This is a genomic window from Nocardioides sp. YIM B13467 (assembly GCF_042788075.1).
Classification (GTDB): Bacteria; Actinomycetota; Actinomycetes; order Propionibacteriales; family Nocardioidaceae; genus Nocardioides.
In genome coordinates, this window is sequence record NZ_JBHZPJ010000046.1 from 3,333,473 (window position 1) to 3,559,273 (window position 225,801).

Genomic DNA, 225,801 nt, shown 5'->3' on the forward strand with positions numbered 1-225,801 from the left:
GGACGAGCTCTTCGAGGCGATGACGCTCTCCCAGACCAAGAAGATCACCCAGTTCCCGATCGTGCTGATGGGCGTCGAACACTGGCAGGGGCTGCTCGACTGGATGCGCGAGACGATGCTGGCCGACGGTCGGATCAAGCAGAGCGACCTGGACATGATCACCCTCACCGACGACGTGGACGAGGCGGTCGAGCTGATGCAGAAGGCGCGTGACTGAGGCGATGGGTTGGATCTTCGCGGCACTCATCGTGCTGGCTCTCGGAGGAGTCGCCCTCGTAGCCGCCGGGACAGGCGCGCCGATGGGGGAGGAGTACGGCGACCAGCCCGACGCTCTGGTGCCCCGCGACCGCGTCCTGGAGGCGGCAGACCTGCGTCACGTACGTTTCTCGGTGGCCCTCCGCGGCTACCGGATGGACGAGGTGGACGCTCTGATCGCCCGCCTTGCCGAGGAGGCAGAATGGCGTGAGTCGACCGCGGCCGGGGATGCCGGTGCCGAGGTCGGAGTCGGGGGACTCACATCACATACGCCCGAGCCCGATTCGGGCTCGCCCGACGACTAGGACAGAATCGCTGCCGTGAGCTTCGCTGCCGTACTCGTCTACGCCGTGACCGCCCTGGTCGCGGTGATCGTCGCGCTCACCTATCTGAAGCCACATCTCCTGCAGCCGCAGGAGGCGGGGCTGCCGCCCAAGATCCACCTGTACGCCGGCGCAGCCGGCCTCCTGGTCTGGGCCCTCTTCCTCGCCTCGCCGTCGTCGTTCTTCCTCGGCGGCGACATCCCGGGCGTGATCGGGCTCTTCGGGATCTGGCTCGCCGCGATCGCGGGCCTCTACCTGCTCGCCCGCCGGCTCAAGGAGCAGCGCGCCGCAGCCTCCGGCCACGACGACTACGGCTATGACGACGGCTACGACGACTACGCCGAGGAGTACGCCGAGGACGGCTATGCCTACGACGAGACCGGCTACGCAGACGCCGGTTACGACGACTACGCCGAGCCTGACGGCCGGGCGGGCTTCGCGGACCCGCGCCGNGCTCTTTTGAATGACAGTGAACCGGTGGCTGCTGCTCAAAAGGCATTTGTGCTTAAATTTAAATACGAAATCCATTGTAAAATGGTTGCAGAAGACAATAACGGAGTCCGTACGAATCTTGAACAGATTCTCGAATCAATGCTCGGGAAAAGAATGGATTTGATTGGCGTTCCGGAAGCACAATGGGGTAAAATAAGAGAAGAATTTTTAAATGATCACCAGCAGGAAAGTGAAGGATCAAACGAACCGGCTGAAGAAGATCCGCTGATTGCAGAGGCGAAGAAACTTGTCGGAGCGGATTTAATCGAAATAAAAGACTAATAAGATGAAAGAGAGTGATTGAATATGCGTGGCGGAATGGGAAACATGCAAAAAATGATGAAACAAATGCAAAAAATGCAAAAGGATATGGCGAAGGCTCAGGAGGAGCTTGCTGAAAAAGTGCTTGAAGGCACAGCGGGCGGCGGAATGGTGACTGTAAAAGTCAACGGCCAAAAAGAAGTTGTAGACGTTGCCATTAAAGAAGAAGTCGTTGATCCGGAAGATATCGAAATGCTTCAGGACCTGATTCTTGCCGCAACAAACGACGCCCTCAAAAAAGTGGATGACATGACGAATGAGACAATGGGACAATTTACAAAAGGAATGAACATACCGGGTTTATTCTAGGGGGATAAATAAACATGCAGTATCCTGAACCAATATCAAAGCTGATTGACAGCTTTATGAAATTGCCAGGGATCGGACCGAAAACAGCGGTTCGTCTGGCTTTTTTTGTTCTAGGTATGAAAGAAGACGTGGTATTAGATTTCGCGAAAGCATTAGTAAATGCGAAGCGCAACCTGACATATTGTTCGATTTGCGGACATATTACAGATCAGGACCCTTGTTATATATGTGAGGACACAAGAAGGGATAAGTCTGTTATTTGTGTCGTGCAGGACCCTAAGGATGTTATCGCAATGGAGAAAATGAAGGAATATAACGGCCAGTATCATGTTCTTCACGGCGCGATTTCACCAATGGACGGCATCGGCCCGGAGGATATTAAGATTCCGGAGCTGCTGAAACGTCTTCAGGATGATCAAGTGACAGAAGTCATTCTCGCAACCAACCCTAATATTGAAGGGGAAGCAACAGCGATGTATATATCAAGGCTGTTAAAGCCCTCAGGCATCAAGCTCTCCCGTATTGCCCACGGTCTGCCCGTCGGCGGTGATTTGGAATATGCTGATGAGGTCACTCTTTCAAAAGCTCTTGAAGGAAGACGTGAATTGTAAGGGAGGAAAAGGCAAGGCATGGGTTTTCTTCGCAGAAATACATTAAGAAAAGAGTTTGACGAGAAGCTGATAGAACAGCTCTTTAAACAAAAAGAAGAATGGAACAGGCAGAAGAGTCTGGTCGAGAAAAGTCTCGAGCCCTCCGCTGAGGTGTTGTTTGAGCTGAAAGTCGCTGAATCTAAATACTTTTTCTATTTAAAAGAAGCGAAGCAGCGGAATTTGAAAATGAGCAGATGGAAGTAAAAGGTCTATTCTCCGGGGTCTTCTCATAAGCTTGTACTAAACAAGCGAGGGGGAAGATTCATGGAGCCTTTTTTCATTATCGGTTTGATTGTCGGTCTGGTTGCTTTGCTTTTTTTATGGGGAGTATCTTCAAAACCGCTAAGATGGATTGGTGTGACTGCGATTAAGTTTATTGCCGGCGCGATTTTGCTGGTGGGTGTGAACTTGTTCGGAGGCAGTCTCGGTATTCATATCCCTGTTAACCTGATTACAACGGGCATCAGCGGGATTCTGGGGATTCCCGGCATCGCTGCTTTGATAGTCATTAAACGCTTCATCATTTAATTTGTCGATTATTGTTGACATGTCGGATTAAGGGTGGTATTCTAATATACGTCGCTGATGACGAAACGAATTTTTGAAAAAGAAATTTTAAAAAGTTGTTGACGGCACTAACACTGATGTGTTAAGATAATTAAGTCGCTTCAAGAGCGGTGGACAAAGTTCTTTGAAAACTAAACAAGACAAAACGTACCTGTTAATTCAAAGTTTTAAATAAATCGCACAGCGATGTGCGTAGTCAGTCAAACTACTTTATCGGAGAGTTNTGCACCTGGCCAGATAGCAGGAACCACATGAGCTCACCGATCCTGGAGATGCGCGGCATCACCAAGGAGTTCCCCGGCGTCAAGGCGCTCTCCGACGTCAACCTCGTCGTCAACCGCGGTGACATCCACGCGATCTGCGGTGAGAACGGCGCCGGCAAGAGCACCCTGATGAAGGTGCTCAGCGGGGTCTACCCCCACGGCACCTACAGCGGCGACATCGTCTTCGAGGGCGAGACCGCGAAGTTCGCCAACATCCGGCAGAGCGAAGCCGCCGGCATCGTGATCATCCACCAGGAGCTCGCCCTCATCCCCGAGCTCTCGATCGCGGAGAACATCTTCCTCGGCAACGAGACCGCCAAGCGCGGCATCATCGACTGGGGCCGCGCCAACCGCGAGGCGATCGACCTGCTCGCGCGGGTCGGCCTGCGGGAGAACCCGCTGACGCCGGTGAAGAACCTCGGCATCGGCAAGCAGCAACTGGTCGAGATCGCCAAGGCGCTCTCGAAGGAGGTCAAGCTGCTCATCCTCGACGAGCCGACCGCCGCCCTCAACGACGACGACTCCCAGCACCTCCTCGCGCTCCTGGAGGGGCTGAAGGAGAAGGGGATCACCTCGATCATGATCAGCCACAAGCTGAACGAGATCGAGCAGATCGCCGACGAGATCACGATCATCCGTGACGGCCAGAGCATCGAGACCCTCTCCGTTGCCGGCGGTGGCGTCGACGAGGACCGGATCATCCGCGGGATGGTCGGCCGCGACCTCGAGAACCGCTTCCCCGATCACACCCCCTCCATCGGGGACGTCCTCTTCGAGGTGCGCGACTGGACCGTCATGCACCCTCAGGACAGCCACCGTGAGGTCATCCGCCAGGCCAACCTGTCCGTGCGAGCCGGCGAGATCGTCGGCATCGCGGGGATGATGGGCGCGGGACGTACGGAGCTCGCGCGGTCGATCTTCGGGCGCTCCTACGGCTCCCGGACCTCCGGCTCGCTGGTGCTGGACGGCGAGGAGCTGCAGCTCAACACGGTCACCCAGGCGATCGATGCCGGCATCGCGTACGTCTCGGAGGACCGCAAGGGCCTGGGGCTCAACCTCATCGACGACATCAAGACCTCGATCACCGCGGCGGCGCTGAAGAAGCTGCGCTCCGGGCTCGTCGTCGACGAGCACAAGGAGGTCGTGGTCGCCGAGGGCTACCGCAAGAACCTCAACATCAAGGCGCCCTCGATCACCGCCGGGGTCGGGAAGCTCTCCGGCGGCAACCAGCAGAAGGTGGTGCTGTCCAAGTGGATGTACACCGACCCGAAGCTGCTGATCCTCGACGAGCCGACCCGAGGCATCGACGTCGGCGCCAAGTACGAGATCTACGGGATCATCCAGGAGCTCGCCCGCAGCGGTCGCGGCGTACTGGTGATCTCCTCCGAGCTGCCCGAGCTGCTCGGCCTGTGTGATCGCATCTACACGCTCGCCGAGGGCGTGATCACCCATGAGTTCGACCGCTCAGAGGCCACCCAGGAGTCCCTGATGCGCTACATGACCGCGGACGCGAGGAAGTAACCCCCGATGAATGCCCTGCTCAACACGCTGCGCGGGAACGTCCGCCAGTACGGGATGATCATCGCTCTGGCGGCGATCGTCATCCTCTTCCAGATCTCGACCGAGGGCGTGCTGCTCAAGCCGCTCAACGTCTCCAACCTGGTCGTCCAGAACGCCCAGATCCTGATCCTGGCCATCGGCATGGTGATCGTGATCGTGGCGCGTCACATCGACCTCTCGGTCGGCTCCGTGGCCGCTTTCGTCGGCGCCGCCGCGGCGATCATGATGACCCAGTACGACTTCCCGTGGTGGGTCGCCGTCTTCCTCGGCCTGCTGATCGGCACCGCCATCGGTGCCTGGCACGGTTTCTGGGTGGCGTACGTCGGGATCCCGGCGTTCATCGTCACGCTGGCCTCGATGCTGCTCTTCCGCGGTCTGACCCTGGTCGTGCTCAAGGGCGCGACCGTCGGTGGTCTGCCCGAGCAGTTCAAGGCCATCGGCAACGGCTTCCTGCCCGAGATCGGGCCGGACACCGGGTTCCACAACCTGACGCTCCTCATCGCGGTGGCCGCCGTCGGTGTGCTGATCTTCCTCGAGGTGCGTCGCCGCAACGCCCAGATGGCGTACAACTTCGACGTCCTGCCCTTCCCGCTCTTCGTGGTGAAGCTGGCGCTGCTGACGATCGTGATCATGTACTTCGCCTACCTGCTCGCCGACGCGCGCGGGCTGCCGATCGTCGGGCTGATCCTGGCCGGGCTGATCGTGGTCTACACGTTCATCATGAACAAGACCGTCTTCGGCCGGCACGTCTACGCGATCGGCGGCAACGTCGACGCCGCCACGATGTCCGGCGTCAACACCAAGCGGGTCGACTTCCTGGTCATGATGAACATGGGGCTGCTGTCCGGCCTCGCGGGCCTGGTCACGACCGCCCGCCTGACCGCGGCCAACCCCAAGGCCGGCGTCAACTTCGAGCTCGACGCGATCGCCGCCGCCTTCATCGGTGGCGCGGCCGTCACCGGTGGTGTCGGCACCGTCGTCGGCGCGATCATCGGTGGTCTCGTCATGGGTGTCCTCAACAACGGCATGTCGCTGCTCGGTGTCTCCATCGACTGGCAGCAGGCCATCAAGGGCCTCGTGCTCCTGCTCGCCGTCGCCTTCGACGTGTGGAACAAGCGCCGCACCGCCGGGTCCGGTGGTGCCGGTGCCGAGGCTGCCGAGCCCAGCGCTCCGCCGCCCGACAAGCTGGCCGAGGAGATCGAGGCCATGGAGGCCGAGCTCAGCGTCGACTCCAACGATCCTCCGAAGACCTGATCCATCCCCCACACCCCCACCCCGCGACCCCTGCCTCCCCCCGGGCAGGGGTCGCTGGGTTTTCGGGGTTGGCGTGAGCTCGTGTAACACGCTGTTCGTAGGACTATCCGGTCGCTCAGATAGGGCGAGTAGTCCTACGAACAACGTGTTACATCCCCGCGGCACCTGCAACGAGCCGTCGGTGTTGAATAGCGGGGTGGCAAACTCTGCTCAGTGGCTCCAGGGAGCCCGTCCTCGCACCCTCCCCGCGGCGCTCGCGCCGGTCATCGCCGGCACCGGGGTGGCTGCGTACGCCGGTGGCTTGGTCTGGTGGAAGGCGCTGCTCGCTCTCGTGGTGGCGCTGGCGCTGCAGGTCGCGGTCAACTACGCCAACGACTACTCCGACGGGATCCGGGGGACCGACGACGAGCGCGTGGGCCCGCTGCGGCTGACCGGCTCCGGCCTCGCCACGCCGTCGTCGGTCAAGCGCGCCGCGTTCATCGCCTTCGGGATCGCCGCGGTCGCGGGCCTGGTGCTGGCGCTGACCTCGGCCTGGTGGCTGATCCTCGTGGGCCTGGTCTGCATGATCGCGGCCTGGTACTACACCGGCGGCTCGCGCCCTTACGGCTACGCCGGCCTCGGCGAGGTCATGGTCTTCGTCTTCTTCGGACTCGTCGCGGTCATCGGCACGACCTACGTCCAGACGCAGACCTGGGAGTGGGGCGCGCTGTGGGCCGGTGTCGGGATCGGCGCGATCACCTCCGCGCTCCTCGTCGCCAACAACCTCCGCGACATCCCCGGCGACACCGAGTCGGGGAAGATCACCCTCGCCGTACGCCTCGGCGACGCACGCACCCGCTGGCTCTACGTCGCCCTCGTGGCCGTCGCCGCCATCTCCGTCGTGCTCGTGGCCCTGACGACCTCCTGGTGGGCGCTGCTCGGTCTTGGGTTCATCTCGGTCGCCGCTCAGGGCGTACGCACCATCCTCGACCGCACCAACCTCGGCCCCCGCCTGATCCCCGTCCTCCAGCAGACCGGGCTGGCCACGCTGGTGTGGGGGCTGCTGGTCGGCGTACCTCTGCTGTTCGTCTGAGTTGCGTCGCCCTCGCTGTAACACGCTGTTCGTAGGACTATCCGGTCGTTCTGATAGGGCGAGTAGTCCTACGAACGACGTGTTACATCAGGGGCGTCGCGGAATCAGGCAGCTCTCGAACGACGTACGCGGAACCGCTCCAGGTCTGAGATGTCGGTGCCGAAGGCTCGGCAGGTGGCTAGGTACTCCCGATCCAGGCGGTCCTTGAGGTAGTCGCGCTGCCGGCCGAAGAGATCGGCCCATTCGACCCGTGACATGCCGAGATGAAAGCCGTGGGCCCAGTCTTGTCGGCTTTTCTCCTCGGCGAGGATGTCGTCGACCGACCGGAGCGCCAGGCCTCCATCTGCGGTGGAGACATACTTGCTCCGGCCGTCGAACTCGAAGATGTGACGACCCACCCGGAGATCGAATCGAGCAGTGCGTACGCCGTCCGTGATCTCGAACTGGGTCTCGATGCCTGTCAGCCCGAGCTCTTCGAGTACGTCCCGGGTGAGTGACTCCCCAACCGACTCGGCCCCGGCGTACGAGAGTTCGATGGCCTCCCGGGCCAGGCGGCGGTTGGGCCAATTTCTCATGTGTTCGAGGACTTCCCAGAGCTCGTCGACGGATACGCCCATCCGCCGGGCGGAGTCGACGGCCACGACCCCGTACGGCCGTCCGTGCTCGCGAGCGATGTCGATCGCCGTCCGGGCAAGACCGAGCACGTTGAACCCGTTCGCCTCCACGACCTGATCCTCGGAGTAGGGCGCAAGGTGGTGCTTCACGCCCCACTTGTTGTGGGTGCCGACCACGGGTTGGCGAGTGACATGGGTCTGGGCCTTCACGGGTAGGAGGATGCCCATCTCGAGCTCAAGGGCTGCCGTTTCGTGGCTTCGTACGAACGGAACTGTGATGGCCGCACAGGCTGCCCGATCGAGAAGGCGTCGCCTGTCTGTGGGCAGGGTGATGCTCTCGACGTAGGTGCGTTCGGCGTAGACGCCGCGGCGTACGGCCGTCCACGTGCCGCTCTCGACGAGTCGATAGAGCGTGTCGAGATCGAGACCGGATGAGAGTGCCTGGCTGCGAGTGATGAGGCCATGGTTGGCCGCCATGAGCGCTTGGGTACGTGGGTTCATAGCCACAGCCTGTGGCGCGGATCCGACACTCGCCGGCGCTCAACGGCGCCCTGTGGATAACCCCGATACGAGGCGAGCCTGTGGAGAGCGAGTGGCCCGAGGTGGCGCACGGTCGCGTGTAACACGCTGTTCGTAGGACTATCCGGTCGTTCTATTAGGGCGAGTAGTCCTACGAACGACGTGTTACACCGAAACGGCCCCCGAAACGGCCCCCGGAGCAGCCACCTCCGGAAGCAGCTATGCCGGCTCGGGGACGGGCTGGGTACGCCGGGCGAGGTAGCGCTCGGCGGCGCGGGCGGAGGGGTGGACGCCGACCGCGGCGACGACGATGATCCCCGCGATGATGGCCCAGCCGAGGTGGCCGAGCTCCATCGCCAGGAAGGTGTACGCCGCGGGGGCCCAGACGGTGCCGAGGGTGTAGCCGACCTGGGCGGCGCCCTGGTAGTCGCCACGGTGCTCCGGGTCGGAGAGATCGGCGACCAGGCCCCACTCGCCGGCGGACTGGAAGAGCTCGGCGCCGGTGACGGTCACATGGCCGATCCAGACGAGGGCGATCGTGATCAGGCCGACGGTGTCGTGGGTGACCGCGATGATCGCGCAGGAGGCCAGGAAGCAGAGCGCGCCGCGGCGCTGGGCCTTGAGGGACGTCGTCACGTCGGTGACGCCACGGGCGGCGATGACCTGCAGCCCGACGGCCATGACGGTGTTGGTGCCGAACAGCCACGCCAGCAGCACCCGCGGGGCGTCGGTCTCCTGGACCAGCCACAGCGGGATGACGACGTTGAGCAGGACCTGATGGGTGCCGAGCACGCCGTCGAAGAAGGTCGTCGCGAGGAACGCGCGGTTGCGCAGGGCGCCGAGGCGGTCGCGTACATCGGGCTTCATGTCGCCGGGCGAGGCAGCGGTGGCGAGGCGGGGGAGGCGCGAGATCCAGTAGGCGTTGACCAGCAGCACCACGGCGGTCATCAGCGGGACGGCCTTGATCAGGGTGTTTGAGTCGGCGGCCAGGGCGAGACCGCTGGCCAGGGCGCCGAGCGTGTAGCCGACGTTGCGGGCGGCCCGCATGTAGGCGAACCCGCGCACCCGGGTCGCCGCGGGGAAGACCGAGATCCGGTAGGCGTCGCGGCCCGACTTCTGCCAGGAGGAGGCGAGTGCGAGGAGCACCTCGACGGCGACGTACGCCGCGAAGTTGCCTACCAGCACCCAGGCACCGAACAGCAGCGCCTGGAGGACGGCACCGGCGATCCAGCTGAACCGGGTGCCGAGACGGTCCGCGAGTCGGCCCAGGGGGACGGCGAACAAGAAGGTTGCAGCGCCCGCGATCGTGAGACCGAGGCCGACCTGTGCGGCGGAGAGGCCGACGATCTGAGTGAAGAAGACCGCCGAGCCGGTGAGAAAGGTGCCTTCGGCGAAGGCCGACAACACCGACTGGTACGACATCGCCCGGATGAGCGGGTCGTCTGAGAGGACCTTGTCCCTCAACCGGATGAAGTGAGGGGACAAGGCGACTCCAAACTATCTTGACATCGAGACAAGCGCAGTCTTGTCATCGCGGTGTCCGACGTCAAACAGTTATCTGTGCTGATCGGTCCCCAAACCGGGCAGCGAGAAAAAAGGAGTCCATCGCGTCGACGCCCGTGCGTCGGCGTAGGTTGCGGCCGAGGTCAGCGGGTGGAGCCCTCGATCGTGCCGATCACGCCGCCGAAGACGTCGGTGGTGACGCCCCAGATGCCGCCGGCGATTGCGGAGATCGTGCTGGTCAGCCCTTGCGGATCGGTGAACAGCCAGAACCCGACGAACAGGGCGCCGATGACGATGAAGATCTTCTTCTTGTCCATGTGAGCTCGTCCTCCCGAGAAATCCGATTGAATGTGGAGTGAATTCGCGAATCCGGACGCAAGCGCGCGAAACTCGCGAGGTTGCTCCGGGATATAGATTCCCCGAAGTTAGCCTCCCCTCGCAAGACTACGGCGAAGGAGACCGCTGAGCGGGACAGTGTCGCGCACAGCGGTCCGGTGTGCGGCATGACGTCCGGGGGACGCGGTCCGCCGAGCGCTGGTACGCGCGCGGCGTGCACGTGTCGTCAGGTGGAACGAGGTGCGCTACGGCGGTCTGGCGACTACGCTCGTCTCACATGGCGGTGGCGTTTGTCCAGAATGCCGATGCCCGGGAGTTTGCGTCAGCCCGCGGGAGGGGCAAGGCGCCCCCACCCACCGGTGCCGCATGGGGCTGCGCCGGACGGGACAACCGAATACTTCCGGATGTATCCGGCAACCACACCTCACCTCGGGAAAGGGAGCAGAACAATGGCACCGCACCAGTTGATTCAAAGTACGACGCAAGCCGCCGAGTATGGCACCGGCGGCCTGGCCGAATGGATCACCGACAACATCATCACGCTGGTCGTCCTGATCTTGGGCGTCACGGTCCTGTGGGCTGCCCGCAGCGGCAACATCTCGAAGGCTGTCACGATCGTCGGTGGCCTGATCATCGGTCTCGGCGTCCTCGGCCTGGCCGTGGGCAACAACGCCACGGACCTCGGTCAGTGGATGGCTGGTCTCTTCAAGGGGTGAACCCGGTCCCGTTAGCTAACCCAGGGAGGGATCTCGGGGATGAGGCTGCCTGACGACGACGAGCTGTACGAGGTCGACCAGACCTATCTCGGCCCCCCTCGTCGCTACATCGGGGAGATGCGTTATCGCACCATCTTCCTCTTTCTGGTGATCGCGCCATTGACGCTTGTGCTGCTGCGCAAGCTCGGCATGCCGGTGACGCTGCTCAGCATGGGGCTGTGGCTGATCGGCGCCTCCTACCTCTCGATGAAGGCCTCCGACTACATCAGCTCGGAGAGCTCGGCCGGTGCCTGGCTGATGACCTTCTGGCACGAGCTGACCACGCCACGCGTGGAGACCAGCGCCCAGTACGCAGGTGGCGCGGCGGTTGCCTTCCGGCACGCCACGAGCCCTCGCGGCGGCTGGGCGAAGGCCATGCGACGACCCGGCCGGCGGTTCGCCCAGCAGCCGGGTGCCACCCCCTCGCCGAGGGTGCTGCCGGCGACGGTCGTCACCTCGACGCCGAGCGCCCCGAGCCGGCCGGTGCGAGGCAAGGCCGCCCCCGTGCGGCCCGTGATCGAGGCGAAGGTCGTCGAGGAGCCGCTCCCGGCCCACCTCACGGTCCAGCCCGAGGCCCAGCCTGCGAGGCAGCAGCACACCACCGGCGTACGTCCGGCGAAGGGCGGCTGGTCGAGCCGGCCGTCCTCCTCGCCGCGTGAGCCCCGCGACGTTCCGTGGAAGGGAGGCGCGCCCTGGCAGGCCCGGCAGGAGCCGGAGCAGCCCGTGTCACGCCCGCAGCAGCCGTCCCCCGAGCCGACCGCTCAGGCCGCTCGGGCCGCTCAGGCCGCGCCGGCCGCTCCGCCCGTGCCCCCGGCTCCGGCTGCCGAGACCGCTGCCTCCGCTGCACCGCCGCCTCCGCCCCCAGCCCAGCCGGCACCGCCCACTGCGCCACCCCCACCACCTCCTCCGCCACCGCCTGCGACCGCCCCAGCGGCTCGGCAGCCTGCCCCGAAGACCGAACCGAAGACCGAACCGAAGCCTGTGTCGAAGCCTGCGTCGGAGCCCGCACCCAAGCCCGCCCGGCTGCCGCTCTCGCATGCGGTCAGGCCGGCAGTGGTGATCGCCCCGGAGCCAAGGTTCGACGACGACGTCGACGAATGGGACGACGCCGACCAATGGGACGACTTCGACGATGCGCCCTCGGGACGTACGCGTCCCAGGGACAATCAGGACGAGCGGGCGACGCCTGACGGGCGCCCGCAGAGTGTGGACGACTACCGCAAGCGCCTCGACGGCGACGACGCACCCAACGACGGAGGAACCGCATGAGGCGGCCGCGAACGGAGCGGGCCTACGGGCCTGGCTTCGAGAAGCCCAAGCCGGGACGCAAGAGCGTCTTCGGCCGGGGCGGCGACGACTCGAAGGGCGTCCGTGAGCCCAGAGGCGACAGCTGGGCGCTGGAGGAGGTGCGCGGTCACCTGACCTTCACCAGCGACCGGATCATCGCCTGGTACCTCGCCGAGCCGCAGACCTGGTCGTTCCGCGCCCACTCCGACCTCGAGGCCCTGATCACCGACCAGGCGAGCCAGCTGGCCGACCTGGTCGGCAACACGGTCCACGGCCGGGTCACCACCCGCCCCTATCCCGTACGTCACTGGGCGCACGCCGCGTTCGCCAACGCTCCCGACCCGCAGCCCGGGTTCGAGGAGATGATGGCGCGCAACCAGGCCCACATGGCCGCCCACAGCCAGGCCGACAAGCTCGTCTACTACGGCGTCGACCTCGGCCGCCGCGACGCGACGGTGAGGACGCTGGCGAAGTTCTCGGCCGGCGCCGCCGAGCGTGAGATGGCTGCGATCAGCGAGCGCCTCGACACGGTCAACCGGGTGATGTCGCGCCCGGGCTTCTCCGCGCGGCCGGCGGTCGGTCACGACATGGAGTGGATGATCGCCCGTTCGCTCTCCCTGGGCGCCAAGATCCCGGTGCCCGAGCCGGGCGAGGCCCAGCAGAACTTCCTCGACACCGACGACATGGCCGAGTGGTTCGAGTCGGTCGCATGGTCGGCCGAGCCGCTGGCGCCGACGGTGCAGGTCACCAGCAGCATCGGCGGCCGCCAGGAGACCAGCCACGTGTGCGTGCTGACGGTCTCCCGGATCGGCGACATCGAGGTCCCGGAGACCCACGCGCCGTGGATGGCGAAGACCGATGCGCTCGGCTTCCCGGTGGAGTGGTCGTTCCGGGTCGAGCCCCGCTCGCCGGAGGACGTCTCCCGCGAGATGGCGTCCCTGACCCGCCGCATCGACGGCCAGGTCAGCCACTGGTCCGAGGACCACGGCAAGCGGCCTCCCAAGCAGCTCTCCCGCCAGGCCGGCCGTGCCGCCGACGTCGAGGACGAGATGCGCTCGGAGTTCACCGGCCTGTCCACCCGCACCAGGGGCTGGTACCGGATCGCCGTCACCGGCCGCAGCGAGGCGGAAGCGCTCGACAAGGCGCAGAAGGTCGTCGACCTCTACCGGCCGCAGATCAAGATCACCCGCCAGCTGGGGCAGTATCACCTGGCTCGCGAGTTCGTCCCCGGCGAGCCGTTGGCGAGCACAGCCCACGCCCGGAAGTTCCCGGTGCTCAAGGTCGCCGCCGGGCTGCCGGCGGTCACCGCCGAGGTCGGCGACAAGCGCGGCTTCTACCTCGGCGAGACCTCCGCGATGGCATCCCGGGCCGTGCTGATGGACCCGTGGTACCTCACCGAGGTCATGGAGCAGGCCGGCCTGATCCCGCTCGTGGGCACGCCCGGTTCCGGAAAGTCGACCCTGATGGGCGTCGTCATCTACATGTCGATCCTGTCCGGCATCCACGGCGTCGCCATGGACCCGGCCGGCCGACTGCAGCGGCTGATGACGCTGCCCGAGATCGGCGGCGGCGTCTTCAACGGCCAGCAGGTGCCCGCCCGCGCCCGCAGCGTGGATGTCCTGGGCGGCCGTCCGGGAAGCCTGTCGCCGTACGCAGTCGTCCCCGACCCCAACCCGGAGCTGATCCGGGCCGAGGCGATGTCGGACCACGAGTTCGCCGAGCGGCTCCACCGGGAGCGGTCGGCCGCCGTGCAGCAGCGCCGCGACCTGACCGTCTCGGTGCTCCGCTCCTGCCTCCCGGTCGGACTGGCCAACAACGAAGAGGTGCTCAAGCGCATCCGCGCCCGCGTCATGGAGGCGCAGGCCGACCGCGGCGCCGACACCTCGACGATCGTGAAGATGCTCTTCGAGGGCGACGGCGGTGACCACGAGATCGGCCGCGAGCTCGCCGCCGCCCGTGAGCGCGAGCTCGGCCGCCTCTTCTTCGGCAACGACTTCCTCCAGTCCGACGAGGAGCTGAAGGGCACACCGTTCACCTTCTACAACCTCAAGGGACTCAACACCCCGCCCGAGCACGTACCGCGCGAGGAGTGGAGCGCCGAGGAGCAGATGGCGCGCCCGATCATGACCCTGGCCGCCTGGTCCGCGCTGCACCTGATCTACCGCAGCGACCCCAACGAGCGGAAGCTGTTCGCGCTCGACGAGGCCCACGAGGTCACCCAGGCTTCCGGCGGCACCGGTCGCGCCCTCGTCCACAAGCTCTCCAGCGACTCCCGCAAGAACAACTGTGCTGCGCTGGTCTCGACCCAGAACGCCTCCGCGATCCTGGGCTCCGACATCAACAACTTCGTCGGGGCGGCCTTCGTGGGACGTACGCAGGACGAGAGCGCCCAGCGCGACGCGCTCAAGCTGCTCGGCAAGCCCGAGGGGCTCGGCTACGAGTCGATCCTGGCGCGGCTCTCGCCACGCACCAGGCGCGGCGACGAGCAGCTCGGCTACCGCGAGTTCATCTACCGCGACGGCCTCGGTGGCGACACCGGTCACGGCGGCATGGAGATCATCAAGGTCACCCTCAACCACCACCCGGGTCTGCAGGAGGCGCTCAACACCACCGCCGACCCCACCCGCCGCGTCAGCCGAGCCATCGGCGGCGACCCGACCGACCTTCCCAAGACTGAGCTTTCCGGAGATGGGATCGGCTGATGCAGCCGCGCCCCGCTCACCACAGGACACCCCTGCGCCGCAGGGCGGCCGCTTTCGTCGTACTCGTGGTTGCTCTTCTGTCCGTCGCCGGGCCGGCGGCGGCTGCGGGGCCGAGGGGGATCGACATCCCGATCCCGTTCGATCCGACGGGTGGGCTCTCGGGTGTGAGCGATGCGTGCAACAACCTGGATGCGCCGATGCCGGCTTCTCCGTATGGGGATGGGTCCTTCATCGTGCGGATGACGGCGTTGGGTGCGGCGTCGAAGGCGGGTACGCAGCTGAACGACCCGGAGGAGATCAACGACGAGCTGGATCCGTTCCGCAACAAGGACGAGGTCTCGCTGGAGTCGGCCTACGGGACCACTCCGCAGTGGTGGACCTACGACAACGGGTGCACGGGGCAGTTCGTCGCGGGGGCGGGGACCTCGATCGGCAACATCATGTTGGAGATCTCGGGGATCCTGCCGAACTGGTCGCATGCGTTGTTGAACGCGGTGATCGGGGAGAACTCCTTCCTCAAGGCGTTGGACGACCCGATCGTGGCGGCCTCGGAGGCGGTCACCGATGGGGTGTGGGCGCCGTGGGTGAGCGTGGTGTTGTTGCTGGTGGCGGCGACGGTGATGATCCGGGCGCGTGATGGCCGGTTCGCGCGGGCGGTCACGGCGGCGGGTTGGGCTCTGGGTGTGTTGGTGGTGACCTCGTGGCTGATCCAGTACCCGGTGGAGTCGACCAAGCTGGTCGATGACGGGGTCCGGTCGGCGACCGGGATGATCGCGACCGGGTTCAACGACGGCCGGACGGTGCCGGGGGTCAACGACGACAAGTTCGGTGAGACCGATGCGGTCAAGGCCGTGGATGGCCAGATGGATGAGGTGGTGCGCTCGACGCAGTACCGCACCTGGCTGGCCGGCGCCTTCGGTGACCCGGACTCGGCGACCGCGAAGACGTATGGGCCGCGGGTGTTCCGGTCCACGCACTTCTCCTGGCAGGAGTACGACACCTACCGCAAGGACCCCAACGGCGAGGGCAAGAAGGTCCTGGAGGCCAAGCAGGACGCGTTCAAGGAGCATGCCGAGGCGGTCAAGAAGTCCGATCCGGTGGCGTATGAGTACTTCAAGGGTGAGCACTGGTCCCAGCGGGCGACCACGGCGTTGGTGAACCTGGCCGTGGTCGTGGTGGTGTGTGGGTTCTTGCTGGTGGCCGGGCTGGCGATCTTGTTGTCGTTCGCGTTGATCCGGTTGATCGTGCCGTTCGCGCCGGCGGCGGGGGTGTTGTTCATGCTGGACCACACCCGGGACGCGGCGGTGGCGATGCTGAAGCGGGTGGTGGGGCCGCTGGTGATGGGCCCGATCTACTTCCTGGTCGCGTTGTTGTTGCTGCGGCTCGACTCGGCGATCTTGACCTCGACGATGTGGTTCGTGCTGAAGCTGGGGTTGATCGCGGTGCTGACCGTGCTGGCCTGGCGCTTGACCCGACCCGCCGCGTACGGCATCCCGCTGCCAGGCATGGGCCGGCTCACCTCGATGCTCTCCTCGTACGTCGGCACCCGGACGGGCGCTGAGGCCGGAGTCCGCGACGCGAACGCCGACCGGCCGCCCGTTCCGGGCGCTGGCCCGGCCGGCACCGGATCGGTCTCGAGTCCCGGCGGTGTCTACATGCCCGGCCACGAGCTGACCGGCAGCCGACCGACGATGGTCGCCGAGCAGGTGCCCAACCAGGCTCCGGTGACGGCCGCCGGAGCGCTGGGCGTCGGGGCGAGCGCGAGCAGCACACCGACGTACGCCCTGGGGTCCTCGATGAGCGGCGAGGAGGGTGAGCGGGTGGCCGGCCAGTGGTTCGACTCGCGCTCCGTCGAGCGCGACGAGCCGTCCTTCCGCGACGAGGCCCGCCCAGGGTTCGCCGCCGGGCAGGTCTACAACAACGATCGCCCCGAGGCGCCGAGCCCGGTCGACTACACCGCGGGCGCCTACGCCGACCGTGAGCCGGAGCCGCCGCGACAGTCGCCGGTGGCGGAGGCCAACGTGGACTACGACGCCGACGGCAACGCGGTCTTCGTCATCTACTCACCGAACGGGAACCGCTCGGTGCCCGTCGACAACGGTCCGGGCCGGTCTGAGGGCTGGTCTGAAGGAGGAGCCCGGTAGTGCGGTCGACAACGACGCGTGGTGTGCTGTGGGAGGTCATCGCGCCGGTGCTGAGGTGGCCCATGAGGTCGCCGTTCCGCTTCTTCTCGGTGGTTGTCGGCATCGTCTTCGTCATCTGGCTCATCGCCCAGTGGAGCGACGCTCCCGACGCCGAGCCGGCCGCCCAGCCCGAGCGGGGTTCCGCGTCGGCGCAGCAGAGCGCCTCGGCAACAGGCTCGCCGGCGCCCGTCCCGGACCCGACACCCTTGGCGACCAAGTTCGTCGCCGCCTGGGCACGTCCCGACCTGACCACCGACGAATGGTGGGCCGGGATCAACGCCGCCCGCCCCGACGAGTCGCTGGCCCAGGCACTGGGCACCACCGACCCGGCGACCGTGCCGGCGACCAAGGTGGTCGGCCCCGCGAAGGTGCTCGAGCAGACCGACGGGGAGGCACGAGTCGAGGTCACCACCGACGGTCCCAAGGTCATCGTCTACCTGACGCTGGTCGACAACGTCTGGTACGTCGCGAACATTCTTCCGGGGGGATAGGGCGATGTGGATCTTCAAGGCGCGTCTGATCTGGGGGATCGTGGCCGGGGCGGCCACGCTCGTCCTGGTGGTCACGGGTGCCTTGGTGATCCTCATCGGTGGCCTGGCGAGCACCGAGCAGAGCAACCAGGACCAGGCCGAGTCGGGCTGTGTCGGCGGGACCAACGCGATCCAGGCCGGCAACCTCGGGCCGGACGGTGAGATCCCCGAGGGCAGCATCGCCGGGTTCAACACCGAGCAGATCCAGAACGCCCGGACCATCGTGGCGGTCGGCAAGCAGTCCGGCGTGCCCGCCTACGGGTGGGTGATCGCGCTCGCGACCGCGATGCAGGAGAGCACCCTGCGCAACCTCGACTACGGCGACCGCGACTCGGTGGGCCTCTTCCAGCAGCGCCCGGTCTCCGGGTGGGGTTCGGTCGCCGACATCATGAACCCGGTCAAGTCCGCCCAGGCGTTCTACGGCGTGGCCGCCCACACCGGCAACACCGGCCTCCTGGACATCCCGGGCTGGCGCAAGATGCAGGTCACCGCGGCGGCGCAGGCGGTGCAGCGCTCGGCGTTCCCGCTGGCGTACGCCCAGCACGAGGACGAGGCGCGAGCCCTCGTCGCCGCGCTCGCCGACGGGGTCTCGGCCGCCGACCTGACGGCCACCGCGACCGACGTGGCCTGCACGATCGGCATGGCCGGGATCAGCACCAGCGTCGTACGTCCCATCCAGGCCGGTCTCGCGGTCGACAACGACAACTACGGCAACTCCGGCTCCAACTGGGCCAACATGCACACCGGCAACGACTACTCCTCGCCGTGCGGTACGCCCGTGCAGGCGGCCCACGGCGGCACCATCGTGCTCGAGTCGGGCGGCAGTTGGGGCTGGTCGGGACGCTGGCTGGTGAAGGTGCAGACGGCGCCCGGGAACCTGACCACGTGGTACGGCCACATGCAGTCGCTCTCGGTGGCCGCGGGGCAGAGGGTGAAGGCCGGGCAGGTCATCGGGCAGGTCGGCAGCGAAGGCAACTCGACCGGCTGCCACCTCCACTTCGAGGTGCACCCGCACGGCGGCGGCTACCTGCAGGACCAGGTGGACCCGGCGGCCTGGCTGGACAAGAACATCGGCAAGACCCTCGAGACGACCAAGCAGGTCGGCGGGCTGCCCGGCGCGGGGCAGGTCGGCGCCTCCCCGGCGGCCGTCTCCGGCCCGCAGGTGCGCCTGGCGCAGGCCAACATCAAGGTCTCCATGTCCAGCTCGAGATACCGCTCCGACCTGGCCAAGGTCATGAAGCACGGACCCGACTTCGTCTCCCTGAACGAGGCCCAGTCACGGTCGGTCTCCGACATCTCGGTACGCGGCTACGGCACCTACCGCGCCTCAGCGGACGAGTACGGCACCCGCAGCCAGGCTCTCAGTCCGGTCGTCATGTGGCGTACCGACCGCTGGGTGGCGGTCGACAAGGGCACCGTCCAGCTCACCAAGCCGGTCACCGGCGTCAAGAACGACAACAGGTACGCCACCTGGGTGGTCCTCGCGAGCAGCGACGGCTCCGGGCGCATCTCGGTGATCTCGACCCACACGATGACCTCGCCCGCCAACAGCCCGCAGGCGCGTAAGAACGAGGCCCAGCGCGGCTTCGCGAAGCTCGCCGGGCTGGCCCAAGGGCTGCAGAAGTACGGCCCGGTCCTCGTCGCCGGCGACCTCAACTCGCCCTACCCGCGCAACGGCGGCGACGGGGATCCGTGGGGCCCGAAGCCGTTGATGACCAAGGCCGGGATGACCTCCTCGTTCGAGACCCTCGGCGCGCCCCCGCAGGGCTGGGCCACCCACGACGGCGGCGGCACCATCGACTGGCTCCTCGGCTCGAGCTCCACCGCCACTCCCACCCGACATGCCACGTTCAAGCTGGAGTCCGACCACCACGGCCTGGTGGGTGACTTCAACATCCGCGGCCAGTAGCGCCTGCGTCACGTGTAACACGTCGTTCGTAGGACTACTCGCCCTATTGGAACGACCGGACAGTCCTACGAACAGCGTGTTACAGCCCACGAAGCCCACCAGCCCACCGCGTATCCCCACACCGCGGGCGATAGCGTTGACCTCATGGACGACGCGGTGGAACGGGCTCAGGGCACCGTCGTCGCGATGGCCGAGTGGCTCGCCGGAGGCGGGCCGGAGCACTGGGTCGTGGAGACCTCGGGGTCCACGGGCAAGCCCAAGCGGGTGATGCTCTCGCGGGTGGCCGTGAAGGCGTCGGCAGCGGCGTCGGCGCGACGGGTCGGGGCGAGTGGGCAGTGGCTGCTGACGCTGCCCGAGTCGTACGTCGCCGGGGCCAACGTGATCGCCCGCTCGCTGCTGGCAGGGTACGAGCCGGTGATCGCCGCCGCCCACGAGTCCTTCGCCGAGGCCGCGAGAGCGATGACGGACGGGCCTCGGTTCGTCTCGATGGTGCCGACCCAGCTGCATCGGATCATCGAGTCGGGCGGGGACGACCTCGCCGCGCTGGCCGGCTTCCACACGCTGCTGCTCGGCGGTGGCCCGATCGACCCGCCGCTACGCGCCCGCGCCGAGAACGCCGGGGTCGACGTCGTCGCCACCTATGGCTCTGCCGAGACCTGTGGCGGGTGCGTCTACGACGCGATGCCGCTGGACGGGGTCGGGATCGCGATCGGCACCGACGGCCGGGTCCGGATCAGCGGCCCGACGCTCTTCGAGGGCTATCAGGATGACCCCGAGCAGACCGCGAGCTCTCTGGTGGACGGCTGGTTCCTCACCTCCGACGCCGGCACCCTCGACGAGGACGGCCGGCTCCGGATCCTCGGTCGGGTCGACGACATGGTGATCACCGGCGGCGTGAAGGTGCCGGCGGCGCTCGTCGCCAGAAGGCTCCGCGAGCACCCGGCCGTCGAGGCCGCGGAGGCCCTCGGCACCCCCGACGAGGAGTGGGGCCAGCGGCTGGTCGCCTTCGTCGTCGGCGACATCGACGCCGCCGACGCCCGCGACTGGGTCGCCGCGGAGCACCCACGCTCCTGGGCTCCACGACAGCTCGTCGTGCTCGACGAGATCCCGCTCCTCGGCAACGGAAAGCCCGACCGGCGCGCCCTGCTCGCGCTGGCCGCGACCAACGAGGCGGAGCTCCGATGACCGAGCAGCTGCACGTCTTCGCCCTCCCGATGACCACTCGCTTCCGCGGGATCACCGAGCGCGAGGGCCTCGTCTTCGAGGGCGTAGGCGGGTGGGGCGAGTGGTCGCCCTTCCTCGACTACGACACCCCCGAGATCGAGCCCTGGCTGCGCTGCGCCGAGGAGGCCGCCGCGGGGGACTGGCCGGCGCCCGTCCGCTCGCAGGTGCCGGTGAACGCGACCGTCCCGGCGGTCGGTCCGGAGCGCGCCCACGAGATCGTCGCCCGCTCCGGGTGCACGACCGCCAAGGTCAAGGTCGCCGACCCGGGCCAGAGCCTGGCCGACGACATCGCCCGCGTCGAGGCGGTCCGGGATGCCCTCGGCCCCGCCGGCAAGGTGCGGATCGACGTCAACGGTCTCTGGACCGTCGACGAGGCGCTCGCCGCGATCGGGGTGCTCGACAGGGCCGCGGGTGGGCTCGAGTACGTCGAGCAGCCCTGCCCCACGGTCGAGCAGCTCGCCGACGTACGCCGCAAGGTGGATGTCCCGATCGCCGCGGACGAGTCGATCCGGCGGGCCGCGGACCCCTATCGCGTACGCGAACTCGAGGCTGCCGACGTGGCGGTGCTGAAGGTGCAGCCGCTGGGCGGCGTACGCGCCTGCCTGCGGATCGCCGAGGACATCGGGCTCCCGTGCGTCGTCTCCTCGGCCCTCGAGACCTCGGTCGGGATGGCCGCCGGGATCGCGCTCGCGGCGGCGCTTCCAGAGCTGCCCTACGCCTGTGGGCTCGGCACGGTCTCGATGTTCACCGAGGACATCGCCGCGTCGCCGCTCCTCCCGGACCGCGGCGTCCTCCCGGTGCTCCCGGTCTCGCCCGTCCCCGAGCGCCTGCTCGCCGACCCGGCGCTGCGGGCCGGCGCGGAGCGTACGCAGTTCTGGCAGCGGCGGCTGGCGGATGTCCTCGCCTACCGGGAGACGCTCAGGTGAGGGAACATCACGCAGGGGCCACCCGACGTCGGCCGGCGCCCGCGTGGATGATTGGGTACGTGAGCGGTCATGCGGACGAACGGAGGGTGTGTGGCTACGGCTACTGAGGTTGCCCGGGCGGTCGTCACCGCGCTCCTCGAGGCGCGGGTCACCGACATCGTCATCGCGCCCGGATCGCGCAACGCACCGCTGTCGTTCGCCGTCCTCGACGCGTCGCGAGCGGGTCTGGTACGTCTGCACACCCGGATCGACGAGCGCTCCGCCGGCTTCTTCGCCCTCGGCCTGACCAAGGTCGGCTCGCGCGCGGCGGTGATGTGCACCTCCGGCACCGCGGTCGCCAACCTGCACCCGTCGGTGCTCGAGGCCGCGCACGCCGGAGTGCCCCTGGCCGTCGTCACGGCCGACCGGCCGGCGCGGCTCCGGGAGACCGGCGCCAACCAGGTCACCGACCAGGTCGGCATCTTCGGCCGGCTGGTGGAGACCCTCGACCTGGCCGGGGCGCCCGACGAGAACGACGTCGCGGCGCTCGACTCCGCACGCGGCCCCGTCCACTGGAACCTCCAGCTCGACGACCCGCTGACCCCGCCCGACCGGTGGCAGCCGGGGACCATCGAGGCCCGTCCGGCGCCGGTACGTCCGGAGCTGATGATCCACGAGTCGATCCCGACCGGCCCCAAGACGCCGCGCACGGTCGTCGTCGCCGGCNTCGCTCTTATCGGATAAAGACGATATCCACGCCGACACAGCACAAGACAATCAAACTGCGGTTCGTCACGGTCTTGATGCCTGATCCGAAGACCTGACTGAGACTCTGAACCGAGCTGAAGCTCGAGAATGTTGGCGGCCGACTCAGGGGCCGAAAACCCGCTCGAAGACTCGAACTTGCTTCCCGCCGCACCCCGGCGACCAGATGAACATTACGCCTCAGTGACGCGCTTGCCAAATCGAAGAACGCCCCAGGGAAGGCGGTCACCTTCCCTGGGGCGTTCTCGCAGGTCAGAGGCTACTTGAAGCGCACGCCGGCGAACTTCTTCTTGCCCCTGCGCAGGACGACCCAGCCGTCACCGAGCAACTCTTTTTCGCCGAGCGCACCCTCAGCGTCCTCGACACGGACGTTGTTGACGTACGCCCCGCCCTCCGAGATCGTCCGGCGAGCCTCCCCCTTGGAGGAGACGAGGCCGGCGGCGATGAAGAGGTCGACGTAGGTCGGCAGCTCCTCACCACGCTCCAGCTCGACGGCACCAGCCTCGGTGATCGCGGCGGCCAGCGTCGTACTGCTCAGGGTGGCCAGGTCGCCGCCGCCGAAGAGTGCGGCCGCGGCCTGCTTGGCCTGCTCGGTCTCTCCTGCCCCGTGGACGAGCGTCGTCATGTGATCGGCGAGTGCCTTCTGAGCCACCCGCAGGAACGGCTTCTCCGCGTGCTGCGTCTCCAGGGTCTCGATCTCCTCGTGGGACAGGAAGGTGAAGACACGGAGCATCTCCCCCACCTTGGCGTCCTCGACGTTGAGCCAGAACTGGTGGAAGGCGTAGGGCGACATCATCGTCGGGTCGAGCCAGAGGGCGCCGCCCTCGGTCTTGCCGTACTTGGTGCCGTCGGCCTTGGTGATCAGCGGAGTGGTGAAGGCGTGGACGGTCTCGCCGGTGACGCGGCGGACCAGCTCGACGCCGCCGGTGATGTTCCCCCACTGGTCCGAGCCGCCGAACTGAAGGCTCACCCCGTGCGTACGGAAGAGATTGAGGTAGTCCATGGACTGCAGCAGGATGTAGGAGAACTCGGTGTAGGAGATGCCGTCCTCGAGACGCTTCTTCACCGTGTCGCGGGCGAGCATCCGGTTGACCGGGAAGTGCTTGCCGATGTCACGGAGGAAGTCGATCACGGACAACGACGCCGTCCAGTCGGCGTTGTTGACCATCGTCGCGGCGGTCTCGCCCTCGAAGGAGACGAACCGCTCGATCTGGCTGCGAACCTTCCCGACCCATTCCTTGACGGTCTCGGGCGAGTTGAGGGTGCGCTCGCCCGAGTCGCGCGGGTCACCGATCATGCCGGTGGCGCCGCCGACCAGTACATAGGGCGTGTGGCCTGCCCGCTGCAGGCGCATCGCCATGGTGATCTGGAGAAGGTTGCCCATGTGCAGGCTCGGCGCAGTGGGGTCGAACCCGATATAGAACTTCACACTCCCGCCGGCGAGCGCTTCTCGGAGCGCGTCGCGGTCCGTCGAGTCGGCGATGAGGCCTCGCCACTCGAGGTCGTCGAGGAGTGTGGGATCGATGGACACGTGGTGCCTTTCTCAGGTCGTTCTCAGATGGTGTTTCCGGGGCCCGGAGCGGGCTGTCCCGGAAGCAAGGGTAGTAGGCGATACCCCCTAGAGTTGACCACTGGCGTTCGCGACGAGATTTGAGGGGACCTGGGTGATCGCAGGGAGGTACCGGCTCGAGAGGGAGCTCGGCCGGGGAGCGATGGGAGCCGTCTGGCTCGCCACCGACGAAGTTCTGGGGCGTTCGGTCGCACTCAAACAGCTGATCGCACTCGACGGCGTATCGGATGCCGCCGTCGAACGCGAGGCACAACTCGCCGCACGACTTGTCCACCCGAACGTCGTCGCCGTCTTCGACCTGGTGCGCGACGACGACAAGCCCTGGCTGGTGATGGAGTACGTCGAAGGGAAGACCCTCGCTCACATGGTGCGCGATGACGGCCCGCTGCCCATCGAGGACGCCGCGAGGCTGATCGGTCAGATCGCCTCGGCCCTGCGCTCGGCCCATGCCGCCGGCATCGTCCACCGAGACGTGAAGCCCGCCAACATCGTGGTCGGCCGTGCCGAGCGCGCCAAGCTGACCGACTTCGGGATCGCGCGCGGCGTCGACTCCCAGACCACACAGACCGGGCAGGTCACCGGCTCGCCGGCGTACCTGGCTCCGGAGATCGCCACCGGTGGGCGGGCCACCCCGGCCAGCGACATGTGGTCGCTGGGGGCCACGCTCTTCCAGGCGCTGACGGGCGAGCCTCCCTACGGGATCGGCGACAACGCGCTGGCGACGCTGTATCGCGTCGTGCACGAGGACCCACCGCGTACGCCGCTGGCCGGTCGGCTCGCTCCGCTGCTGGAGCACACGATGGCCTACGACCCCGCCGAGCGGTGGTCGGCCGAGGACGTCGTCGACTTCCTGGCCGGGCGGTTGGCGGCCGAGAAGCTGGAGCCGGTGGCGCTGCGTACGCAGACGCTCGCCGCGGTCGCGGCTCCCGCGCCTGCTCCGGCCGCGCCTTCGGGACTGGCACAGTCGACGAGCACTCCGACCCGGCGGCGCTGGTGGCCGATCGCGCTCGTCGTCGCTGCGGCGTTGGTGCTGGCGGTCGGCGGAGCGCTGTGGGCCAACCGCGGCGAGGAGCCGAGTGCGAAGCCGAAGCCGAAGCCGGTCGCGTCCGGTTCGCCGCTTTCTGAGGCGACCGACAAGGCCACCGAGGACGCAGACGCCGAGGAGTCGGAGGAGGCCTCCGAGGAGACGTCGCCCAGCGAGACCGCCAGCGAGTCTCCGAGCGAGACCCCCTCGGCCAGCGAGACCGCCGGCCCGACCGCCGAGGGGATCGACGCCTTCATCCGCAGCTATCTCGCCACCGCGCCCGCGAACCCCGACAGTGCCTTCAGCTCGATGCTGACCCCGGCGTTCCAGGCCAGCAGCGGCGGGATCGACGGTTACCGCGACTGGTGGAGCTCCGTCGCGAGCACCAGCGTCGTCTCGGTCTCCCCCAGCGTCGACCCGCTCAAGGTGACCTACACCTACAGGTACACGATGAAGGACGGTCGTCAGGACGGCGGCACGGTGACGTTGGGGCTCGTCTACGCCGACGGGAAATACCTCATCAACAGCGAGGGCTGAGCGCCTAGCTCCTCACAGGAGCTTGCCCAATGGACCCAGATCGATGTTGAGATCCTCCGGGGTGAGCCCGAAGTGGTCGCGCAGCTCCGTCATCTTCTCGTCCAGCAGCATCAGGGTCTGACCCAGCCGCTCGATGTCCTCCTCGCTCAGGCCTCCCGCATCCACTCGGCGGATCGCCTGGCGCTCCATCAGCTGCCGGAGCAGCTCGACGAGGGTGAGCACGAGCTGTACGAGCCCCTTCTCGACGGATTCCGGATCCGCATCTATGCGTCTGCTCAAGGCGGAGGGCAGGTCGGTCTCCCCGTCCAGGTCCAGGGGCCATGGATCTGCCTTGTCGGGCCGCGTCACGGGCTCTCCTCCTGACAGAAGCTGAACGGGGGCCACGGGCCGGTGACCGTCACTCCGGGCCGGTTCTCGCCCCAGTCTCGGATGGCTGCCCGGGCAGCCTCCAAGTGCTCGTCTGGAAGCAGGACCGACAGCCGTGCCTCGTGCGGACGGATCGACGTGAGCTTCGTGATCTCGGAGGCGTAGGGAGCGAGCAACGCCCGCAGCTCCGCGGTCTCGGCATCATGCTGCTTCATCTCCTTCGCGCGCCGGCGGAGGTAGTCCGAGCCCGTCTGCTCGTGCTTGACACGTTCGGGGACACGTTCGGGCAGCGGGAGGTGGACAATGCACTCGCTGCATCCGGTGACGGCGGCGATCCGGTCGGTCCACTCGCTCTCGCGCTCCGCGACCAACTGGTCCAGCTCATCGGTGTCGCTCACGACCGTCCCGAAGCGCATCGGCAGCACGGGGACGTACGACCACAGCTGGTGGAGCGCTCGCCCGAACCCGAGCAGCTCGTGCATCGATCGCTCGGGTGGCTGCGTTCTCGGTTCGACGAAGACGGTGAGCCCGCGGGAGCGGTGTGCTTGCAGCGGGGTCTCGACCGTTTCGTCTGCGCTGTCCGTGGCTGCCACGGCGTAGAGGAGCATCATGGCTGCCTCCCGGACCCGGGTAGCGAAACCTTGTGGGCTGGTGCGAGAACCAGGCGCAGGCCGAGGTAGACGAGGTCGACTCCTGCGAGCGAGAGGACGATGTCGCCGCCCACCACGACACCGCCGTCGATCAGGCGATCGACGAGGTCGACGAGCGAGGTCTCGTCGAGTGCGGGCGAACGCTCGAGCGTCACGACACCATCCCGGTCAGGTCGTCGCCGTGCGACTCTTCCGCACCGACGAAGCTGTAGGGCGGCCACGGCCCGGTCACCTCGACACGCATGCCGGCAGTGGCGACCAGATGGTCGTGGAGCTCTTCGGCAAGGCCGAGGAATCGCTGCTCCTCGTCCCGCGCCACGAGGTAGGCGCTGTTGAGCAGCATCGGCTCGTCGCGACCGGTGACGGCAGGGTCGAGCAGGGCGCGCACGACGCTCGCGGCCGCCGCGTGAGCCAGTGCCTCATGGGTCTGCGTCATGGCGGCCTCGCGCCGTCCGCGCTCGGTGTCGCGGGCATCCTGTTGCGACCGGCGCCGTTCGAGGTACTCACGGCCGCTGCGGGGCGCCGGCTTCTCCGGCGCGGCAGGAGCCGAGGTCGGGAAGATCTGGAGCGACCACTCGACGCGACCGGCCAAGAGCTGCCAGGCGTGTTCGAGGCGGGCGCGACTCGACTCCAGCGCAGCGATCAACGCCTCGTCGCTCGGGTAGATCCCCGGGAGCTGCAGGGGCAGTACGTCCCCATGCTCGACCAGGTGCTGGAGCACGGCGTGATGGGCCGAGGCGACGGGAGTGACCCAGCTCGTGTCCTCCCCGTGCTCTGCCCAGGCGGTCTCTCCGAAGGACTCCGCAGGCAGATCGCTGACGACGATTTCGAGGTCGTGGAACGCGATGGTGCGTACCCTCGAATCCGCGATGCCACGGTCGGGCAGGGAAAGCGGCCCATCGCCCGGAACCAGTCCGTACGCGTGGACCACTGTGGTCGGGTCAGCGGCGTTCACGGCTCGTTTCACCTTCGACGATCTCGGTCTGGCTGCCGACGCTGCGCTCGAGCGCCTCGAGCCGGCGGCGGAGGTCGAGCTCCTCGTCCTGCTTCCGCTCGTCCTCGAGGTTGCTGACGAACGGGTCTCCCTCCCACCAGTTGATGCCCATCTCGCGGGCACGCTCGACTGAGGCGACCATGAGCCGCACCTTGATGGTGAGCAGCTCGATGTCGAGCAGCCTGACCTGGATGTCGCCGACGATCACGATGCCCTTGTCGAGGACGCGCTCGAGCACGTCGGCGAGGCTCTGCGAAGACGCCTGGGGGCGGTTGTTCACGAAGACTGGCGTGCGCTGTGTCTCGGTCATCGTTCCTCCACCTGGGCTCGGACGTAGCGGTGGACACGGCGATAGCCCGTGACCCCACCGTCCTCGCCGACAGTGACCTCGTAGGACGCCAGGACATCGGTGGTCTCCGGCACACGCTCGAGCTCGAGTATCTCCGCGGTGACGACCCAACCCTCGTCGTCGCGACGGATTGCCGTCACGCCCTCGGCGGGACATCCCACGAGCGCCTCGAGCTCTTCGAGCACATTCTCGGCGATCGAGGACAGGGTGGGTTTGCTGGGCTCATTCATGCCAGCCTCCGGCCATCAGGCGCTGCACGAGAACCTCCTCGAGAACGGCAGCCTCCTCCTCGGTCAACAGGCCCGCCTCCCGGCGGGCGTCGACATCCTCGAGCGCGGCTTGGATCGTGGCCGGGTCGAAGTACTGGCTCTCGGCCTCGTCGCGGATCTGTTCTGCCACCCAGACCACACCTCGCACGGGCGCGATGGGCAGGGTCAGCAGCTGCGTGATCAGGCCCATGCGAGCGCTCCTGACGAGGCGGCGTCGAGAAATGCGTACGGCGGCTGCGGACCGACGTACCGAAGCGACGCCAGCGGTGCCAGGTCCTCGCGCAGCGTGGTCACCGTCGCGTCGACCTCGCTCTGCCGGTCGCGCTCGACCAGCAGGAAGATCTCGGCCGCCTGCAGCGCACCGCGGACCTCGCCGAGGGAGACCGCACGGGCGGTCGGGGCCAGCTGATCGACGACGCCGTCACCGACCCCGGCCCGTAGGACGTCGAGCGCGGCCGCGATGGCCTCGCCCAGGCGTACCTCCGCCGAGTGCCGCTCCTGCGGGCTCGCTCGCCGGACCTCGTCGCGCAGCGCAACGAGGTCCGGGTCCCGGCGCAGCGCCTCCCTGAGCGCTTCCTGCTCGATCAGGTCGACCGAGACGGTGAGCTGCAGCAGGCCGTCGAACCGTTCCAGGAGCGGGCGGATCTCGTCACCGCGGCTCTCGATCAGCTCGTGGCGCACTGTGTCGTCGTCCGGCATCTCCACGCCGAACTGCATGGGCAGCACCGTCCCGAGGGTGGCCACCGCCTCGAGCGTATGAGCGTGTGCCATCAGGTCCTCGCGCAACACACGCGAGTCGGCATCCACGTCGCTGACGAGCACCCGAAGGCCGTCGCCCTCGATGTGGCGCAGTGGACGTTTCGACCGTCCCGTCCGGTCCGCGGGGATCGTGACCGATGTGTCCGTGACTCCGTAGATGTGGACAGGCACGGTCACTCCTCCTTCTCCTTGGTCTGTCTGGATGTGGTCTTGCGGGTGCGGCGGGCGGGCTGCTTGCGACCCCTGTCCTCTTCGTCGTCGGCGTTCTTGTCGGAGTCCTCGTCGTCGCTGCCGAGAATGCTCCCCAGCTTCTCCTTGGCTCCTTCGATCGCGCCGGAGGTCTTCCCCTTGGCCCCGGACTCGGTCACCCCCTGGACCAGCTCCGGGATGCCGTGCGTCTGGGTTTCGGTGAGGTCCAGCCGATTCACCGCCTCGGCGAAGCGGAGGTACGTGTCCACGCTGGCGATGACGATGCGCGCGTCGATCGTCAGCAGCTCGATGCCGACGAGCGAGACGCGTACATAGATGTCGATCACCAGACCCTTGTCGAGGATCGTGTCGATGACGTCGGCGAGGCTGCTCGGCGCCGGACGGTCGAGGTACCGGTTCTGCTGTGTGATGGTCATGACTCAGTCGCTTTCTGTCGGTGTCCCCGCGGGCACGGGCTGCTCGGCACGCTCGAGGAGATGCCTGCGGATGTAGCTCCGGTTGGCGCCGAGCGACGCCGCCAGGCGTGACTTCCCGGAGCCCACGAAGTAGCCGATGCACCAGTCGAGCTGCTGCAGGGCGTCCTCTGCCGCGGTTCGGTATCGCTCGACTTCTTCCATGAGGTGCTCGACCTCACGCTCGAGCTCGTCGACCTGGCTGTCGTCAGCCGTCATGATCAGGCCCCCTTGGAGGAGGACCGGGAAGACGTACGCTTGCTCGCGCTCTCCTTCCTCGGACTCTGCTTGGTCGCGCTCTGCTTGCTCGTGGTCCTCTTGGCGGGCGCCTTCTTGGCAGCCGTCTTCTTGGCGGGCGTCTTCTTGGCGGGCGTCGTCTTCGCAGCCGTCTTCTTGGCGGGCGCCTTCTTCGCAGCCGTCTTCTTCGCTGCCGTCTTCCTCGCCGGGGCCTCGTTGCTGGACGCCCCGTCCTTGGACGACTCGCTCCCGGACGACTTCTCGGAGCTGCGCGAGCTGTTCGACGTACGGGCCGTCGCCTTCCGGGCCGTCGCCTTCCGGCCCTTCTCCTGGCCCTTCTCCTGGCCCTTCTCCTGGCCCTTCTCCTGGCCGTTCTTCTGGCCGTTCTTCTGCCCGTTCTCCGCGTCCTCGTCGGCGTCGTTCTCGACGACCTGCTTCTCGTGGATCTCGCCCGTCCACCCCTCGATCTCGTCGCGGTGGAGAAGCGTGTGGCTGGCTACATGGCGCCGGAAGTGCTTCATCTCCAGGCGCACTCGGCGCCCCTGGGCCCGCCAGAGGTTTCCGGTGTGCTCGAAGAGGCCCTTCGGGTAGTACTCGAGCGAGACCAGGATCCGGGTCAGGTTCGGCGCGAGCTCGTGGAAGGTGACGGCGCCGTCGACGCGGCCCTTCTCGCTCTCGCTCTTCCACACGATGTGCTCGTTCGGGACCTGGTCGAGGATGGTGGCCTTCCACGTGCGGTGGGACCAGAACACCTGGGCCTGCCAGGTGACGACCTCGTCCTCCTCCTGCGTGACGTTCTCGACCTTCTTCATGAACGACGGGAAGTCCTCGAACTGGGTCCACTGCTCGTAGGCGACGTCCCGACTGACGGGTACGTCGATCGTCTCGACGATGTTGGTCACCTTGAGCTTCTTGCCGGTCGGCTGTTCGCTCTTGCCGAGACCACCGGCGACCTGGCCGACGGTGTCCTTGACCTGCGCAGCCGTGTCCTTGACCTGGGCGGCGGCGGTGTTCGTGACCTTGCCGACGGGAGCCGCGACCTTGTCGACGGCCGCCTTCGCGCCGGCCTTCACAGGCGAGTCACCCTTGGAGTGCTTCGCTCCGTTCGTCAAATGGCTACCATCGACGAAGCCGGTGAGCCGGTCGGTGATCCCTTCGACGCCGCTGCCGAGTCTGTTCAGACTTCGCTTGCCAAAGGCTCGACCGAAGCCCAAGGCCTCGTCTCTCAGCCGGTCGATCGGTAGCTGCGACAGAAGGCCCGAGTCTCCCTTGTCCGTATCTGCGTTGTCCGTATCTGCGTTCTTGCGAGTCTGTTCCGTCATGACTCAGGCACCTCCGCTCGGCGCGGCTGCGCGCCGACGACGAGAGCTCCGCGCACCCCGGCGCGGCTTGTCCTCTTCGTCGTCCTCGTCCTGCTGGTCCGCCTCGTCTTCGTACTCGTCCTCTTCCTCCGCTTCTTCGTCGTCCTCGTCCTCGGGCTCTTCCTCGGCCTCGTCTTCAGGCTCGTCCTCGTACTCGTCCTCAGGCTCCTCACCCTCGGCCTCGTCTTCGGCCTCGACTTCGTACTCGTCCTCGGGCTCCTCGTTCTCCGAAACCTCGTCCTCCGGCACCTCGTCGGTGTCCTCGTCGGTGTCCTCGTCGGTGTCCTCATCGGATGACGACGCGCCCAAGAGCGTGCTCCGTTCGTGCAACCGATCGCTGAGCTTGTCGATCTGGCCCGCGGCCGCGGCGACCGCGGCCGCCTTACCAGCCTGAACGAGCTTTCCGCTGACCTGCTGTCCGAGCTTCTGTACGTCGGACGAGCCGCCAAGGCTCTGAGTACCGATCTTCAGCAGCTCGAGGCTGCGCTCGCGAACAGCGCTGTTGCTGAGCGCCGACGCAACGACCACAGCCAGTCGAAGTTTCTTGAATCGCCCGAGCACATAGCCAGCCGCTACAGCGGCTCCCACGCGCGTGGTGACAGACATGTTCGTGTGCTCCCTTCTCGGGTGGCCCTCCACCACCCATTACCCCGGGCGGTACCCGATGTGACGCGGGTCATACGTTGGTCCTCGAAGAGGGCGCGCGGTGTCCATCAACAGCCGGAGGCTGAGCGCCGGAACGCTCGGTAGTCTCCGGGCATGGGTGTCAGCGCGGGGCAACAGGAAGACCTGCCCGAGTCGGTCGTGGTCGAACTGCGCCGTACCGCTGCCGAACTGTTGGGACACGTGGCGGCGTACGCCGACGACATGCTGACGTACATCCTCGAGCGGATCCCGGAAGCGAGCGCTGATGACGAGCTCCGTGGCCTGACACTGGGGTCGTGCTCCTCGAACCTCGAGGCCGCGCTGTCGATGGTGCGGCACGGTATCGACGTGAGCGCCGCATCGGCGCCGGTCACCGCTCTCGAGCATGCTCGCGCGATGGCCGCCCGCGGCTACAGCGTCGACGTGATGCTGCGCTTCTACCGGATCGGCCACGCCTACTTCAGTGAGCGGATCCTGGCCGGGATCACCGATTTCGTGCAGGCCCCGGCTCTTGCCCTGGCGGTGGTGTCCTACCTGGAGCGCTACGCGTTCGCGTACGTCGACCGCATCTCCAGTGAGGTCGCCGCCGAGTACGTCGCCGAGCTCGACCGGATCCAGACCCAGGCCCGTGCGGCCCTGACGGATGCGGTCCGCACCTTGATCGCCGGCGGGCGGATCGACCTGCGCCGCGCGGAGCGCACCCTGTCTCACCGGCTCACCGGCTGGCAGACGGCCTTCGTCTGCTGGACCGGCAGCGACGACGTCGATCTCGCGCGCGTGGGTGAGGCGGTCGGGGCACACCTCGGTTCCTCTCATCCCCTGCTCGTCCCTGACGGCGCTCGCGCGCTGTGGGGCTGGGTCTCCACGACTGGTGCTCCTGCCATCGCGGCGACGGACCTTCTCCCCCTGGCCGGGAGAGTCCCGGAAACGGTCCGGGTCACGCTCGGCACACCGGCGCAGGGTGCCCCCGGCTTCCGGGACTCCCATGTCCAGGCACTACGCGCCCGTCGGATCATCGAGCTCGCGGGTCGCGGAGCAGCGATTTCGACGTACGCCGAGCTGGCGCTCGTGGACACGATGAGCGGCGACCTCGACCTGACCCGCGCGTTCGTCGCGACCGAGCTCGGTGGGCTGGCTGTCGCCGGACGCCGGGAGGACGAAGAGCGGCGGGCGCTGCTCGCGGTGCTCGATGCACAGGGTGGACTGGCGGCCGCGGCCGACGAGCTCGGCGTACACCGCAACACCGTGCTGCAGCGCGTCCGCCGGGCCGAGGAACGACGCGGGCTTCCGGCGACCGAGCGCATTGCCGAGCTGCATGCCGCGTTGCGTCTGGTCGGCGTGCTGGGTCCGCTCGTGCTCGCGCGGGAGCCCGACCAGGCCTGACCCGGCTATGACCCGGATGTGCTGCGCGCACATCGACATGGGCTCCGCACCTCTCGCGGGGTGCGGCTCGCGGTTCGTACGTTTCGAGCATGTCAACAACGACGGAGCAACCCGCAGCCACCCGCCACGCGCTCCCCGACCCGGGTGAGAAGGTCCCGACGATCTCCTGGCCCATCGTGGGCATCTTCTCCGGCGCGATCGTGGTCTTCGCGGTCTCGACCTGGGCGGCGCTGGCCGAGCGGCTTCCCGTCCCGGTGACGGTCCTGCTCAGTGCGGCGGCGATCTTCGTGCTGTTCACCGTCTTGCACGATGCCGCGCACTACTCGATCAGCACCCATCGCTGGGTCAACGTGGCCTTCGGCCGGGTCGCGATGCTCTTCGTGTCGCCGCTGATCTCGTTCAGGTCGTTCGCGTTCATCCACATCGAGCACCACCGCAACACCAACGACGACGACAACGACCCCGACCACTTCGTCAGTGGCGCTCCGTGGTGGCAGGTCCCGTTCCGGTTCCCGTTGATGGACGTGCCGTACCTGTCCTTCCTGATTCGGAACGTGAAGCGTCGCCCCCGGTCGGAGGTGCTCGAGACGGTCCTCCTGATGGGCACGACGATCGCCGTGATCGTCGCCGCGGGCTTCACCGGACATCTGTGGACGCTGGCGGTCCTGTATCTGATCCCCGAGCGGCTCGCGATGTTCGTGCTGGCCTGGTGGTTCGACTGGCTGCCTCACCACGACCTCGAGGACACCCAGCAGGAGAACCGCTACCGTGCCACCCGCAACCGGGTCGGCTCCGAATGGGTCCTGACTCCCCTGCTCCTCTCGCAGAACTACCACCTCGTCCACCACCTGCATCCCTCGATCCCGTTCTACCGCTACGTCGCGGCCTGGCGCCGCAACGAGGAGGCCTACCTCGAGCGGGATGCCGCGATCGGCACCGTCTTCGGTCATCAGCTCGATGCGGACGAGTACCGCGAGTGGAAGACGCTGAACGGCAAGATGGCCCGGCTCCTGCCGGTGCGGATGCCGAGGCGGTCCTCCGCTCGTGCCGCCGAGTTCCACCCGATTCCGGTCGCCGGCGTGGAGCGGCTGACACACGACAGCGTGCTGATCCGCTTCGACATTCCTGACGAGCTGCGCGAGAAGTTCTCCTTCGAGCCCGGTCAGCACGTCACCGTTCGCACCGACCTCGGCGGCGAGGGCGTACGTCGCAACTACTCCATCTGTTCCTCGGCCACCTCCGACACCCTGGCGATCGCCGTCAAGCACATCCCGGGCGGGGCCTTCTCCACGTTCGCGATGGAGCAGCTCCGAGCCGGCGACACCCTCGAGCTGATGACACCGACCGGGTCGTTCGGGACCGCGGTCGACCCGCTCGCCGCCAAGAGCTACGTGGCGATCGCCGCCGGCAGCGGCATCACCCCGGTTCTCTCGATCCTGCAGACGACGCTCGCCGTCGAGACCGAGAGCCGCTTCACCCTGATCTACGGCAACCAGGACGCGGACAGCACGATGTTCCGCGACGAGCTCGACGACCTCGAGGCGCGCTACGCCGACCGACTCCGGATCATCCACGTACGCTCCCGCGACCCCCGGCACCCGGAACATCTGCGCGGTCGGATCGACCGCGCGAAGCTCGAACAGTGGCTCGGCTCCGAGTTGGCCGCGGCCTCGGTGGACGAGTGGTTCCTGTGTGGACCGGTCGAGATGGTCGCCGACCTACGCGACCTGCTCCTCGAACGCGGTGCCGAGCCGGACCGCGTCCACGTCGAGCTCTTCCACGGCTACCAGAGGCCCCGCATCGCCGACGGCTTCGCTCCCGCCACTGTCACCGTCGGCCTGCGCGGCCGCCAGCACGAGGTCCCCTTGGTTGCCGGCGACACCGTTCTCGAGGCAGCGTTGAAGGCCGGGCTCGAAGCGCCGTACGCCTGCCTCGGCGGGGCTTGCGGCACGTGCACGGCGAAGGTGACGCTGGGGTCGGTCGCGATGGAGCAGAACTTCGCCCTGTCCGCTACCGAGGTCGAGCGCGGACACGTGCTGACCTGCCAGTCTCGCCCGACCACGCCGGCGGTCACCGTCGACTACGACGACTGAGCCGACAGCTGGGCCCGCGGTTAGCTGCCGTTGCGTACCGCGCCGTAGAAGTCACTCAGGCGAGTGATCAGCTCATCGACCGCATCCGGGCTGGGTCCTGCGGCAGGCACGTCAAGGACCCAGTCCGCGATGATGTCGAACAGGCCGCCGATCAGGCCGATCGCGATCCCGTGGTAGCGCTCGGTCAGGACAGTGCCGTACCCGACCCACAGCTCTTCGACGAACGCCGCGGCCGCGCGGCGGTTCTCGCGGCGCTGTCGCTCGGCCACCGGTGTGATGGCGCTGCCCTGGCCGAAGGTGACCTGCGCGACCCGGACGTCGTCGACGAAAGCGTGCGCCAGCTCGGCGAGCATCAAGCGGGTGCCGGTCTCCTCGTCGGGTGCCTCGGCGGCCACGGTTGCGAGCCGCGCGAAGGCCCCGTCGGTGATCTGGCGCAGCAGGGTGGCATAGAGGTCGTCGCGGCTGTCGAAGGACTCGTAGAACGACTTGGTGGCAACGTACGCGTGCTGGCACAGCTGCTCGATCGAGGTGTTGACGAAGCCCTGCGCGGCGAACAGCTCGAGCGCCGCGTCGAGCAGCGCCTGCCGGCGCTGCTCGCGGCGCTGATCGGCGTCCAGGCCGCGGATCACCCGCTGTTGCTTGCCCATGGCCTTGCCGCTCGTGCTGTTGGGTGGTGTCACCTCACCGAGGTTAGAGCACGCTCCTCGGCGTGCTCAGGACAGCCAGGGCACCGGTACGCAGCTCACCGGCTTGGCGTTGGCCGGGTCGAGCGCGTTGGCCACCAGCGCGAACACGTTCGGATCCCAGGCCAGGCCCACATGGCCGCTGAAGTCGAGCGCGCAGACGTCCTGGAGGACGACGTTCTTCACGTTGCTCGCCGGGGCGAGGATGCCGCTGGTGTAGGGCGTGACGACCTCGTCGTACTTGGTGACGATGCTGGTGTAGCTGGGTCCGGGGACGCTCACGCCGCCTTCGTTGAGGTCTTTCATGAACTCCGAGCTCGGCGCGAACTCGTTGCAGGCCGTGCAGCCGCCGGCCTCCAGGATCGGACGGAAGCCGAGCAGATCGGCGAGCTCCTGGAGACCCTGCAGGCTGGTTCCCTTGAAGTTCGAGCCGAAGCCGACGAAGTGCTTGACCACCTGGTCGCCGCCGAGGAACTTCAGGTAATACGCCGGCACGGTCGTTCCCTCCGAGTGCCCGGCGATGCTGACCTTCGCCGCCCCCGTCGAGGCTCGCACCTTCTCCACGAACGCGTCGAGCTCGCCCGCGCTCTCACGCATCGAGGCGAGCCCGCCGGTGAACGGGCCCCAGTGGGTGGTGCCGTAGGTCTTGTAGTAGACGCAGTAGCCCTTGCCCTTGAGGTGCTGAGAGAGCAGCGCCATCCCGACGTCGCCGCTGCTGCCCAGGCCGTGCCACAGCACGACCGGCTCCGGATGTGTGGCGCTGGGCTGGCAGGTCCAGTCGTTGATGCCCGACGTGGGCGCGGCAGTGGCCGGCGCGGCCAACGCCAGACTGGTCAGAACCGTGACGAGCGCAGTTCCTAGACAAGCGACGAGTTTCTTCATGGGGATCCCTCCCGGACGCCGGAATGTGACGGTGGGCACCCGAATTGGAACACGATTGCTGCTTTGAAACAAGAGTCCTTTTCCAAAATGGGTCGCCGCAAGGGATGCCGACTGGCGCCTGCGTGGTATCGACACCGCGCCCGCTAGGATCTGCGCGGGCCGTTAGCTCAGTCGGTTAGAGCAGAGGACTCATAATCCTTGGGTCGCGGGTTCGAGCCCCGCACGGCCTACCAACGATCGGTGCGCTGGACCTCGTGCATGAGCTCGATCTTGCGGAAGCCGAACTGCCTGTTGATGCGCTGCATCACGTCGTTGGACGGGTCGGTCCAGGTGTGGATGCTGGTGCGCTCGGGGTGGTCGCGCTGGACGGCGGCGAGGGTGGCGACCTTGAGGGCGAGGCCCAGCTTGTGGCCGCGGTGGGCGGACTTGACGAAGGTGTCGTCCTGGATGGCCTCGTCGCTGCCGTGGGCGAGGAAGATGACCGAGTAGCCGACGAGCTCGCCGGTGAGGATCTCGCGGGCGGCGGCGGTGATGCGGTCGTAGGAGCGGGCGGTGCTCTTCTCGGCCGAGCGGATGCGGTCGGCGGTGTGGGCGACCAGATCCTGCTCGGTCTTGCCCGGCATCTCCTTGCCCATCTGGTTGCGCAGGCCTACGAACTGGGCGAGCAGGTTCTCCGGCGTCCGGTCCTCCCACATCAGGATCTCGTAGCCGAGCACGTTGAAGGGCTTGTGGGGCAGCGGGAGGTCGGCGGCGAGGTGGTCCTCGCGGCGTACGGACTTGAAGCCGAGGGCTCGCGCGAAGGCAAGGGACGACTTCGGGGGGATGGTCACCTCGGCGGTCGTCAGGGTGCGGCCGCTGGTGCGGCGTACGTCATCGGCGGCTCGCCACAGCTCGGTGCCGACCCCACGCCAGCGGTGCACGGGGAGGACGTGGATGCCGAGCTCGACGACGTGGCTCCGTTCCTCCTCCGGGAGGTCGAGCTCGGCGATGCCGATCGTCTCGCCCTGCTCCTTCGCGGCGAGGAGTACCCGGCGGCCATGGTCGTGCGGCATGCGCACAGAGTTGGCGAGCGCCTCGAACGTGCGATGCGACGCGTAGGGTCGATCGAAGGCCATCGATGCCGCCTCCACGGCGTACCAAGCCTTCAGAGCGGTGTCATCGTGGACGTCGACGGGGGCGATCACAGACACGGGCTCTATCTAACCGTGTCGGGCAAGGTCGTGGGAACTGAGGCCCCCCGCCAAGCGTTGACACGTCATCTGTTCGGACCGGATCCGCCTCAGATGGGCCCGGGCTCGGTCGAGGGGTCGTCCGGGTCGGGGTCCGGAGGACCGGGGGTCTTGGTCGGCGTCGGGGTCGGCGTCGGAGTCGGGGTGGGTGTCGGCGTGGGCGTCGGCGTGGGCGTCTGGGACGGCGACGGGGTGTTCGACGGCTCCGGCTCCTTGGTCGGCTCGGGGTCGGGGCTCGGCGGGACGTACGGCGCGTGGCCGGACTCCGGGGCTTCCCCGTCGAGCCAGGCCGGCGGCGGGAACTCCTCGTAGTCGAGCTCGTCGGTCAGCTCACCCATGATCTCGACCCAGGTGTCGGCCGGGTAGTCGGCGCCGAAGAAGGTGTCGAGCCAGCCGTCGAGGGCGCCGCTGCCCTGCCCCCGGCTGTAGGCGACGGCGGTGGAGAGCTGCGGGGTGTAGCCGACGAACCAGGCCGAGGAGACCTCGTCCTTGTCGTTGGTCGCGGTGCCGGTCTTGCCCGCGGCCGGCTGGACCACCGCGCTGGCGGCCTGGCCGGTGCCGCTGGAGACGACCTGCTGGAGTGAGTAGGAGGTGTCGGCGGCGACGTCCTCGTCCATCGCCCGCTTGCTGCCCTCGGTGTCGTCGTGCTCGTAGAGGACGGTGCCGTCGGCGTCGACCACCTTGGAGACGACGTAGACGTCGTTGTGCACTCCCCCGTTGGCGATCGTGGCGTAGGAGTTGGCCATGTTGATCGGGCTGACCGTCGAGTTGCCCAGCGTGAGCAGGAAGTTGTCGGGCTGCATGTCGCCACCCGACTTCATCGGGATGCCCGGGTAGGCGGGGTCGCTGCGATCGCCGCGCGGGATGCCGGAGCGTACGGCCATGTCGTAGACGTCTTTGCTTCCGTTGGGCAGCGAGTCGGACATCTCGACGAAGGCGGTGTTGATCGACTTCTCCATCGCGGTGAGGCTGCTGACGGAGCCGTAGCTGTGGCCGCTCGGATCGGCGGCGCTCTGCCCGGAGTTGCGGACAGGCAGGCCGTTGAAGTCCTTGGGAGAGTTGCCGTCCCAGCTGTCCTTGAGCGAGTAGCCGGCCTTCAGGGCCGCAGCCATCGTGAACGCCTTCATCGTCGACCCGGCCATGGTGGAGCTGCTCGAGGCCCAGTTGATCTGGGAGTCCAGATAGTCCTGGCCACCGTAGAAGCCGCGCAGGGCACCGGTCTTGACGTCGACCGTCGCCGCGCCGACGTGGAGCTCGTCGGCGACGTCGCCCTCGATATAGGCCTTCTTGTCGTCCGGACGTACGTCGTTGACCGCCTGCTCCGCGGTCCGCATCGTCTTCTTGGTCAGCGTGGTGGTGATGCGGAGCCCGCCGCCGTTGATCTCGTCCTCGGTGACCAGCGGGTTGCCCTGCTCGTCCTTGAGCTTGAGGAGCTCGTCGCGGACCAGCTTGAGCGCGTGACCCTTCTGGCCGCCGTAGCGGCTGTCGGAGCGCGGCTTCTTGAACTTCGGCAGCGATGCCTTGGCCTTCTCGCCCTCGGCGGCGTCGACCATGTCCAGCTTGACCATCGAGTTGATGACGTAGCGGTAGCGGCCGTCGAGCTCGGCGACCGCCTCCTCACCGTTGCTCGGGTCGAGGTCGTTGGGGTCGTTGAGGATCGCGGCGAGTGCGGCGGCCTCCTGGAGGGTGAGCTTCGCGGCCGGCTTGTCGAAGTAGGCGTTCGACGCGGCCTCGACGCCGTAGGCGCCGCGGCCGAAGTAGATGGTGTTGAGGTAGCCGGCGAGGATGTCCTCCTTGGACTTCTGCCGGCTGATCTTCAGCGAGATGACCGCTTCCTTGACCTTGCGGGAGTAGGTGCGCTCCTGGGTGAGGTAGAGGTTCTTGACGTACTGCTGGGTGATCGTCGAGGCGCCGGACTGGGTGCCGCCGGTGTTGTTGTTGACCACCGCGCGCAGGATGCCCTTGATGTCGATGCCGCTGTTGGTCCAGAAGGTGCGGTCCTCCGCGGCGACCGCGGCGTCCTTCATCAGCTGCGGGATCTCGTCATAGGGCAGCGAGTCGCGGTCCTGGGAGTCGGCGATGTAACGCCCGAGCTCGTCCTTGCCGCCGCGGTAGTAGACGAAGGAGGTCTCCTTCTCGTAGGCGGCGTTGGCGCTGGGGATCGGGATGGCGTTGTAGGCCACGATCACACCCATGGTGCCGATCAGCGCGCCCACCAGAATCACGATGAAGAAGGCCTTCAGGACCTTCCTTCCCCGCTTCTTCTTCGGCTTCGGCGTGGGTGTGTAAGGCGGATTGCCCTGCCAGCTCAAGTTGTCCCCTCCCGCGGTCACAAACGTTCCTAGAGTACGGCGGGCTCCCAGGCCCGACGCGATCGTCGGCTCCGTGTCCAGGACGTTTCAGCGGGGTCTCAGGTTGCTCCTGAGATGGCGACGGGCCTCTGGCCTGGGCCGGCGATGCCCTGTCTGCCCAGGTCAGAGGCCCGTTGCGGGAACACTCAGACCAGGAAGTAGAAGGTGCTGTAGTGGTCGGGTGTGAAGTAGACATCACCCGTTGTGGTGTCGACCACGAGCCGGTAGGACTGGCGCTGCGCACCGCATTCACGCGGGGTCACGTCGAACTCGAGGTAGGAGTGGCCAGAGGGCAGCTCGCCCTCGTAGTTGTTGTAGGTGCCACCGGAGAAGTTGCAGGTGCCGGTCGGCGGCCAGTCGTGCCAGCCACGGTTGGACGGGTAGCCCAGCGAGGCCCAGACCTCGTTGGAGTCGAGGGCCTCGGCACAGCCCTTGTGAGTGCAGCTCTCGATCCAGTCGGCCTGGGCGGCAGGGGCCAGCGCGACGCTCCCACCGAGCAGGCTGGTGGTGGCGACGAGACCTGCGAGGAGCAGCTTGATCATCGTGAGCACGGAGCGGTTCTTCCCGGACATGAATCCTCCAGTGTGTGCGTTACGGACGGTTGGTAATTCTGCTACCTGGCGCGTCCGGATAGGGGCTCCGAAGGTCACGAACCGGTGAACTCTGAGGTGTGAGCGCGTCCTCAGACGATGCCCGCCTCCCGGGCCACGATCGCCGCCTGGACCCGCGAGGCGACCCCGAGCTTGGCTAGGACGCGGGAGACATGGGTCTTCGTGGTCGCCTCGGAGATCACCAGCCGCTGGGCGATCTCGGCGTTGGACAGGCCCTCCCCCAGAGCCGCGAGCACGTCCCTCTCCCGGGGCGTGAGATCTGCGGGAAGCCGCGCGGCGGGCGGTGCCGCCGGGCCGGATCGGTCGGGCGCGCCGGCGAGCTCGGCGAGCACCCGGCGGGTCACCTCCGGGGCGACCACGCCGTCGCCCGCGGCGACGTGCCGGACCGCGTCGACCAGGTCGTTCGCCTCCGCCGACTTGAGCAGGAACCCGGCCGCGCCGGCTCGGAGGGCACCGAAGACGTACTCGTCCAGGTCGAAGGTGGTGAGCACGAGTACATCGGCGAGCCCCTCCTCCACGACCTGGCGGGTCGCGGTCACGCCGTCGGTGCCGGGCATACGTACGTCCATCAGGACGACGTCGGGGCGCAGAGCCCGCGCGTTGGCGACCGCGGTCGCGCCGTCGGCGGCCTCCCCCACCACCTCGATGTCGCCGGCAGTGGCCAGCAGCATCCGCAGGCCGGCGCGGATGGCGGCGTGGTCGTCGGCGAGCAGGACCCGGATCATGCGCTCGCCCCCGGGAGCGGCAGGATCGACCGGACTCGCCAGCCGGTGCCGTCGGGGCCGGCCTCGAACGTGCCGCCGAGGGCTTCGGCGCGTTCGCGCATCGACACCAGCCCGGTGCCGGTGCCGGCCTCGGCCGCGGGCTCCTTCGCGGCGCCGGCATCGGTTACCTCGATCTCGAGGGTGTCGCCGGGGATCAGACGCAGATGAGTGGTGCCGCCGCCGTGCTTGAGCACGTTGGTCAGGGACTCGCGGACGATCCGGTAGACGGCGTGGTCGACCGCGACCGGCAGCGCGAGGTCGGCACCGTCGAGAAGGCGGCCGGGGTCGTCGACCCGCAGCGGCAGGCCAGCCAGTCGCGCCTGCTCCAGGACGGGGCCGAGGTTGGCGGCGCGGGAGGCGGCGGTGAGGTCCTCGGCGTCGCCGGGATCGCCGTCGGAGCGCAGGACTCGGATCATCGCGCGCATGTCATCGAGCGAGGCCAGGCTCTCGGCCCGCACCAACCGCAGCGCTGCCCGGTCGCGTTCCGGGTCGTGCTCACCCGCCAGCGCCGCCCCCGAGGTCAGCGCGATGGCGGACAGGTGGGAGGCGACGACGTCGTGCAGGTCCCGGGCCACCGCGGAGCGCTCGGCCCGGACCGCGTCGTGCCGCTCGGCGTCGGCCAGGCGCAGCAGCGCGGCGCTGCGTTCCCGCTCGAGCCGGGCCCGGTCGTCGGCCGCATCGGCGAGCTCGCTGCCCTGACGTACGTTGCTGCCCCACCACATCGGGGTGACGACGATCGCGAAGAGGGTGAGCGCGAGCACGACGGGGGTGCGTGGGTCGGAGGTGGCCGCGGCGGAGGCGACGACCGCGGCAGCGATGGCCACCGCGACGGCGACGGTGGCGATGCGTCGCGCCAGCGGCGATCCGTGCAGCTGGCCGGCGAAGAGCGCGTCCCAGAGCACCACCACCATCGCGATGCTGCCTCCGATCAGCAGATCTGCCCCGAAGCAGAGGGCGACGACGGTCTGCACCGCGAGCGGCCGGCGCCGTTTGAGCACGAGCGCACCTGCCGCGAGGGTGAGCGGGACGAGATGCCACCAGCTCGGCACATCGTCCAGGTCGATGCCGAACGGGTGCAGGCCGCGCACGCCCCCGACCTGACCGAGTGCGTGCAGCGCGAGGCCGGCGGCGAGGACGACCACGGCGTCGAGCCAGGCCAGCCGGCGGTCCGCGGCGCGCAGGCTCGTGCCACCGCCGAGAAGCGCCGCGGGCAGCTGCTGCAGCAGGGTCGGGCGGTCCACGACACCATCTCAGCACGTACGCCGTCTGCCCGGGTCATCCGAAGGATGTATCCCCGCGCCGAAGGATCACCGTTTCGGCCGACGCGCGCGAGGTCGGCCGCACGCGAGCCTCGGGGCATGGACATCGACCTCGGCCCACTCACCGGCGACCTCGGCGGCACCGCGACCTACGTCGCACTGGCGGTGCTGGCGCTGATCGACTCGACCAGCTTCGGCACCCTGCTGATCCCGGTGTGGCTGCTGATGGCGCCCGGCCGGGTTCGGCCCGGACGGATCCTGGTCTATCTGGGTGCACTCGCAGGCTTCTACGCGCTGCTCGGCATCGGGATCCTGCTGGGTGGCTCCGCGGTCGCAGACACGCTCGCGGGGGTGAGCGACTCGCGCCCCTTCCTATGGGGGCAGCTGTTCGTGGGCGTCGGCCTGTTCGCTCTGAGCTTCAAGCTGGACCCGCCCGGGTCGGGGAAGGAGCGGACCGATGCGTCCGAGCCGTCGGGACGCCTGCTGAGATGGCGTGAGCGGGCGGTCGCCTCGGAGTCCGGGTCGGCCTCGGCGCTCGCCGCGCTGGCGGTGCTCGCCGGGCTGGTCGAGGCTGCCTCGATGCTCCCCTACCTGGCCGCGATCGGGGTGATCGGGACGCAGGGGCCGGACTGGCCGGTGTCGGGGCTGTGGGTGCTCGGCTACTGCATCGTGATGATCGTTCCGGCGCTCCTGCTCACCGCCGCGCGCGTCTTCGCCGCTCCCCTGGTGGCGCGCCCGCTGGCCCTTCTCGACGGTTGGCTGGTCAAGCACGCCGCGAGCGCGACGGCGTGGGCCGTGGGCATCGTCGGGTTCCTGCTCGCCCGGGCCGCGCTCGGGCCGCTCTTCGGCTGAGCCTCACTCCCAGCCGCAGTAGCCGGGCAGGAAGTCGTAGAGGGCGGTCTTCTGCGCCTTGCTGAGCGGGAGGAAGTAGCTGGCGCCGTCGGGGACCTCGGGGCCACCGACGTGGACCCGGAAGAGGCTGCCGACCTTGTCGTCGGCGAGGGCATGCGGGTCGCACCGGGCGGGCAGGACCCGCAGCTCCAGCGTGGTCGGCTCGCCCGTCATCGGAAACGGGGTTGCTCGCGGCCAGGTCGGTGTCTCGGTCGCGAGCTGGAAGAGCACCGTGCCCTCCCAGCCGTCGAAGGTGACGTCCGGGAGGGCCTCGGTCGGGGCGAACGTGACCGGGAGGACGAAGACGCTCTGCTTGCCCTCGCCCTCGACCCGGGGCTCGCCGACGGTGATGTCGGCGGCCTCGGTCAGGGTGCGCTCGGCGCAGTCGCGGTCGAGGAGGCGGTCGACGTTGGCGTACCTGTCCTCGGCCTTGCCGGTGCTGGTGCGCCACTCCCCCGCCTCATCACCGGCCTCACGCCAGGTGAGGGTCAGGTCGGCGTCGCCGCCCTCGCCGCACTTCCCGCGGGGCATGTCGAAGTCGAAGTCCATCTCCGGGTCGACCGGTTCCGAGCCCGTCCATCGGGCCCGGAACCGGTCGCTGCTCACCTCGAGATGCGAGACCTCGATCGAGGAGCCGGTGTCGTTGACGAGGCGTACGAACGCCTCACCGGTGTTGCGCTGGAGCCGGGTCTGGTCGAGGTAGGCCGTCAGCCCGTCGGGCCAGGCCGTCTCGCGCGGCTCGGTCGTGCCGCAGGCGGCCATGGTCGACCCGACCAGGAGACCTGCGGCGAGCACAGCGATTCGGCGCACTGCGGCAGGTTAGCGGAGTCACGGCACCCGGTCATGCCCCTTTCTTGAAGGTCCAGGCACCGGAGCCGATCCGGTAGGAGGTGATGCCGTTCTCGGTCCCGAGGCGCTCCGGGACGGTCCGGCCGGGGCCGGTCGCCAGGTAGGAGCCTTCGGGGAGGCGTACGACCGCGGTGACGTTGACCGGGATCGTGGCGCGGAGGGTGACACCGTCGGCGGTGCGGGTCCAGGCGGAGGAGACGCGGCCGCGCTGGGTGGCCACGGAGCCCTTGGCGTGGGTGAGGCCGGTGGCCGGCACGGTGAGCTCGACCTCTGCGGCGCCCGGGGCGGTGGTGCGGATGCCGAGCACCGACTCGGTGACGTCGACGATGCCGCGCGAGCCCCAGCCGTGGGAGGCGCTGTTGGCCGAGCCGCTCAGCTCCCAGGCCTCGGGGGTGAAGGTGCCGCCGTCGGCGAGCCAGCCGGCCCAGCCGTAGTCGTCCTCGTTGGTCAGCAGGTTCAAGACACTCTCGCCGGCACCCGCGTCGGCGAGGGCCTCGAGCAGCACGTGGGCGGTCATCGGGCCCTGCTTCATCCCCTGGGCGGCGATCTGCTCACCGAGCGCGGGCACGTCTTGCTGCGGTGCGACACCGAAGGCGATGGCGTACGAGGTCGCGTGCTGTCCGGCGTGGGCGGACTGGGTGCCGTCGGCGAGCAGGCCGTCGACGTAGGTCCCGTCGGCCTTGCGCAGCATCTGGTTCATCCGCGTCGCGAGAGCGTCGGCGTCCGAGCGGAGCGCGGCGACCTCGGCGTCGGGGCGGTCCAGCTCCTCACCGATCAGCGCGACCTTGCGGAGCACGTCGACGCCGAGCGCGTTGACCGTGGTCCTGGCGGCGGTGGTCATGTCGTAGCCGAAGCGGCCGTGGGCGGGCCAGTCGACGATGCCGTACAGGTACTGGCCGGAGCCGCCGGACAGGTTGGTGACCAGACCCTGGGTCGGGCCGCTGGTGGCGATGTGGCGGCGGATGTAGCCGGCGGTGGCGGTGAGGTTGTCGTAGGCGTCCTCGAGGACGGCCTTGTCGCCGGTCTCGAGGTAGTAGCGCCAGATCCAGTCGGGGACGACCTCGGTGAAGTCGGGGATGTCGCGCTTGCCGTCGCCGTTGGGGTAGACCGCGTTGTAGCGGCCGGCGTCGTTGCCGGTGGTCCAGTAGCGCTCCTGGCTGAGCAGGAACTCCCGGATCGCCTGGCGGGAGGCGACCCGCTCGCGCTGGGAGGACATCAGGCCGATCGAGATGTTGGCGGTGTCGTGCAGGAACTGGCCCTGCTCGCGCGTCGGGGTGTCGACGAAGGTCTCCTGGACGGAGTAGCGCAGCGAGCGGTCCATCAGGTCCCACACGTCGTCGAGGGTGGCGTCGGAGCTCTCGAAGGTGGCGGCGCCGTCCTCGTCGTACGCGGTGTGGACGACGGTCGCGGTCACGTCCTCGGCGGTGATCTCCTCCCCCGCGCCCGGGATCTCGAGGTAGCGGAAGCCGAGATGTCCGACCGCCAGGTAGTCCTTCGCGCCGGCGGCCTGGGTGTAGGGGAAGGACATGTTGGTGCTCTGCGTCGAGAGGCCCGTGGTCGAGACCCGGCCGGTGTCGGCGAGCTCGTAGCCGGCCCGGATCGGAACCTGTCGCCCGGCCACTCCGTCGTCGAAGTGCACACCGGGTCGGGCCGGGATGATCCTGCCGAAATCGGCGACCGGAGTGCCGTCGGCGGCCTCGAGGATGCGCTCGGGGTGGACGACGGTCTCCTCGAGCCGGGTCTGCTGGCCCTCCAGGTGGGTGAACGGCGCCACCGGGTGCGCGCCGACGACCACGGCGCCGGACCACTGGGAGTCGTCGTAGCCGGGCGCGGTCCAGTCGCCGATCTGCTGGGCGGCCTGGCCGTCGAGGTGCTCGATCCACAGGCCCTCGCCGTTGCGGGTGCCGACGGTGACGTACGGACCACGGCGGACCTTCCAGGAGCCGTCGGTGACGATCGTGGTCGTCTCACCGTCGGCGTAGGTGAGCTCGAGCTTCAGGAGTACGCCGGGGATTCCCGCAGCACGGCCCTGACCGCCGCTGAACCAGTGCAGCTTGACGCCGAGGGCGAGGGTCTCGCCGGGCGTGACCAGGTCGGTGACGTCCGCGGCCTGGTAGTAGCCCTCGCTCGGGTAGCCGAAGTTGCTCATCCGGTCGGCCTGCTCGCCGCCGAGATAGAGCTCGGCGGTGTGGCTGGCCGCCAGATAGCTGCGGGCGCTGACGATCCTGCCGTCCGGCACCTCGACCTCGGTGCGGGCCAGGGTCCACTCGTCGCGCTCCTGGGCGGGGTTGGTCGCGGTGCCCGGTGGTCGCCTGATCCAGCTCGCGCCGGCCCAGTCGCCGTCGCCGAGCCCGGTCTCGAAGGCAGCCTTCGCCGACCAACGCGAGGGGTGCTTGCGGCGGTCCCAGGTCATGACCCGCCAGGTGTAGCGGCTGCCGGGCTCGAGGGTCTCGCCGGCGTAGTCGACGTAGGACTGCTGCGCGGAGGGGACCTTGCGGGAGTCCCAGACGATCTCACCGGCGGCGTCGCGTACCTCGATCTTGTAGGCGCTCTGCACCTCGTTGGCGTCGCTGTCCTGGGGCAGCCAGCCGAACCGTGGAGTCAGGTCGGTGTTGAGCGGTCGGGCGATGTCGTCGACGGTCAGGCCGGCGGGTGCGGCGGGCGCGGTGTTTGCGGACGCGGCACCGGTCGGTGTCACGGCCGCCGCGAGGCTGGTGACGACCAGGGCGCTGGTGACGATCGCGGCCAGGCGGAGCTTCATGGGTTCCTCCGAGCGAGTTGATACGTTGCTGTGGCCGGATCCGGGCACAGCCTTCAGGTTCAGCAGACGGCGCGAAGCCGCTCGATCTCCGGGCTCTCACCCGAGCTCGTGCTGATGACATGGCAGCCGGCGGGCACGTCCTGGATCACCAGGTAGGAGCCCTCACGCGTCGCGGGCACCGGGCGCCCGTCGAGGAACACCCGCTCCCCGGACGGCGACGGGACGAGAACCTCGGCCCGGGAGTTGCCCGGGACACTCACGCCGACGTCGATGCCGCGGTCGGTCGTGGCGTACGCCGCGCCGATGCGGCCGCGGAGGGTGGGCAGGGTGACGTGTGCCCACGGGACCCCGGCGGGCTGTGGCCGGACGCGGAACTCCTCGTAGCCAGGCATCAGGGGCTCGATGCCGAACATGCCTTGGGGCACGTTGTAGGCCGGTGAGGCCGCCCAGGGGTGCGACCACGTCATGTTGGGCTTCAGGGAGGTGTCCCAGGCCTCGGCGGTGGCACCGGCTCCCTTCGCGATCATGTTGAGCCAGCTGCGGAGCCCGTTGCTCGTCAGGAGCTGGTGCGCGACGTCTCCGCGGTCACCGTCGTAGAGGGCCTCGAGGACGAAGGCGGCGCAGTAGACGCTGCAGGCCATGCCACGGGTTCCGATGTAGTCCGCGGCGCGCTGCGCGACCTCACCTCTTGCGAGTCCGAACGCCGTGGCGAAGACGCTCGCCTGGATCGCCCAGTGCTGGATCGGGGTGCCGTCGGCGTTGAGACCGTCTCGGTAGGCACCCTTGGCCGAGTCCCACAACCTGTCGTTGGCCGCGTCCCGGAGTCGGTCGGCGATCGCGGTGTACGTCGCCGCGTCGTCCTCGTGGCCCAGCGCCGTCGCGATCTCCGCCATGTCGCGGAACGACCGGTGGCCGATCGCGTTGATGACCGTGTTGTAGGGGCGGAAGACGTAGCCGTCGCGCTCCGATGTCGGCCAGTCGACGATGTCGCAGTCGGTGCAGTTGGAGCCGTTGGATCCGGTGTTCTTGCGGATGAGTCCCGTGGACGGCTCGACCCACTTGAGCGGCAGCTTCTGCTGCAAGGCGGTGTAGTTGCGGGCCAGGGCGTCGGTGTCGCCGGTCTGCTGCCAGGAGTCGTGGAAGGCCAGGATCGTGTACATCGGCCACTCGGTCGGCCATGTCCTGCGGGTGAGCAGGTATTCCAGGGAGTAGTTGCCCAGGGTCGGGTCGCTGGAGACGAAGAAGTTGGCCATCATCTGCAGGTAGCTGTCGGCCTCGTAGGCACCGCGCTCGCGGCTCCAGGAGTCGACGTAGAGGTCGTGGTTGGTCGCCTCGATCGTGTTCCGCGACAGCGCCCACACGCGGTCGAGGTCGTCGTCGGCCGAGTCGAAGACCGCCTCGTCGGTGTCGAAGGGATAGATCTGCGCCAGTGCCGGGAAGTCGTCGGCGCCCAGGCCGGTGGGTGCACCGATGACCTCGGCGTAGCGGAAGACGCGCATCCCCCAGGTCTCCAGGTGCTGCTCACCTTCGCGCAGCGTCCACCTGTCCTGGTACGTGTTGCCGGTACGCATGGCGTACCGCACCGTCTGGGGCGCGGACAGCTCCTCGCCGAACCGGAGGTCGAGCACCTGTCCCGCCGTGCCCTCGACGTCCAGAGCGAGACCGCCGATCCACGTCCGGCCGTAGTCGATGAAGTAGTGGCCGGGTGACTTCTCCACCACGCTGACCGGCGCCTTGAGCTGCTGTTCCACCTTGGCCGTGGGGGCGGCGCGGAGGTCACTGAAGGCCGGGCGCACCGCGGCGTCGCTCCAGCCGGAGTCGTCGAAGCCCGGCTCGGCGAAGCCCTCGGGCCACTGGGCCGACTGCAGGTTCTCCTTCGGCGCCGAGAAGAACGACGTTCCGATGCTGCCCGCGGAGGGGAAGACGAGACCACCGGAGCGACTCCGCCACTGGGGGCCGCTCACGATCGCGTCACGGGTGCCGTCGGCGTACTCCACGACGAGCCGCCCGAGGAAGCGCCGGTCGCTGCTCGTCCAGCCGAGCACCCCGATCGCATTGTCGGCTCCCGGTCGCAGTGCGTCGGTCACGTCGAAGCCGTCGTATCGTGCCTCGCCGCGGATCGGCTGCGTCGGTCCGAGGCCGACGAACTTCCCGTTGAGCCACGCCTTGTAGACGTACTGCCGGCCCGGCGCGGTCGAGGATGCGGTCGCATAGAGGGTGGCGGTGGCGATCGGCTTGTCGGGCAGCGTGAACTCGTGCCGGAGGAAGGCCCAGTCCTGCGATTCGACACCGTAGACGCAGTTGGCGTTCGTGCCGACCTCGAGCCAGCCGCCCACCGCGGCGCCGCAGGCGAAGTCACTGCTGGCGGAGAAGTCGTTGGTGTAGAGGACCTCGCCCGAGGCGGAGGTGACGGTCAGGTCGTCCCACGCGTTGCGCTCGGACCCGCCCGTGCGGAAGCCGACCGAGCCGGCGGCGAAGTCGGTGAGGGTGCGGGTGTCGACGAGGGTGTCGTCGAGCCACGTGCGGATGGTGGTTCCCTCTGCCTGGATGCGCAGCCGGTAGGAGGTGTCGCGGACGAGGGGCTCGGCCAGCGGCACCGAGTCGAGCTGGGTGAAGGTCCCGCCCACGCGCTTGTGGGGAGCGAAGGTGTTCACCCCGTCGCCGCGGAACTGCCACATGTAGTAGTTGCTGGCGTCCGCGGCTCGGAAGGCGATGGTGGCATTCTGGGACGTGATCCGGAAGGTGGTGTCGATGGTGACGTCACCCCAGGAGATCGTGCGGGCAGGGGCGAGCCAGATGGGCTGGGCCTGGCCCCACTCCTGACCGGGACCGGTGGTGAAGGTGGAGACGCTCGACCAGTCCGAGCCCTTTCCACGGCCGTCCCAGGTGCGTACTCGCCACTGGTAGGTCTGCTCGGGCTCGAGCGCCGGACCGCCGTAGGGCACGTTGGTGCTCGCCGAGGACCTGACGCGACCGGAGTCCCAGACCCCGGCGGCTCCGATTCCCTCGCTGATCCGGGCGACCTGTACGCGGTAGGCGCTCTGCTCGGCGAAGGGAACGTGCCAGGCGAGCAGCGGCGAGCTGAGGTCCTCCACGTCGCGCGGCGAGGGCAGCTGCGAGACGGTCAGGTGGGTGGCCGCCGCGCCATCGACAGCAACGGCCGGGACGGGGACCGAGACGACGAGGACGCTGATCACGATCGCGGCCAGGCGGAGCTTCATGGGGGTCCTCCGGAGCGGGATTGATACGTTTCAGAGCACTCCGAAGACTATGACCACCGTCACACGATCGGGAAGGGTCATGGCCGGATCCGGTCAATCCGGCGAGACGTCGGTTTCTGACGCCGAAGCGTCAATTATTGAGCGCGAGGGGTCGATTTCTGGTGGCGGTCCTCCTGCGCAGAAATTGACTCCTCGACGTCAGAAACCGACGCGTCGCGGCCAAGAACTGGCTTCTCGGCGTCAGGAAGTGACATCTCGGGGTGCGACGACCAGGACGTGAAGGGTGCGGGGGCCGTGGACGCCTTCGACGCGGTCGAGCTCGATGTCGCTGGTGGCCGACGGGCCGCTGATCCAGGTCTGGGGGCGGGCGGGGTCCAGAACACCGATGGCATCGGGTACGTCGGGGACCACCTGGTCCTCGCGGACGACGCAGATGTGGGTGTCGGGGACCAGCGAGATGGCTCGGCGGCCCTGGTCGGGGGCGTGGTCGAGGACCATCGTGCCGGTCTCGGCGATGCCGACCCGCGCCTCGGTGACGACCGCTGCGATCCGGTCCAGCTCCGCGGCGGTGAGGGTGCCGTCGTCGACGATGGCGCCGGGGACCTGGACCGACAGGCCGGGCGGGACGACCACCCGGCCGGCGGGGAGCGCGGCGGCGATGCGGTCCACGAGCTCCTCGGCTCCGCAGCGCTCGACCACGGCTCGGTAGTCGGCCACGCGCTCGGCGAAGAGGTCGACGACCTCGGGGGTCGCGACGGGCGCGAGGTCCCGCGGAGCGGACGTCTCGGGGAGCTCGACCGCCGAGCCGGCCAGTGCCTCGCGGACTCGGGCGAGGATCTCGGTGCGTGCGTCAGTCATCGATGCCATCTCTCTTTCGGCCGCCGTCGGTGCGGCCGCCGTTCGTGCGCAGCCACCAGGCCCGGAAGCTCTCCGCCGGCGCGTCGGGCAGGTCACGCGCGCCGATCCAGGCGGCGGGTCCGAAACGGCGCGCGAAGCGCATGCCGAGACCGGTGAAGCGTTCGACGGCGGAGAGGCGGCGCGAGCGCCCAAGGACATATGCCGCACCCTTCATCGCCACGGCCTCCGGCTTCGGCACGCCACCTCGGTGGGCATCGACCACCTGGGCGCGCTGGTCGACCAGGACGGAGGGGATGTCGATGCGTACCGGACAGACCTCGAAGCAGGCGCCGCACAGCGAGGAGGCGTAGGGCAGCGAGTCGATCTGGTCGTCGTGCCCGACGCCCTTCAGCAGGGGGTTGAGGATGGCTCCGATCGGACCCGGGTAGACCGAGCCGTACGCATGGCCGCCGGTGCGCTCGTAGACCGGGCAGACGTTGAGACAGGCAGAGCAACGGATGCAACGCAGCGCCTGCCGGCCGACCTCGTCGGCCAAGGCACGGGTGCGGCCGTTGTCGAGGAGCACGACATGCACCTCCTGCGGGCCGTCACCCGGGGTGATCCCGCTCCACGTCGAGGTGTAGGGGTTCATCCGCTCGCCGGTCGAGGACCTCGGCAGGAGCCTGAGCATCGGGTCGAGGTCGTCCCAGCGGGAGACGACCTTCTCGATACCGACGACGGAGACCAGCACGTCGGGCAGGGTCAGGCACATCCGGCCATTGCCCTCCGACTCCACCACGACGAGAGTGCCGGTCTCGGCGACCGCGAAGTTGGCGCCCGAGACACCGACCTTCGCTCGCAGGAACTTCTCGCGCAGGTGCTCCCGCGCGGCAGCGGCGAGAACGGCCGGCTCGTCGGTGAGGTCCGCGGGCGCCGGACGGCCGGCGGCCCCCATCTTCGATCGGAAGATCTCGCGGATCTCGGCCCGGTTGCGGTGGATCGCCGGCACCAGGATGTGGCTCGGCAGGTCGTCGCCGAGCTGCACGATCAGCTCGGCCAGGTCGGTCTCCCAGGCGGCGATGCCCTCCGCGGCGAGCGCCTCGTTGAGCCCGATCTCCTGGGTCACCATCGACTTGACCTTGACGACCTCTTCGGCGTCGTGCGCCTTCGCGATCGCAGCGACGATCGCGTTGGCCTCGTCGCCGTCACGGGCCCAGTGGACGGTCGCGCCGTTGGCGGTGAGGGTCTCCTCGAGGCGTACGAGCTGGGTGTCGAGGTCGAGCAGCGCGCGCTCCTTGACCGCGGCGCCGGCCAGGCGCAGCTCCTCCCAGTCCTCCACCTCGGCGACGACCTTGGCCCGCTTGGCCCGGATGGTGCCGGTCGCGTGGGCGAGGTTGTGGCGCAGCTGGGAGTCGGCGAGAGCCTCGCGCGCGGCCTCCGGGAAGGCCGGCATGCCGACGAACGTGCCGGTCATCGGGCCACCCCCTCGGTCGAGGCGAGGATCTCGGCGAGATGGACGGTGCGTACGCCCGAGCGCTGCCGGGAGAGCACGCCGCCGATGTGGGTCAGGCAGGAGTTGTCACCGGCGACCACGATCTCGGCGCCGGTCTCGCGGATGTGGCGGGCCTTGTCGGCGCCCATCGCGATCGAGGTGTCGGCGTTCTTGACCGCGAAGGTGCCGCCGAACCCGCAGCACTGGTCGGCGCCGGGCAGGTCGACCAGCCTGATCCCCCGCACCGACTCCAGCAGCCGTCGCGGCCGGTCGCCCACGCCCAGCATCCGCAGCGAGTGACAGGTCGGGTGGTAGGTCACCCGGTGCGGGTAGTAGGCGCCCACGTCCGTCACCCCGAGGACGTCGACGAGGAACTCGGAGAGCTCGTAGACCTTCGGGGCGATCTCCGCGACGGCCCGCTCCAGGGCCTCGTCGCCGGAGCGGCGGGCCACGATCGAGTGCTGGTGCCGGGCCGAGCCCGCGCACGACCCGGACGGCGTCACGACCGCGTCGTAGCCGGCGAAGGCGTCCACGAACGTACGCACCACCGGGACCGCCTCGTCCAGGTAGCCGGTGTTGACCATCGGCTGCCCGCAGCACGTCTGCGCCTGCGGGAAGTCGACCTCGACCCCGAGCCGGCGCAGGAGGCGTACGACGGCCTGACCTGTGCTCGGGTAGAGCGCGTCGTTGATGCACGTGACCATCAGCGCGACTCGCATCCGGCGGCCTCCTTCGTCTCTCTCATGTCCATCACATCAGTTCAGATGAGGCCGGTGCGTACGGCTCGCACGACCGCCTCCACACTCGTCCCCGCTCCCAGCGCATCCGCGGCCGCCCGGAGACGGCGCCGCACGGTGCGCTCGGAGATGCCCAGCGCCCGCGCGATCCGCTCGATCGTGTAGCCCCGGGCGAACAGCGCCAGGACCTCCACCTCGTCCGCTGGAAGGTCGGCGGAAAGGGAAGGATGGATGTCGCCCGAGGCTCGCATGTTCACTCCTGTCTCAGTGTGATTCCGGCCGGTGGGTGGGTTCGCGACCGAGACACGGTGCTCATACGGCCACCACCTTCTCGACGTAGGGCACCAGACGCACCGGCCCGGCGAGCCCGTAGCTCTGCCTGGTCGCCACGCCGTAGACCGACGGGGTGACGGTGCGCAGCCGGTTGAGCAGCGTCGAGGCCACCTCGATCTCGATCGTGTTGGAGCCGGGGACCAGGGCGTGGCCCAGGTCGACCACCGGATCCATCGGGTCGCACGGCGCCAGCAGCTCACCGTTGACGCGCACCCGGAAGGTGTCGTTGACCTCGCCGAGCTCGAGGTAGGCGCCGTCCTCCGCGGTCCAGTCGGTGCCGAGGTCGACGCTCGTGCGGTAGCGGCCGATGCCGGAGGCGTCCTCGAGGCCGGCGACCTTCGACCAGGACTGCAGCGACGCGAGGTCGCTGGTCACGACCTCCTTCGTCGTGGCGAGGTCCTTGGGGTCGACCGGGTTCGCCGGCTTCCAGTCCTCGAGCGCGAGGGCCCAGGACTGCGGCGTCACCGGCTCACGGACCCGGTCGACAGCCACCTTCACCGTTCGGCCGTCGGCCTTGGTGAGCTGGAAGGTGCCGGCGGTCGTCGTACGCAACGCGACGTTGGCGCCCCGCGCCACCACGGCCTGACCAGCGGTGGCGACGGGGAGAACAGAGCGGGCGACGCCCGCACCCGGGGCCGCTAGAGCGACGACGGTGGACTGCCCGGGAACGAGGTCGACCCGCACCCGGACCCGGTCGCCGGCACGCTCGTAGGCGGCGATCCGGGTGACCTCACCGGTCCACGCGTCCAGCAGCCACGGCACGGCGGCGCGGTCGGTGGCGGTCAGCCAGACGTCCTGCTGCACCGGGTTGAGCCGCCGGTTCTCGGCGTGCCGGGCGTTGGCGAGGTAGTAGAGGTCGACCTTCCCGGTGACGCGCCGGACGTGCATCACCGTGGAGTCGGCGTGCTCGACGTCGCGTACGACACCGAGCGCGGCCAGCGCGTTGCCGACCTCGGCATCGGGGACGGTGCGGGTGGTCGGCAGGGCGCCGATCTGGGCCATCAGCGAGCGCACCTCGGCGGTGGCCGCCTCGCTGTCGCGCCCGGCGACGGTGACCTGCGACCAGTCGCCGATGAGCACGATCGGCAGGCCCTTGCGGCCGAGCGCGAGCAGCCGCTTCGCACCGTCGATCTCCATCGTGAACGCGTTGCTGCGCAGGTTGTCGGGGCCGACGACGACGGCCTTGTAGGCCGGACCGTCCGGCGCCAGGCGGCCGTTGGCGACGTCGACGCCGTCGAGCGCGAGCAGGGAGGCGCTGACGAAGGAGTGCGACCAACCGAGCTTGGTGCCGTTGTTGGTGATCCACTGCGGGCCGATGCCGGTCGAGGCCCAGCCCTTGTGGCGCCAGAACGCGACGTCGTACTTCGGGGCGCCGGTCTGCAGCACCAGCTGGGTCCGGGCGAGGTAGGCGGCGATGCCGGGGATGTGCTGCCACTGCGGAGTGCGCGGCCCCCAGGCCTCCCCGAAGCCGATCGCGCCGTTGTAGTAGGGCGAGAAGGCTGCGAAGCCCGGCCAGGTGACGTCGGGCGCCTTCGCGTAGGGGAAGCCGTGGATCATCAGCTGGTTCACGCCGGCGACGAAGATGCTGTTGATCGTGAACAGGGCCTGGTTCTGGGCGGTCGGGCTGGTGCTGTTGGCGCCCCAGGTCGTGTTGTAGGCCGCGCCGTTGTAGCAGATCGCCTCGCAGGAGAGGACCTTGTGGCCGGCGAGGTCGCGGCCGGCGGCCATGACCCGGTAGTCGTCCAGGTTCTTGAATCCCAGGGACTCGGTCTCCGGTACGTCGACCACGGCCGAGTGCTGCATGGTGTCGGTCTCCAGGCCGTAGGGCTGGATCCGGATGCCCATGCCGAGCGTCTTCGCGAACTCCTGCATCGGGCGCAGGTGGTGGTCGCGGTAGAGGTCGGAGAGCACGATGTTGTAGTCGTCGCGGATCTCGTTGGTGCGCAGGTTGTCGGCGGTGGCGGGGTCGGCGGCCGCGATCGAGAACTGGTACTTCTCGTCCTTCTCCAGCACGAACGGCAGCCACGGCCGCAGGTCGTAGCCGTGCTTCGCCTCGAACTCGTCGAGAAGGTCGCGGGTCCAGATCGTCGCCTCGGTCTCGATCTCGAGGGAGTCCTCGAAGAGGTAGCCGCCCGCAGCCCGCAGCAGCGTACGCAGCTCGCCGTCGAGCACCCGGTCCTGCCACAGGTCGATGACCTTCTGGGCGCCGCGGCGGTTGAAGTGGTCGACCACGTAGGCACGCGGCGAGGTGTGCGGGCCGGCCTCGGGCTCCTGGCCCGAGCCCCGCTGCCAGGTCGCGAGCACGACCCAGGTGGCGCCGGCCGGCTCGGCCGGCGCGGTCCAGGTGAGGTGCTCGCCCTCGACGCTATCGCTGAGGTCGAGGTAGGAGGCCGGGTCGAGGATCGTGCTGGTGATGTTGTTGTTGCGGTCGCGTACGTAGCCGGTGACGCGGTGCGCCTGCACGGTCACCAGCTCCGCACGGGTCACCGACGACGCCGGCTCCACGACGGGCTCAGGAAGCGCTGCGTCGTAGGACGAACCGGCACTGACGACCGCCTGTCCGTGCACGAGCTCGGTGCAGGCCGCGTCGTCGTCGGGCGTGATCGTCGAGACGGCCGCAGGCCACGAGGGGCCGACCGTCAGGTCCACCCGTACGTCCCGCTTCGCCGCCCGCGCGAGCGCGGCCTTGACGCCGGCCACCCACGGCGCCGTCCCCCACCCGTGGGTCGCGACGTCGATGTCGATGTTGCGGGCACGCAGGCTGTGGGTGACGTCGGCGACCTCGAGCACACCGAAGCCGGCGTCGGCGACCTGGTCGACCTCCCGCGCGACCTCGACCGGGTCGACGAGGCCGTGCGGCCACCACCAGCGGAAGCCCGCGGNCTACCCGCCGGCGGCCGGCGCCGTGAGCCTCACCGGCCACGGGGTGGACGGCCACGAGATCGTCCTCTCCCACCCCGAGGACTGATCCGCGATGGCACTGACCGCACAGATCCGCACCCGCGACGGCTGGGCCGTGGCACACGCGGTCGTCACCCTCACCGACACGGCCGGCGGTCAGGTGCTGCGCGCCGAGGCCGACGAGGACGGTGTCGTCACCGACGACACCGTCCTCGCCCCCGGGCCGTACGTCGCGATCGTCACCGCGATCGGCTGGTCCCCCACCGCGGCGACCGCGATCGTGACGGCCTCGGGGACGGCTGCGCTCGGCACCGTCACCCTCACCCGTCAGGGAGACACCTCGCTCCCGGCCCCTGGGCCGTGGACGATCGACCCCGCCCACTCCACCGTCGGCGCGGTCGCGCAGCACCTGGGCATCTCCAGCGTGCGCGGCCGGTTCACCGACTTCGCCGGGGTCGTCGAGATCGCGCCGGACCATCTGGAGAAGTCACGCGTCGAGGCGGTCATCCGTGCCGCCTCGATCGACACCGGCAACCGGATGCGCGACGACCACCTTCGCAGCGGGGACTTCCTCGATGTCGAGGCGTTTCCCCAGATCGTCTACCGCTCCACCGGCCTCACCCCGGCCGGTTCGGACCGCTGGACCGTCCACGGGGAGCTCTCGATGCACGGCCAGACCCGCTCCGTCGACCTCGACGTCGCCTACCTCGGCACCGGCCCCGACGCCTGGGGCGGCACCCGCGCCGCCTTCCGCGCCACCGCTCAGCTGCGCCGCGAGGACTTCGCGATGAACTACAACCAGGCCGTCGCCGTCGGCATCGCCGCCATCGGCACGACCCTCAAGGTGGAGCTGGACATCCAGGCCGTCCAGGGCGACTCCCTGCCAACCTGAGCCGAGACGTCAGTTGCGTCGGCCGAGCTGGCAACGCGGTGCCAACTCGGCCGACGTACGTGACGCCTCGGCCGACGTACGCGACGCCTCGGCAGGCTGATCAGTGCCGACTGACTGAGACTCTGCGAATATGAGTGCATGGAGCTACGCCATCTTCGCTACTTCGTCGCGGTCGCCGAGGAGCGCCACTTCGGCCGGGCGGCCGAGCGGCTCCACATGGCACAGCCGCCGCTGTCGCAGCAGATCCGCCAGCTCGAGGCCGAGCTCGGACTGACCCTGCTCACCAGGACGACGCGGCGGGTCGACCTGACCCCGGCCGGTGCTGCGTACCTGGAACGGGCGCGGGAGATCCTCGGTGCCGTGGACGCCGCCGCCCACGAGGCCGCCAGCATCGCCTCCGGGCGGCGCGGGCGCCTGCTGATCGGGTGCGTCGGGTCGGCGACCTACTCGCTGCTCCCGGCCCTGGCGCGCACGCTGCGCGCCGAGCTGCCCGAGGTCGAGTTCGGGTTCCGGGGCGAGATGCTCTCGCCGGACCAGGCCGAGGCGCTCGCCGACGGCACCCTCGACCTCGGCCTGCTCCGCCCCCTGCCCACGGGCAACTCCGGGGGCCCCGGCCTCTCGATCACCCACCTGCGCCAGGAGGATCTGCTGGTGGCGATGCCGAAGGACCACCGGTTCGCCGGTCGCCGTCGCGTACGTGTCGCCGACCTCGACGGGGAGGGCCTCGTCATCCACGCCGGCGGCGGCCGCTCGGCGATGAACGCGATGATCCAGGAGCTCTTCGACTCCGCCGGGATCCGCAGCCACATCGCCCACGAGGTCGCCGAGACCTCGACCCTGGTCACCTTCGTGGCCGCCGGTCTCGGTGTCGCCATCGTCCCCGAGCCCACTGCGGCCCTCGCTGTCCCGGGCGTCGTGTACGTCCCCCTCACCGGCACCCCCGGCGTCGAGCTCGTCGCCGCCACCCGCGCCGGCGACGAGAGCCCGCTGCTCGCCCGGGCGCTCGCCATCCTGGCCGGCCTCAGCAACAGCTAGCCGACTCGGCGCCGGTTTCGGTCAGGACGAGCCGACTCGGCGAGGGGGTCAGCGGCAGCGCAGGGTCTGGGACGGGGTGACGCCGTAGGCCTGGCGGTAGGCGGCGGCGAAGCGACCGAGGTGGGTGAAGCCCCAGCGGTAGGCGACCTCGGCGACCGTGTCGCCGCGGCTGGCGAGGAGGTCGGCGTGGACGCGTTCGAGGCGGATCTCCTGCAGCTTCTGGGTCGGGGTGCGGCCGAGGTAGCGCTGGAAGCCCTGCTGGAGGCGGCGGATGCCGACGTCGGCCTCGCGGGCGAGGTCGGAGACGGCCCATTCGCGCGCGGGGTCGGCCTCCATGGCCTCGACGACGCGGGAGACGATGCGGGGCCGGACGGAGCCGACGGCGGGCTCCTCGGGGAAGCAGGCGGCGACGAAGGCCGCGGTCAGCGTCCCTGCCAGCCGGTGACGTACCCGCTCGTCGCCCACCAGCGCCGGGTTGCGCATCGCCTCGGTGCCGAGCGAGCCGAGCAGGCCGATCCAGGCGCGGGCGCCGTGGGCACGCAGGTCGAGCTGGGCGGGCAGCCGGTCGGTGTGCAGGCCGACCAGGGCCGCGACCTCCTCGACCAGGTAGTCACGGTCGACCCGCATCCCGACGATGGAGCAGTCTGCCGACCAGCGCGTCATCTTGGTCTGCCGGTCGGGAGGGCACACGGTCGCCTGGCCGTCGAGCGAGAGCACGTGGGCGCCACCGACGTTGGCCTCGAGCACCCCGCTGCGCGGGACGTTGACCGCCCAGGCACCCGGATGGTCCGACTCCACCGACACCTCGGCGCCCCAGCCGATCCGGGTCAGCCGGACCGGGCCGAGGTCGACCGCACGCAGCTCCGCCGGGCGCGCGGGCCGGCCGCGCATGGTCAGGGCATGCGGGAAGTACGCCTGGGCGACCTCGTCGGAGAAGCTCTCCAGGTCGCCGGACGATGCGGCGAGAGTGCCGGTGGTCATCTGCCACCCCCTAGTGACGCCCTTCACATTAACAGCGCATCCGGCCATGGCCGAGAGCGTCCGGAAACCCGGTGCGCAATCCGGACAGCCCGTTCGCCCAGCGGATCGCCGCCCTCGTGATCCGGATCTAGCGTCGTCCTCCGACGTGACCGCCGCCACACACCTTGCGGCCCCGACGAAGGAGGAGCTCCATGGACCCACGCACCCTGCGGTCGACCTTCGGCCGCTTCGCGACCGGCGTCACCGTGATCACCTGCCGCACCCCGGACGGCGCCCACCACGGCGCCACGGTCACGGCCTTCACCCCGATCTCGCTGGACCCGCCGCTCGTGCAGGTCGCCCTGACGCGTACGTCCAATGCGGCCGCCTATCTCGAGGGCGCGGCCTTCGCGGTCAACGTCCTCGCCGACGACCAGAGCGACGTCGCCATGCATTTCGCCGGCCGCCCCGGCAGCGACCCGCTCCCTTGGCGCGAGGGCGCAACCGCGCCGCGGCTGGGCGGGACGGCCGCGACGCTGGTGTGCCGCCCGTGGCGTACCGACGACGGCGGGGACCACCTGCTGTTCCTCGGGGAGGTCGTCGAGGTGATCACCACCGACCGCAAGCCGCTGCTCTTCCACGACAGCGCCTTCCACCACATCGGCAACCCGTCCTCCGAGGTCGTCTGGCTCGGCTGCCAGGACGACCCGAGCACCGGCTGGTTCGACGCGACCACGTCGTTCACCGCCCTCGATGTCCCCGCGATCCCGCGATCCACCCACTACTGATGCCAACCCCGACAGCCAGACCAAGGAGAGACACCATGACCGACACCCTCGCCCCCGAGTCCCAGAGCGACGGCCCGCCGACCGTCAACCCGGCCGCCGGCTCGCCCGCCAACCAGCAGACCAACTTCGCCTCCCGGCCGATGACCGGCGACGAGTACATCGAGAGCCTGCGCGACGGCCGTGAGATCTACCTGCACGGCGAGCGGATCGAGGACGTCACCACCCACCCGGCCTTCCGCAACCCGGTGCGGATGACCGCGCGCCTCTACGACGCGCTCCACACCGGCCCGCACGTCGACGAGCTCACCGTGCCGACCGACACCGGCAACGGCGGCATCACGATGCCGTTCTTCAAGACCCCGACGTCCTCGGCCGACCTGCTCAAGGAACGCGACGCGATCGCACGCTGGGCCCGGATGACGTACGGCTGGATGGGCCGCTCCCCCGACTACAAGGCCAGCTTCCTCGGCACCCTGCACGCCAACAAGGAGCTGTACGCCCCGTTCCAGGACAACGCCGAGCGCTGGTACCGCGAGTCCCAGGAGAAGGTCCTCTACTGGAACCACGCGATCATCAACCCGCCGGTCGACCGCCAGCTGCCGCCGGACGAGGTCGGCGACGTCTACATGAAGGTCGAGAAGGAGACCGACGCCGGCCTGATCGTCTCCGGCGCCAAGGTCGTGGCGACGGGTAGCGCGATCACCAACTACAACTTCATCGCCCACTACGGCCTGCCGATCCGCAAGAAGCAGTTCGCGCTGATCTGCACCGTCCCGATGGACGCCCCCGGGATCAAGCTGATCTGCCGCTCCTCCTACACCGAGCAGGCTGCGCAGAACGGCGAGCCGTTCGACTACCCGCTGTCGAGCCGGATGGACGAGAACGACACCATCTTCATCTTCGACAAGGTGCTCGTGCCCTGGGAGAACGTCTTCATGTACGGCGACGTCGACCGGATCAACTCGTTCTTCCCGCAGTCGGGGTTCCTGCCGCGGTTCACCTTCCAGGGCTGCACCCGCCTGGCCGTCAAGCTCGACTTCATCGCGGGCCTGCTGATGAAGGCGCTCGAGGCCACCGGCTCGGGCGGCTTCCGTGGCGTACAGACACGGGTGGGCGAGGTGATCGGCTGGCGCAACCTGTTCTGGTCGCTGACCGAGTCGATGGCCCGTGACCCCGAGCCGTGGGTCGGCGACGCGGTCATCCCGAAGCTGGAGTACGGCCTGACGTACCGGATGTTCATGATCCACGGCTATCCGCGGGTCAAGGAGATCATCGAGCAGGACGTCGCCTCAGGGCTGATCTACCTGCCCTCCGGCGCCGCCGACTTCAAGAGCCCCGAGGTGAGGCCGTACCTGGACAAGTACGTCCGCGGCTCCAACGGCATCACCGCCGTCGACCGGGTCAAGGTCATGAAGGCCCTGTGGGACTCGATCGGCTCCGAGTTCGGCGGCCGTCACGAGCTCTACGAGCGCAACTACTCCGGCAACCACGAGAACGTGAAGGCCGAGCTCCTCTTCGCCGCCCAGAACCGTGGCGGGGCGGACGCGATGAAGGGGCTCGCCGACGAGTTCCTGGCCGAGTACGACCTGGACGGCTGGACCGTGCCGGACCTGTTCTGACCTGCTCCCGCTGAGGGCGGCGCCTCGTTCGGACGCCCTAGATCAGGCGTTGCCCTCAGCGCAGCACGAACCAGAGGCCCACGGCGGCGGGCAGGACCCCGAGGATCAGCCAGGGCGTGAACGGGCTGCGCCGGTGGATGAGGAACCCGCCGGCCAGGCCCAGCACCCCGAAGGCCGCCGCGATGACGCACAGCCCGATCCGCGAGCTCTGGTAGACCGGGTCGATCGCCACCGCCCCGATGGCCATCCCGACCGCCAGGTGGGCAACGGTGAACACGACGAGCACGGACGCGACCCACTGCTTCACGTGAGTCAGCGACTTGTCGTTGACGGGCCGGATCGGGTTGTCCGGGTCCATCAGGTGGCGTGGTCGTCGCGGTTGGTCGTTCACGGTCCAATTCTTACCAGGCAAACTGTTTGCGCACCAACTATTGGTACGCTAACTCACATGCCGACGAAGAAGGATCCCCTCTCGGAGATCGAGAACCCGCTCGCACTCGATCAACAGGTCTGCTTCGGCCTGGCCGTCGCCGCCCGCAGCGTCATCGGCCTCTACCGGCCCCTGCTCGAACCCATGGGACTGACCCACCCGCAGTATCTGGTCATGCTGGCCCTCTGGGAGGAGGAGCCCCTCCGCGTCTCCGAGCTGAGCCGCAAGGTGCAGCTCGACCCCGGCACCCTCTCGCCGCTGCTGAAGCGCCTCGAGGCCCAGGACTACATCCGGCGCGAGCGCAACAAGCTCGATGAGCGCTCGCTAGCGGTCGTCCTGACCGATCGCGGGCGTGCGCTGCGCGACGACGCCGAGAAGATCCCGCCCGCGATCGTCGAGCGTCTCGACATGAGCGTCGACGAGCTCATGGAGCTCCACCGCCGGCTGCTGGACGTCATCGCCGCGGCGACCCGGTGACCCGGGGGCCCACCAGGCGCGGAGCCTAGGAACGGGACGCCAGCGCGCCCGCGAGCGAGTCGAGGACGCCGGGGACGATGGAGAAGTAGGCCCACCTGCCGCGCTGCTCGCGGGTGACGAGCCCGGCCTCGACCAGCAGCTTCATGTGATGGGAGACCGTCGGCTGGGACAGCCCGACCGGCTCGGTGAGGTCGCAGACGCAGGCCTCGTTGTCCTCGGCGGCCGCGATGATCGAGAGCAGCTTGACCCGGTTGGGGTCACCGAGCGCCTTGAACATCCGCGCCAGCGCCTCGGCCTGGTCGTCGTCGAGGACGCCTGCGGTCACCGGCGAGCAGCACGCGACGGCGGCGGACGGAAGCACGGGAAGAACGGTCATGAGGACGAGTCTAGCGAATGATATTGACGGGCGTCGATACGTCGCCTAGGGTCGCCGTCATATCGACGTTCTTGAATCTGAGGAGCATCATGACCGAACTTCCCGTTGCCGTCATCGGCGCCGGCCCCCAGGGCCTCGCGGCCGCCGCCCATCTCCTCGAGCGCGGCCTCACCCCGCTCGTGCTCGAGCAAGGGAGCGAGCCTGCGGCAGCCGTCGCCGAGTGGGGCCACGTACGACTCTTCTCGGCCTGGCCCGAGCTGGTCGACAAGGCCGCCGCCCGGCTCCTGGAGCCGACCGGCTGGGAGGCACCGGAGAAGGGGTATCCCACCGGCGCCCAGTGGCGCGAGCACTACCTCGTCCCGCTCGCCGACGCTCTCGGGGCCCATGTCCGCTACGGCGCCACGGTCACCGGCGTCTCCCGCAAGGGCCGTGACCGCCTGGTCGACGCCGACCGCGCCGAGCAGCCGTTCGTCCTGCACATGACCGGTGCGGACGGCACCGAGGAACGCATCGAGGCACGGGCCGTGATCGACGCCTCCGGCACCTGGCGCCGGCCCAACCCGGCCGGCGCCGATGGCCTCCCGGCACTCGGGGAGCGTGCCGCACACGCCGCGGGCGCGCTCGGCTACGCCGTTCCGGACCGCGCCCACCCCGAGGCGTACGCAGGACGGCACACGGTCGTGATCGGCGCGGGTGACTCCGCGTTCAACGCCGTCAACGAGCTCACCGCCATCGCCAAGGACAACCCGGAAACCAAGATCACCTGGGCGATCCGCCGCGCGGTCTCGACGAACACCTTCGGCGGCGGCGAGGCCGACGAGCTCCCGGAGCGGGGCGCCCTCGGCGTACGCGCGAGGAAGGCGGTCCAGGACGGCTCGGTCGAGCTGGTGACCGGGTTCCGCACGGAGCGGATGGACGGCGCCACCGTCATCGCCGAGGACGGTCGCGCCATCGAGGCCGACCAGATCGTCGTGCTCACCGGCTACCGTCCCGACCTGGGCTTCCTGAGTGAGATGCGGCTCGACCTCGACCCGACGCTGGAGGCGCCGCGCAACATCGCGGTCCAGATCGACCCCAACCTGCACTCCTGCGGCTCGGTCAGCGCGACCGGCGCCAAGGACCTCGCCCAGCCCGAGCCCGACCTCTACCTCGTCGGGATGAAGTCCTACGGCCGCGCGCCGACCTTCCTGGCGATGACCGGCTACGAGCAGGTACGCAGCGTGGTGGCCGAGCTCGCCGGGGACCACGACGCAGCCGCCCGGGTGGAGCTCGAACTGCCCGACACCGGGGTCTGTGGTGGCGCCGGAGCCTTCGACGACCCGGAGAGCGCCAACGGCGGCGGCTGCTGCGGGACCCCCGCGCCGAGCGAGGAGATCTTCACGATCAGCCGGGCGCCGATCACGCTCTCGTGATCGAGTGCTCCGGGGTCACGCCGAGCTCGCCGAGCAGGGTGAGCACCCGCTGCTCGATCTCGTCGCGGATGCCGCGCACGTGCTCGATTCCGCCGCCCTTCGGGTCGGTGACCTTCCAGTCGTCGTAGCGCTTGCCGGGGTAGAACGGGCAGGAGTCGCCGCACCCCATGGTGATGACCACGTCCGCGCTCCGGACGACCTCGTCGGTCCAGGGCTTCGGGAACTCCCCGGAGATGTCGATCCCGAGCTCGGCCATGACCTCGACGGCGAGCGGGTTGATGGCCGCGGCCGGAGCCGAGCCCCCGGACCAGCCGATCGCCTGGTCACCGGCGTAGTGGGCGAAGAAGCCGAGCGCCATCTGGGAGCGGCCGGCGTTCTCGACGCAGAGGAAGAGGACGCCCGGCTTGTTGTCGGTCGCTGATCCGTCGGTGTTCATCGAGGCTCTCCTGGGGTGAGGGGATGTGGGGTCAGGAATCGAAACGGGAGGCGAGCACCCTGATTCGGTGCTGGAGCTCGAGGTACGCGGCGTCGAAGGCCTCGGGACCCTTGCCCACCGGGTCGGGGATCGACCAGTGCAGCTCGCCGCGGACCTTCGGCGTCTCGTGGGCGCGGTCGCAGACGGTGACCACGAGATCGTCCGGGTCGAGCACGTCATCGAGATGGCGGGGATCGACGACGGGGAGCTCCAGGTCGTGGCGGGAGGCGACCTCGACCGCCCCTGGATTGATGTGCTCCGCAGGGTGGGTGCCGGCAGAGGCAGCCGGGATCGTGCTGACCTGGCGCCACAGCGCCGCGGCGAGGTGGGATCTGGCCGAGTTGCCGGTGCACACGAACAGGACACGCCTGGGCACCGCCACGGGGGACGCGGTGCCCAGGCTCTCGAGCGCATCCTGCTCGAGGTGCAGGTACGTGCGTCTCCCGTCGCCCTCGGAATGATGACGGGACACGACGCCTGCGCTCACCAGGGTCTGCACGTGGTGAGCAAACAAGTTCGACGGGACGTTCAGCATCCCGGCGAGCTCCGTGGGGGAGGCATCACTCATCTGAAGGCTGTCGACGATCCGAAGTCGCACCGGATCACCGAGCGCTGCATGCATCTTCGCCCGGCGTTCCAGCTCCGGCTGTCTCTCAACCTCCATTGACTCAATATTGACTGAGCAATCGTCGAACGTCAAGAATGCGAGCGTGATCTCTTCCCTCCCGCGCCGACTGCTGGCCGAATTCCTGGGCACTGCCCTGCTCGTCGCCGTGGTCGTCGGCTCGGGCATCGCCGCCGAGCAGCTCTCCCCCGACGACGTCGGCCTGCAGCTTCTGGAGAACTCGATGGCGACCGTCTTCGGACTGGCCGCGCTGATCCTGATGTTCGGCCCCGTCTCGGGGGCGCACTTCAACCCGGTGGTCTCGCTGGCCGACTGGTTCCTGGGCCGAAGCGAAGCCCGAGGCAATTCGCTGGGCCGCCGCGCCGGGAAGGGGCTCTCGCTCGCCGAGGTCGGCGCCTACGCCGTGGCCCAGATCGCGGGAGGGATCTGTGGCGCACTGCTTGCCAACGTGATGTTCGACGTCGACCAGGCGATCTCGACCAAGGACCGCGCCACCAGCGGCCACTTCGTGGCCGAGATCGTCGCCACCGCCGGTCTCGTGGCCCTGATCTTCGCCCTCGTACGCAGCGACCGCGGCGCCCTCGCCGCGCCCGCGGTCGGTGGCTACATCGGCGCCGCCTACTGGTTCACCAGCTCCACCTCGTTCGCCAACCCGGCGGTCACCATTGGCCGGATCTTCTCCGACACCTTCGCCGGAATCGCGCCGGGCTCGGTGGCCCCGTTCATCCTCGCGCAGCTCGTGGGCCTGGTGGTCGGCGTACTCCTGATCCTGGTTCTCTACCCCGGCGTCGGCGACAAGGCCGACGACGTCGTCGTCAGACCTCTCTGACCGCGGTGAGCAGGTGCGGCCAGGCCGTCGACGTCGGGTCGCCCCAGGCGGCATGGTCGGCATCGTCGACCACCTCCAGACGTACGCCGGGGTGTGCTGTCGCGTAGCGCTCGGAGATCTCGAGCGGGATCACGATGTCGGCGGCGCCGTGCAGGATCCGCACGGGGACCTGAGGCGCGAGACCGAGCGGGTCGGCGGCGGCGTATGCATCGGGCGTCTCGGACGGGGTGCCGCCGAGGAACTCCTCGACCGCGCCGTCGCCGAGGCCCTCCTGGCTCATCGCGGCCAGCGCGGCGGCTGGGGCCACGGCCACGACGCCGGTGACGAGGGTGCCTGCCCGGGAGGCCGCCCACAGGGCGAGCTGGCCGCCGGAGGAGTGTCCGACCAGGGTGATCCGGCGGGGTGCGTCGTTGTGGATGGTCCACTCCCGGCCGCTGAGCTGGATCGACTCGATCGCGGTCTCGACGTCCTCGAAGGCCTGCCGCCACTGACCGGGTCCGTGCCGGTACTCCACCGTCGCGGTCAGATGACCGGCCTCCGCCAGCGCCCGGCCGGCGGACCAGGTGCGCATCCGGTCGGAGTCGCGCCACATCCCGCCGTGGAGCAGAAGGACGAGCGAGTCGGTCGCCTGCGCAGGCTCGAAGACGTCGGCGACCTGCCGTGCGGTGGCGCCGTAGCGCATCGTCGCATCGGGGTAGGTGGTGTCGGTGGTGGTCATGACTTCTCCCTGCTGTTGTTTCGGCTGTCGTGGTCGAGCAGCACGCTGACCGCGACACCGACCACCAGCCCCCAGAACGCGGAGCCGATGTTGAAGACGGTGATGTCGGCGACGGTCACCAGGAAGGTGACCAGCGCGCCGGTGACGTACGGCCCGCTGAAGGCGGTCTGGAAGGCGCCCTGGAGCGGCTTGAGCATGGCCAGGCCGCCCAGCACGGCGACGTACGCCTCCGGCATGGTGGTGATGACCCGCACCATGCCGGGGGCGAGCAGGCCGAACCCGATCGCGAGTACGCCGCACCAGATCGCTGCGGCATAGTGCCGTCGGCGCTCGCCCGAGGCGGTGACCAGCGCGTTGGTCGGCCCGGCCAGACACGTGGACACACCGCCGAACGGGGCTGCGACCAGCGAGGTCACCCCGCACCAGCCGGTCACCTGGTTCATCCGCGGGTCGTGACCGGCGGCCCGCAGGACCGCCATGCCCTGGCCGTTCTGGACGACGAGAACGGTGATCAGCAGAGGGATGGTGAGCTCGATGAAGGCGGACCCGGTGAAGGCCGGCGTGGTCCAGACCGGTTCGATCACCCAGCGGCCGGAGACCTCGACGGCCGGTCGGTCGGCGAGGCTCACCGCGACCGCTCCGACGGCGAGCGCGACCAGCACCGCCGGGAGCCAACGGGCGAGCCGTGGGACCGCGCTGACGGCGACGAAGGCGATGACCATCGGTCCGGCGACCGCCAGGTCGCGGTCGACGGCGAGGACCAGGTCGGTGCCGAAGCGGAGGAAGACACCGGCCACCATCGCCATCACGATCGGCATCGGCAGCAGGTGCATGACCCGGTCGACCTGCCGGGTCAGACCCAGCGCGACCAGGAGCAGCGCCGCCATGACGAAGCCGCCGACCGCCTCCGGCCAGGTGGTGCCGGCGGCCATCGCCTGGCCGAGGACCACGGTGCCGGGGATCGTCCAGAAGTAGACCAGCGGCTGCCGGCTCCAGCGCGAGGCGATGATCGTCAGCACCCCGTTGAGGCAGAAGACCGCGCTCACCCAGGAGGCGACGACACCGGCGGAGAGCCCGGCACCCTGGCCGACGGCGAGGATTACCGCGACCGGGCCGGTGCAGGAGAACAGGAAGCCGATGAAGCCGTTGACCAGCTCGTGACGGCCCAGGTCGCGCCGCAGACCGGCCCGGGGCTCGCGGACGTCGAGATCGGTGCTCATGGCTCCTCCGTCGGCTCGGCCGCCATCGCAGCGAGCTCGGTCCGGCTGCGGACGCCGAGCTTCGCGTAGATGCGGGTCAGGTGGTACTGGACGGTCTTGGGCGAGACGAAGAGCTGCGCGGCCACCTCGCGGTTGGAGAGCCCCGAGGCGACCATCTGGGCGACGGTCTCCTCCTGCGGGGTCAGGTCCACCGGGCCACGCTGGCCGCGCGGCGCCCGCACTCCCCCGGCGCGGAGCTCGCGCTGGGCGGCGTCGACGTAGGTCAGCGCCCCGATCCCGTCCCACAGGTCGCGCGCGGAGGAGAGCAGCGCCTCGGCGTCGCGGCGGCGGCCGGCGCGACGCAGTGCCTGGCCGTAGGCGAAGGTGACCCGAGCGCGCTCGTAACGCAGCGGCAGCCCGTCGAGCAGGCCGAGCGCGCGGTCGAACGTGTCCCGGACCTCGGTGAGGTCGCCACGGGCGCCGTGCCAGCGGCCCCTGGCGGTGGCCAGCCTGGCCTGGGCGGAGCGGTGCTGCTCCTCACGGGCGCGGGTCTCATGGGGGCGGAGGAAGTCGTCGGCCTCCTCCAGCCTGCCCTCCGCGATCAGCGCGGCGGCGTACGTCTCGGCCCAGGGCCAGATGGCCGGCTCGGTCAGCGCGCTGCCGGCCGGGGCCTGGGTGAGCGGCTCGAGGATGCGGAGGACGGCACGGAAGTCGCTGCGGGCCTCGGCGATGTGGGCACGGGCCAACAACGCGGGCACGCGCATGATCTCGTAGCCCTGCGCCCCGATCTCCGCGGCGCGGGCGGTGCGGGCGGCCTCCTCCCAGCTGCCGCGCAGCAGGTGGGTCTCGGTGGCCGTCCACTCCAGCAGCGGAGTGACCAGGGCGATGCCCGACTCGGCGGCCAGCGCCCGCCCGGCCGCGACCGTCTGCAGGGCGGCGTCGCCCTCGCCGGTCAGGAACTGCACCCGTGCCAGCCAGGCCAGGGCCCACATCGAGATCCGGGTCGAGCCGCCGAGGACCCGTGGGTCGGTGACCCCCTCCAGGCGGCTGCGGGCCTCGTCGGGCTCGTCGGAGAGTACGTCGAGCCAGCCGCGGCCCATGGTGACCCGCTGGGTCTGGGCGCTGTGCCCGACGCGGCGGGCGGCCAGGGCGTACGCCTCGTGGGCGTCCTCGAACCGGCCTGCCATCGCCAGCCCGAGCCCGCGGATCGCTGCCGCCTCGACGCCCGCCGCCGAGTCCCGGCCGGCCAGCGAGATCGCCCGGTCGGCCCAGGTGACCAGCTCGTCGCCCCGGCACAGCGCCAGCGAGTGCAGCACGTGCCGGGTGGCGATCAGCGCGGCGGTCTCCGGCTCCCGGTCGGCGTTGACGATGTCCCAGGCGCGCTTGAGCCGCACCTCGGCCTCGGAGGCGCGGCCGCGCAGGATCGCCAGGTAGGCGAGCACCGCGTCGCGCAGCGGCGTCTCGCGCAGGCTCTCGACGATGGGGACCAGCGCCGCGGCGCCCATGCCGTCGCCCGCCGCGACCAGCGCGTCGACGGAGCGGATCAGCCGGTCGTCTCGCCGCACCGGGTCCTCGGTGAGCCGGCTGGAGTCGCGGTAGAGGGCCGCGGCCTCCGCCCAGGCGCCCTCGTCACCGCGCCGTTGGGCCAGCCGGGCGACCTCGTCGGCGAGCTCGGCGTCGGGCAGCGGGGTGGCGGCGACGAGGTGCCGGGCCCGGCGGACCTCGTCGTCGACGATCGCGGCGGCGCGCTGGTGCGCGTCGGCGGCCCGGCGAGCGCCCATCGTGGCCAGCACGGCGACGCCGACCAGTGGCGTACGCCATCGGGGGCGGTGGTCGCGGGTCGTCTCCACGAGCCCGGCCGAGGCCAGCGCGTCGACCGCGGAGAGCGGGTCCTCGAGCCCGGCGAGGGCCGCGGCCTGGCCCAGCGACGCGTCCTCTCCCAGGATCGCGAAGGCCTCGGCGAGCCCACGTCCGGCGGCTCCGCAGCCAGCGAGGGCGAGCTGGACCTCGTCGCGTACGTGGACCGGGGCGGGCAGCTGGGTGTCGGGCCGTGCCCAGCGGGTCGGCGGCAGCTCGTCGAGCAGCGCGACCGCGTCGCGCGGGCTGCCCGCCGTGTGGCGGGTGAGGACCTCGGCCATCGACGGGTGCAGGACCCGCCCGCGCAGCGACGCGAGCTCACCGATCGCGGCCGCGTCCAGCCCCTCGATGCGTACGGTCTCGGCGGCGATCTCGCCGAGGAACGCGGTGCTGCGGGTCGCCGCCAGCACCACGAGCACCGGTGCGTCGCGGTGCCGGCGCAGCGCGGAGGCGATCGCCTGCAGCGAGAACGTGTCGGCGAGGTCGGCGTCGTCGACCAGAATCAGTCCGGGCTCGTCGGCACACCCGGCAAGGGCTCGCGCGACCAGGGCATCGGCCGCGGCGACCGGGGCGACTGGCGGCTCCGTACCGAGCAGCTGGCGTAGCACCGCGCCGGGCGAGTCCTGCTCCCACGCACCGGCGCGGGCGGTCAGCGCCGGCGTCGCGACCCGGTCGGCCAGGCCCCGCAGCAGCGCGGTCTTCCCCAGCCCCGGGTCGCCGAGGACGAGTACGGCGGCGGAGCCGGAGGTGCGGGTGAGAGCCAGCCGCGAGGTGAGCTCGACGAGCTCCTCCTCGCGACCGACACACCCAGCTCGTTCTATGAGCACGGTCACACCCTAGGCCCCCTTCAGGCCGGTACGCCGTCGTCGAGCGTGACGCTCACGACGGTCTCCTCGGGGGATCGCGGCACCGCCACGGCCACGACGGCACCGAGCAGCGCGACGCCCGCGAAGATCTGGAAGGCCGTGGTGCCGCCCACCCCGGCGGCGACCAGTGCGCCGCCGATGATGGGTCCGACGATCCCGCCCAGCCGGCCGAACCCGGCACACCACGCGACGCCCGCGCCACGGGCCCGGGTCGGGTAGTAGTTGGCGACGAGCCCGTAGATGAGCACCTGCGTACCGATCGTGCCGACGCCCGCGATCGCGACGGCCGGGAACAGGACGGCGAGCGGCAGCCCGAGGGGCAGCAGCAACAGCATCAGGCCGGCGAGCACGAATGTCGTCGAGACCACCTTCTTGGCCCCGGTGCGGTCGGCGACGTACGAGGCGAGGAGACCGCCGAAGATGGCGCCACCGTTGAGCACCAGCAGGAAGGTGAGGGCGTACCCCTTGCCGTAGCCGTTGTCCTCCATGATCTTCGGCAGCCAGGTGTTCAGGCCGTAGGTGAGCAGCAGACCGGAGAAGCTCATCAGCCCGAGCACCAGGGTCGGGAACGCGAGCGGGCGGCGGGCCAAGGCGCTGAAGCCGACCGCCTCCTGGGCGGTGGTCGACGCGACCCGGCCACGGGAGTCGAGCCACAGCTGCGACTCGGGCAGCTTGGCGATCGCGAAGGGCAGCAGGAGCACCAGCGGGGCGGCGCCGATCGCCATCAGGATCCTCCAGTTGGAGCCGCTCGGATCGATGATGAGCGCCATCACGGAGGCGGCCACGCCACCGGCGGGGATGCCGCTGTAGACGATCGCGTTGAGCCGGTTCTTCCGCTCCGGCGGCGCGAACTCCGCGACCAGGGCGCCGACGGTCGCCAGGATCGCACCCAGCCCGATGCCGGTGAGGAAGCGGAGCATGCCGAAGACGGCGATCGACTGGGCGAACGCGGTCGCGGCCATCCCGAGCGAGAACCAGGTGATGCTGGCGAGCACGACCTTCCGGCGGCCGATCCGGTCGCTGACCGCACCGGCGCTCAGCGCGCCGACGAGCACCCCGACCAGCGCATAGCTGCCCAGCGTGCCCGCCTGGCCCGCGGAGAGCTGCCCGATCTGGGATGGATCGGCCATCAGGGTCGGCAGCACCGTGCCGTAGACCACGAGGTCGTAGCCGTCGAACATCAGGGCCAGCGCGGAGAGCGCGACGACCCAGGCGAGCTGGCGCCCGGTCTTGGCCCGAGTGATTTCATCGGTGTTTTCGGTGTTGTCGGGCATGGGTGATCTCCATGGGTGACGCGAGCGTGCTCGCGAAGGGAGGGACGGCCCCGAGAGAGGACCTGGTGGCTCAGCCGAGGTCACCGCCGGCGACGGGAAGGACCGTGCCGGTGATGTAGGAGGCTTCCTCGGAGGCGAGGAAGCAGATCGCGGCGGCCTGCTCGTCGAGCGTGCCGTAGCGGTGCATCAGTGAGGTCTCGAGGGTCTGGTCGATGTGGGCCTGGAACCACGCCTTCTCGGTCTCGGTACGCGGCTGTGGTGTGCCCCGGGAGATCCGGCGCGGCGGAGCCTCCGTACCTCCCGGGGCCGTCGCGGTGACCCGGACACCCGAGCCGGCGTACTCCAGCGCGAGCGAGGCGGTGATCGCGTTGATCCCGCCCTTCGCCGCGGAGTACGGGATCCGGTGGATGCCGCGGGTCGCGGCCGAGGAGACGTTGACGATGACGCCGTGCCCGCGCTCGACCATGCCCGGCAGGGCGGCCCGGCAGGCGTACAGCGTGGTCATCAGCGACCGGGTGATCTCGGCGTCGATCTGCTCGGGTGTGAACTCGGTGAACGGCTTGAAGTTGATCGCGCCGCCGACGTTGTTGATCAGCACGTCGATCCGGCCGTACGTCTCCAGGGCCCGCGCCACCAGCGCGGCCGCGCCCTCGTAGTGCTCGAGGTCGCACTCGACCGCGCTGACGCTCGCGCCCTGGCCGGTGAGCTCGTGGGTGACCTCGGCGACCAGCGGGGAGCGGTCGGCGAGGACGACCATTCCGCCCTCCGCGGCCACCCGGCGGGCCACCTGGGCGCCGATGCCCTGGGCGGCCCCGGTGACGACCACGACCTGACCGGCGAACCGGCCCGGGGTGATGAACCGCGGCCTGCTCGCGGCGGCCGACTCGGCCATCGCGCGCCGCATCGTCTCCTGCGACCGCTCGCTGTGGGTCTTGATCAGCTCGCGGGCGGCCGCCCGGTCACCGCGCTCGAAGGCCTCGACGATGTCGAGGTGGTCCTGGGTGCACCGCGGGTGGCACCAGGTGGCGTTGCGCAGCACGTCCTCCATCCGGCCCTTGACCCCCAGCGCCTGGTAGGCGGCCAGCAGGTGGCTGTTGCCGGTGAGGGTGAACAGGTAGTCGTGGAAGGCCGCGTTCGACTCGGTGTAGCCGTGGGCGTCGAGGAACCGGTCGCCCTCGACGTACGGGAGGGTGGACTCGGCGAGCAGTCGGTAACCGGCCAGCTGCTGGGAGTCGAGCCGTCCGATCGTCAGATCGAGTGCTCCCACCTCCAGCGCCGCCCGGGCCTCGAAGATCGCATCGGACGCGGAGATGTCCGGGTGCTCCTCACCTATCGTGTAGCCGTCCGCCGTCGTCGAGACGACCGGAGCGAGGTCGAGCGGCGAGCTTGCTCGTCCGCTCGCGCCGAGCGAGGGAGTAACCGCGCGCAGCGCGGAGGCGTCTCCCCCATCGACCGAGGCGTCAGTCGCGTCGGCCGAGAGGTCATCACCGGCCGGGAAAACCTCCTGGCCACCGATCCGCCGGGCGCTGTTGGTCACGGTCAGACCGTCGTCCTCGAGCACGACACCGCCGGTTCCCTCGAGCGCGTCCGGCGCGACCAGCTGACCGGCGATCCGGCGTACGACATCGCCGTCGTCGCGAGCCACGGCAGCCGATCCGCTCGGCCCGAGGTCGAGCGCCGGGAGCATCTCCTGCCCCGCGATGGCCCGCGCGTCCGGGTGGGTCTCCAGCTCGACGGGCGCAGGTGACGCTTCGGCCGACGCGGGCGACGTCTCGGCCGACGCCGCTGACGCCTCGGCGGGGACTGCTAGGGCGAACTTCTCGTAGTAGAACCCGGTGGGCTCGATGCCGGTGTCGGCGAGGTGGGTGCGCACCGCCTCGACCATCGGCGGTGGGCCGCACAGGTAGATCGCGACGTCGCCGTCGTGCAGGTCGTCGCCGCCGATCAGGCTCATCACGTAGCCCTTGTTGGCCGCGGTCGAGGCGGGGTCGGAGACGCAGTGGTCCCAGCTGAACCCGGGCAGCCGCGAGACCAGCTCACCGACCTCGTCGAGCTTGACCAGGTCGTCGTCGGTGCTGACGCCGTAGACCAGCCGGCCGCCGCGGTCGCAGCCGTCGACCTCGAGCTGGCGCAGCATCGAGAGCACGGGCGCCAGCCCGGTGCCACCGGCAAGCATCAGCACCGGCCGGCGTGCCTCGCGCAGGAAGAAGGAGCCGTTCGGCCCGGTGAAGGTGACCTCGTCACCGACGGCCGCGCGCTCGGTCAGCCAGGTCGACATCGCGCCGCCCGGGGTGAGCTTGACCAGGAAGACGAGCCGCTCCTCGTGCGGGGCGTTCGCGAACGAGTACGAGCGGGTCACCTCGGTGCCAGGCACGGCGATGTTGACGTACTGACCCGGCAGGAAGGCCAGCTCGCCGCGGTTGGGGATGTCGATGGAGAGCTCGACCGTGGTCGGGCTCAGCCGGTCCAGGCCGACGACGGTGCCGGTGTAGCTCGCGGCACCGGTCTTGGCGACCTCCGAGGTGGTGGCGATCTGCAGCGCGAGGTCCGAGCGCGGCTTCATCGAGCACGGCAGGGCGTACCCCTCGGCGGCCTCCGCCTCGGAGAGCGCGTCCTCGATGTAGGTGCCGCCGTCGTACTCCCCCGACTCGCACAGCGCCTTGCAGGTCCCGCACGCGCCGTCGCGGCAGTCCAGCGGGATGTTGATCCGCTGCCGGTAGGACGCGTCGGCGACGGTCTGGTCCTCACGCACGGTGATGAACCGGGTCACCCCGTCCTCGAAGGAGAGGGCCACCTGATGGGTCGCGACCCCGGTCGCAGGCTCGGTCTCTGTTGCAGTCATCGCGGCGCCTCAGACGTGGTAGATGTCGACGACGTGGTGGATGTAGTCGTTCTTCAGCACCACGGTCTTGCGGCGGATCAGCGGCTGCTCGCCGGAGAAGTCGATGGTGTAGAAGGACGTGCCGTAGTAGGGGTCGACGGTCTTGTAGCGGAAGTACATGGTGTGCCAGTTGAAGCGCACGTCGACCAGGTCGCCGCGGCGCTCGATCACCTCGACGTTGCTGATGTTGTGCGACGTACGCGGCTCGGGCAGCGAGGTGGCCGAGGACCGCTCCGTACGGATCCGGAAGACCCGGTCCTCCAGGCCACCCTTGTTGGGGTAGTAGATGAGCGACATCTCGGTCTGCGGGTCCTCGGTCAGGAGGTCGGCGTCGTCCCAGCAGGGCATCCAGTAGACGACGTCGTCGGCGTAGCACTCGAGCCACAACTCGTACTCGCGGTCGTCGAGGAAGCGCGCCTCGCGGTAGAGGAACTGCTCGATCGAGTTCTGCGTGATGAGCTTCGCGCCGGCGGCGTTCTGGGTGATCGTCATGATCACTTCCCCTTCTCGTTCGCGATGGCCGCACGGATCTGCTCGGCCCACTGCGCGTGCATGACCGGGTAGAGACCCTCGTCCTCGTTCTTGGCGCCGGCCGAGATGACGCCGGGCATCTCCAGCGCCTCGGCGACCTCGTCGGGTCCGGTGTGCCAGTGCTCGGCACCGCGGCTCATGTCGTTCCACGGCGCGGCGGAGGCCTGGTAGGTCAGGAAGCAGGAGCGGAACTCCTCCAGGTCGTCGGGCGTGGCCATGCCGGAGGCGTTGAAGAAGTCCTCGTACTGCCGGATCCGCCAGGCCCTCGACGCAGGTGCCTCGCCCTTCGGGGCGATGCAGTAGATGGTGACCTCGGTCTTGTCGACCGAGATCGGGCGGAAGTGCCGGATCTGGGTCGAGAACTGGTCCATCAGATACACGTTCGGGTAGAGCAGCAGGTTGCGAGAGCCCTTGACCATGAACTCGCCCTTGGCCTCGCCGAACTTCTCCTTGAGCACGTCCATCTGGTCCCACAGCGGCCGGTCGGCGGGGTTGGCCGCCCAGGTCCACAGGCACAGGTGGCCGTTCGGGTAGGACCAGTAGCCGCCACCCGCCTTGCCCCAGCTGCCCGCGTCGACGGTCTTGGTGGTGTTCTTCGACTCGCCGGTGTTGCGACGCGAGGTGGTCGCCGCGTAGTTCCAGTGGGTGGCGGTGACGTGGTAGCCGTCGGCGCCGTTCTCCGCCTGGACCTTCCAGTTGCCGTCGTAGGTGTAGGTGGAAGAACCGCGCAGCACCTCGAGCCCGTCGGGCGACTGGTCGACGAGCATGTCGATCACCTTGACGGTGTCGCCGAGGTGCTCCTCCAGCGGCAGTACGTCCTGGTTGAGCGAGCCGAACAGGAAGCCGCGGTAGCTGTCGAAGCGGGCCACGTGGGTGAGGTTGTGGGAGCCCTCGGTGTTGAAGCTCTCCGGGTAGCCCGCGTCGTCGGGGTCCTTGACCTTGAGCAGGGTGCCGTCGTTGCGGAACGTCCAGCCGTGGAACGGACACGTCAGGGTCATCCGGTTGTCGGTCTTGCGCCGGCACAGCATCGCGCCACGGTGGGCGCAGGCGTTGATCATGCAGTGCAGCTCGCCGTCCTTGCCGCGAGTGATCATCACCGGCTGTCGCCCGATGTAGGTGGTGAAGTAGTCGCCGGGGTTGGGCACCTGGCTCTCGTGGGCGAGGTAGATCCAGTTGCCCTCGAAGATGTGCTTCATCTCCAGCTCGAAGACCTCCTCGTCGGTGAAGATCCGGCGGTTGGCGCGGTAGATCCCGGCCTCGCGGTCCTCGACCACGGCGTCCGACAGGACGTCCTCGATGTGGCCCAGGCTCTCGGTGAGTGGTGCGGTCATGTGATGCCTCCAACGGGTGACGGTCACCACACCTTCGCAAGAGGTGGCGACCGTCACACCAGGCGAATGCCCAGTTCCGACCTAGGCACCCATTGATCATCCGAATCAATCAATAGGCGGCAGTTTCGTCCTTGTTGTTTATCTATCGCAGACCTAGTGTGGCGGTCATCACCACCTCGTGAGGAGCGCTTCATGGAGCTACGCCACCTGCGGTACTTCGCCGCGGTCGCCGAGACCTGCCACTTCGGGCAGGCCGCGGCGCAGCTGCACATCGCCCAGCCGGCGCTCTCCCAGGCGATCCGCCAGCTCGAGTCCGAGCTCGACGTCACCCTGTTCACCCGGACGACCCGGCAGGTCGCCCTCACCCCGGCCGGCGAGTTCCTCCGCACCGAGGCCGCCCGGGTCCTGGCCGCCGTCGACGACAGCGTCCGAGGCGTACGCCGCATCGGGGCCGGCCGCCACGGCCTGGTCCGCCTGGGACTGACCGGCACCGCCTCGTTCTCGCACCTGCCGGGCATCGCCCGGGTGGTCAAGCGCGAGCTGCCCGAGGTGGCGCTCGAGATCCACGCCGACCTGCTCACCCCGGCCCAGTGCGAGCGTCTGCAGAGCGGGGCGCTCGACCTCGGCGTACTGCGCCCGCCCGCCACCGGCGAGGGGCTGACCCTGCGCACCCTCGAGGTCGAGCCCCTAGCGCTCGCCATCCCCGTCGACCACCGGCTCGCCGTCGAGCCCGTCGTGGCCCTGGCCGACCTGCGCACCGAGCCGTTCGTGGCCTACAGCGCCCGCGACTCGGCGGTCAACGAGGCGGTCCTGCGCAGCTGTCGCGAGGCCGGGTTCGTGCCGCGCCGCGAGCACGAGGCGCCGAGCACCGCGGTCCTGCTGGCGCTGGTCGCCGCGGGCCTCGGCGTCGCGGTCGTCCCGGCCTCGGTCCGGGCCCTTCCGCTGGAGGGGGTGATCTTCCGCGACCTGCTCGACGCGGGCAGCGTCGAGCTCTCCCTCGCCTACCGCACCGACGACGACAACCCCGTCGTCGACGCCGTCATCGAGGTCCTCGAGGCCGCCGACCTGTTCACCGCACCCCGTCTGGAAGCTCCCCGATTCGGAGTCCAATCTTGAAGATCACCAAGGTCGAGGCGATCCCGTTCGCCATTCCCTACCGCAAGCCGCTGCGCTTCGCCTCCGGCGAGGTCCACACCGCCCAGCACGTGCTCGTCCGGGTGCACACCGACGACGGTGTCGTGGGTGTCGCCGAGGCGCCGCCGCGGCCGTTCACCTACGGCGAGACGCAGGACGGGATCATCGCCGTCATCGACCAGCTCTTCGCCCCGCAGCTCGCCGGGCTCACCCTGCTCGAGCGCGAGACCGCCCGCATTCTGATGGAGCGCACCGTCGGCAACCCGACCGCGAAGGCCGCCGTCGACATGGCCATGTGGGACGCCCTCGGCAAGACCCTGGACCTGCGGGTCGTCGACCTGCTCGGTGCCTTCACCGACCGGATGCGGGTCTCCCACATGCTCGGCTTCGACTCCCCCGAGGCGATGGTCGCCGAGGCGGAGCGGATGCGGGAGACGTACGGGATTTCGACGTTCAAGGTGAAGGTCGGCCGCTCCCCCATCGAGCTCGACACTGCCGTCGTCCGTGCGCTGCGCGAGCGGTTCGGCGCCGAGATCGAGCTGTACGTCGACGGCAACCGCGGCTGGACCGCGGCCGAGTCCGCCCGTGCGATGAAGCAGATGGCCGACCTGGACCTGCTCTTCGCCGAGGAGCTCAACCCCGCCGACGACGTGCTCGGGCGGCGCTGGCTGGTCAGCCAGGTCGACGTGCCGTTCATCGCCGACGAGTCGGTCCCGACGGCGGCCGACGTGACCCGCGAGGTGCTCGGCGGCTCCGCCACCGCGATCAGCATCAAGACCGCGCGCACCGGCTTCACCGGGTCGCAGCAGGTGCTGCATCTGGCCGAAGGCCTCGGGGTGGAGGTCGTGATGGGCAACCAGATCGACGGCCAGCTCGGCAGCGCCTGCTCGATCGCCTTCGGTGCGGCCCACCGGCTCACCTCCCGCCGGGCCGGTGAGCTCTCCAACTTCCTCGACATGGCCGATGACCTGCTCACCGAGCCGCTCGAGATCCGCGACGGCGAGCTCGCCGTACGTCCTGGTGCCGGCCTCGGGGTCGAGATCGATCCGGAGAAGCTCGATCGCTACCGCACCGACAACTGAACACCTGACCCCACCGCAACACGAGAGGACACACCCATGACCACCGACCAGACCCTCGAGTCCACCGAGGCAGCCTCCGCGGCCGCTTCGGGCGCCTCCGCCACCGAGCGCTTCGCCGCCGACAAGTCGCCCTTCGACGCCGTCAAGGACACCCCGCCGGAGCGCGTCGACAGGCTCGCCAAGCGCGTGCTCAACGCCGTCTACGACACGATCCGCGAGGAGAAGGTCAGCTACGACGAGTACAACGCGCTCAAGGCGTGGCTGATCCAGGTCGGCAAGGACGGCGAGTGGCCGCTCTTCCTCGACGTCTGGGTCGAGCACGAGATCGAGAAGGTCGCCACCGAGCACCGCGAGGGCAACAAGGGCACCATCGAGGGCCCCTACTACGTCCCCGCGGCCCCGGAGCAGGGCGCGAACGGCACCATCCCGATGCGCGACGGCGAGGCCGGCACCCCGCTGACCTGGACCGGCACGATCACCTCCACCGACGGCACCCCGCTCGACGGCGCCAAGGTCGAGCTGTGGCACGCCGACGCCGACGGCTTCTACTCGCAGTTCGCCCCCGGCATCCCGGAGTGGAACCTGCGTGGCAGCTTCACCGTCGGGGCTGACGGTGCCTTCGAGATTCACACGATCCAGCCGGCGCCCTACCAGATCCCGACCGACGGCTCCTGCGGCAAGCTCATCGCCGCCGCCGGCTGGCACGCCTGGCGTCCGGCACACCTGCACGTCAAGGTGTCGGCCCCGGGTCACGAGCTGCTCACCGCCCAGCTCTACTTCCCCGGTGACGAGCACAACGACGACGACATCGCCTCGGCGGTCAAGCCCGAGCTGGTGCTCGCGCCCGTCGCCAACGGGGACGGCTCGGTGAGCGTCGACTACGGCTTCGTGCTCGACCCGGTTCGCGGCTGATGCTCTACCACGTACGCATGGACGTCCGGATCCCGCACGATCTGGATCCGGACGTCCGCGACGACACGATCGCCCGCGAGAAGGCCTACGCCCAGGAGCTCCAGCGCGCCGGCAAGTGGCCGCACCTGTGGCGGATCGCCGGGGAGTACGCCAACTTCTCGGTCTTCGACGTCGAGTCCCACGACGAGCTCCACCAGATCCTCTCCGGCCTGCCGCTGTTCCCCTACATGGACGTCCAGGTCACCCCGCTGGCCAAGCACCCGTCCAAGGTCGACTAGAGCTGTCCGAGCACCCGGTCGGCTTCGCGCCGCAACGGCGCGAAGCCGTGCTCGGCGGCCAGCTGCCTGCCGCGGCGGGCGTGGACCCGGGCGGCCGTGGTGTCGCCCTCCGCGTGCAGCGCCTGGGCCAGCCCGATCCGGGCACGGGTCTCGGTGAACGAGGCGACGTGCGTGTGGCTGAGCCGGACCGCGTACTCATACGTCTCGGCGGCATCGCGGTGGTTCCCGGTCGCATCGAGGGCGGCGGCATAGCTGCAGGCTGTCGACGCGACGAAACGTACGTCCCCGTGGGCCCGCGCGGTCAGGTGGGCCCGCTCGGCGAGCTCGAGCGCCGAGGCGTGGTCGCCACGGACCAGGGCGAGCAGGCTGAGCTCCTCGAGCGCGTTGGCCTCGGCGAACGGGCTCCGGTTGCGGGTGGCCTGCGCCAGCGCCGACTCCAGCCGGGCGCCGGCTGAGTCGAGCAGGCCGAGGGCGCGCTCGGCCGCGGCCAGCGTGGCGAGCTCGAGCGGGGTCGCGCTGCCCTGCACCTCGCTCAGCTCGACCGCCTGGAGATGGTGGACGCGTCCCTCCTCGAAGCGGCCCTGCTCGGTGCAGGCGATACCGAGGGCCTGATGCGCCCACGCCCGCAGTCCTTCGGTGCCCTCGATGTCGCCGAGGATCTTCAGCGCGTGCGTGTAGGCGACCTCGGCCTCGCGTCCGGAGTCCGCGACCCGGTGGCGGTGGCCGTCGACGATCGACGCGAACGCCAGCCCCTGCGGCCACCCGCTCGCATCGAGGAGACTCCAGGCGCGGTCCGACTCCACCCAGGCCTCCTCCATCCGCCCCAGGACCCCGAGCACATCGGCTCGCAGGGTGCGCAGGAAGGCCTCGGCCCGCGCCTCGTCCTCCAGCATGGCGGCCTCGGCCCCGACCGTCACGAGCTCGAGGTAGGTGGTCACGTCGAGGCGGGTGCGGTAGTGGATCCGGGCCTGGTCGACGAGCTTCCAGGCGTAGTGACGCCGGTGCGGGTCGGTCGCCGTCTGCTTCGAGAACGCGATCAGCAGCTGGGCCTCGCGGTCGAGCCAGGTGCGGGCGTCATCGGCCGAAGCGAAGCCCGAGGCAATACGCCCGGCCGAAGCGAAGCCGCTGTCAGGCGAAGGCTCGATCTCCAGCGCGCGCAGGCGGCCCGGATAGGCCGTGTCGGCGGCGCTGACCGTGGTGTCCAGCAGCCAGTCGGCGAGCCGGCCCTGCGCCAGCGGCTGCTCGGGGTCGGCGGCGGCCAGATCGCCGGCGTGGAGCCGGAGCAGATCGTGGTAGTGGTAGCGCCCGACGCCGTCGTCGGCTCTGTCGTCGGGGCTGGCCGTCTGCAGCATGTTGGCGTCGACCAGGTCCTCGAGCAGCCGCTGCGTGGTGGCCGGGTCACGGTCGAGGAGTGCACACGCCGGAGCAGGGTCGAAGTCGTAGGCCGAGATCAGCGAGCACAGCCGGAACGCGCGCTGCGCCTCGGCGGGCATCGCGGCGTAGGAGATCTCGAGGCTGGCCGCGACGCTCACCTCGCCGACGGCCAGCTCGGCGAGCCGGTGGGAGCTCTCGCTCAGCCGGTCGGCGTACGTCTCGATCGACCATTCCGGGCGGCTCAGCAGTCTGGCCGCGGCGATCCTGAGCGCCAGCGGGAGCCGACCGCACGCCAGCGCCAGCGACTCGCTCGCGCGCGGCGCTGCGGCGACGCGCTCATGGCCGACGATCACGCCGATGAGGTGGACGGAGGCGTCGGTGCTGAGCTCGCCGAGGTGGATCTGGCGGCCCAGGTCGATCGTGCCCGCGAGGGCCGGCAGCCGGTGGCGGCTGGTGAGGATCGTCCGCGTGGCGCCGAGTCCGGGCAGCAGCGGGATGACCTGGCCAGGGCTGTCGACGCTGTCCAGCACGATCAGCATCCGGCGGTCGGAGAGCTCGCTGCGGAGCAGGGCCGCGGCGTCGGCGGCGTCGGTCGGGATCTGCTGGCCGGAGAGGCCGAGTGAGCGCAGGAAGCGCCGCAGCACGGTGCCGGGGTCGACCGCCTCGCCCGAGACGCCGTGGAGGTCGGCGTAGAGCTGGCCGTCGGGGAAGTCGTCGGCCAGCCTGGCCGCAGCGGTCAGCGCCAGCGCGCTCTTCCCGGAGCCGGCCGGCCCGGTGACCAGCACCGCGGCACCGCCGCTCTCGCCGAGCCCGGCCGTCAGCATCGCGAGCTCCGCGTCACGCCCGATCAGCGCCGGCGCCGCCGGCACCTCCCGAGGTACGTCCCGCCGGCGCGCACCCTCGACCAGTGTCGGTCGCCGGGTGTGCCAGCGTCCTTCCAGCGTCCCTTGGCGGACATCCTCGAGGACCGGGCTCGGGTCCAGCCCGAGCTCCTCGGCCAGGACGGACCGGACCGTTTCGTAGGCGGCGAGCGCCTCGGCCTGCCGCCCGGCCGCCGCCAGCACCTTCACGTACGCCGCCCACAACGGCTCGTCCAGCGGCCGCAACCGGGCGAGGTCGCCGACGACCGGGAGCGCCTCGATGGCCAGGCCCTCGGCAACGCCGAGGGTCGCCCATCTGAGCACGACCGCGACGTACTCGTCCTCGATGGTGCTCGACAGCCACGGCGCCTGGTCGAACCCGTCGGGACGCCCACGCCACAGGCCGACGGCCTCGGTCAGCGAGGGCATCTCGTCGGTCGTGGTCAGCTCCCGGAAGCGGACCAGGTCGAGCTCGTCGGCCGATGCGTCGAGGCGGAGGGCGCTGCCGTCCTGGGTGACCGCGATCGGCGCGACGAGGGCGCGCAGGCGCCGGAGCAGCTGGACCAGCCGCCTGCCCGACTCGGCGGAGGTGAGCTCGGGCCACAGCAGGTCGAGCAGCTCGTCGCGCCCGACCTTCTCCCCCGGCTCCAGGGCCAGTCGCCGCAGCAGCAGGCCGACCTGATCGGCCATCTCGACCGGCGCACCGTCGCGGACCACGACGGTCGGGCCGAGTACGGCGATGCTCACCACCGCGCCGTCGACCTCGCGGGTGGGTGTGAAAGCCTCGGCGAACTGGGCCGTCTCCTCCGCGCTCAGGTCCAGCGCCTCGGCGAGCGCACGCAGCGAGGCCGCCCTCGGCCGCCTCGTCCTGCCCTGCTCGAGGTCGCGGATCGAGGCGACGCTGAGCCCCGCGGCCCGCGCCAGCGCGCCCTGTGTCAGCGAACGCGACTCACGCAGCCGGCGGAGCCTGGGACCGAACATGCCCTCATGGCGCACCGCGGCCTCCGTCAAGACCCCGAGCCTGGCGAATCACCACGAAATCCTATCGGGTCGCGCGGCATCCGCCCTGCAGGATCGTCGGACCTGCGAGGATCGCACCGAGGTGATGAGAGATGTCGATGATCGACTATGCCGCTCCCGCGGGTCCGACGCGTGGCTACCTTTCGGTGCCCGAGGGTGCCGGGCCATGGCCGGGCGTGGTCGTCGTGCAGGATATCCTCGGCATGACCTCGGACATCAAGCGGATCAGCGACCGGTTCGCGGCCAACGGCTATCTGACGCTGACTCCGGCGCTCTACGAGCGCGGCCCGAAGGTCGGGTGTGTCGTCAGCACGATGAAGTCGCTGGTGACCGGCAAGGGCACCGCGGTCGACGATCTGATCGCCGCTCGCGACCACCTCGCCGACGACCCACGCTGCACGGGCAAGGTCGGCGTCGTCGGCTTCTGCATGGGCGGCGGCTTCACCCTTCTGCTGGCCCCGCGCGGCATCTTCGACGCGGCCGCACCCAACTACGGAGTGGCGCCCGGGAGCCTGTCCGCGCTGACCACCTCGTGCCCGATGGTGGCGAGCTACGGCGCCAAGGACCACCTCCTGCGCGGCGCCGCGACCAAGGTCGAGGCGGCGCTCGCCGCGGGCGACGTACCCCGCGACGTCAAGGAGTATCCGGACGCCGGGCACAGCTTCATGAACGACTGGGGCTTCCCCACCCCGGCCCCGGTCCTGGAACGCGTGGTCGGCTTCAACTACTCCGAGCCCGAGGCGGAGGACGCCTGGCGGCGTATCCTCGCCTTCTTCGGGGAGCACCTCGGCGACGAAGGCGTCAGGAAGGCATGACGATCTCCACCCGCCAGGGCGCGGTCGACGTCGTCGTCACCCGCGGCTGCCCATCGACACCCATCACCACGGCGTACGTCGCCGAGACCCCGTCCGGGGTGACCACCTCGACCACACGCTCCTGGCCGGCCTCCAGACCTGGGAAGACGCGCAGCTCGAGGCCGTCCAGGTAGTCGTAGTCGGGCCGGTCCGTGCGAGCTCCGATCGGCACGACCGCCCCGGAGCGTACGTAGAGCGGGAGGGTGTCGAAGCCGTGCTGCTCGCGGCGCCAGCCGCCGCCCTCCACGACCCGGCCGGTCCACCAGTCGGTCCAGCGGCCCGGCGGCAGGTAGACGTCGACGGAGCCGTCGGGCGCGAACACCGGCGCGACGAGGAGGTCCGGACCGAGCAGATACTGCCGGTCGACGTACGCGCTCCCGAGGTCATCGGGGAAGGCCATCGCCAGCGGCCGCATCATCGGGACCCCGCGGGAGCTGGCGGCCAGACCGGCGGCGTACAGATAGGGCATCAGGGAGAGCTTGAGCTCGGTGAACCGTCTGGTCACCGCGACCGCGCTCTGCGGCCCCGCGTCGACGGCACCGGTCACTGGGTCCTCGTCGAAGGTCCACGGCACCCGGTAGGAGCCGCTGCCGTGCAGCCGGGAGTGGCTGGAGAGCATCCCGAACGCGGTCCAGCGCTTGAACAACCCGGCATCCGGCGTGCCCTCGAACCCACCGATGTCATGGCTCCAGAACCCGAACCCGCTCATCGCCAGCGACAGCCCGCCGCGCAGCGTCTCGGCCATCGACTCATAGGTCGGCGTACAGTCGCCACCCCAGTGCACCGGCAGCCGCTGGCCGCCGACGGTGGCCGAGCGGGCGAAGAGGACCGCCTCGCCCTCGCCGCGCTGCTCGACCAGGACGTCGTACACGGCCTGGTTGTAGAGCTGGGTGTACCAGTTGTGCATCTGCACGGGGTCGGATCCGTCGTGATAGACGACGTCGGTCGGGATCCGCTCGCCGAAGTCGGTCTTGAAGCAGTCGACACCCTGCTCGACCAGCCGGCGCAGCTTCGACTTGAACCACTCGGTGGCATCCGGGTTGGTAAAGTCGACCAGCGCCATCCCGGCCTGCCACATGTCCCACTGCCAGACCTCGCCGTTCGCCCGCTGCACCAGAAATCCCAGGTCAGCGGCCTCGTCGAAGAGCGGAGAGCGCTGCGCGATGTAAGGGTTGATCCAGACGCAGACCCGCAGGTCACGCTCGGCGTGCAGCCGCTCGAGCATCCCGTCGGGATCGGGGAACGTCCGCGGATCCCACTCGAAGTCACACCAGTTGAACTCGCGCATCCAGAAGCAGTCGAAGTGGAACACCGACAGCGGCAGGCGACGCTCGGCCATCGCGTCCAGGAACCCGGCGACGGTCTCCTCGTCGTAGTCGGTGGTGAAGCTGGTCGAGAGCCACAGGCCATAGCTCCACGCCGGCACCCGCGCCGGCCGCCCGACGAGCGCGGTGTAGCGCTCCAGGATCTCCTCCGGCGTCGGGCCGTAGACGATGAAGTAGTCCAGGCTCTCCCCCGGCACCGAGAACTGCACCCGCTCGACCGACTCGCTGCCGACCTCGAAGGAGACTTTCCCGGAGTGGTTGACCAGCACCCCGTAGCCGCGGTTGGTGAGGTAGAAGGGGACATTCTTGTACGCCTGGTCGCTGGACGTGCCGCCATCGGCGTTCCACACATCCACGGTCTGCCCGTTCTTCACCAACGGCCCGAACCGCTCACCGAGGCCGTAGACGAGCTCGCCGACATCGAGCGCGAGCTGCTCGTGGACGTACGTCTCACCGGCCGTGACGGCGTAGCCGACCGACCGCTCGCCGCTACGGGTCAGCACCTTGCCGTCGGCCTCGAACCGCAGCTCCCACGGTGCCCCGGCCGCGACGGTGGCCCGCAGCGGACCGCTGCGCAGCACACCGCCCGCCTCGCTGGTGGCGGCCTTCGCCACTCCCTCCTCCGCGCCGACCAGCTCGAACCCGCGGGGCTTGCGGGCCCCGCGCAGATGCTCGATGCGTACGCCGATGACGCCTTCCAACGGTGAGCTGAGGGTGACCGTCAGCGTCGGCCGGTTGAGGGTGTCGCCACGGGACTCGATGACCTTGGTCGGCGCGGTGACCACCAGGGTGTCCTCGGTCGCCTCCAGGTCGTAGGCCTCCTTGGCGTAGAGCATCTCCACGCCACGCAGGGTGCGCCAGAAACCGTCGGTGAACTTCACGGGTGAGCCTTTCTCACTTGATCGCCCCGGCGGTGACCCCGCGGGTGAGCGTGCGCTGGAAGATGAGGAAGAAGACGAGGGTGGGGATCAGGCCGAGCAGGGCCGAGGCGCTCGTGGTGGTGACGTCCATCAGTTTCTCGCCCTGGAGTGCGGCCACCGCGAGCGGCACGGTCTGCTTGTCGTTGCTGACCAGGAAGGTCGTCGGGATCAGGAACTCGTTCCAGGTCCAGATGAAGAAGAAGATCAGCAGCACCGACAGCGTCTGCCACGAGACCGGCACGACCACCTGCCACAGGGTGCGCCATCGGCCGGCGCCGTCGATCGAGGCCGCCTCGAGCAGCTCGCGTGGGAACCCGCTGTAGACGCTGGTGAGCAGGTAGGTGCCGAACGCACTCTGGATGACGGTGAAGATGATGATCACCGACCACTGGCTGTCGTAGAGCCCGACCGCCTTCGACATGTTGTAGAGCGGGTAGAGGAGCGCCTCTTGCGGCAGCATGTTGGCCAGCAGGAACACGACCAGCAGCGGTAACCTGCCCCGGGCGCGGCCGATTCCGAGGGCGTAGGCATTGAACAGCGAGACCAGCACACCCAGCACCGCCACCATCGCGGAGATGAAGATGCTGTTCCACACCTTCGTGGGGAAGTCCGAGGCCTCCCAGAACCGCGCCAGGCCGTCGAAGTAGAGGTGTGAGGGCAGCTGCAGCGGGCCGCCCTGGTTGTAGTCGTCGGGCGACTTGAACGAGTTGAGCACGATCAGCAGCAGCGGGGCGACCACGACCAGTGCCCCGAGCACGGCGAGGCTCAGCAGCACCCAATCCAGCGGCTTCCGGTTCCTCGAGCTTCTCATCGCTGCTCCTCGGCCTGCTCAACGCGCCGCTGCGCGATCAGGAAGACCAGTGAGACGGCGATGATCACCACGGTCAGCGCGGTCGAGATCGTGGCGCCGTAGCCAACCTGCGTACGTTGGAAGAACTCGCTGTAGGAGTAGTAGCTGGGCACGATCGTCGATGTGCCCGGACCGCCGCGGGTCAGCGCGTAGACCGGCGCGAAGACCTTCAGCGCCGCGATCGTGCAGGTCAGGGCAACCACGAAGATCTCCGGGCGGATCACCGCGACCGTGATCGCCCGGAAGCGGTGCCACCAGTTGGCCCCGTCGAGCTCGGCGGCCTCGTAGAGCTCGGGGTCGACCCGCGCGAGCGCCGCCATGAAGACGACCACCGGATAGCCGATCTGCACCCAGATCAGCACCACCATGATCGTCGGCAACGCCCAGGTCGGGTCGCCGAGCCAGTTCTGCTGGGCGCCGTCGAGGCCGATCGTGTCGAGGATCGAGTTGAGGGCGCCGTCGTCGGGACGCGCGATCCAGCCGATCACGATGGCCGCCACGACGATCGGGATGATCTGCGGGATGTAGTAGGTGGCCCGGAGGAAGCTGGCCATCTTCCCGCCGAACCGCTTCCCGACCAGGTCGAACAGCACCGAGGCGATGAGCAGGCCCAGGAGCGTCGGTACGACCACCATCGCCACGATCATGGCGATGCTGTTGCGGAACGACGTCCAGAACTTGGCGTCGGCGAAGAGCCGCTGCCAGTTCTCCAGCCCGATCCACTGCGGCGGCAGGATGCCGCGGTAGGAGGTGAAGCTGTAGTAGATGTTCATCCCCAGCGGGACGATCACGATCGCCGACACCAACAGCAGCCCGGGCAGGAGGTACCACCAGTAGCCCCTAGGCCGCTGGGTCTTCGTGGGCGTCATCAGGTCAGGAGCCGCCGGTGATGCTGTCAACGCCGTCCTGGTAGAGGCCGCCGAGCTCCTCGTTGACCTCGTCGGGCGTCTTGGTGCCGTTGACCACCTCCTGCAAACCGGCATTGAGCTCGTCGTAGAACGTCGGGGTCGGCCAGTCCGGGTAGAACCCCAGCCCGTCCTGCTCCGTCAGGGTGTTGAAGTTGGCGATGAGCTCCTTGCTTTTCTCGTCCGTGATCGCCTCGGGGTCGGCGGCCACCGGCACCCCGCCGTTGTTTCCCATCAGGTTCTGGATCTCCGGGCTCATCGTTATGTCGATGAACTTGTAGGCCAGGTCCTTCTCCTTCGCCTGGGTCGGTACGACCCACACGTTGCCGGAGGAGCCGGGCGAGATCTCGGCGCCGGGGAACAGCCCGGTGCTCCAGTTGAACTTCGCCCCCTCGACGAACCGGCCGTACCACCAGCTGCCGGAGAAGAACATCGGCGCTGCGCCGTTGATGAAGCTGACTCCTGCGTCCTCGGCCTTGAGCCCGGTGGCGTTCTGGGAGATGTAGCCCTTCTCGGTCCAGTCCTTGATGGTCTCGGTGGCGTAGCTGATCTCAGGACCGGAGAAGTCGACCTTGTCGGTGTAGGTCTGGTAGCTGTTGACCCAGTCACGGTCGGCCTTCGTCAGGGCCAGCTGATACCAGAGCTGACCGAGCGGGTATTCCGCGGCCGACTCGGCCAGCGGAGTGACCCCCTTGGCCTTGAACGCAGCCATCGCCTGCTCGAGCTCCTCGAAGGTGGTGGGCACCTTCACGCCATGCTCCTTGAACAGGTCCTCGTTGTAGTAGAACTCGACGTACTCGCCGTAGTTCGGGATGCCGAAGTAGCTGCCCGACCCCATGACGCCCGTGCTGTCGTACGTCGCGGTGGTCTGCAGGCTCGGGGCGAGCTTGTCCTCCCACTTGTAGGCCTTGACGGCACCGTCGAGGTTTGTCAGCAGGCCCTGGCTGGCGAGCAGGCCCGCCGTCGCGTTGCCCTTGTTGTACTCCATGACGTCGGGCGCCTTGTCGGAGTTGAGCACCTGGCTGGCGGTGGTGCGGATCTGCTCAAATGCCTTGTTCTCGAACTCGACCTTCGCGCCGGTCTCCTTCTCGAACTGCTCGATCGCGGCCTTCCAGGCCACGCCCATGGCGCTGGTCTCGTTCTCGTAGTGCCACAACGTGAGCGTGCGGCCCTCCCCGTCCACTGTGGTGTCGACGTCATCGCTGTCGGTGCTCGTGCCCGAACCACCGCAAGCGCTCACCACCAGCGCTCCGGCCAGCATGACCGCACCGAGCGCAAGTCTCGTGCTGCGCATGGCGTACCTCCCTCGTTTGGCGGGCCTGGGGGCGCCGCTACCTTTTGTTCTAGTCACGAACATAACGAGGGTTCCACTGTGACGCAAGACACAAAGGGATCGAATCGGCGCGAACTTCGGAGGTTTGTACTCCGCAGGCTCGGGCGTCGCGTCAGGCGCCGGCGAGGAAACCGGCGGGATCGGCGAGCAGCTCTGCCCAGACCAGCTCGGCGGCCCCGATCATCAGCTGCTCCTCGCCCAGCGCCGCATCACGCACCGCGACGCCCTCACGGATGGAGGCGACGGCGTCGCCGACCAGGTCGACGCGCGCCGCATCATGCAACGCGGCAAGGAAACCGGAGAGCACGATCGCCTGCGGATTGAACACGTTGACGGCATTGCGCACCGCGATCGCGAGCAGGCCGGCCAACTCCGCGACCAGAGCAGCGAGCGCAAGGTCGGGGTCGCCGCCCAGGCGCTGGGTGAGCCGCTCGCCGAGACGCGCGGCGTCGGCGGCGTCCAGGCCGGCCGCGGCCAGCAGGGTCGCCTGGTCGACCTCGGCCTCCAGGCAGCCGGCCGCGCCGCAGTGGCATCGCGCCCCGCCGGGCCGCACGACGGTGTGGCCGAACTCGCCCGCGTAGCCGGCGGCACCGGTGAGCAGCCGCCCACCCATCACCGCGCCGCCGCCGACACCGCTTGCTCCGCCGATGAGATAGACCAGGTCAGCGACGCCTTTCCCGGCGCCGAAGCGGCTCTCGGCGCGCATCGCGAGCGTCGCCGCGTTGGCCGCCCAGGACCGCAGTCCGGTGGCCTTGGCGACCTCGGCGACGATCGGCACCTCGCTCCAGCCGAGATGGGTGGCCTGGCGTACGACGCCATCACGCGTTCGCACCTGGCCGGGGATCGCGAGGCCGAGACCGAGCACCCGCATCGGGTCGCCGGCAAGCATGCCCCTGACCGTCGCCGCAGCCAGCCCCACGATGGTGGCCACCTCGGTGTCGGGGATCTCGATGCGTACGTGCTTGATGACCCGCCCACCCAGGCCCACGAGGCCGACATGCACCGCGTCGACCTCCGGGTTCACCGCGACTGCGACAACGTCCCCGGCCAGCCGGACGACGCCACTGGGCCGGCCCGCTCCCCCGGTGTGCGTCGGCGTCGACTCGGTGACCAGACCCAGCTTGACCAGGTCGGCGACGACCCCAGCCATCGTCGACCGACTGAGCCCGACCTCCCGGGTCAGCTCCGCCCGCGACCGCGCCCCCTCCTCGTGGAGCACGGTCAGCACCCGGGAGAGGTTTCGCCGACGCAGGTGGTCCGTCGTCTGGCTCGTCATGGACGGACACTAACATCAGCGACCTTTTGTCAGACTTACGAACAAAGTAATGAGCGAGCACCTCATCCCGAAATGGCGCGGAAACGTCGGCGTTCTACTGTGGTGGAGCCCGAGTTCAACGGAAAGCAAGGCCTCCTGGCCGGGAAAGCGGACACCTCCGGGCAAGAACATCCGCCTGCTCCGAGCAAGGAGAACACCGTGAGCACCTTCCACGTCCCCGCCGTCGACATCGCTGCGTACGTCCAGGGCGGAACGCCCCAGGAGAAGGCGGCCGTCGCGGCCGCCATCGACACCGCCTGCCGTGAGGTCGGCTTCATCCAGATCCTCGGCCACGGCGTCGCTCCGTCCGCAGCCGTCGGTCTGGCCACGGCCATGGACGACTTCTTCGCCCTGCCGCCGGTGGAGAAGACCCGGTGGCGCCGACCGGCCGCCGAGAACCGTGGCTACACCCCGCCCAAGTCGGAGACGCTCGCGCTGAGCGCCGGCGTCCAGTCCGAGACGCGGATGAAGGACTTCTTCGAGGCCTTCAACGTCGGCTCGTCGGTCTCCGACCACCCCGACGCCGATCTCGTCGCGGCGCACTACGCGGAGAACACCTGGCCGTCGGTGTCGGACTTCCGGGCGCGCATCGAAGCCTGGCGCGCCGAGGCCGCCCGGGTCGCGCGCACCATGGTCACCATCTTCGAGGACGCGCTCGACCTGGAGCGCGGCGCGATCGCGAGCCTCGCGGCCCACCCGATCGAGGTCCTGCGGATGAACAACTACGCCCTCCCCGAAGGCACCCGGGTCGAGGTCGACGAGGACATGATCGGGATGGGCGAGCACACCGACTACGGCATCGTCACGATCTTGTGGGCCGACCGGGTCAAGGGCCTCCAGGTCCTGCACGGCGGCGAGTGGCACGACGTCAGCCCGGCCGAGGGGGCGCTGCTGATCAACCTCGGCGACCTCACGACCCGGCTGACCAACGAGCAGTGGCTCTCGACCCTGCACCGGGTCAAGCCGCCGATCGTCGATGGCACCATCCAGCGACGCCGGTCGGCTGCGTACTTCTTCGACGGCGACGCCGAGGCGGTCATCGGCCCGCTGCCGGGGTTCGTCGACGACGAGCACCCCCGCCTCTACCGCGACGTCACCGTCGACGAGCACATCGCCGCCAAGCTCGCGGGCTCCCGTGCCGGCGTGCTCAACGCCGCCGCCGGCCGGGAGGCAGCCCGCGTGCTCGCGGGTCGCTGACCAGCGGTTCCTTGGAGTGCCGGCGGGCGATCGGGGCGGGCCACCAGATCTTGTCCCCGACCAGGGCGAAGACCGCCGGCACCACCACGGTGCGGACGAGGAAGGTGTCCAGCAGGATGCCCAGGCCCACGATCAGACCCACCTGGGTCAGCGTGATCAGGGGCAGCACACCCAGCACCGCGAACACCGAGGCCAGCACGATGCCGGCGCTGGTGATGACGCCACCGGTCAGCCCGACCGCCATGACCATCGCATCGACGGTGTCGTGCTCGGCGGTCTCCTCCCTCGCCCGCAGGACGAGGAACACCGTGTAGTCGACGCCGAGCGCCACGAGGAACAGGAAGGCGTAGATCGGTGTGCTGACGTCGAGCGCAGGGAACCCGAAGACGTGCGTGCTCATCCAGGCGCCCAGGCCGAGGGCGGCGAAGGTGGCGATCACGCTGATGGTGACGAGCACAAGCGGCGTCACGATCGACCGCAGCACCGCGAAGAGCACCAGCAGCACCACCAGCAGGATCAGCGGCACGACGACCTTGAGATCACGCTCGGCGCCGTTCCGGCTGTCCAGGTCCTTGGCCACGCTGCCGCCGACCAGAGCGCCGGTGCCGGCCAGCTCGCTGCGCATCGTCTCGATCGTCTCGATGCTCCCCGGGGTCGCTGGTGCGTCCTCCAGCGTCGCGGTGATCTTCACCAGGTCGCCGCTCTCGCCCGACGGGCGCGCGCTGTCGACGCCGTCCATCCGGTTGACCTGCGCTAGAACCGCGTCGGCCTCGTCGGCTCCGACCACGATCGTCACCGGATCGGAGGCCCCGGGCGGGAAGTGCTTCGAGAGGGTGTCCAGACCGTCGACGGACTCGGCGTCGACACGGAACTGGTCGGTCTGCGAGAGCCCGACCTTGACGCCCAGTAGCCCGGAGGCGAGTACGCCGAGGATCACCGCGGCCACGGCCAGCACCGCTGCCGGTCGGCTCACCACGGCGCGGGCGATCCGGAACCAGACACCGTCGCGAGACTTCTCGTCTTCGCCGTTGCGCGGCACGAACGGCCAGAACAGGCCACGACCGAACAACGACAACGCGGCGGGCAGGGCGAAGAGAGCGAAGAGCAGGGCCACCAGCAGGCCGATCGCAGCCGAGACCCCCAGGGACCGGGTGTTGGGAGCGACGCTGAACACCAGGGCCAACAGTGCGAGTACGACGGTGAGGTTGCTGGCCACGATCGCCTCGGCGGAACCGCGCACCGCGGCGGCGAGGGCATCGCGGTGGTGTGCGTGCCGCCGGAGCTCCTCGCGGTAGCGCGAGACCAGCAGGAGCGCGTAGTTCGTGCCTGCACCGAAGACCAGCACGCTGGTGATCCCCGACGTGGAGCCGTCGAGCCCGTTGCCGGTCCAGTCCGCGACGATCTGGGTCACCACCGAGGCGGTGCGATCGGCGACCGCGATCACGATCAGGGGCACGAGCCACAGCACCGGCGAGCGGTAGGTCAGGATCAGCAGGATGGCGACGACCGCGGCGGTGACGAGGAGCAGCCGCACGTCGGCACCTTCGAACGCCGAGGAGATGTCGGCGGCGAAGGCGGCACCTCCGGTGAGCTGGACCGTGAGGCCGTCGGGCCGGTCCTCGTCGACCGTCTCCCGCAGCTCGCCGACGAGCTCGGTGAGATCGAGTCCGGTCACGTCGGCATCGACGTCGATGGCGACGATCAGGGCATCGCCGTCGGTCGCCGGGATCGGCGGCGAGACCTCGTTCCCGGTGACCTCCGCCCAACGCTGCGACACCTCGGCGACCCACGCCCGGTCCTCCGCGGTCAGCCCACCATCACGCTCGACCACCGCGACGGCGGGCAGCACGTCCCCGCCCGGAAAGCTCTGCTGGAGCTCGGCGACCCGGGCCGACTCGGCGTCCGCCGGCAGCGGGTCAGGCGCCGAGCTGGCGGACTCGAGGGAGGATCCGACGACCATGACCGCACCGGCCAGGAGAACCGTGATCACCAGGACGAGCCATGCCGTGGCCTTTCTCGTGGTGACTTGTGCGAGAGCTGCTAGCGCGGAGCGCATGGTCGGGCCTTTCCAGAAGTGGTGAATGCGTCGGGTGACATCGGAGCTAAGGCCTCTCCAGGCCGGCGGCAGCCGCGGCCCATTGCCACAGCGCCTCGGTCTCGCCGCGACCCGGGCGGGTCGCCGACCGATAGCTCGTGGGCCGCTGGCGACGGTCGTGCCAGAAGGTGCCGGACGGCGGCGCGGGCTCGGTGGCCGCGAGCCACACCGCCGTGTCCGCGCCCTCCTCGGCCGGGCGCAGCAGCGGTCGGGTCAACGTACGGAAGGCGGGGAGCGATCTGGCCAGACCTGGTGTGTCCGCCCAGCCGGGGTGCATGACGAAGGTGGAGATCCGGTCCGGTGACCACCGCCGGTCCAGGATCGGTGCCAGCTCCACCTGCATGCGCTTGGACCTCGCGTAGGCCACGGCACCCTGGTAGGTGCCCCGCTCGAACTCCGGGTCGTCGACGGGAAGGGGCTGGGTGTACATCCCGCCCGAGGCGACGAAGACCTGCCTGGCGCCGCGCTCCGAGCGGCGCAGGGCCGGCAGCAGCTGCTCAGTCAGCCGGATCGGCCCGAGCACATGGGTGGCGACGGACAGCTCGTGGCCCTCGACCGACTCGGTCCGCTCGGGCGGCATGACCCCCGCGTTGTGCACGAGTACGTCGAGAGCGGTGCGGCCGCCGTCGCGCGCGCAGAAGTCTTCGGCGAACGCGTCGATCATGGCCGGGTCGGAGACGTCGCAGCGCTCCGTCCGAAGCTCGACGGCCCGCCCCTCGACGCGCAGCAGCCGCTCGATCCTCTCGACTGCGGGTGCGGCGCGTTCGGGCGAGCGTACGAGGAGGTGGACGCGCGCACCGAGGCGGGCCAGGCCCAGCACCGTGGCCTCGCCGAGACCGCTCCCGCCGCCGGTGACCACCGCGGTCCGCCCTGCCAGCGCTTCGGGGCGCGGATCACCCTCGGCCCAGCGACGGCGACGGATCGCGTAGCCGAGCCGGGAGTAGCCCAGCACGACCGTGCGGTCGAGCAGGCGGTCGAGACCCTGGTCAGATGCAGCGGCGTGCTTCATGTGCGTACGCTCCCGAGGACGTGTCGCAGCGCCTGCTCGGCCTCGACGAACCGGAAGCGGTGGTCGAGCCCGAGAAGCCGTTGCGGGACCACCCGCTGGTTGGCGAAGGCCACCTCCTGCGCTCCCTCCCCGCCCAGGAGCAGACGGGGACCGAACGACGGGGTCGGCAGGATCGCCGGGCGGTGCAACGCTCGCCCCAGGGCGGCGGCGTAGGCACGCTGCCGCAGCGGCTCCGGCGCGACGGCGTTCACCGGGCCCGACAGGCCGGGGTCCACCAGAGCCCGGTGGTAGATGTCGACGAGGTCGTCGATCGCGATCCAGGGCTGCCACTGCTCCCCCGACCCCATCGGGCCGCCGAGACCGGTGGCGAACAGGGGCCGCTGCAGGCGCAGGGCTCCGCCACGCGGGCTCTGCACGATCCCGGTGCGCACCAGGACGACCCGCATCTCCGCGTCGACCGAGGCCAGGGCCGCCTCCTCCCAGTCGCGGACGACGTGCGCGAGGAAGTCGTCCCCGGTCGTGGAGTCCTCGGTGAGGACCTCCTGGCCGCGGTCGGCTCCGTAGATCCCGATCGCGGACGCGCAGACGAAGACACCCACTCCTGCCTTCGCGCTGGCCCGGGCGAGCAGGCGGGTGGGCCCGATGCGTGAGTCGCGGATCAGCTCCTTGTGCTTGTCCGTGAAGCGGCCGGCGATGCTGTGCCCGGCCAGGTGGACGACGGCGTCCACTCCCGCCAGCGAGGCCGGGTCGGGATCGTCGGGGTCCCAGGCACGCTCGTCCGGAGCGGCCGGCCGGTGGCGCACCAGGCGGACCACGGTGTGCCCGCCGGTCGTCAGGAATGCCGAGACCGCGCTCCCCACCAGGCCGGATGCGCCGGTTACCGCCACGGTGAGCCGAGGTGTGCCGGCCGCTGAGCGGTGAGCCGCCAGGTCGTCGGCGAGCTGACGCTGCCGGTAGGCGAACATCGGCTCGAGCAGCCGCCGCGGCAGTGTCGTCGTGACCCTGTCGATCACGGTCGTGCCCTCGCCGACGCTCTCGAAGTCGTGGCGATGGTGCCACGACACCGGCACCACGAACGGACGCGAGACCAGGCGGTCGGCGAAGCGGTGGCCGTCGACGTACTCCTCGGGGAGGTGCTGGGCCACCCAACGCCGGCCGGCGGGAAATGCGAGCACCGCCGTGCCGCCGGCGAGGCTCGGGGCCTCCTCGGCGATCCGGACGGGCTGCCACGGCGGCACCAGCCGCTGGAACGCGCCGGGCCGGCCGTGCCAGTCGAAGACGACGTCGGCCGCGTCCGGCACCGTGTGCCGGAACTCGTGGGTCGTCGTACGCAACAAAGTCATCAGGTCGAGTCCTTCAGCTCTGCCAGCCGGGCCAGCGCCTCGCGACGCTCCTCGGCATGGTCGACGACGCGTTCAGGGTAGCCGTTGGTGAAGCCCTCGGGGTGGCGCCACGGCTCGTGGGCGGCTGCCCCCGGAAGGTGGCGAAGCTCCGGTACCCAGCGCCGGACGTAGTCACCCTGCGGATCGAACCGGAGCCCCTGGGTGACCGGGTTGAAGACCCGGAAGTAGGGCGCGGCGTCGGTTCCGGTGCCTGCCACCCACTGCCAGCCGTGACTGTTGGAGGCCAGGTCGCCGTCGAGGAGATGGTCGAGGAAGTGCCGGGCGCCGGCCGGCCACCAGATGTGCAGATCCTTGATCAGGAAGCTCGCGACGACCATCCGCACCCGGTTGTGCATCCAGCCCTCCGCGAGCAGCTGACGCATGCCGGCATCGACGAACGGGAAGCCGGTCCTGCCCGACTTCCAGGCCTCCAGCAGCTCGGGGTCGTCGTCGTACTGCATGCCTCTCAGTCCGTCCCGCAGGTCACGCCAGGCCGACCCGGGGTCGTGCCAGAGCACGTCGGCGTAGAACTCGCGCCAGGCCAGCTCCGCGACGAAGCGCTCGACGTCCTCTCCGGAGGCACCGCTGCCGTGCTGATCCAGATCGGCGAGGAGCGTACGCGGATGGATCTCGCCGAACTTCAAGGCCGTCGAGATGCGGCTGGTCGAGTCGAGGTCGGGCCGGTCCCGGGCCGAGGCGTAGCCGGCCAGGTCCTCGGCGCAGAAGTCCTCCCAGCGGTGGAGCGCCGCACGCTCGCCGGCCTCCTGGTCCAGCTGCTCGGGATGGTCCGGCAGCGGGTCCGACTCGAGCTTCGTCATCCACTCGACCCGAGCGTCACCGGCGGGCGCCCTCCACCCGTGCTCCCGCCAGGCCCGCAGGAAGGGCGTGAAGACGCGGTAGGGCGCCCCGGTCGCGTTCCGGACCCTGCCCGGGGTCACGGCGTAGGGGCTGCCGGTGCCGACCAGGCCGATGCCGGCGCCCGCCAACCGCTGCTCCACTGCCGCGTCGCGTCGTCGGCCGTAGGGGGTCGTCTCGGTCGAGATGTGCACCTGGCTCGCTCCGGCCTCGGCGACGACCTGGGCCACCACCTCGGCCGGGTCGCCCTGACGGATCACCAGTGCCCCGCCCGTCTCCTCGCGCAGCGCGGCGAGCGAGGCCAGCAGCCGCTCCCACCTCCGCCCGGAGCCGGCCAGGCGCGGGTCGAGCACGAACAGCGGCACCACGGGCCCGTCGGCGGTCGCAGCCTGCAGGGCGGGATGGTCTCCCAGCCGCAGGTCCCGTCGGAACCACATCACGGACGTCGTCATGAGTGATCCCGTCCCGCGGCCTCCAGCCGGATCTGGGCGACGTCGATGGCTCCTGCCCGGAAGCCCGCCTCGCAGTAGGCCAGGTAGAACTCCCAAGTGCGACGGAACTCCTCGTCGAACTCCTCGGACCGGATCGCCGGCCACGCGGCCAGGAAGGCGGAGCGCCAGCGGCGGAGCGTCTCGGCGTAGTCGGCGCCGAACCTGTCGGTGCGGGTCACGCTCAGGCCGACCTGGCCGGCCTGCTCCGAGATCGCCGTGGCGGACGGGATCAGGCCGCCCGGGAAGATGTGCTTCTGGATCCACCCGTAGGAGTTCCGGGTCGCCAGATAGCGCTGGTGCGGCATCAGGATCGCCTGCAGGGCGACGGCGCCGCCGGGACGGACCAGACGGGACAGGGCGGCGAAGTAGTCGGGCCAGTAGCGCTCGCCGACCGCCTCGATCATCTCGATGCTGACTACGGCGTCGAAGGTGCCGACGACGTGTCGGTAGTCCTGCACCACCACCTCGACCCGGTCGGTGTACCCCGCGGCCTCGATCCGCTCCCGGGCCAGCGCCGCCTGCTCGACCGACAGCGTGATGGTGGTGACACGGGCGCCGCGACGTGCTGCCTCGATCGCGAGGGTTCCCCACCCCGTACCGATCTCCAGAACGTCGTCACCGGCACCGACGCCCGCCAGGTCGAGGGCCGCGTTGACCTTGCGCAGCTGTGCCTCTTCCAGGTCCTGATCGGCCACCGGACGACTGCGGTCGAACAGCGCCGAGCTGTAGCTGAGGCTGGGGTCGAGGAACGCGGCGAACATGTCGTTGCCCAGGTCGTAATGGGCCGAGACGTTCTCCCGGGTGTGCTCCACGGCGCCGCGCTGGTCGGCGGGGATCGGCAGGTCGACGAGGCGACGCAGCCTCGACATCCAGCCCGGAAGCAGCCCGGAGAGGCGTTCGGCGTACGGCGTCAGCGCGTCCGCGAGGTCGGTGCCCTCGGCCGCGTGCCAGTCTCCTGCCGTGTAGGCCTCACCGAGGCCGATCTTCGGGTTCTCCGCGAGTCGTCGGTAGAGCGATTCCGGGCGCCGCAGGGCGATGCCCGGCCACCCATCCGTACGCGACCCGCCTCGATGGTTGAGCAGGCCACCGTCCGGGAGCACGAGGTCGACCGGGACCTGCCGGGTCACCAGGCGCAGAATCTGCTTGGCGACACCGGCTCGTAAGCCCGCGGTGGCCGCGGGCTCCCTCTGCACCGGCAGCTCGAGCGAGACCGGCTCTGCACTCATGATGTGACCTCCTCAGGTGGGGCAGGACGAGGGATGACGGGCAACCTGCGCAGCCACAGCCGGATCCCGTGGAACCGGATGAGCGCGCTGACCCGGTGGGGCATCAGCAGGTGGGTGAGGCTGACCCGCAGCAGCGCACGACGCGTCGCGGGCTCCGGAGTCCCGCGGGTGGTCGCGGTCAGCACGCGGGCGCCGTCGCGGTCGAGGCCGACGGTCACGGAGACCTGTCCTGGGTCGACCTGTAGCCGGATGTCATAGGTCCCGGCCATGTCGTTGAACGGCGAGACGTAGAAGGCCTTGTCGGTGCGGGCGTGCCCTTCTCGATCGATGTCGAGCAGGTAGGCGTGTCGGCCGCCGTAGGTGTTGTGCACCTCGAAGACGACCGCGCGCAGCACACCGTCGTCCGACTGCACCCAGAAGACGGTGAGGGGGTCGAAGACATGGCCCAGGACACGGGCGTTCGCCAGCATCAGCACCCGGTCGGTCGGCGCGAGGTCGACGCCGCGGCCGGCGAGGAACGCGCCGAGATCGCCACGGACACCACCTCCCGACGAGCCCCCGTCGAGATGGTCCTCGGCCCGGAACCCGGCCAGCGGACGCAGCCAGAACGGCAGCCGAGGCAGATCGTCGACGTCGATGAGCCACTGGTAGCTGCGGTGGCGGAACGCGTGCCGCAACGGCACCTCTCTGGCGTGGCTGACATGACCGACGACCAGCGCGGGCACCTCGGGAAAGACCGGTGACGGGATCACCACGTCACCCCGAACGACTCTGCCGCCTCCACCCCGGATCGACAGCCGTCCTCGTGGAAGCCCCAGCCGAGGTGGGCGCCGGCGAAGGCCAGCCGAGGTCCTCCGGCCGTACGCAGCCGGGCCGCTGCCGCGACCGCCTCGGTGGTGAAGACCGGGTGCTCGTAGTTCATCCGTGCGGTGACCTTGGCCGGGTCGACATGCTCGGTGGCGTTGAGCGTGACCACATGCTCGTCGCGGTCCTCGAGACCCTGGAGCCGGTTCATCCAGTAGCTGACGACGACCTTGTCGGCGCCACCACCGCACGAGGCGAGGCGATAGTTCCAGGACGCCCGGGCACGGGGCGAGGCCGGCAGCAGGGTGGCGTCGCGGTGCAGCCAGGTCTCGTTCCGCGAGTACCCGATCGCGGCCAGGTCCGCCTTCTCCTCCGGGGACGCATCGGCCAGGAGCCTCAGGGCCTGATCGGCGTGGGTCGCGAGCACCACACGGTCGAAGTGCCTGGCCCCGGCCCCGGTGCGCACCTCGACCCCGTCGGCGGACCGCTCCACGGCGGTCACCGATTCACCGGCACGGACCTCGCCCACCCGCTCGGCGATCTTGTCCACATAGGCACGGGACCCGCCCACGACCGTGCGCCACGTGGGCGACCCGGTGACCTGGAGCATCCCGTGGTGGTCGAGGAAGGCGAACAGGTGCCGCGCCGGGTAGGCGGCGGCGTCCTCGTCGCCGCACGACCAGACGCAGGAGACCAGCGGCACGGCGAAGTGCTGGACGAAGTAGTCGCTGAAACCACCCTCGTCGAGGAACTGCCCCCACGTCAGGACGCTGTCGGTCTCGAGGAGACGGCGGGCGCGACGGTGGAACCGCGGCACCTGCGCCAGCATGCGGAGGAAGCGCGGGTCAGCGAGGCGACGCGGGTCGGCCAGGATGCCACCCAGCCCCTTGCCGCCGGCGTACGACAGCCCGCAGTCGTCGCAGTCGATGCTCATGCTCATCTCGGTCGGCCGGGTCTCGACGCCGAGCTCTCCGAAGAGGCGGAGCAGGTTCGGATAGGTGCGCTCGTTCATCACGATGAAGCCGCTGTCGACCCGGAGGACCGCTCCCGACGCGGCCGGGACATCGTGAGTGTGCGCATGGCCACCGAGCCTCCGCTCGGCCTCGAAGAGCGTGACGTCGTGGCTGCGGCCGAGGAGGTACGCCGCGGTCAGCCCGGAGACTCCGCCACCGATCACGGCAACCGTTGGCCGCCGGGTATGGGCCGCTCGGCTCATGGGAACTCCCTCGTCAGGCAACGGCATGGCCGCTGGCTAGTTTCGAAGATCGAACGTACAATGTTTGTACAAGGTATGTCAAAGGTTTGAAAGGGGCACGACATGAGGATCGATCGAACCGTGGAGACCTCCGCACCGACCGCCGAGGTGTTCGACTTCCTGGCCGACTTCACCAACACCGAGGAGTGGGATCCGGGCACCGTGCGCACCGACCGCATCTCCGGCAACGGCGGGGTCGGGACGGCGTACGCGAACACCTCTCGGTTCCTCGGTCGCAACACCGATCTCACCTATGTGGTCGAGGTGTACGAGCCCGGGAGGCGCGTCGCGCTACGAGGCGAGAACAAGACGGTCGTGGCCCATGACACGATGACCTTCGTCCCGACAGCCACGGGCGGCACATCCGTGCGTTACGTGGCCGAGTTCGAGCTGAAAGGCATGGCCAGGATGGTGGCCCCACTGCTGACCCCCGCGTTCACCCGCCTGGGCGACTCCGCCTCCGAGCAGATGCGCGCGACCCTGGACCGACTGGGCCGGTAGCCGAGCAGATGTACACCATCAAGCACGCGGCACAGCGGGTGGGCATCACCACCGCGACGCTTCGTGCCTGGGAGCGCCGATACGGCGTCATCGCTCCCCACCGGTCCGAGAGCGGCTACCGCCTGTACGGCGACCACGACGTCGCCGTGCTGCGCTCGATGAAGCAGCTCGTGGACCAGGGGTGGCCCGCCGGCCAGGCTGCGACCGAGGCGATCCGGCTCGAGCGCGCGCAGCCCGTTCACGAGATCGCCACAGAGGCACGGGACAACGGCGCCAGCCCCTCCCCCGACCTCGCAGAACGACTGACGACCGCCGCGTCGGCGCTCGACACGACCGCCCTGGCTGCAACCCTGGACCAGGTGTTCGCCATGAGCAGCTTCGAGACGGTGATGACCGAGCACGTCTTCCCCGCCCTGGAGGAGCTCGGAGACGCCTGGGCCGACGGCCGGGTCAGCATCGCCGGTGAGCACCTGGCCTCGAACGCGGTGATGCGGCGCCTCGCCCTCGCGTACGAGGCGGCGGCCGCCCACGGCCACGGACCCCGCATCGCCCTCGGGACGGCACCCAACACCCGCCACGAGATCGGCCTCTTCGCCTTCGCCGTCGCCGCCCGACGGCACGGCATGGACACCGACTACCTGGGTGCCGACCTGCCGATCGACGACTGGCTCGGCGTCGTCGACGATCCCGCCCTCGCTGCCGCGGTGCTCGTGATCCCCACCACCGCCGACATCATCGCCACCGCCGCGGTGATCACCGCCCTGCACGACCACCGCCCCGATCTCGTCGTGGCCGTCGGCGGAGCACAGCAGAGCCACGCTCCCGAACCCGCGATCCGCCTGGGCCACGACATCGCTGCCGGGGCGAAGGCCCTGGCGGCCGCCATCTCACAGGAGCAGCGCTGACGGCTCGCGCACACGAACCCGACCGGACTACTCGGGCAAGGTGGCACGGAGCACGCGCAGCGTGTTGCCTCCCATGATCGCGGCGACCTCGGTCTCGTCGTAGCCCCGATCAACGAGCTCTTGCGTGATGGCGGCGAGGTCGCTGGCGTCCCAGCCGACGGTGGTGGAGCCGTCGTAGTCGCTGCCGAGGGCCGCGGTCTCGATGCCACCGATCTCGACGACGTGGTCGATGGCGTCGACGACAGCCTCGACGGTCAGGTCGCACACCGCGGCGTCCCAGTAACCGACGCCGACGACACCCCCGGTCGCGGCGACCCCGCGTACCTCCTCGTCGGTCAGGTTCCGGTTGACGTCGCAGGTCGCCTGTACGCCTCCATGGCTGAGCACCACCGGCTTGGTCGCCATGTCGAGCATCTCGGCGACCGCGGTGTGGCTGGCGTGGGCGACGTCGACGATGATGCCGCGACGCTCCATCTCGGCGAACACGCGGCGCCCCAGGTCGGTGAGACCGCCCTTCTCGACCCCGTGCATGGAACCCGCCACCTCGTTGTCAAAGAAGTGGGTGAACCCGGCCATCCGCATGCCGGCGTCGTAGAGCGTGTCCAGGTTGTCGAAGTCCCCCTCGAGGTTCTGAAGGCCCTCGACCGAGAAGAGTGCACCGGTGACCTGCTTCCCGGCCTCACGGTCGGCGATGAGGGTGTCCAGGTCAGCACGGGTGCGGATCAGCCGCAGCTTGCCCTCGGACTCCGCAGCCGCCTTGTCGAGCTTCTGGGCATGGAAGAGCGAGCGGTCGAGCAGCGACGCCCAGGTGCGGGGAGGCTGGAGCTGGGCGAAGGTCAGCAGGGTGATGTTGTCGCTGTCACCGGTGTTGCTGTCGTAGTTCTGCCCCTTGGGCGACTTCGACACCGACGAGAACACCTGCAGCGCGACGTTGCCGTCCTCCATGCGATGCAGGTCCATGTGACCCCGGTCCGAGTGCTCCAGAACGTCGCGGTCCCACATCAGGGTGTCGCTGTGCATGTCGATGACCTGCAGGGAGTCATGCAGCCGTCGCGTCTCGGGCGTGACCTCCGGCAGGCTGGCCGGACGGATCTTGTTCTGGCCGTTCTCCACGATCCCGGGCGCCAAGACGAAGAAGCCGGCGCCACCGATGACGAGAATGGCGAGTACGGCCAGAAGCAGGGGCTTCATCCAGCGGGTCATGTTTCGAGGTCCTCTCGAGGCAGGCTCGGAACCGGCCGAGCACACGGGCGGGACGAGTATCGCGGCGCGTACCTCGGCGGCCGGCGAATTGGACCGAATCGCTCGCCCGGCGGGGTGATCAGACAGGATGTGACCATGGCGACACTGGATGAGGACGACTTTTCGCTCATCCACGCACTCCAGATCAGGCCGCGCGCATCCTGGACGGACCTCGCCGCCGCGCTCGGCACCTCGCCGACGACCTTGAGCCGCCGCTGGGAGAGACTGCGGGCCGACGGCAGCGCCTGGGTCATAGGCCATCCGCGGGCTCGAGGGCACTACGGGACCAGCCTCGCCATCGCCGAGATCGCCTGCGTCAGCGGGCGTGCGAGCACGCTCGCCCAAGAGCTGGCCGGGTGGCCGATGATCATCACCATCGAGGAGGCCGCCCGTGACTACGGCCTGATCGTGACCGCCGTCGGCCTCGGGCCCGGGGACATGCCCAAGCTGCTTCTCGACGACCTGTCCGCGCTGCCGGGCGTTCTCGGCGTACGCGCCCACCACGTCGCCCGGCTCCACCTCGACGCGAGCAGCTGGCGTGTCGGCGGGCTCGACCACGAGCGCGCCCAGGCCGTCGCTCGCATCCCCGCCCACGGTGGCGCCGGAGGCACCTCTTCCACCCCGGTCAACCCCTGGGCCGAGCCGTACGCCGGCCTCACCCAGGCCCTGATCCGGAACGGCCGCAGCAGCGCGGCCGACATCGCCCGCCAGACCGGCCGACCGTTGTCGACGTCCCGCCGCCAGCTCGGCCAGCTCCTCGCCTCTGACGCTCTCACGTTCCGCTGCGAGGTCGCCCAGGGCCTGACGCCTCTGCCCATCGTCGTGCAGACCTGGTGTCAGGTGCCGGTCGGCGAGGTCGCCGAGTGCGTGAACCGTCTGCGGACCACCCCAGGCGTACGTCAGGTCGTCGGCCTGCCCGGGCCGACGAACCTGCTGATCAGCACCTGGGCGCGTTCGGTCGAGAGCGCGATGCTCCTCCATGAGCACCTCCAGCGCGATCTCGCTCTCAAGGTGGTCGAGTCCGCGATCATCCTGCGCCAGATCAAACGCCTGGGCTGGAAGCTCGACGAGCTCGGCCGCTCCACCGGGCCGCTGGTCCCCTACCCGCCGAGCACCGACCGCACGTCACACGACGGGGAGCCGTCTCGTCTCCAGGGGTGAACCCACACATCAGGAGAGAGACATGCACATCGCCCTTTGGATCGCCGCCGGACTGCTGGCCCTCGTCGCCCTGACGGGCGGCCTCACCAAGGCCTTCGTACCGTTGGACAAGCTGTCCCAGCACGACGCCGCTGCCTGGACCCGCAGCGCCAGCCCGACCTTCGTCCGGACCCTCGGCGTACTCGAGATCCTGGCCGCGATCGGGCTCGTCCTTCCCGCCGTGCTCGACATCGCGCCCGCCATGGTGCCCGTCACCGCTGCCTGCTGGATCGCCCTGATGATCGGCGCGATGATCACCCACGCCCGCCTCGGCCAGGCCAAACTGGCGATGGTCAACGTGGCCTACCTCGCCCTGGCCGTCTTCATCGTCGTCGGCCGCTTCGGCACCACTCCCTTCACGGCCTGACCAGCTCGTCGACTCGGCGCATCTGTCTCGTTGACGAGTGGCGCCCCTCGCTGGTCGGAGCCGCGGGCGGGTCGAGACCTTCTGTTCGTAGACAGTGGTTGGGGGCCAGTGGATGGTCGATCAGCCATCGGTCGACACTCCAGAGGACTGGCCGCGATGGTCCTAGAACGCCTCCAGCATGCGTGTGACCGTCGTCATGTCCGGCTGGCATCACGTCAGTCCAAAACGGGCTTGGACTCGCATTCCACACCCTTCCTAGGCTGCAGATCAAGCGGCCCCCGGCCACGGGAGCCATCGGCGACAGGGGCGGTTCGCATGGGCATGGAGTTCGATCGGCGTTCACTCTTCAAGGTCGGCGCGACCGTGGCCGGCGGCGGGGCGCTGGCAGCGAGCGGAGCGGGGATCCAGCAGGCGGCGCACGCCGCGGTCCCCGAGCGGCGGCTCGAGCGCAACGGGGTGGCGGTCGGATTCGTCATCGGCGAGGCGAAGGTCGTCGACCAGGGCACCCAGGCGGTCGTCGAGGTGCCGGTGCTGGCCGAGGGCGGTCCCCGGATGGCGGTGACCGAGCGCGTACGTCCCAGCGCAGCCGAGCAGATCGCGGCCGGCCTCGCGCCGGGAGCGCTCGTCGACTTCGTGGTCAAGCGGGGCGAGGTCGTGGTCGACGACGACCAGACCCAGCCCTTCCACACCGTGCTGTCCAAGTCGGCGAGGCCGGTCTTCGCGACGCAGAAGTACGGTCCGGAACTGGCTCCTCGCGACGGCAGGCCGGGCGCGATGGTCGCGGCCGGCTGGGTCTACGCCAAGAGCGCCCGGACGATCACGATCGGCGACGGCCGGAAGGTCACCGAGGACATCGGCGGCCGCCCGCTCCCCCGGCCGAGCAAGCGCTACGAGGAGACCTACCGGGTCGCGGCGGATGTCGAGGTCTACCGCGTAGACACGGCCAACTGGGCCGCCTCACGCTCCTCGACGTTCGCCGCGGTGCCGGTGACGAAGGACTACGCCTACAGCACGACCGAGCGCCAGGCCGCTTTCGTCGTCTTCGACCGGGACTTCCGTGACGCCGATGACGCCCGGGTGCGCCAGATCTTCTACTTCACGCCGCAGGACGTCTCCGACGGCAAGCCGGTCTGGGACGTACCCACGCAGAGCGACCTGCTCACGGACAAGGGCGTCGACCCGGTCTCAGGGCAGCGCTACGTCGACATCGTCGCGACCGGCGTCACCGCGGCGCCCTACACCCGCAGCACCGAGCCCTTCGAGATCGTGCCGGACACCTTCTACTTCGTCGGCGACAACGAGGTGTCCTGCTACCTGTTCAACACCGACATGGGCACCCGAAGGGCGCGTGACAACCGGCTCGTCCTGCTCGACACCGGCTGGCCCAACAGCGGCTACCAGTACTGGAAGAACATCGAGGCCATGGGCTTCGACCCGCGCGACATCGACGACATCATCATGGCCCACGGCCACGGCGACCACTACGGATCCACGGTCGAGCTGGTGACGATGATCGAGAACGCCGGTGGCAGGGTCCGACTCCACTCCCCGCGCGAGGACATCGTCGGCCTCGGCCAGGACGCCGTCGGCAACACCTGGAATCTCCCGCCGGCGCTGCCCGCGACCGAGACCCTGATCCGGGAGCGCAGCGACTTCCTCGTCTACGACGAGTGGATGGACTTCGGCAACGTACGCCTCATGCCGCTGTGGTCGCCCGGCCACACTCCCGGGTCGGCCTCGTTCGTGTTCGAGGTCGAGAACCCTCGCGACGGCAAGCGGCTGACGTTCGGCTACATGGGTGGCTACGGCTGGAGCTCCAAGACCGTGACCCCGACGAACGGCTGGCAGCGGCTCGGATTCCCCTACAACCTCGCCTGGCTCCAGCAGCGGGTCGCGCCCGACTACGTGACCGGCCAGCACGCCAACCAGTTCCCGCTCGTCGAGATCTACCAAGCCCTCAAGGCCTACAACAACGACCCGGCCAACAGCGACCGCCAGCTGACGATGCTCGATGCGATGGTCCCCGGCGAGTGGGTGAACTACCTCGAGAAGAGGTACGCCACCGCCACCAACGCCATCGCCGACACCCAGCCCGGCTACCAGAGCATCGAGACCTACGGCCCGTTCAAGCCCGGCCGCGAGAACGGCGCCCAGGACGTACGCGTCCGGCTGGTCGACGGCGGCCAGGTGCAGCACGGCTACGACCGCGCCCTCAACCGCAACCCGCTGATCCCGCTCCTGGCCGACGGCATCAACATCAAGATCGACAGCTTCGTGCACGACCCCGACGGCTGGTACGTCCAGCTCGAGCTCGACGTCCTCGACTCCTACGGCGGCTTCCTCCCCGGCGTCGGCCCCGTCGAGTCCATCCGTCCCGAGGTCACCGAGATCCTGCGTACGCAGCGCCTCGGCAGCCGTGCCGAGGCCGAGGCCGTGCTCGCCACGGTCAGCGCGGGCAAGACCTACCGGGTCGACCTGACCCCCGCCAGTGCCATCGTCGTCCCCACCGACGGCACCCCGGTCTTCGAGGCCGACTGACGCCGCTCGTCAGTCCTCCCCGGACTCCAGGCGCCCGGTCTCGACCTTGAGCGCCTCGATCACACCGGTGATCCAGCGTCCGATGGCGGCCAGCTCCTGCTGGTCGAAGCCCTGGTTCATCTCCTCGATCCTCCGTGCGAGCCCGGCCGCTGTCGGGCGTGAGGTCTGCTGGAAGTGAGGCGTCGTGTGGATCCGGAACGACCGGCGATCCCGCGAGCTGCGCTCGCGGCGTACGTAGTCGGCATCGACCAGCTTGTCGACGATCTTGGTGACGGCCGCGTTGCTCAGGCCGGTGGCGGCGGAGAGCTCGCCGGGGGTGATGCCGTCGGGATGGCGGGCCACGAGATCGAGCATCTTGTGCTCGCTGTTGCTGACACCCAGCCGGCGAGCGATGGCCTCGTGGAACATCACCACGCGAAGGCTCAGCTCGGAGCCGAGCCGGTCGCCGTCCTCGGACATGCGGCCTCCTCCCGTCCTCGCTAATTTGTTTCACCTTAGTGAAATAACAGGCTAGTCTCCGGCCATGAAGATCGAGCTCTCGCCACCCCGGACGACTACTGATTCCCTCACGTTCGCAGGTGCGCTGCTCCGCTGCTACGTCGCGACACTGCTCGTCGGTGCTCCGCTCGCAGCGCTGCTGCTGACCCCTGGGCTCATGCGGAGCCGGGTCGCCCTGGTTCCGGGGATCACCTCGTTCGGCATCACCGCGTTTCTGGTGCTGTCGTTCCTGCTGATCGCGGTAGCGCCGCGAATCTCGGCCCGGGTCGCGCCCGGCGCCGGATGGCGGCCGGCGCTCGTACGCAAGGTCGGGCCCGCGCTCCGTCGCGAGCTGCCTCGCCAGTGGTGGGGTCGCGCCGGCGAGGCTCTGCTGATCTTCGTCGCGTCCCAGCTGACCGGCGGCTTCATCGCCTGGATGATGCCCTACATCTGGGCCGACCCGGCCTCATCCGAGGACCACGTGATCTGGGTGCTCCACTACCCCAACTACGCGACCCAGGCCGTCTCGATGTACCTCGTCATCTGCCTGGCGGCCGCCTGGTTCGGCACCCGGCTGCGCCAGCTGGCCCTCGGTATCGACTTCGTCGACCACGGACAGCCGGTGTCGTAGCGGGATCAGCGCCCGAGCACGGCGCGGAGCCGGCCCACCTGGGCGGTGCGCTCGGCGAGGCGCTGCTCGTCGAGGCTCCGGCTCGACGCAGCCGCCAAGAGCTCATGCGTACGCCGCACCGCGGTCGCATCGTGGGCGACGAGCGACCCGACCAGGTCGGCGAGGGCCGAGTCCAGCTCAGCGGCCGGCAAGACGCTCTGCGCGAGCCCGATCAACTCGGCCTCGGCAGCGCCCACCCTGCGCGCGGTGGCACAGATCTCGAGCGCTCGCGCATAGCCCACGGCCTCGACCAAGGGCTTGGTGCCGGCGAGGTCAGGAACCAGCCCCAGCGCAGGCTCCTTCATACAGACCCAGGCGTCGTCGGTCATGATCCGCAGGTCGCACGCCAGCGCCATCTGGAAACCGGCCCCGATCGCGTACCCCTCGACGACCGCGATCGAGATGAACCTCGGGTCCGCCAGCGCCGCGAACGGCCGCTGATACTCCCCGATCAGGTCGATGACCTCCTCATCGCTCCGTGCCAGCGTCGCGACCAGGCTCCCCGCCACCTCGGTCTGCCCCGGGTCGACCAGCGACAGGTCCAGCCCCGCGGAGAACGTGCCGCCCGACCCGCGCACCACCACGACCCGCACCTCAGCCGGAAGCGACTCGAGGAACTCGGCGATCGCCGCCCACATCGCCGGATGCTGGGCATTGCGTACGTCGGGACGGTCCAGCAGCACGGTCGCCACCACACCGTCGATGCTCAGATCCACACCTGGTTCGTTCACGTTCATGGCATCATCCTGACCCCTGGGGCGGCCGGCCGGTCATCCAGCACGGCCGCAGGCCCGGCGCGATGCGCCGGGCCTGCAGTGGTGGTGCTCCCGGCACGAAGCCGGGTCAGCGAGTCCTAGGAGCGGGCCGCCTCGATCTGGGCGCTCACGTCGTAGGGGAACTCCGAGGTGATGCCGATCTTGTCGTACTCCATCTTCGAGGCGTCGAACCCGTCGTTCCAGTTGCCGTTGGTGACCTCGTTGCACTGGTAGGACTGGTAGGACTGGTCGGTGGTTTCTCCGACCTCGATGTTGGCGAAGGAGAACCCACAGCCGCCGGCGTCCATGTGGATGCCGCGCGTGCCGGAGTCGGGCATCTCCCCGACGGGGTCGGTCAGTACGTCACCGATCACCATCTGCTCCACCTTGTTCTTGATCGGGTGCGGATCCTGGTTGGCCACGCCGTAGGTGTAGAACGCGCCCATGTCACCCGAGTCCAGGCCTGCGTTCTGGATCTCGATGTAGCGGAAGGTGTTGTTGTCGGTGTACTGCTCGCCGTCGATGACCTCCGGACGCGACTCGAGGCTGATGCCGTACCGCGCGGAGTGGTTGACGAAGACGTTCTCGACCAGGTTGTTGCCGGTGTCCATCAGCTCGATCCCGGAAGCGTCGCCGGGCACCAGCTCGCCGATGTGGTCGATGAACACGTTGGAGATCGTGTGTCCGTGGCTCAGGTCGCCCTCGCCAGGCCAGCCACCCTCGATCTTGATCGCGTCCGCGCCGATGTTCTCGAACAAGCTGTTGGTGACCTTCAGCCCCTCGTTGGCGAACAGGGCGTAGACACCCATGAACCCGGTGTCGGAGACATGCAGGTTGGTCAGCGTGATGTCCTTGGTGTTCTCCAGCGTGATCGCACCGAACCGGTTGCGTGGCATCTCGATCTGCCGGTCGTACTCGGGGTACTTGTGGGGCTCGCCCGAGTCGCCCGCCGAGATCCACCCCGCGCGGTACCAGTCGACGAAGTCGCTGTGCTGCAGCCCGATCCCGTCGAAGGTGATGTCGTGTGCGCGCCGCTCCGGCGTCGCACCCTTCACATCGATCAGCTTCTTCACCGTCGGCGCCATGATCCGCACCTTGCTGATGTCGCCCTTCGGCTTGTAGTAGATCTCGTTGTTGGCGTAGTCGAAGTAGTACTCACCCGCCTGGTCGAGGAACGGGAGAGCGTTCTGGATGAAGTAGCGCGAGCCGCCACCGCTGTTGACCAGCGCGTAGCGGGTCCAGTACTTCAGCGTGGTGAAGCCCTTGCGGTAGTCGGCCCCACCGAGCGGCACGGTGTCGGTGAACCAGCTCCACGAGCCACCGGACCACACGGTCACCTGGGCGTTGGCCAAGGGGTTGCTGGTCGGGGTGTCGTCCCACGCCGGGTCCCAGTCACCTTCCTCCCAGTACAGCCACTGTCGCACAGCCTCCTTCTCGGGCTCGCCGAGCTTGGAGAAGAGGTACGGCCCGTGCGAGTCTTCCGACCCACGGTTGGGATAGCGGGCGACCTCGGCTCGCGCACCGTCCTCGAACAGCGTGTAGAACCGCTGCCCCGGCTCGACCTTGGTCTTGTAGATCCCGTCGCGGAACGGCTCCCACCCGGTCAGCTCCTTCGCGCCGGTCAGAACCGCCTTGCCCGGCCCGTCCACCGACCGGTAGACCACGTCGTGGCCGTTGCTGCCGCTGTCGCGGTCGTCGAGCTCGAGCGTGGAGTCCACCTGGTACTCACCGGCCCGGACGTTGACCGTGACGTCGCAACCCATCTGGGCATTGAGCTTCTTGTCGCGGATCTGGTCGCGGGCACGCTCCAGGGTCGCGAACGGCGCACTCTCCGACCCGGCGGCCTTGTCGCTGCCGTCGGGCGAGACCCAGAGGGCCTTGCACTTTCCTCCCGCCGCGTCGGCGGTTTGCGTGGTGACCGCGAAACCGGTGACCGCGACGACCGCCGCCGCGGCCAGCGCGCCCAGGCGGCGCGTCATTGGTTGCTGCATGGTCCGTTCCCTTCTCTATGGGGGGGCGGAGCGCCCGGCGAGAGGCAGAAGAACCACCCGAGGGTGGCCGTGCGGCCTTCGAGACGAGCTCCGTGTGACATACGCCACGCCACTAGCGTGATGTCATACATATGACGTGTCAAGAGCCGCCTGGATGGTGAGATGCCTCGCTGTGTCCACGCCGCACGATCAGATCAGCGTCGCGGCGACGTACGATGTCCTACACTTCCGGTTATGCCGCAACCGCTCTCCCGGACCACCACGGTCCTCTCCCAGCCGCGTGACCGGCAGCCGATGCTCGGCGTGGTCGTCGTCGACGAGCTCGTCNCGCCCAGGCGCACGCGACGCTCATCGGCACCGACCCCGAGGAGGGGGCGGTTCTGGAACAGGCGCCGGAGACGATCACCTTCACCTTCGACGAGGCGGTGACGCTGCCACCGGCGGGCGTGACGGTCTACGACGCGAAGGGCGAGGAGGTCACCTCCGAGGCGACCGCGAGCGGCACCGAGATGCAGGTCGCGCTCGCGGAGGCGAGCAGCCTCGGCGACGGCACCTACGTCGTCGCCTGGCGAGCGGTGTCGGCCGACGGTCACCCGATCTCGGGCTCGCTGACCTTCGCGGTCGGCGCCCCGAGCCTCAGCGTCGCCCCACCTCCGTCCACCGAGCCGTCCAGGGCGACGGCGGTGATCCACGGGGCGCTCCAGTTCTTCCAGTACGCCGCACTGCTGCTGGTCGTGGGCCTGGTCTGGTTCCGCGCGGTGATCGTTGGTGAGCACCGCATCCCGGACCGCGCCACGGCGCGGGTGCAGCGTGTCGAGGTCCTCGCCGGCATGGTCGCCGTGGTCGCACTGGTGCTCCTGGCCCCGGCCAGCGGCGCGCTGCAGAGCGAGAGCGGACCCGGGGCGATCCTCACCTTCGACGCCTGGTCGCCGGCCTCGGTCGGCAAGGAGTGGCTCAGCGCGCTGGTGGGGATCGTGGGCATCGCGGCCGCGCTCGCGCTGCGCGAACGGCCCCGGCTGGCCGCGGCCGCAGCGCTGGTCGCGATCTGCTCGCCGGCGCTGGTCGGCCACTCCCGCGCGGTCGTACCCGCCTGGCTGGTCACCGCCACCGACGTCATCCACCTCGTCGCCGGCGCGCTCTGGCTCGGCGGCCTCGTCGGGCTCGCTCTGACCCTTCCGCTGATCACCCGGCGCGGGACGGTCGCGGCCGAGATCGTCACCCGGTTCTCCACCCTCGCCGCCGCGTCCCTGGCCGCCCTCGCGGTCTCGGGCGTGCTGATGGGCTGGCGGATCCTCGGCTCCTGGGACAACCTGCTCAACAGCACGTACGGCACTCTGCTGATGACCAAGATCGCCCTGGTGGTCGCGGTGGCGGTGATGGCGGCCGGCAACCGGCTGCTGGTCCTCCCCCGCGTCCGTCAGGCGGCCGGCCACGACGACACCGTCGAGGCCGGCTCGATGCTGCGCCGGGCGGTGCTGATGGAGGCGGGCGTGCTCGTCGTCGTCCTCGGCGTCACCGGCTTCCTGGTCGACCAGCCACCGCAGGCCGGGGCCGGCTCGACCGGGACCGGCTCGGCCACGGTCGCACAGACCAACACCCAGGCCGCGGAGCTGGGCGACGACCACCGGGTCTACGCGACGCTGACTCCGGCGGGTCCGGGTCCGAACGTGCTCCGGCTGCAGATCCAGGACGCGGCCGGTGAGCCCGTCGAGGCGGCGGCGGTCCCGACCGCCAAGCTGAGGTCCGGCGATGTCGACCTGGGCAGTCTGGCCCTGAAGACGGTCGCTGCCGGCACCTGGGAGGCGGACGTCGTACTGCCCAAGGGCGGCGTCTGGGAGGCGACCGTCGGACTGCGTCTGGGTGAGTTCGAGAGCCCGCTGGGGCTGGTGAAGTTCACCGTCAGACAGTGACCGGGAGCCGGAGCGTGTGGATCATCCCGTCGACACGCACCTGCACGAAGAAGACGTAGTCACCCGCCTTCGGCGGCTTCACGTGGATGCCGAGGCGGGTGCCGTCCTCGCCGTTCTCGGGGCCGCCGAGCGGGTGCAGGTGGATCACCTCGCCCGTCTCGCGGCTGAACGCGGTCACGTGCGCGTAGACCCCGAGGTAGGTGCCGAGGTTGACCGGCTTGCCGGCCGGGTCGGAGATCAGGACTCCGATCTCCTGGTCGATCCCGGGCTTCGGGGTCTCCTCCAGGGCAGCGATCACGGTGCCGTCGTCGGAGCCGGGTACGTCCACCTCGGATGCCCCCGCGACCTTCGCCGTCGTGCCGAGCATCGCCTGCTCCCCCTTGCCGTCGGGCGTCCGGGCCGCGAACTCGACGACCACCCGGTAGGTGCCGCCCGCGGGCAGCGTCAGGTCGCCGGACCATTCCCCGCCGTCGCCGAGGGTCGGGTGCAGGTGGCGGAAGACCTCCAGGTCGTCGCGTACGACGTAGAGGTGGAGGTCCTTGGTCTGCTCCTCGATGTAGTCGGTGACGGGATCGCCATCCTTGGTGATGGTGAAGCTCACCTTCCCCGGGATGCCGGCCTCGGTGGGCAGGCTGACGTCGCCGAGCGTGTAGCCGCCGGCGGTCGCGGAGGTGCCGTCGGCGCCCTTGATGGCGGTCACCACCGTCGCGACGTTGGTCGATCCGCCGGCGTTCGAGGTGGGGTCGGCCGCCTCCGGTTCACCGCCGCAGGCGATCAGGGTGATCGCGAGGCCGAGGGTCAGGACGACAGCAGCAATTCCGACGCGCACGGACGCAAGGGTGTCATGAGACTGGTCAGAACCCGACACCAGGATTGAGAATCCCCAGCGGGTCCAGAGCCGCCTTGATCCGATGCTGCAGGTCGATGGAGTCGGCGCCGATCTCGGGCTCGAGCCACTTCTGCTTGAGCCGGCCGACACCGTGCTCGCCGGTCGTGGTGCCACCGAGCTCGATGGCGAGGGCGAAGATCTCGTCGCCTGCGGCGGTCTCGGCCGGCGGCATCACCCCCGGGACGTCGTCCGGCGACGGGTCCCAGCCGATGACCGGGTGGAGGTTGCCGTCGCCGGCGTGCGCGAGCGTGTAGGTGCGTACGCCGTGCCGATCGGAGATCTCGGAGATCCGGTCGACCGCCTCGGCGAGCCGGGACCGGGGCACGCAGATGTCCTCGATGAACCAGGAACCCTCCGCCTCGATCGCGGGCAGGACCTGGCGACGGGTCTCGACCAGCCGGTCGGAGGACTCCTCGTCGACGCCCTGCTCGATCCAGGTCGCCTCCTTGCCGAGGATGGCCGCGATGGCCTCGATCTCCGTTGCCGCCGCCGGCCCGTCGGCCTGGGCGATGACCAGCGCGTCGCCCCGTTCGGCATACCGGGTGCCTGCGAACCGGTCGACCGCCTCGAGACAGCGCCGGTCGATGAACTCCAGCATGGAGGGCAGCCGCCGGGCGGCGGCGATCTCGGCGCAGGCGCGAGCGGCGGCGGCCACCGAGGCGTACGCAGCCGATGCCGTCAACGTGGAGACCGGCCGTGGCTTGAGCCGCAGGGTCGCGCCGACGACGATGCCGAGGGTGCCCTCGGAGCCGACGAAGAGCGCGGTGAGGTCGAGGCCGGCGACGCCCTTCATGGTGCGGCGGCCGGTGTGGATCAGGGTGCCGTCGGCGAGGACGACGTCCAGGCCGAGGACCGCCTCCCGGGTGACGCCGTACTTCACGCACCGCAGCCCGCCGGCGTTGGTCGCGACGTTGCCACCGATCGAGCAGATCGCCGCCGAGGCCGGGTCGGGTGCGTACCGCAGCCCCACCTCGGCCGCCGCCGCGTCCAGGCGCGCGTTGAGCACACCGGGCTCGACGACCGCGATCTCGTCGACCGGGTCGAGCTCGAGGATCCGGTCCATCGCGGACAGGTCGACGACGAGGTGGCCGGCGCCCGCACCGCGCGGGACCACCGGCACCCGGTGCGCCGAGGCGACCCGCATCGCCGCCTGGACGTCCGCGATGCTGTGAGCCCTCACCACCGCCAGCGGCAGGCCGGCGGCGACCGATCCGGACCGGTCGGTCGAGGCCGCCAGCAGCGAGAGCTCGTCGGTCACCACCTCGGAGACCTGGGAGGCGAGGTCGTTGACCAGGGAGATCTGTGCCGCCGTCGTCATCCTCCCATTGTGTCTTGAGAAGGTCGATTGCAAACCCCTTCCGTCCAACCGATACGCTTCACCTCGAGGGGAGTACCTCACCAAGCTCATTCCGGTCAGTACGTCGGTGCCGACACCGTCCCGGAATGACACCCCGATCCGGGGTGAGGGAGACCTCAGACGTTCATCGACACGCCTGAGGAACCCGCATGCTCGATACCATCGCCACGCCCACTCTGTGGGCCGTGACCATCGCCGCCGTCGTGGTGCTGATCGCCCTCGACTTCGTCCTGACCCGCAAGCCCCACGAGGTCTCCATGAAGGAGGCCATCGGCTGGTCGGCCTTCTACATCGCGCTTCCGCTCGCCTTCGGCGTCTGGGTCTGGAACGCCCACGGAAGCCAGACCGGCTTCGAGTACTACACCGGCTACATCGTCGAGAAGTCGCTCAGCGTCGACAACCTGTTCGTGTTCATGCTGCTGCTCGCGGCCTTCGCGGTGCCACGGCACCTGCAGCAGAAGGTGCTGCTCTTCGGCATCGTCGGGGCGCTCGTGCTGCGCGGCATCTTCATCGCGCTGGGCGCCGCGGCGCTATCCCAGTGGGACATCGTCTTCCTGATCTTCGGCGCCGTCCTGCTGATCACCGCCGCGAAGATCTTCACCGAAGCGCTCCAGGGCCACGACCAGAAGGTCGACCCCGAGGAGATGCTCGCCGTACGCATCGGCCGCAAGATCGGCCTGAAGCCGATGGCCATCGTGGTGCTCGCCATCTTCGCCACCGACATCGTCTTCGCCGTCGACTCGGTGCCGGCGGTCTACGGCATCACCGGCGACCCCTACCTCGTCTTCGCCACCAACGCGTTCGCCCTGCTCGGCCTGCGGGCCCTCTACTTCGTGCTCGAGGGCGCCCTGTCCAAGCTGGTCCACCTCTCCTACGGCCTGGCCGCGATCCTCGCCTTCATCGGCGTCAAGCTCGGCCTGCACTGGGCCCACGGCCACTGGGACAGCGTCCCCGTCGTCCCGACCTGGCTCTCGCTGGTGATCATCGTCGGCATCCTCGCCGTCACCGTCACCACCAGCCTGATCGCCTCCGCGCGCTCCACCGCTCCGGAGGAGGAGCAGCAGGAGCACGCGGAGGTCTGATCGAGCGTTGCCCCGACGTCGGTACAGCCAGGGTCAGTCCAGCGCGAGTCCCTCCGCCGGGCTGACCTTGGTGGCCCGCTTGGACGGCGCCACGCAGGAGACCAGGCCGGCCAGGCCTGCGGCTACGACGACCGCCACCAGCTGCAGCACCGGCAGCTGGAAGGTGGCGTCGGGCATGATGTCGCCGACCAGGATCTCGCTGCCGCCCCAGGCGAAGAAGACGCCCAGCGCGGTGCCGACGAGGGCCGCCACGGCCGAGAGCAGCACCGCTTCGGCGGCCAGCGTCCGCCGCAGCTGACGCCGGGTCAGGCCCAGCGCCCGCAGCAGCGCGTGCTCACGACCACGCTCGAGCACCGAGAGGCCCAAGGTGTTGGCGATGCCGGCCAGCGCGATCAGCACCGAGATCGCCAGCAGCCCGATCACCGCCCAGGTGAACACGTCCAGCTGCAGCTCGACCCAGGCACGCTGACCCTTGCCGTTGGTGAGCTCGGCGTCGGGAGCGATCACCCCGAGCGCGCTCGCCAGGTCCTCCGGGTCGGCGCCCGCGTCGGCGCGGACCCAGACGGCGTACGTCTGCGGGTCCTCGGTCAGCGTCCGTAGCGTGGCCGCGGAGATCTGCGGGGCGCCGTCGATCTCGCGTACGTCCAGGGTCACCGTCGCGGTCCGGTCGCCGACGACCAGCGTGACCTTCTCGCCCGAAGCCTCGAACTCGTCCTCCACGAAGGCCGAGGCGGCCACCGGGGAGATCACCATCGTGCCGGGCTTCACGGTCATGTCCTGCAGGGCGATGTCTCCGCCCGGCGGTGCGATGACCGGCAGCGGCACGGGCTTGCCATCGGTCTGCACCGATGCCATCGCCCCCGGCACGGCGACCGCGTCCGCGACGCCCGGGACGGCCTTGGCATCCCCGGCCACCGAGTCCTCCAGCGGCTTCGACTCGGCCTGGAGCGCGATGTCGATCGGGTGCTGCTTCGCCATCTCGTCCAGCGTGGCGCCGCGGATGGTCGCCATCCCGGTCAGCACGCCGGTGGTGAGGGTGACGCCGACGAGCAGCGACGCCGCGGTGGCGGCGGTGCGCTTCGGGTTGCGGCCGGCGTTGGCCGCGGCGAGCTTCGCCGGGGAGCCGGCAACCACTGCCAGCGCCGACCCGGCCAGCCGCACCAGGCCCGGCACCAGCGCGGGGCCGAGGAGCATCACGCCGATGAAGGTGACCCCACAGCCGAGCAGCACGATCAGCATCCCGGTCTGCGCGTCATCCCAGCCGACGGCCACGAAGATCGTCGCGATGCCGGCCAGTGCCACGACCAGACCGAGGCCGATCCGGAACATCCCGGCGCCGCGTACGTCGAAGCCCTCCTGCGGCCGAAGCGCGGCCAGCGGGCTCAGCCGCATCAACCGGCGCGTCGGCAGCCACGAGGCGACCAGCGTGGTGAGCACGCCGAGGACGAACGCGCCCACGAGCCACGGCCACTCGAAGGCGACGTCACCCAGCGGCGCGGTCTCGGCGAGCTGCCGCACCAGCGCGACGATCCCCCAGCCGAGCAGGACGCCGACCACCAGGCCGAGCAGCGAGGCGAGGAGCCCGAGGGCGAGCGCTTCGCGGCGTACCGATCGCAGGACCTGACGCTTCGTCGCGCCCATCGCGCGCAGCAGCGCGAAGTCGCGCATCCGCTGGGCGAACAGGATCGAGAAGGTGTTGGTGATGACCAGCACGGAGACGAACAGCGCGATGAAGGCGAAGATCAGGACCATGTACGCGACGATGTTGACCTCCTTGTTGAGCTGGGTCTGCAGCTCGGTGAGGTAGTCGTCGGTGTTCAGCCAGCCGTCGTCCTTGTCGCCGGTCCCGGCGGTCATGACGGCCTGGACGTACTGGTCCTCCCAGCCCTGCAGCTCGGACCCGGTGACGTAGATCGGCGAGGACCACATCGACGGGGCGTCCACCAGGCCGACGACGGTCGTCTCGACCGCGGTCTTGCCGCTGCCGACCTTCAGCGTGTCGCCGATGGCGACCTTGTTGGTCTTGGCGGCGTTGGCGTCGACCACGGCCTCCCCGGCGCGGGTCGGGAACCGGCCCTCCTCGAGGTCCTGCCACTGCCAGCGCTTCTCGGTGGAGACCGCGCCGACCATGATGTCCTGGCCGAGCATGGTCTTGTCGGTGCGGACCGGCTGCATCGAGACGGCCAGCGCCCAGCCACCCTTCTCGACGTACTTGTCGGTGACCTCCTCGGAGGGGAGGTCGACCGCGCCCACCGCGTTGCGGAACGGCGCGTCGATGCCCGCGAACAGGCCCGACTTCGTCGCCGAGGTGAGGGCGTTGGTCACCACGATCAGCGCGACCGCGGCGACGACCGCCACGACTGCCGCGGCGTACCGGCGGGCGTATGTCCGCAGGGATGCGAACAGCACCGTCCGCATCAGCGCGTCACCCCTTCGATGTGTCCGTCCTTGACCGTGACGATCTCGTCGGCGTACGCCGCGGCGGAGGCCTCGTGGGTCACCATGACCACGGTCTGACCGAGCTCGCGGACGCTGCGGCGGAGATGGTCGAGCACCTCGGCGGAGGTCTCGGAGTCGAGGTTTCCGGTGGGCTCGTCGGCGAAGAGGATCGCGGGCTGGGTGACCAGCGCACGGGCGATCGCCACGCGCTGCTGCTGGCCGCCGGAGAGCTCGGAGGGCTTGTGGCCCAGGCGCTGGCCGATGCCGAGGGTGTCGGCGATCATCTGCGCCCGCGCGCGGGTCTCGTCGGTCACCCGCCTGCCGGCCAGCTCCAGCGGCAGCTGGATGTTCTGCCCGGCGGTGAGCATCGGCAGCAGGTTGAACGCCTGGAAGACGAAGCCGATGTTCTCCCGCCGGAAGATGGTCAGCTGGTCGTCGTTGAGGTTCTGCAGGGGCTGGCCCGCGACCGTCACCTCACCGCTGGTCGGACGGTCGAGCCCGGCCAGGCAGTGCATCAGCGTCGACTTGCCCGAGCCGCTCGGGCCCATGATCGCGGTGAACGCGCCGCTGCGGATCTCCAGGTCCACCCCGCGCAGGGCGTGCACCTCGGTCGCACCCTTGCCGTAGGTCTTGGTCAGGCCCACCGCCCGGGCGGCGGCCGTCATCGTGGGAACAGAGGTCTGTGTCATGCCACCGACCCTCTCGTCGCGAGGCGTCAGCCCGCATCGGGCTGGAGGCTGATCCCGGCGTACGACCTGGGGTGGATCGGCAAGGGTCGGCTCAGGGTCATCCCCGGGTGAGGGTCACTCCGTCGGCCAGCCGGTAGGGGTTGGTGGCGACCAGGGCGCCGATCGAGCGGCGCAGCCGGGAGACCTCGGCACGCACGGTGACGATGTGCTCGGCGTCGCCGAAGACGGCCTCGCTGAGCCCGCGGGCGGTGAGTCCGGTTGGGCCGGCTCGGTCGACGAGGGTGAGGATCTCGACGTGGCGCCGAGTCAGGGTGGTGCGCCACCGGCCTGACTCCGAGACGACCTCGAGGGTGCCGTCGGGGTCGAGCCGGGCCGTCAGGGTGCCTGAGGTGCCGGAGGAGGTCGGCCGGACCAGCCAGCCGCGCTCGCCGACCCGCTCGGGCAGGCACAGCCCGAGGCCCGGGACGGTCAGCATCTTGTCCTGCCGGGGCGCAGCGATCCGGTCGCGGGCGGCCATCCCGGCGTGGTGGGCGACCCAGCCGTCGTCGTCGACGACCAGCAGCGGGCCCTCGACGCCGGAGACGACGTGGTCCGTCTCGCGGCGCAGCCGCTCGAGCCACTCCTGGTGACGGCGCCACAGCGACATCTCGGCCAGGCGCACCGCGCTCTCGACCAGGGCGCCGATCGCCGGGTGCAGGGTCAGCGCGGGCCCGCTGACGTCGACGACGCCGAGCAGGGCTCCGGTGCGGGGATCGTGGATCGGGGCCGCCGTGCAGTACCAGGGATGCTGGGCCTGCTCGAAGTGCTCCGCGGAGAAGAGCTCGACCGGTGCCGCCTCGGCCAGCGCGGTGCCGATGGCGTTGGTGCCGACCGCGCGCTCGGTCCACAGCGCGCCCTCGACGAAGCCGAGCTGGTCGGCGATCTTGAGGACCCGCGCCGAGCCCGCCCGCCAGAGCACCACACCCTCGTCGTCGGTGACCACCATCAGGTACGTCGCCGCGTCCGCGGCCGAGGTCAGCACCGCCCGCAGGTCGTCGATCACCATCGCCAGCGGCGATCGCGCTCTCCTGGCCGCACACTCGGCTGCCGACGGCGTACGCCTGCCGTTGCTGCTTCCGGGCTCCAGGCCCATGCTCATCACGCGGCGCCAGGAGCGCTCGACCAGGATCCGGGGTGTGCTCGGTGGGCGGGTGCCGGACAGGACGGCGTCATGGACGCGTACGAGGTCACGGGCGAGGCGCGGCAGGTCTGCTCCCGCCGGGACTGCTCCGGTCACTGTCATCTGGCGTCCACCTCCGACTCCGAGGGTAGGTCCTCGCTGTGACCGGCGCCACATGCAATCGGCTGCAACCCTTTCTCCTACGCCCGCGCGGCGGTGTGCTGGGGGCATGACCCAGACACTCGAACCCACTCCCCCGGCCGTCCAGAGCGGCCCGGCGCAGACCTGGCTCGCCGACTTCGAGGCCGCCCTGAAGGAACGCGACATCCCCCGTGCCGCCGGCCTCTTCGCCACCAAGAGCTTCTGGCGCGACCTGGTCGCCTTCTCCTGGAACATCACCACCGTCGAGGACCCCGCCGGGGTCGCCGACATGCTCGAGAGCACCCTGGACCGCGTCGACCCCTCCGGCTTCGCGCTCGAGGAGCCGGAGGCGACCGCGGACGGGGTGACCACCGCCTGGTTCACCTTCGAGACCGCGATCGGTCGCGGCCGCGGACTGCTGCGCCTCAAGGTCGAGGACGACCGTCCGAAGGCGTGGACGTTCCTGACGACGCTCTACGAGCTCAAGGGACACGAGGAGCCCCGCGGCGTACGTCGCCCGAAGGGTGCCGAGCACGGCGTCAACCGTGACAGGGTTACCTGGGCGGAGAAGCGGCAGGCCGAGGCGGAGACGCTGGGCCTGACCGAGCAGCCGTACGCGGTGGTCATCGGTGGCGGGCAGGGCGGGATCGCGCTCGGCGCGCGCCTGCGCCAGCTCGGGGTGCCGTCTCTCGTCATCGACCGCTACGAGCGGCCCGGGGACCAGTGGCGCGGCCGCTACAAGTCGCTGTGCCTGCACGACCCGGTCTGGTACGACCACCTGCCCTACCTGAAGTTCCCCGACAACTGGCCCGTCTTCGCACCCAAGGACAAGATCGGCGACTGGCTGGAGTCCTACGTCAAGGTGATGGAGGTGCCGTACTGGTCCTCGACCACGGCCACCAGTGCCTCCTACGACGAGGAGGCCGGTGAGTGGACGGTCACCGTCTCGCGCGGCGGGGAGGAGATCACGCTGCACCCGAAGCAGCTCATCCTGGCCACCGGGATGTCCGGTAAGCCGAACATCCCCGACCTGCCGGGCATGGACATCTTCGAGGGCGAGCAGCACCACTCCTCCAAGCACCCGGGGCCGGATGCGTACGAGGGCAAGCGGGTCGTGGTGATCGGGTCCAACAACTCCGCCTTCGACATCTGCGGAGCGCTGTTCGAGCACGGTGCCGACGTGACGATGGTGCAGCGGTCCTCGACCCACATCGTGAAGAGCGACACGCTGATGGACATCGGCCTCGGCGACCTCTACTCCGAGCGCGCGGTCGACTCCGGGATGACCACGGAGAAGGCCGACCTGGTCTTCGCCTCGCTCCCCTACCGGATCATGCACGAGTTCCAGATCCCGCTCTACCAGCAGATGGCCGAGCGCGACGCCGACTTCTATCAGCGTCTGGAGAAGGCCGGGTTCCGGCACGACTGGGGCGACGACGGCTCCGGGCTGTTCATGAAGTACCTCCGACGTGGCTCGGGCTACTACATCGACGTGGGCTCGGCCGAGCTGGTCGCCAACGGCGACGTGAAGCTCGCCCAGGGGCAGGTCTCCCAGCTGACCTCGTCGGCCGTCGTGCTCGAGGACGGCACCGAGCTCCCCGCCGACCTGGTCGTGTACGCCACCGGCTACGGCTCCATGAACGGCTGGGCCGCCGACCTGATCAGCCAGGAGGTCGCCGATCGTGTCGGCAAGTGCTGGGGTCTCGGCTCCGACACCACGAAGGACCCCGGGCCGTGGGAGGGCGAGCAGCGCAACATGTGGAAGCCGACCCAGCAGGAGGCGCTGTGGTTCCACGGCGGCAACCTGCACCAGTCGCGCCACTACTCGCTCTATCTGGCGCTGCAGCTCAAGGCTCGGTTCGAGGGGATCGAGACGCCGGTCTACAACCTGGCGCCGGTGCACCACCTCGCCTAGGACTCTCCGGGGTCAGCGGCCGACCAGGCCGGTCTCGTAGGCCAGCACCACCAGCTGGACGCGGTCACGAGAACCGGTCTTGGCCAGCAGCCGGCCGACGTGGGTCTTCACCGTCGCCTCGGCGACCACGAAGGCCTCGGCGATCTCGGTGTTGGACAGGCCGCGGCCGACCAGCGTGAGCACCTCGCGCTCACGCTCGGTCAGCGCCTCCAGCCGCCCCTCGATCGCCGGCCCGGCGGTCGCGGGCGCGGAGGCGGCGAAGTGCTCCAGAAGGCGCCGGGTGGTGCTCGGCGCGACGACCGAGTCGCCGGCGTGCACGGTGCGGATGGCGGTGAGCAGGTCCTCGGGGCGGGCGTCCTTGAGCAGGAATGCCGCGGCGCCCGCCCGGATCGCGGCGAAGGCGTACTCGTCGAGGTCGAAGGTGGTCAGCACGATCACCCGGGGCGCACCCTGGCGGCCGGCGATCAGACCGGTCGCCTCGACGCCGTCCATACGCGGCATGCGTACGTCCATCAGGACCACGTCGGCCTCGATCCTCCCCAGCGCGGCGACGGCCTCCTGGCCGTCGCCGGCCTCGCCGACGACGCTCAGGTCGGGCTGGGAGTCGATGAGCATCCGGAAGCCGGCACGCACCAGCTCCTGGTCGTCCACGAGAAAGACTCTGATCGTCACAGGGGCATCCTCGCGTAGACACGGAAGCCGCCGCCGGATGCCGGGCCGGTCTCGAGCATTCCGTTGTGGGCGGAGATGCGCTCCCGCATTCCGACCAGCCCGAGCCCGCCGGACTCACCGGGTCCGTCCGCGGCAGCGCCGCGGCCGTCGTCGGTGACCTCGATCGTCAGGCTGCCGCCGTCGGCCGTCACCGTGACCCTGGCCGCGGCGCCCGGACCGGCATGCTTGCGTACGTTGCTGAGCGACTCCTGGACCACGCGGAAGGCAGTCAGCGCGATCCCTTCGGGCACCTGCGCGTCCAGGCCCGGCAGGGTCGCGATCACCGTGGTTCCACCCGCCTGGGTCTCCTCGATGAGCGTCGCGATGTCGCTCAGCCGTGGCTGTGGGCGGGTCAGCGCGTCCCCGTCGCGCAGCAGGCCGAGCAGCTGCCGCATCTCGGCCAGCGCCTCCCGCGCGGTCTGCGCGACGGTCTCCAGCGCCTTCGGGGCGAGGGCCGGGTCCTGCTCGGCCGCATAGCGCGCACCGTCGGCCTGGACCACGATCACGCTCAGCCCGTGGGCCACGACATCGTGCATCTCGCGCGCGATCCGCGCCCGCTCCTGGGTCGCCCCGAGCTCGGCACGCTGCTCCGCCTCGCGGCGCAGCTGCTCGTTGCGCTGGATCAGCGAGTCGACGTACGCCGTCCGGGTGCGCGCCAGCGCGCCGAGCGCCCAGGCGGCCACCGGGAAGGTGGCGAGCGAGAGCACGACCGGGACGTACGTGCTCCAGTTGATCTCGTTCTGGGGATCGTTGTTGGAGGCGGCGTCGACGGCACCCAGCCAGTCGTACGCGCCGAGGACGGAGCCGAACAGACCCACCGCAAGCGCGGCCAGACCCCAACGTGGACGGGCGTAGCGCGCCACCGAGTAGACCGCGATCGGGAAGGAGACCTGGGAGACGAGCGGGTAGTCGAGGAGGAGCACCTGCAGCGCGCACGCGGAGGCCACAACGGCGAAGACGATCACCGGGTGCCGGCGGCGCCACAGCAGCGGTACGAGCTGGATCACCACGAGCACCAGGTCGGCGACATAGCTGGTGCTGGAGACGTCCTGGGCCGCGCCGCCGTTCAGCAGGGCCTGGATCGCGTAGAACGGGATGATCAGGAACAGGGTGCCGGCGAGCAGGACGTCGAACCACCATCGCCCGCGCGGGCCGAGCCGCCAGGGCCGTACCAACTCCTCCACAAGCACACCGTAGAGGAGCCGAGGCGGCCACGACGTCAGCCCGGGGACGGATGTGCTCCTCAGACCCCGGGCGGACTAGAATCCAGAGGCTGGCGATGGACAAGTAAATGGTTGGGTCGCCGCCTGATGGTGCTTGGGAGGGCTCGTGGAGGCAGTGCGCTACGTCGCGATCGGTGACTCGTTCACGGAAGGAGTCGGCGACGAGACCGCTACCGGTCACGTACGCGGCTGGGCCGATCTGGTCGCCCAGGGCTGGGCCGCTTCGGGCGTCCCGGTGGAGTATGCGAACCTCGCCATCCGCGGCCGCCTGATCCGCCCGATCGTCGAGGAGCAGCTCCCCGCCGCGCTGGCGCTCAAGCCGACCCACATCTCCTTCAACGGCGGCGGCAACGACATGCTCCGCCCGAAGGCCGACGCGAACGCGATCGCCGACTTCCTCAATCCCGTGCTCGAGGCCTGCGACTCCAACGGGATCACGCTGATCCTGCTCTCCGGCGCCAACCCCTCGGCCCGGCTCCCGCTCGGCAAGGTCTTCCAGCGGCGCGGCGACGAGCTCGTCGGGCTGGTCGAGCAGCGGGTCGCGCATCGCGACGACGTCGTGCGGGCCTACAACTGGCCGGACACCACCCTCACCGACGGCCGCTTCTGGTCCGAGGACCGCCTCCACATGAACGCCCGCGGCCATCACCGTGTCGCCGCGCGCGTCCTCGACTCGCTCGGCGTCGAAGTCCCCGAGGGCTGGTGGGACTTCGACTTCGAGGCCGCCGCCGGCAAGAAGGGTCTGGCCTATTACCGCGAGTTCGTCGGCCCCTGGATCCACCGCCGCCTCACGGGTCGCTCCTCCGGCGACGGCCGCACCGCCAAGTTCCCGACCTGGACCCCGGCCTCGGAAATGTGAGACCCGGCCGCGGCATCTCGCCGGCGGCCGGGTGTCACGAGGCGTACGGGATCAGCGAGCGAGCCACTTCGCGTACTTCTTGAACGCCGCCTGCGTCTTCGGCCCAGCCTTGCCGTCGACGGTGAGCTTGCTGTGGACGCGCTTGTTCAGCAGTCGCTGCAGCGCCTTGATGGTGTTCTTCCCGGGATCGCCGTCGATCTTGCCGGTGTAGCCGTAGCCCTTCTTCAGGTACTCCTGGAACGCCTTCCAGCTGTTGGGGCCGAGCTTGCCGTCGATCTTGCCCGGGTACTGCTTGCCTGTGTAGCCGAACTTCTTCAGCAGCTTCCCCTGGACGATCTTGGCCTCGGTCGCGGTGAGGCCGAAGTTCTGGGTCGCCTGGGCGGAGACCGAGGAGGAGGCGGCAGCAACGTTGCCCGTGCCGACCTCGGCGTTGGCGATGCCGGCGGTGGCGAACGTGCCGGTGGCGGCGAGGCCGACAGCGACGACGGAGCCGAGCGTCCTTCTGATGATGGTGGAGGTCACGATGGTGTCCCTTCGGTGGTGTGGTGGGTTGTCGTGACAAGCCAACCGATCGGCGCCGTCTGGAATCGGTCCGGAATCTGACACCGGTGTCCACGATCTGCCAGAAACCTGTCGTCTGAGAGCCAGAACGACGGCCGCGTCAGGACCAGTGGCGGCGAATGACGGCGGTGACGTCGAAGGGGTCGGCGCCGCGTTGGGCGGCCAGGACGCCGGCGCCCTCGGGTGAGCCGGTGTAGAGCAGGCCGGAGCCGCCGACCCAGTGCTCCCAGGCGGCGCGGAACTCTTTCGCGTCGGCGGCGCGACGGCCGAGGGCGGTGGGGACCGCGTGCCAGGCCTCGGCGTTCGCGGCGTGCCTGCCCGACACCCCCAGCCGCAGCCTCTCGACCGCGTCCAGGTCACCCACGACCGGACGCGAGACGAGGTAGCGGGGCGCGGCGATGGGCGCCAGCGCCTCCTCGAGCGAGGCGGCGAAGAGCGCCGACTCCTCCTCGGGAACCCCGGCCAGATGGAGGCGGTAGCTGCCGTCGGTGTACACCGCGATCTCGAGCCCGGCGGCGCCGACCGAGGTCTGTCCGGTCGCGTTCAGCGCGTCGGCGACCGCTGCCCCCACCGCTCCGACGCTCGGCCGCCGGCGCAGCTGGGAGGCGATCCGGGTGCCGTCGCGATAGACGTACGCGGCCCACAGCGCCCACAATCCACCGACCGCGCCACCGATTGCCCCCGCGATGCCAGCGGCCGCGCCGAAGGCGAGCGTCAGGAGCAGCCCGATGCTCAGCAGGACCGCGGGCGCGAGGACGGCCTTGGCCGGCAGCCGCCACTCCGGCACCCGGCCCTCCAGCAGCCGGAACCCTGGCGGCCGGGGAGCGAGCACGGCACCCGTCGGCGCGCGCAAGGCACCCGCCCGGCGGAGCCGGATCCTGACGGTGCGGCCGGCGACGTCGGCGTACGGCTCCCCGATCCGCCACCGCTCCCGGATCGCGGTGCGGTCCTCCGAACGCGCGACCATGCGGGCGTTGACCGTGTCGAAGTCGGACTCCGGCGGGGCGGCGTACGGAGAGAAGGACTCGTCGATGTGGCCGACGCCGTCGACGACGGAGCCGTCCTCGTCGGCGCCGAAGAAGCCGGTGTGCTTGCGGACCAGCCGCTTCCAGTCGTTGTCGCCGCGCGGGTGCTCCTCCTCGACGCAGACGACCGTCCAGTTGACTGCGACCTTGTCGGGCCGCCCTGGATCCGTACGCAGCGACCGGCCGCGCAGCTGCACGACCGCCGTCGTGGTCGTAGCCGCGGTGAGGTCGACGATCCCGGTGACCGACCGGGCGTCCCAACCCTCCCCGAGCAGCCCGCGCGTGCCGACCAGGACCCGGCAGCCGCCGGCCTCGAAGAACCGGGTCACGTGCCCGACCCATTGGCGGCTCCCCCACCGCCCCACGAGCGTGGCGTACGCCTCCTCCTTCTCGATCGCCAGACCGCCGGCGAGCTCGGGGTCGGTCTCGGCGATGTGGTCGACCAGCGCCGCGAGGGTCGCTGCGGGTCCGGCGACGGTGGCGCCGGTGACCAGCAGGACATCGTCGTTCGCCGCGCACAGGGTCGCGAGCACCGCCCGCGCGGAGCCGGACTGCTCGGCGATCACCCCACGCAGGTCGACCGGCAGCGTGGCCGAGGCCCGCTCGTGGTCGGTGACGACCAGCAGCCGCAGCGAGTCGCCGTGCGCCAGACGCTCGTGGTCCACGATGGTCGCGGTCGCCGTCGTCTTCGCCTCCGAGCGAGCCAGCACCCGGTCGACGGGCGAGCGCCCGGCCCGGATGCCGCGCCGGGTCAGCGAGTAGCCGACCGCCGGCAGCGCCTGCTTGATCGCGGCCAGCGCCTCCTGGTCGGCCTCCGCCTCGGAGGCGGCCAGGTGTCCGCGTACCCAGTCGCCGATCAGCGCCACCCAGTCCTCGGCGGACGGGTCGCGGCGGTGCGCCTCGGTCAGGGTCGCCCCTTCGGGGAGGGCGAGCAGCCCGCGATGGTGTGCCCGCAATGCCGCCGTGGCCAGGTCGGGCGACGCCTTCGCCAGCTCGGCCCAGGACGGCGACCCGGCCGACCGCGACACGAACCGCCGGTCCAGCCAGGTCAGGAACGGCACACTGCCCAGATCGGCCGAGGTCAGCGCGGTGAGCAGCTCCTCGAACCGCTCCGCGCTCCCCCGCAGCCATTCCCGTTCGGAGGGCGTGGGGGCGGTCAGCCAGACCAGGTCGGCGAACGGCGCCAGGTCGCCCTCGCGCACCACGGCCGGGATCGAGGTCGAGAAGACGATCTCGCCGAACAGCAGCCCGACCAGCGCGGACTCCTCCTTGGTCAGCACCTCGGGAGGAGTCGCGGTCAGCCCCAGCACCCGCGCGTCCGGCAGCAGCAGGAGGATCTCGCCGAGCAGCTCGCCCCAGACCTCGAGCAGATGGTGGCACTCGTCCAGCACGAGCAGCAGCGGCCCGGCGGACCGCAGGGCGGAGACCAGTGCCCGGCCGTTGTCGTGCAGTCTGGCCAGGTGGCTCTCTCCGGTCTCCGCCTCGTCGTCGGGGTCGCCGAAGACCGCGACCGACTGGTAGGTCAGCGAGGTCAGCGGCGCGTCCAGATCCCGCGACGAGGACGCCATGAGACCCAGCGCCGCCGCTTGGCGCAGCCACTGCCCCTGGATGGCCGTGTTGGGGCTGAGTACGACGACCTTCGCCCCGTCCTCGATCGCATCGCGCGCCGTCTCCAGCCCGACGAGCGTCTTCCCCGCCCCCGGCGGCAGCACCACCCACGCCCGCGAACGCCCCGCACCCCAGGCCGCGCCCAGGGCGGAGAGCGCCCGCTGCTGATGGACACGGAGCTTCACTCCGCGAAGCCTAGTCAGCGCCGAGGCGCCGCCCGCGTCGGCCGAGGCGTCAGGTACGTCGGCCGAGTGGGCGCCGTGGTGCCCACTCGGCCGACCTGGGTGACGCCTCGGCAGGCTTGTTAGGCCGCGGTGGCGAAGGCCGCCTCGGACTCCGGGTTGCGGGCGACCGAGCGCCGGGCGAGGGTGAACGCGACGGCGCCGAGGACCGAGGTGACCACCATGGTGATCGCGAGCGGCACCGCGGTGTGCTCACCGGCGACGGCGCCGAGCGGGGAGGCGAGGCCACCGCCGAGGAACATGATCCCGCCCATCAGCGCCGAGCCGGCGCCGACCGAGGGACGGGCCTGCTCGATGGCCAGGGCGCCGGTGTTGCCCATGATCAGGCCGACGCAGGTGGTGACGACCAGGATCGGCAGCAGGATGAGCGCCTTCGGCACCGGCAGCAGCGCGACGACGAGCACGAACAGCGCGGCGATGGCGAGCACCGGCTGCGCCGAGCGGACGATCTGCGCCGGGTGAACCTGCCGCTTGGCCAGCCGCGCCGAGAAGAGCCCGGCGATGGTGAGGAAGGCGGCGTTGACCGCGAACCCGATGCCGTAGACCGCCGCTGACGTGCCGATCACCGACTGGTAGAGGAACGAGGAGGAGGAGACGTACGTCATCAGGGTGGCGAACGTGAGCGACTGCGTCAGCGTGTAGCCGAGGAAGGCGGGCTTGGCGAGGAGGCGGCCCAGGTCGGCGTACTCGACCCGGCTGGTCCGGCGCTCGACCGGCAGGCTCTCCCGGATCACCAGCAGCACGCAGACGACCTGCGCGACCGCGATCGCGGCCACGATGCCGAGCACCCCGCGCCACGGCACGAACCCGGCGATGGCGCCGCCGATCACCGGGGCCAGGATCGGCGCGATCCCGCTGATCGACATCATGATCGACATCGCCCGGGCGGCGGCGAAGCCGTGGAGTACGTCGGCCACGATCGCCCGCGCCATCACGATCCCCGCAGCGGCGGCGAGCGCCTGGATGAAGCGGGCCGTGATCAGCAGCTCGACGGTGGGTGCCAGCGCGGCCAGCACACCGGCCGCCGCGGCCACGACCGAACCGATCAGCAGCGGCTTGAGCCGTCCGAACCGGTCGGAGATCGGCCCCCAGGCGATCTGGCCGAGCGCGAGCCCGATCAGGAAGGCGGTGAGGGTCAGCTGCACGTTGCTCGCCGCGGCGCCGAGGTCGGTGCCGATCTGCGGGAAGGAGGGCAGGTAGAAGTCGATCGCAAGCGGCGCGGATGCCGAGAGCAGGGCGAGCGCGAGCAAGAGCCGCGGCGGGACTGACGTCACCGAGTGAACCTCCGGAGAGTTTGGTTGAAGAAGACAACCAACCGAACGCCGTAGTCCCGCCGGGCATTCCTCACCAGAGCGTGATGGACCTCTCGAAGATCCCGGTCAGGTCCTCCGCCGACGGCTGCTTCGGCGCGGTGGCGAGCAGCCGCTGCTGCTTGAGCGCCCCCTCGACCAGGTCGGGGATGTCGCCCGCGACGTAGCCGACCTCGCCGATCCCGGCCGGGATCCCGATGTCCCGCATCAGGTCGCTCAGCACCCGGGGCAGTACGTCACGGGGCTCCTCCTTCGACTCCTCGAAGCCGGGCGCCAGCAGCCGGGCCGCGCGGAGGTGTCGCTCGGGGGCCGCGTCGAAGGTGTAGCGGAAGGCCTCCGGAGCGGTCAGCGAGACCGCCATCCCGTGCGGCACCAGAGCCTCGTCGCCGGGGTAGTCCTTGGGGTGGAAGTCGCGCACCCGCCCGGCGATCGGGTAGGCGCAGGCGTGCGGGATGTGCACGCCGGCGTTGCCGAAGCCCAGGCCCGCGAAGGTCGCCGCGAACGCCATGTCACCGCGCGCGAGCGTGTCGTCGCCGTGCGCGACCGCCTGCCGGAACGAGCCCGCCAGCAGCGACAGTCCCTTCTCCGACCACATGTCGGAGATCGGGTTGGCGCCGCAGTAGGGCACCCGCTGGGCGGGCTCCTTGCGGTCGTAGGAGGTGTAGGGGCGGGCCGTGTAGCTCTCCAGCGCGTGGCAGAGGATGTCCATCCCGGACGCGGCGGTCACCCCGGCGGGCTGAGTCATCATCAGGTCGGGGTCGACGACGGCCAGCGTCGGGCGCAGGCGCGCGTGCGAGATCCCGGTCTTCACCTTGAGCGACAGCACGTCGAGCACGCACACGGTCGTCGACTCCGCCCCGGTCCCGGTGGTGGTCGGCACCGCGACCAGCGGCAGCAGCGGGTTGGCCGGCGCGAGTCCGCGACCCACCGGCGCGTTGAGGTAGTCCATCAGGTCGCCGTCGTTGGTGGTCAGCAGGTTGACCGCCTTCGCGGTGTCGATGCTCGACCCGCCCCCGACCGCGACGATGGCGTCGAACGGCCCGTTCTCGCGGGCGAACCCGACCGCCTCGCGCATGCTCTCGTCGGTCGGCTCGACATGGACGCCGTCGAAGACGACGGCAGTGACGTCGTACGCCTTCATCTGCTCGGCCACCCGCTGCGGCAGCCCGGTCGCGGAGATGCCGGGATCGGTCACCACGAGGGCGCGGCGGGCGCCCAGCGACGCCAGGTCGTAGCCGATCTCGGCCGATGCGCCGGTGCCGAACTTGAGCTGCGGGGAGCCATAGGTGAACACGGTCTCGGGTGTGGCGTGCGTCATGAGCGCACGATATCGACCGGATCCCACCCGTATCACTGTGCGGAGTGCCCAAACGTCTCGTGAGACACCCGTGATCCTAAGTCATGTATTTCACTAGACTTTATTCAAATCAAGCCGACGCCGTCAGAGGAGACCACGCATGACCATCACCGAAGCATCCCCCGTCAACGAGCTCACCATCCGCAAGGTCGGTGGCCGGATCGGCGCCCGCATCGACGGCGTCGCCCTCTCCGGCGACCTGCCCGCCGAGACGATCGCCGAGATCCGGGCCGCCATCCTGGAGAACAAGGTCGTCTTCTTCCGCGGCCAGGACCATCTCGACGACCGCGCGCAGATCGCGTTCGGCGAGCGCCTGGGTCCGCTGACGACCGCCCACCCGACCGTGAACACCGGCAGCGCCCGCGTCCTGACCCTCAAGGCCAACCGCGGCATGGCCGCCAACTCCTGGCACACCGACGTCACCTTCGTCGACCGGCCGCCCGCGTTCTCGATCCTGCGCGGTGCGGAGATCCCCGAGTACGGCGGCAACACCGTATGGGCCAACACCGTCACCGCCTACGAGAGGCTCCACCCTCAGCTCAAGGCGCTGGTCGACAACCTGTGGGCGGTCCACTCCAACGACTACGACTATGTACGTCCCGACGAGCCTGCGTCCACCGACGACGTCGCCGCCCGCAAGCGGGAGGAGTTCATCTCGACGATCTACCGGACCGAGCACCCGGCGGTACGGATCCACCCCGAGACCGGCGAGCGAGCGCTCGTCCTGGGCCACTTCGTCAAGCACTTCACCGGCCTGAACCAGAAGGAGAGCGCGATCCTCTTCAACCTGCTCCAGGACCGGGTCACCGCCCTGGAGAACACCGTCCGCTGGCACTGGCAGCAGGGCGACGTGGCGATCTGGGACAACCGCGCCACCCAGCACTACGCCGTCGCCGACTTCGACGAGCTGCCGCGCGAGGTGCGCCGCATCACCGTCCAGGGGGACGTACCCGTCTCGATCGAGGGCGAGCACAGCCGGGTGATCGAGGGCTCCGCCGAGGTCTACAACCGCCTCGACGAGCTGATCTCCTGACCGACGTACGTCCGGGAGGTCAGGCGAGGGTGAAGCCGACCTTCCGGGCGACGACGTCGGCCGTCTCGAGGCGTACCTCGACCTCCTCGCCGAGCGGGAGGGCCGTCGCGCCGGTGACCCGGGCCTCGATGGCGGGCTCCTCGACGGTGATCGAGCCCTTCTGCTTGTCCTCGTCATCGATCTCGACGACCACCGCGGCGAAGGTCTCCCCGACCCGATGGGACAGCAGCCCGGCCTCGACGAGGTCGACGACGCCGCGCTCGTAGGCACCGCTGACGCGCGAGGAGGCCCGCATCGTCTCCGGGAGGGTGGTGAACGCAGCGGTCACCCAGTCGGGGACCGGCTGGTCGGCGCAGAGCGCGAGGCAGACCTCGCCGGCGTAGCGGTCGATCAGCCGGCGCAGCGGCGCCGTCACGTGCATGTACTCGTTCGCCAGCGCCGAGTGCTCGGTCAGCTCGGGGAGCTCGCCGTTGAACGAGGCGTACCCGCTCCCGCGCAGCAGCCGGGTGCACGCGATCGCCATCGCGGCGTGCTTGCCGTTCTTGCCGTCGAGCGAGCGGATGAAGTCGGGGTAGAGCATCTCCGCCGGCCACTCCAGCCCGAGCGCGCGAGCGGTGCGGTGCAGCCGCTGGACGTCTCGAGGGTCGGGTTCCGGGAGGGTCCTGAGGAGGCCGACGCGGGCGTAGACCATCAGGTCGGCCGCCCCGAAGCCGGTGAGCAGCGAGATCTGGGCGTTCCAGTCCTCGACGGGCAGCAGGTCGCGGTACTCCAGCGACCACCGATCGCCCTGGACCGAGATCTCCTGGTCGCGCAGCGGCAGGTTCACCCCGCCGCGGGCCGCCTCGAGGGAGATCCGCTTCTCGCCGATCTCCTTCAGCAGCTGGAGGGAGTCGGCGTAGTCGGTCTCACCGAACCCGTCCCCGTCGAACATCTTCTGCACACCGTCGTAGGAGAGCTTGGCCCGCGACCTGACCAGCGCGCGCTCGACGAAGGTGTCGGTGCCCTCGCCGGACGCATCGAGCTTGTGGGTCCACAGCAGTGCGGGACGTACCTGGTCCGGGAGCAGCGAGGCGGCGTCCTCGGAGAGGACCTTGGGGTGGAGCGGGATCTTCGCATCAGCGGCGTAGAGCGTCTCGCCGCGCTTGTTGGCCTCCAGGTCGACCGGGTCGCCGGGCGCCACGAAGGCGGCCACGTCAGCGATCGCGTAGTGCACCACATAGCCGTCGCCGTCGCGCTCCAGGTGGAGCGCCTGATCGAGGTCCATCGACGTCTCGGGGTCGATCGTGACGAACGGCAGGTCGGTGCGGTCCAGCTCCGGGAGTCTCGGGTTGGCCGCGGCGGCGGCAGCCGCCTCCTCGACCTCCGGCGGGAACTCGGCCGTCACCCCCAGCTCGGCCTGAAGCGCGGTGATCCCCTCTCGGAGCGTGGTGGCGGCGACGCCGTCGTCGGCACTGGTCACCCGGATGATGCGTGCGGAGCCCATGGCCAGAACTGTAGTGGCTACTTCTTCTTCGACGCCTTGTACTCCTTGTGCAGCGCGGCGGCTTCCTTCCGGAACGCCTTCGGGTTGCCCTTGAAGGCTCCGAACTGGTCCCACAGGCCCTTCTTGGACCCGTTGTACGCCTTCGCCGACCTCTCGATCCTGGCCAGCGCCCGGCGCTGGGAGGAGGTCAGCGAACGCCTCGCCCGGAGGTGCTCCGATCGCGCCCTGGCCTTCTTCGAGACGTCCTGGATCATCCAGAACACCCCGCCGACGATGATCACGACGAGGAAGCCGGCGAGGTTGGGCCCGGAAGCGGACTCGGCGGCCAGAACGATCATGACTGGACGGTAGGCTCGGGTGTTCTCCCAGGTCACAGGCGCTTTGAAAGATACCCAATCCTCGATTCGGCCATCCTCGCTCCGGGCGGCACGATAGTCCCCGTGCTGATCCTGCTGCCGCCCTCGGAGGGCAAGACCGCGGCCGTACGCGGCAACCCGCTCACGCTCGACGACCTCCGCCTCCCGGTGCTCAACCCGGCCCGCGCCAAGGTCATCGACGCGCTCGTCGAGCTCTGCACCACGCGCCCGGACGAGGCCGTCGACATCCTCGGCATCCCGAAGACCCAGCTCGAGCTGGTGACCTTGAACGCCGGGCTGAGCGATGCTCCCACCGCGCGCGCCGACCGGATCTACACCGGCGTCCTCTACGACGCCCTCTCCCCCGCGACCCTGTCGCCGGCCGCCAAGCGCCGCGCGACCAGCCGGGTCATGGTGACCAGCTCCGTGTTCGGCCTCGTCGGCCTGGCCGACCGCATCCCGGCGTACCGTCTCTCGGGCGACACCACCCTTCCCGGCATCGGCGGTGTCCAGGCCCACTGGCGCGCCCACCTCGGCGCCGGCATCACCGAGGCCCTCGGCGACGGACTGCTCGTGGACCTCCGGTCCGGGACGTACGCCGCCTTCTGGCGCCCTGACGCCGAAGGGTCGAGCACTGTGCCTGCCCGGACTGCCACCGTCCGCGTCCTCCACGAGCACAACGGCCAGCGCAAGGTCGTCAGCCACTTCAACAAGGCCACCAAGGGCCGCCTCGTCCGCGCCCTCCTCGAGTCCGGCGCCAACCCCCGCACCCCCGCCAAGCTCGCCGACGCCTTCCGCGACCTCGGCTGGACCGTCGAGACCGGCCCCGCCACCAAGACCGGCACCCAGCTCGACATCATCGTCGCCGAGATCTGACCCCGCGCCGAGTCGGCTCGTCCTGACCGAAAACAACGCCGAGTCGGCGCGTTATAACGAGCCGACTCGGCAGGAAATCAGGTCAGGATGAGCCGAGTCGGCGTCAGAAGAGTCCGGAGGCGAAGGGGTCGCGGGAGACGGGGAGGCCGTTGAAGAGGCGCATCGAGGCGCGGTCGTCGGCGAAGAAGGAGACGACGGTGACGGAGGCGGGTGAGAGCTCCATGCTGAAGACTCCGCCGATCGGGGCACCCAGGGCGTGGGCGACGATCAGCTTGATCGGCGAGACGTGTGAGGTGACCACGACGGTCTCGCCGGCGTGGGCCTCGAGGACTCGCGAGAGGCCCTCGAGCACGCGGGCCTGAGCGGAGTCGAAGGACTCGCCGCCCGGGGGCGCGACCTCGGTCGCCCCCATCCAGGTCTTCATCTCGTCGGGGAACCGTTGGGCGACCTCACCGAAGGTGAGCCCCTCCCACTCCCCGAACTCGATCTCGGCGAAGGCGGGCTCCTCGACCAGGCGGGCACCGAGCGCATCGGCGACGAGCTCACCGGTCTCGACGGTGCGCAGGACCGGCGAGGTCACGACGGTCGAGACCGAGGACGCGAGCGGCTTGAGCCACTCCGCGGTGAGCATCACCTGCTCGCGGCCCTCCTGGGTCAGCGGCGGGTTGTCGCCGCCGAGGCCCCCGGAGAACGCCTTGGCGGCGGTGTGCTTGGTGACCCCGTGACGTACGAGAACCAGCGTCGTCGCCGCCGCGCCGGCTCCCCAGCCACGCGCGGTCTTCTCGCTCACAGACCCGACTCGGCGGTGCGGACCAGGATGCGGGAGCACTCCTCGCAGCGCACGACCTCGTCGGCGGCGAGACCGCGGATGCGGGAGATCTCGGCGGGGTCGAGCTGGAGGTTGCAGCCGCCGCAGCGTCGGGCGCGCAGCTCGGCGGCACCGACACCCATCTTCTCGCTCAGCCGCGAGTAGAGGGCGAGCAGGTCATCGGGGATGCCCTCGAGCGCGGGCGCCCGCTCCTCGGCGACCGCGGCGAGCTCGCCGTCGATCTTCGAGGTCTCGACGTCGACGGAGTCGACAGCGACCGCGAGCTTCTCGGTGATCTCGGCGAGCTCGGCCTCGAGCCGGGTCACGGCCCCCTGAGCCTCCTCGAGCTGCTCCATGACCTCGAGCTCCTCGTCCTCGAGCACCGAGATCCGGCGGTCGAGGGTGGCCAGCTCGTGCTGCATGCGCTCGAGGTCCTTGGCGCTGCTGATCGCCCCGGAGTCCATCCGCTCCTGGTCGCGCCGGCGGCGGGTCTTGACCGCCTCGACGTCGGCGTCGGCCTTCTTCTGCACCCGCTCGAGGTCGTCGCGCGTGATCCGGGCGTCGCGTACGGCATCGTCGGTGGTCTTCTTCGATGCCTGCAGCTCCGCCACGACGGCGGCCTGCGGCAGATGCGCACGGCGGTGGCGGAGCTGCAGCGCACGCGAGTCCAGCTCACAGACGTCGAGCAGCTTGACCTGGGCGAACGGGTCGGCTTTCAGCGGATTCTCCTCAGCTATTCACACACGATTTTCTTACAGACGCAGCGTCCACGGGTCGGTGACGATCTGGCTGACCCGGGTCTCCACCGTATCTCCCAAAGCCTCGTTCAGTCGCCTCGCCAGGACAGGCAGCCAGGTCCACTCCGCCGCCCAGTGCGGGATGTCGATCAGCGCACCGCCCTTCTCGAGGAACTCCGAGGCCGGATGGTGGCGCAGATCGCTGGTCACATAGACGTCATACGCAGCCACCTGGTCGAGCAGGAAGTCGCCCGCGCCGCCGCACAGTGCCACCGAGGAGACCGGCCGGTCGAGATCGCCGGCGACCCGGATCCCGGCCGCGGTCGCGGGCAGCGCCGCCGCCACGGACTCGGCGAAGGCGCCCAGCGTGGTCGGCTCCACGGTCCCGGCCCGGCCGGTCCCGACATCGTCGGTGAGCCCGGGCACCAGCGGCCGCAGCGAGCTCAGCCCGAGCGCGAGCGCCAGCGACTCCGAGACGCCGCCGAGGGCCTGGTCGGCGTTGGTGTGTGCGGTGAGCAGCGCGCACCGCGCGGAGACCAGCGTCGAGAGCGTACGCCCTTTGGGGGTCGTCGCGGCGAAGCCGTGCACACCCTTCAGGAACAGCGGATGATGGACCACGACCAGGTCCGCACCCCACGCGGCCGCCTCCTCGGCGACCGTCAGGGTCGGGTCGACGGCGAGAAGCACCTTCGAGACGGGCTGCGAGGGCTCGCCCCAGACCAGCCCGACTGCATCCCATTCGTCGGCGGTCGCGGGCGGGTACCAGTCGTCCAGCAACGAGGTGACGGTGGACAGAGTTGGCGGGGTCGGCATGATGCCAACCCTAGATCCCTCGACCGGGACCGCGCCCAGCGGCGGCACCCGGCACGGAATCGAGTTCGTAACCGTTCTTTTACAACCGATTCCGTACTTTTCCCCGGATCTTGTGGTGGAATGCAGCGCTAAGTGAACAATCGACTGGAGCGGCGATGACCACGACAGCTACCCCGGACCAAACCTCCGGCTCGGTAACCATCACCGGCCTGACCAAGACCTATGGCCAGGCCACGGCGGTCGACGGCCTGGACCTGGAGATCCGGGCCGGCGAGTTCATCTCGCTGCTCGGCCCGTCGGGCTGCGGCAAGACCACGACGCTACGCATGATCGCCGGGTTCGAGAAGCCCGACTCGGGCAGCATCGTCATCGGCGGCAAGGACGTGGTCAGGCTCGCGCCCTACCAGCGCGACGTGAACACGGTCTTCCAGGCGTACGCGCTGTTTCCGCACAAGTCCGTCGCGGAGAACGTCGCCTACGGCCTGCAGCAGCGCAAGACCCCCAGGGCCGAGGTCCGCGAACGGGTCGTCGAGGCACTGCGGATGGTGCGGATGCTCGACTTCGCCGACCGCGGCCCCGCCCAGCTCTCCGGCGGCCAGCAGCAGCGGGTGGCGCTCGCCCGGGCGCTGGTCAACCGCCCCGGCGTCCTCCTCCTCGACGAGCCGCTGGGCGCCCTCGACCGCCAGCTGCGCGAGGAGATGCAGCTCGAGCTCAAGCTCCTCCAGTCCCGCCTCGGGATCACCTTCGTCTTCGTCACCCATGACCAGCACGAGGCGCTCGCGATGAGCGACCGGATCGCGATCATGCGAGCCGGGCGGATCGAGCAGCTCGCCGACGCCGAGACCGTCTACAACCAGCCCGCCAGCGCGTACGTCGCCGGCTTCGTCGGCCAGCAGAACTTCCTGCACGGCGAGGTCAGCGCCGACGGCACCACCGTCGAGACCCCCTTCGTGGTGGTCGAGGGTCCCGCGAAGCCCGACGGGAAGCCCGGCGAGGCCCACCAGGCCGCGATCCGCCCCGAGATGATCTCGATCGAGCCCCGGGCCGAGTCCGGGACGGCGACGGAGAGCCTCAACTCCGTCGCCGGCGAGGTCCTCCAGGTCTCCCCGCTCGGCGAGGTGATCCAGTACCTCGTCAAGGTCACCGACGATCTCAGCCTGCTGATCCGCCGTCCCACCCACGGCGCCGCCCGGCTCTCCCCCGGCGACCCGGTCCTGTGCGGCTGGGCCGCCGAGGACGTACGTCTCTTCCCCCTCGATACTCCGCTCGACCCGTCCACCGCTAGGAGCCCACAGTGAACAAGCCTGTAAACAAGAGTGGCAACGTACGCATCCTGGCCAGCCATGCCGGCGCGCGAGCGATCCGTCAGGAGCTCTCGCGGCGCCACTTCCTGAGCCTGGCCGCCCTCGCCGGTGCCGGCGTCGCGCTGAGCGCCTGCGGCTCGGACGGAGGCGGGGCCTCCACCGCGGTCGAGCCGGGCGGCGGCGCGACCGGCGGGCCGGTGGAGAAGTCGCTGTCGATCTACACCTGGGGCGACTACGACTCCCCCGAGGTGATCGACGCCTTCAGCAAGACCGGCCCGAAGGTGACGCTCGACTCCTACGGCTCCAACGAGGAGCTGATCTCGAAGCTCGTCGCAGCGGAGGGCACCAGCGGCTACGACATCGTCGTGCCGACCGGGGTCTACATCCCGCAGCTGATCGAGAACGAGATCATCGTCCCGCTCAACAAGGACCTGATCCCCAACATGGCCAAGGTGGATCCGAAGTTCCTCGGCCAGGACTGGGACCCGGAGAACGAGTACTCGGTGTGCAAGTGCTGGGGCACCACCGGGTTCGTCTACGACACGACCGTGATCAAGCGCGACCTGGCGACGTGGGACGACTTCATCGACGCGATGCAGAACGAGGCCTCGGGCAAGACCTCGCTGCTCGACGACCCGCAGGGTGTCTCCGGCCTCTACTTCTGGGCCAACGACATCGACTGGAACACCGAGGACATGGGCGACTACGACGCCTACGAGGCCGAGGCGGTCGAGAAGTGGGCACCGCACATCGCCGGCTTCGACTCCTACCCGGCCACCGGCGCGATGCAGCAGAACACCTTCGCGCTGATGCAGAACTGGAACGGCGACTCCCGCCTCGGGATCCTCGAGCACAAGCAGCCCGACCGCTGGAAGTGGGTCCTGCCCGGCCCGACGACCGAGCTGTGGATGGACAACTGGTGCATCCCGACCGGCGCGCCCCACCCCGAGGCCGCGCACGCGTTCCTCGACTACGTCCTGGAGCCGGAGAACTCGTTCCTGGAGATGGACTACATCGGCTACAACACCGGCGCGCTGGGCATCGAGGAGATGGCGGCGGAGCGCAAGGTCGAGCTGCCCGAGATGATCTTCTTCACCGACGAGCAGCTCGCCACCATGAAGAACGGCGCCGTCAACGAGGCTCAGGACCGGCGTACGGAGGTCTACGACAAGCTGAAGGCCGCCGCCAGTGCGTGACCGAGCGTCGAAGCGCCTCCCGGGTTTCGTTCTCGCCGTGCCGGCGTGGCTGTGGCTGACGGTCTTCTTCGTGGTGCCGTTCCTGCAGATCGCCTGGTTCAGCTTCGGTGAGAAACCCGGGATGTTCGGCACCCACAGCAACGCGGTGATGTCGCTGGACCGCTACGCCGAGGCGTTCAGCCCGACCTTCTTCACGATCTTCCGGGCGACGCTGTGGATGAGCGTGCTGGGCACCGTCGCCTGCCTGCTGATCGCGCTGCCGGCGGCGTACTTCATGGCTGTGAAGGTCCCCGCGCACCGCCGCGGGCTGCTGGTCGCCCTGGTGATGGTCCCCTACTGGACCTCGTTCCTGATCCGGACGATCGGCTGGAAGGTGATCCTGTCCTCCGAGGGCGCCCTGGCCGGCTTCCTGACCGACGTCGGCCTGGTCGCCGACCCGCACGACCTGCTCAACACCCGCGGTGCGGTGCTGCTGGGCCTGATCTACAACTATCTGCCGCTGATGATCCTGCCGATGTACGTCGCCTTCGACCGCGTCGACAACGCCCTCGGTGAGGCGTCCAAGGATCTCGGCGCCGACCGGGTGCGGACGTTCTTCCAGGTCACCCTGCCGTTGGCGCGGCCCGGGATCATCGCCGGCATCGTCCTGGTCTTCATCCCGATGATGGGCGACTACGTCACCCCGGCGGTCCTCGGCGGCGCGAAGGGCACGATGGTCGGCTCCCTGATCGCCAGCCAGTTCCTGACCGCGCAGAACTGGGCGCTGGGCTCGGCCATGGCGGTCGTCCTCATCCTGCTCACGATGCTCATCGTCGTCCTGGCCATCACGCTGATGTGGGCCGTGGGATGGCTCCTGCACAGGCGCAGCAAGCTGGTCATCGGAACCGTCCCGCCTCCGGACACGAGGCTGCACACCAAGGAGGTGGTGACGGCATGAGCAGACCCTCCGGCACCAATCTCGCGCTCGGCGCGTGGACCACGCTCGTCTTCCTCTTCCTGTTCGCCCCGATCATCGTGATCGGCATCTACTCCTTCAACGGCGGCCGACTGCTCACCGCCTGGGACGGCTTCAGCCTGGAGCCGTTCACAGCGATCATCGAGCGCCCGACCGTACGCCACACCGTCGCCGTCTCCCTGCAGACCGCCGTGGTCGCCGCGTTGCTGGCGAGCGTGCTCGGCACCCTGGCCGGGATGGCGATGGCCCGGTTCCCGGGCCGCTGGGCGGGCCCGTTCACACTGCTGTTGCTGCTGGTCTCGGTGACGCCCGAGATCGTCGACGGCATCGCGCTGCTCCCCTGGTTCGTGACGCTCGGGCAGGACTGGTCGCTGCTGCCGTTCAACAACGGCTACGTACGCCTCGTGGTCGGCCACTCGCTCTTCGCGACCGCGGTCGTCACCTACATCGTCCGGGCCCGCCTGGTCGGTCTGGACGCGTCGCTGGAGGAGGCCTCGGCGGACCTCTATGCGCGGCCGGTGGCGACGTTCTTCAAGGTCACGATCCCGCTCGTCGGGCCGGCGGTGCTCGCCGGTGGGCTGCTGGCCTTCACGCTGAGCCTCGACAACACGGTGATCTCCTCGTTCATCAACGTCTCCGGCACGACCTCGTGGCCGGTCTACGTGCTCTCCTCGGTCCGCTCCGGTCTCAAGCCCGAGATCGCCGCGGTCTCCACGATCCTGCTGGTTTTCACGCTCCTGGTCCTCGGCCTGGTGGCGCTCGTGCTCAAGCGCTCGGGCTCCTCGGTCACCGACACCATGGCCGTCAACTGATGGGCGGTGACGCCCTCCCGGCGGACCTGCTGCTGCGCGGTGGTCGTGTGCTGCGCGAGGGCCGCTGGGCGGACACGGCTCTCGCCGTCCGGGACGGGCAGATCGTGGCCATCGGCGAGAAGCTCGACGCTCTGGCCGGCCCCGAGACGGTGGTCGAGGAGCTCGACGGCCGGTGGGTCCTGCCCGCCTTCCACGACTCCCACGTGCACCCGATCCAGGCCGGGCTGGAGATGAACCAGTGCGACCTGACGGGTCTCTCGACCCTCGAGGGCTACCTGGAGGCCATCGGGTCCTACGCCGCGGCCAACCCGGGACGCGCCTGGGTCAGCGGCGGTGGCTGGTCGATGGACTCCTTCCCGGGCGGGGTGCCGAGTGCCGAGCCCCTCGACCGACTCCTTCCCGACCGGCCGGTCTTCCTGCCCAACCGCGACCACCACTCCGCCTGGGTGAACAGCCGCGCGCTCGAGCTCGCGGGCATCGATGCCAGCACGCCCGATCCAGCCGACGGGCGCATCGAGCGCGACTCCGCCGGCCGGCCCACTGGTGCTCTGCACGAGGGTGCGATGGCGCTGGTCGGCTCGCTGGTCCCCGCCCCGACCACTCGCGACCTGACCGAGGCGCTACTCACCGCACAGCGCCATCTCCACTCCGTCGGCATCGTGGGCTGGCAGGACGCGCTGGTCGGCACCGGCCTCGGCATGCCCGACTCGCTGCCGACCTACGTCGCCGCCAACGACTCCGGCGCGCTCACCGCGAAGGTCGTCCTCGCCCAGTGGTGGGACCGCGACCGCGGCCTGGAGCAGCTGCCCGAGCTGATCTCGCGCCGCGCTCTTGCCGCTCAGGTGGGGCTGGACGCGGGCAGCGTGAAACTGATGCAGGACGGCGTCTGCGAGACGCACACGGCCGCCATGCTCGATCCCTACCTCGACTCCCACGGTCATCTCACCGACAACCGCGGGCTCTCCTTCATCCCGGCCGAAGCTCTGGCGACGTACGTCGCGGCGTTGGACGCCAACGGGTTCCAGGCGCACATCCACGCGCTCGGGGACCGGGCGGTCCGCGACAGCCTGGACGCGATCGAGCACGCGCGGGCACTCAATGGGGCCAGCGGGCTGCGCCACCATCTGGCCCACGTCCAGGTCGTCGACGCGGCCGACGTCCCTCGGTTCGCCGCCCTCGAGGTCACCGCCAACATCCAGCCGCTGTGGGCGTGCCTCGACGACGCGGTGGAGGTGCTGACCCTGCCGTTCCTGGCACCGGCCGCCCGCGACCAGCAGTACGTGTTCGGGTCGCTGCTGCGTACGGGTGCCCGGATCGCGTGCGGCAGCGACTGGCCGGTCTCCGACCCGGCGCCGCTGCTCGGCATGCACGTCGCGGTCAACCGCCGCTCCCCCGACCAGCCCGCCGACGCCACCCCGCTGCTGCCCGAGGAGGCGCTGACGGTCGCCGAGGCCCTCGCCGGCTACACCACCGGCACCGCCTACCTGAACCGTCTCGAAGGGTCCACGGGCCGGATCGAGACCGGGTACGCAGCCGACCTGGTCGTCGTCGACCACGACATCCTCGGCGAGGACACGACCGTCCTCGCCCGGACCCAGGTCACCCACACGTACGTCGACGGTCGCGAGGTCCACCGGCGCTGATCGCGTGCAAGACTCGTCGGCATGATCATCTTCGGGCTCAAGACCTACACGCGACTGCTGGCCACGCTCTCGCTGGTCTGCCCCCACTGCCGCCAGCAGGCAGCCCATCGCCTGTTCGAGGTCGTCAACAAGTTCACCCTCTTCTTCATCCCGCTCTTCCCCGTGAGCAAGTCGCGCCGGATGGACTGCACGTACTGTGGCTACGCCTCGAAGCTGTCCAAGGAGCAGGCGGACCAGCTCCAGTCCGCCCCGCGGCCGAGCCTCGGCTGATCCTCCGCGGCTCTCACAGGAACCCCACAGCCGGGGCAGGAGGTCCTCACGGATCGGGACGTCAGAGTCAGGTCAACGCACCAGACAGACGCCAAGGAGAACCTATGAGCCGCGTACCCGAACCCGAGAACACCCCTGAAGGCCCCGCCTATGAGGGCCGCCTGCTGGCCCGCCCCGAGGAGGAGGTGGTCGACCAGGGTGCCGGCTTCGACATCTCGACGCTGCTGACCCGCCGCCGGGTCCTCGGGCTCGTCGGGGTCGGGGTCGGAGCGGCCGCTCTGGCCGCCTGTGGGGCGAGCTCGTCGGGCTCGAGCTCGTCCGGCTCCTCGAGCACCTCGACGGGCGGCTCCGCCGCCAACACCTCCACGACCGCCGACGGCGAGATCCCGCAGGAGACCAACGGCCCCTACCCGGCCGACGGGACCAACGGCACCAACGTGCTGACCGAGTCCGGGATCGTACGCAGCGACATCACCTCCAGCCTCGACGGCGGCACCACGGTCGACGGCGTGCCGCTCGAGTTCACCTTCACGGTGACCGACATGGCCAACGACGACGTGCCCTTCGAGGGGGTCGCGGTCTATCTGTGGCAGTGCGACGCAGCCGGCCTCTACTCGATGTACTCCGAGGGGGCCGAGGACGAGACCTACCTTCGCGGTGTCCAGGTCGCCGACGCCAACGGGCAGGTGACCTTCAAGACCATCGTCCCGGGCTGCTACGACGGCCGCTGGACGCACATGCACTTCGAGGTCTACCCCGACGCCGACTCGGCCACCACCGGCGAGAACGCGATCGCGACCTCGCAGGTCGCCTTCCCGGAGAAGATGCTGAACAAGGTCTATCAGGACGACGCCTACGACGGCTCGGCCGAGAACCTGACCAAGGTCAGTCTCGACACCGACAACGTCTTCAGCGACGGCTACGACCTCGAGATGGGCACGTTCACCGGCAGCCCGAGCGCCGGCTACAAGGGCTCGCTCGCCGTCGCCGTCGACACCACCACCGAGGCCTCCATGGGCGGCGCGCCGGGTGGCGGCGGCGAGGGCGGCACCCCGCCCGAGCCCCCGACCGAGTGACCCACAGACCACCACGAACACCTACGGAGATCATCATGTTGCAGAACCTCACGGGCTGGCACGCCCTCGTCATCCTCGCCATCATCCTGCTCGTCTTCGGCTCTGCGAAGCTGCCCGCTCTCGCCCGGAGCGTCGGCCAGTCCGTACGCATCCTCAAGGACGAGACCCACGACGGCACGGCCGCCACGACCGCCACCGCGGAGCCACGGCCCGTCACCGTCGAGGCCGTGGCCGACCGCAGCGCGTCATGACCACCGCCACCGCCGCACCGGTCACCGCCAAGGGGACCATGCCCGTCGCCGGCCACCTGCGCGAGGCGAGCAGGCGTGGGATCCGTGCGGCGGTGGCGCTCCTGATCGGAGTGGTCGTCGGCTTCTGGCTCTCCGACCAGATCCTGGAGGTCCTGCGTTCCCCGATCGAGCAGATCGCCCGGTCCCGGGACGCCAGCCTCAACTACGACACCGTCACCGGCGCCTTCGACCTCAAGCTCAAGATCGCGCTCTTCACCGGCGTGATCCTCTCCAGTCCGATCTGGCTCGCCGAGCTGTTCGCGTACGTCACCCCCGGGCTGACCCGCCGCGAGCGGAAGTACACCTTCGGGTTCCTGGCCGCCGCGATCCCGCTCTTCGCCGCGGGCTGCGCGTTCGGCTTCCTCCTCTTCCCGCACATGGTCGCGATGCTCGCCGGCTTCTCCTCGGCCGAGGACAGCACCATCCTCAACGCCGGCTACTACGTCGACTTCGTGATGAAGATGGTCCTCGCGATCGGGGTCGCGTTCGTGCTCCCGGTGTTCGTGGTCGTGCTCAACGCGCTCGGCCTGCTCCCCGCGAGCACGCTGCGGCGCAGCTGGCGCGCCATCGTGGTCGTCATCGTGCTGTTCAGCGCGCTGGTGACACCCGCGGCCGACGTACTCTCGATGTTCCTCGTCGCCGCGCCGATGTCGGCCCTGTTCGCCGCCGCCGTCCTCATCACCCATCTGCACGACCGCCGACTGATCAGGAGCCAGCCATGTTCGGCCTGACCTTCGAGAAGCTCTTCCTGGTCGCGATCGTCGCGGGCCTCGTGATCGGCCCCCAGCGGCTGCCGATCTACACCCGACGGCTCGCCGAGCTGATCCGCTCCTTCCGGAGCCTCATCGATACATCGAAGGCCCGGGCGGAGCTGGAAGCCCTGGACGTACGCCAGTACGACCCGCGCCGGATCGTGCGGGAGGCTCTCACCGAGCCCGCGGCCGCGCTGCCTGCAGACGAGGCGATCGAGGCGGACCTGGAGGAACAAGCAAGCCGCGTACGTCCCGGACAGAAGTATCTGGTCAGCGGCGGGTCCGCCCACCCTCGACGGATCCTGATTGAGTCGCTGCCGGCGGACGACCCCCGCCGCGTCGCGGCGTACGTCCCGTCCCTTGCCGCGGACGACGAGACCGAGCTGCTTCTGGCCGAGGTCAACCGCCTCTTGGAGGAGTCCGCCCTACCCTGATCGGGTGAACGACGTTCAGAAGCCGAAAGATCCGGCCGGCAACGCCGCGGCGCGCGGGACGCGCCGACGGGAGCGAACCCGCGCCCGGGTGCTCGAGGCCGCCGAGCAGTTGATGTCGCGTCATGCCCCTGAGGAGATCCGGATCGAGGACGTCGCCGCCCTGGCGGGGATCTCTCCGGCCTCGGTCTATGTGCACTTCGGCACCAAGGACGGGCTGATGGCAGCCGTCACCGAGCGAGTGCTGACGGTGGCCACCGAGACCCTCCGGTCGGCCTACGCCGCGCAGACGACTCCGCTCGAGCGCTTCGCCGGAGTCGGGTCGGCCTACCTGAAGCTGCTGCTGGAGCACCCGACGGTTGTGAAGTACCTGATGGTGACCGGCGAACGAGGCCCCCGGTCGGCGGTGGAGGATCAGGTCGTCGAGCGGTTCAGCGAGCTGCGGGGCGAGTTCGAGCAGAGCATCCGCGATGCGGTGGACTCCGGCGCGATCCGGAAGGTGGATCCGGAGCTGTTGTCCTACTTCCTCTTCGGATCCTGGAACGGGGTGGCCGCGCTGGCGTTGCGCCGGGACGCATTGGCGGTGGAGCCCGAGCGCGTCGAGCTGGCCGTGATCGAAGCCGGCCTGGTGTTGCTCGAGGGTCTGATCCAGGCTCCGCCTCCCGCCTGACGGACAGCCGGCCTTGGCGGAACGGGTCGATACGAGTTAACTGGAGTCCGACTCCAAATAACTGCTCCGAAAGCGACCGGTGATGACGCAGACTGCGACACCCCCCACTCCGGGCCACGACGCCGACGACGACACCTGGGATGCCGTGGTGGTCGGCGCCGGGCCGGGCGGCCTCACCTGCGGGGCCTACCTCGCAGCCAACGGCAAGCGGGTCCTGGTGCTCGAGGCCAACCAGGTCGTCGGCGGCAGCACCCAGGTCTTCCGACGCGCAGGCAACAAGTTCGAGTTCGACGTCGGCACCCACTACGTCGGCGAGTGCGGCCCCGGCGGTCGGATGCAGACCGCGCTGTCCGGCCTCGCGCTGACCGAGCGGATCAAGTGGCTGCGCCAGCGACCCGAGGGCCACTGCCAGGTGATGATCCCTGGCACCACCTTCCAGACGCCGACCGGCTGGGACACCTACCTCGACCGGCTCATCGCGGCCTTCCCCAGCGAGGAGGCTGGACTGCGCCGCTGCGTACGGATCATGCGGATCATCTCCGCCGGGGAGCAGCCGCGGCGGCGCCCCTACCACCTGCTGCGCTGGGGCATCCGGCCGATCACGAAGCTGATGGACGCCTGCGGGCTGAGCGCCGACGCGCAGGCCGTGATCCTCGCTGAGAACGGCGACTACACCTGGCCGCCCTACCGCACGCCCACCGCGATGCACGCCGGCTTCCTCCACCACTACCTCCAGGCCGGCGCCTACTACCCGCGCGGGGGCGGGCAGGTCATCGGCGCCCACCTCACCGACGTGATCACCACGCACGGTGGCCGGGTGCGCACCAAGGCCCGCGTCGAGAGGATTCTCATCGAGGACGGACGGGCGGTCGGCGTACGTCTGGCCGACGGCGAGGAGATCCGCGCCGAGGTCGTCGTCTCCGCCGCGGACTTCAAGAAGACCTGGGCCGACCTGGTCGGCGACGAGCACCTGACCCGCCGCCTGCGGCGCCGGCTCGAGGATCTCGAGATGACGCTGCCGATGTTCGCGGTCTACGTCGCCCTCGACGTCGACCTGCGCGAACGCGGCACGCCGCCGCTGGCGTGGGTGTGGCCCACCAACGACGTCGACGGCTACTACCGCGAGGTCGAGGCGGGCCGCTGTCCCGACCAGATGCCCGTCGGGATCAGCTGCCCCACCGCCAAGGACCCGGAGGGTACGCACTCGGCGCCGGCCGGGTACTCCACGCTCGAGCTGGTCAGCTGGGCGCCGAAGGACCACGAGTTCTGGAACGTCTCCGATGATCCCTCCGACGGAGCGTCGTACGGCCGTGACGAGCGCTACCTCCAGCTCAAGGAGCAGCTCACCCAGCGGGTTCTCGACACCGCCGAGCTGATGATCCCGGACATCCGCGAGCGGATGGTCTTCTGCGAGGCCTCCACGCCGATCACCCAGGAGCGCTTCACGTTGACCAGCGACGGCTCCTGCTACGGCATCGCGCCGCTGATCAAGAACCTCGGCCCCTTCCGGCCGCGGGTCACCACCCACATCCCCGGGCTGTTCCTCGCCGGCGGCAGCACCGAGCACATGTTCGGCATCAACGCCACCATCTGGGGCGGCATGAGCACCGCAGGTGCCGTGCTCGGTCGCGACCTCGCCGCAGAGGTACGCGACGGCGCGGTCTTCGTGGATGAGGCCGACCTGACCCCGATCACCGACGATTTCGACCCGCTCCTGGCCTCGAAGCCGGGCTCGGTGATCCGTCGGGCCGCCCGACGTCGCCCCAGGGCGACTGCCTGAGCGACCCACGGTCCGGTGCACGGGGTGAGCGCAACGCTCGCCCCGTGCGCCAGATCCTCTAGTTGACCTTGCGCTCGCGGTCGCCCCAGTAGGGCTCGCGGAGCTTGAACTTCTGCAGCTTGCCGGTGGCCGTACGCGCCAGGGAGTCGCGGAACTCGACGACCGTCGGCGCCTTGTAGCCGGCGGCTCGTTCCTTGCACCAGGCGATCAGCTCCTCCTGGGTCGCCTGGGCGCCCTCGGCGAGGACGACGAGGGCCAGGATGGTCTCGCCCCACTTCTCGCTGGGGATGCCGATGACGGCGACCTCGGCGACCGAGGGGTGCAGGAAGAGCACGTCCTCCACCTCGGCGCTCGAGACGTTCTCGCCGCCGGTGATGATGACGTCCTTGATGCGGTCGGAGATGGTGAGGTAGCCGTCGTCACCGAGGCTGCCGCCGTCGCCGGTGTGGAACCAGCCGTCGGCCAGCGCCTTCTCGGTCTCCTCGGGCTTCTCCCAGTAGCCCTCGAGCACCACGTTGGAGCGGGCCAGGACCTCCTTGTCGGGCGAGATGTCGAGGCTCACGCCGATCGCGGGCGCCCCGGCGCGAGTCAGCTTCGCGGCGCGCTCCATCGGGTCGAGGTCGTCCCACTCGGCACGGGTGCGGTTGATGGTCAGCAGCGGCGAGGTCTCGGTGAGGCCGTAGATCTGGATGAACTCCCAGCCGAGCTCCTCCTGGACGCGGACGACCGTCTTCGTCGGCGGCGGCGCACCGGCCATGATGATCCGGACCTTGTCCCGTCCGGGGATCTCGCCCTCGGTGGCCTGCCACTGCGGAAGCGCGTCGAGCACAGCGGCCGCCACCGCGGGCGCGGCACACATGTAGGTGACTCCGTGGTCGCGTACGCGGCGCAGGATCTCCATCCCGTCGACCTTGCGAAGCACGATGTGCTTGATGCCGAGGCCGGTCGCCGCGAACGGCATCCCCCAGCCGTTGGCGTGGAACATCGGCAGCGTGTGCAGGTAGACGTCGCGGTCGTTGCAGCCGGCGTGCAGCGCGAAGGTCAGCGCGTTGGTCCAGATGTTGCGGTGGGTGATCTGCACGCCCTTGGGCCGGGCGGTGGTGCCGGAGGTGTAGTTGATCGCCGCGGTCGCGTTCTCGTCCGGCTCCCAAGGCTTCGGCTCGACACCCTCCTCGGCGTAGAGGTTGGCGTCGTCGCCGAGCACGAACCGGTGCTTCGCGGTCACGTCCTTCAGGGCCTCGTCGACCTCGGGGTCGACCCAGAGCACCGAGGCGCCGGACTGCTCCACGATGTAGGAGACCTCGTCGGGACGGAGCCGGAAGTTGACGGGCACCAAGATGCGGCCGTAGCCGGAGACGCCGTAGAACGCGGTCAGCAGTCGCGCCGAGTTGTGGGAGACGATCGCGACCCGCTCCCCCACCCCGATACCGAGCTCGTCGAGCCTCGCCGCCATCCGCTTCGCGAGCGACTTCATCTCGGCGTACGTCACCTCCTCGAGGGATGCCGCCGGCTGGTCGGGCTCGTCGACGATGCCCACCCGCTCGCCGTAGACGGATGCGGCACGGTCGATGAAGTCGTTGACGCTGAACGGGACGAACACGGGCGTTACCTCCAGGTGCAAGTGGTGACCCGGATCACTGTATCGATGAGAGGTCTCTCATGGACCCCCACATCGGACAGGTGGTCAGGCACTATCGGAGGGTCATGTCCCGCACCCTGAAACTCGTCCTCCCGCTGGTCGTCCTGGTGGCGGTCGGCGTCTACCTGGCCGGCTCCTTCGCCGGAGCCTCCGACAACGACCCGCCGCCGCGCGAGCCCGTCGTGCTGCCCTCGGAGAGCGTCTCGCCCTCCTCGCCCGGATCTCCGGGCTCCTCATCGAGCACAGATCCCTCGGGTGTCCCGGTCGTCACCCCTGGTCCCGTCGACGATGATGATGACGACGACGATGACCGCGACGACCGCCATGACGACGACTGACCCTCAGCCACCCGGGGCCACACCGCCCCCGCCGCGCCGGGGGCTGTCCGTACGCGCCCGGATCACCGCCTCGGTGGCCCTGCTGGTCACCCTCGCCCTGGCCGGCGCCGGGCTCATCGTCTACGCCGTCGAGCTCAGCCGGGTCGACGCCGCGACCACGCGCGAGATGGAGCAGGAGCTCGACGAGTTCTCCAGGCTGCGCACCGAGGGCATCGACCCCGAGACCAGGGCGCCGTACGACGTCGAGGGTCTGCTGCGGACGTTCCTGAGCCGCAACGTGCCCGACGACGACGAGCTCCTCGTCGCCTGGGTCGACGGCCGGCCGCGCGCGCACTTCCCAGAGGACCCGCTGGTCGAATCGCCACGGTTCCGCAGCGCCGTAAGCGACGTGGTCCGCGACGGTGGGACGACCTATCTCGACACCGCGGACGGCGAGGTACGCATCACCAGCCAGCCGGTGCGGCAGGACAACGCCCTGGGCACCACCGAGGGCGCCCTCCTGGTCGTCTCCTACCTCGACGAGGACCGTGCCGAGCTGCGCAGCACCATGCGGACCTACACGATCGTGGCCGCCCTCCTCGCCCTGCTCGTCACCGTGGTCGCGGCCTGGCAGTCCGGGCGGCTGCTGGCTCCGCTGACCAGGCTTCGACAGGCGACCGGAGCGGTCAACGCCAGCGATCTCTCCGCCCGGCTGCCCGAGTCGGGCAACGACGACATCTCGGCCCTGACCAGGAACTTCAACGACATGCTGGCCCGTCTGGAGCAGGCGTTCTCCGACCAGCGCCAGTTCCTCGACGACGCCGGTCACGAGCTTCGTACGCCGCTGACGATCATCGGCGGCCACCTCGAGCTCCTCGACGAGTCCGACCCGGCCGAGGTCGAGCAGACCCGGCGGCTGGCGCTCGACGAGGTCGACCGGATGAGCCGTCTGGTCGGCGACCTGATCCTGCTGGCCAAGCACGACCGGCCCGACTTCCTCACCCTGGAGGAGGTCGACGTCGACACCCTCACCGAGGACATCCTGGCCAAGGCCAGCGCCCTCGCCGACCGCGACTGGCACCTCGACGCGGCGACTCCCGGCACCTGGCGCCTGGACCCGCAGCGGGTCACCCAGGCGATGCTGCAGCTGTGCGACAACGCCGCCGGACACACCGCGCCCGGCGACCGGATCGCGGTCGGCTCGGCGACCGTCGACGGCACCCTGCGGCTGTGGGTGCGCGACACCGGACCAGGAGTGCCCGCCGAGGACCGGGACCGGATCTTCGAGCGGTTCGCGCGCGGCGCCGAGACCGGCTCCGGCGACCGGCCGGGACTCGGGCTCGGCCTCGCCATCGTCTCCGCCATCGCCACCGCCCACGGCGGCACCGTGGGCGTCGAGGACGCGACACCCTCCGGCGCCCGCTTCACGATCACCCTGCCCGCACGCACCGAAGGAGAGGCATGGCCCGCATCCTGATCGTCGAGGACGAGGACCGCATCGCGGCCTTCCTCGCCAAGGGCCTGAGCGCCGACGGCCACCAGGTCAGCACCGTCGCCGACGGTCTCGAAGGGCTCGAGGGGGCGCTCAGCGGCGCCTTCGACCTGATGGTGCTCGACATCGGTCTGCCGACCATCGACGGCTTCGAGGTGCTCGACCAGCTGCGCGCCCAGGGCTCCCGGATGCCGGTGGTGGTGCTGACCGCCCGCGACTCGGTGCACGACACCGTCTCCGCGCTCGAGGGCGGCGCCGACGACTACCTGGCCAAGCCGTTCCGCTTCGCCGAGCTGCGGGCCCGGATCAACGTACGCCTGCGGCAGCAGGACAACACCGACGCCGAGGTGGGCGAGCTCCGCTCCGGTTCGGTGGGTCTGGACCTGCGTACGCGGCGGCTGCGGGTCGACGGGCGCGAGAGCGACCTCTCGGCGCGTGAGTTCGCACTGGCGGAGGTGCTGCTGCGGCATCCGGGGCAGGTCCTCTCCCGCGCGCAGCTGCTCGACCTGGCCTGGGGCATGGACTTCGACCCCGGCTCCAACGTCGTCGACGTCTACGTCGGCTACCTGCGCAAGAAGCTGGGCTCGGCCCGGGTCGAGACCGTCCGTGGCATGGGCTACCGCTTCCAGCCCTGATCTCGGCGCAAGGAACGGCTGAGGGCCCGGCGAGTGCCGGGCCCTCAGCTGCAGGGGATGGGAGAAGGGTCAGTGGATCCGCAGGCCGCCCAGCGAGGCTCGCGGCAGCCGTTCCAGCGCCGGCGAGACGGTCTCGGCGATCTCCGCCGGGGCCGGCCGGTCACCGGCGGCCGGGGAGAGGCACGCCTCGATGACCTTGACGACCTCGGGCGGCGTACGCCTGGGGAGGTCGCCGGGACCGGAGACGAGCTGCGGGTAGCGCTCGGTGCGGTCCGCCGCTGACGGGTCGCCATGGGGGAACGGCCGCTCGCCGGCGACGGCGTGGAAGAGGGTCGCGCCGAGGGCCCAGACGTCGCTGGCGGGGCCGACCTCGCCGCGTTCGCCGGGCAGGCACTGCTCGGGCGCCATGTAGGCGTCGGTGCCGATCTCGTGGCGCAGCGCGGCGGCCGCGGCGACGGGCCGGGCCACGGAGAGGTCGATCAGCCGGGCCGGCGAGCCCATGATCAGGTTGCTCGGCTTGATGTCGAGGTGCACCCAGCCGGAGCGGCGCAGGTAGTGCAGCGCCGAGGCGAGGTCGAGCGCCAGCGGCAGGTACTGCTGCTCCGGGAGGCGCCCATGGCGACGGATCAGCGTCGAGAGCCGGGGGCCCTCGACGTGCTCCATCACGACGTACGGGCGCTCGCCGTCGAGGTCCTCGCGCAGGCCGCGGACGAGGACCGGATGGCGCAGCTGCGTCAGTGCGTCGGTCTCGCGCCGCAGCGCGTTGCGGCTGGTCTCGCTGTCGATCAGGTTCGGTCGCAGGACCTTGGCGACGACCGGGCCGTAGGTGATCTCGTCGAAGGCCAGGAAGGCCTCGTACGACGAGCCGCCCCCGAGCAGCCGCATCGCGGTCAGCTCGGGGGTGATCGCGTCACCCTGGACCAGGCCCCAGGTGTCGGTCATCTTCGACTCAGCCCTGGGTCCGGTCGTTGGTGTTGTCGTCCCGCGTGTTGTCCCGCGTGTTGTCCTTGGTGTTGTCGTCCTTGGTGTTGTCGTCCTTGGTCTGGTCGTCGCGGGTGACCTTGTCGCGGGTGTTGTCCCGGGTGTTGTCTTTGGTCGCCCGGGTCACGCCGGTGCCGTTGGTCGCGGTGTCGTTGCCGGCGGCGTCGCGGGTGACGTCGTCGGCGTCGTTGTCGTCGTCATCGTCGACGGTGGTCACCTGGGTGTTGGACTTCTCCTCACGCTTGGCATAGCCGTCGTCATCGACAGCGGCAGCGCTCTGGTAGCTGAACACGCCCGCCGCGACCACGCCGACCAGGCCGGTCCCCAGGATCATCGGAAGCTTCTTCATCATTCGTCCCTTCAGGTTCTGCCCCGGGTGTTCCCGGCGCCATGCAAGAACCATCTCGGCCCGCGGTGAGGTGATCGTGAGATGACCATGAGAGCTCTCTCATCCGCGAGCCGGTTCGGGCCCTGGGGCCGGTGGTGGTAGGAACGTCCCGTGCAAAGCAGCGAGAGGCGTGAGATCGCGGTCAAGGTCGGAGTGCTGCTGCTGGTCGGAGTGCTGATCTCGGTGGCCGGCTACGGCTACTCGCGCTCCCGCTTCCGCGAGCACGCCACCGAGCAGGCCGAAACCGCCGCCAGCCGGTTCGCGCGGACCACGAGCTGGACCACGGTCGAGGCGAAGCCGGAGCTGGTGGCGCAGTGGGCGCGGGCCTGCCCTTCGGTCCAGACCCCGCCCACCGAGAAGACGGCCGACGCGCGCGGCCACCTGGAGAAGGTACGCATCACCTCCACCGACCTCACCGAGACCGGTGCCACGGTCGAGCTGACCCCTGACGGCGGCCGGTCCGTGTTCACCCTCGTCGTCACCCGCTCCGGCGAGGGCAAGGACGAGGAGTGGCACGTCACCGAGGTCACCTGCGCGGCCGGTTGAGCCGACCCGTGTTACATCCCCTGCCGGCGGGTACCCCACCGATATGGACACCGCTGGATTCACCACGCTGTTGACCCGCCCCGGGCCGTACGCCACCGTGCTGGCCGACGTCAGCCAGGACTCGGAGAACGCGGCCCACGCCAAACAGCTGCGGGTGCGCGCCGCCTGCGAGGAGCTCTCCGCCTAGGGCGCTCCCCCGGGCGTCGTCGCCCAGGTCTCCGACAGGCTGGAGGCGAACGTACGTCAGCCGGCCCCGCTCGCGCGGGTCGTCGTCGCGACGCCCGAGGGGATCGCCTACGACGAGGTCGCCGTTGCCGCGGTCCCCAACCCGGTCGCGACCTGGGACATGCTGCCCGACCTCGGCTCCTGGATCGCCGCGCGCGAGACCTCGATGCCGTTCGTGCTGGTCCTGGCCGACCACACCGGTGGCGAGATCTCGCTGTGGGACTCGGGACTGCCGCAGCCCGCGAGCACGACCACCGTGGAGGGCGACGAGCTCGAGCACGTCCACAAGGTCCACGACAACGTCGGGTGGGCGGCGTTCCGCATGCAGCAGACCACCGACAACGTCTGGCGTCACAACGCCGACAAGGTCGCCGAGGAGGTGACCAGGCTGGTCCGCGACCACGGCCACGAGCTCGTGCTCGTCGGCGGCGACCCGACCACGGTGGGCAGGCTGCGCGAGAAGCTCGCCGGCCAACCCGTCGAGGTGGTCGAGCTGGCGAGCGGACAGCGTGCCACGGACGGCGGCGACCAGGCTCGCGACGACGCGATCCGTAGCGCTCTGATGGACCTTGTCGTACGCCATCGCACGGCACTGGTCCGGCGGCTCGAGGAAGCCTGGGGCAGGGGCGAACGCGCGGCCACCGGTGTACGCGACGTCGCCGACGCCTTCGTCACCGGCCGCGTCGAGACCCTGCTGATCGACCCGGGTGCGCTGGCTGGCCGCATGCTCGACCCGGCGGATCATCCCGGCCTCACCTTCGGGGAGGCCCCGGTCTCCGGTCCGGTCGAGGCCGGCGAGGCGCTCATCGCCGCCGCGGTCCTCACCGACGCGGAGGTGTACGTCCTGCCCGCCAGCCTGCTCGGCGACGCTCCAGTGGCAGCGCTGCTGCGCTGGGCCTGACCCGGCTCAGCAACACATCCTCAGCGGCGCCAGGCCCTGATCCGGTCCGGCTCGGGGTCAGGTGACTCGGTGGCCGCCCAGACCTTGCGCCACTCGGCGATCTCCTCGCCGGCGGGGTCGGGCGTGCGCTCCTCGGCAGCGCGGCGCATCGAGGCGTACCAGTCCGTGGCGTCCTCATCCAGCAGCCTCGCCACCGCCGTCCGGATCCGGGGCGCGAACTCGCGGATCGACTCGCCCTCGGCCGGGCGGAGCGGCTCCCCGAAGCGTACGGTCAGCTGGCGGCGGCCACCGGCCTTGTCCTTGCCGGGCCAGTTCACGCCCCGCGGCATCGCCGCGTAGGTGCCGCGGTGGGCGATCGGGACGACGGGGACGCCGTACTCGATGGCCAGGTAGGCGGCACCGGACCGGAACCGGCCGACGGTGCCGTCCTTGGACCGGGTGCCCTCGGGGAAGACGACCAGCGACCAGCCGTCGGCGAGGACCTCACCGGGCGCGTTCGCGAGCGCGCCCCCGCGACGGTCGATCGGCAGCGTGTTGAAGACCAGCGAGGAGCCCACCGCCCGCCACCAGGTGTCGAAGAAGTAGTCGGCCGCGGCCGCCACCGCCGTACGCCGCCGCCACTGGTCCGGAAGGCTCAGCAGGATCAGCGGAGTATCCAGGTGGGAGGCATGGTTGGCCACGAAGATCACCGGCCCGTCGAGCCTCTCGAGCACGTCCAGCCCCTCGACCTGGGTCTTCACCTGCGACCGGAAGACCGCCTCGAGGCCAGCCTGGGCGACCTCCCTGACCGCTCGCGCGGCCGGCCTGCGCGACCACTCGTTGTCGAAGACCGTCGTCGTCGCCGGCGGCACGAACGGCTCCGCCGACCGCGGCACCTGCGCTCGGTGACCCCACCGCCAGCCCCGCTGGAAGAGCCGTACGTCGCGGGCGGTGTCCTTCCAGAAGCTACTCATCGCGCCGCCTCCTCGCGGTGTAACACGTCGTTCGTAGGACTACTCGCCCTCCTAGAACGACCGGATAGTCCTACGAACAGCGTGTTACAGCTCATCGGACGTCCGCCAAGAGGTGCGGAGGGTTGCGCAGGTAGGTGATCGACGGCGACGGACCGACGGTCGAGCTCGCCATCTCGAGCGCGTCCCGCAGGGTCGATGCCGACCGGAAGCCCATCCGCGCCGCGGCCTTGGGGTTGCCGCCGACCCAGATCACGTCGCCGAGGTGGTCGAGGGCGTGCGCGATCCAGTACCACATGTAGAACGGGTGGACGCCGTGGTAGGCGTTCGAGGTGCGGTAGAGGTGGACGTACCAGGGGTCCGTGGCGAACTGCTCCTCGAACTTCGGCCCGATCAGCGCCGGATCCGTCGTGTCGGCCAGCACCTCCTCGTAGAAGTCGACGTAGGAGGGGTGGGTGAGGGTGTTGAAGCCCTCGTCGAGCGGGTGGTAGAGGATCGCCACACCACCCTCGCGCACGACCGGTTGGCGCAGGTAGGAGTTGAAGTAGTAGCCCAGCCCCATGCAGGCGGCCAGGATCGGGTTCATGGTCGAGTTGACGTTGTAGGGGCCGAGATAGGGCACCCCCATCACCATCACGTCGGACTGCCCCTCGACCTTGACCCGCTGCTGCTGGTGGACGCGCTGCACGGTCAGCTCGTGCACCGGCTCGACGGCGCCGGCGGTGATCCCGGTCAGCCCGTAGTTGGACCGCAGGTCGTGGAACATCTTGTGGCGCATCTTCTGCGGCGCGACCGCCAGCCCGCGGCGCAGGCCGAGCACGGTGGCCTGGTCGCGGAGCGACCATTCCCACTCGCGCTTGAGCAGCGTGTCGTACGGCTTCCCGAAGACCTCGTTGTCGAGCGTCGTCTCGATCTGGAAGACCTTGACGTGCTCGCCGATCAGCCGGCCCATCCGCCAGGCCGAGGAGTGCATCTCGGAGTGCTTGTGGTCCATGAACGAGCGCGAGTGCACCATCGTCTTGGCGTTGTGGTGGTGCTTGATCGACTTGTAGGAGGCCAGCCCGATGCCGACCGACTTGTGGCCGCCGTCCATCGCGACGAGGTTGACGTTGACGTAGATCAGCAGGTCGGAGGTGGCCGCCCGCTTGTTGATCTCGACGTCCTCGCCCTTCTCGGTGACGCCCATGTGCTCGAGGTTGGTGCGGTCCTCGGCGTCGTGGTTGTAGAGCAGCCCCTGCGGCGCGAAGCTGCGGAAGACGCGCTCGCCGACGATGTGCTTCATCTCCGCATCCGTCATCCGGCGGTGCAGGGCCAGCGCGGCGATGATCTCGACGTCGTCGACGCCCTTCTCGGCCGCGATCGTGAGCACCTGCTCGATGATCCGGCCCCGGATGTCGGGCGCCTTCATGGTCGGCAGCGGCAGGGAGAGGTCGTCGAAGGCGATCGTCAGCCGCATCCCCGGGAACATCAGCTCCCGCAGCGGCTCGGAGTCGACCGGGTTCTCCAGCGACTCCCGGATCGCGGCTTCCACGTCCGGCACCGTCGGCAGCGACTCGGGCGGGTAGACCACCCGTGTGCCCTGCGGGAACTCCTCCAGCCGGAACCCGAGCCCCTCGTGGACGAGCAGGGGCGGCGTACGGTCGTCGACCTCCAGCACGAAACCTGGTCGTGTCATCGTGTCTCTCCTTCTTCAGGACGTACGTCTGGGGTCGAACGCCACCTTGACGGTGCCGAGCCGACCGGCTGAGTGGGCATGGTCGAGCGCCTCTCGCCAGCGATGGAGCGGGTAGGGCGCGACGGTCTTGGCCAACCGGCATATGGCGTCGTGGCCGACCAGGTCGAGGGCGGTGGCGAAGTCGCCGGAGCCGCGCGAGGAGGCGTACGTCCCGACCACCTCGAGCTCCCGGAACCAGGCCGCGGAGAGATCGGCGGAGGCGGGCATCCCGGAGAGCACCACCCGCCCACCCGCACGGGTGGCGTGCAGGCAGGTCTGCAGCGACTCCTTCGAGCCGACCGCGTCGACGGTGACGTCCACGCCGCCGAGGAGGTAGGGCGAGGAGAGCATCTCCGGCTCGAGCATGAAGGCGCTGGTCGCGCGCCTGATCCTGCGCAGCGTCTCCGACGGCGCGACGACCTCGGTGGCGCCGAACTCGAGCGCCAGCTCGCGCTGATGAGCGTGCTTGGCGACGACCAGGATCTCGCCGGCGTCGGTGAGCTCGCGCAGGGCCAGCGTGGCCAGCAGCCCGACCGCCCCGGCACCCGAGACGAGCACCCGGTCGCCGGGCTTCACCGCCGCCCGGCGAGCGGTGTGCACGGCACAGGCGACCGGCTCGGCGAGCAGCGCCTGCTCGTCCGAGTAGCCGTCGGGCACCACGTGGAGCTGGGAGCGGTGCACCGAGAGCTGCTGCGACCAGCCGCCGCCGGTGTCGTGGCAGAACCCGGTCTGCAGCCCGGAGGAGATGTCACCGACGGTGATCCGGGAGCAGCGGTTGGTCTCGCCGCGCGCACAAGCCTCGCACGCCTCCAGCCCGCGCGCGGCGCAGGTCAGGACCGGGTCGACGACCACGCGGGTCCCGGCCTCCAGGTCGCCGCAGGGGTCGAGCAGCTCGCCCACGATCTCGTGGCCGGGCACGAACGGCAGGCTCACCAGCGGCTGGAAGTAGAGGCTCGTCTTTCCCGACAGCATCCCCAGGTCGGAGCCGCAGATGCCGGACAGGGAGACCCGCAGCCGAGCCCATCCGTCGTGCTCGACCCTCGGCGGGTCGAGCGTCACCATCCGCAGCGGCGCCGCCGCCCCGGTCAGCAGCAGCGGCAGCCGCCCGCCGGCGACCTTCCCCAGCGCCGTCTTGGCGACGCTGCGGTACATCTCGAGCGCGAGCATTCAGCCCCTCCTCATCGGTGCAGCCCGGCCGGGTCGAGCGTGCGGCTCGCGTGGCCCGGCGACTCCCAGTCGACGATCGTCCAGTGCGCCTTCTTGGCGTGCCGGAACAGAGGTACGTCGGGACGGACGGCGATCGGATGCCCGACCGCCGCGAGCAGCGGGAGGTCGGAGTGGGAGTCGGCGTAGGCGAAGCAGTCGGACGGCGAGATGCCCTCGCGGCGCGACCACTCCCGGACGAACGCCCCGCGCGACTCCCCGACCAGCGGCGACGCGGCCATGTGACCGGTGCAGAACCCCCGGTCGTCGACGGCCAGGTCGGCCGCCTCGATGTGGTCGAACAGCGGCATCAGCGGCCGGGTCAGCGGCCGGATCGCGCCGGTCACCAGCACCGTCACGTGTCCCGCCGCCCGGTGCTCCCGGATCCGCCGGACCGCGTCCGGGGCCAGTCGCCCGAGGATGTGCGTGGTCAGGTGCTCGTCGACGATCTGGTCGAGCTCGGAGAGCCGGGCACCGGCGTACTCCTTGTAGACCGTACGCAGCAGCGTGCCGCGCTCGGTGCGGTCCGCCCACACGTAGCCGGGCACCTTTCCCGCCATCCGGGCGATCTCGGCGGCCTTCTTGGTGCCGGAGAGCTCACCGAGCCGCAGCCACAGGTAGGTCTCGATCACGTTGGAGGACATCAGGGTGCCGTCGAGGTCGAAGAAGGCCGCGACCCGCCCGTCCTTGAGCTGAGGCAGCCGGCCGGAGTCCGGCCTCTTCCGCAGCTTGCGCAGCTCGTCGAGCTCGCGGACCGGCTTGGTCACCGACGGCACGTGGATGTCGTAGAGGTATTCGTGCCAGTCGATCACGCCGGTGTCGAAGGCGAAGGTCTCCTGGTCGGCCGGCGACAGCGACCGGTAGAGCGCGAGCGTGTTGGTGTCGACGAAGCGGAGGTCGGCCTGGGCGTACTCCTGATAGAGGTCCAGGTAGCGCCGCAGGAACTGCAGGCGCCGGCCCTGCCGGTCCAGGTCGCGGGCCCATGCCCGGGTACGGTCGCTGCGCGGAGCCAGTCCGAGCAGCGTGTCGGCGATCTTGTGCACCTTCTCGCCGGTCGACATCATGCGCTCGACCGATGCGCCGCCCTGGAAGGTCCACTCCGGCAGCCTGGCCGCACCCCGGTCTCCGGCCGCGAACGGCTCCTTCGAGAAGTAGGCCCGCACGGTCTCGTAGAGCATCTCGAACGTCAACGGGTTGCGGTCGCCGGAGGCGAGATGGAAGTAGGCCGGCTCGCCGTGCTCGGGCGGGTGCGCCAGGCAGGCCACGATCGAAGAGACCACGTGGTCGACCGGCACGATGTCCGCGGTCGTGTCCGCGGCGGCCGGGAAGAGCGGCAGCTCGCCACGCCCATAGGCGAGGATCAGCGGCTCGGCCATCTTGAAGCCCTCGATCCAGCCCGGATAAGGACGTGAGACGGCCGACTCGATGATCGCCGGGCGGTAGATCGTGGCCCGGTGCCCTGCTGCGGCGTGGGCTTCGACCACCCGCTCGCCCAGCGCCTTGGTGAACGTATAGGCGTCGGTCCAGCCCAGCGACCGCGCCCGCTCGGTGCCGAGGCGCACGAGCTCGTCCTTCACCCACTTCTTGCGCGCCTCCTCGGCGGCAGCGGCGGCGGTCATCAGACCTGCCCGACCGTGCTCGCGCTCGGCCTGCTTGCGAAGCTTGGAGATCACCTCGACACCGCGCGAGCGCTCCTCTACGGCCGTCCGCTGCGCCAGCCCCCAGGCCAGCTCGGCGTCCACGTCGACGGAGTGGTCGACCGGCCCCTCGGGGATGTGTCCACGGCGCCGCCCGGAGACGTACGCGGTCGAGACGTGCAGATAGTGGATGTCCCGGCCGGTCTCCTCCACCCGCTTGAGCAGCTCGCGGACGCCCACGACGTTGGTGACGAACCCTTCGTCGACCGGCGGGTCGAAGGAGACATCCCCCGCGGAATGCACCACGGCGTCGAGATCCGCCGGCAGCGCCGGCGGATCGGAGAGATCGCCCTCGACGACGTTCACCTCGGCGTCCGAGACGGACTCGAAGATCGGCTTGGTCAGCATCTTCGCGATCCGGTCCGCACCCGACGTCGACCCCTTCGGCCGGACCAGGACGCTGAGACGTACGTCCGGCACCTCGGTCAGCATCAGATGCAGCAGCGCCTCGCCGACAAACCCGGTCACTCCCGTGAGCAGCACGTGCTGCCCCGCGAGCCGTTCTCCGATGTCAGAGTTCACGCCGGAGATTCTGCCCAATCCAGCAAATGTCGCACGGGAATTCTGTTCAAATCAGCACACCCAACCTTCGGCGAGGCTCGATACGTGTCAGTCATCGGACAACCGAACTGGAGACCGATGTGCTGACCAACCTACTCGAAGAACTCGCCCGGGAGGCGCCTTCCGGCGGCGATGCCCCCGGACAGCTGTGGTGGCGTGGCCGCCGCGTGGCGCGTACGCAGCGAATCGGCACGATCGCCATCGCTGCCGTCGCCTGCGTGCTGCTGATCGCGCTCGGCACGGCGACCTGGCAGCAACGCACCGGAGTCGAACCGGCGACGGATACCGGGACCGGGAGCTACCTCCCCAGCCGTTTCCACGAGCCCAGTCCACATCTCCCCGGCACGGACTCGGTGGGGCCGCTGGGCCCGCTCATCGCCACGTTCAGCGTTCCCCGCGAGAGTTGGTTCGGGAGCACCGACGGCGTGGTCGGGGTATCTGCCGAGACCGGTGCCTACGCCTTCCTCGACCTGCCGCACGCGGCTACCCCGTATCTCCGCGAGGCCCAGCTCGCCCCGGATGGCCGCCATGTCGCCTACTGGACAACCGGGGAGGTGGACAACCCGATTCCCGCCCTCGAAGGCGGCACGATCAACGGTTATGCGGTCTATGACACCGTGACCGGCGAGGTGGTCACCCAGAGACCCAGCACCGAGCGCGGGATCGGGAGCGGCACCCTGATCTGGTTCGACCCCACCCGTCTCGGCGTCGCTTTCGGGCAGATGCGGGACTGCTGCAGCTCAACGAGTCCCCGGAGCATGATCTTCGACCTGAGCTCTGCCCAGACCTCCGCCATCAGCACCAGCCTCACCGGGCTCGACACAGCGAGTACGACCGGCGTCGGCACAGTGATCGTCCCGGGCGAGGAATCGGTCATCATCGAGGCCGATGGGACAACCGCTCCCGCCGAGATCCCGACAACGGGGCCACGGATCAACGGGTCGCAATCTCTCGCCCTCACGCCCGACTCGAAACGCGTCGCGGCGATCTTCGGCGACTCCACACCAGCCCGGATCAGCGTGAAGAACGTCGACGAGGACGGTGCTGGTGATCCGGTCCCGGGCAACTATCTCGGAGTGGTCTCGTGGCTCGACGAAACCCATGTCGCCGCGCTGAGACGCAACCCTGCCGAATCAGGCGTCGACCTCGTCGCCGTCGACGTCCGGGACGGTTCCGCCGAGGTCCTCAGCGCGTACGTCGACACCGCCCGCCTCGCGATCAACCTGCTCGACTCGCCGGTGAAGAACCAGCCGGTCCCGCCTCGCCCATGGTCCCCATGGGTCCCGACCGTCACCGCCGGCACGACGCTCATAGTCGCCGCCCTCGCGATCTTCGCCTGGAGGCGCCGTGCCAGAGCCTGACGGTCATCTCTTCGACGAGTTCGTCACCACCCGCCGCCCCGCCCTGCTGCGTACGGCGTATCTCCTCACCGGACATGCCGAGGACGCCGAGGACCTCGTCCAGACCACGCTCATCAAGGTGGTGCCGAAGTGGGGGAAGATCCAGGACAACCCCGAGCCGTACGTCCGCAAGGTGCTCGCTCGAGAGGCCACCACCCGCTGGCGAACCCGCCGCTGGAGGGAGACCTCGGTCGAGCATCTGCCGGACCGGGAGGCGGCGGAGCCGAGCCTGACCTGGAGCATCACCGTCCGGGAGGCGCTGCTTCGGCTCCCGCCTCGACAGCGTGCCGTCATCGTCCTGCGGTTCTACGACGACCTCACCGAGCGCGAGACCGCGGCCACGCTCGGCATCGCGATCGGCACCGTCAAGTCGCAGACCAGCGACGCGCTCGCGCGGCTGCGCACCTTGATCCCCGATCTCGCCGCCTCCGATGCCTCGGTTGCGGGCTTGCGAGGGTGACCTGCGAAACTGGCGAGACTTCCGCAACCCCGAGGAGCCGTACGTGTCGAGGAAGCTGCTGAGTGTCGCAGCCGTCCTCTCCGCGACCGCTCTCGCCGGCTGCGGCTCCGGGGAGCCCACCACCAGCAGTCCTGGCCCGAGCCCGTCGACCTCCTCCACCGTCGAAGCCTCCGGACCCTGTCTCTTCGAACCTGGTCAGGTCGCCAGCGCCATCCCCGGCTCCTGGTCGCATACCGCCGACGAGGACGTCTGCACCTACACCAGCGACCGGGGCGCGATCTTCGTGACTACGTTGGTCGACACCTCGGTCTCTGCTGGGCTCTCCGCCAGCAGGGAGGACTGCATCTCCTCTCCTGCGCCCGTTGAGATCGGGGACCGGGCATTCGTGTGTATCGAGTCGCACGATGACGGGGATCTTGTCGTCGGCAATGTTGCTGTCGGGAGTCGGCTGTGGTCGCTTGTCATCGTTCCTGATGAAGGGGTTCACGATGCTGAGCTCGGTGCGATGGGGCGGCTCGTCGAGATGGTTGTCGACTGACCCGCTGGTCGAGACCGTCTGCTTCGTCTACCCAAGTCCACCGAGACGGAGGGCGTCGTCGATCTCGCTGAGCTTCCCAGAGGACAGGGCGCCTGCTCGCTCGATCAGGTCGTCCCGGGACAGGGTGGTCAGCCACGTGCAAGGGGTGAAGCCCGGGCGCGGGATCGCGAACCGAAGCACGCCTTCAAAGGGCAGTCCTTCTGTGGCGCCTACTGTCACTTCGACGCCCAGACCGGACATGTCGACACCCGCCGGGGCGACGACCTGCATCACCTGGATCCCGGACGCGTCGTCTCCCGACAGCAGCACGACCGGCCGCCGCTCGTCGAACTCCACCCACCAGACTTCGCCACGTTGCACTTGTCCTCCTGACATACGGCGGCACGCCGCAGGTATCAGCGTGACCCTACCTGTTGGCCAGGAGGGGTTCGTGGGGCTGATGGGCCGGATAGCGGGACGGTTGACGCTGGTCGAGCCGCCCTCCCGCTGGTCGAGCCGCCGGAGCCGCTATGCGACCGAGTGAGGCCGCCCGGCGAGCTTGCTCGTCCGGGCGTGCCGAGCGAGGGAGCACCCGAGCGAAGCGAGGGCGGCGGAGGCGTGTCGAGACCAACACGGTCCGCTTCTCGGGGAAACCTCGCTTACCCGACCGTGCTTCGTTTCAGGGTTCGCCGCCGACCCGGGCTTTGAGTGTTTCTCGATCGCGCGCCGCGTCAAGGACGCCCTTCGGGCGCCGGCTTCGCCGGCCGCTTCGCGGTCCTTGACCCGGCACCCGATCGAGAAAGATTTCGCCTATAACGGGGCGGCGGCNTCCGAGCGGGAGCTGATCTCGTCCTAGAGGTCCCTCTGAGAGGTCGTTCTCTCAGAGGTCGTTGTCGCGGCGGCGCTGCTTCCAGCGCTCGCTGGCCCGGTCGAAGAACGAGCTTCGGGGCGTGTGGTCCCCGTCGTCCTCTTCTACCGCGGCAGCACCACGAAGAGCGGTGAGCAGCACGGAGGTCGAGGCCAGCATCACCAAGAAGCCGACCACCCCGACGATCCACATCCGTGAGATCACACCGGTCATCAGCAACGCGACTCCACCGGCGAGCACGATGCCCGCGATGACCGCGTGTCGACGTTGGGCACGGCGCAGGGCCGTGCCTCGGAGGGCGGAGGCGAACTTCGGGTCCTCCGCCGAGAGCGCGCGCTCCATCTGCTCGAGCAGGCGAAGCTCCTCTTCCGAGAGTGGCACCGTACCTCCCATGTCCTGTTGGGGTAGCCCCAAGTCTAGGCTGGCCACCCTGAAGGCGGTAGTGAGCCCAGAAAATTCTTGCCCCTTGACGTTCTGCCACATGGCACAACCAGGACCGATTGTGTCAAGCAGAGTGGCGGGTGCGTCAACCCCGGCCCTGATCGAGCAGGCTCGCGCGGCGCACGAGGCTGGATCCGAAGCGCTCGGCGACCTGGTCGATGGCGCGGTCGGCCTCGGACCAGCCCCGCTCCCGCTCGCCGAGCACCAGCTGCCGGTCGGTGCCCTCGCGGGCGACCAGGTGCTCGACCCGGACCCCGACCAGGCGCAGGGCCCGGCCCCGGAGATTCAGCTCGTCGTAGAGGCGGACCGCGGTGGCATGCACCTCCTGGGTGACGTCGGTGGGATCAGGCAGCGTGCGCGAGCGCGAGATGGTCTTGAAGTCGGTGAACCGCACCGTCAGCGCGACCGTGCGACCGACCGTGCCGGCCCGCCGCATCCGCCGGGTGACCCGGGCCGAGAGGCGCAGCAGCTCGCGGACGATGTCCTCGCGGTCACTCAGGTCGTGGCCGAAGGTCTCCTGGGCGCCGGTGGACCGGTCGGGCAGGTCGGGGCCCAGCCGCCCGGTCAGCTCGCGCCGGTCGGTGCCGGTGGCGAGCCGGTGCAGGTGGCCACCGAGACGTGGGCCGAGGATCTGGTGGAGGGTCGGCACCGGGGTGCGGGCGATGTCGCCCACCGTCTCGAAGCCGAGCCGCCGCAGCCGGGTCCGGGTGCTCGGGCCGACCCCATAGAGCTCACCGACGTCGAGCGGGTGGAGGAAGCCGGGGATCTCCTCCGGCCGGACGACCACGACGCCGTCGGGCTTCGCCTTGCGGCTGCCGACCTTGGCCACGCTCGGGGTGGGCGCGACGCCGACCGAGCAGGTGATGCTCAGCTCCTCGGCGATCTGGCGGCGGATCCGCTGGGCGATCTCCTCGGGGCTCCCGAAGAGCCTGGTCGCTCCCCGTACGTCGAGGAACGCCTCGTCCACGCTGACCACCTCAACCAGCGGGGTGGCGCGGCGGAAGATCTCACGGACCTGATGGGAGACCTCGGCGACCTCACCGAAGTCGAGACGGACCGAGACGAGCTGAGGGCACAGCCGTCTCGCCATCGAGCCCGGCATCGCGGCCCGCACGCCGTAGGCCCGCGCCGGATAGTTGGCGCAGGTCACCACGCCCCGGGCATGTCCCCCGACCACCACCGGCTGGTCCCAGAGCTCGGGCTGGTGCCTGATGGCCACCGACACGAAGAAGGCGTCCATGTCGACATGGAGGATCGGGGTGCCTTCCGGAGCGCCAGCGGAGGAGGTCACCCCGATCCTCCATGGACGCGGACAAGCGCCCCGTCAGCGAAGCGAAGCGAGCAGATGCAGCTGAGTCGCGAGCGGGAGGTAGTCAGCCCGCGTAGAAGCCCGCTGCTCGAGATCGACAAGCGCAGCCGACGTGCCAGGATCGACATCGAGCAGCGACCCGGGAACGTGATCCACGAAGACACGTACGCCACGAACATCCGAGACCGCGAACCCGGCGGCCTCGAGCAGCCCGGTGACCTCGTCGAGGGCGAAGCGCCGACCCGAGCGCCCCTGCGAAGTGGTGTCGTCGAGGAGCTCGGCGGCCTGCGCGAAGTGGCCGGCCAGAGCGCGGGAGAGGACGGCGGCGGTGCGCTGGGCGACCAGCAGGCTGAGCGTGCCGCCGGGACGGAGCACCTCGCGGATCCCTGCCAGCGCCTCAGCAGCGTCGGGGACGACCTCGAGGACACCGTGGCAGAGCACCACGTCGGCACCGCTGGGGTCGGCGACGTCGGAGAGTGCGGCCAGGTCGCCCTGGCGCGCATCGACGGAGACGCCGGCCTCGCGCGCCCGGCGGTCGAGTGCGGCCAGCGCATCGGGGCTGGGGTCGACGACGGTGACCCGGTGGCCGAGCCCGGCGATGCGTACGGCTGAGGTGCCGGTGCCGCCGCCGATGTCGAGGACGTCGAGCGGGCCGGAGGCCAGGACCGGGTCGAGCGCGTCCCAGACGGCGACGGTCCGGGCGCCTGCCCGACGACTGGTTGATGCGGAGCCAGCTGACATGGGGCCAAGCGTAGGCCCTGCCTCCCACCCTGCGTACGCCACACCTGGATCAGCCCACGAGGCGGTCGTGCCGGAGCCGGGTGGCCTGCGAGGTGTGGGCCATCAGCCCGAGCGACTCCTCGACGACGGCGAGGAACCGGTCGGCGTCACGCACCTGCTCGTCGGCCTCCTCCGCGGTGACCGCACGGATCGAGCCGGCCTCCGCGGCGGCGCGCTTGGCGGCGCCGGCGGCGAAGTAGTCGGCCCACTCGGAGAGCTCGGGCGCGACCTTCTTGAGGCGGACCCAGGCGTTCCACGGACGACGGCGACCGGCGCGGCTCGCGGCCTCGACGGGATCGGTGCGGGCGGCGATCAGCGCGGCGGCGGCCTGGAGCGCGGCGACGTGAGCGATGGCGTACCTGCTCGGCACGTCGTCGGCCACGATCGCCTCCGCGAGGGTCTCGGTGGCTCGGAAGAGGTAGTTGTGCGTCGTGGCCGGCAGCAGATGCATCGGGTCGTCCTTCTCGCTCACGGTCGACCCCGCAGTGGACGGCTCTGGCGGGCGTCGGGGGTCGAGGACGACGCCCGCCAGAGCCTGGATGTTCGAACATCTGTTCGAACACGTGATCAAACTACACCCCGCCACCGACAGTCACAAGACGTTTCGGTGGCGGGGCGTGTCGAGCGGTGCTGCGGGCCGCTCAGTCTTCGGCGACGGCGCCGCGGATGAGGTGCGGCGGGTGGATGTAGCGAGTGTTGGCCGGCAGCCACATGACCACCAGCAGCCCCGCGGCGATGACGATCGCGATCGCGGTGAGCACGCTGATGATCACCGGCGGGCCGGTCAGGATGCCGCCGACGCTGGCCACCGCGGAGATGAACACCAGGAACGTGATCGTGATGCGGGCCCACTCGAAGCCGTTGCGGAGGAAGACCGCGAGCACACCGAGCATGCCGGCCATCACTCCGAACAGGGTGATCGCGGGGGCGATGAACGCCGGCGCGCTGACCCGGTTGTCGGTGGGCGGGTTGATGAGGGCCTCGAGCCCTTCGGTCTCCAGGATGCGCTTGGCCGAGGCGTTGCCTTCCGCCCACGCGCGCACCAGGTCATCGGAACGCAGCACCATGACCACGACCACGACGGCGCTGAACGCGATCAGACCGACGATCAGCCGGACCGCCCACGTCATCTCCCGCGGCACGGGCTCAGCAGCGAGGGCCGCCACCTCGACGGTGGTCTCCAGGTCCTCGTTCACGACCACACCTTCGTTCTCGTCGGGTGTCGTCATGGTCATCCGGTCTCCTTGCGACGTGGGGGGAAGTCTGCGTTGATCAGCCCATTCTGCCGCACGGGGCACAACGGAGGTAAATACGGGATCGCGTGCGCCTGGTCTCGGCCGACGCGACTCGGTCTCGACCCGCTTCGCGGCTTCGCAAGCTCAGTCGCTGCGCTCGCTCGACCTCCTCCCGTTGCGACAGCGCTCGTTCCTCGCGCGGTCGCAGGCTCGGATGTCGGTGTCGTACGCCAAGATGTCCCCATGGAATCTCTAGCGCTGACCTTCTCCAGCGGGTGGGCCAGTGGCATCAACGCCTATCTGGTCGTGCTGGTGCTCGGCGTCGTGCAGCGTACGACGGGTGCCGAGGAGATCCCTGACGTCCTCGGCACCTGGCCGGTGCTGGCGGCCGCCGGGGCGATGTTCGCGATCGAGTTCGTCGCGGACAAGGTTCCCTACGTCGACTCGACCTGGGACTCGATCTCCACGGTGATCCGGCCCACGATCGGCGCCGTGATCGGCGTCCTGCTCGCCGGTGAGGCCGACTCGCTCAACGCGGCCGTCGGTGGCGTCGTGGGCGGCACCTCGGCGTTCATGTCCCACCTGGTCAAGGCCAGCGAGCGGCTGGCGGTCAACTCCTCCCCCGAGCCGGTCTCCAACTCGGTGGTCAGCCTGGCCGAGGACGGCCTCGTCCTCGGCGTGGTCTGGTTCGCGACCGAGCATCCGCTGGCTGCCGCCGGTATCGCCGCCGTTCTGCTGGCCGCCGGACTGGTGCTGGTGTATTTCATCGTCCGCACCGTTCGCGGGGGCTGGCGCAGGCTGACCCGGCGCGGAAGACGTGGCGCCCCGCCGCCGGAGGGCCCGTCCGACGGCACGACCAAGCCCTACCCCGTCCAGTGACGCGCGTCGTCGTCCTCGGGGGTGGGTACGCCGGGATGGCCAGCGCCGCCAGGCTGGCCAAGCTCGGCCACTCGGTGACCCTTCTCGAGGCCTCCGGACAGCTCGGCGGCGCCCTGGTGCCGGTGCGTGAGGAGGGGTTCACCTGGGACGCCTCGGCGACCTCGACGCTCCTGCCCGCGGTGATGCGCGACCTGTTCCGCAAGTCCGGGCGGCCGGCCGAGCGTGAGCTGGAGCTGGTGCCGATGGACGTCATCCGCGAGCACCGGTTCGCCGACAAGACCTCGGTCTCGGTGCCCGGCGGCACCCGCGGCGCCCAGCTGGCGGCCTTCGACGAGCTGGGCCCGGGCATGGGCCAGCGGTGGACCGACTACGTCGCCAGGTTCAGCGAGGACTGGGAGGTGCTGCGCCAGCACTACTTCGAGGTGCCGTGGGAGCCCTCGGCGCTGCCCTCGGCCGTCGCGGAGCGGTTCCGTTCGCGCGAGACCCTCCACAAGCGGCTGCGCAAGACGTTCAAGGACGAGCGGCTCCGGCTGGTCGCGGCGCACCCGTTCGTCGCGGCGGGGCAGGAGCTGCGTGACGTACCTGCCTGGGCGGGGCTCACCGCCTATCTCGAGCAGCGCTTCGGCGCCTGGCGGGTCGAGGGCGGGATGGGGGTCGTGGCCGAGGTGCTCGCCGCCCGGATGGCCACCCGCCGGGTCTCGGTGCAGACCGCGACCCGCGTGGAGGACATCGTCGTACGTGACGGACGGGCGGTCGCGGTCAGCACCACCGCCGGGGAGATCGATCTCGGCGACGACGGAGCGGTCGTGGTCGCCTTCGACCCGCGCTCGCTGCCGGCCCTGCGGCCGCTGGTGGAACGTACGTTGCCGGCGATCCCGCCGATGACGTTCCACCTCGGACTCTCCTCGCTGCCCGAGCACCTCGTCGATCTTCCCGACGAGCTGGTGCTCCACGGGGACCCGACCCTGGTCGTACGCACCCGCGGGCTCGCCCCCGAGGGGCAGCACGCCTGGACGATCCACTCCCACGGCAAGCTGATGGAGGACGTCCTGCTGGCGCTGGCGCGCCACAAGATCGATCTGCGCGAGCACGTCGTGCACCGTGTCGACCTGGGCGCCGCCGAGCTCGTACGCCGCTGGCGCGGGTCGCCGCTGGGCGTGAAGTGGGCGGGACGCGGCACGGTGTTCCAGCGCCTCGGGCCGCGCACCCCGCTCCCCAACGTCTACGCCGCCGGCGCCCACGCCACCCCCGGCTCCGGGCTGCCGTTCGCCGGGCTCTCGTCCGCGCTGGTCGCGCAGTCGATCGGGCCTGCCGAGAAGTGAGCGCGGTCTAGACCGTCACGTTGAGCTTGGCGAAGATCTCCAGCGTCGCCTTGGAGCGGTTGAGGGTGTAGAAGTGCAGCCCCGGGGCGCCTCCGTCGAGGAGCTCCTGGCAGAGCTCGGCGGCCACGGCGATGCCCTCGGCACGGATGTCGGCGGGCTCGGGACCGGCGGCGCTGAGGCGCTCGACGATCTCCTCGGGGACCTCGGCGCCGATCAGCTCGCTCTGGCGCCGGATGGCGGCGAGGTTCAGGATCGGCATGATCCCGGGCAGGATCGGGATGTCGACGCCGCGGGCACGGACCCGGTCGACGAGGCCGAAGTAGTCGGCCGCACGGAAGAACATCTGGGTGACCGCGAACTCCGCGCCGGCCCTCGCCTTGGCGACCAGCACGTCGGCGTCGGCCTCGAGCGACTCAGCACTCGGGTGGCCCTCCGGGAAGGCGGCGACGCCGATGCGGAAGTCACCACGCTCCCGGGCCAGGTTCACCACGTCGATCGCGTAGTCGAGACCGCCCGGGGTCGGGGTCCACTCGGCGCGCGGCCCTTCGGCGGGGTCGCCGCGCAGCGCCATCACATGGGCGACACCCTGAGCGGCATAGGAGTCCAGGATCCCGACCACCTCGTCGCGGGTGTGGCCGACGCAGGTCAGGTGGGCGACCGGCAGCAGCTCGGTCTCCGCGGCGATCCGGCCGGTGATGGCGACCGTCTTGTCACGGGTGGAGCCTCCGGCGCCGTAGGTGACGCTCACGAAGGTGGGGCGGTAGGGCTCCAGCGCGCGCACGGCGTTCCACAGCTGCTCCTCGCCGGCCTCGTCCTTCGGCGGGAAGAACTCGAAGGAGAACGAGCGCTCGCCCTGGTTGATCAGCTCCGCCAAGGAGCGTCCACGTCCAGTCACCATCGGGCCATCGTAGTGAGTGCCCTAGGCTCGGAGAGTGAATGAAACGTGGGGCGCCGATGAATTCCGCAGTCGCGTCCAGGGGGCACTGGACACCTTCCTCGAGACGCAGTCCCAGCGGCTGGCACCGCTCGGTGACGAGGTCGAACCGCTGCTGCGCCGGGCTCGCGAGTCGATGTCCGGAGGCAAGCGGCTGCGGGCCGCGTTCTGCTACTGGGGCTTCCACGCGGTCCGCCCCTCCCCCTCGCCTGCCGAGGAGGAGTCGCTCGTCCGGGCGGCCGCCGCGCTCGAGCTGCTCCAGGCCTCGGCACTCGTTCACGACGACGTCATCGACGACTCCGACACCCGGCGCGGGGCCCCGGCAGCGCACCGCGCGTTCGAGGCCGACCACTCCGCCGCGGGCTGGCCGGGCCGGTCCCGCGCCTATGGCGACGCCGCGGCCGTGCTCCTCGGAGACCTGCTGCTGACCTGGTCGGACGAGCTGCTGCGTACCTCTGGGTTCGGGGGCTCCGAGACCTCCGTCGCCCTCTCGGTGTTCGACCACACCCGCAGCGAGGTGATCGCCGGGCAGTTCCTCGACATCACCGTCCAGGCGCGCGGCGCGGCGGACGTCGAGGCGGCGATGAAGGTGGTGCGCTACAAGGCGGCCAAGTACTCCGTCGAGCGCCCCCTCCACGTCGGCGCCGCCCTGGCCGGTGCCTCCCAGGAGCAGGTCGAGGCGCTGTCGGCCTACGGCCTTCCCGTCGGCGAGGCGTTCCAGCTCCGCGACGACCTCCTCGGCGTCTTCGGCGACCCCTCGGTCACCGGCAAGCCTGCCGGCGACGACCTGGTCGAGGGCAAGCGCACCGTCCTGGTGGCCCTCGCCCTGAAGGCCTCACCGCCCGCCGACGCCGATCTCCTGGACCGCTCCCTCGGCCAGCCGCTCACCGCGGACCAGGTCGCGGCGCTGCGTACGATCATCGCCTCCTCCGGCGCCGAGCAGCAGGTCGAGAAGACCATCACCGAGCTCGCCGACCAGGGCCTCACCGCCCTCGACGACGCCAAGTCGTCAGGCGTCCTCGACGCCAACGCCGCCGAAGTCCTCCGCGCCCTCGCCACCGCCGCCACCCAGCGCACGGTCTGACCGGCGTCAGAGGCGCTCGGCAGGCATCTGGAAGAGGACCTTCTCGGAGGGCTTGTCGGAGCCGCCCTCGGGTTCCATGGTGACCATCAGGTCGCCGTCCTCGACCGGTACGGCGACGGCCATCTCCTCGTCGAGGACACCGGCGGACTCCATGCCGGCGTCGGTGTGCCACCAGACCTGGTAGGTCATGCCGGCGGGGCGGTCGAGGTGGGCGGTGTCGACGGCGACCATGTGCATCTCGTGGGACATCGCGACCATCAGCTCGCCGTCGGAGGTCTCCTCCTTGTGCATCCGCGCATCGGGGGCCGACATCACCTCGGCGGCGGTCATCGCGGGCGGGTCGTCATCTCGTACGACCACGCCGACCGTCACGCCGACACCGATGACCAGGGCTGCGACCGCGGCGATCGCGCCCGCGAACCAACGACGACGAGCGCGGCCCGCGGCGACCACGGGCGGGAGCTGGGGAGTCTCCGAGGCCGTACGCATCACCCTCGCGCGCAACGATGCCGGAGGTGTCTCGGCGACCTCATCGGCCAGCGAAGCGGTCGCCGACCGCAGCGAGTCGACCTCCTCGCGGCAGTCGGGGCAGGCAGCCAGGTGGGCCTCGACCTCTGCGCGCTCACCGGGCTCCAGCGCGTGGAGAAGATAGGCCCCGACCAGACCGTGTACATCAGGCGCCATCGCGAACCTCCAGGCAATCACGAAGACGGATCAGCCCGTCGCGCATCCGCGACTTCACCGTCGGCAGCGGCCGGCCGAGCAGCTCGGCGACCTCGGGATAGGTGAAGCCCTGGTAATAGGCCAGCCGCACCGCCTGGGACTGCAGCGGCGTGAGGGAGTCCAGGCAACGGCGTACGCCTTCGTGCTCCGACGCCGTGACGACTGCTTCCTCCGGGCCGGCGACGTCGACCGGCTCTCGCCGGCCGACGTGCTCCTCCCGCGCCCGCGAGGCCTGCGAGGAGCGCACGGTGTCGACCGCGCGACGGTGCGCGATCGTCAGCACCCAGGTCCGGACGCTGCCGCGCGACGGGTCGAACCGGGCAGCCTGGCGCCACAGCTCGGTGAACACCTCCTGGGTCACCTCCTCCGCACGCGCGGGGTCGCGCACGACCCGCCGGGCGACGCCGAAGACCGGCGGAGCCAGCTCGTCGTAGAGGCGGCCGAAGGCATCGAGGTCGCCGCCGGCGACCGCGGCGAGCACCGCCGCGGGGTCCAGGTCGTCATCGGGGTCAAGCGACGACTCCTCGCCCACGACCCGCAGCGCTCGCCGCATGCGCACCCCTTCCGACAAATGACAGATCTCATCCCGGGTTCGCAGCCGAAGAGTGGGAGGATTGGTCCCATCCGCCCATCGATCGGCCACGAACCCACAGCATGACATCCGGCAACCTCGCCGAGCAGAAGGCCTCGGGCTCCGCTTCGGCACCACGTCTTCCCTACGGCCCCCTCGCGGGCATCGCCGCCGGCGTGCTCGGCCTCGGCGTCGCCGAGCTCATCGCAGCCCTCGCCGGTGGCGCCTCTCCCCTGCTCGCGCTGGGTGACCGGGTCATCGACCTCACCCCGCGCTGGCTCAAGGAGGCGGCGGTCGCCACCTTCGGCACCGCCGACAAGCCGATCCTGCTCGGCTGCGTCGGGCTGGTCACGCTGGCCCTGCTCGGGGTCGCCGGCGCCCTGGCCGTACGCCGCCCCGCCCTCGGCGCCGGCATGCTGCTGCTCCTCGGGGCCATCGACATCGCCGCCCTCCTGGCCGACCGGGCCGGCAACGGGACGACCGGGATCATTGCGATCGTGATCGGCCTGGTGGTCGGCATCGTGGCGCTGGTCCTCCTGACCCGACCGCTGCGCGAATCCGACGACACCAGCACCGAGGCCGAGGCGCCCGAGGGCTTCGACCGCCGCAGGTTCCTGGTCGCCGCGGCCGCCGTGACCGCGGTCGGCGCGGCCGGCGGTGTCGGCGCGAAGGTGGTCACCGGCCGCCGGCACCCCGCCACGAAGCTGCCCATCCCGGCGGCCGTCTCCCCCGCCGCGCCCCTCCCGGCGGGCGCGGAGCTCCGGATCGACGGGCTGACGCCCCACCTGACCCCAGTCGACGACTTCTACCGCATCGACATCGCCCTGCTCACCCCACGCGTCGACGTCGCCGACTACCGGCTCAAGATCCACGGCCTGGTCGACGACCCGGTCGAGCTGACCTACGAGGACCTGCTCGCGATGCCGCTCTACGAGCGCCGCGTGACGATCTGCTGCGTCTCCAACGAGGTCGGCGGCGACCTGATCGGCAACGCGACCTGGACCGGCGTACGCATCCGCGACGTCCTCAAGCGCGCCGGCGTCTCACCCGATGCCGACGCGGTCAAGTCGACCGGCGCTGACGGCATCACCATCGGTACCCCGCTCGAGGCGCTCACCGACGGCCGAGACTCGCTGCTCGCGATCGCCCAGGACGGCGAACCGCTGACCCGGGACCACGGCTTCCCGGTACGCATGGTCGTCCCCGGTCTCTACGGCTACGTCTCGGCGACCAAGTGGCTCACCGACCTCGAGGTCACCCGCTTCGCCGACTTCCGCGCCTACTGGACCGACCGCGGCTGGTCCGCCGAGGGCCCGATCAAGACCGAGTGCCGCATCGACCTGCCCGGAGACGACGTCATGCCCGGTGAACGCACCGTCGCCGGCGTCGCCTGGGCGCAGCATCGGGGTGTGAGCAAGGTCGAGGTACGCATCGACGACGGCCCCTGGCAGCCCGCCACACTGGCCGCCGAGGACAGCATCGACACCTGGCGCCAGTGGACCTACCGCTGGGACGCGACCGAGGGCGAGCACCGGATCCAGGCGCGGGCGTACGACCGCACCGGCACTCCGCAGACCGCCGACGAGGCGCCGCCCGCTCCCGACGGAGCCACGGGCTACCCCACCCGTACGGTCAACGTCGGGTGATCAGCCGAGGTCGGTCAGGTCCGTCTCCGGACCGTCCCCGCGCAGCAGCACGGTGAACGCCGGCCGGTCCTCGGAGATCTCCGCGGACCGGTCCTTCAGCACCCGCACGATCTTGTCGAAACCGGCACGATCGGCGTACGCGGCGCACCCCCACGTCTCCCACAGCAGAACCGTGGGCGCGGAGAGGTCGCGCAGCGAGTCCCAGAGCGCGTCGAGGTTGCGGCCGAAGTGGGCCGGGAAGCCGAGCGCGGCGCCGATGGCACCGAGCACCTCGTCCTTCGTCTCGGCCACGTCGGCGATCTGCGCCAGCGACCAGCCGGCGCCGGTCACCGACTCGGCGAGGTCGGCCGCGGCCAGCTCGGTGTGCCAGCGGTAGACGCCGGGATCGACCTTTCCCGCTAGAAGCCCTGCCAGTCCACTCATGCCCATCACCCCCGGTCGATCCGTGAGAACGACTCGTAGTGGTCCTCGGTGAAGTAGAACTCCCCACCCTCGCCTGTGACGATACGCCGCGCGCCCCGGTCATTGGAGCCAGGCGTCGGCACGGTGTATTCGGCGTAGTAGCCCGACGCCTCCTCCGGCAGGATCCCCTCGCGGTTGCCGAAGGTGCTGCCGTCCTTGCCCGGGTAGGGGAACGGGCCGCCGGCGTCGATCAGCTCGAGCGTCTCCACGCCCTCGGGCGGCAGGTCGGACTCCGCGATCCAGGCGAGCCCGCTCTCGGGGTCGGTGCCGGTCTTCCCGCCACCGCCCGCGCCGGAGTCACCGCCGCCTCCGCATCCGGCGACCAGCGCCATCAGGACGGCGATCAGCAGCCCAACCAGGGCGTACTTCGACCTCACGAGGTTCCTCCGAGACGTACGGAACGGGCCAGCCTAGAGTGCCATGGCCTGGGCCCGGCGCTTGACCTCCGACCCGCGGTTCTCCCGAAGCGCGTCGATCGGGCGGCCGGGAAGGTCGTCGTCGAGGAAGAGCCAGGCGATGATCTCGCGGTCGTCGTAGCGTCCGTCGTGGAGCACGTGCAACAGCCCGCTCAGACCCTTGACCGGCAGACCGTCCTGGATGAACAGGGCCGGGATGTGCTGGCCCTTCATCCCCGGAGGCACCGCCGCGGCGAGCTCGTGCTCGCGGATCATGGTGCGCACCTTCCCCACGGTCACTCCGAGCAGCGACGCGGCCGTAGCCCAGTCGATCCACTCTTCAACCAGGACACCCAGATCCTGCTCCGCCAACCGCAAGTCGCTCATAACAATCACATTACCGGCCCGGGTAGCCGGTCCGGAAAGTCGTGAGTGGGACCCGCTGGTCCGTACCATTGCCCGGTCCGGAATACTTCTCCAACCGGAGACAGGAGGATCGCGTGGCTAGTGAGGCGGACCCCCGTGACGACGTCATCGGGCGCCACGGCGGAGGCTCGGCTACCGCATCCGAACCCCTTCTGGGCAAGGTCTTGGGGATGCGTTACCGGATCGTCGAGAAGGTCGCGAAGGGTGGCATGGCGACGGTCTACGTGGCCCACGACATGCGGCTGGACCGCATCGTCGCCGTCAAGGTCATGCACCAGGACCTCGACGAGGAGGGCAACTTCGCCGAGCGGTTCGTACGCGAGGGCAGGTCTGCCGCGAAGCTCTCCCACCCCAACGTGGTCGCCGTCTACGACCAGGACGAGGACGACGGCGTCGCCTTCCTCGCGATGGAGTACATCGAGGGACACACCCTGCGCGACACCATCGCCTCACAGGCTCCGCTGGGCGCGGCGAAGGCGCTGGCCTACATCGAGCCGATCCTGAGCGCGATGACCGCGGCGCACGCGATCGGGATCGTGCACCGCGACATCAAGCCCGAGAACGTGCTCATCACCACCGGTGCCGCCTCGATCTCGCAGCGGGTCAAGGTCGCCGACTTCGGTCTGGCCCGGGTGATGAACAACAACTCCAACGACGCCACCACCGGCAACCTGGTCGGCACCGTCTCCTATCTCGCGCCCGAGCTGGTCACAGAGTCCAGGTCCGGGCCGCGGTCCGACGTCTACGCCGCCGGCGTCGTGCTCTACGAGCTGCTCACCGGCCGCAAGCCGCACAGCGGTCCCTCGCCGGTCGAGATCGCCTACAAGCACGTCCACGAGGACATCCCGCCGCCGTCGAAGGCCGCCCCCGGCATCCCCCGCTACGTCGACGCCCTGGTCGCCCGCGCGACCGCCCGTGATCCCGAGCTGCGCCCGGCCGACGCCGGCGTGCTGCTGCGCATGGTCAACCGGGTCATGGCCACCCTGTCCGCGGGCATCTTCGACGACCCCGACCTCACCGCCGACCTGGCGCTCCCCCGGCCCGGCGCACCCGAGCAGGGCGCCCACGGCGCTGGTGGCACCGACTCCCCGGCACGGACTCACGACGAGTCCGGCGCCGAGACGACCGCCGTCCTGCCCGCGCTCGGCCTGGGACCGTCCGGATCGTCAGGGCCGTCCGGTCCGCCGCCGGGTCGTCCCCCGGGTCCGCCGGGACCGCCTCCGGGCGTCGGGCTCCCCGCGGGCGCCCGGCTCTCGCTGAGCGAGCCCGAGGAGAACGTACGCATCGCCCCGACCCCCACGCAGCCGAAGCAGCGTTGGAGCGTGCCGGCGACCTGGAGGGGCCCGATCGCGATCGGCGCCGCCGTGGTGGCCGTCGCGCTGGTGGCGGGCGGCCTGTGGTGGTTCATCGACGGCCGCTACGAGCGGGTGCCCTCGGTGGCCGGCCTGAGCAAGGCCGCGGCGACCACGCAGCTGCAGGACGCCGGCTTCGAGGTCTCGGCCAACACCGAGTTCTCCGACACCGTCGAGGAGGGCGTGGTGATCGACTCCGACCCCGGCCGCGACGACAAGGCGCTGCCCGGATCGACGGTCGAGATCAGCGTGAGCAAGGGCGTCGAGGAATACTCCGTGCCCAAGGTGAAGGGCATGCTCGCCGACGACGCCCAAGACGAGATCCGCGACAAGGGCCTCGGCATCGGCGACCCGATCGAGAAGTTCAACGACAACGTCCCCGAAGGCCACGTCATCAACTCCCAGCCGCGCGCCGGCACCCTGGTGCGGCCCGGCAAGGCGATCGTGCTCGTGATCAGCAAGGGCCCGGCTCCCGTCGACATCGTCGACTGGACCGGCCGTAGCGCCGAGCGCGCCAAGAAGTCGCTGGAGGCCGACGGCCTGAAGGTCGAGATCCAGGAGGAGGAGAACCAGGAGATCCAGCCCGGCACCGTGCTCAGCCAGAGCCCCAACTCCGGCACCCTCCCCAAGGGCGAGACCGTGACCCTCGTGGTCGCCAAGGGCCCCGCCGCTGTTGCGGTTCCCAACGTCGTCGGCGCCGACAAGGCCACAGCCAGGCAGACTCTCGAGGCTGCCGGATTCAAGGTCAAGGAAGAGCCGGAGGCCGGCATCAACCTCGGCCTCGGATACGTGACCCGTCAGGAGCCGGCGAGCGGCGAGGCTCCCTACGGCTCCGAGATCACGATCTGGCTGAACTGACCTTGGCCACTTCTCGGACCTCCCTTCGCAATCCGATCGGCACCCACGTACAGGTCGGCAAGGGTCTCGTCGCCGGTGCCCTCGCCAACACCGACGCGGTCGGCGGCGAGACCATGCAGATCTTCGTCGGCAACCCACGCGGCTGGGCGCTCTCGGCCGGGAAACCCGCCGAGGACAAGGCGTTCCGGGCGGAGATCGAACGGCGCGGCATGCGTGCCTTCGTCCACGCCCCCTACCTGGTCAACCTGGGCTCGCCGACCCCGGCCACCTACGAGAAGTCGGCCGCCCTGGTCGCCCACAACCTCCGCCGCGCCGCCGACATCGGCGCCGAAGGGGTCGTCATCCACACCGGCTCCTTCGTCTCCCCCGACGGGGACTCGACCGAGAAGCACGCCGTCGCGATGAAGCAGGTACGCGAGGCGCTGCTGCCGGTGCTCGACGAGATCTCCGCCGAGGACGCGCCCTGGCTCCTGCTGGAGCCGACCGCCGGCCAGGGACGCTCGCTGTGCGCGGGCGTCGAGGACCTGCCGGCATACCTGGAGGCCATCGACTTCCACCCCAAGGCCGGGATCTGCCTGGACACCTGCCATGTCTTCGCCGCCGGCGCCCCGCTGGACGAGCCCGGTGGAGCGACCGCGTGCGTCGACCGGATCGTCGAGATCGGCGGCCCCGGACGGCTCCGGCTGATCCACGCCAACGACTCCAAGGACGTACGCGGCAAGCACCTCGACCGCCACGAGCAGATCGGCCGCGGCCACATCGGCACGACGGCCTTCGAGGAGCTCTTCGCGCATCCGGCGACCGACGGAGTCCCCTTCATCCTGGAGACTCCCGGCTCTCGCGACGCGGACAACCCCGATATCCCGCTGCTCCGCGATCTGCGGGCATCGGCCCAAGGTTAAGGCGGGTGACCTAGGCTTGGGAACGCACGGGAGTGATCTTCGACGCCATGGGGGTGGCATGACCAGCTGCGCACAGTGTGGACACCGGCTGTCCGATGAGCCGGCGTGCCCGATGTGTGGTCTAGAGGTCGCCACGGAGCCCGACCGAGCAGCCGAGGCTGACTCCATCGATGTAGAGGAAAGGACGCCGCCCGTGTCCGCTGCTGAAGCAAAGCCCGAAGCCATCCAGTCTGCTGCGAACGACGATGTCACGCCCGATGAGCTCGACGAGCCCAACGAGGCGACCGTGATCCGCAAGCCCGTCTCCTCGACCGCCCCGGAGGCCGTCGAGGTCGAGCCCGACGCGGCGCAGACCTCCCTGAGCCTGCCTCGGATCAGCGCCTACGGCGACGACAACGTGCCGGGTCCGGCATCGTCGGCCGCCAACGACGAGCCCACCGAGCGCACCTCGAGGCGCCAGGCGCCGTCCGTCGAGGAGAAGCTCGACACCGACGACGAGCCCGACGGGACCACCGCGGTCCGCCCGGCGTACGCACCGCCGACCGTCCCGCCGCCGACCACTCCCCCGCCGGCCCACGAGCCGGCCGCCGCGGAGCAGGCCGTGATCCCCGAGCCCGAGCCGTCGCCCTTCCCGGAGCCGACGCCGGTCCCGGAGCCCGAGCCCGTCCCCGACCCGGAGCCCGTTCCCGACCCGACCCCGGAGCCTGGTCCCCTTCCCGGGCCCGAGCCCGTCCCCGGGCCCGAGCCGGTCTCCGAGGCCACGGTCGAGGCGGCGTACCAGCCCTTCGTCCAGCCCTCCGGGATGCTCGTCCAGGAGTCGCGCAACGGGCAGGCCCGCCACTGGGCCCCGCCTCAGGAGCAGGAGACTGCGGCCGAGATCTACGAGACCGAGCCCGCCTACGCGACCGGCTACGCGGAGGATGCCTACGCAGGCGAGGAGGCCGGCGACTGGCAGACCGGCTACGGCTACGTCGCCGAGCAGGAGCCGATCGAACAGGACTTCGGCGACTACGGCGCCCAGCAGGAGTACGTCTCCTCGCTGATGGCCACCGAGGCCGAGGACAACCCCTCGACCTGGATCGTGCTGCTGTGGGTGGGCGCGATCTTCATGATCGTGATGCTTGTGCTCGGCATCTGGCTGATGACGCTGTAGCCGCCTAGATGCCGAGAATCATCGTCGCCGAGATCAGCAGCGACGAGCAGCGCGCCCTTGCGCTCGACGTCTGGCGGGCGGCCAACGCCGCCCGCCGCCGCACCGCCACCGAGGCACGCATCCGCCGGGTCCGCGAGAAGCTGGACTCCGCCGAGCTGGCGCTGCTCGCCCACTACGGCACCCGTCCGGCGGGGATGCTGGTGGCCGAGACCTACCTCGTCGACGGCGTACCGCTTCCCGGCTACGGCCACATCTCGATGGTCTTCGTCGACCCCGCCGTCTGGGGCTCCCACGTCGGCACCGAGATGATCCGCGACCTCCAGTCACGCGACTGGGAGGGCCTCAGCGTCTGGACCCGCACCGACAACCGGCGCGCCCAGCGGCTTTACGAGCGCACCGGATTCACCGACACCAGCAACCGCAGCATCCTCCACGACGGCGACGAGATCATGCAGCTCGCCTGGGCGAGGGGCTGAGCGCCGGGCGAGAATTAATTTGTTGAGCGAATTTACGAAAACCCTGTCGGGTGCGCGAGCGCGTCACTACGCTCGCCGGGAGCAGCACAACTTCTTGATACTCGCCGCGTCGCCGCGGCAGAGAGGAATGTTGAATGTCTCGCTCGATACTCGCCGCAGCCGCCGCTCTGACCCTCGCCGGCTGCCTGGTCACCATGGCGGCCCCGTCGGCCACCGCATCCACCGCCACCCCCACCTCCGCTCCCGACACCCCCGTCCCGGGCCTGGTCCCGCTCCCGGTGCAGGTCACCGAGCAGTCCGGCCCCGACTTCGTCCTCACCCCCGGCGCGCGCATCGTCGCCCGCGGTGAAGCCGCGGCGGTCGGGCGCCTGCTCGCCACCACGCTCCGCACGTCGACGGGCTACGCCCTGCCGGTCGTCTCCGCACACCCGAAGCCCACCGATCTGCAGCTGGTCATCGACCCCGGCGCCGACTACGGCCAGGTGGCGGGCAACCCCGAGGCGTACGCCCTCTCCTCCGGCCGCTCGGGTCTGCGGATCAGCGGGGCGACCCGGCACGGGCTCTTCAACGGCACCCAGACGCTGCGCCAGCTGCTCCCGGCCTTCGCCGGTTCGCCAGTACGCGTGCACCAGACGTGGAGCGTACCGGCCGTGAAGGTCCTCGACGCGCCGCGGTTCGGCTACCGCGGGATCATGGTCGACGTCGCCCGGTCGTTCCAGACCGTCGACGAGGTCAAGCAGATCATCGACGCCGCCGCCTCCGCCAAGCTGTCGGTGCTGCACATCCACCTGGCCGATGACCAGGGCTGGCGCATCCAGATCACCAACGACGGGCGCGCGGCCGGCGACGACATCGACTACACGGCGCTGACGCGAGAGTCGGGCGGCACGGCGGTCACCTCCAACGCCTACCAGGCCCTGGACGGCCACACCGGCTACTACACCCAGGCCCAGTACCGCGACCTGGTCGCCTACGCCGCCGAGCGCGAGATCGACATGGTCCCCGAGGTCGACATCCCGGGCCACACGAACGCGGCGCTGCACGCGATCCCGCAGCTCAACACCGCGGGCTCGAGCCACACCGGCACCGCCGCGGAGCCGGCGGCGCCGGTCAACAGCACGATCGACGTCGGCTACTCCTATCTCGACCCGTACGCCGAGGTCAGCTACACCTTCGTCCAGCACGTCTTCGCGCAGCTGGCCGAGATGACCCCCGGCGACTACCTGCACATCGGTGGCGACGAGTCGCACGCCATGACCGCCCGCTACGGGCATCAGGGCTACGTCGACTTCGCGAAGCGGGCCGTGGACATCGTGCACGACCTCGGGAAGAAGACGCTGGGCTGGAACGAGTACTCGGAGACGACCCTCACTCCCGGCGACGGGGTGCAGTACTGGGCCGGCTCGACCGACTTCGCCAAGCGCGCCGTCACCGAGGACGGCGCCAAACTGCTGGTCTCACCGGGCAACAAGTCGTATCTCGACATGAAGTACAACCCCAAGACGCCGATCGGGCTGTCCTGGGCGTGCTCGGGCTCGTGCGACTTCCCGGACTACTACGCCTGGAGCCCCCAGAACGTCATCCCCGGGGTCGGTGACGCCGACATCCTGGGCACCGAGGCGCCGCTGTGGTCGGAGACCGTCCGTGGCGTGAGCAACGCGGAGTTCATGATGTTCCCGCGCGCCCTCGCGCACGGGGAGGTCGGCTGGACCCAGGAGTCGCTGCGCGACGGGGCCGACTTCGCCCGCCGGGTCGCGGACGTCGGCACCCGGCTCAACACCGCCGGCACCAACTTCTACGACGGCCGTCACGCCGCCTGGTCCACCGCCGTGACCGGCACCGATGCGGTCGTACGCCACGGCTCCTCGGCGACCATCGCGGCAGGTCTGCTCGCCGCACCGGGCACGAAGACGGACGGGTCCACGGTCGCCGTCGACGCGGTCGACGACGCCGACGGCCTCGGCGGCACCGCGCTCACGGGCGCGCTCGGTGCGACGGTCCGCTTCGGTGACGGCACCGCCGGCGTGCCCGCGACCTTCACCACGACCACCCCGCGCGACGGGCTCCACGCCGCCGGCGTCTACCGGATCAGCGCGTCGCACCGCTACGCGCGCCCGGGTACCTATCACGGCACGGTGACGACCTCGGACGGTCGCACGGCCACGTTCACGGTCAGGGTCCGCTGATCGATCCCCTCAGTCGGCGCGTCCTTCCCCGCAGGACNCGGAGCAGAAGGGTCTCAACAAGCTCGACCAGAGCCCACAGAGAACGAGATCCACGTATCCACCACCCCACCAGCCCCGACGGTCTCAGACCAAGACCGATCACAACCAGCCGTGACCCGCGACCAGAACCCAGCAGCCGCACGATTCTGCTCCTGATAGGCAACAGCCCACTCCCCCTGCGCGTCAGAGAGAACAGCCCGAGCGAACTGGAGCCCAATCCCACCCCGACGAGCCCCAGCGACGACAAAGAAGCTGTTCAAGACGCGTACAGGCTGGTCGGCATCCCGAACCAGAGCGAACCCGATGGGATGCACATCGGCGGTGAGGATCCAGGCGTACCAACCACGGTCGGAGCGAAGAGCGGCGTCGAGCCACTCGGAGCGAAAGGTGCCGTCGGCGAACGGAAGGGTGGAACTGAAGCCCGACATGTCGTGCCGGAAGAGCAGCCAGAGGTGGCGGAGGGCGAGATGGTCCTCGGCCCGGGCGAGCCGGGCGGTGAGGGGGCGAGGAAGGTCGAGGGCGGTGTGAAAGATCGTCATACACGAAAGCCTCGGAGCGCGGTGCACTCCGAGGCTTTCGGTCATTCTCTCATGCCATCCGGCGAAGATCAGGCGATGTGGAAGTCGCTCACGTTGACGTCGACGGCCTCGACGTCGATGTCGAAGTAGTCCTCGACGGCCTCGATGACCTGGGTGCGGATGGTGACGGCGTTGGCCTTGACCGGGGTGCCGTACTCGATCACGTAGGACACCGTGATGTTGGCGACGTCGTCGGCGATGTCGACCACGGTGCCCTCGTCGTCGATGGCGTGTACGCCCTCGACCTTGGCCACGATGTGGTGGACCAGGCGCTCGACGAGACCCTCGCTCACCGTCGACTTCCCGCGCTCCTCGCGGGCGGCACGGGCGGCGCGGAGCACACCGGTCAGGGTCGAGTCGGGGGTCGGCTCCGGCTCGACGACCGGCTCCGGCGCGAAGCCGGGCGCGGGGGTCTCGGACACGATCTCCTCGACCGCGGCGGGCTCCTCGACCGACTCGGCCTCCTCGGTCACGGTGTCGGTGACCTCATCGGCGGGCGCCTCGGTGGCGTCCTCGGTCAGCGCCTCGTCGACGACCGCCCCAGTGTCCTCGGCCTCGACCTCGGCCTCCTCGGATGCCTCCTCGACGACGTCGGTCGGCTCGACGGCCGCCTCGACCTCCTCGGTCACCTCGGCAGGCTCGTCAACAGCCTCCTCAGCAGCCTCGGCGGTCGCGTCGGTGTCCTCAGCCTCGACCTCGGTCGCCTCGTCGGTCTCGGGAGCCAGGACGACGTCCTCGGTCTCCACCGGCGCCTCCTCGGCAGCGACCTCGTCGACAGCGACCTCCTCGACAGCGATCTCCTCGGCCGGCGCCTCATCCTCGACGACATCGACGATCTCCTCGTCGCCCTCGACCGACTCGGTCACGTCAGCAGCCTCGTCGACAACCTCGTCGGCCGGCTCGGCGGCGACCTCCACCGACTCGGCCAGGTCGGCCGACTCGAACGTCTCCTCTGCCTCGACATCGGTCAGCTCGTCCTCCGCCTCACCGACGGTCTCCTCGGTCGCCTCGGCCTCGGGCTCGACCGATCCGGTCGCGTCGGACGACTCGAAGGACTCGATGACCTCGACCTCGGACGTCTCACCCTCGTCCGCGGTCACCACGACGTCCTCGACCTCGGTCGGCTCCTCGACGGCGACCTCCTCGGCGAGCGCCTCACCCTCCGGCTCGACGACGGTCTCCTCGGCCTCGTCGGGCTCGATCACGTCAGCGGGCACGAAGGTGTCCTCAGTGTCGACCTCGACCTCGGTCGTCTCGACGACGTCCTCGGTCGCATCCTCGACGACAGCGTCCTCGGCGACGCCCTCAGCCGCGGCGTCCGTCACCTCGGCGTCAGCCGCGTCGACAGCGGCCTCGGTCTCGACCGGCGCCTCGGCGACAACGCCCTCCTCGACAACGGCCTCCTCGACCTCCTCGGTGGCCTCGGCGACGGGGGCTTCGGCGTCGACGCCCTCGAGCGGCGCCTCGTACGTGCCCTCGGTCTCGACCGCCTCGGCCGGAACCTCGTCGACAGGAGCCTCGACGGGCTCGGTCTCGGCGACCTCACCCACGATGTCGCTGCCCACCTCGACCTCCTCTACGGCGAGCTCGGCCACCTCGGCGGCCGGAGCCTCCTCGGTGTCGGTGACGACGTGCTCGGGGTCGGAGAGCGGGTCGAGGATGGGGGCCTCGGCGAGGGGCTCGATGACGTTCTCGACGGCGGGCTCGACGGCCGGCTCAGCGACCGGCGGTGCAGGGGGCGCGGTGACGTACGCACTGGCCTCGGGGGCGGCCAGGCTCTCGCCATAGCCGGGGGCGGAGACGTCGATCGACTCCCCCTCCCCGACCTTCGGCTGCTCGTTCTTGTGACGGTTGAAGATGCCGCTGATGAAGTCGGACATGGCTTCGCATTCCTTCGAGTGAGGGGAGGGTTTTGGTCGAGCGCTCACAACTGGGCGTGATGCTAGGGCTGGCACGCAGTGAGTCGGGTCACGTGTCTTTGATTCCCTTGTCTTGTACCCCAACGGTGACCGGGATGAGGAGTGCCTGTGTCAAACCTTCCGGGGACATTCGCCCACCGTTCAGCCAACGTCGGAGACCCACCGGAGCACGCGCTGTAGAACGACGGAAGAGCACGTACGTCACGACAGAACCGCTCGGGGAGGGACGATGAATCCACTGCTGCTCCCACTGGTCGCCGCACAGGCCTTGTACGTCAATCGGACCATCGGAAAGGAGCCTCGTCCGGAGGGCCCGACGAAGGGTTTCGTGACGGCGCCGGAGGCCGCGGACGGATCCATTCCGCTGCGCCTGCTGGTGATCGGCGACTCGTCCGCGTCGGGGCGCGGCGCACCCACCCACGACCTCGCCTTCGCCGGGTCGATGGCGCGCGCGATCGCGAAGCGGACCGAGCGTCCGGTCGAGTGGCGGGCGCTCGGGAAGTACGGCGCGACCAGCGAACGGATCCGGCACGGCATCCTCACCAAGGTCACCGGCGAGTGGGACCTCGCCGTGCTCCTGGTGGGCGTCAACGACATCCTCGCGCGCCGCTCGGTCGAGGCCTGGACACGCGATCTGACCGCGATCGTCGAGACCCTCCAGGAGCACGCCGCACACACCGTCCTCCCCGGGATCCCGGAGTTCGGCGCCTTCCCCTCACTCCCCCGCACGCTGCGGCGCTACCTCGCCGAACGCGGGACGGCGCTCGACGTGGCAGCGCGGCTGGTCTGCGCCGAACGTACCTCGGTGCAGTGGGTCAGCTCCGCCGACCTCGGTCCCGCGGAGCCGTCCTTCTTCGCCGCCGACGGATTCCACGCCTCGCCGGCGGGCTATGAGCGCTGGGCGCAGGCGATCTGCGACCACCTCGATCTCTAGCCGGGCACCACCAGCTGCGCGAGCGGTACATGGTGCTGGCCCGCGTGGGTGTCGCGGTCGCGCAGCGAGCCCTGCGAGACCGGGCGCGGGTAGGAGATCTTGACGACGTTGAGCGACGGGATCCGGAAGATCTGGACCGACCCAGGATCGACCCGGTAGAGACCGGCGACGACGTCCTCGTCGAGGAAGGTCTCGTCGGCCGCGATCCGGTAGCCCTCGGCGTCGCGCATGAACAGCTCCATCGTGATCCAGAACGGTCCGGCGTTCTTGGAGCGGACCTCGGTCGCGAGGTCTCCCAGGGTGGTCTCAGGCATCGTGCTTCTCTCCGATCTCGGTGCTGAACTCGGTGCTGAACTCGGTGCGGAACATCGCGGTCGGGGTGAGGCTGTCGACGGCGTGGTTGAGCACGAACTCGTACGCAGCGCCTCGCTCGACCTCGGCCGGCGACCCAGGGAATGCCAGGCTGGGCAGGTAGTCCATGTCCTGGGCCGGCAGGTGCAGCATCAACGGGTTGGCGACCTTGGCGACCGCAGTGGCCAGGTCCTGGCCGGCAGCCCGGACGAGCAGCATCACCCCGACCTCGCGCGGCGGCTCGATGGACGGGTCGAGATCGCCGAGGACCGCGTTGTAGCCGTAGAGACGCAGGTCGTAGTCGTAGTCCTCCCGGGTCAGGCCGAGGGTCTGCTCGACCCGCTGGGTGAACACGACATGCATCAGCGAGGCCCAGCCCTCGATGTCCTTCAGGATCAGCGGGTCTCGGATCGCGGAGAACGACATCGTCTCGTAGCCGGTGATCCGGGCGCCCTCGAGCTTGATCGTGTGCTGCTCCGCGTGATGGAACCGCGAGCCCTCGACCCGCACCCGCCGCTCGTCGAGCGCGGTGTAGACGGCGTCGCGTACGTCCAGCGTGCCGTCCGGCTCCCGCATCAGATACGGGTTCGCCGTCTCGTACAGCATGTGGGCGGCCACCGAGATCGGCGTGCACGCCGCGCTCTCGTCGAGCGGCTCGATGGTGAACCCGGTCCGGTCGATGGTCGCGAAGACCCCGCCCATCCGCGGGTTGGTCGTGCACTGACCACCGCACTCGACGATCTTGGCCGCGTGCCAGGTCGGCCCGGCGGGCATCCCCTTCAGCAAGGCGTACGCAGCCGCGTTGGCCGTGTCGGTCGCCCGCCCGGCCAGGACCACCTGAGCCCCGGCCGAGAGAGCCTCGGCGATCGGCTCGTGGCCCATCATGGCGACGATGTGGGTGCAGTCCTCGAGGGTCGCGCCGTCGAGGTCGCCCAGCGGCGGAAGCGGATGGATCCGGCCGGCCTCGAGCGGCTCCTTGAGGTCGGCGGCGCGCTGCTCGCTGTAGATCCGGGCGACCTTCATCGACAGGCCCTCCTCGGCGAGCAGGCCGGCGACGATCCCGGCGACCCAGTCGACGCCGTCGTCGGTGCCGCTGGTGCCGCAGGAGCCGACGATGAGCGGGATCCCGGCCCCGGCCGCCGCTCGGAGCAGGAGTCGCAGGTCGCGGGCGACCGCGGCGGCCGTGGTCTTCGGCTTCGAGGCACCCAGGTAGTAGGGACCGGAGTCGGTGGAGCCGCCGTCGACGGCGATCACGTCCGCTCCCAGCGCGATCCCACGGGTGATCGTCTCCTCCGGGAACCCGGCGCCGAGCATTCCGCTGGGCACCAAGATGCTGACGGAGTCAGCGTTGTCGCTGGTCATCTGTTGTCTCTCTCCTCGATCAGGTGGGCATTGACAGCATGTTTCGGGCGGCCGGCGAGCGCGTCGAGGAGCTCGCGGGCTCCCTCGAGGCCGGCGGCCCGGCGGGCCTGGGCGGTCTGCCCGGCCAGGTGGGAGTGGACGACGATGCCTGACACCCCGCGCAGCGGGCTCTCGGCCGGCAGCGGTTCCTCGGCAACCACGTCGAGCGCGGCTCCGGCGATCCGGCCCTCGCGTACGGCGGCAACGAGCGCGTCCTCGTCGACGATCGCGCCACGGGCGGTGTTCACGAGCACCGCACCCGGCTTCATCAGCGCGAGCGCGGCGGCGTCGAGCATCCCCCTCGTCCGCGGGGTGAGCGCGGTGTGGACCGAGACGAAGTCGGCTCCCGCCAGGAGCTCGGGCAGCTCCACGAACCGGACCTCCGGGTCGGTCCGCTCGGCCTCGGCGACACCGGTGGCGCACAGCACGCTCATCCCGAACGCCCGGGCCAGCGGCGCGACCGCACGGGCGGCAGCGCCGTAGCCGATCAGTCCCAGGGTGGAGCCGCGCAGCTCGCGGCCGTCCTCGCGTGGCCAGCCGCCGGCCGCGACACCGGTCGCACTCTCGAGCAGCCGGCGGGAGGAGGTGAGGAGCAGTCCCATGGTGTACTCGGCGACCGCGTTGGCGTTGATCCCGGGCAGGTTGCTGACCGTGATCCCGGCACGCGCGGCCGCTTCGACATCGATCGCGTCGTAGCCGACCCCGGTGCGTACGACGGCCCTCAGACGGTCCGCGGACGCGACCACCTCGGCGGTGAGCGGGTCGTGACCGACCAGGGCGCCCTCCACCCCGGCGAGGTCGGCGATCAGATCTACGGAAGACCGGTAGCGGGTCTCGTGGCCCCGGGAGCGGAGGAGGTCGTCGACCTCGTCGCCGGGCCGCAGGTAGTCGGTGGTGATCAGGATCCGGGCCATCGCACTCACACCGCCCGCTCGACGTCGCCGCGCCGCTGGAGCCGGTCGATCCGCACCACGATCACGACCGCGACCGCCGCGACGACCGCGATGTCGAGCAGCATCGTCTGCCAGCCCAGGATGTCGACGGCCCCGCCGATCAGGGCCGGACCGAGGAAGGCACCGCTCTGCCATCCCACGGCGTAGAGCGCTGCGTACGTCCCGAAGACCCGCGCAGACGGCGCCAGGTTCCACAGCACGACGACGGCGTTGACCAGGAAGGCCGAGGCACCCGCGGCGCCGATGCAGAACGCCACCACGGTGCCGGTCGGGGTCTGCACCAGGGTGCCCAGAAGCATGGCGGCCGCGAAGATCGCCATGCCGGCGATCATCGTGCGCAGCCGGCCGAAGCGCTCGGCGAACAGCGCGGTCGGGTAGGCCGCGAGCAGGAACGCGACGCCGCTCGGCAGCGTGATCCCGCCGGCGTCGCCGCGCGAGAGCCCGAGGGTCTCCATGCCGTAGGGCGTGACCAGCGCGCGCGATCCGGCCCAGGCACTGCCGAAGACGAGGATCGCCACGATCAGCAGCAGCCGGCTGCGGTCGGTGTCGCGCACGATCTCCCAGATGGTGTCGCGGATGCGCGCCTGCCCGACCGCCGTCGACTCCTCGGCGGCGTCCTCGGCCACTGCCGCCTGGTAGCCGGGCGAGGAGCTGTCGCGGATCGAGAGGCACAGCACGGTGACCGAGACGAGGGTGATCAGCGCGATCACCGCGAAGGCGAGGGCCGGGTGTTCGTCGACCAGCAGGATGCTGACCAGCGCCGCGACGATCACGGTGAGGCTGGAGGCGATCTTGACCGCGGCGTTGGCACGGCTGCGGCGCTCGGGGGCGACGAAGTCGGGCACCAGCGCCTCACCGATCGGCTTGAACGAGTTCGAGACCAGCGCGAACGCGACGATGACGACGATCAGCAGCAACAGCGAGTCCGCGGTGTGCGGCAGGGTCACGAACAGCAGCGCCGCGAGCGGCATCCCGACGGCGAGGTAGGGCATCCGCCGGCCCCAGCGGGTGCGGGTCCGGTCGGACCGGTTGGCCATCCACGGCTGGATGAAGATGCCGAGCAGGTTGTCCATGCCCATGATGAAGCCGACAAGGGCGGCGCTGGCGAGGTGGTCGCGCAGCAGCGGCGGCACCTGGCTGTCGTAGAAGTTCCACATCGACTCCTGCGCGAAGACCGCCAGCGCGACGAGGAGGGTGATCCGGCGCGGCCCGAGCTGCCGTGGTGGTGCGGTGGGGATGGTGGTGCTCACGAGACGGACCTCCGTGATCTCTGCATGGTCCCGGCGTGGACCCTGCGGGCTGTGGCGGCGCTCACAGTAGTTTTGCTACAGCAAAACAGTCAAGAGGTGGCACTCCTGGAAAAGTGGCCTAGGATCGGGACCATGTCGATCTCCTCCCCCGAGACCACCCCGGAGACCACGACGGTGGGCGAGCGCGTCTATCAGGCCTTACGCAGCCAGATCGGCTCCGGCGAGCTCGAGCCCGGCGCCAAGGTGACCGAGCGCGGCATGGCCGAGCGCCTCGGCGTCAGCCCGACCCCGGTCCGCGAGGCGATCCGGCGGCTCGAGCTCGACGGCCTCGTGGAGCGGGTGGGCCCGCGTACGACACGGGTGGCCCGGATCGAGGAGGACGCCAGCCACGACCTGGCCGAGGTGGAGGTCGCGCTGCGCGGCCTGGCCGCCCGGTTCGCCGCGCGGCACGCGACCGAGGACGAGCTCGACGAGCTCGACCGGCTGCTCGACGAGGCCGACGACCTGGTGATCCTGATCCGGGCACGACACCGCGACGCCAAGCCGGTCGAGAAGCACGCCGACCGCTTCCTCGACGTCCTCGGCCGCTTCAACGAGCAGGTCAACGCCGCGGCCCACAACCCGGTTCTCGTACGCCTCCTCGAGCAGTCCCGCTCGCTGAGCCGCTCCCGACAGCGGGAGATCTCCCGGGCACACCTCCTCGCCGGCGACGAGTTCGGCGCCGACCGCTACGCCGAGCACCGGGCCCTCGTGATCGCCCTGCGCGCCCGCGACGCCGTCGAGTCCGAACGCATCGTCACCGAGCACGCCGCCCGCGGACTCCTCGACCTGCGGCGCGAGCAGTAGACGTGGCGGGAGTCTTCACCGGCTTCGCCACGATCAGCGTCCTCATCGCCCTCGGCGCCCTGCTCGCCCAGCTCCGGATCCTCGACGAACGCGGCCAGCGGACGCTCTCGACGGTCGCGTTCTACGTCGCCAGCCCGGCGCTGCTGATCACGGTCATGGACGACAGCGACCTCGGCTTCGTGCTCTCCGGCAACCTGGTCGCGGTCGCCGGCGGCGTGCTCGTCGCCGCCACGCTCGTGGCCACGGTCGAGACACTGCGCCGTCGCGGCCTGGGCAACACGGTGGTCGCCGTCCTGTGCGGCTCCTACGCGAACGCCGGCAACCTCGGCCTGCCGATCGCGGCGTACGTCCTGGGCGACCCGGTCCTGGTCGCGCCGACGCTGCTGCTGCAGATGCTGGTCCTCCAGCCGCTGGCGCTGGTCCTGCTCGACGCCGACGCGAGCACGACGAAGCTGTCGTTCTGGGACGTGATCCGCCGCCCGCTGACCAACCCGATCACCGTCGCCTCCTTGATCGGGGTGGCGCTCTCCGTCACCGACCTCGACCTGCCCACCGCGGTCGCGGACCCGCTGGAGCTGGTGGCGGGGATGGCGGTCCCGTCCATGCTGATCGCCTACGGCGTCGCGCTGCGGCTCGGCCCGCTGCCCGGCCGCGGCGTCCCCGCGCTCGACCTGGCGGCCGTGGTCGCGACCAAGCAGATCGTGCAGCCGGTGGCGGCGTACGTCATCGGACGGTTCGTGCTCGGCCTCGACGCCGAGGCGCTGCTGGCCGTGACCGTGCTCTCCGCGCTGCCGACGGCCCAGAACGTGTTCGTCGTCGCGCAGCGCTACAACCGCGCCACCCTGCTGGCCCGCGACGTCATCTTCGTCAGCACGCTGGCCACGGTGCCGGCGATCCTGCTGGTCGTCCTGTTGCTCACCTGAGCCGACCAAAGTCCCTTGCGGCAGCATCTCTTCGGGCGTACCCTCGCGATATATCGGGACACTACGCCGACAGTCGATGCAGCTTTCACAAGGGAGATGACATGAGCGAGCGCAAGCGAGCGACAACAAGCCTCAGGCCGCCGCGTCCTTACGATGGCGCTTGCGCTACGGAGGCGGCGGCATGAGCAACCTCGACAACCTGCGGGTGAGCGAGGCCGATCGGGAGGAGGCGTCGGCGAGGCTCGCCGAGCACTACTCGACAGGCCGGCTCACCGACGACGACTACTACGAGCGCCTGGACGCGGTCTGGTCCGCGAAGGTCCGTGCCGACCTGGAGATGCTCTTCACCGACCTGCCGAAGAGCGCGCCACAGCCGCCGCAGGCGGTCCGCCGTCCGCGCCGCGGCCGCCCGCGGGCCTTCCCGCTGGTCGCCTGCTTCCTGCTCGTCGCGATCGGACTGGTCGTGATGGGCGTGCCGTGGTGGGTCTTCGCCGCGATCGCACTCGGGGCGCTCGTCTTCCGCAAGGGACACCACGGCTCCCGCCGCTGTCACCAGCGCATGCGTCATTCCATGCACTGAAATCCGGATTCGATGGCCTCCACGCGGGCTCACCACTAGGTTGTGCCGCGGCCGCTACCCCCACAGCCCACGAGGAGTCCCCCATGAACCGCTCCCCTGCCCGCACCGCGCGCCGCGGTCTGGCAATCGCACTCGTTCTCGCCCTGCCATTCGCGCTCAGCGCCTGCGGTGGCGAGTCAGCCGATGAGGGTGCCGGCGGCGCCACGGAGATCACCGTCGGCGTGATCCCGATCGTCGATGTCGCTCCCATCTATCTGGGGGTGGAGAAGGGGTTCTTCAAGGAGGAGGGCCTCGACGTCAACCTCGAGCTCGCCCAGGGCGGTGCCGCGATCATCCCCGCCGTGGCCAGCGGTCAGTACCAGTTCGGCTTCTCCAACACGACCTCCCTGCTCCTGGCCCAGACCCAGGACGTCCCGGTCGAGGTCGTCACGGCCGGCGTCAACGCCACCGACGACCCTGCGGCCGACATGGCCGGCATCCTGGTCAAGGCCGGCAGCGACATCACCTCCCCCAAGGACCTGGAGGGCAAGAAGGTCGCGGTCAACACGCTCAAGAACATCAACACGACCACCACCAACGAGCTCGTCCGCCAGGACGGCGGCGACCCGACCAAGATCGAGTACGTCGAGCTGGCCTTCCCCGAGATCGGCCCAGCCATCGAGAAGGGCGACGTCGACGCGGGTCAGGTCGTCGAGCCGTTCCTCACCATCGGCACCCAGGGCGGCATGACCGACCTCGGCTCCAACTTCGTCGCCACCGACCCGGGCCTCGCGGTCGCGGAGTACTTCACCTCGACGAACTATGCCGACTCCGACGCCGACATCGTCGAGGCCTTCACCGCCGCGATGAACGAGTCGCTCGACTACGCCCAGCAGCACCCGGACGAGGTCAAGAAGATCCTCCCGACCTACACCGACATCGACGGATCAGTCCTCGCCGAGCTCAACATGCCGCAGTGGACCTCCGAGATCGACACCGCGTCGATCCAGAAGCTGGCGGACCTCTCGGAGGCGGACGGCCTGTTCGCCAAGGACCCGGACGTGGACGCCCTGCTTCCATGACGGTCGCAGGCCGCGGACGGGACGCCGCCCTGGGCGTCCTCGGTCTGCTCGTCGTCGTCGGGCTGGCCGAGGCGCTGCCGCGTCTCGGCATCGTCAACGACAGCTATCTCCCGCCGGCGAGCGCGATGTTCACCGAGCTGTTCGGCCAGCTCGGCGAGGCCACGTTCTGGACCGACCTCGGCGCCACCCTCCGGGGATGGGCCACCGGCCTGGCCATCGCGATGGCCGCCGGCATCGTGGTCGGCGTGGTCATCGGCTCAGCGGGCTTCTTGCGCGACCTGACCGCCTCCACGATCGAGTTCCTACGCCCGATCCCCTCCGTCGCACTGATCCAGCTCGTCGTGCTCCTCTACGGCAGCCGGCCGACCTCGGCGCTGATCCTGGTCGTGTACGCCTCGTTCTGGCAGATCCTCGTGCAGGTGCTCTACGGGGTCGCCGACGTGGACCCGGTCGTGCGCGACACCGCGCGCTCCTACCGCTTCTCGCGGCTGACCACCGTCCGCACGGTCGTCTGGCCCACCGCGCTCCCCTACGTCATGACCGGCTTCCGGCTGGCCGCCTCGGTGGCGTTGATCCTGGAGATCACCGCCGAGCTGATCATCGGCGTCCCCGGCCTCGGGAAGTCCATCGGCGTCGCCCAGTCCTCCGGCGCGGTCGAGAAGACCTACGCCCTGGTCATCGTGGTCGGGCTCATCGGCGTCGCGGTCAACCTGGTGGCCCGGGCCCTCGAGCGGCGCACGCTCCGCTGGCACGTCTCGATCCGCAAGGAGGCCCGATGAGGATCCTCAGGACCATCGCGTACGCCCTCACCCTCCCGATCGTGCTGGTCGCGGTGTGGTGGCTCGCCTCGGCCGGCTCCACGAGCGTCTTCTGGCCGCCGCTGTCCAGGATCGTCGGCGTCTTCGGGGAGACCTGGACCGCCGACCGCTGGCGCGGCGATGTGCTGCCCAGCCTGGCGCGGCTCACGGCCGGCTATCTGATCGCGCTCGCCGGCGGCGTACTCCTCGGGGTCGTCATCGGCCTCTACCGCCCGGTCCGCGCGTTCTGCGAGCCGACGCTCGAGTTCTTCCGGGCGGTGCCGCCGCCGGTACTGGTGCCGGTGATCGCGCTGTTCCTCGGCTACACCGGCGACGCGTCGAAGATCGTGACGATCGCGCTCGGGTGCCTGTGGCCGATCCTGCTCAACACCGTCGAAGGCGTACGCGGCCTGGACGAGGTCATGCTCGACACCGCCCGCAGCTACCGGTTCAGCGCCTGGACCCGGTTGCGACAGGTGGTGCTGCGCGGCGCCTCGCCGCAGATCGTGGCCGGTGCGCGCCAGGCACTGTCGATCGGCGTCATCCTGATGGTGATCAGTGAGCTCTTCGGCGCCAACCGCGGCCTCGGCGCCTCGATCGTGCAGTTCCAGCGCAGCTTCGCCGTCCCGCAGATGTGGACCGGGATCATCCTCCTCGGGATGCTCGGCTTCCTGCTCTCGGTCCTGTTCCGTCTCGTCGAACACTACTCGCTCGCCTGGTACCGCGGCCTGCGCGAGGCCGACCGCGGCGCCTGACCCCGCACCTGAGGAGAACCCGTGTCAACTGCGCTGGACGTACGTGGCCTGAAGAAGACCTACACCACCGGCGGCACCTCCCTGGAAGCCATCGAGCAGCTCGACTTCTCGATCGGCCAGGGCGAGCTGGTCTGCATCGTCGGCCCCTCCGGCGCCGGCAAGACCACCCTGCTGCGCTGCATCAGCGGTCTCCTCGAGGCCACCGCCGGCGTCGTCGAGCTCGAGGGTGCCCCGGTCACCGAGCCACCCGCCGGGATGGCGGTGGTCTTCCAGGAGTACGGCCGCTCGCTGTTCCCCTGGCTCACCGTCCGGCAGAACGTCGAGCTGCCACTCAAGGAGAAGAAGGTCCCCCGGGCGCACCGGACCGAGCTGGTCGACGAGGCGCTCTCGGCGGTCGGGCTGACCGACTCTGCTTCGTCGCATCCCTGGCAGCTCTCCGGCGGGATGCAGCAGCGGGTCGCGATCGCCCGCGCGATCGCCTACGAGCCCTCGGTCCTGCTGATGGACGAGCCGTTCGCCGCCGTCGACGCCCAGACCCGAGCGGACCTGGAGGATCTCGTCCGCGAGCTCTGGAAGCGGCTCGGCGTGACGGTCCTGTTCGTCACCCACGACATCGACGAGGCCGTCTATCTCGGCCAGCGCGTGCTCGTGCTCTCCAACCGGCCGACGGTGATCCTGGAGGACGTGCCCATCGACCTTCCCGACGAGCGCGACCAGCTGACCACCCGCTCCGCCACTCGCTTCGCGGAGCTGCGCGCACACGTCTACGAGCTGATCCAGAAGGCTAAGAAGGGAGAGCGCCCGGCATCGGATCACTCGCCCGGGATCACTCGACCGCGGGCGCGATGATCCAGACCGCCGCGTCGGTGGGCAGGTCGCCCACGACCGGGTCGCCGCTGTACATCACGATCTCGCCCTCGGGAAGCGGCGTCGGCTCCATACCGCAGTTGAGCACGACGATCAGGTCGGTCCTGGTGTCCGGGGAACCGCCGACCCCGCCGCGCCGGAACGAGACCACGCCCTCGGGTGCGTCCAGGATCTCCACGTCCTCGTCGGCACCGAGCGCGAAGGCCCGTCGCGCGGCCAGCGCCGCCCGGTAGAACTCCAGCGTGGAGTCCCGGACACCGTTCTGGGCAGCCACGGTGAGGTCGACCCACTCGGCCGGCTGCGGCAGCCACGGCTGCGTCGGCAGCTCCTCGTCGGGGACCTGACTGAACCCGAAGGGCGGCTCGAACCCGCTCCACGGCAGCGGCACCCGGCACCCGTCACGACCGCCCTCACCGGTCTCCGACCACGGATCCTCCTGATACTCGGGCGGTAGGTAGACCTGTGGCAGACCCAGCTCCTCCCCCTGGTAGAGGTACGCAGACCCCGGAAGCGCCAGCATCGTCAGTGTCGCCGCGCGCGCCCGGTGGAGCGCCTGCAGTCCGTCGCCATAACGCGAGCGGTGGCGTACGACATCGTGGTTGGACAGAACCCAGGTCGGCGCCGCCCGCGAAGGACCGAGCGCCTTCAGCGTCGACCCGATGACCTCCTTGAACGCCTCGGCCGACCAGGGCGCCTGCAGCCAGGAGAAGTTGAACGCCTGGTTGAACTCGTCGGGGCGTACGTAGCGCCGCAGCTCGGCCGGGCCAGGGGTCCAGGCCTCGGCGACCATCATCCGGTCGCCGTCGAAGGAGTCGATCAGCTTGCGCCAGGCGCGGTAGATCTCGTGGACGCCCGGGTTGTCCCACATCGGCGCGTCGGTGACGCCACGCTCGTACATCACCGCGGCGTCGGAGGTCGGCGTGAGCCCCTCGGGGACGACCTGGTCGCGCAGCTCCTTGAAGAGCCCGTGGGCGATGTCGACCCGGAAGCCGTCCACGCCCCGGTCGAGCCAGAAGGTGAGGATCTTGATGAACTCCTCGACCACCTCGGGGTTGTGCCAGTTGAGGTCGGGCTGGTCGTCGTCGAAGAGGTGGAGGTACCACTGCCCGCCCTCGATCCGCGTCCACGCGGGCCCGCCGAAGACCGAGCGCCAGTTGGTGGGCGGCTCCTCGCCGTTCTCGCCGCGGCCGTCGCGGAAGATGTAGCGCTCCCGCGCCGTGGATCCCGGCACTGATGAGAGCGCCTCCACGAACCACGGGTGCGCCGAGGAGGTGTGGTTGGGGACGAGGTCGACGATGACCTTCAGGGCGAGCTCGTGGGCGCGCGCGATCAGGTGGTCGGCGTCGGCCAGCGTGCCGAAGATCGGGTCGACGTCGCAGTAGTCGGCGACGTCGTAGCCGTGGTCGTTCTGCGGTGAGGTGTAGAACGGGCAGATCCAGATCGCGTCGACGCCCAGCGCGGCGAGGTAGTCCAAGTGGTCGGTGATCCCCTGCAGGTCACCGAGCCCGTCGCCGTTCGAGTCCGCGAACGAACGCGGGTAGATCTGATATGCGACGGCTTCGCGCCACCATGGCTGGTCCACGTGGACCCCTATTCTCGTCGGTTGGCCACCAGTACCCCGATCTTGTCGATGTGATGCTCGGGGTTGTCAAAACCGGACGGCCCGCACCGGGCCGTTTTTCGAACGGATCCGGCGCCTGAAACGCCGAAAAACCGGGGTTGCCCGAAGTCGGCTTGTGGGATGTAGGCTTGTCCGTGTTGAAGGAGGCGTCCCCACGCGCTTCGCGGTTGCTCTCGGTGACCGTTCGTGCAGCACTTGGTCTTCCGCAGAAGCAGAAATCAGGACTCGTGGATTCAACGCCCAAAGGGCGGCACGGAGTCGCCCTGTGTACACAAGGATTAGATTCATGACTCAGGGAACCGTGAAGTGGTTCAACGGCGACAAGGGCTTCGGCTTCATCGCCCAGGACAACGGGGGCGACGACGTCTTCGTGCACTTCTCCGCGATCCAGACCAACGGCTACAAGACGTTGGACGAGAACCAGCGCGTCGAGTTCGACGTCACCCAGGGCCCCAAGGGCCCGCAGGCCGAGAACGTCCGCCCGGTCTGACCAAAGACCTAGCTGACCTTTCAGCAAGGCAGCCCCGCTCCTGCTTCGGCAGGGCGGGGCTGTCCCCCTTTTGGTGTCGGTGCCTACTCGGGAAGCTTGGTGACGTCGACCCAGCCCCGGGCCTCGCTGATCGTCTCCAGGTCACCGAGGGTGAGCGCGATGGTCGTGTTGGCGCTGCCCGCGGCCGGGTAGACCATGTCGAAGCGCTTCAGCGAGGCGTCGAGCCACACCTCGGCCGACGCCGGGTTGCCGAACGGGCAGACGCCACCGATCGCGTGGCCGGTCATCGGCTCGACGTCCTCGGCGGCGAGCATCCGCGCCTTGGTGCCGAAGTGGGCCTTGAACTTCGCATTGGCGATCTTGGCGTCGCCGGCCGCGACGACGAGGATCGCGGCGGCCCGGTCCTCGGTGTAGAGGCTGATGGTCTTGGCGATCTCCGCCGGCGAGACCCCGAGAGCGACCGCGGCGAGCTCGACGGTCGCCTTCGACTCCACCGACTCGATGATGTCTCCACCGCGTCCGAATCGGTCCAGGTGGGTGCGGGCCAGCTCGATCGACATGCCCGCCAGCCTAGAGCGTGTCTCCCAAATCCACGCCCGCTACGCAATGTCTTTGGGAGACACGCTCTAGCGGCGCGTTCCGCCGCCGAAGGAGTCGGCGACGGCGCGGTCGGTGAAGATTCGGTACTCCAACGGAGAGGGCGACCCGAACGGCGAGTCCGGCACCGTGCCACAGAGGATCACCAGATTGCCGGGGCGGCGGCCCTTCATGGTCGCCGGCTCGACTCCGACGACCATGCCGCCGAGGTCGCGGGCCGCCGCGATGAAGTCACGCGCCTGGGCGAACGGCGCCCGGTCGACGAGGTTGGCGACGAAGACCCCGGAGGGGGCGAGCACGCGGCGTACGTCCTCCACGAAGGCGGCTGAGACGAGCTCGTCCGGGGTGCGCCCGCCGTCGAAGGCGTCGAGGATCACCAGGTCGGCGAAGCCGTCGCGTACGCCGCCGATGCCGCTCTTCCCGTCGACGGGGCGCACCTTGATGCCGCTGCGCGGCGGGAGCGGCGCCTCGCTGCGTACGCGCTCGATGACCTCGACCGACGGCTCGAGCACGATCTGGGCGGAGCGCGGCCGGGTCGCGTGGACGTAGCGCGGTAGCGTCATCGCGGCACCGCCAACATGCAGAACTCGCGCTGGCCCTGGAGGCAGTCGGTCGATAACATCGCCGATACGCCTCATGTAGTCGAACACGAGGCGGGTCGGATCCCCCAGATCGACAGCCGACTGCTGCATCGCGTCGAGCTCGAGCACATATACATCGTCGGCCATAGCGGAGATACCCTACCCCCCACGTGGAAATGGGGGACCTGTTCCTCTATTGTGACCTCCGCGACACCGGCACCATTGCCCGCTATGGATGCATCTCGGATACCCCCTGGGGCATCCACGCATGTTTCCAGATCTACTTCGCCGATCCCCCACACCCCGTCCGGCGAGGAACGAGAGGAAGTCAAAGCAGCGTGACAAGCATCGAAGAAGTCACGATCGGGGCGTTCAGCCAACCCCTGGTCGGGATGTCGTTCATCATCTCCGTACTCGGCTCGTGGGTCGGTCTGACCTGTGCGACCCGCGCGCGCCGGCGCGGTGCGGGCGCCGGCGCCTGGCTCTGGCTCTTCGGCGCGGCCGCCTCGATCGGCGGCGGCGCGATCTGGTCGATGCACTTCATCGGCATGCTCGCCTTCGACAGCCACGTGGCGTACGCCCTCGACGTCGGCACCACGCTCATCTCGCTCGCCGTCGCGATCATCGCGGCGATGGTCGGCATGCTCATCGCGACCGCCATGCGGGGCAACGCGGGCTACATCGTCGGCGGCCTGGTCACCGGTGCGGGTGTGTGCGCGATGCACTACACCGGCATGTACGCGATGGACATGAGCGCCCAGATGGTCTGGAAGCCGGCGGTGGTCGTGGCCTCCGTCGTGATCGCGCTGGTCGCCTCGGCGCTCGCGCTCTTCTTCGCCTTCAACGTCACCACGCGGCTGATGCGCGTGGGCGCTGCCGTGATCATGGGCATCGGCGTGTGCGTCATGCACTACACCGGCATGCTCGCCCTCGAGATCCACAGCTCCCCCGACGACAAGCTCGGGCACGTCAGCGGTGCCGACCCGGTCTACCTGGCGATGCCGATCTTCGCGATCTCCGCGGGCATGCTGATCGTGATCGGCTTCGCCACCATGTTCGCGGGCATCAACGACGATCTCGAGGACCCGTGGACCCCGGCCCAGCGGACCCCGGACCAGCGGACGGCGACCTCGGACTCCGGCGCACACGCGATGATGCCGCAGCGGCCGGCCCTGGGGCAGCCGTCCTTCGCCGGTCACGAGCCCGACATGCTCCAGCAGCCGCGGCAGCCGCTGCAGCCTCTCCCGACGCGCCAGCCGGCCGCCTCCGGCAGCCCGCAGGCGAACCAGCCCGCAGGCGAGGGCATCGGCAGCATGTTCTCCCAGCGCCCACAGAACCCGGGCCAGCGTCCGCAGCGTCCGACCCAGCTGCGCCCGCAGAACGGACGTTGGACGCCCCGGCCCTACGCCCAGCAGCCCTCCAACGGCTTCCCGGAGCGGCGGACGGACCTGTTCAACCCGCAGGGTGGGCAGCCCGGCGAGGAGGCGACCAACGAGCCACCGGCTCAGCCGCAGCCTCGGGCGCCGCGCAATCCGGGCTGGCTGCCGCCGCGCAACGACAACAACCTCTAGGCCGAGTGCATCTGGGGCCTACTCCCAGAAGACGCGCTCGACCACACCGTGGGCGAGGCGGGTCATCCGCAGGTAGTCGTTGACCAGCTCGTCGGTCGCGCCCGCCGGATAGCCGAGGATGGCCGCGACGGCGTGCTGCTCGACGGGTCCGGCGGGCAGTGAGTCCGCCGGGCGGCCGCGCGCGAGCGTGACCGCGTTACGGACCCGGCTGACCATCCGCCATGCCTCGATGAGCGTCTCGGCGTCGTCCGCCTCGATCAACGAGGCGTCGCGCGCGGCCTGCAGCGCCTCGACGGTGCGTGGCGTACGCAGCCCCGGGACGGCGTACGCATGCCGCATCTGCAGCAGCTGGGCGGTCCACTCGATGTCGGCGAGGCCGCCGCGGCCGAGCTTGAGATGGGTGTTGGGGTCGGCACCGCGGGGCAGCCGCTCGTGGTCGACACGGCCCTTGATGCGGCGCACCTCGATGATGTCGTCCTCGCTCAGCCCACCCTCGGGGTAGCGCAACGGGTCGATCATCTCGGTGAACGCCTCGCGCACCTGCGGGTCGCCGACGACGGCGTCGGCGCGCAGCAGCGCCTGCGACTCCCAGATGCCCGACCACTTCGCGTAGTAGGAGGCGTATGCAGGCAGTGTCCGCACCAGCGCACCCTGCCGCCCCTCGGGGCGCAGGTCGGCGTCGATCTCCAGTGGCGGGTCGGCACCCGGCAGGGCGAGCAGCCGGCGCAGGTCCGCGATGACCTTGAGCGCGAACTGGGTCGCCTCGCCCGGGTCGGCACCCTCGACGGGCTGGTGGACGAAGAGCACGTCGGCATCGGAGGCGTAGGAGAGCTCGAACCCGCCGTAGCGACCCATCGCGATGATCGCGATCCGCGTCGGAGGCCCGTCGATCCCACGGTGGGCGACCTCCTCGGCCACGACCGTGCGCAGCGAGGCCTCCAAGGTGGCGTCGGTCAGCCGGGACAGAGCGGCACCGATGGTGTCGATCCCGGCCTCGCCGAGGAGCTCGGCCGCAGAGATCCGGAACAGCTCGCGACGGCGGATCGCCCGGATGTGGCGTACGGCCTCCTCGGCGGAGGTGGTGGTGCGGCGGCGGGCGGCGCGGGCGACCATCTCGTCGGTCAGCGCCTCGGCCGAGAGCGGCGCCAGATCGTGGCCCAGCAGGCGCAGCGCCTCGGGCTCCCGCTCGAGCAGCGCCGTGGTGTAGCGCGAGGTGGACAGGATCGTGGCGAAGTGTTGCGCGACGAGGCCCTCGTCGCGCAGGGAGCGCAGATACCAGGGCGTGGCGCCGAGGGCGTCGGAGATCCGGCGGAACCCGAAGAGCCCGGCGTCGGGGTCGGAGCCCTCGGAGAGCCACTGCAGCATCACCGGGAGCAGCGCACGCTGCAGCGCGGCCCGCCTGGAGACGCCCGTGGTGAGCGCCTCCAGGTGGCGCAGCGCAGCCTTGGGGTCGGCGTAGCCCAGCGCGGTCAGCCGCTCCTCGGCCGCCTTCGCGGAGAGGTGGGCCTGGCCGGACGGGATCCGGGCGACCGCGTCGAGGAGCGGTCGGTAGAAGAGCTTCTCGTGGAGACGGCGCACCTCGATCCGCTGGTGACCCCACTCCTTCTCCAGCCGCACGACCGGGTCGCGCAGGTAGCCGAGCGAGCGCGCGAGCCAGCGCAGCGAATCCTCGTCGTCGGGGACGACGTGGGTGCGCCGCAGCCGGTAGAGCTGGAGCCGGTGCTCCATCCGCCGCAGGAACGCGTAGGCCTCGTGCATGGCCTCGCCGTCCTCGCGCCCGACGTAGCCGGATCGGGTCAGCGCCGCCAGCGCGGAGAGCGTGGTGGGCTGGCGGATCCCGGGGTCGGTGCGGCCGTGGACCAGCTGCAGCAGCTGCACGGCGAACTCCACGTCGCGCAGCCCGCCGGCACCGAGCTTGAGCTCGCGGTCGGCCTGCCGCGACGGGATGTGGGCGATGACCCGGCGCCGCATCTTCTGGGTGTCGGAGACGAAGCCGTCGCGATCGGCGGCCTTCCACACGAACGGGTTGACGGCGTCGACGTAGGCCCGGCCCAGATCGAGGTCGCCCGCGGCCGGGCGGGCCTTGAGCAGCGCCTGGAACTCCCAGGTGCTCGCCCAGCGCTCGTAGTAGCCGACATGGCCGGCGATCGTGCGGGAGAGCGCGCCCGCCCTGCCCTCGGGACGCAACGCGGCGTCGACCGGCCAGATGGTGCCTTCGCCGGTGTGGGCCGAGCAGACCTGGATCAGGTTGCTGGCGAGCTGGGTGGCGACCCGCAGCGAGACGTCGTCGCCGACTCCGTCGGCGGCCTCATGGGCGAAGATCACGTCGACGTCGGAGACGTAGTTGAGCTCGTGGCCGCCGCACTTGCCCATCGCGACGACGGCCAGCCGGACCTTGTCGGCGTCTGCGCCCACCCGTGCGCGGGCGACCGCGAGCGCGGCGTCGAGGGTGGCGCAGGCCAGATCGGAGAGCTCGGCCGCGACATCGTCGACCGGGAGCTGGTGGGCCAGGTCGCGGGCAGCGAGCCGGAGCAGCCAGCGACGGTACTCCACCCGCAGGGCGTCGACCGCCTCCACGTCCGGGACCGTGGCCACCGGGTCCTCATCGGCCGGCTTCGCACCGACGGCCTCGAGCAGCGAGGCCCGGAAGACGTACGCAGCGGGCCTGGTCGTGCCGAGGGTCGGGTCGGCCAGCTCGCGCCAGTGATCGGGGTGGCGGGCCAGGTGGTCGGTCAGCGCCGGTGAGGCGCCGAGCACCGAGACCAGCCGCATCGCGGTGCCCTCGTCGCCGGCGAGCTCCTCGACGAAGCCGTCGCCCTGGGACTCGGCGAGCGTGACCAGACCGGTCAGCGCCGCGTCGGGGTCGGCCGCCTGACCCAGGATCGCCAACAGCTCACGGGTGCCGGCGCCGAGACCTGCCAGATCCGCCAGGGCCGTGTCCGGATCGTTGAAGCCGAGCCGGAGCAGCTCGCCCTTGCCTGGCAACGTCATGGCCCCGATTCTGTCACTGGCCGGTTTCAGGCGCTCCAGGGCCTCGGGGTCGTGATGGTCCCCCCGCGGGTGCCGCCGGGGGCGACGGCGGCGCTGCGTTCACGGACCAGGCGGGCGAACCCGAAGGCCAGCGGCTGCCAGGTCTTGATCAGCTCCTTCTCGGCGAAGGTGGCCGTCGCGACCACGTCGTCGACGCTGCGCCCGATCTGCTCCAGCTCCTCGACCGACTCCTCGGCCCAGACAGCGACCGCGGCGGCGTCGACCTCGGGGTGGAACTGCACGCCCCACACGGTCGGCGCGAACCGCGCCGCCTGGACCTGCCCGTCGATCGAGCGGGCCAGCTCGACGGTGCCCTCGGGCAGCCGGCCGACGACGTCGCGGTGCCAGTGCATGGCGCGGTCGTCGCCCGCCAGCAGGCGCATCAGCGGGTCGAAGAGCACCTCGGGCTCCCAGGTCACCTGGCGTACGCCCACGGTCAGCCCGAACGGGCTGCGCTCCACGGTGCCACCAAGGGCCATCGCGGCCAGCTGGTGTCCCAGGCAGATCCCGAGCGTCGGGATGCCGGCCCCGGCGGCCTGCGCGATCCGCTCGCGGGTGACCTGGAGCCAGGGGTGCTCATCGTCGGAGTCGGCGTCCATCGAGCCGCCCATGACGAGCAGCCCCGAGTAGGAGGCGTCCAGCGACGAGAGCGGCGGGACCGGCTCGGCGTACGCCCGACAGACGTCGACGCACATGCCCGCCTCAGCCAGCCAATGACCGAACAACGCCGGCGGCACTGTCTCCTCGTGCTGGATCACAAGCACTCGGGGAAGACTCAACGACATCACTCCCACTCTCCCGTTCGATCCAGTGTGGCAGCACCGGATCGGAAGTGTGGAATCGGGCTTGAGTTTCCTTGACAACCAGTTTGCGGACTCAGATGACCGGCAGCATCCGGGAGCGCTCGTAGGCGGTCACCTGCTCGCGGTAGGCGGCCCACTCGGCCCGCTTGTTGCGCAGGAAGAAGTCGAAGACGTGCTCGCCGAGGGTCTCGGCGAGGAGCTCGGAGTCCTCGGCCATCCCGATCGCCTCGTCGAGGTTCTCCGGCAGCGGGTCGATGCCGAGGCTCTTGCGCTCGCGCTCGGTCAGCGCCCACACGTCGTCCTCGGCCTCACGCGGCAGCTCGTAGCCCTCCTCGATGCCCTTCATGCCCGCCGCCAGGATCACGGCGAAGGCCAGGTAGGGGTTGCAGGCGGCGTCGAGGCTCCGGACCTCGATGCGGGTCGACTGGCCCTTGAGCGGCTTGTACATCGGCACCCGGACCAGCGCCGAACGGTTGTTGTGGCCCCAGGCGACGTGAGCCGGTGCCTCTCCCCCGCCGATCAGGCGCTTGTAGGAGTTGACCCACTGGTTGGTCACCGCGGTGATCTCACCGGCGTGGCGGAGCACGCCGCCGATGAAGCTGCGGCCGGTCTTGGAGAGCTGATATTCGGCGCCCGGCTCGTAGAACGCGTTGGCGTCACCCTCGAACAGGCTCAGGTGGGTGTGCATGCCCGACCCCGGGTGATCGGTGAACGGCTTGGGCATGAAGCTCGCCCAGATGCCCTGGCTCAGCGCCACCTCACGGATGACCGTGCGGAAGGTCATGATGTTGTCGGCCGTGCTCAGCGCGTCGGCGTAGCGCAGGTCGATCTCGTTCTGGCCAGGCCCGCCCTCGTGGTGGCTGTATTCCACCGAGATCCCCATCGCCTCCAGCATCGTGATCGCCTCACGCCGGAAGTCGGCGCCCATCGACTGGGCGGTGTGGTCGAAGTAGCCGCTGGAGTCGACCGGGGTCGGCTCGCTGCCGTCCCGCGGGTTGTCCTTGAAGAGGTAGAACTCGATCTCGGGGTGCGTGTAGAAGGTGAAGCCCTTCTCCGCGGCGTTGGACAGGGTGCGCTTGAGCACGTAGCGAGGGTCGGCGTAGGACGGCGAGCCGTCGGGCATCACGATGTCGCAGAACATCCGGCCCGTGGACGGGCCGTCCGCACGCCACGGCAGGATCTGGAACGTGCTCGGATCCGGCAGGGCCAGCATGTCGGCCTCGGTCACCCGCGCGAACCCCTCGATCGCGCTGCCGTCGAAGCCGATGCCCTCCGCAAAAGCGCTCTCGAGCTCGGCCGGCGCCACCGCGACCGACTTCAGATAGCCGAGCACGTCGGTGAACCACAGCCGCACGAAACGTACGTCCCGCTCTTCGAGTGCCCGGAGCACGAAGTCCTGTTGCTTGCCCATGCGTGAACACTAACGGTCCGACGTTACAGGCGGGATCTCCGCGCCACCGTCAGCGGCCGGGACCCTTGAAGATCGAGATCACCAGCGCCACCCCGAACCCCGCCAGGGCCGCCCCGATAACCGACCAGGCGGTGCTCGTGCCGCCTCCGCCGAGGTAGCCCATGCCGGTCAGCGCCAGCGCTCCCCCGGCTATGAGAAGCACGGCGGCCACCAGGAGCCCAAGAGCCTTACCCACAGTCATGACACCGCAATCTAGGTGATGACCAGAGCGAGGGTCACCAGCGAGGTCATCCAGGAGACGAAGCTGCCGACCAGGAAGTATTCGGTCACGTCGTTGATGCTCGGCCCCTCGTGCTCACCGCGGAACGACTGCAGCTCCGGCCAGCGGATCAGGCCCTTGGCCGCGACCACCAGGCCGGCGGCGGCGAGGTTGCCGGTGAGACCGAGCCCGAAGATCGTCAGCCGCTCGAGCGGACCCAGGAGCCGGCCGCCCTTGAGATTGTTGCCGTCGACCCCGTCGAGCGGGTTGGCCACCTTGGCGACGTCGAGGACGAGCTGCACCACGACGTTGCCGGTCGAGACCTGGACCAGCAGGCCACCGAAGACGAGCAGCACAGCCTCCGGGCGCGCCGCCTCGACCCAGACCCACGGCGCCTGCTCCGCCCACGCGGCGACCGGTCCACCGACCTCGCCGGCCACCGGGGCCAGCAGGATCCCGACGAAAATCGCTCCGCCGAGCAGAGCCAGCGGGATCCCCGGGTGGGGGTTCTTGTCCGCGCCCTGGGGAGGATGGGCCAGGAATCCCCACAGCACGGTGATCCCGGCGATCACGATCACGGCCGCCAGGTCACCTCCGAAGAGGGCCGAGAGCAGGCCGAAAGCGATCACCGCGGCTGCCCCGATCGCCTCGGGGACCCAGCGGATCCGCTTGAACGGATCGATGATCGAGTGGGCGAAGTCGACCGTGCCGACCCCGATCAGCAGCAACGCTATCCAACTCATCTGACCTCCCCCAGAAGCTCGTCGGCGCGGACGATCACGGCGATGCCGTCGCGGCGGACGCGCTGGGAGACCGCGGAGGGGGTGATGTCGAGCTCGGCGGCGATGGCCTTCTGAGGCATGGCGGAGAGCATGCCAGAAAGCACCGACACCGAGGACCGGTCCAGGCGAGAAAAGAGCTCGTCGCGCGAGACCAGAGCAGCGTTGACCGCGGCCGGGTCCGGCCCGCCCGCGTCCTCCGCCGGCTGATACCAGGTCCGTACGCTGCGGGAGGCCGCCTTGTTCTCGGCATTCTCCGCCGCCTCGATCGCCGCCCGCGCCGACCACCACCCCGGCCCGTCTTCGACCCGGGGGTCGTCGCTGAGCACCCGGGTGGCGCCCCAGCTGATGCCGTGACGTACGCCGACCACGGGGTCGAGCGCGATCCGCAGCCGGAACGTGGCCTGGATCGCGGCGCCGACGGTCTCGAAGGCTCCTTGGTACTCGTCGCCGACCGTGATCCGCAGCGGAGTGACAGGCTGCCACGTCTCGTTGATCTCCTCGACGGCCTCGGCGAACGCCGCGTGGACCTTCGCGCGGTCATCCTTGGTGCGCGAGCCCACGAGGTCGCCGATCACGGTCGCCACAGAAGCCATGTGAAGATCATACCTTCATCCTAGCAAGATGAAGGTATTTGCTTCATCTGACTCGTGTGAAGCTATTTCCTTCAGCCTGAGGCTGTGGGCATCACGGCCACCCCCGGTCCGGTGAGCTCGCCGGGTTCCACCGTGCGACCCGTCCATCGCAATCCCTACTCCACGGGAACCCGGGCTTCGATCTCGGCGAGCCACGCCGCCGGCGAGGCGTCCGAGGGCATCCGCCAGTCACCGCGGGGCGACATGGTGCCGCCGTTGGAGACCTTGGGACCGTTGGGCAGCGCCGAGCGCTTGAACTGGTTGGCGAAGAAGCGCTTCACGAAGACCTCGAGCCAGGCGCGGATCTCCTTCATCTCGTACGCCGTCCGCTTCTCCTCCGGGAACCCCGGGGGCCACTCCCCGGCCTCGACGTCGTGCCAGGCGTTCCACGCCAGGAAGGCGATCTTCGAGGGGGTGAAGCCGTTGCGCACGGTGTGGAAGAGGGTGAAGTCCTGCAGGGCGTACGGCCCGATCTTCTGCTCCGTCGACTGCAGCTCCTCCCCCGGCACCAGCTCGGGCGAGATCTCCTGATCGAGGATCTCCTGGAGGACCTCGTCGGCGGTGCCGTCGAACTGCTCGGTGGTGATCACCCAGCGGATCAGGTGCTGGATCAAGGTCTTCGGCACGCCGGCGTTGACGTTGTAGTGCGACATCTGGTCGCCGACGCCGTAGGTCGCCCAGCCGAGCGCGAGCTCGGAGAGGTCGCCGGTGCCTAGGACGATGCCGCCGCGCTGGTTGGCGATGCGGAAGAGGAAGTCCGTACGCAGCCCCGCCTGGACGTTCTCGAAGGTGACGTCGTAGACCGGCTCGCCGTCGCCGGCGGGGTGCCCGATCTCCTTGAGCATCTGGGTGGCGGTGGGGCGGATGTCGAGCGTCTCGTAGGTCGTCCCGAGCGCCTCCATCAGCTTGATCGCGTTGGACTTGGTGTCGTCCGAGGTCGCGAAGCCGGGCATCGTGAAAGCCAGGATGTCGCTCGCCGGGCGGCCGAGCCGCTCCATCGCCTTGGCGGCCACGATCAGCGCGTGCGTGGAGTCGAGCCCGCCGGAGACGCCGATGACGATCTTCGTGTCCGGGCCGATCGACTGGAGCCGCTTCTCGAGCCCGGAGACCTGGATGTTGTAGGCCTCGTAGCACTCCAGCGCGAGCTTCTCCGGGTCGTCGGGGACGAACGGGAACCGGTCGACCTTGCGCCTCAGACCGTCACCGGTCAGCGGCGGCGCGAGCTCGAACTCGATCTCGGAGTGGAAGGCCCCCTCGGCGCGACGGTTGTCGTCGAAGGTGCCCTGCCGGATCCGCTCGGCGCGGATCCGCTCCAGGTCGACGTCGACCACGGTGCGCCGCGGCCCGTCCGGGAACCGCTCGGTCTCCCCGAGCAGCTCGCCGAGCTCGTACGCCATCGTCTGCCCGTCCCAGGACAGGTCGGTCGTCGACTCGCCCTGGCCGGCGGCGGTGTAGACGTACGCCGCCACGCACCGCGCGCTCGCCGACTGCACCAGGAGTCGGCGAGCGTCGGAGCGACCGACCGTGATCGGGCTGGCGGAGAGGTTGAGCAGGACGGTCGCGCCGGCCAGCGCCGCCTTGGCGCTCGGCGGCACCGGGACCCACATGTCCTCGCAGACCTCGACGTGGAAGACGAGATCCTTGACGTCGGTGCAGCGGAAGAGCAGCTCGTTGCTGAGCGGCACCTCCTCGCCGCCGAGCATGATCGTGCCGTCGGCGCCGTCGCCGGTGCCGTACCACCGCTTCTCGTAGAACTCGCGGTAGGTCGGCAGGTAGGTCTTGGGCACCACGCCGAGCACCTCGCCGCCGTGGATCACGACCGCGGTGTTGAGCACCCGGTCGCCGTGGCGCAGCGGGGCGCCCACGACGATCACCGACAGCAGCTCCTCGGAGGCCACCACGATCGCGCTGATCGCGGCGTGCACGGCGTCGAGGAGGGTCCGCTGCAGGACGAGGTCGTCGATCGAGTAGCCCGAGAGACACAGCTCCGGGAAGACCGCCACGGCGACGCCCTCGTCGGAGCACTCGCGGGCCTGCGCGATCACCTCGCGGGCGTTGGCTGCCGGGTCGGCGACGGAGATCGGGATGGTGCACGCCGCGACCCGCGCGAAGCCATGGGAGTAGGCGGAGTAGAAGTCCACACCCCGGAGTCTAGGCGCGACCGGCTACCCGGCCACCCGATGCCCGCCGCCGACCGCGTACGGCCTCAGGACAGGTCGCGGATGCGGATGTTCCGGTAGGAGACCACGTCCGGAGTGCTGCCGTGCGCCTGGACCCCGACGTGACCGGTCAGCCCTCGGCTGCTGGAATCGGGGTCGTTCGGACGACCGGGGAACGGCAGGCCGGGCAGGTTCTCGAACTCGTTGATGACGACGCCGTTGCGGATCACGGTGTAGTGCTGCCCGACGACGCGGATCTCGAGGTCGTTCCAGGTGCCCTTCGGGGTCGGTCGCGCCTGGGCCAGGGTGAGGTCGGCGAAGCCGTAGACCGACCCGGTCTTGCGGGGGTCGTTGCCGCCGCCCTCCGGCGAGTCGTTGACCTGGATCTCGTGGCCACAGTTGACCGCGATCCAGGAGAGGTTGCCGGTCTCGCTGCCGTTGAACGTGGTCGGGCACCCCTCGACAGGGCCCCACAGCTCGGGGAAGCGCACCTGGACGCCGCTGTTTCCACGAGCCGCACCGGGCGCGTCGTCACGGAACTGCAGTCGCAACGAGAAGTCGCCGTACTCCTGCGCCGGGTACCACAGGGTTCCGAACCCACCACCCGCGCCGGCGCGGCTGCGGATGGTGCCGTCCGGCACCAGGTCGAACCCACCGTCGCCGGCGTACGCCCAGTCGTCGAAGGAGTCGGCCGAGCCGTCGAAGAGCCAGTCGTAACCCTCTACCTTCCCCACCTGCGAGCGGGCGGCGGCGGACTGCAGCCGGCCGGCCTCGGCCCGCGTGACCTCACCGGTGGCGACCAGATCGGCGGTGACGCCGCGGACGTGCGTCACGAAGGCGCCGTGGGTCGGCCACGTCCGCTCGTCGTCGATGACGTCGTTGATGGTGCAGCCGGAACGCAGGGTGCTGTTGGCGACGCCGCTGTCGAGATCGAGGAAGACCACGCTCGAGCGGGCATCGGGCGCCGGGCAGGTTGCGGTCGTCGAGGGCGTCTCAGCGGGAGTCGCGGAGGCGGCTCCGGCCGGACCACCCATGCACAGAGCGGTGATCCCGAGGACGGCCGACCCGACGGCGAGCCGGGTCCGAGTGCGGCGTGAGGGGAGGAAGTGGGACATCGAGACTCCGAACGTCAGGACGCCGAATGAGATGTGATGCGCGTCACGCTGGATGCTAGTGTCGGCCGCCGCCGACTTTCAACCACTTCTGAACGACTTTCGCGGATAACCTTCGAAAGTGGGTCAGCCTGCCTGCCGGGCGCTCCATCACGACCTCTTCCGGGCCGTCATCGATGGGGCTGGGAACCGTGTCGGACTCGACGAAACCGAGCCGCTCGTAGACGGCGTGGGCGCGGTCGTTGCCGACGAGGTGGGTGAGGCGTACGGGCAGGTCGCCGGCGCGGGCGATCACCTCGCTCAGCAGCGCGCTGCCGGCGCCGGAGCCCTGGGAGTCGGGCAGGACGTACAGCTTCCAGAGCATCAGGTGATCCTCGAAGACCGAGTAAGAGGCCATCGCGACGACCTGGTCGTCGACCTCGGCGACGAGGACGGTGCCGGCCCTGATCCCGGGGAGTACGACGTCCGGGGCCCACCACTTGGTGATGCCCTCCTCGACGTACGCCTCACCGGTGATCGGCGGGTACGTCGCCCGCCAGGTCGTCACGCCGACATGGATCACCGCGTCGAGGTCCTGCTCCGTCGCCTCTCGCACCCGCATGGACGCGACGATAACCAGGAGCGCCGGGGCTGTCGTTCGGTTTAGCGTCGGACCGTGCTGATCCGACGTGAACGTCCCAAGGACGTGGCCGACATCCGTGCGGTCACCGCCGCTGCCTTCTCAGGTGTGGAGCACTCCGCCCCGCCGATCGAGCCCGACGGAGCGCCCGGCGAGGCGACGCTGGTGGGGTGGCTGCGCGCGGATCCGGGCTGGATCCCGGAGCTCTCGCTGGTCGCCGAGGCCGACGGCGAGATCGTCGGCCACGCCGTGGCCACCCGTGGGACGCTCGCCGGCCGCCCCGCACTCGGCCTCGGTCCGGTCAGCGTCTCCCCCGACCGCCAGCGCGACGGCGTCGGCTCGGCTCTGATGCACGCCATCCTCGGTGCCGCCGACGCGATGGGCGAACCGGTCGTCGTTCTCCTCGGCTCCCCGGCCTACTACGGCCGCTTCGGCTTCGTCCCTGCCTCGACCCTCGGCATCGAAGCACCCGAGCCCGCCTGGGGCGACTACTTCCAGGCACGGCCGTTGGCGGCGTACGACCCCTCCGTCCGCGGGGCGTTCGCCTACGCGGCTCCGTTCGATCGGCTGTGACTACCACCACAGCGCGTACGACATCTTCTCGACATACGCTGGGAACAGTCCGTGGACTCCATCAGGGAGCTGCGAGATGACACCAGAAAGGCTCGATGATGAGCACGAACCCCTCTGCTGAGGAGACCGCCCCTTACGGGACCGGAGCTGCCGGGAACACGCCGGCCAAGCCCGTACGCAAGGTGCGCACGCATCATCTTCGCGAGATGAAGCAGCGTGGCGACAAGATCACGATGCTGACCTCCTACGACATGTACACCGCCCAGATCTTCGACGAGGCCGGGGTCGACCTGCTGCTCGTCGGTGACTCCGCCTCCAACAACGTCCTCGGCAACGAGACCTCGCTTCCGGTGACCGTGGACGAGCTGCTGCCGCTGACTCGCGCGGTCTCGCGCAGCGTGAAGCGGGCGATGGTCGTCGGCGACCTGCCCTTCGGCTCCTACCAGGCCTCGCCCGAGCAGGGCTACCTGACCGCGGTGAGGTTCATGAAGGAGGCGGGCGCCCACTGCGTGAAGCTCGAGGGCGGCGCCGAGATGGCTCCGGTGATCAAGAAGCTGGTCGAGGGCGGCATCCCGGTCATCGCCCACATCGGCTTCACCCCGCAGTCCGAGCACGTGCTCGGCGGCTACCGTGTCCAGGGACGCGGAGACACCTCCGACCGGATCATCGACGACGCCAAGGCCGTCCAGGAGGCCGGAGCGTTCGCCGTCGTCATGGAGATGGTTCCCGGTGAGGTCGCCGCGCAGATCTCCAAGGAGCTCGACATCCCCACGATCGGCATCGGCGCCGGCCCCGACTGCGACGGCCAGGTGCTGGTCTGGCAGGACGCCTTCGGCATGCGCAGCGGCAAGATGGCCCGCTTCGTGAAGCAGTACGCCGATGTGAAGTCGGTCCTGTCCGAGGGCGCCGAGGCCTACATCTCCGACGTCAAGGGCTCGACCTTCCCTGGCCCCGAGCACACCTTCTGACGATCCGCGCTTGAGAAGTGGTCAACTTGGGCCGTCCGNTGGTCGAGCCGGTGAGGAAGGTGTCGACGGCGGCCGCGGCGGCACGGCCCTCGGCGATCGCCCACACGATCAGCGACTGTCCGCGACCCGCGTCGCCGGCGACGTACACGCCGGGGACGGAGGTGGCGAAGGAGTCGTCGCGGGCGACGTTGCCGCGAGCGTCGTACTCCACACCCAGCTGGGTGAGGAGGCCGTCCTTCTCCGGGCCGGTGAAGCCCATGGCCAGCAGCACCAGGTCGGCGGGGATCTCCTTCTCGGTCCCCTCCTTCTCGGTCAGCTTGCCGTCGATGAACTCGACCTCGACGAGCTTCAGAGCGCGTACGCGGCCGTCCTCGGTGCCGAGGAACTCCTTGGTGGACACGGCGTAGACCCGCTCGCCACCCTCCTCGTGCGCGGAGGCGACCCGGTAGGTCATCGGGTAGGTCGGCCACGGCTGGCCCTCGGGGCGCTCCTCCGGCGGACGCGGCATGATCTCCAGCTGGGTGATCGACTCCGCGCCCTGGCGGATCGCGGTGCCGAGGCAGTCGGCGCCGGTGTCACCGCCACCGATGATGACCACGTGCTTGCCCTCGGCCAGGATCTGGTCGGGGACCGCCTCACCGAGCGAGGCCCGGTTGGACTGCGGCAGGTACTCCATCGCCTGGTGGATCCCGTCGAGCTCACGCCCGGGGACCGGCAGGTCGCGACCGACGGTCGAGCCGTTGGCCAGCACGATGGCGTCGTAGCGGTCCCGGAGCTGCGCACCGGTGATGTCGGTGCCGACGTCGACACCCGGACGGAAGACCGTGCCCTCGCGGCGCATCTGCGCCAGGCGCTGGTCGACCTGCGACTTCTCCATCTTGAACTCGGGGATGCCGTAGCGCAGCAGCCCGCCGATCTTGTCGGCCCGCTCGTAGACGGCCACGGTGTGGCCCGAGCGGGTGAGCTGCTGGGCAGCGGCCAGGCCCGCGGGGCCGGAGCCGATGACGGCGACCGCCTTGCCGGAGAGCCACTCGGGCGGCTGCGGCTTGACGTGGCCCGCGTCCCAGGCCTTGTCGATGATCGCGACCTCGATGTTCTTGATGGTCACCGCAGGCTGGTTGATGCCCAGCACGCAGGCGGCCTCGCACGGAGCCGGGCAGAGACGACCGGTGAACTCGGGGAAGTTGTTGGTCGCGTGCAGACGCTCCGAGGCGCCCTCCCAGTCGTTGCGCCAGACCAGGTCGTTCCACTCGGGGATGATGTTGCCGAGCGGGCAGCCCTGGTGGCAGAACGGGATGCCACAGTCCATGCAGCGCGAGGCCTGGGTGTTGATGATCGGCAGCAGAGTCTTGCCGATCTTGCCCGGGTAGACCTCGTGCCAGTCCTTGACCCGCTCCTCGACCGGACGACGGGTCGCGACCTCGCGACCGTTCTTCAGAAAACCCTTCGGGTCAGCCATGGAGGACCTCCATAATCCGCTGCGCTGCCTCGTCCTCGTCGAGACCCTCCTCGAGGGCCTCCTCCTGGGCTTCGAGCACGCGCTTGTAGTCACTGGGCATGACCTGCGTGAAGCGGGTCAGAGAGTTCGGCCAGTCGGCCAGGAGCGCCTCGGCGACGGCCGAGCCGGTCTCCTCGAGGTGGTCGCGGACCAGCTGCTCGAGCTCGGCGGCGTACTTCTCATCCACCGGGGTGGCATCGTCCAGCTCGCTGTTGAGGCGCTGCTCCTCGAAGTCGAGGACCCAGGCGACCCCGCCGGACATGCCGGCTGCGAAGTTGCGCCCGGTCGGGCCGAGCACGACGACACGACCACCGGTCATGTATTCGCAGCCGTGGTCGCCGACGCCCTCGGTGACGATGCTGGCACCCGAGTTGCGGACCGCGGCCCGCTCCCCCACGCCTCCGCGGATGTGGATCCGCCCGCTGGTGGCGCCGTAGGCCAGCGTGTTGCCGGCGATGATGTGCTCCTCGGCGCGGAACCCGGCGGTACGCTCCGGACGGATGACCACCCGGCCGCCGGAGAGGCCCTTGCCGACGTAGTCGTTGGCGTCACCCTCCAGGCGCAGCGTCAGGCCGCTCGGGATGAACGCGCCGAAGGACTGGCCCGCCGACCCGGTGAAGGTGATGTCGATCGTGCCCTCGGGCAGCCCCGCGCCGCGGTAGCGCTTGGTGATCTCGTGACCGAGGATCGTGCCGACGGTGCGGTTGACGTTGCGGATCGGCAGCTGGGCGCGTACGGGCTCGCCGCGCTCGAGCGCCGGGGCCGCGAGCGGCAGCAGCTCGTTGACGTCGAGCGACTTCTCCAGACCGTGGTCCTGGCCCTTGGTGTTGTAGAGGGCTTGGTCGGAGAACTGCTGGGGCGACTCCACGCGGGTGAAGATCGGCGACAGGTCGAGCCCGGAGGCCTTCCAGTGGTCGATCGCGTCGCGGGCGTCGAGCGCCTCGGCGTGGCCGACGGCCTCGTCGATGCTCCGGAAGCCGAGCTCGGCGAGGAGCTCACGGACCTCCTCGGCGATGTAGCGCATGAAGTTGACGACGTACTCCGCCTTGCCGGTGAACCGCTCGCGCAGGACCGGGTTCTGGGTGGCGACGCCGACCGGGCAGGTGTCGAGGTGGCAGACCCGCATCATCACGCAGCCGGAGACGACCAGCGGCGCGGTGGCGAAGCCGAACTCCTCGGCACCGAGCAGCGCGGCGATGACGACGTCGCGGCCGGTCTTGAGCTGACCGTCGGTCTGCACCACGATCCGGTCGCGCAGCCCGTTGAGGAGCAGTGTCTGCTGCGCCTCGGCGAGGCCGAGCTCCCAGGGACCGCCGGCGTGCTTGAGCGAGGTCAGCGGGGAGGCACCGGTGCCGCCGTCGTGACCGGAGATCAGGACCACGTCGGCGTGGGCCTTGGAGACTCCCGCGGCGACGGTGCCGACGCCGACCTCGGCCACGAGCTTCACGTGGACGCGAGCGCTCGGGTTGGCGTTCTTGAGGTCGTGGATCAGCTGAGCCAGGTCCTCGATGGAGTAGATGTCGTGGTGCGGCGGCGGGGAGATGAGGCCCACGCCCGGCGTCGAGTGACGCGTCTTGGCCACCCACGGGTAGACCTTGTGGCCGGGCAGCTGGCCGCCCTCACCGGGCTTGGCACCCTGGGCCATCTTGATCTGGATGTCGTCGGCGTTGGTCAGGTATTCGCTGGTGACGCCGAAGCGTCCCGAGGCGACCTGCTTGATCGACGAGCGGCGCTTGGGGTCGTAGAGACGATCCGGGTCCTCGCCGCCCTCACCGGTGTTGGACTTGCCGCCGAGGATGTTCATCGCGACGGCGAGCGTCTCGTGAGCCTCCTTGGAGATCGAGCCGTACGACATCGCGCCCGTCGAGAAGCGCTTGACGATCGCCTCGACGGACTCGACCTCGTCGATCGAGATCTTCTGGCGACCGAGCTCCTCGGCGCTCTTGAGCTTGAAGAGCCCACGCAGCGTCATCAGTCGCTCGGACTGCTCGTTGACGCGGTCGGTGTACTGCTTGAAGACGTCGTAGCGGCCGCTGCGGGTGGCGTGCTGGAGCCGGAAGACGGTCTCCGGGTCGAACAGGTGCGGCTCGCCCTCGCGGCGCCACTGGTACTCGCCGCCGATGGGCAGCGCGCGGTGGGCGTTGGCGACGCCGTCGCGCGGGTAGGCGGTGGCGTGCCGCTTCGCGACCTCCTCGGCGATCACGTCGAGGCCGATGCCGCCGAGCTTGGAGGTGGTGCCGGTGAAGTAGCGCTCCACGACCTCCTTCGACAGGCCGACGGCCTCGAAGATCTGCGCGCCGGTGTAGGAGGCGACGGTGGAGACGCCGATCTTCGACATCACCTTGAGGACACCCTTGCCGAGCGCCTTGATCGTGTTGGCCATCGCCTTCTCGGCGTCGGCCTTCACGTAGTAGCCCTCGTAGGCGAGGTCCTCGACGGACTCGACCGCGAGGTAGGGGTTGACCGCGGCGGCGCCGTAGCCGATCAGCAGGGCGACGTGGTGGACCTCGCGTACGTCTCCGGCCTCGATCAGCAGGCCGACCTGCGAGCGGGTGCGCTCGCGGACCAGGTGGTGGTGGACCGCGCCGGTCAGGAGCAGCGACGGGATCGGCGCCATCTCCTGGGTGGAGTGGCGGTCGGAGAGGACGATGATGCGAGCGCCGTCCTCGATCGCCTGGGAGACCTCGGCGGAGATCTCGTCCAGGCGCGCCTGCAGGGCCTCGGCCCCGCCGTCGACCTCGTAGAGGCCGCGGACGATGTGGACCTGGAAGCCCGGCATGTCGCCGTCACGGTTGATGTGACGGATCTTGGCCAGGTCGTCGTTGGAGATGACCGGGAACGGCAGCACGATCTGACGACACGAGGCCGGACCCGGGTTGAGCAGGTTGGACTCGGCGCCGATGGTGCCGTTGAGGCTGGTGACGAGCTCCTCGCGGATCGCGTCCAGCGGCGGGTTGGTGACCTGCGCGAAGAGCTGTGCGAAGTAGTCGAACAGCATCCGGGGCTTGTCGCTCAGCGCCGCGATCGGGCTGTCGGTGCCCATCGAGCCGATCGGCTCGGCGCCGGTGTTGGCCATCGGCGCGAGCAGGATCCGGAGCTCCTCCTCGGTGTAGCCGAAGACCTGCTGGCGGCGGGTCACGCTCGCGTGGGTGTGGACGATGTGCTCGCGCTCGGGGATGTCGTCGAGGCGTACGAGACCGGCGTGGAGCCACTCGTCGTAGGGGTGCTCGGCGGCGAGCTCGGACTTGATCTCGTCGTCCTCGATGATGCGGTGCTCCGCGGTGTCGACGAGGAACATCTTGCCCGGCTGGACGCGACCCTTGCGGACCACGGTGGCCGGGTCGATGTCGTCGAGCACACCGGCCTCGGAGCCGAGCACGACCAGGCCGTCCTCGGTGACCCAGTAGCGGGAGGGACGCAGGCCGTTGCGGTCCAGGACCGCACCGATCTGGGTGCCGTCGGTGAAGACCACCGATGCCGGACCGTCCCAGGGCTCCATCAGCGAGGAGTGGAACTCGTAGAACGCCTTGCGGGCGGGGTCCATCTCCTCGTGCTTCTCCCACGCCTCCGGGATCATCATCAGCATGGCGTGCGGCAGGCTGCGGCCGGCCAGGTGGAGCAGCTCGAGGACCTCGTCGAAGGAGGCCGAGTCGGAGGCGCCCTCGGTGCAGATCGGGAAGAGCCGCTCGAGGTCGCCGGGGATCAGCTCGGACTCGAGCAGCGACTCGCGCGCCTTCATCCAGTTGCGGTTGCCCATGACGGTGTTGATCTCGCCGTTGTGGGCGATGAACCGGAACGGGTGGCTCAGCGGCCAGCTCGGGAAGGTGTTGGTCGAGAACCGGCTGTGGACGACGGCGATCGCGGAGGCGACCCGCTCGTCGACCAGGTCGGGGAACACCTCGGCCAGCTGCGGCGTGGTGAGCATGCCCTTGTAGACGATGGTGCGGCTCGACAGCGACGGGAAGTAGACGTCGGTCTCCTTCTCCGCGCGCTTGCGCAGGCAGAAGGAGAGCCGCTCCAGGGCCAGGCCCGTGACGCGCTGCTTGGCGCCGGCCACGAAGAGCTGGCGGAAGGTCGGCATGACCGCCTTGGCGGTGGCACCGAGGGAGTCGGGGTTGACCGGTACGTCACGCCACCCGAGGACCTCGAGGCCCTCCTCGGTCGCGATCTCCTCGACCATCTTCACGGTGCGCTCGACCTGGTCGGCGTCACCGGGGATGAAGGCGGTGCCGACGGCGTAGGCACGCTCGGCCGGGAGGTCGAAGTCGACGACCTCACGAAGGAAGGCGTCGGGGACCTGCAGCAGGATCCCGGCGCCGTCGCCAGAGTTGGTCTCGGCGCCGGCGGCGCCGCGGTGATCGAGATTCACCAGGGCACGGATGCCCTGCTTCACGATGTCGTGGCTGGCCACGCCGGTCAGCGTCGCAACCATGGCGACGCCGCAGGCGTCCTTCTCGAACCGAGGGTCGTAGAGGCCCTGGGGGGATGGATACGAGTGCTCGTACGGCACCGGGATCTCCCGTCTGTCCGGGCTCAGGCACGCACCGACCGACGCAGCCCAATAGCCCCGGTTCTCTGACTCTGCTTCGAGTCGAGTCCGGAGCGGGGGATGTCTGCGACAGGTGCGCGCGCCCTTGCGGGGATGAAACTGGCAATCTGCAGGGGACAGCGTTGGCCCGCGCGAGTGCGGCTAGGTTACCACTGTGTCACGCGTAGGTTGCGAACGAGGGTCCATCGGCGGACACCCTCCCGCGAGGCGCTACGTTGCGCCTAATATCTGCGTCTGATCAGGCCTTTGTCGAGGATTCCTCGTCGTCGGTCCCGTTGTCGGCTGCATTGCCGTCAGTGTCGCTCGCGGGTTCGTTCTCGGCGTCGTCGTCGACGTCGTTCGCCGGGGCCTTGGCAGGATCGCTGTAGACCTCCTCCTCGAGAGTACCCCGGCCGGTGAAGGTGGCGTACGCCCACCACGCTGCCGCGAGCACGAACAGGATGATCGACATCCACTCGCTCCAGCGCAGGCCGAGCACGTTGACCAGCTGCACGTTGTCGATGCGCAGGGTCTCGATCATGCCTCGGCCGAGGCAGTAGGCCATCACGTAGAGGGCGACCACGCGGCCGCCTCCCAGACGCAGCTTCTTCTGCAGGTAGACGATCACGAAGAAGGCGAGGATGTCCCAGCAGAACTCGTAGAGGAACGTCGGGTGGAACGTGGTGCCGACCGGGAACTGGCTGGGTCCGTCGGGGTAGCGCGACGGGTCGATCTCCAGGCCCCAGGGCAGGTCGGTGGGCCTGCCGAAGAGCTCCTGGTTGAACCAGTTGCCCCAGCGGCCGATGCCCATCGCGAGCAGGCAGGTCGGGGCGATCGTGTCCAGCAGCGGGATGATCTTGATGCCCTTCTGCTTCGCGCCGATGATCGCGCCCATGGCGCCGAGCGCGATCGCGCCCCACACACCGAGCCCGCCGCGCCAGATGTAGAGCGCCTCGATCGGGTTGGCCCCGTCGCCGAAGTAGAGCTGCCAGTCGGTCATGACGTGGTAGATCCGGCCGCCGACCAGACCGAACGGAACCGCCCACAGCGCGATGTCCTGGATGTCGCCGGCCCGGCCGCCGCGGGCCTGCCAGCGCCGCTCGGAGACCCAGACGGCGACGATGATGCCGAGGATGATCGCGAAGGCGTAGCCGCGCAACGGGACCGGCCCGAGCCAGAGCACGCCTTCGGCCGGGCTGGGGATGGACATCGGGAGGATCATGCGGGGCCCTTCTTGGCTACTTCTGAGTGAGAAGGCGGTGGATGTCGTCGGCGAACTGCTTGGGAGAGGTGTTCATCGACCACACCACGCTGGCCTGTCCCTGGGAGACGGCCGAGACGTGGGTGTCGTGGACCCCGAGATCGTAGCCCCCACTGGGTAGCCGGTCGGCCTCCCCTATGTAGAGCCGCATCGACTCGGCCAGGGTGACGATGTCCTTCAGGTCACCGGTGAGGCCGATGAAGTCCTCGTCGTAGCGGTCCAGGTACTTGCGCAGGACCTCCTCGGAGTCGCGCGCGGGGTCGGTGGTGACGAACACGACCTCGACCTTGTCCCGGTCCGCGTCGTCGAGGCGAGTCAGTGCCGCGGTCAGGCTCGACATCACCAGCGGGCACTCGTCAGGGCAGCTGGTGTAGCCGTAGAAGACCAGCGTCAGCGGCTTGTCGACATCGGTGGCCAGCGAGAACGGCTCACCCTCGGTGTCGGTCAGCGCGGTGTCGGAGAGCCGGTAGGGCGTGTGCTCCTGCCCGGTCATCGCCGAGGCCGGCGCCTGGCCGGTCCCGGCGGCGCCGCAGCCGCTGAGCACGCCGATGAGGACAAGCAGTACAGGAAGAGCGAGGAACCTCAACGCGCGCGGACTCCCGCAGCCAGGTCCTCGGTCAGGCTCGCCAGCGCCTTGAGCGCCGCCTGCTCGTCGGAGCGGTTGTCCAGCAGCGTACGCACGAAGGCGGAGCCGACGATGACCCCGTCGGCGTACGCAGCCATCTCGGCCGCCTGGGCACCGTTGCTGACCCCGAGACCGACGCCGACGGGCAGGTCGGCCCCGGATCGGTTGAGTTTCTTGGTGCGGGCGACCAGCGGGGCGGCCAGGTCGGAGGTCTTGGCGCGGGCGCCGGTGACGCCCATGACCGCGGTGGCGTAGACGAAGCCTCGGCACTGGGCCGTGGTCATCGCGATCCGCTCGTCGGTGCTGCTCGGCGCGACCAGGAAGACCTTGTCGAGGTCACGGGCGTCGGCGGCCTCGATCCACTCCGGCGCGAAGTCGGGGGTGATGTCGGGCGTGATCAGGCCCGCGCCGCCGGCGTCGTGCAGCTGCTGGGCGAAGCGGTCCACGCCACGGCGCTCGATCGGGTTCCAGCTGGTCATCACCAGGGTCGGCACCCCGGTCGCGGCCACGGCCTCGACGACGCGGAACACGTCGTCGACACGTACGCCGCCGTCGAGCGCCTGCTGCACCGCGTCCTGGATGGTGGGGCCGTCCATGACCGGGTCGGAGTAGGGCAGCCCGATCTCGATGATGTCGCAGCCGGCCTCGACCATCGTCGTCAGCGCCTCGATCGAGCCCTCGACCGTTGGGAAGCCCGCCGGAAGATAGCCGACCAGGGCGGCGCGGTTCTCGGCCTTCGCCTTCGCGAACGCTACCGACGTACTCACTTTGCTTCTCCCAACCCGCTGTGCTTGTCGCTTCGGGCCCCGGCTCCTTCGTCGCCGAGCCCGAAGTATTCGATGGCCGTGCCCATGTCCTTGTCGCCGCGACCGGACAGGTTGATCAGGATCGTGGCGCCCTCGCCGTGACGCTCCTTGATCTGCGGCGCGATCTTGATGGCGCCGGCGATCGCGTGGGCCGACTCGATCGCCGGGATGATGCCCTCCGAGCGCGACAGCAGCGCGAAGGCGTCCATCGCCTCCTTGTCGGTGATGCTCGTGTAGCTCGCCCGTCCGGACTTTGCGAGCCAGGCGTGCTGCGGCCCGACCCCGGGGTAGTCGAGACCGGCGGAGATCGAGTGGGACTCGATGGTCTGGCCGTCCTCGTCCTGGAGCACGTAGGTGCGGGCACCGTGGAGCACGCCCGGGTCGTTGGCCTGGATGGTGGCGGCATGGCGGCCGGTCTCGAACCCGTCTCCCCCGGCCTCGAAGCCGTGGATCTCGACGTCCTCGTCGTCCAGGAAAGCGGTGAAGATGCCGATCGCGTTGGAGCCGCCGCCGACCGCGGCGACGACCGCGTTCGG

Annotated in this window: 210 protein-coding genes, 1 tRNA gene and 1 pseudogene (2 of these 212 only partly in view); 93 read left to right on the plus strand and 119 right to left on the minus strand. The window is 69.8% G+C overall.

Translation table 11 applies throughout. The features are described 5' to 3' along the window. The 10 genes and pseudogenes from ACFX43_RS23170 to ACFX43_RS23215 all read left to right on the plus strand — a co-directional run. Positions 1-217, plus strand: partial view of a TIGR00730 family Rossman fold protein gene (locus ACFX43_RS23170; protein ID WP_378835715.1) — the end only. 503 nt of this gene lie to the left of the window's left edge; 217 of the gene's 720 nt are visible here — the last part of the coding sequence; its start codon lies beyond the left edge, outside the window; the stop codon is at positions 215-217. After that, positions 210-560 carry a DivIVA domain-containing protein gene (locus ACFX43_RS23175; RefSeq protein WP_378835720.1) on the plus strand — a complete coding sequence of 117 codons (351 nt, stop codon included), beginning with the start codon at positions 210-212 and terminating at the stop codon, positions 558-560. Before ACFX43_RS23170 ends, ACFX43_RS23175 begins: the two co-directional genes overlap by 8 nt. A 471-nt stretch (positions 561-1,031) precedes the next feature. Further along, positions 1,032-1,352, plus strand: a pseudogene (locus ACFX43_RS23180) (hypothetical protein); the annotation flags it as partial. A 24-nt stretch (positions 1,353-1,376) separates the two neighbouring features. Then, positions 1,377-1,700 carry a YbaB/EbfC family nucleoid-associated protein gene (locus tag ACFX43_RS23185; protein WP_029326155.1) on the plus strand — a complete coding sequence of 108 codons (324 nt, stop codon included), beginning with the start codon at positions 1,377-1,379 and terminating at the stop codon, positions 1,698-1,700. A 14-nt stretch (positions 1,701-1,714) separates the two neighbouring features. Then, on the plus strand, positions 1,715-2,311 hold the full coding sequence (gene recR, locus ACFX43_RS23190; RefSeq protein ID WP_007615147.1) for a recombination protein RecR: 597 nt from the start codon (positions 1,715-1,717) through the stop codon (positions 2,309-2,311). Positions 2,312-2,329: 18 nt separating this feature from the next. After that, positions 2,330-2,554 carry a YaaL family protein gene (locus ACFX43_RS23195; RefSeq protein WP_007408755.1) on the plus strand — a complete coding sequence of 75 codons (225 nt, stop codon included), beginning with the start codon at positions 2,330-2,332 and terminating at the stop codon, positions 2,552-2,554. Between the two features lie 60 nt (positions 2,555-2,614). After that, positions 2,615-2,878 carry a pro-sigmaK processing inhibitor BofA family protein gene (locus ACFX43_RS23200; protein ID WP_003150686.1) on the plus strand — a complete coding sequence of 88 codons (264 nt, stop codon included), beginning with the start codon at positions 2,615-2,617 and terminating at the stop codon, positions 2,876-2,878. Positions 2,879-3,168: 290 nt separating this feature from the next. Next, a complete protein-coding gene (mmsA, locus tag ACFX43_RS23205) occupies positions 3,169-4,701 on the plus strand; it encodes a multiple monosaccharide ABC transporter ATP-binding protein (RefSeq protein WP_378835744.1) in 1,533 nt (510 codons plus the stop codon). A gap of 6 nt (positions 4,702-4,707) precedes the next feature. Continuing rightward, entirely contained in the window at positions 4,708-5,994 is a 1,287-nt protein-coding gene (gene mmsB / locus ACFX43_RS23210) for a multiple monosaccharide ABC transporter permease (protein ID WP_160025709.1), read from the plus strand. Between the two features lie 196 nt (positions 5,995-6,190). Beyond that, complete coding sequence (locus ACFX43_RS23215) at positions 6,191-7,066, plus strand: 1,4-dihydroxy-2-naphthoate polyprenyltransferase (RefSeq protein WP_378835756.1); 876 nt, start codon at positions 6,191-6,193, stop codon at positions 7,064-7,066. A gap of 104 nt (positions 7,067-7,170) precedes the next feature. Here the strand turns inward: ACFX43_RS23215 and ACFX43_RS23220 are convergent, their stop codons facing one another. From ACFX43_RS23220 to ACFX43_RS23230, 3 genes are all read right to left on the minus strand, one after another. Next, positions 7,171-8,181, minus strand: coding sequence for a type IV toxin-antitoxin system AbiEi family antitoxin domain-containing protein (locus tag ACFX43_RS23220; protein WP_378835761.1), 1,011 nt, complete (start codon positions 8,179-8,181; stop codon positions 7,171-7,173). 237 nt (positions 8,182-8,418) lie between these two features. Then, positions 8,419-9,684: an MFS transporter gene (locus ACFX43_RS23225; RefSeq protein ID WP_378835765.1), complete on the minus strand. Its 1,266-nt coding sequence runs from the start codon at positions 9,682-9,684 to the stop codon at positions 8,419-8,421. Between the two features lie 161 nt (positions 9,685-9,845). After that, complete coding sequence (locus tag ACFX43_RS23230) at positions 9,846-10,019, minus strand: hypothetical protein (RefSeq protein ID WP_160025706.1); 174 nt, start codon at positions 10,017-10,019, stop codon at positions 9,846-9,848. 468 nt (positions 10,020-10,487) lie between these two features. Here ACFX43_RS23230 and ACFX43_RS23235 point away from each other — a divergent pair, with 468 nt between their 5' ends. From ACFX43_RS23235 to ACFX43_RS23275, 9 genes are all read left to right on the plus strand, one after another. Next, positions 10,488-10,754 carry a hypothetical protein gene (locus ACFX43_RS23235; RefSeq protein ID WP_091043078.1) on the plus strand — a complete coding sequence of 89 codons (267 nt, stop codon included), beginning with the start codon at positions 10,488-10,490 and terminating at the stop codon, positions 10,752-10,754. Between the two features lie 39 nt (positions 10,755-10,793). After that, complete coding sequence (locus tag ACFX43_RS23240; protein ID WP_378835770.1) at positions 10,794-12,062, plus strand: hypothetical protein; 1,269 nt, start codon at positions 10,794-10,796, stop codon at positions 12,060-12,062. Beyond that, positions 12,059-14,782 (plus strand): ATP-binding protein, encoded by a 2,724-nt coding sequence (locus ACFX43_RS23245; protein WP_378835776.1) that lies wholly within the window; start codon positions 12,059-12,061, stop codon positions 14,780-14,782. Before ACFX43_RS23240 ends, ACFX43_RS23245 begins: the two co-directional genes overlap by 4 nt. A gap of 65 nt (positions 14,783-14,847) precedes the next feature. Next, positions 14,848-16,926 carry a hypothetical protein gene (locus ACFX43_RS23250; RefSeq protein ID WP_378835780.1) on the plus strand — a complete coding sequence of 693 codons (2,079 nt, stop codon included), beginning with the start codon at positions 14,848-14,850 and terminating at the stop codon, positions 16,924-16,926. After that, positions 16,926-17,456, plus strand: coding sequence for a hypothetical protein (locus tag ACFX43_RS23255; protein WP_350836818.1), 531 nt, complete (start codon positions 16,926-16,928; stop codon positions 17,454-17,456). The genes ACFX43_RS23250 and ACFX43_RS23255 overlap by 1 nt, the downstream gene beginning before the upstream one ends. Positions 17,457-17,460: 4 nt before the next feature. Next, complete coding sequence (locus ACFX43_RS23260) at positions 17,461-19,404, plus strand: peptidoglycan DD-metalloendopeptidase family protein (RefSeq protein ID WP_378835788.1); 1,944 nt, start codon at positions 17,461-17,463, stop codon at positions 19,402-19,404. A gap of 144 nt (positions 19,405-19,548) precedes the next feature. Next, positions 19,549-20,589, plus strand: coding sequence for an AMP-binding protein (locus ACFX43_RS23265; RefSeq protein WP_378835794.1), 1,041 nt, complete (start codon positions 19,549-19,551; stop codon positions 20,587-20,589). Beyond that, a complete protein-coding gene (locus tag ACFX43_RS23270) occupies positions 20,586-21,554 on the plus strand; it encodes an o-succinylbenzoate synthase (protein ID WP_378835803.1) in 969 nt (322 codons plus the stop codon). Before ACFX43_RS23265 ends, ACFX43_RS23270 begins: the two co-directional genes overlap by 4 nt. A 90-nt stretch (positions 21,555-21,644) precedes the next feature. Next, a complete protein-coding gene (locus tag ACFX43_RS23275; RefSeq protein ID WP_378835809.1) occupies positions 21,645-22,277 on the plus strand; it encodes a thiamine pyrophosphate-binding protein in 633 nt (210 codons plus the stop codon). A gap of 280 nt (positions 22,278-22,557) precedes the next feature. Here the strand turns inward: ACFX43_RS23275 and tyrS are convergent, their stop codons facing one another. Continuing rightward, positions 22,558-23,829, minus strand: coding sequence for a tyrosine--tRNA ligase (gene tyrS, locus ACFX43_RS23280; protein WP_378835814.1), 1,272 nt, complete (start codon positions 23,827-23,829; stop codon positions 22,558-22,560). Positions 23,830-23,962: 133 nt separating this feature from the next. Here tyrS and ACFX43_RS23285 point away from each other — a divergent pair, with 133 nt between their 5' ends. Then, positions 23,963-25,429 carry a serine/threonine-protein kinase gene (locus ACFX43_RS23285; RefSeq protein WP_378835818.1) on the plus strand — a complete coding sequence of 489 codons (1,467 nt, stop codon included), beginning with the start codon at positions 23,963-23,965 and terminating at the stop codon, positions 25,427-25,429. Positions 25,430-25,441: 12 nt separating this feature from the next. Here the strand turns inward: ACFX43_RS23285 and ACFX43_RS23290 are convergent, their stop codons facing one another. From ACFX43_RS23290 to ACFX43_RS23340, 11 genes are read right to left on the minus strand one after another with little or no spacing between them, the layout of a single operon-like run. Beyond that, positions 25,442-25,777 (minus strand): gas vesicle protein K, encoded by a 336-nt coding sequence (locus ACFX43_RS23290; protein ID WP_378835821.1) that lies wholly within the window; start codon positions 25,775-25,777, stop codon positions 25,442-25,444. After that, complete coding sequence (locus ACFX43_RS23295) at positions 25,774-26,406, minus strand: GvpL/GvpF family gas vesicle protein (RefSeq protein ID WP_378835825.1); 633 nt, start codon at positions 26,404-26,406, stop codon at positions 25,774-25,776. Before ACFX43_RS23295 ends, ACFX43_RS23290 begins: the two co-directional genes overlap by 4 nt. After that, the gene (gene gvpJ / locus ACFX43_RS23300) at positions 26,403-26,600 is read right to left on the minus strand and encodes a gas vesicle protein GvpJ (RefSeq protein WP_378835827.1); all 198 of its coding nucleotides are present in this window, start codon (positions 26,598-26,600) and stop codon (positions 26,403-26,405) included. The genes ACFX43_RS23295 and gvpJ (ACFX43_RS23300) overlap by 4 nt, the downstream gene beginning before the upstream one ends. Beyond that, positions 26,597-27,400: a GvpL/GvpF family gas vesicle protein gene (locus ACFX43_RS23305; RefSeq protein ID WP_378835831.1), complete on the minus strand. Its 804-nt coding sequence runs from the start codon at positions 27,398-27,400 to the stop codon at positions 26,597-26,599. Before ACFX43_RS23305 ends, gvpJ (ACFX43_RS23300) begins: the two co-directional genes overlap by 4 nt. Next, a complete protein-coding gene (locus tag ACFX43_RS23310) occupies positions 27,387-27,749 on the minus strand; it encodes a gas vesicle protein (protein ID WP_378835836.1) in 363 nt (120 codons plus the stop codon). The genes ACFX43_RS23305 and ACFX43_RS23310 overlap by 14 nt, the downstream gene beginning before the upstream one ends. Then, positions 27,746-28,018: a gas vesicle protein gene (locus tag ACFX43_RS23315; protein ID WP_378835844.1), complete on the minus strand. Its 273-nt coding sequence runs from the start codon at positions 28,016-28,018 to the stop codon at positions 27,746-27,748. The genes ACFX43_RS23310 and ACFX43_RS23315 overlap by 4 nt, the downstream gene beginning before the upstream one ends. Continuing rightward, a complete protein-coding gene (locus tag ACFX43_RS23320; protein ID WP_378835847.1) occupies positions 28,011-28,247 on the minus strand; it encodes a gas vesicle protein GvpG in 237 nt (78 codons plus the stop codon). The genes ACFX43_RS23315 and ACFX43_RS23320 overlap by 8 nt, the downstream gene beginning before the upstream one ends. Next, positions 28,238-28,993, minus strand: coding sequence for a GvpL/GvpF family gas vesicle protein (locus tag ACFX43_RS23325; protein ID WP_378835852.1), 756 nt, complete (start codon positions 28,991-28,993; stop codon positions 28,238-28,240). Before ACFX43_RS23325 ends, ACFX43_RS23320 begins: the two co-directional genes overlap by 10 nt. Next, positions 28,990-29,442 carry a gas vesicle protein GvpJ gene (gene gvpJ / locus ACFX43_RS23330; protein ID WP_378835860.1) on the minus strand — a complete coding sequence of 151 codons (453 nt, stop codon included), beginning with the start codon at positions 29,440-29,442 and terminating at the stop codon, positions 28,990-28,992. The genes ACFX43_RS23325 and gvpJ (ACFX43_RS23330) overlap by 4 nt, the downstream gene beginning before the upstream one ends. A 3-nt stretch (positions 29,443-29,445) precedes the next feature. Beyond that, complete coding sequence (locus ACFX43_RS23335) at positions 29,446-29,697, minus strand: hypothetical protein (protein ID WP_378835863.1); 252 nt, start codon at positions 29,695-29,697, stop codon at positions 29,446-29,448. Between the two features lie 2 nt (positions 29,698-29,699). Further along, the gene (locus ACFX43_RS23340; RefSeq protein ID WP_378835868.1) at positions 29,700-30,827 is read right to left on the minus strand and encodes an SRPBCC family protein; all 1,128 of its coding nucleotides are present in this window, start codon (positions 30,825-30,827) and stop codon (positions 29,700-29,702) included. Between ACFX43_RS23340 and ACFX43_RS23345 the strand changes: the two genes are divergently transcribed. Next, positions 30,828-30,959, plus strand: a complete 132-nt coding sequence (locus tag ACFX43_RS23345; RefSeq protein WP_378835872.1) for a hypothetical protein — start codon at positions 30,828-30,830, stop codon at positions 30,957-30,959. An 81-nt stretch (positions 30,960-31,040) separates the two neighbouring features. Here ACFX43_RS23345 and ACFX43_RS23350 read toward each other — a convergent pair whose 3' ends face one another. Continuing rightward, entirely contained in the window at positions 31,041-31,682 is a 642-nt protein-coding gene (locus ACFX43_RS23350) for a hypothetical protein (RefSeq protein ID WP_378835876.1), read from the minus strand. Between the two features lie 153 nt (positions 31,683-31,835). Here ACFX43_RS23350 and ACFX43_RS23355 point away from each other — a divergent pair, with 153 nt between their 5' ends. Next, positions 31,836-33,104 carry a helix-turn-helix domain-containing protein gene (locus ACFX43_RS23355; protein ID WP_378835881.1) on the plus strand — a complete coding sequence of 423 codons (1,269 nt, stop codon included), beginning with the start codon at positions 31,836-31,838 and terminating at the stop codon, positions 33,102-33,104. An 89-nt stretch (positions 33,105-33,193) separates the two neighbouring features. Next, entirely contained in the window at positions 33,194-35,197 is a 2,004-nt protein-coding gene (locus tag ACFX43_RS23360; RefSeq protein ID WP_378835887.1) for a fatty acid desaturase, read from the plus strand. A 20-nt stretch (positions 35,198-35,217) separates the two neighbouring features. On the opposite strand, the gene ACFX43_RS23365 is transcribed toward ACFX43_RS23360, so the two are convergent. Beyond that, positions 35,218-35,877 (minus strand): TetR/AcrR family transcriptional regulator, encoded by a 660-nt coding sequence (locus ACFX43_RS23365; RefSeq protein WP_378835891.1) that lies wholly within the window; start codon positions 35,875-35,877, stop codon positions 35,218-35,220. 33 nt (positions 35,878-35,910) lie between these two features. Then, positions 35,911-36,762 (minus strand): esterase/lipase family protein, encoded by an 852-nt coding sequence (locus tag ACFX43_RS23370; protein ID WP_378835894.1) that lies wholly within the window; start codon positions 36,760-36,762, stop codon positions 35,911-35,913. Between the two features lie 156 nt (positions 36,763-36,918). Here ACFX43_RS23370 and ACFX43_RS23375 point away from each other — a divergent pair. Then, positions 36,919-36,995, plus strand: a tRNA-Ile gene (locus ACFX43_RS23375). Here the strand turns inward: ACFX43_RS23375 and ACFX43_RS23380 are convergent. From ACFX43_RS23380 to ACFX43_RS23400, 5 genes are all read right to left on the minus strand, one after another. Continuing rightward, positions 36,990-37,952, minus strand: coding sequence for a GNAT family N-acetyltransferase (locus ACFX43_RS23380; protein WP_378835900.1), 963 nt, complete (start codon positions 37,950-37,952; stop codon positions 36,990-36,992). The two genes, ACFX43_RS23375 and ACFX43_RS23380, sit on opposite strands and share 6 nt — an antisense overlap. Before the next feature lie 89 nt (positions 37,953-38,041). Then, on the minus strand, positions 38,042-40,303 hold the full coding sequence (locus ACFX43_RS23385) for a transglycosylase domain-containing protein (protein WP_378835904.1): 2,262 nt from the start codon (positions 40,301-40,303) through the stop codon (positions 38,042-38,044). A gap of 185 nt (positions 40,304-40,488) precedes the next feature. Next, positions 40,489-40,914, minus strand: coding sequence for a ribonuclease domain-containing protein (locus ACFX43_RS23390; RefSeq protein ID WP_160028510.1), 426 nt, complete (start codon positions 40,912-40,914; stop codon positions 40,489-40,491). A gap of 110 nt (positions 40,915-41,024) precedes the next feature. Further along, on the minus strand, positions 41,025-41,678 hold the full coding sequence (locus ACFX43_RS23395) for a response regulator (protein ID WP_378835909.1): 654 nt from the start codon (positions 41,676-41,678) through the stop codon (positions 41,025-41,027). After that, positions 41,675-42,958: a sensor histidine kinase gene (locus ACFX43_RS23400; RefSeq protein WP_378835917.1), complete on the minus strand. Its 1,284-nt coding sequence runs from the start codon at positions 42,956-42,958 to the stop codon at positions 41,675-41,677. Before ACFX43_RS23400 ends, ACFX43_RS23395 begins: the two co-directional genes overlap by 4 nt. Before the next feature lie 117 nt (positions 42,959-43,075). Here ACFX43_RS23400 and ACFX43_RS23405 point away from each other — a divergent pair, with 117 nt between their 5' ends. Beyond that, positions 43,076-43,828: a GAP family protein gene (locus ACFX43_RS23405; protein WP_378835924.1), complete on the plus strand. Its 753-nt coding sequence runs from the start codon at positions 43,076-43,078 to the stop codon at positions 43,826-43,828. A gap of 3 nt (positions 43,829-43,831) precedes the next feature. Here the strand turns inward: ACFX43_RS23405 and ACFX43_RS23410 are convergent, their stop codons facing one another. The 8 genes from ACFX43_RS23410 to ACFX43_RS23445 form a co-directional block, all read right to left on the minus strand. Beyond that, positions 43,832-44,677 carry a hypothetical protein gene (locus ACFX43_RS23410; RefSeq protein ID WP_378835927.1) on the minus strand — a complete coding sequence of 282 codons (846 nt, stop codon included), beginning with the start codon at positions 44,675-44,677 and terminating at the stop codon, positions 43,832-43,834. 31 nt (positions 44,678-44,708) lie between these two features. Then, on the minus strand, positions 44,709-47,477 hold the full coding sequence (locus ACFX43_RS23415; RefSeq protein ID WP_378835933.1) for a family 78 glycoside hydrolase catalytic domain: 2,769 nt from the start codon (positions 47,475-47,477) through the stop codon (positions 44,709-44,711). A gap of 59 nt (positions 47,478-47,536) precedes the next feature. Then, complete coding sequence (locus tag ACFX43_RS23420) at positions 47,537-50,698, minus strand: family 78 glycoside hydrolase catalytic domain (protein WP_378835938.1); 3,162 nt, start codon at positions 50,696-50,698, stop codon at positions 47,537-47,539. Positions 50,699-50,938: 240 nt separating this feature from the next. Next, positions 50,939-51,556 carry a lactate utilization protein C gene (locus ACFX43_RS23425; RefSeq protein ID WP_378835941.1) on the minus strand — a complete coding sequence of 206 codons (618 nt, stop codon included), beginning with the start codon at positions 51,554-51,556 and terminating at the stop codon, positions 50,939-50,941. Beyond that, a complete protein-coding gene (locus ACFX43_RS23430) occupies positions 51,549-53,009 on the minus strand; it encodes a lactate utilization protein B (RefSeq protein ID WP_378835945.1) in 1,461 nt (486 codons plus the stop codon). The genes ACFX43_RS23425 and ACFX43_RS23430 overlap by 8 nt, the downstream gene beginning before the upstream one ends. Continuing rightward, positions 53,006-53,746, minus strand: a complete 741-nt coding sequence (locus tag ACFX43_RS23435; RefSeq protein ID WP_378835948.1) for a (Fe-S)-binding protein — start codon at positions 53,744-53,746, stop codon at positions 53,006-53,008. The genes ACFX43_RS23430 and ACFX43_RS23435 overlap by 4 nt, the downstream gene beginning before the upstream one ends. A 41-nt stretch (positions 53,747-53,787) precedes the next feature. Beyond that, positions 53,788-54,015, minus strand: a complete 228-nt coding sequence (locus tag ACFX43_RS23440; protein WP_378835954.1) for a helix-turn-helix domain-containing protein — start codon at positions 54,013-54,015, stop codon at positions 53,788-53,790. 61 nt (positions 54,016-54,076) lie between these two features. Further along, positions 54,077-56,887: a glycosyl hydrolase gene (locus tag ACFX43_RS23445; RefSeq protein WP_378835959.1), complete on the minus strand. Its 2,811-nt coding sequence runs from the start codon at positions 56,885-56,887 to the stop codon at positions 54,077-54,079. 184 nt (positions 56,888-57,071) lie between these two features. Here ACFX43_RS23445 and ACFX43_RS23450 point away from each other — a divergent pair, with 184 nt between their 5' ends. Together ACFX43_RS23450 and ACFX43_RS23455 are read left to right on the plus strand one after the other, a co-directional pair. Next, positions 57,072-57,890, plus strand: coding sequence for a YceI family protein (locus tag ACFX43_RS23450; RefSeq protein WP_378835962.1), 819 nt, complete (start codon positions 57,072-57,074; stop codon positions 57,888-57,890). Between the two features lie 138 nt (positions 57,891-58,028). Next, entirely contained in the window at positions 58,029-58,925 is an 897-nt protein-coding gene (locus ACFX43_RS23455; RefSeq protein WP_378835967.1) for a LysR family transcriptional regulator, read from the plus strand. A 48-nt stretch (positions 58,926-58,973) separates the two neighbouring features. On the opposite strand, the gene ACFX43_RS23460 is transcribed toward ACFX43_RS23455, so the two are convergent. Then, entirely contained in the window at positions 58,974-59,906 is a 933-nt protein-coding gene (locus ACFX43_RS23460) for an AraC family transcriptional regulator (RefSeq protein ID WP_378835970.1), read from the minus strand. 191 nt (positions 59,907-60,097) lie between these two features. Between ACFX43_RS23460 and ACFX43_RS23465 the strand changes: the two genes are divergently transcribed. Together ACFX43_RS23465 and ACFX43_RS23470 are read left to right on the plus strand one after the other, a co-directional pair. After that, positions 60,098-60,673, plus strand: a complete 576-nt coding sequence (locus ACFX43_RS23465; RefSeq protein WP_378835975.1) for a flavin reductase family protein — start codon at positions 60,098-60,100, stop codon at positions 60,671-60,673. Positions 60,674-60,708: 35 nt separating this feature from the next. Continuing rightward, on the plus strand, positions 60,709-62,292 hold the full coding sequence (locus ACFX43_RS23470) for a 4-hydroxyphenylacetate 3-hydroxylase family protein (RefSeq protein ID WP_378835980.1): 1,584 nt from the start codon (positions 60,709-60,711) through the stop codon (positions 62,290-62,292). Between the two features lie 55 nt (positions 62,293-62,347). On the opposite strand, the gene ACFX43_RS23475 is transcribed toward ACFX43_RS23470, so the two are convergent. Next, entirely contained in the window at positions 62,348-62,683 is a 336-nt protein-coding gene (locus tag ACFX43_RS23475) for a hypothetical protein (RefSeq protein WP_378835987.1), read from the minus strand. Positions 62,684-62,740: 57 nt separating this feature from the next. Between ACFX43_RS23475 and ACFX43_RS23480 the strand changes: the two genes are divergently transcribed. Then, positions 62,741-63,199, plus strand: a complete 459-nt coding sequence (locus ACFX43_RS23480; protein WP_378835990.1) for a MarR family winged helix-turn-helix transcriptional regulator — start codon at positions 62,741-62,743, stop codon at positions 63,197-63,199. A 25-nt stretch (positions 63,200-63,224) separates the two neighbouring features. On the opposite strand, the gene ACFX43_RS23485 is transcribed toward ACFX43_RS23480, so the two are convergent. Beyond that, the gene (locus tag ACFX43_RS23485) at positions 63,225-63,575 is read right to left on the minus strand and encodes an ArsR/SmtB family transcription factor (protein WP_378835994.1); all 351 of its coding nucleotides are present in this window, start codon (positions 63,573-63,575) and stop codon (positions 63,225-63,227) included. Positions 63,576-63,664: 89 nt separating this feature from the next. Here ACFX43_RS23485 and ACFX43_RS23490 point away from each other — a divergent pair, with 89 nt between their 5' ends. After that, positions 63,665-64,987 (plus strand): NAD(P)-binding domain-containing protein, encoded by a 1,323-nt coding sequence (locus ACFX43_RS23490; RefSeq protein ID WP_378835997.1) that lies wholly within the window; start codon positions 63,665-63,667, stop codon positions 64,985-64,987. On the opposite strand, the gene ACFX43_RS23495 is transcribed toward ACFX43_RS23490, so the two are convergent. Both ACFX43_RS23495 and ACFX43_RS23500 read right to left on the minus strand, forming a co-directional pair. Further along, on the minus strand, positions 64,974-65,423 hold the full coding sequence (locus ACFX43_RS23495) for an arsenate reductase ArsC (RefSeq protein ID WP_378836001.1): 450 nt from the start codon (positions 65,421-65,423) through the stop codon (positions 64,974-64,976). The two genes, ACFX43_RS23490 and ACFX43_RS23495, sit on opposite strands and share 14 nt — an antisense overlap. A gap of 31 nt (positions 65,424-65,454) precedes the next feature. After that, positions 65,455-66,126 carry an ArsR family transcriptional regulator gene (locus ACFX43_RS23500; RefSeq protein ID WP_378836006.1) on the minus strand — a complete coding sequence of 224 codons (672 nt, stop codon included), beginning with the start codon at positions 66,124-66,126 and terminating at the stop codon, positions 65,455-65,457. A gap of 46 nt (positions 66,127-66,172) precedes the next feature. On the opposite strand from ACFX43_RS23500, the gene ACFX43_RS23505 reads away from it, so the two are divergent. Beyond that, entirely contained in the window at positions 66,173-66,916 is a 744-nt protein-coding gene (locus ACFX43_RS23505; protein WP_378836010.1) for an aquaporin, read from the plus strand. Here ACFX43_RS23505 and ACFX43_RS23510 read toward each other — a convergent pair. The 7 genes from ACFX43_RS23510 to benA form a co-directional block, all read right to left on the minus strand. Further along, complete coding sequence (locus ACFX43_RS23510; protein WP_378836014.1) at positions 66,903-67,634, minus strand: alpha/beta hydrolase family protein; 732 nt, start codon at positions 67,632-67,634, stop codon at positions 66,903-66,905. The genes ACFX43_RS23505 and ACFX43_RS23510 overlap by 14 nt on opposite strands. Further along, positions 67,631-68,854: a benzoate/H(+) symporter BenE family transporter gene (locus tag ACFX43_RS23515; protein WP_378836018.1), complete on the minus strand. Its 1,224-nt coding sequence runs from the start codon at positions 68,852-68,854 to the stop codon at positions 67,631-67,633. Before ACFX43_RS23515 ends, ACFX43_RS23510 begins: the two co-directional genes overlap by 4 nt. Then, positions 68,851-71,517, minus strand: coding sequence for a LuxR C-terminal-related transcriptional regulator (locus ACFX43_RS23520; protein ID WP_378836023.1), 2,667 nt, complete (start codon positions 71,515-71,517; stop codon positions 68,851-68,853). The genes ACFX43_RS23515 and ACFX43_RS23520 overlap by 4 nt, the downstream gene beginning before the upstream one ends. Positions 71,518-71,537: 20 nt before the next feature. Then, on the minus strand, positions 71,538-72,830 hold the full coding sequence (locus ACFX43_RS23525; RefSeq protein WP_378836026.1) for an MFS transporter: 1,293 nt from the start codon (positions 72,828-72,830) through the stop codon (positions 71,538-71,540). Positions 72,831-72,900: 70 nt separating this feature from the next. Next, positions 72,901-75,672 (minus strand): benzoate 1,2-dioxygenase electron transfer component BenC, encoded by a 2,772-nt coding sequence (benC, locus tag ACFX43_RS23530; RefSeq protein ID WP_378836032.1) that lies wholly within the window; start codon positions 75,670-75,672, stop codon positions 72,901-72,903. 9 nt (positions 75,673-75,681) lie between these two features. Beyond that, on the minus strand, positions 75,682-76,203 hold the full coding sequence (gene benB / locus ACFX43_RS23535; protein ID WP_378836036.1) for a benzoate 1,2-dioxygenase small subunit: 522 nt from the start codon (positions 76,201-76,203) through the stop codon (positions 75,682-75,684). A gap of 2 nt (positions 76,204-76,205) precedes the next feature. Continuing rightward, on the minus strand, positions 76,206-77,573 hold the full coding sequence (gene benA, locus ACFX43_RS23540) for a benzoate 1,2-dioxygenase large subunit (protein ID WP_378836040.1): 1,368 nt from the start codon (positions 77,571-77,573) through the stop codon (positions 76,206-76,208). Between the two features lie 192 nt (positions 77,574-77,765). On the opposite strand from benA, the gene ACFX43_RS23545 reads away from it, so the two are divergent. Genes ACFX43_RS23545 through catC form a run of 4 tightly spaced genes read left to right on the plus strand, consistent with a single transcriptional unit; the run spans position 77,766 to position 80,979 of the window. Next, positions 77,766-78,689, plus strand: coding sequence for a LysR substrate-binding domain-containing protein (locus ACFX43_RS23545; RefSeq protein WP_378836045.1), 924 nt, complete (start codon positions 77,766-77,768; stop codon positions 78,687-78,689). Next, positions 78,686-79,789, plus strand: coding sequence for a mandelate racemase/muconate lactonizing enzyme family protein (locus tag ACFX43_RS23550; protein ID WP_378836049.1), 1,104 nt, complete (start codon positions 78,686-78,688; stop codon positions 79,787-79,789). Before ACFX43_RS23545 ends, ACFX43_RS23550 begins: the two co-directional genes overlap by 4 nt. A 36-nt stretch (positions 79,790-79,825) precedes the next feature. Further along, on the plus strand, positions 79,826-80,701 hold the full coding sequence (gene catA / locus ACFX43_RS23555) for a catechol 1,2-dioxygenase (RefSeq protein ID WP_378836054.1): 876 nt from the start codon (positions 79,826-79,828) through the stop codon (positions 80,699-80,701). Further along, positions 80,701-80,979, plus strand: a complete 279-nt coding sequence (catC, locus tag ACFX43_RS23560) for a muconolactone Delta-isomerase (RefSeq protein ID WP_008361945.1) — start codon at positions 80,701-80,703, stop codon at positions 80,977-80,979. Before catA ends, catC begins: the two co-directional genes overlap by 1 nt. Here the strand turns inward: catC and ACFX43_RS23565 are convergent. Further along, the gene (locus tag ACFX43_RS23565) at positions 80,976-84,224 is read right to left on the minus strand and encodes a BTAD domain-containing putative transcriptional regulator (protein WP_378836059.1); all 3,249 of its coding nucleotides are present in this window, start codon (positions 84,222-84,224) and stop codon (positions 80,976-80,978) included. The genes catC and ACFX43_RS23565 overlap by 4 nt on opposite strands. A gap of 101 nt (positions 84,225-84,325) precedes the next feature. Here ACFX43_RS23565 and ACFX43_RS23570 point away from each other — a divergent pair, with 101 nt between their 5' ends. Continuing rightward, entirely contained in the window at positions 84,326-85,048 is a 723-nt protein-coding gene (locus ACFX43_RS23570) for a dienelactone hydrolase family protein (protein ID WP_378836062.1), read from the plus strand. Here the strand turns inward: ACFX43_RS23570 and yicI are convergent. The 5 genes from yicI to ACFX43_RS23595 form a co-directional block, all read right to left on the minus strand. Beyond that, positions 85,035-87,293, minus strand: coding sequence for an alpha-xylosidase (gene yicI / locus ACFX43_RS23575; protein WP_378836069.1), 2,259 nt, complete (start codon positions 87,291-87,293; stop codon positions 85,035-85,037). The genes ACFX43_RS23570 and yicI overlap by 14 nt on opposite strands. Before the next feature lie 13 nt (positions 87,294-87,306). Beyond that, positions 87,307-88,143: a carbohydrate ABC transporter permease gene (locus ACFX43_RS23580; RefSeq protein WP_378836074.1), complete on the minus strand. Its 837-nt coding sequence runs from the start codon at positions 88,141-88,143 to the stop codon at positions 87,307-87,309. Beyond that, a complete protein-coding gene (locus ACFX43_RS23585) occupies positions 88,140-89,051 on the minus strand; it encodes a carbohydrate ABC transporter permease (RefSeq protein ID WP_378836079.1) in 912 nt (303 codons plus the stop codon). The genes ACFX43_RS23580 and ACFX43_RS23585 overlap by 4 nt, the downstream gene beginning before the upstream one ends. A gap of 4 nt (positions 89,052-89,055) precedes the next feature. Next, complete coding sequence (locus tag ACFX43_RS23590; protein WP_378836088.1) at positions 89,056-90,381, minus strand: ABC transporter substrate-binding protein; 1,326 nt, start codon at positions 90,379-90,381, stop codon at positions 89,056-89,058. Positions 90,382-90,532: 151 nt separating this feature from the next. Continuing rightward, positions 90,533-91,696, minus strand: coding sequence for an ROK family protein (locus ACFX43_RS23595; RefSeq protein WP_378836093.1), 1,164 nt, complete (start codon positions 91,694-91,696; stop codon positions 90,533-90,535). 198 nt (positions 91,697-91,894) lie between these two features. Between ACFX43_RS23595 and ACFX43_RS23600 the strand changes: the two genes are divergently transcribed. After that, a complete protein-coding gene (locus tag ACFX43_RS23600; RefSeq protein ID WP_378836097.1) occupies positions 91,895-92,932 on the plus strand; it encodes an isopenicillin N synthase family dioxygenase in 1,038 nt (345 codons plus the stop codon). On the opposite strand, the gene ACFX43_RS23605 is transcribed toward ACFX43_RS23600, so the two are convergent. The 7 genes from ACFX43_RS23605 to ACFX43_RS23635 all read right to left on the minus strand — a co-directional run bounded on the left by ACFX43_RS23605 (position 92,883) and on the right by ACFX43_RS23635 (position 102,010). Continuing rightward, positions 92,883-94,922: an MMPL family transporter gene (locus tag ACFX43_RS23605; RefSeq protein WP_378836118.1), complete on the minus strand. Its 2,040-nt coding sequence runs from the start codon at positions 94,920-94,922 to the stop codon at positions 92,883-92,885. The two genes, ACFX43_RS23600 and ACFX43_RS23605, sit on opposite strands and share 50 nt — an antisense overlap. Positions 94,923-95,034: 112 nt before the next feature. Next, on the minus strand, positions 95,035-96,036 hold the full coding sequence (locus tag ACFX43_RS23610; RefSeq protein ID WP_378836122.1) for an SDR family NAD(P)-dependent oxidoreductase: 1,002 nt from the start codon (positions 96,034-96,036) through the stop codon (positions 95,035-95,037). Continuing rightward, positions 96,033-97,379, minus strand: a complete 1,347-nt coding sequence (locus tag ACFX43_RS23615; RefSeq protein WP_378836127.1) for a TIGR01777 family oxidoreductase — start codon at positions 97,377-97,379, stop codon at positions 96,033-96,035. The genes ACFX43_RS23610 and ACFX43_RS23615 overlap by 4 nt, the downstream gene beginning before the upstream one ends. Further along, positions 97,379-98,725, minus strand: coding sequence for a cryptochrome/photolyase family protein (locus tag ACFX43_RS23620; protein WP_378836134.1), 1,347 nt, complete (start codon positions 98,723-98,725; stop codon positions 97,379-97,381). Before ACFX43_RS23620 ends, ACFX43_RS23615 begins: the two co-directional genes overlap by 1 nt. After that, positions 98,722-99,990, minus strand: a complete 1,269-nt coding sequence (locus tag ACFX43_RS23625) for a class I SAM-dependent methyltransferase (protein ID WP_378836139.1) — start codon at positions 99,988-99,990, stop codon at positions 98,722-98,724. The genes ACFX43_RS23620 and ACFX43_RS23625 overlap by 4 nt, the downstream gene beginning before the upstream one ends. Then, on the minus strand, positions 99,987-100,742 hold the full coding sequence (locus ACFX43_RS23630; protein WP_378836144.1) for a DUF1365 domain-containing protein: 756 nt from the start codon (positions 100,740-100,742) through the stop codon (positions 99,987-99,989). Before ACFX43_RS23630 ends, ACFX43_RS23625 begins: the two co-directional genes overlap by 4 nt. Beyond that, entirely contained in the window at positions 100,739-102,010 is a 1,272-nt protein-coding gene (locus tag ACFX43_RS23635) for an NAD(P)/FAD-dependent oxidoreductase (protein WP_378836147.1), read from the minus strand. Before ACFX43_RS23635 ends, ACFX43_RS23630 begins: the two co-directional genes overlap by 4 nt. Positions 102,011-102,112: 102 nt before the next feature. Here ACFX43_RS23635 and ACFX43_RS23640 point away from each other — a divergent pair, with 102 nt between their 5' ends. Together ACFX43_RS23640 and ACFX43_RS23645 are read left to right on the plus strand one after the other, a co-directional pair. After that, positions 102,113-102,550 carry an SRPBCC family protein gene (locus ACFX43_RS23640; protein ID WP_378836153.1) on the plus strand — a complete coding sequence of 146 codons (438 nt, stop codon included), beginning with the start codon at positions 102,113-102,115 and terminating at the stop codon, positions 102,548-102,550. An 8-nt stretch (positions 102,551-102,558) separates the two neighbouring features. Beyond that, the gene (locus ACFX43_RS23645; protein ID WP_378836157.1) at positions 102,559-103,455 is read left to right on the plus strand and encodes a MerR family transcriptional regulator; all 897 of its coding nucleotides are present in this window, start codon (positions 102,559-102,561) and stop codon (positions 103,453-103,455) included. A gap of 27 nt (positions 103,456-103,482) precedes the next feature. Here ACFX43_RS23645 and ACFX43_RS23650 read toward each other — a convergent pair whose 3' ends face one another. After that, positions 103,483-104,658, minus strand: a complete 1,176-nt coding sequence (locus tag ACFX43_RS23650) for a dipeptidase (protein WP_378836160.1) — start codon at positions 104,656-104,658, stop codon at positions 103,483-103,485. Between the two features lie 135 nt (positions 104,659-104,793). Between ACFX43_RS23650 and ACFX43_RS23655 the strand changes: the two genes are divergently transcribed. The 3 genes from ACFX43_RS23655 to ACFX43_RS23665 all read left to right on the plus strand — a co-directional run bounded on the left by ACFX43_RS23655 (position 104,794) and on the right by ACFX43_RS23665 (position 108,802). After that, entirely contained in the window at positions 104,794-105,858 is a 1,065-nt protein-coding gene (locus ACFX43_RS23655) for an Lrp/AsnC family transcriptional regulator (protein ID WP_378836165.1), read from the plus strand. 22 nt (positions 105,859-105,880) lie between these two features. Further along, positions 105,881-106,264 (plus strand): DoxX family protein, encoded by a 384-nt coding sequence (locus ACFX43_RS23660; protein ID WP_378836171.1) that lies wholly within the window; start codon positions 105,881-105,883, stop codon positions 106,262-106,264. A gap of 315 nt (positions 106,265-106,579) precedes the next feature. Beyond that, positions 106,580-108,802: an MBL fold metallo-hydrolase gene (locus tag ACFX43_RS23665; protein ID WP_378836178.1), complete on the plus strand. Its 2,223-nt coding sequence runs from the start codon at positions 106,580-106,582 to the stop codon at positions 108,800-108,802. 9 nt (positions 108,803-108,811) lie between these two features. Here the strand turns inward: ACFX43_RS23665 and ACFX43_RS23670 are convergent, their stop codons facing one another. Continuing rightward, a complete protein-coding gene (locus ACFX43_RS23670; RefSeq protein WP_378836183.1) occupies positions 108,812-109,261 on the minus strand; it encodes a MarR family winged helix-turn-helix transcriptional regulator in 450 nt (149 codons plus the stop codon). 64 nt (positions 109,262-109,325) lie between these two features. Between ACFX43_RS23670 and ACFX43_RS23675 the strand changes: the two genes are divergently transcribed. After that, entirely contained in the window at positions 109,326-109,910 is a 585-nt protein-coding gene (locus tag ACFX43_RS23675; protein ID WP_378836186.1) for a hypothetical protein, read from the plus strand. Positions 109,911-109,915: 5 nt separating this feature from the next. Here ACFX43_RS23675 and ACFX43_RS23680 read toward each other — a convergent pair whose 3' ends face one another. Beyond that, the gene (locus ACFX43_RS23680) at positions 109,916-110,686 is read right to left on the minus strand and encodes an enoyl-CoA hydratase/isomerase family protein (protein ID WP_378836189.1); all 771 of its coding nucleotides are present in this window, start codon (positions 110,684-110,686) and stop codon (positions 109,916-109,918) included. 116 nt (positions 110,687-110,802) lie between these two features. Beyond that, positions 110,803-112,695 (minus strand): right-handed parallel beta-helix repeat-containing protein, encoded by a 1,893-nt coding sequence (locus ACFX43_RS23685; RefSeq protein WP_378836193.1) that lies wholly within the window; start codon positions 112,693-112,695, stop codon positions 110,803-110,805. Positions 112,696-113,045: 350 nt separating this feature from the next. Here ACFX43_RS23685 and ACFX43_RS23690 point away from each other — a divergent pair, with 350 nt between their 5' ends. After that, entirely contained in the window at positions 113,046-114,605 is a 1,560-nt protein-coding gene (locus tag ACFX43_RS23690) for a copper resistance protein CopC (RefSeq protein WP_378841101.1), read from the plus strand. Here the strand turns inward: ACFX43_RS23690 and ACFX43_RS23695 are convergent. After that, positions 114,595-115,434, minus strand: a complete 840-nt coding sequence (locus ACFX43_RS23695) for a hypothetical protein (RefSeq protein ID WP_378836198.1) — start codon at positions 115,432-115,434, stop codon at positions 114,595-114,597. The genes ACFX43_RS23690 and ACFX43_RS23695 overlap by 11 nt on opposite strands. Positions 115,435-115,459: 25 nt before the next feature. Beyond that, a complete protein-coding gene (locus ACFX43_RS23700) occupies positions 115,460-116,812 on the minus strand; it encodes an FAD-binding oxidoreductase (RefSeq protein ID WP_378836201.1) in 1,353 nt (450 codons plus the stop codon). Positions 116,813-117,000: 188 nt separating this feature from the next. Between ACFX43_RS23700 and ACFX43_RS23705 the strand changes: the two genes are divergently transcribed. Continuing rightward, positions 117,001-117,933, plus strand: coding sequence for a TerC family protein (locus tag ACFX43_RS23705; RefSeq protein WP_378836206.1), 933 nt, complete (start codon positions 117,001-117,003; stop codon positions 117,931-117,933). 33 nt (positions 117,934-117,966) lie between these two features. On the opposite strand, the gene ACFX43_RS23710 is transcribed toward ACFX43_RS23705, so the two are convergent. From ACFX43_RS23710 to ACFX43_RS23720, 3 genes are all read right to left on the minus strand, one after another. After that, positions 117,967-120,351, minus strand: coding sequence for an ABC transporter permease (locus ACFX43_RS23710; protein ID WP_378836209.1), 2,385 nt, complete (start codon positions 120,349-120,351; stop codon positions 117,967-117,969). Then, positions 120,351-121,061, minus strand: a complete 711-nt coding sequence (locus tag ACFX43_RS23715) for an ABC transporter ATP-binding protein (protein WP_378836216.1) — start codon at positions 121,059-121,061, stop codon at positions 120,351-120,353. Before ACFX43_RS23715 ends, ACFX43_RS23710 begins: the two co-directional genes overlap by 1 nt. A 97-nt stretch (positions 121,062-121,158) precedes the next feature. Then, positions 121,159-122,343 (minus strand): GAF domain-containing protein, encoded by a 1,185-nt coding sequence (locus ACFX43_RS23720; protein ID WP_378836223.1) that lies wholly within the window; start codon positions 122,341-122,343, stop codon positions 121,159-121,161. A 106-nt stretch (positions 122,344-122,449) separates the two neighbouring features. Between ACFX43_RS23720 and ACFX43_RS23725 the strand changes: the two genes are divergently transcribed. Beyond that, positions 122,450-124,276, plus strand: coding sequence for a flavin-containing monooxygenase (locus ACFX43_RS23725; protein WP_378836230.1), 1,827 nt, complete (start codon positions 122,450-122,452; stop codon positions 124,274-124,276). Between the two features lie 12 nt (positions 124,277-124,288). On the opposite strand, the gene ACFX43_RS23730 is transcribed toward ACFX43_RS23725, so the two are convergent. Next, positions 124,289-124,948, minus strand: coding sequence for a response regulator (locus tag ACFX43_RS23730; RefSeq protein ID WP_378836233.1), 660 nt, complete (start codon positions 124,946-124,948; stop codon positions 124,289-124,291). Next, on the minus strand, positions 124,945-126,171 hold the full coding sequence (locus ACFX43_RS23735) for a sensor histidine kinase (protein WP_378836245.1): 1,227 nt from the start codon (positions 126,169-126,171) through the stop codon (positions 124,945-124,947). Before ACFX43_RS23735 ends, ACFX43_RS23730 begins: the two co-directional genes overlap by 4 nt. Positions 126,172-126,316: 145 nt before the next feature. Between ACFX43_RS23735 and ACFX43_RS23740 the strand changes: the two genes are divergently transcribed. Next, the gene (locus ACFX43_RS23740; protein ID WP_378836250.1) at positions 126,317-127,069 is read left to right on the plus strand and encodes an SGNH/GDSL hydrolase family protein; all 753 of its coding nucleotides are present in this window, start codon (positions 126,317-126,319) and stop codon (positions 127,067-127,069) included. Between the two features lie 51 nt (positions 127,070-127,120). On the opposite strand, the gene ACFX43_RS23745 is transcribed toward ACFX43_RS23740, so the two are convergent. The 4 genes from ACFX43_RS23745 to ACFX43_RS23760 form a co-directional block, all read right to left on the minus strand. Continuing rightward, complete coding sequence (locus ACFX43_RS23745) at positions 127,121-127,591, minus strand: hypothetical protein (RefSeq protein ID WP_378836255.1); 471 nt, start codon at positions 127,589-127,591, stop codon at positions 127,121-127,123. Between the two features lie 139 nt (positions 127,592-127,730). Then, positions 127,731-130,448, minus strand: a complete 2,718-nt coding sequence (locus ACFX43_RS23750) for a DEAD/DEAH box helicase family protein (RefSeq protein ID WP_378836259.1) — start codon at positions 130,446-130,448, stop codon at positions 127,731-127,733. A 119-nt stretch (positions 130,449-130,567) separates the two neighbouring features. Continuing rightward, positions 130,568-131,779 (minus strand): multidrug effflux MFS transporter, encoded by a 1,212-nt coding sequence (locus ACFX43_RS23755; protein WP_378836265.1) that lies wholly within the window; start codon positions 131,777-131,779, stop codon positions 130,568-130,570. A 70-nt stretch (positions 131,780-131,849) separates the two neighbouring features. Then, positions 131,850-133,133 carry a hydroxyacid-oxoacid transhydrogenase gene (locus ACFX43_RS23760; protein WP_378836273.1) on the minus strand — a complete coding sequence of 428 codons (1,284 nt, stop codon included), beginning with the start codon at positions 133,131-133,133 and terminating at the stop codon, positions 131,850-131,852. Positions 133,134-133,272: 139 nt separating this feature from the next. On the opposite strand from ACFX43_RS23760, the gene ACFX43_RS23765 reads away from it, so the two are divergent. Then, positions 133,273-134,205 carry a TauD/TfdA dioxygenase family protein gene (locus ACFX43_RS23765; protein WP_378836278.1) on the plus strand — a complete coding sequence of 311 codons (933 nt, stop codon included), beginning with the start codon at positions 133,273-133,275 and terminating at the stop codon, positions 134,203-134,205. A gap of 19 nt (positions 134,206-134,224) precedes the next feature. Here ACFX43_RS23765 and ACFX43_RS23770 read toward each other — a convergent pair whose 3' ends face one another. Both ACFX43_RS23770 and ACFX43_RS23775 read right to left on the minus strand, forming a co-directional pair. Beyond that, positions 134,225-135,688: an RNB domain-containing ribonuclease gene (locus ACFX43_RS23770; protein WP_378836284.1), complete on the minus strand. Its 1,464-nt coding sequence runs from the start codon at positions 135,686-135,688 to the stop codon at positions 134,225-134,227. A gap of 17 nt (positions 135,689-135,705) precedes the next feature. Beyond that, entirely contained in the window at positions 135,706-136,026 is a 321-nt protein-coding gene (locus ACFX43_RS23775) for a hypothetical protein (protein ID WP_378836288.1), read from the minus strand. A 102-nt stretch (positions 136,027-136,128) separates the two neighbouring features. On the opposite strand from ACFX43_RS23775, the gene yaaA reads away from it, so the two are divergent. After that, positions 136,129-136,920 (plus strand): peroxide stress protein YaaA, encoded by a 792-nt coding sequence (yaaA, locus tag ACFX43_RS23780; protein WP_378836295.1) that lies wholly within the window; start codon positions 136,129-136,131, stop codon positions 136,918-136,920. A gap of 103 nt (positions 136,921-137,023) precedes the next feature. Here yaaA and ACFX43_RS23785 read toward each other — a convergent pair whose 3' ends face one another. The 3 genes from ACFX43_RS23785 to ACFX43_RS23795 all read right to left on the minus strand — a co-directional run bounded on the left by ACFX43_RS23785 (position 137,024) and on the right by ACFX43_RS23795 (position 139,278). After that, positions 137,024-137,710, minus strand: coding sequence for a histidine phosphatase family protein (locus ACFX43_RS23785; RefSeq protein ID WP_378836299.1), 687 nt, complete (start codon positions 137,708-137,710; stop codon positions 137,024-137,026). After that, on the minus strand, positions 137,707-138,339 hold the full coding sequence (locus tag ACFX43_RS23790) for a zinc ribbon domain-containing protein (protein ID WP_378836304.1): 633 nt from the start codon (positions 138,337-138,339) through the stop codon (positions 137,707-137,709). Before ACFX43_RS23790 ends, ACFX43_RS23785 begins: the two co-directional genes overlap by 4 nt. 141 nt (positions 138,340-138,480) lie before the next feature. Beyond that, positions 138,481-139,278, minus strand: coding sequence for a Nif3-like dinuclear metal center hexameric protein (locus ACFX43_RS23795; protein ID WP_378836311.1), 798 nt, complete (start codon positions 139,276-139,278; stop codon positions 138,481-138,483). 155 nt (positions 139,279-139,433) lie between these two features. Here ACFX43_RS23795 and ACFX43_RS23800 point away from each other — a divergent pair, with 155 nt between their 5' ends. The 12 genes from ACFX43_RS23800 to ACFX43_RS23855 all read left to right on the plus strand — a co-directional run bounded on the left by ACFX43_RS23800 (position 139,434) and on the right by ACFX43_RS23855 (position 150,457). Then, on the plus strand, positions 139,434-140,576 hold the full coding sequence (locus ACFX43_RS23800) for an ABC transporter ATP-binding protein (protein WP_378836314.1): 1,143 nt from the start codon (positions 139,434-139,436) through the stop codon (positions 140,574-140,576). Next, the gene (locus ACFX43_RS23805) at positions 140,573-141,778 is read left to right on the plus strand and encodes a spermidine/putrescine ABC transporter substrate-binding protein (protein ID WP_378836318.1); all 1,206 of its coding nucleotides are present in this window, start codon (positions 140,573-140,575) and stop codon (positions 141,776-141,778) included. The genes ACFX43_RS23800 and ACFX43_RS23805 overlap by 4 nt, the downstream gene beginning before the upstream one ends. After that, positions 141,771-142,715, plus strand: a complete 945-nt coding sequence (locus ACFX43_RS23810; protein ID WP_378836321.1) for an ABC transporter permease — start codon at positions 141,771-141,773, stop codon at positions 142,713-142,715. Before ACFX43_RS23805 ends, ACFX43_RS23810 begins: the two co-directional genes overlap by 8 nt. Then, positions 142,712-143,545, plus strand: coding sequence for an ABC transporter permease (locus ACFX43_RS23815; protein ID WP_160021945.1), 834 nt, complete (start codon positions 142,712-142,714; stop codon positions 143,543-143,545). Before ACFX43_RS23810 ends, ACFX43_RS23815 begins: the two co-directional genes overlap by 4 nt. Next, on the plus strand, positions 143,545-145,188 hold the full coding sequence (locus tag ACFX43_RS23820; RefSeq protein WP_378836326.1) for an amidohydrolase: 1,644 nt from the start codon (positions 143,545-143,547) through the stop codon (positions 145,186-145,188). Before ACFX43_RS23815 ends, ACFX43_RS23820 begins: the two co-directional genes overlap by 1 nt. A gap of 21 nt (positions 145,189-145,209) precedes the next feature. Beyond that, positions 145,210-145,458, plus strand: a complete 249-nt coding sequence (locus ACFX43_RS23825; RefSeq protein WP_160021941.1) for a zinc-ribbon domain-containing protein — start codon at positions 145,210-145,212, stop codon at positions 145,456-145,458. A gap of 104 nt (positions 145,459-145,562) precedes the next feature. Continuing rightward, a complete protein-coding gene (locus tag ACFX43_RS23830) occupies positions 145,563-146,534 on the plus strand; it encodes an intradiol ring-cleavage dioxygenase (protein WP_378836329.1) in 972 nt (323 codons plus the stop codon). A 35-nt stretch (positions 146,535-146,569) separates the two neighbouring features. Next, complete coding sequence (locus ACFX43_RS23835) at positions 146,570-146,785, plus strand: twin-arginine translocase TatA/TatE family subunit (RefSeq protein WP_378836331.1); 216 nt, start codon at positions 146,570-146,572, stop codon at positions 146,783-146,785. Then, positions 146,782-147,555, plus strand: coding sequence for a twin-arginine translocase subunit TatC (tatC, locus tag ACFX43_RS23840; RefSeq protein ID WP_378836334.1), 774 nt, complete (start codon positions 146,782-146,784; stop codon positions 147,553-147,555). The genes ACFX43_RS23835 and tatC overlap by 4 nt, the downstream gene beginning before the upstream one ends. Continuing rightward, positions 147,543-148,010, plus strand: a complete 468-nt coding sequence (locus ACFX43_RS23845; protein WP_378836336.1) for a twin-arginine translocase TatA/TatE family subunit — start codon at positions 147,543-147,545, stop codon at positions 148,008-148,010. Before tatC ends, ACFX43_RS23845 begins: the two co-directional genes overlap by 13 nt. A gap of 4 nt (positions 148,011-148,014) precedes the next feature. Further along, a complete protein-coding gene (locus ACFX43_RS23850; RefSeq protein ID WP_378836339.1) occupies positions 148,015-148,677 on the plus strand; it encodes a TetR/AcrR family transcriptional regulator in 663 nt (220 codons plus the stop codon). Positions 148,678-148,759: 82 nt separating this feature from the next. Continuing rightward, positions 148,760-150,457 (plus strand): phytoene desaturase family protein, encoded by a 1,698-nt coding sequence (locus ACFX43_RS23855; protein WP_378836342.1) that lies wholly within the window; start codon positions 148,760-148,762, stop codon positions 150,455-150,457. A gap of 58 nt (positions 150,458-150,515) precedes the next feature. On the opposite strand, the gene ACFX43_RS23860 is transcribed toward ACFX43_RS23855, so the two are convergent. Next, positions 150,516-152,057 (minus strand): AMP-binding protein, encoded by a 1,542-nt coding sequence (locus ACFX43_RS23860; RefSeq protein ID WP_378836345.1) that lies wholly within the window; start codon positions 152,055-152,057, stop codon positions 150,516-150,518. 104 nt (positions 152,058-152,161) lie between these two features. Between ACFX43_RS23860 and ACFX43_RS23865 the strand changes: the two genes are divergently transcribed. The 3 genes from ACFX43_RS23865 to ACFX43_RS23875 are packed head-to-tail and all read left to right on the plus strand — an operon-like array spanning position 152,162 to position 154,540. Next, entirely contained in the window at positions 152,162-152,434 is a 273-nt protein-coding gene (locus ACFX43_RS23865) for a hypothetical protein (protein ID WP_355228627.1), read from the plus strand. Then, positions 152,403-153,890, plus strand: a complete 1,488-nt coding sequence (locus tag ACFX43_RS23870; protein ID WP_378836349.1) for a sensor histidine kinase — start codon at positions 152,403-152,405, stop codon at positions 153,888-153,890. Before ACFX43_RS23865 ends, ACFX43_RS23870 begins: the two co-directional genes overlap by 32 nt. Next, positions 153,875-154,540 carry a response regulator transcription factor gene (locus tag ACFX43_RS23875; RefSeq protein WP_378836352.1) on the plus strand — a complete coding sequence of 222 codons (666 nt, stop codon included), beginning with the start codon at positions 153,875-153,877 and terminating at the stop codon, positions 154,538-154,540. The genes ACFX43_RS23870 and ACFX43_RS23875 overlap by 16 nt, the downstream gene beginning before the upstream one ends. A 69-nt stretch (positions 154,541-154,609) precedes the next feature. Here the strand turns inward: ACFX43_RS23875 and ACFX43_RS23880 are convergent, their stop codons facing one another. Together ACFX43_RS23880 and ACFX43_RS23885 are read right to left on the minus strand one after the other, a co-directional pair. Then, entirely contained in the window at positions 154,610-155,482 is an 873-nt protein-coding gene (locus tag ACFX43_RS23880; protein WP_378836355.1) for a serine/threonine-protein kinase, read from the minus strand. Positions 155,483-155,489: 7 nt separating this feature from the next. Further along, on the minus strand, positions 155,490-155,870 hold the full coding sequence (locus ACFX43_RS23885; RefSeq protein ID WP_378836357.1) for a hypothetical protein: 381 nt from the start codon (positions 155,868-155,870) through the stop codon (positions 155,490-155,492). Positions 155,871-156,020: 150 nt separating this feature from the next. On the opposite strand from ACFX43_RS23885, the gene ACFX43_RS23890 reads away from it, so the two are divergent. The 3 genes from ACFX43_RS23890 to ACFX43_RS23900 all read left to right on the plus strand — a co-directional run bounded on the left by ACFX43_RS23890 (position 156,021) and on the right by ACFX43_RS23900 (position 157,581). Further along, a complete protein-coding gene (locus ACFX43_RS23890; RefSeq protein ID WP_378836359.1) occupies positions 156,021-156,455 on the plus strand; it encodes a hypothetical protein in 435 nt (144 codons plus the stop codon). A gap of 43 nt (positions 156,456-156,498) precedes the next feature. After that, on the plus strand, positions 156,499-156,642 hold the full coding sequence (locus ACFX43_RS23895; protein ID WP_378836362.1) for a hypothetical protein: 144 nt from the start codon (positions 156,499-156,501) through the stop codon (positions 156,640-156,642). 159 nt (positions 156,643-156,801) lie between these two features. After that, a complete protein-coding gene (locus ACFX43_RS23900) occupies positions 156,802-157,581 on the plus strand; it encodes a Vms1/Ankzf1 family peptidyl-tRNA hydrolase (RefSeq protein ID WP_378836365.1) in 780 nt (259 codons plus the stop codon). Positions 157,582-157,601: 20 nt separating this feature from the next. Here the strand turns inward: ACFX43_RS23900 and ACFX43_RS23905 are convergent, their stop codons facing one another. From ACFX43_RS23905 to ACFX43_RS23920, 4 genes are all read right to left on the minus strand, one after another. After that, positions 157,602-158,534, minus strand: coding sequence for a lysophospholipid acyltransferase family protein (locus tag ACFX43_RS23905; RefSeq protein WP_378836367.1), 933 nt, complete (start codon positions 158,532-158,534; stop codon positions 157,602-157,604). A 91-nt stretch (positions 158,535-158,625) separates the two neighbouring features. Then, complete coding sequence (locus ACFX43_RS23910; RefSeq protein WP_378836371.1) at positions 158,626-160,206, minus strand: lactate racemase domain-containing protein; 1,581 nt, start codon at positions 160,204-160,206, stop codon at positions 158,626-158,628. A 15-nt stretch (positions 160,207-160,221) separates the two neighbouring features. Continuing rightward, positions 160,222-161,412, minus strand: a complete 1,191-nt coding sequence (locus ACFX43_RS23915; protein WP_378836374.1) for a zinc-binding dehydrogenase — start codon at positions 161,410-161,412, stop codon at positions 160,222-160,224. 11 nt (positions 161,413-161,423) lie between these two features. Continuing rightward, on the minus strand, positions 161,424-163,667 hold the full coding sequence (locus tag ACFX43_RS23920; RefSeq protein WP_378836378.1) for an HAD-IB family phosphatase: 2,244 nt from the start codon (positions 163,665-163,667) through the stop codon (positions 161,424-161,426). Positions 163,668-163,786: 119 nt separating this feature from the next. Between ACFX43_RS23920 and ACFX43_RS23925 the strand changes: the two genes are divergently transcribed. From ACFX43_RS23925 to ACFX43_RS23935, 3 genes are read left to right on the plus strand one after another with little or no spacing between them, the layout of a single operon-like run. Further along, the gene (locus tag ACFX43_RS23925) at positions 163,787-165,067 is read left to right on the plus strand and encodes a hypothetical protein (protein ID WP_378836380.1); all 1,281 of its coding nucleotides are present in this window, start codon (positions 163,787-163,789) and stop codon (positions 165,065-165,067) included. Next, positions 165,054-165,566: a SigE family RNA polymerase sigma factor gene (locus ACFX43_RS23930; protein WP_378836385.1), complete on the plus strand. Its 513-nt coding sequence runs from the start codon at positions 165,054-165,056 to the stop codon at positions 165,564-165,566. Before ACFX43_RS23925 ends, ACFX43_RS23930 begins: the two co-directional genes overlap by 14 nt. A 43-nt stretch (positions 165,567-165,609) precedes the next feature. Then, a complete protein-coding gene (locus tag ACFX43_RS23935) occupies positions 165,610-166,104 on the plus strand; it encodes a hypothetical protein (RefSeq protein WP_378836387.1) in 495 nt (164 codons plus the stop codon). A 27-nt stretch (positions 166,105-166,131) separates the two neighbouring features. Here ACFX43_RS23935 and ACFX43_RS23940 read toward each other — a convergent pair whose 3' ends face one another. Further along, positions 166,132-166,464: a type II toxin-antitoxin system PemK/MazF family toxin gene (locus ACFX43_RS23940; protein ID WP_378836388.1), complete on the minus strand. Its 333-nt coding sequence runs from the start codon at positions 166,462-166,464 to the stop codon at positions 166,132-166,134. Positions 166,465-166,504: 40 nt separating this feature from the next. On the opposite strand from ACFX43_RS23940, the gene ACFX43_RS23945 reads away from it, so the two are divergent. Then, positions 166,505-166,627, plus strand: coding sequence for a hypothetical protein (locus ACFX43_RS23945; protein ID WP_378836389.1), 123 nt, complete (start codon positions 166,505-166,507; stop codon positions 166,625-166,627). A gap of 336 nt (positions 166,628-166,963) precedes the next feature. On the opposite strand, the gene ACFX43_RS23950 is transcribed toward ACFX43_RS23945, so the two are convergent. The 5 genes from ACFX43_RS23950 to ACFX43_RS23970 form a co-directional block, all read right to left on the minus strand. Beyond that, a complete protein-coding gene (locus ACFX43_RS23950; protein WP_160024339.1) occupies positions 166,964-167,332 on the minus strand; it encodes a DUF3040 domain-containing protein in 369 nt (122 codons plus the stop codon). 145 nt (positions 167,333-167,477) lie between these two features. Then, complete coding sequence (dinB, locus tag ACFX43_RS23955) at positions 167,478-168,683, minus strand: DNA polymerase IV (RefSeq protein ID WP_378836393.1); 1,206 nt, start codon at positions 168,681-168,683, stop codon at positions 167,478-167,480. A 33-nt stretch (positions 168,684-168,716) separates the two neighbouring features. Further along, complete coding sequence (locus ACFX43_RS23960) at positions 168,717-169,442, minus strand: methyltransferase domain-containing protein (protein ID WP_378836398.1); 726 nt, start codon at positions 169,440-169,442, stop codon at positions 168,717-168,719. A 49-nt stretch (positions 169,443-169,491) separates the two neighbouring features. Beyond that, positions 169,492-169,953 carry an SAV_6107 family HEPN domain-containing protein gene (locus tag ACFX43_RS23965; RefSeq protein WP_378836402.1) on the minus strand — a complete coding sequence of 154 codons (462 nt, stop codon included), beginning with the start codon at positions 169,951-169,953 and terminating at the stop codon, positions 169,492-169,494. A 169-nt stretch (positions 169,954-170,122) separates the two neighbouring features. Next, positions 170,123-170,716: a hypothetical protein gene (locus ACFX43_RS23970; protein ID WP_378836404.1), complete on the minus strand. Its 594-nt coding sequence runs from the start codon at positions 170,714-170,716 to the stop codon at positions 170,123-170,125. A gap of 243 nt (positions 170,717-170,959) precedes the next feature. Between ACFX43_RS23970 and ACFX43_RS23975 the strand changes: the two genes are divergently transcribed. Together ACFX43_RS23975 and ACFX43_RS23980 are read left to right on the plus strand one after the other, a co-directional pair. Continuing rightward, positions 170,960-171,595: a DUF4126 domain-containing protein gene (locus ACFX43_RS23975; RefSeq protein WP_378836407.1), complete on the plus strand. Its 636-nt coding sequence runs from the start codon at positions 170,960-170,962 to the stop codon at positions 171,593-171,595. Further along, on the plus strand, positions 171,505-172,917 hold the full coding sequence (locus ACFX43_RS23980) for a phytoene desaturase family protein (RefSeq protein ID WP_378841105.1): 1,413 nt from the start codon (positions 171,505-171,507) through the stop codon (positions 172,915-172,917). The genes ACFX43_RS23975 and ACFX43_RS23980 overlap by 91 nt, the downstream gene beginning before the upstream one ends. 7 nt (positions 172,918-172,924) lie before the next feature. Here ACFX43_RS23980 and metF read toward each other — a convergent pair whose 3' ends face one another. Continuing rightward, positions 172,925-173,815 carry a methylenetetrahydrofolate reductase [NAD(P)H] gene (gene metF / locus ACFX43_RS23985; RefSeq protein WP_378836411.1) on the minus strand — a complete coding sequence of 297 codons (891 nt, stop codon included), beginning with the start codon at positions 173,813-173,815 and terminating at the stop codon, positions 172,925-172,927. Between the two features lie 34 nt (positions 173,816-173,849). On the opposite strand from metF, the gene ACFX43_RS23990 reads away from it, so the two are divergent. Then, a complete protein-coding gene (locus ACFX43_RS23990) occupies positions 173,850-174,935 on the plus strand; it encodes a polyprenyl synthetase family protein (RefSeq protein ID WP_378836418.1) in 1,086 nt (361 codons plus the stop codon). A gap of 6 nt (positions 174,936-174,941) precedes the next feature. Here the strand turns inward: ACFX43_RS23990 and ACFX43_RS23995 are convergent, their stop codons facing one another. Beyond that, on the minus strand, positions 174,942-175,619 hold the full coding sequence (locus ACFX43_RS23995) for an anti-sigma factor domain-containing protein (protein ID WP_378836425.1): 678 nt from the start codon (positions 175,617-175,619) through the stop codon (positions 174,942-174,944). Further along, positions 175,609-176,211: an ECF RNA polymerase sigma factor SigK gene (gene sigK, locus ACFX43_RS24000; protein ID WP_378836428.1), complete on the minus strand. Its 603-nt coding sequence runs from the start codon at positions 176,209-176,211 to the stop codon at positions 175,609-175,611. Before sigK ends, ACFX43_RS23995 begins: the two co-directional genes overlap by 11 nt. Positions 176,212-176,312: 101 nt before the next feature. Here sigK and ACFX43_RS24005 point away from each other — a divergent pair, with 101 nt between their 5' ends. Further along, the gene (locus tag ACFX43_RS24005; RefSeq protein ID WP_378836431.1) at positions 176,313-177,875 is read left to right on the plus strand and encodes a molybdopterin-dependent oxidoreductase; all 1,563 of its coding nucleotides are present in this window, start codon (positions 176,313-176,315) and stop codon (positions 177,873-177,875) included. Here the strand turns inward: ACFX43_RS24005 and ACFX43_RS24010 are convergent, their stop codons facing one another. The 3 genes from ACFX43_RS24010 to ACFX43_RS24020 are packed head-to-tail and all read right to left on the minus strand — an operon-like array spanning position 177,876 to position 179,119. Continuing rightward, positions 177,876-178,298 (minus strand): barstar family protein, encoded by a 423-nt coding sequence (locus ACFX43_RS24010; protein ID WP_378836434.1) that lies wholly within the window; start codon positions 178,296-178,298, stop codon positions 177,876-177,878. 5 nt (positions 178,299-178,303) lie between these two features. After that, positions 178,304-178,714, minus strand: coding sequence for a ribonuclease domain-containing protein (locus ACFX43_RS24015; protein WP_378836437.1), 411 nt, complete (start codon positions 178,712-178,714; stop codon positions 178,304-178,306). Between the two features lie 33 nt (positions 178,715-178,747). Next, positions 178,748-179,119, minus strand: coding sequence for an Rv2175c family DNA-binding protein (locus tag ACFX43_RS24020; RefSeq protein ID WP_378836440.1), 372 nt, complete (start codon positions 179,117-179,119; stop codon positions 178,748-178,750). A 113-nt stretch (positions 179,120-179,232) separates the two neighbouring features. Between ACFX43_RS24020 and pknB the strand changes: the two genes are divergently transcribed. From pknB to ACFX43_RS24045, 5 genes are all read left to right on the plus strand, one after another. Next, positions 179,233-181,368 carry a Stk1 family PASTA domain-containing Ser/Thr kinase gene (gene pknB / locus ACFX43_RS24025; RefSeq protein WP_378836442.1) on the plus strand — a complete coding sequence of 712 codons (2,136 nt, stop codon included), beginning with the start codon at positions 179,233-179,235 and terminating at the stop codon, positions 181,366-181,368. A 2-nt stretch (positions 181,369-181,370) separates the two neighbouring features. Continuing rightward, entirely contained in the window at positions 181,371-182,270 is a 900-nt protein-coding gene (locus ACFX43_RS24030; RefSeq protein WP_378836445.1) for a deoxyribonuclease IV, read from the plus strand. A 193-nt stretch (positions 182,271-182,463) separates the two neighbouring features. After that, positions 182,464-183,423, plus strand: a complete 960-nt coding sequence (locus ACFX43_RS24035) for a hypothetical protein (protein ID WP_378836448.1) — start codon at positions 182,464-182,466, stop codon at positions 183,421-183,423. Positions 183,424-183,431: 8 nt separating this feature from the next. Beyond that, positions 183,432-183,899 (plus strand): GNAT family N-acetyltransferase, encoded by a 468-nt coding sequence (locus ACFX43_RS24040; RefSeq protein ID WP_378836450.1) that lies wholly within the window; start codon positions 183,432-183,434, stop codon positions 183,897-183,899. Positions 183,900-184,033: 134 nt separating this feature from the next. Beyond that, entirely contained in the window at positions 184,034-186,085 is a 2,052-nt protein-coding gene (locus tag ACFX43_RS24045; protein ID WP_378836454.1) for a family 20 glycosylhydrolase, read from the plus strand. Positions 186,086-186,138: 53 nt separating this feature from the next. Here the strand turns inward: ACFX43_RS24045 and ACFX43_RS24050 are convergent, their stop codons facing one another. Both ACFX43_RS24050 and ACFX43_RS24055 read right to left on the minus strand, forming a co-directional pair. Then, positions 186,139-186,663: a GNAT family N-acetyltransferase gene (locus tag ACFX43_RS24050; protein WP_378836458.1), complete on the minus strand. Its 525-nt coding sequence runs from the start codon at positions 186,661-186,663 to the stop codon at positions 186,139-186,141. Between the two features lie 68 nt (positions 186,664-186,731). Continuing rightward, on the minus strand, positions 186,732-188,582 hold the full coding sequence (locus ACFX43_RS24055) for a hypothetical protein (protein WP_378836461.1): 1,851 nt from the start codon (positions 188,580-188,582) through the stop codon (positions 186,732-186,734). Between the two features lie 268 nt (positions 188,583-188,850). Between ACFX43_RS24055 and ACFX43_RS24060 the strand changes: the two genes are divergently transcribed. Beyond that, the gene (locus tag ACFX43_RS24060; RefSeq protein ID WP_378836464.1) at positions 188,851-189,555 is read left to right on the plus strand and encodes an SGNH/GDSL hydrolase family protein; all 705 of its coding nucleotides are present in this window, start codon (positions 188,851-188,853) and stop codon (positions 189,553-189,555) included. Here ACFX43_RS24060 and ACFX43_RS24065 read toward each other — a convergent pair. Genes ACFX43_RS24065 through ACFX43_RS24080 form a run of 4 tightly spaced genes read right to left on the minus strand, consistent with a single transcriptional unit; the run spans position 189,552 to position 193,510 of the window. Further along, entirely contained in the window at positions 189,552-189,869 is a 318-nt protein-coding gene (locus ACFX43_RS24065; RefSeq protein ID WP_160022180.1) for a DUF4387 domain-containing protein, read from the minus strand. The two genes, ACFX43_RS24060 and ACFX43_RS24065, sit on opposite strands and share 4 nt — an antisense overlap. Further along, the gene (locus ACFX43_RS24070; RefSeq protein WP_378836468.1) at positions 189,862-191,268 is read right to left on the minus strand and encodes an acyclic terpene utilization AtuA family protein; all 1,407 of its coding nucleotides are present in this window, start codon (positions 191,266-191,268) and stop codon (positions 189,862-189,864) included. Before ACFX43_RS24070 ends, ACFX43_RS24065 begins: the two co-directional genes overlap by 8 nt. Then, positions 191,265-192,221 (minus strand): NAD(P)-dependent oxidoreductase, encoded by a 957-nt coding sequence (locus ACFX43_RS24075; RefSeq protein ID WP_378836472.1) that lies wholly within the window; start codon positions 192,219-192,221, stop codon positions 191,265-191,267. The genes ACFX43_RS24070 and ACFX43_RS24075 overlap by 4 nt, the downstream gene beginning before the upstream one ends. Before the next feature lie 5 nt (positions 192,222-192,226). Continuing rightward, positions 192,227-193,510, minus strand: coding sequence for an MFS transporter (locus ACFX43_RS24080; RefSeq protein ID WP_378836475.1), 1,284 nt, complete (start codon positions 193,508-193,510; stop codon positions 192,227-192,229). A gap of 132 nt (positions 193,511-193,642) precedes the next feature. Between ACFX43_RS24080 and ACFX43_RS24085 the strand changes: the two genes are divergently transcribed. The 7 genes from ACFX43_RS24085 to ACFX43_RS24115 all read left to right on the plus strand — a co-directional run bounded on the left by ACFX43_RS24085 (position 193,643) and on the right by ACFX43_RS24115 (position 199,321). Further along, positions 193,643-194,356, plus strand: coding sequence for a GntR family transcriptional regulator (locus tag ACFX43_RS24085; protein ID WP_378836484.1), 714 nt, complete (start codon positions 193,643-193,645; stop codon positions 194,354-194,356). A 2-nt stretch (positions 194,357-194,358) separates the two neighbouring features. Then, entirely contained in the window at positions 194,359-195,279 is a 921-nt protein-coding gene (locus ACFX43_RS24090; protein WP_378836488.1) for an AEC family transporter, read from the plus strand. 181 nt (positions 195,280-195,460) lie between these two features. After that, positions 195,461-195,859 carry a DUF1707 domain-containing protein gene (locus ACFX43_RS24095; protein ID WP_378836491.1) on the plus strand — a complete coding sequence of 133 codons (399 nt, stop codon included), beginning with the start codon at positions 195,461-195,463 and terminating at the stop codon, positions 195,857-195,859. An 83-nt stretch (positions 195,860-195,942) separates the two neighbouring features. Beyond that, on the plus strand, positions 195,943-196,920 hold the full coding sequence (locus ACFX43_RS24100) for an ABC transporter substrate-binding protein (RefSeq protein WP_378836497.1): 978 nt from the start codon (positions 195,943-195,945) through the stop codon (positions 196,918-196,920). Continuing rightward, complete coding sequence (locus ACFX43_RS24105; RefSeq protein ID WP_378836500.1) at positions 196,917-197,699, plus strand: ABC transporter permease; 783 nt, start codon at positions 196,917-196,919, stop codon at positions 197,697-197,699. Before ACFX43_RS24100 ends, ACFX43_RS24105 begins: the two co-directional genes overlap by 4 nt. Continuing rightward, positions 197,696-198,472, plus strand: coding sequence for an ABC transporter permease (locus ACFX43_RS24110; RefSeq protein ID WP_378836504.1), 777 nt, complete (start codon positions 197,696-197,698; stop codon positions 198,470-198,472). The genes ACFX43_RS24105 and ACFX43_RS24110 overlap by 4 nt, the downstream gene beginning before the upstream one ends. Positions 198,473-198,493: 21 nt before the next feature. Next, positions 198,494-199,321 carry an ABC transporter ATP-binding protein gene (locus ACFX43_RS24115; RefSeq protein ID WP_378836507.1) on the plus strand — a complete coding sequence of 276 codons (828 nt, stop codon included), beginning with the start codon at positions 198,494-198,496 and terminating at the stop codon, positions 199,319-199,321. On the opposite strand, the gene ACFX43_RS24120 is transcribed toward ACFX43_RS24115, so the two are convergent. Continuing rightward, positions 199,299-200,921, minus strand: coding sequence for a glycoside hydrolase family 13 protein (locus tag ACFX43_RS24120; protein ID WP_378836509.1), 1,623 nt, complete (start codon positions 200,919-200,921; stop codon positions 199,299-199,301). The two genes, ACFX43_RS24115 and ACFX43_RS24120, sit on opposite strands and share 23 nt — an antisense overlap. Positions 200,922-201,246: 325 nt before the next feature. Here ACFX43_RS24120 and ACFX43_RS24125 point away from each other — a divergent pair, with 325 nt between their 5' ends. After that, the gene (locus ACFX43_RS24125) at positions 201,247-201,450 is read left to right on the plus strand and encodes a cold-shock protein (RefSeq protein WP_091053181.1); all 204 of its coding nucleotides are present in this window, start codon (positions 201,247-201,249) and stop codon (positions 201,448-201,450) included. An 83-nt stretch (positions 201,451-201,533) separates the two neighbouring features. On the opposite strand, the gene ACFX43_RS24130 is transcribed toward ACFX43_RS24125, so the two are convergent. Next, the gene (locus ACFX43_RS24130; RefSeq protein ID WP_378836513.1) at positions 201,534-202,010 is read right to left on the minus strand and encodes a YbaK/EbsC family protein; all 477 of its coding nucleotides are present in this window, start codon (positions 202,008-202,010) and stop codon (positions 201,534-201,536) included. Positions 202,011-202,076: 66 nt separating this feature from the next. Continuing rightward, positions 202,077-202,775, minus strand: coding sequence for a spermidine synthase (locus ACFX43_RS24135; RefSeq protein ID WP_378836515.1), 699 nt, complete (start codon positions 202,773-202,775; stop codon positions 202,077-202,079). A 191-nt stretch (positions 202,776-202,966) separates the two neighbouring features. Here ACFX43_RS24135 and ACFX43_RS24140 point away from each other — a divergent pair, with 191 nt between their 5' ends. Next, positions 202,967-204,199: an MHYT domain-containing protein gene (locus tag ACFX43_RS24140; protein WP_378836518.1), complete on the plus strand. Its 1,233-nt coding sequence runs from the start codon at positions 202,967-202,969 to the stop codon at positions 204,197-204,199. Positions 204,200-204,217: 18 nt separating this feature from the next. On the opposite strand, the gene ACFX43_RS24145 is transcribed toward ACFX43_RS24140, so the two are convergent. The 9 genes from ACFX43_RS24145 to ACFX43_RS24185 form a co-directional block, all read right to left on the minus strand. After that, positions 204,218-207,190, minus strand: coding sequence for a bifunctional [glutamine synthetase] adenylyltransferase/[glutamine synthetase]-adenylyl-L-tyrosine phosphorylase (locus ACFX43_RS24145; protein WP_378836521.1), 2,973 nt, complete (start codon positions 207,188-207,190; stop codon positions 204,218-204,220). A gap of 26 nt (positions 207,191-207,216) precedes the next feature. Continuing rightward, positions 207,217-207,993, minus strand: coding sequence for a type 1 glutamine amidotransferase (locus tag ACFX43_RS24150; protein WP_378836524.1), 777 nt, complete (start codon positions 207,991-207,993; stop codon positions 207,217-207,219). A gap of 112 nt (positions 207,994-208,105) precedes the next feature. Next, positions 208,106-209,443 (minus strand): type I glutamate--ammonia ligase, encoded by a 1,338-nt coding sequence (glnA, locus tag ACFX43_RS24155; RefSeq protein WP_378836528.1) that lies wholly within the window; start codon positions 209,441-209,443, stop codon positions 208,106-208,108. Positions 209,444-209,492: 49 nt separating this feature from the next. After that, positions 209,493-209,684: a hypothetical protein gene (locus ACFX43_RS24160; protein ID WP_378836531.1), complete on the minus strand. Its 192-nt coding sequence runs from the start codon at positions 209,682-209,684 to the stop codon at positions 209,493-209,495. A gap of 11 nt (positions 209,685-209,695) precedes the next feature. Beyond that, positions 209,696-210,445: a hypothetical protein gene (locus ACFX43_RS24165; RefSeq protein WP_378836533.1), complete on the minus strand. Its 750-nt coding sequence runs from the start codon at positions 210,443-210,445 to the stop codon at positions 209,696-209,698. Then, positions 210,442-211,077 carry a SatD family protein gene (locus tag ACFX43_RS24170; protein WP_378836538.1) on the minus strand — a complete coding sequence of 212 codons (636 nt, stop codon included), beginning with the start codon at positions 211,075-211,077 and terminating at the stop codon, positions 210,442-210,444. Before ACFX43_RS24170 ends, ACFX43_RS24165 begins: the two co-directional genes overlap by 4 nt. A gap of 155 nt (positions 211,078-211,232) precedes the next feature. Continuing rightward, positions 211,233-213,257 (minus strand): NAD(+) synthase, encoded by a 2,025-nt coding sequence (locus tag ACFX43_RS24175; RefSeq protein ID WP_378836542.1) that lies wholly within the window; start codon positions 213,255-213,257, stop codon positions 211,233-211,235. 65 nt (positions 213,258-213,322) lie between these two features. Continuing rightward, positions 213,323-214,390 (minus strand): DUF1080 domain-containing protein, encoded by a 1,068-nt coding sequence (locus ACFX43_RS24180; protein ID WP_378836545.1) that lies wholly within the window; start codon positions 214,388-214,390, stop codon positions 213,323-213,325. A 55-nt stretch (positions 214,391-214,445) separates the two neighbouring features. Further along, positions 214,446-214,988 (minus strand): GNAT family N-acetyltransferase, encoded by a 543-nt coding sequence (locus ACFX43_RS24185; RefSeq protein ID WP_378836548.1) that lies wholly within the window; start codon positions 214,986-214,988, stop codon positions 214,446-214,448. Positions 214,989-215,042: 54 nt separating this feature from the next. Between ACFX43_RS24185 and ACFX43_RS24190 the strand changes: the two genes are divergently transcribed. Together ACFX43_RS24190 and panB are read left to right on the plus strand one after the other, a co-directional pair. After that, positions 215,043-215,579: a GNAT family N-acetyltransferase gene (locus ACFX43_RS24190; protein WP_378836554.1), complete on the plus strand. Its 537-nt coding sequence runs from the start codon at positions 215,043-215,045 to the stop codon at positions 215,577-215,579. A 95-nt stretch (positions 215,580-215,674) separates the two neighbouring features. Continuing rightward, entirely contained in the window at positions 215,675-216,547 is an 873-nt protein-coding gene (gene panB, locus ACFX43_RS24195) for a 3-methyl-2-oxobutanoate hydroxymethyltransferase (RefSeq protein ID WP_378836559.1), read from the plus strand. Here the strand turns inward: panB and ACFX43_RS24200 are convergent. The 6 genes from ACFX43_RS24200 to trpB form a co-directional block, all read right to left on the minus strand. After that, positions 216,507-218,006, minus strand: coding sequence for a glutamate synthase subunit beta (locus tag ACFX43_RS24200; protein ID WP_378836562.1), 1,500 nt, complete (start codon positions 218,004-218,006; stop codon positions 216,507-216,509). The genes panB and ACFX43_RS24200 overlap by 41 nt on opposite strands. Continuing rightward, positions 217,999-222,555, minus strand: a complete 4,557-nt coding sequence (gene gltB, locus ACFX43_RS24205; RefSeq protein ID WP_378836565.1) for a glutamate synthase large subunit — start codon at positions 222,553-222,555, stop codon at positions 217,999-218,001. The genes ACFX43_RS24200 and gltB overlap by 8 nt, the downstream gene beginning before the upstream one ends. 277 nt (positions 222,556-222,832) lie before the next feature. Then, complete coding sequence (gene lgt, locus ACFX43_RS24210) at positions 222,833-223,783, minus strand: prolipoprotein diacylglyceryl transferase (protein WP_378836570.1); 951 nt, start codon at positions 223,781-223,783, stop codon at positions 222,833-222,835. Positions 223,784-223,811: 28 nt separating this feature from the next. Then, positions 223,812-224,420: an SCO family protein gene (locus ACFX43_RS24215; protein ID WP_378836575.1), complete on the minus strand. Its 609-nt coding sequence runs from the start codon at positions 224,418-224,420 to the stop codon at positions 223,812-223,814. Continuing rightward, positions 224,417-225,226 carry a tryptophan synthase subunit alpha gene (gene trpA / locus ACFX43_RS24220; protein WP_378836577.1) on the minus strand — a complete coding sequence of 270 codons (810 nt, stop codon included), beginning with the start codon at positions 225,224-225,226 and terminating at the stop codon, positions 224,417-224,419. The genes ACFX43_RS24215 and trpA overlap by 4 nt, the downstream gene beginning before the upstream one ends. Continuing rightward, positions 225,223-225,801 carry the 3' end of a tryptophan synthase subunit beta gene (trpB, locus tag ACFX43_RS24225; RefSeq protein ID WP_378836581.1) on the minus strand. Its footprint extends 711 nt past the window's final position, so the window shows 579 of its 1,290 coding nt (coding positions 712-1,290); its start codon lies beyond the right edge, outside the window — the gene reads right to left on this strand; it ends in the stop codon at positions 225,223-225,225. Before trpB ends, trpA begins: the two co-directional genes overlap by 4 nt.

What these genes read in the sequence shown, in the direction of transcription:
- ACFX43_RS23185 (WP_029326155.1), top strand. Translation starts at nt 1,377, where the DNA reads ATGCGTGGCGGAATGGGAAACATGCAAAAAATGATGAAACAAATGCAA.
- recR (WP_007615147.1), top strand. Translation starts at nt 1,715, where the DNA reads ATGCAGTATCCTGAACCAATATCAAAGCTGATTGACAGCTTTATGAAA.
- ACFX43_RS23195 (WP_007408755.1), top strand. Translation starts at nt 2,330, where the DNA reads ATGGGTTTTCTTCGCAGAAATACATTAAGAAAAGAGTTTGACGAGAAG.
- ACFX43_RS23200 (WP_003150686.1), top strand. Translation starts at nt 2,615, where the DNA reads ATGGAGCCTTTTTTCATTATCGGTTTGATTGTCGGTCTGGTTGCTTTG.
- mmsA (WP_378835744.1), top strand. Translation starts at nt 3,169, where the DNA reads ATGAGCTCACCGATCCTGGAGATGCGCGGCATCACCAAGGAGTTCCCC.
- mmsB (WP_160025709.1), top strand. Translation starts at nt 4,708, where the DNA reads ATGAATGCCCTGCTCAACACGCTGCGCGGGAACGTCCGCCAGTACGGG.
- ACFX43_RS23220 (WP_378835761.1), bottom strand. Translation starts at nt 8,181, where the DNA reads ATGAACCCACGTACCCAAGCGCTCATGGCGGCCAACCATGGCCTCATC.
- ACFX43_RS23230 (WP_160025706.1), bottom strand. Translation starts at nt 10,019, where the DNA reads ATGGACAAGAAGAAGATCTTCATCGTCATCGGCGCCCTGTTCGTCGGG.
- ACFX43_RS23235 (WP_091043078.1), top strand. Translation starts at nt 10,488, where the DNA reads ATGGCACCGCACCAGTTGATTCAAAGTACGACGCAAGCCGCCGAGTAT.
- ACFX43_RS23240 (WP_378835770.1), top strand. Translation starts at nt 10,794, where the DNA reads ATGAGGCTGCCTGACGACGACGAGCTGTACGAGGTCGACCAGACCTAT.
- ACFX43_RS23245 (WP_378835776.1), top strand. Translation starts at nt 12,059, where the DNA reads ATGAGGCGGCCGCGAACGGAGCGGGCCTACGGGCCTGGCTTCGAGAAG.
- ACFX43_RS23260 (WP_378835788.1), top strand. Translation starts at nt 17,461, where the DNA reads ATGTGGATCTTCAAGGCGCGTCTGATCTGGGGGATCGTGGCCGGGGCG.
- ACFX43_RS23265 (WP_378835794.1), top strand. Translation starts at nt 19,549, where the DNA reads ATGGACGACGCGGTGGAACGGGCTCAGGGCACCGTCGTCGCGATGGCC.
- ACFX43_RS23270 (WP_378835803.1), top strand. Translation starts at nt 20,586, where the DNA reads ATGACCGAGCAGCTGCACGTCTTCGCCCTCCCGATGACCACTCGCTTC.
- ACFX43_RS23295 (WP_378835825.1), bottom strand. Translation starts at nt 26,406, where the DNA reads ATGATGCTCCTCTACGCCGTGGCAGCCACGGACAGCGCAGACGAAACG.
- ACFX43_RS23310 (WP_378835836.1), bottom strand. Translation starts at nt 27,749, where the DNA reads ATGACCGAGACACAGCGCACGCCAGTCTTCGTGAACAACCGCCCCCAG.
- ACFX43_RS23315 (WP_378835844.1), bottom strand. Translation starts at nt 28,018, where the DNA reads ATGAATGAGCCCAGCAAACCCACCCTGTCCTCGATCGCCGAGAATGTG.
- ACFX43_RS23320 (WP_378835847.1), bottom strand. Translation starts at nt 28,247, where the DNA reads ATGGGCCTGATCACGCAGCTGCTGACCCTGCCCATCGCGCCCGTGCGA.
- gvpJ (WP_378835860.1), bottom strand. Translation starts at nt 29,442, where the DNA reads ATGACCATCACACAGCAGAACCGGTACCTCGACCGTCCGGCGCCGAGC.
- ACFX43_RS23335 (WP_378835863.1), bottom strand. Translation starts at nt 29,697, where the DNA reads ATGACGGCTGACGACAGCCAGGTCGACGAGCTCGAGCGTGAGGTCGAG.
- ACFX43_RS23345 (WP_378835872.1), top strand. Translation starts at nt 30,828, where the DNA reads ATGGCTACCATCGACGAAGCCGGTGAGCCGGTCGGTGATCCCTTCGAC.
- ACFX43_RS23350 (WP_378835876.1), bottom strand. Translation starts at nt 31,682, where the DNA reads ATGTCTGTCACCACGCGCGTGGGAGCCGCTGTAGCGGCTGGCTATGTG.
- ACFX43_RS23355 (WP_378835881.1), top strand. Translation starts at nt 31,836, where the DNA reads ATGGGTGTCAGCGCGGGGCAACAGGAAGACCTGCCCGAGTCGGTCGTG.
- ACFX43_RS23360 (WP_378835887.1), top strand. Translation starts at nt 33,194, where the DNA reads ATGTCAACAACGACGGAGCAACCCGCAGCCACCCGCCACGCGCTCCCC.
- ACFX43_RS23370 (WP_378835894.1), bottom strand. Translation starts at nt 36,762, where the DNA reads ATGAAGAAACTCGTCGCTTGTCTAGGAACTGCGCTCGTCACGGTTCTG.
- ACFX43_RS23390 (WP_160028510.1), bottom strand. Translation starts at nt 40,914, where the DNA reads ATGTCCGGGAAGAACCGCTCCGTGCTCACGATGATCAAGCTGCTCCTC.
- ACFX43_RS23395 (WP_378835909.1), bottom strand. Translation starts at nt 41,678, where the DNA reads ATGATCCGGGTCCTGCTCGCCGACGACCACGCCGCCATCCGCGCCGGC.
- ACFX43_RS23405 (WP_378835924.1), top strand. Translation starts at nt 43,076, where the DNA reads ATGGACATCGACCTCGGCCCACTCACCGGCGACCTCGGCGGCACCGCG.
- ACFX43_RS23415 (WP_378835933.1), bottom strand. Translation starts at nt 47,477, where the DNA reads ATGAAGCTCCGCCTGGCCGCGATCGTCACCAGCGCCCTGGTCGTCACC.
- ACFX43_RS23420 (WP_378835938.1), bottom strand. Translation starts at nt 50,698, where the DNA reads ATGAAGCTCCGCCTGGCCGCGATCGTGATCAGCGTCCTCGTCGTCTCG.
- ACFX43_RS23425 (WP_378835941.1), bottom strand. Translation starts at nt 51,556, where the DNA reads ATGACTGACGCACGCACCGAGATCCTCGCCCGAGTCCGCGAGGCACTG.
- ACFX43_RS23430 (WP_378835945.1), bottom strand. Translation starts at nt 53,009, where the DNA reads ATGACCGGCACGTTCGTCGGCATGCCGGCCTTCCCGGAGGCCGCGCGC.
- ACFX43_RS23435 (WP_378835948.1), bottom strand. Translation starts at nt 53,746, where the DNA reads ATGCGAGTCGCGCTGATGGTCACGTGCATCAACGACGCGCTCTACCCG.
- ACFX43_RS23440 (WP_378835954.1), bottom strand. Translation starts at nt 54,015, where the DNA reads ATGCGAGCCTCGGGCGACATCCATCCTTCCCTTTCCGCCGACCTTCCA.
- ACFX43_RS23450 (WP_378835962.1), top strand. Translation starts at nt 57,072, where the DNA reads ATGGCACTGACCGCACAGATCCGCACCCGCGACGGCTGGGCCGTGGCA.
- ACFX43_RS23455 (WP_378835967.1), top strand. Translation starts at nt 58,029, where the DNA reads ATGGAGCTACGCCATCTTCGCTACTTCGTCGCGGTCGCCGAGGAGCGC.
- ACFX43_RS23460 (WP_378835970.1), bottom strand. Translation starts at nt 59,906, where the DNA reads ATGACCACCGGCACTCTCGCCGCATCGTCCGGCGACCTGGAGAGCTTC.
- ACFX43_RS23465 (WP_378835975.1), top strand. Translation starts at nt 60,098, where the DNA reads ATGGACCCACGCACCCTGCGGTCGACCTTCGGCCGCTTCGCGACCGGC.
- ACFX43_RS23470 (WP_378835980.1), top strand. Translation starts at nt 60,709, where the DNA reads ATGACCGACACCCTCGCCCCCGAGTCCCAGAGCGACGGCCCGCCGACC.
- ACFX43_RS23480 (WP_378835990.1), top strand. Translation starts at nt 62,741, where the DNA reads ATGCCGACGAAGAAGGATCCCCTCTCGGAGATCGAGAACCCGCTCGCA.
- ACFX43_RS23485 (WP_378835994.1), bottom strand. Translation starts at nt 63,575, where the DNA reads ATGACCGTTCTTCCCGTGCTTCCGTCCGCCGCCGTCGCGTGCTGCTCG.
- ACFX43_RS23490 (WP_378835997.1), top strand. Translation starts at nt 63,665, where the DNA reads ATGACCGAACTTCCCGTTGCCGTCATCGGCGCCGGCCCCCAGGGCCTC.
- ACFX43_RS23495 (WP_378836001.1), bottom strand. Translation starts at nt 65,423, where the DNA reads ATGAACACCGACGGATCAGCGACCGACAACAAGCCGGGCGTCCTCTTC.
- ACFX43_RS23500 (WP_378836006.1), bottom strand. Translation starts at nt 66,126, where the DNA reads ATGGAGGTTGAGAGACAGCCGGAGCTGGAACGCCGGGCGAAGATGCAT.
- ACFX43_RS23510 (WP_378836014.1), bottom strand. Translation starts at nt 67,634, where the DNA reads ATGACCACCACCGACACCACCTACCCCGATGCGACGATGCGCTACGGC.
- ACFX43_RS23515 (WP_378836018.1), bottom strand. Translation starts at nt 68,854, where the DNA reads ATGAGCACCGATCTCGACGTCCGCGAGCCCCGGGCCGGTCTGCGGCGC.
- ACFX43_RS23525 (WP_378836026.1), bottom strand. Translation starts at nt 72,830, where the DNA reads ATGCCCGACAACACCGAAAACACCGATGAAATCACTCGGGCCAAGACC.
- benC (WP_378836032.1), bottom strand. Translation starts at nt 75,672, where the DNA reads ATGACTGCAACAGAGACCGAGCCTGCGACCGGGGTCGCGACCCATCAG.
- benB (WP_378836036.1), bottom strand. Translation starts at nt 76,203, where the DNA reads ATGACGATCACCCAGAACGCCGCCGGCGCGAAGCTCATCACGCAGAAC.
- benA (WP_378836040.1), bottom strand. Translation starts at nt 77,573, where the DNA reads ATGACCGCACCACTCACCGAGAGCCTGGGCCACATCGAGGACGTCCTG.
- ACFX43_RS23545 (WP_378836045.1), top strand. Translation starts at nt 77,766, where the DNA reads ATGGAGCTACGCCACCTGCGGTACTTCGCCGCGGTCGCCGAGACCTGC.
- catA (WP_378836054.1), top strand. Translation starts at nt 79,826, where the DNA reads ATGACCACCGACCAGACCCTCGAGTCCACCGAGGCAGCCTCCGCGGCC.
- catC (WP_008361945.1), top strand. Translation starts at nt 80,701, where the DNA reads ATGCTCTACCACGTACGCATGGACGTCCGGATCCCGCACGATCTGGAT.
- ACFX43_RS23570 (WP_378836062.1), top strand. Translation starts at nt 84,326, where the DNA reads ATGTCGATGATCGACTATGCCGCTCCCGCGGGTCCGACGCGTGGCTAC.
- ACFX43_RS23580 (WP_378836074.1), bottom strand. Translation starts at nt 88,143, where the DNA reads ATGAGAAGCTCGAGGAACCGGAAGCCGCTGGATTGGGTGCTGCTGAGC.
- ACFX43_RS23585 (WP_378836079.1), bottom strand. Translation starts at nt 89,051, where the DNA reads ATGACGCCCACGAAGACCCAGCGGCCTAGGGGCTACTGGTGGTACCTC.
- ACFX43_RS23590 (WP_378836088.1), bottom strand. Translation starts at nt 90,381, where the DNA reads ATGCGCAGCACGAGACTTGCGCTCGGTGCGGTCATGCTGGCCGGAGCG.
- ACFX43_RS23595 (WP_378836093.1), bottom strand. Translation starts at nt 91,696, where the DNA reads ATGACGAGCCAGACGACGGACCACCTGCGTCGGCGAAACCTCTCCCGG.
- ACFX43_RS23610 (WP_378836122.1), bottom strand. Translation starts at nt 96,036, where the DNA reads ATGAAGCACGCCGCTGCATCTGACCAGGGTCTCGACCGCCTGCTCGAC.
- ACFX43_RS23615 (WP_378836127.1), bottom strand. Translation starts at nt 97,379, where the DNA reads ATGACTTTGTTGCGTACGACGACCCACGAGTTCCGGCACACGGTGCCG.
- ACFX43_RS23620 (WP_378836134.1), bottom strand. Translation starts at nt 98,725, where the DNA reads ATGACGACGTCCGTGATGTGGTTCCGACGGGACCTGCGGCTGGGAGAC.
- ACFX43_RS23625 (WP_378836139.1), bottom strand. Translation starts at nt 99,990, where the DNA reads ATGAGTGCAGAGCCGGTCTCGCTCGAGCTGCCGGTGCAGAGGGAGCCC.
- ACFX43_RS23635 (WP_378836147.1), bottom strand. Translation starts at nt 102,010, where the DNA reads ATGAGCCGAGCGGCCCATACCCGGCGGCCAACGGTTGCCGTGATCGGT.
- ACFX43_RS23640 (WP_378836153.1), top strand. Translation starts at nt 102,113, where the DNA reads ATGAGGATCGATCGAACCGTGGAGACCTCCGCACCGACCGCCGAGGTG.
- ACFX43_RS23645 (WP_378836157.1), top strand. Translation starts at nt 102,559, where the DNA reads ATGTACACCATCAAGCACGCGGCACAGCGGGTGGGCATCACCACCGCG.
- ACFX43_RS23650 (WP_378836160.1), bottom strand. Translation starts at nt 104,658, where the DNA reads ATGACCCGCTGGATGAAGCCCCTGCTTCTGGCCGTACTCGCCATTCTC.
- ACFX43_RS23655 (WP_378836165.1), top strand. Translation starts at nt 104,794, where the DNA reads ATGGCGACACTGGATGAGGACGACTTTTCGCTCATCCACGCACTCCAG.
- ACFX43_RS23660 (WP_378836171.1), top strand. Translation starts at nt 105,881, where the DNA reads ATGCACATCGCCCTTTGGATCGCCGCCGGACTGCTGGCCCTCGTCGCC.
- ACFX43_RS23665 (WP_378836178.1), top strand. Translation starts at nt 106,580, where the DNA reads ATGGGCATGGAGTTCGATCGGCGTTCACTCTTCAAGGTCGGCGCGACC.
- ACFX43_RS23670 (WP_378836183.1), bottom strand. Translation starts at nt 109,261, where the DNA reads ATGTCCGAGGACGGCGACCGGCTCGGCTCCGAGCTGAGCCTTCGCGTG.
- ACFX43_RS23675 (WP_378836186.1), top strand. Translation starts at nt 109,326, where the DNA reads ATGAAGATCGAGCTCTCGCCACCCCGGACGACTACTGATTCCCTCACG.
- ACFX43_RS23680 (WP_378836189.1), bottom strand. Translation starts at nt 110,686, where the DNA reads ATGAACGTGAACGAACCAGGTGTGGATCTGAGCATCGACGGTGTGGTG.
- ACFX43_RS23685 (WP_378836193.1), bottom strand. Translation starts at nt 112,695, where the DNA reads ATGCAGCAACCAATGACGCGCCGCCTGGGCGCGCTGGCCGCGGCGGCG.
- ACFX43_RS23700 (WP_378836201.1), bottom strand. Translation starts at nt 116,812, where the DNA reads ATGACGACGGCGGCACAGATCTCCCTGGTCAACGACCTCGCCTCCCAG.
- ACFX43_RS23705 (WP_378836206.1), top strand. Translation starts at nt 117,001, where the DNA reads ATGCTCGATACCATCGCCACGCCCACTCTGTGGGCCGTGACCATCGCC.
- ACFX43_RS23710 (WP_378836209.1), bottom strand. Translation starts at nt 120,351, where the DNA reads ATGCGGACGGTGCTGTTCGCATCCCTGCGGACATACGCCCGCCGGTAC.
- ACFX43_RS23715 (WP_378836216.1), bottom strand. Translation starts at nt 121,061, where the DNA reads ATGACACAGACCTCTGTTCCCACGATGACGGCCGCCGCCCGGGCGGTG.
- ACFX43_RS23720 (WP_378836223.1), bottom strand. Translation starts at nt 122,343, where the DNA reads ATGACAGTGACCGGAGCAGTCCCGGCGGGAGCAGACCTGCCGCGCCTC.
- ACFX43_RS23725 (WP_378836230.1), top strand. Translation starts at nt 122,450, where the DNA reads ATGACCCAGACACTCGAACCCACTCCCCCGGCCGTCCAGAGCGGCCCG.
- ACFX43_RS23760 (WP_378836273.1), bottom strand. Translation starts at nt 133,133, where the DNA reads ATGACGCACGCCACACCCGAGACCGTGTTCACCTATGGCTCCCCGCAG.
- ACFX43_RS23765 (WP_378836278.1), top strand. Translation starts at nt 133,273, where the DNA reads ATGACCATCACCGAAGCATCCCCCGTCAACGAGCTCACCATCCGCAAG.
- ACFX43_RS23770 (WP_378836284.1), bottom strand. Translation starts at nt 135,688, where the DNA reads ATGGGCTCCGCACGCATCATCCGGGTGACCAGTGCCGACGACGGCGTC.
- ACFX43_RS23775 (WP_378836288.1), bottom strand. Translation starts at nt 136,026, where the DNA reads ATGATCGTTCTGGCCGCCGAGTCCGCTTCCGGGCCCAACCTCGCCGGC.
- ACFX43_RS23795 (WP_378836311.1), bottom strand. Translation starts at nt 139,278, where the DNA reads ATGCCGACCCCGCCAACTCTGTCCACCGTCACCTCGTTGCTGGACGAC.
- ACFX43_RS23800 (WP_378836314.1), top strand. Translation starts at nt 139,434, where the DNA reads ATGACCACGACAGCTACCCCGGACCAAACCTCCGGCTCGGTAACCATC.
- ACFX43_RS23815 (WP_160021945.1), top strand. Translation starts at nt 142,712, where the DNA reads ATGAGCAGACCCTCCGGCACCAATCTCGCGCTCGGCGCGTGGACCACG.
- ACFX43_RS23820 (WP_378836326.1), top strand. Translation starts at nt 143,545, where the DNA reads ATGGGCGGTGACGCCCTCCCGGCGGACCTGCTGCTGCGCGGTGGTCGT.
- ACFX43_RS23825 (WP_160021941.1), top strand. Translation starts at nt 145,210, where the DNA reads ATGATCATCTTCGGGCTCAAGACCTACACGCGACTGCTGGCCACGCTC.
- ACFX43_RS23830 (WP_378836329.1), top strand. Translation starts at nt 145,563, where the DNA reads ATGAGCCGCGTACCCGAACCCGAGAACACCCCTGAAGGCCCCGCCTAT.
- ACFX43_RS23835 (WP_378836331.1), top strand. Translation starts at nt 146,570, where the DNA reads ATGTTGCAGAACCTCACGGGCTGGCACGCCCTCGTCATCCTCGCCATC.
- tatC (WP_378836334.1), top strand. Translation starts at nt 146,782, where the DNA reads ATGACCACCGCCACCGCCGCACCGGTCACCGCCAAGGGGACCATGCCC.
- ACFX43_RS23845 (WP_378836336.1), top strand. Translation starts at nt 147,543, where the DNA reads ATGTTCGGCCTGACCTTCGAGAAGCTCTTCCTGGTCGCGATCGTCGCG.
- ACFX43_RS23855 (WP_378836342.1), top strand. Translation starts at nt 148,760, where the DNA reads ATGACGCAGACTGCGACACCCCCCACTCCGGGCCACGACGCCGACGAC.
- ACFX43_RS23865 (WP_355228627.1), top strand. Translation starts at nt 152,162, where the DNA reads ATGTCCCGCACCCTGAAACTCGTCCTCCCGCTGGTCGTCCTGGTGGCG.
- ACFX43_RS23870 (WP_378836349.1), top strand. Translation starts at nt 152,403, where the DNA reads ATGACCGCGACGACCGCCATGACGACGACTGACCCTCAGCCACCCGGG.
- ACFX43_RS23875 (WP_378836352.1), top strand. Translation starts at nt 153,875, where the DNA reads ATGGCCCGCATCCTGATCGTCGAGGACGAGGACCGCATCGCGGCCTTC.
- ACFX43_RS23880 (WP_378836355.1), bottom strand. Translation starts at nt 155,482, where the DNA reads ATGACCGACACCTGGGGCCTGGTCCAGGGTGACGCGATCACCCCCGAG.
- ACFX43_RS23885 (WP_378836357.1), bottom strand. Translation starts at nt 155,870, where the DNA reads ATGAAGAAGCTTCCGATGATCCTGGGGACCGGCCTGGTCGGCGTGGTC.
- ACFX43_RS23895 (WP_378836362.1), top strand. Translation starts at nt 156,499, where the DNA reads ATGGACACCGCTGGATTCACCACGCTGTTGACCCGCCCCGGGCCGTAC.
- ACFX43_RS23900 (WP_378836365.1), top strand. Translation starts at nt 156,802, where the DNA reads ATGCTGCCCGACCTCGGCTCCTGGATCGCCGCGCGCGAGACCTCGATG.
- ACFX43_RS23905 (WP_378836367.1), bottom strand. Translation starts at nt 158,534, where the DNA reads ATGAGTAGCTTCTGGAAGGACACCGCCCGCGACGTACGGCTCTTCCAG.
- ACFX43_RS23910 (WP_378836371.1), bottom strand. Translation starts at nt 160,206, where the DNA reads ATGACACGACCAGGTTTCGTGCTGGAGGTCGACGACCGTACGCCGCCC.
- ACFX43_RS23915 (WP_378836374.1), bottom strand. Translation starts at nt 161,412, where the DNA reads ATGCTCGCGCTCGAGATGTACCGCAGCGTCGCCAAGACGGCGCTGGGG.
- ACFX43_RS23960 (WP_378836398.1), bottom strand. Translation starts at nt 169,442, where the DNA reads ATGTCAGCTGGCTCCGCATCAACCAGTCGTCGGGCAGGCGCCCGGACC.
- ACFX43_RS23970 (WP_378836404.1), bottom strand. Translation starts at nt 170,716, where the DNA reads ATGACCATGACGACACCCGACGAGAACGAAGGTGTGGTCGTGAACGAG.
- ACFX43_RS23975 (WP_378836407.1), top strand. Translation starts at nt 170,960, where the DNA reads ATGGAATCTCTAGCGCTGACCTTCTCCAGCGGGTGGGCCAGTGGCATC.
- metF (WP_378836411.1), bottom strand. Translation starts at nt 173,815, where the DNA reads ATGGTGACTGGACGTGGACGCTCCTTGGCGGAGCTGATCAACCAGGGC.
- ACFX43_RS23995 (WP_378836425.1), bottom strand. Translation starts at nt 175,619, where the DNA reads ATGGCGCCTGATGTACACGGTCTGGTCGGGGCCTATCTTCTCCACGCG.
- sigK (WP_378836428.1), bottom strand. Translation starts at nt 176,211, where the DNA reads ATGCGGCGAGCGCTGCGGGTCGTGGGCGAGGAGTCGTCGCTTGACCCC.
- ACFX43_RS24005 (WP_378836431.1), top strand. Translation starts at nt 176,313, where the DNA reads ATGACATCCGGCAACCTCGCCGAGCAGAAGGCCTCGGGCTCCGCTTCG.
- ACFX43_RS24010 (WP_378836434.1), bottom strand. Translation starts at nt 178,298, where the DNA reads ATGAGTGGACTGGCAGGGCTTCTAGCGGGAAAGGTCGATCCCGGCGTC.
- ACFX43_RS24020 (WP_378836440.1), bottom strand. Translation starts at nt 179,119, where the DNA reads ATGAGCGACTTGCGGTTGGCGGAGCAGGATCTGGGTGTCCTGGTTGAA.
- ACFX43_RS24040 (WP_378836450.1), top strand. Translation starts at nt 183,432, where the DNA reads ATGCCGAGAATCATCGTCGCCGAGATCAGCAGCGACGAGCAGCGCGCC.
- ACFX43_RS24045 (WP_378836454.1), top strand. Translation starts at nt 184,034, where the DNA reads ATGTCTCGCTCGATACTCGCCGCAGCCGCCGCTCTGACCCTCGCCGGC.
- ACFX43_RS24050 (WP_378836458.1), bottom strand. Translation starts at nt 186,663, where the DNA reads ATGACGATCTTTCACACCGCCCTCGACCTTCCTCGCCCCCTCACCGCC.
- ACFX43_RS24055 (WP_378836461.1), bottom strand. Translation starts at nt 188,582, where the DNA reads ATGTCCGACTTCATCAGCGGCATCTTCAACCGTCACAAGAACGAGCAG.
- ACFX43_RS24060 (WP_378836464.1), top strand. Translation starts at nt 188,851, where the DNA reads ATGAATCCACTGCTGCTCCCACTGGTCGCCGCACAGGCCTTGTACGTC.
- ACFX43_RS24065 (WP_160022180.1), bottom strand. Translation starts at nt 189,869, where the DNA reads ATGCCTGAGACCACCCTGGGAGACCTCGCGACCGAGGTCCGCTCCAAG.
- ACFX43_RS24070 (WP_378836468.1), bottom strand. Translation starts at nt 191,268, where the DNA reads ATGACCAGCGACAACGCTGACTCCGTCAGCATCTTGGTGCCCAGCGGA.
- ACFX43_RS24075 (WP_378836472.1), bottom strand. Translation starts at nt 192,221, where the DNA reads ATGGCCCGGATCCTGATCACCACCGACTACCTGCGGCCCGGCGACGAG.
- ACFX43_RS24085 (WP_378836484.1), top strand. Translation starts at nt 193,643, where the DNA reads ATGTCGATCTCCTCCCCCGAGACCACCCCGGAGACCACGACGGTGGGC.
- ACFX43_RS24095 (WP_378836491.1), top strand. Translation starts at nt 195,461, where the DNA reads ATGAGCAACCTCGACAACCTGCGGGTGAGCGAGGCCGATCGGGAGGAG.
- ACFX43_RS24100 (WP_378836497.1), top strand. Translation starts at nt 195,943, where the DNA reads ATGAACCGCTCCCCTGCCCGCACCGCGCGCCGCGGTCTGGCAATCGCA.
- ACFX43_RS24105 (WP_378836500.1), top strand. Translation starts at nt 196,917, where the DNA reads ATGACGGTCGCAGGCCGCGGACGGGACGCCGCCCTGGGCGTCCTCGGT.
- ACFX43_RS24110 (WP_378836504.1), top strand. Translation starts at nt 197,696, where the DNA reads ATGAGGATCCTCAGGACCATCGCGTACGCCCTCACCCTCCCGATCGTG.
- ACFX43_RS24125 (WP_091053181.1), top strand. Translation starts at nt 201,247, where the DNA reads ATGACTCAGGGAACCGTGAAGTGGTTCAACGGCGACAAGGGCTTCGGC.
- ACFX43_RS24130 (WP_378836513.1), bottom strand. Translation starts at nt 202,010, where the DNA reads ATGTCGATCGAGCTGGCCCGCACCCACCTGGACCGATTCGGACGCGGT.
- ACFX43_RS24135 (WP_378836515.1), bottom strand. Translation starts at nt 202,775, where the DNA reads ATGGCCGACGATGTATATGTGCTCGAGCTCGACGCGATGCAGCAGTCG.
- ACFX43_RS24145 (WP_378836521.1), bottom strand. Translation starts at nt 207,190, where the DNA reads ATGACGTTGCCAGGCAAGGGCGAGCTGCTCCGGCTCGGCTTCAACGAT.
- glnA (WP_378836528.1), bottom strand. Translation starts at nt 209,443, where the DNA reads ATGGGCAAGCAACAGGACTTCGTGCTCCGGGCACTCGAAGAGCGGGAC.
- ACFX43_RS24160 (WP_378836531.1), bottom strand. Translation starts at nt 209,684, where the DNA reads ATGACTGTGGGTAAGGCTCTTGGGCTCCTGGTGGCCGCCGTGCTTCTC.
- ACFX43_RS24165 (WP_378836533.1), bottom strand. Translation starts at nt 210,445, where the DNA reads ATGAGTTGGATAGCGTTGCTGCTGATCGGGGTCGGCACGGTCGACTTC.
- ACFX43_RS24170 (WP_378836538.1), bottom strand. Translation starts at nt 211,077, where the DNA reads ATGGCTTCTGTGGCGACCGTGATCGGCGACCTCGTGGGCTCGCGCACC.
- ACFX43_RS24180 (WP_378836545.1), bottom strand. Translation starts at nt 214,390, where the DNA reads ATGTCCCACTTCCTCCCCTCACGCCGCACTCGGACCCGGCTCGCCGTC.
- ACFX43_RS24185 (WP_378836548.1), bottom strand. Translation starts at nt 214,988, where the DNA reads ATGCGGGTGCGAGAGGCGACGGAGCAGGACCTCGACGCGGTGATCCAT.
- panB (WP_378836559.1), top strand. Translation starts at nt 215,675, where the DNA reads ATGATGAGCACGAACCCCTCTGCTGAGGAGACCGCCCCTTACGGGACC.
- lgt (WP_378836570.1), bottom strand. Translation starts at nt 223,783, where the DNA reads ATGTCCATCCCCAGCCCGGCCGAAGGCGTGCTCTGGCTCGGGCCGGTC.